150 protein-coding genes, 1 tRNA gene, 3 rRNA genes and 3 pseudogenes (1 of these 157 only partly in view) are annotated in these 186,570 nt (G+C 68.7%); 116 read left to right on the top strand and 41 right to left on the bottom strand.

Annotated elements, in window-relative coordinates; all coding sequences use genetic code 11:
• Window positions 1-89: 89 nt before the first annotated feature.
• The 20 genes from G5T42_RS17420 to der all read left to right on the top strand — a co-directional run bounded on the left by G5T42_RS17420 (window position 90) and on the right by der (window position 24,518).
• Window positions 90-2,207 (top strand): DEAD/DEAH box helicase, encoded by a 2,118-nt coding sequence (locus tag G5T42_RS17420; protein WP_165129992.1) that lies wholly within the window; start codon window positions 90-92, stop codon window positions 2,205-2,207.
• 486 nt (window positions 2,208-2,693) lie between these two features.
• Window positions 2,694-4,213 (top strand): 16S ribosomal RNA (locus tag G5T42_RS17415).
• A gap of 416 nt (window positions 4,214-4,629) precedes the next feature.
• Window positions 4,630-7,735 (top strand): 23S ribosomal RNA (locus G5T42_RS17410).
• 102 nt (window positions 7,736-7,837) lie between these two features.
• Window positions 7,838-7,954, top strand: a 5S ribosomal RNA gene (gene rrf, locus G5T42_RS17405).
• The 16S, 23S and 5S rRNA genes sit together here, the layout of an rRNA operon.
• A gap of 91 nt (window positions 7,955-8,045) precedes the next feature.
• Window positions 8,046-9,662 (top strand): primosomal protein, encoded by a 1,617-nt coding sequence (locus G5T42_RS17865; protein ID WP_241245888.1) that lies wholly within the window; start codon window positions 8,046-8,048, stop codon window positions 9,660-9,662.
• Window positions 9,662-10,699 (top strand): HAD-IIA family hydrolase, encoded by a 1,038-nt coding sequence (locus tag G5T42_RS17395; protein ID WP_165129991.1) that lies wholly within the window; start codon window positions 9,662-9,664, stop codon window positions 10,697-10,699. Before G5T42_RS17865 ends, G5T42_RS17395 begins: the two co-directional genes overlap by 1 nt.
• Window positions 10,700-10,744: 45 nt before the next feature.
• Complete coding sequence (locus G5T42_RS17390) at window positions 10,745-10,906, top strand: hypothetical protein (RefSeq protein WP_165129990.1); 162 nt, start codon at window positions 10,745-10,747, stop codon at window positions 10,904-10,906.
• Complete coding sequence (locus tag G5T42_RS17385) at window positions 10,903-11,703, top strand: TlyA family RNA methyltransferase (RefSeq protein ID WP_165129989.1); 801 nt, start codon at window positions 10,903-10,905, stop codon at window positions 11,701-11,703. Before G5T42_RS17390 ends, G5T42_RS17385 begins: the two co-directional genes overlap by 4 nt.
• A complete protein-coding gene (locus tag G5T42_RS17380) occupies window positions 11,700-12,650 on the top strand; it encodes an NAD kinase (protein ID WP_165129988.1) in 951 nt (316 codons plus the stop codon). Before G5T42_RS17385 ends, G5T42_RS17380 begins: the two co-directional genes overlap by 4 nt.
• Before the next feature lie 25 nt (window positions 12,651-12,675).
• Window positions 12,676-14,373 carry a DNA repair protein RecN gene (gene recN, locus G5T42_RS17375; RefSeq protein ID WP_165129987.1) on the top strand — a complete coding sequence of 566 codons (1,698 nt, stop codon included), beginning with the start codon at window positions 12,676-12,678 and terminating at the stop codon, window positions 14,371-14,373.
• Window positions 14,374-14,390: 17 nt separating this feature from the next.
• Window positions 14,391-16,133 (top strand): CTP synthase, encoded by a 1,743-nt coding sequence (locus G5T42_RS17370; protein WP_165130315.1) that lies wholly within the window; start codon window positions 14,391-14,393, stop codon window positions 16,131-16,133.
• On the top strand, window positions 16,130-16,714 hold the full coding sequence (locus tag G5T42_RS17365) for an NUDIX hydrolase (protein ID WP_241245887.1): 585 nt from the start codon (window positions 16,130-16,132) through the stop codon (window positions 16,712-16,714). Before G5T42_RS17370 ends, G5T42_RS17365 begins: the two co-directional genes overlap by 4 nt.
• A 17-nt stretch (window positions 16,715-16,731) precedes the next feature.
• Window positions 16,732-17,655 (top strand): site-specific tyrosine recombinase XerD, encoded by a 924-nt coding sequence (gene xerD, locus G5T42_RS17360; protein WP_165129986.1) that lies wholly within the window; start codon window positions 16,732-16,734, stop codon window positions 17,653-17,655.
• 57 nt (window positions 17,656-17,712) lie between these two features.
• The gene (locus tag G5T42_RS17355; protein WP_165129985.1) at window positions 17,713-18,597 is read left to right on the top strand and encodes a ParA family protein; all 885 of its coding nucleotides are present in this window, start codon (window positions 17,713-17,715) and stop codon (window positions 18,595-18,597) included.
• Complete coding sequence (locus G5T42_RS17350; RefSeq protein WP_165129984.1) at window positions 18,581-19,528, top strand: ScpA family protein; 948 nt, start codon at window positions 18,581-18,583, stop codon at window positions 19,526-19,528. The genes G5T42_RS17355 and G5T42_RS17350 overlap by 17 nt, the downstream gene beginning before the upstream one ends.
• Window positions 19,518-20,168: an SMC-Scp complex subunit ScpB gene (scpB, locus tag G5T42_RS17345; protein WP_165129983.1), complete on the top strand. Its 651-nt coding sequence runs from the start codon at window positions 19,518-19,520 to the stop codon at window positions 20,166-20,168. Before G5T42_RS17350 ends, scpB begins: the two co-directional genes overlap by 11 nt.
• Window positions 20,169-20,331: 163 nt before the next feature.
• Window positions 20,332-21,156 carry a pseudouridine synthase gene (locus G5T42_RS17340; protein WP_165129982.1) on the top strand — a complete coding sequence of 275 codons (825 nt, stop codon included), beginning with the start codon at window positions 20,332-20,334 and terminating at the stop codon, window positions 21,154-21,156.
• Window positions 21,153-22,262: a prephenate dehydrogenase gene (locus G5T42_RS17335; RefSeq protein ID WP_165129981.1), complete on the top strand. Its 1,110-nt coding sequence runs from the start codon at window positions 21,153-21,155 to the stop codon at window positions 22,260-22,262. The genes G5T42_RS17340 and G5T42_RS17335 overlap by 4 nt, the downstream gene beginning before the upstream one ends.
• Window positions 22,255-22,992 carry a (d)CMP kinase gene (gene cmk, locus G5T42_RS17330; protein WP_206535674.1) on the top strand — a complete coding sequence of 246 codons (738 nt, stop codon included), beginning with the start codon at window positions 22,255-22,257 and terminating at the stop codon, window positions 22,990-22,992. The genes G5T42_RS17335 and cmk overlap by 8 nt, the downstream gene beginning before the upstream one ends.
• Window positions 22,992-24,518 (top strand): ribosome biogenesis GTPase Der, encoded by a 1,527-nt coding sequence (gene der, locus G5T42_RS17325; RefSeq protein WP_165129980.1) that lies wholly within the window; start codon window positions 22,992-22,994, stop codon window positions 24,516-24,518. The genes cmk and der overlap by 1 nt, the downstream gene beginning before the upstream one ends.
• A gap of 43 nt (window positions 24,519-24,561) precedes the next feature.
• Here the strand turns inward: der and G5T42_RS17320 are convergent, their stop codons facing one another.
• Entirely contained in the window at window positions 24,562-24,942 is a 381-nt protein-coding gene (locus G5T42_RS17320; protein ID WP_241245886.1) for a hypothetical protein, read from the bottom strand.
• A 135-nt stretch (window positions 24,943-25,077) separates the two neighbouring features.
• Between G5T42_RS17320 and G5T42_RS17315 the strand changes: the two genes are divergently transcribed.
• Window positions 25,078-26,013: an NUDIX domain-containing protein gene (locus tag G5T42_RS17315; protein WP_165129979.1), complete on the top strand. Its 936-nt coding sequence runs from the start codon at window positions 25,078-25,080 to the stop codon at window positions 26,011-26,013.
• A gap of 56 nt (window positions 26,014-26,069) precedes the next feature.
• Here the strand turns inward: G5T42_RS17315 and G5T42_RS17310 are convergent, their stop codons facing one another.
• Genes G5T42_RS17310 through G5T42_RS17300 form a run of 3 tightly spaced genes read right to left on the bottom strand, consistent with a single transcriptional unit; the run spans window position 26,070 to window position 27,744 of the window.
• Complete coding sequence (locus tag G5T42_RS17310; protein ID WP_165129978.1) at window positions 26,070-26,441, bottom strand: RNA-binding S4 domain-containing protein; 372 nt, start codon at window positions 26,439-26,441, stop codon at window positions 26,070-26,072.
• On the bottom strand, window positions 26,438-27,136 hold the full coding sequence (locus tag G5T42_RS17305; protein WP_165129977.1) for a lysoplasmalogenase: 699 nt from the start codon (window positions 27,134-27,136) through the stop codon (window positions 26,438-26,440). The genes G5T42_RS17310 and G5T42_RS17305 overlap by 4 nt, the downstream gene beginning before the upstream one ends.
• Window positions 27,137-27,162: 26 nt before the next feature.
• Complete coding sequence (locus G5T42_RS17300; protein ID WP_165129976.1) at window positions 27,163-27,744, bottom strand: GNAT family N-acetyltransferase; 582 nt, start codon at window positions 27,742-27,744, stop codon at window positions 27,163-27,165.
• A gap of 109 nt (window positions 27,745-27,853) precedes the next feature.
• Between G5T42_RS17300 and G5T42_RS17295 the strand changes: the two genes are divergently transcribed.
• Window positions 27,854-27,927, top strand: a tRNA-Pro gene (locus tag G5T42_RS17295).
• A gap of 113 nt (window positions 27,928-28,040) precedes the next feature.
• Here the strand turns inward: G5T42_RS17295 and G5T42_RS17290 are convergent.
• Complete coding sequence (locus G5T42_RS17290) at window positions 28,041-28,685, bottom strand: TetR/AcrR family transcriptional regulator (RefSeq protein WP_241246092.1); 645 nt, start codon at window positions 28,683-28,685, stop codon at window positions 28,041-28,043.
• A gap of 162 nt (window positions 28,686-28,847) precedes the next feature.
• Between G5T42_RS17290 and G5T42_RS17285 the strand changes: the two genes are divergently transcribed.
• From G5T42_RS17285 to G5T42_RS17250, 8 genes are all read left to right on the top strand, one after another.
• A complete protein-coding gene (locus G5T42_RS17285) occupies window positions 28,848-30,143 on the top strand; it encodes an MFS transporter (RefSeq protein WP_241245885.1) in 1,296 nt (431 codons plus the stop codon).
• A gap of 113 nt (window positions 30,144-30,256) precedes the next feature.
• On the top strand, window positions 30,257-32,827 hold the full coding sequence (locus G5T42_RS17280; protein WP_241245884.1) for a family 78 glycoside hydrolase catalytic domain: 2,571 nt from the start codon (window positions 30,257-30,259) through the stop codon (window positions 32,825-32,827).
• A 37-nt stretch (window positions 32,828-32,864) separates the two neighbouring features.
• Window positions 32,865-34,094: a family 1 glycosylhydrolase gene (locus G5T42_RS17275; RefSeq protein ID WP_165129975.1), complete on the top strand. Its 1,230-nt coding sequence runs from the start codon at window positions 32,865-32,867 to the stop codon at window positions 34,092-34,094.
• Between the two features lie 3 nt (window positions 34,095-34,097).
• Window positions 34,098-34,895, top strand: coding sequence for an SDR family NAD(P)-dependent oxidoreductase (locus G5T42_RS17270; RefSeq protein ID WP_165129974.1), 798 nt, complete (start codon window positions 34,098-34,100; stop codon window positions 34,893-34,895).
• Window positions 34,896-34,985: 90 nt separating this feature from the next.
• A complete protein-coding gene (locus tag G5T42_RS17265; protein WP_165129973.1) occupies window positions 34,986-35,819 on the top strand; it encodes an SDR family oxidoreductase in 834 nt (277 codons plus the stop codon).
• A gap of 115 nt (window positions 35,820-35,934) precedes the next feature.
• On the top strand, window positions 35,935-37,677 hold the full coding sequence (locus tag G5T42_RS17260; RefSeq protein ID WP_165129972.1) for a family 43 glycosylhydrolase: 1,743 nt from the start codon (window positions 35,935-35,937) through the stop codon (window positions 37,675-37,677).
• 32 nt (window positions 37,678-37,709) lie between these two features.
• The gene (locus G5T42_RS17255; protein WP_165129971.1) at window positions 37,710-38,690 is read left to right on the top strand and encodes a Gfo/Idh/MocA family oxidoreductase; all 981 of its coding nucleotides are present in this window, start codon (window positions 37,710-37,712) and stop codon (window positions 38,688-38,690) included.
• A 196-nt stretch (window positions 38,691-38,886) separates the two neighbouring features.
• The gene (locus tag G5T42_RS17250) at window positions 38,887-40,341 is read left to right on the top strand and encodes an MFS transporter (RefSeq protein WP_206535673.1); all 1,455 of its coding nucleotides are present in this window, start codon (window positions 38,887-38,889) and stop codon (window positions 40,339-40,341) included.
• Window positions 40,342-40,397: 56 nt separating this feature from the next.
• Here G5T42_RS17250 and G5T42_RS17245 read toward each other — a convergent pair whose 3' ends face one another.
• Window positions 40,398-41,702 (bottom strand): AraC family transcriptional regulator, encoded by a 1,305-nt coding sequence (locus tag G5T42_RS17245; protein ID WP_165129969.1) that lies wholly within the window; start codon window positions 41,700-41,702, stop codon window positions 40,398-40,400.
• Between the two features lie 53 nt (window positions 41,703-41,755).
• On the opposite strand from G5T42_RS17245, the gene G5T42_RS17240 reads away from it, so the two are divergent.
• From G5T42_RS17240 to G5T42_RS17220, 5 genes are read left to right on the top strand one after another with little or no spacing between them, the layout of a single operon-like run.
• Complete coding sequence (locus tag G5T42_RS17240; protein ID WP_165129968.1) at window positions 41,756-43,999, top strand: glycoside hydrolase family 2 TIM barrel-domain containing protein; 2,244 nt, start codon at window positions 41,756-41,758, stop codon at window positions 43,997-43,999.
• Window positions 43,996-45,393, top strand: a complete 1,398-nt coding sequence (uxaC, locus tag G5T42_RS17235) for a glucuronate isomerase (RefSeq protein ID WP_165129967.1) — start codon at window positions 43,996-43,998, stop codon at window positions 45,391-45,393. Before G5T42_RS17240 ends, uxaC begins: the two co-directional genes overlap by 4 nt.
• Window positions 45,390-46,787: a mannitol dehydrogenase family protein gene (locus G5T42_RS17230; RefSeq protein ID WP_165129966.1), complete on the top strand. Its 1,398-nt coding sequence runs from the start codon at window positions 45,390-45,392 to the stop codon at window positions 46,785-46,787. Before uxaC ends, G5T42_RS17230 begins: the two co-directional genes overlap by 4 nt.
• Before the next feature lie 44 nt (window positions 46,788-46,831).
• Window positions 46,832-48,070, top strand: a complete 1,239-nt coding sequence (gene manD / locus G5T42_RS17225; RefSeq protein WP_165129965.1) for a D-mannonate dehydratase ManD — start codon at window positions 46,832-46,834, stop codon at window positions 48,068-48,070.
• Window positions 48,067-48,600 carry a gluconokinase, GntK/IdnK-type gene (locus tag G5T42_RS17220; protein ID WP_241245883.1) on the top strand — a complete coding sequence of 178 codons (534 nt, stop codon included), beginning with the start codon at window positions 48,067-48,069 and terminating at the stop codon, window positions 48,598-48,600. Before manD ends, G5T42_RS17220 begins: the two co-directional genes overlap by 4 nt.
• A 456-nt stretch (window positions 48,601-49,056) precedes the next feature.
• Here the strand turns inward: G5T42_RS17220 and G5T42_RS17215 are convergent, their stop codons facing one another.
• A complete protein-coding gene (locus tag G5T42_RS17215) occupies window positions 49,057-53,472 on the bottom strand; it encodes a hypothetical protein (protein ID WP_165129964.1) in 4,416 nt (1,471 codons plus the stop codon).
• A 3-nt stretch (window positions 53,473-53,475) separates the two neighbouring features.
• Window positions 53,476-57,390 (bottom strand): hypothetical protein, encoded by a 3,915-nt coding sequence (locus tag G5T42_RS17210; RefSeq protein WP_165129963.1) that lies wholly within the window; start codon window positions 57,388-57,390, stop codon window positions 53,476-53,478.
• Window positions 57,391-57,705: 315 nt separating this feature from the next.
• On the opposite strand from G5T42_RS17210, the gene G5T42_RS17205 reads away from it, so the two are divergent.
• Both G5T42_RS17205 and G5T42_RS17200 read left to right on the top strand, forming a co-directional pair.
• The gene (locus G5T42_RS17205) at window positions 57,706-58,284 is read left to right on the top strand and encodes a dihydrofolate reductase family protein (protein WP_165129962.1); all 579 of its coding nucleotides are present in this window, start codon (window positions 57,706-57,708) and stop codon (window positions 58,282-58,284) included.
• A 225-nt stretch (window positions 58,285-58,509) separates the two neighbouring features.
• Window positions 58,510-59,181, top strand: a complete 672-nt coding sequence (locus G5T42_RS17200; protein WP_165129961.1) for an HAD family hydrolase — start codon at window positions 58,510-58,512, stop codon at window positions 59,179-59,181.
• Window positions 59,182-59,345: 164 nt separating this feature from the next.
• On the opposite strand, the gene G5T42_RS17195 is transcribed toward G5T42_RS17200, so the two are convergent.
• Window positions 59,346-61,082 carry a DUF11 domain-containing protein gene (locus tag G5T42_RS17195; protein ID WP_165129960.1) on the bottom strand — a complete coding sequence of 579 codons (1,737 nt, stop codon included), beginning with the start codon at window positions 61,080-61,082 and terminating at the stop codon, window positions 59,346-59,348.
• A gap of 369 nt (window positions 61,083-61,451) precedes the next feature.
• Between G5T42_RS17195 and G5T42_RS17190 the strand changes: the two genes are divergently transcribed.
• Entirely contained in the window at window positions 61,452-69,356 is a 7,905-nt protein-coding gene (locus G5T42_RS17190) for an SdrD B-like domain-containing protein (RefSeq protein ID WP_165129959.1), read from the top strand.
• 302 nt (window positions 69,357-69,658) lie between these two features.
• The gene (locus tag G5T42_RS17185; protein ID WP_165129958.1) at window positions 69,659-70,900 is read left to right on the top strand and encodes an MFS transporter; all 1,242 of its coding nucleotides are present in this window, start codon (window positions 69,659-69,661) and stop codon (window positions 70,898-70,900) included.
• Between the two features lie 213 nt (window positions 70,901-71,113).
• On the opposite strand, the gene G5T42_RS17180 is transcribed toward G5T42_RS17185, so the two are convergent.
• The gene (locus G5T42_RS17180) at window positions 71,114-71,572 is read right to left on the bottom strand and encodes a helix-turn-helix transcriptional regulator (protein ID WP_206535672.1); all 459 of its coding nucleotides are present in this window, start codon (window positions 71,570-71,572) and stop codon (window positions 71,114-71,116) included.
• 281 nt (window positions 71,573-71,853) lie between these two features.
• Here G5T42_RS17180 and G5T42_RS17175 point away from each other — a divergent pair, with 281 nt between their 5' ends.
• Both G5T42_RS17175 and G5T42_RS17170 read left to right on the top strand, forming a co-directional pair.
• Window positions 71,854-72,510, top strand: coding sequence for a hypothetical protein (locus G5T42_RS17175; RefSeq protein WP_165129956.1), 657 nt, complete (start codon window positions 71,854-71,856; stop codon window positions 72,508-72,510).
• A gap of 399 nt (window positions 72,511-72,909) precedes the next feature.
• Complete coding sequence (locus G5T42_RS17170; protein WP_165129955.1) at window positions 72,910-73,434, top strand: hypothetical protein; 525 nt, start codon at window positions 72,910-72,912, stop codon at window positions 73,432-73,434.
• An 81-nt stretch (window positions 73,435-73,515) separates the two neighbouring features.
• Here the strand turns inward: G5T42_RS17170 and G5T42_RS17165 are convergent, their stop codons facing one another.
• Window positions 73,516-73,692: a hypothetical protein gene (locus G5T42_RS17165; protein ID WP_165129954.1), complete on the bottom strand. Its 177-nt coding sequence runs from the start codon at window positions 73,690-73,692 to the stop codon at window positions 73,516-73,518.
• A gap of 119 nt (window positions 73,693-73,811) precedes the next feature.
• Here G5T42_RS17165 and G5T42_RS17160 point away from each other — a divergent pair, with 119 nt between their 5' ends.
• Window positions 73,812-74,192, top strand: a complete 381-nt coding sequence (locus tag G5T42_RS17160; RefSeq protein WP_165129953.1) for a hypothetical protein — start codon at window positions 73,812-73,814, stop codon at window positions 74,190-74,192.
• A gap of 69 nt (window positions 74,193-74,261) precedes the next feature.
• On the opposite strand, the gene G5T42_RS17155 is transcribed toward G5T42_RS17160, so the two are convergent.
• Both G5T42_RS17155 and G5T42_RS17150 read right to left on the bottom strand, forming a co-directional pair.
• Window positions 74,262-74,720: a hypothetical protein gene (locus tag G5T42_RS17155; RefSeq protein WP_165129952.1), complete on the bottom strand. Its 459-nt coding sequence runs from the start codon at window positions 74,718-74,720 to the stop codon at window positions 74,262-74,264.
• A gap of 296 nt (window positions 74,721-75,016) precedes the next feature.
• Window positions 75,017-75,193, bottom strand: coding sequence for a hypothetical protein (locus G5T42_RS17150; protein WP_165129951.1), 177 nt, complete (start codon window positions 75,191-75,193; stop codon window positions 75,017-75,019).
• A gap of 269 nt (window positions 75,194-75,462) precedes the next feature.
• On the opposite strand from G5T42_RS17150, the gene G5T42_RS17145 reads away from it, so the two are divergent.
• The 4 genes from G5T42_RS17145 to G5T42_RS17130 all read left to right on the top strand — a co-directional run bounded on the left by G5T42_RS17145 (window position 75,463) and on the right by G5T42_RS17130 (window position 78,373).
• A complete protein-coding gene (locus G5T42_RS17145) occupies window positions 75,463-76,092 on the top strand; it encodes an SRPBCC family protein (protein ID WP_165129950.1) in 630 nt (209 codons plus the stop codon).
• Window positions 76,089-76,757, top strand: coding sequence for a DUF4166 domain-containing protein (locus tag G5T42_RS17140; RefSeq protein WP_165129949.1), 669 nt, complete (start codon window positions 76,089-76,091; stop codon window positions 76,755-76,757). Before G5T42_RS17145 ends, G5T42_RS17140 begins: the two co-directional genes overlap by 4 nt.
• A gap of 198 nt (window positions 76,758-76,955) precedes the next feature.
• Window positions 76,956-77,477 (top strand): hypothetical protein, encoded by a 522-nt coding sequence (locus tag G5T42_RS17135; protein ID WP_165129948.1) that lies wholly within the window; start codon window positions 76,956-76,958, stop codon window positions 77,475-77,477.
• A 518-nt stretch (window positions 77,478-77,995) separates the two neighbouring features.
• The gene (locus G5T42_RS17130) at window positions 77,996-78,373 is read left to right on the top strand and encodes a PH domain-containing protein (RefSeq protein WP_165129947.1); all 378 of its coding nucleotides are present in this window, start codon (window positions 77,996-77,998) and stop codon (window positions 78,371-78,373) included.
• A 395-nt stretch (window positions 78,374-78,768) separates the two neighbouring features.
• Here G5T42_RS17130 and G5T42_RS17125 read toward each other — a convergent pair whose 3' ends face one another.
• The 5 genes from G5T42_RS17125 to G5T42_RS17105 form a co-directional block, all read right to left on the bottom strand.
• Entirely contained in the window at window positions 78,769-79,371 is a 603-nt protein-coding gene (locus G5T42_RS17125) for a class I SAM-dependent methyltransferase (protein ID WP_241245882.1), read from the bottom strand.
• 88 nt (window positions 79,372-79,459) lie between these two features.
• A complete protein-coding gene (locus G5T42_RS17120; RefSeq protein ID WP_165129946.1) occupies window positions 79,460-80,071 on the bottom strand; it encodes a class I SAM-dependent methyltransferase in 612 nt (203 codons plus the stop codon).
• 245 nt (window positions 80,072-80,316) lie between these two features.
• On the bottom strand, window positions 80,317-80,853 hold the full coding sequence (locus G5T42_RS17115) for an ATP-binding protein (protein WP_165129945.1): 537 nt from the start codon (window positions 80,851-80,853) through the stop codon (window positions 80,317-80,319).
• Between the two features lie 12 nt (window positions 80,854-80,865).
• Window positions 80,866-81,246, bottom strand: coding sequence for a RidA family protein (locus G5T42_RS17110; RefSeq protein ID WP_165129944.1), 381 nt, complete (start codon window positions 81,244-81,246; stop codon window positions 80,866-80,868).
• A gap of 98 nt (window positions 81,247-81,344) precedes the next feature.
• Window positions 81,345-82,322, bottom strand: a complete 978-nt coding sequence (locus G5T42_RS17105; RefSeq protein ID WP_165129943.1) for a hypothetical protein — start codon at window positions 82,320-82,322, stop codon at window positions 81,345-81,347.
• A 187-nt stretch (window positions 82,323-82,509) separates the two neighbouring features.
• Between G5T42_RS17105 and G5T42_RS17100 the strand changes: the two genes are divergently transcribed.
• Window positions 82,510-82,839 (top strand): hypothetical protein, encoded by a 330-nt coding sequence (locus G5T42_RS17100; protein WP_165129942.1) that lies wholly within the window; start codon window positions 82,510-82,512, stop codon window positions 82,837-82,839.
• Between the two features lie 53 nt (window positions 82,840-82,892).
• Window positions 82,893-83,534, top strand: a complete 642-nt coding sequence (locus tag G5T42_RS17095) for an LON peptidase substrate-binding domain-containing protein (protein WP_165129941.1) — start codon at window positions 82,893-82,895, stop codon at window positions 83,532-83,534.
• 36 nt (window positions 83,535-83,570) lie between these two features.
• Here G5T42_RS17095 and G5T42_RS17090 read toward each other — a convergent pair whose 3' ends face one another.
• Together G5T42_RS17090 and G5T42_RS17085 are read right to left on the bottom strand one after the other, a co-directional pair.
• Entirely contained in the window at window positions 83,571-84,557 is a 987-nt protein-coding gene (locus G5T42_RS17090; protein WP_165129940.1) for an LLM class F420-dependent oxidoreductase, read from the bottom strand.
• A gap of 59 nt (window positions 84,558-84,616) precedes the next feature.
• Window positions 84,617-85,789 (bottom strand): hypothetical protein, encoded by a 1,173-nt coding sequence (locus G5T42_RS17085; RefSeq protein WP_165129939.1) that lies wholly within the window; start codon window positions 85,787-85,789, stop codon window positions 84,617-84,619.
• Here G5T42_RS17085 and G5T42_RS17080 point away from each other — a divergent pair.
• Window positions 85,784-86,101: a hypothetical protein gene (locus tag G5T42_RS17080; RefSeq protein WP_165129938.1), complete on the top strand. Its 318-nt coding sequence runs from the start codon at window positions 85,784-85,786 to the stop codon at window positions 86,099-86,101. The two genes, G5T42_RS17085 and G5T42_RS17080, sit on opposite strands and share 6 nt — an antisense overlap.
• A gap of 95 nt (window positions 86,102-86,196) precedes the next feature.
• Window positions 86,197-86,475, top strand: a complete 279-nt coding sequence (locus G5T42_RS17075) for a hypothetical protein (RefSeq protein WP_165129937.1) — start codon at window positions 86,197-86,199, stop codon at window positions 86,473-86,475.
• Window positions 86,476-86,632: 157 nt separating this feature from the next.
• Here the strand turns inward: G5T42_RS17075 and G5T42_RS17070 are convergent, their stop codons facing one another.
• Window positions 86,633-87,172, bottom strand: coding sequence for a nucleoside deaminase (locus G5T42_RS17070; protein WP_165129936.1), 540 nt, complete (start codon window positions 87,170-87,172; stop codon window positions 86,633-86,635).
• 229 nt (window positions 87,173-87,401) lie between these two features.
• Here G5T42_RS17070 and G5T42_RS17065 point away from each other — a divergent pair, with 229 nt between their 5' ends.
• Window positions 87,402-87,791, top strand: a complete 390-nt coding sequence (locus tag G5T42_RS17065; RefSeq protein WP_165129935.1) for an SHOCT domain-containing protein — start codon at window positions 87,402-87,404, stop codon at window positions 87,789-87,791.
• Between the two features lie 93 nt (window positions 87,792-87,884).
• Here G5T42_RS17065 and G5T42_RS17060 read toward each other — a convergent pair whose 3' ends face one another.
• Complete coding sequence (locus tag G5T42_RS17060) at window positions 87,885-90,326, bottom strand: family 10 glycosylhydrolase (protein ID WP_165129934.1); 2,442 nt, start codon at window positions 90,324-90,326, stop codon at window positions 87,885-87,887.
• A 275-nt stretch (window positions 90,327-90,601) separates the two neighbouring features.
• Here G5T42_RS17060 and G5T42_RS17055 point away from each other — a divergent pair, with 275 nt between their 5' ends.
• The 13 genes from G5T42_RS17055 (at window position 90,602) to G5T42_RS16995 (ending at window position 105,478) form a co-directional block, all read left to right on the top strand.
• Complete coding sequence (locus G5T42_RS17055) at window positions 90,602-91,933, top strand: sugar ABC transporter substrate-binding protein (RefSeq protein ID WP_165129933.1); 1,332 nt, start codon at window positions 90,602-90,604, stop codon at window positions 91,931-91,933.
• Window positions 91,934-91,941: 8 nt separating this feature from the next.
• Window positions 91,942-92,820 carry a sugar ABC transporter permease gene (locus tag G5T42_RS17050; protein ID WP_165129932.1) on the top strand — a complete coding sequence of 293 codons (879 nt, stop codon included), beginning with the start codon at window positions 91,942-91,944 and terminating at the stop codon, window positions 92,818-92,820.
• Window positions 92,821-92,822: 2 nt separating this feature from the next.
• Window positions 92,823-93,740: a carbohydrate ABC transporter permease gene (locus tag G5T42_RS17045; RefSeq protein WP_206535671.1), complete on the top strand. Its 918-nt coding sequence runs from the start codon at window positions 92,823-92,825 to the stop codon at window positions 93,738-93,740.
• Entirely contained in the window at window positions 93,737-94,540 is an 804-nt protein-coding gene (locus tag G5T42_RS17040; RefSeq protein ID WP_165129930.1) for a GntR family transcriptional regulator, read from the top strand. The genes G5T42_RS17045 and G5T42_RS17040 overlap by 4 nt, the downstream gene beginning before the upstream one ends.
• Window positions 94,537-96,024, top strand: coding sequence for a DUF4127 family protein (locus G5T42_RS17035; RefSeq protein WP_165129929.1), 1,488 nt, complete (start codon window positions 94,537-94,539; stop codon window positions 96,022-96,024). Before G5T42_RS17040 ends, G5T42_RS17035 begins: the two co-directional genes overlap by 4 nt.
• Complete coding sequence (locus G5T42_RS17030) at window positions 96,021-97,634, top strand: FAD-dependent oxidoreductase (protein ID WP_165129928.1); 1,614 nt, start codon at window positions 96,021-96,023, stop codon at window positions 97,632-97,634. Before G5T42_RS17035 ends, G5T42_RS17030 begins: the two co-directional genes overlap by 4 nt.
• Window positions 97,600-97,803, top strand: a complete 204-nt coding sequence (locus tag G5T42_RS17025; RefSeq protein WP_165129927.1) for a hypothetical protein — start codon at window positions 97,600-97,602, stop codon at window positions 97,801-97,803. Before G5T42_RS17030 ends, G5T42_RS17025 begins: the two co-directional genes overlap by 35 nt.
• 64 nt (window positions 97,804-97,867) lie before the next feature.
• Window positions 97,868-98,596: an N-acetylmannosamine-6-phosphate 2-epimerase gene (locus tag G5T42_RS17020; protein WP_241245881.1), complete on the top strand. Its 729-nt coding sequence runs from the start codon at window positions 97,868-97,870 to the stop codon at window positions 98,594-98,596.
• A complete protein-coding gene (locus G5T42_RS17015; protein ID WP_165129926.1) occupies window positions 98,589-101,240 on the top strand; it encodes a hypothetical protein in 2,652 nt (883 codons plus the stop codon). The genes G5T42_RS17020 and G5T42_RS17015 overlap by 8 nt, the downstream gene beginning before the upstream one ends.
• Window positions 101,237-102,166: a BadF/BadG/BcrA/BcrD ATPase family protein gene (locus G5T42_RS17010; RefSeq protein ID WP_206535670.1), complete on the top strand. Its 930-nt coding sequence runs from the start codon at window positions 101,237-101,239 to the stop codon at window positions 102,164-102,166. The genes G5T42_RS17015 and G5T42_RS17010 overlap by 4 nt, the downstream gene beginning before the upstream one ends.
• A gap of 58 nt (window positions 102,167-102,224) precedes the next feature.
• On the top strand, window positions 102,225-103,202 hold the full coding sequence (locus tag G5T42_RS17005) for an acetylxylan esterase (protein WP_165129925.1): 978 nt from the start codon (window positions 102,225-102,227) through the stop codon (window positions 103,200-103,202).
• Between the two features lie 77 nt (window positions 103,203-103,279).
• Window positions 103,280-103,822: a putative immunity protein gene (locus G5T42_RS17000; RefSeq protein WP_165129924.1), complete on the top strand. Its 543-nt coding sequence runs from the start codon at window positions 103,280-103,282 to the stop codon at window positions 103,820-103,822.
• A gap of 72 nt (window positions 103,823-103,894) precedes the next feature.
• Window positions 103,895-105,478 carry a molybdopterin-dependent oxidoreductase gene (locus G5T42_RS16995; RefSeq protein WP_165129923.1) on the top strand — a complete coding sequence of 528 codons (1,584 nt, stop codon included), beginning with the start codon at window positions 103,895-103,897 and terminating at the stop codon, window positions 105,476-105,478.
• A gap of 35 nt (window positions 105,479-105,513) precedes the next feature.
• Here G5T42_RS16995 and G5T42_RS16990 read toward each other — a convergent pair whose 3' ends face one another.
• Window positions 105,514-106,164, bottom strand: coding sequence for a histidine phosphatase family protein (locus G5T42_RS16990; RefSeq protein ID WP_165129922.1), 651 nt, complete (start codon window positions 106,162-106,164; stop codon window positions 105,514-105,516).
• Window positions 106,165-106,375: 211 nt separating this feature from the next.
• On the opposite strand from G5T42_RS16990, the gene G5T42_RS16985 reads away from it, so the two are divergent.
• Window positions 106,376-109,723 carry a LamG-like jellyroll fold domain-containing protein gene (locus G5T42_RS16985; RefSeq protein WP_165129921.1) on the top strand — a complete coding sequence of 1,116 codons (3,348 nt, stop codon included), beginning with the start codon at window positions 106,376-106,378 and terminating at the stop codon, window positions 109,721-109,723.
• Here the strand turns inward: G5T42_RS16985 and G5T42_RS16980 are convergent.
• Entirely contained in the window at window positions 109,713-111,017 is a 1,305-nt protein-coding gene (locus G5T42_RS16980; protein ID WP_241245880.1) for an ROK family protein, read from the bottom strand. The genes G5T42_RS16985 and G5T42_RS16980 overlap by 11 nt on opposite strands.
• Window positions 111,018-111,135: 118 nt before the next feature.
• Between G5T42_RS16980 and G5T42_RS16975 the strand changes: the two are divergent.
• From G5T42_RS16975 to G5T42_RS16960, 4 genes and pseudogenes are all read left to right on the top strand, one after another.
• Window positions 111,136-112,397, top strand: a pseudogene (locus tag G5T42_RS16975) (extracellular solute-binding protein).
• 23 nt (window positions 112,398-112,420) lie between these two features.
• A complete protein-coding gene (locus G5T42_RS16970; RefSeq protein WP_165129920.1) occupies window positions 112,421-113,350 on the top strand; it encodes a sugar ABC transporter permease in 930 nt (309 codons plus the stop codon).
• Window positions 113,347-114,273, top strand: a complete 927-nt coding sequence (locus G5T42_RS16965) for a carbohydrate ABC transporter permease (protein ID WP_241246091.1) — start codon at window positions 113,347-113,349, stop codon at window positions 114,271-114,273. Before G5T42_RS16970 ends, G5T42_RS16965 begins: the two co-directional genes overlap by 4 nt.
• Before the next feature lie 58 nt (window positions 114,274-114,331).
• Window positions 114,332-116,026, top strand: coding sequence for a glycoside hydrolase family 13 protein (locus G5T42_RS16960; protein ID WP_165129918.1), 1,695 nt, complete (start codon window positions 114,332-114,334; stop codon window positions 116,024-116,026).
• A 7-nt stretch (window positions 116,027-116,033) separates the two neighbouring features.
• Here G5T42_RS16960 and G5T42_RS16955 read toward each other — a convergent pair whose 3' ends face one another.
• Window positions 116,034-116,927: an Lrp/AsnC family transcriptional regulator gene (locus tag G5T42_RS16955; RefSeq protein ID WP_165129917.1), complete on the bottom strand. Its 894-nt coding sequence runs from the start codon at window positions 116,925-116,927 to the stop codon at window positions 116,034-116,036.
• A gap of 215 nt (window positions 116,928-117,142) precedes the next feature.
• On the opposite strand from G5T42_RS16955, the gene G5T42_RS16950 reads away from it, so the two are divergent.
• The 5 genes and pseudogenes from G5T42_RS16950 (at window position 117,143) to G5T42_RS16930 (ending at window position 123,147) form a co-directional block, all read left to right on the top strand.
• Complete coding sequence (locus G5T42_RS16950) at window positions 117,143-118,471, top strand: MFS transporter (RefSeq protein ID WP_165129916.1); 1,329 nt, start codon at window positions 117,143-117,145, stop codon at window positions 118,469-118,471.
• Window positions 118,468-120,139, top strand: a pseudogene (locus tag G5T42_RS16945) (amidohydrolase). Before G5T42_RS16950 ends, G5T42_RS16945 begins: the two are co-directional and overlap by 4 nt.
• 9 nt (window positions 120,140-120,148) lie before the next feature.
• Window positions 120,149-121,780 (top strand): thiamine pyrophosphate-dependent enzyme, encoded by a 1,632-nt coding sequence (locus G5T42_RS16940; protein WP_165129915.1) that lies wholly within the window; start codon window positions 120,149-120,151, stop codon window positions 121,778-121,780.
• On the top strand, window positions 121,777-122,736 hold the full coding sequence (gene speB, locus G5T42_RS16935; RefSeq protein WP_165129914.1) for an agmatinase: 960 nt from the start codon (window positions 121,777-121,779) through the stop codon (window positions 122,734-122,736). Before G5T42_RS16940 ends, speB begins: the two co-directional genes overlap by 4 nt.
• A gap of 42 nt (window positions 122,737-122,778) precedes the next feature.
• Window positions 122,779-123,147 carry a DUF2200 domain-containing protein gene (locus G5T42_RS16930; RefSeq protein ID WP_165129913.1) on the top strand — a complete coding sequence of 123 codons (369 nt, stop codon included), beginning with the start codon at window positions 122,779-122,781 and terminating at the stop codon, window positions 123,145-123,147.
• Between the two features lie 51 nt (window positions 123,148-123,198).
• Here the strand turns inward: G5T42_RS16930 and G5T42_RS16925 are convergent, their stop codons facing one another.
• Both G5T42_RS16925 and G5T42_RS16920 read right to left on the bottom strand, forming a co-directional pair.
• Window positions 123,199-125,826, bottom strand: a complete 2,628-nt coding sequence (locus tag G5T42_RS16925) for a PEP/pyruvate-binding domain-containing protein (protein ID WP_165129912.1) — start codon at window positions 125,824-125,826, stop codon at window positions 123,199-123,201.
• 111 nt (window positions 125,827-125,937) lie between these two features.
• Window positions 125,938-126,183: a DUF4287 domain-containing protein gene (locus G5T42_RS16920; RefSeq protein ID WP_165129911.1), complete on the bottom strand. Its 246-nt coding sequence runs from the start codon at window positions 126,181-126,183 to the stop codon at window positions 125,938-125,940.
• A gap of 77 nt (window positions 126,184-126,260) precedes the next feature.
• On the opposite strand from G5T42_RS16920, the gene G5T42_RS16915 reads away from it, so the two are divergent.
• The 3 genes from G5T42_RS16915 (at window position 126,261) to G5T42_RS16905 (ending at window position 128,849) form a co-directional block, all read left to right on the top strand.
• Window positions 126,261-127,169, top strand: a complete 909-nt coding sequence (locus tag G5T42_RS16915) for a L,D-transpeptidase (RefSeq protein WP_165129910.1) — start codon at window positions 126,261-126,263, stop codon at window positions 127,167-127,169.
• Between the two features lie 35 nt (window positions 127,170-127,204).
• Window positions 127,205-127,771 carry a mismatch-specific DNA-glycosylase gene (locus tag G5T42_RS16910; RefSeq protein WP_165129909.1) on the top strand — a complete coding sequence of 189 codons (567 nt, stop codon included), beginning with the start codon at window positions 127,205-127,207 and terminating at the stop codon, window positions 127,769-127,771.
• A 76-nt stretch (window positions 127,772-127,847) separates the two neighbouring features.
• The gene (locus tag G5T42_RS16905) at window positions 127,848-128,849 is read left to right on the top strand and encodes an aldo/keto reductase (RefSeq protein WP_165129908.1); all 1,002 of its coding nucleotides are present in this window, start codon (window positions 127,848-127,850) and stop codon (window positions 128,847-128,849) included.
• 76 nt (window positions 128,850-128,925) lie between these two features.
• On the opposite strand, the gene G5T42_RS16900 is transcribed toward G5T42_RS16905, so the two are convergent.
• Both G5T42_RS16900 and G5T42_RS16895 read right to left on the bottom strand, forming a co-directional pair.
• Window positions 128,926-130,611, bottom strand: a complete 1,686-nt coding sequence (locus G5T42_RS16900; RefSeq protein ID WP_241245879.1) for a glycoside hydrolase family 55 protein — start codon at window positions 130,609-130,611, stop codon at window positions 128,926-128,928.
• Window positions 130,612-130,973: 362 nt separating this feature from the next.
• Entirely contained in the window at window positions 130,974-131,381 is a 408-nt protein-coding gene (locus G5T42_RS16895; RefSeq protein WP_165129907.1) for a hypothetical protein, read from the bottom strand.
• A gap of 281 nt (window positions 131,382-131,662) precedes the next feature.
• Between G5T42_RS16895 and G5T42_RS16890 the strand changes: the two genes are divergently transcribed.
• From G5T42_RS16890 to G5T42_RS16825, 14 genes are all read left to right on the top strand, one after another.
• A complete protein-coding gene (locus G5T42_RS16890) occupies window positions 131,663-132,988 on the top strand; it encodes an MFS transporter (RefSeq protein ID WP_165129906.1) in 1,326 nt (441 codons plus the stop codon).
• 239 nt (window positions 132,989-133,227) lie between these two features.
• Window positions 133,228-134,046, top strand: a complete 819-nt coding sequence (locus tag G5T42_RS16885) for a glycosyltransferase family 2 protein (protein ID WP_241245878.1) — start codon at window positions 133,228-133,230, stop codon at window positions 134,044-134,046.
• Between the two features lie 574 nt (window positions 134,047-134,620).
• Entirely contained in the window at window positions 134,621-134,917 is a 297-nt protein-coding gene (locus G5T42_RS16880) for a DUF1905 domain-containing protein (protein ID WP_165129904.1), read from the top strand.
• Between the two features lie 294 nt (window positions 134,918-135,211).
• Complete coding sequence (locus tag G5T42_RS16875) at window positions 135,212-135,598, top strand: type II secretion system protein (RefSeq protein WP_206535669.1); 387 nt, start codon at window positions 135,212-135,214, stop codon at window positions 135,596-135,598.
• A 62-nt stretch (window positions 135,599-135,660) separates the two neighbouring features.
• Window positions 135,661-136,050 carry a type II secretion system protein gene (locus tag G5T42_RS16870; RefSeq protein WP_165129903.1) on the top strand — a complete coding sequence of 130 codons (390 nt, stop codon included), beginning with the start codon at window positions 135,661-135,663 and terminating at the stop codon, window positions 136,048-136,050.
• Window positions 136,047-136,574: a prepilin-type N-terminal cleavage/methylation domain-containing protein gene (locus tag G5T42_RS16865; protein ID WP_165129902.1), complete on the top strand. Its 528-nt coding sequence runs from the start codon at window positions 136,047-136,049 to the stop codon at window positions 136,572-136,574. Before G5T42_RS16870 ends, G5T42_RS16865 begins: the two co-directional genes overlap by 4 nt.
• Window positions 136,571-138,184, top strand: coding sequence for a DUF342 domain-containing protein (locus G5T42_RS16860; RefSeq protein ID WP_165129901.1), 1,614 nt, complete (start codon window positions 136,571-136,573; stop codon window positions 138,182-138,184). The genes G5T42_RS16865 and G5T42_RS16860 overlap by 4 nt, the downstream gene beginning before the upstream one ends.
• Window position 138,185: 1 nt before the next feature.
• The gene (locus tag G5T42_RS16855; protein WP_165129900.1) at window positions 138,186-139,001 is read left to right on the top strand and encodes an A24 family peptidase; all 816 of its coding nucleotides are present in this window, start codon (window positions 138,186-138,188) and stop codon (window positions 138,999-139,001) included.
• Window positions 139,002-139,022: 21 nt separating this feature from the next.
• Complete coding sequence (gene pilM / locus G5T42_RS16850; protein WP_165129899.1) at window positions 139,023-140,063, top strand: pilus assembly protein PilM; 1,041 nt, start codon at window positions 139,023-139,025, stop codon at window positions 140,061-140,063.
• Window positions 140,063-140,716, top strand: a complete 654-nt coding sequence (locus tag G5T42_RS16845) for a hypothetical protein (RefSeq protein WP_165129898.1) — start codon at window positions 140,063-140,065, stop codon at window positions 140,714-140,716. The genes pilM and G5T42_RS16845 overlap by 1 nt, the downstream gene beginning before the upstream one ends.
• Window positions 140,716-141,426, top strand: coding sequence for a hypothetical protein (locus G5T42_RS16840; RefSeq protein WP_165129897.1), 711 nt, complete (start codon window positions 140,716-140,718; stop codon window positions 141,424-141,426). The genes G5T42_RS16845 and G5T42_RS16840 overlap by 1 nt, the downstream gene beginning before the upstream one ends.
• A gap of 2 nt (window positions 141,427-141,428) precedes the next feature.
• A complete protein-coding gene (locus G5T42_RS16835; RefSeq protein ID WP_165129896.1) occupies window positions 141,429-142,562 on the top strand; it encodes a type IV pilus twitching motility protein PilT in 1,134 nt (377 codons plus the stop codon).
• Between the two features lie 2 nt (window positions 142,563-142,564).
• Window positions 142,565-143,803 (top strand): type II secretion system F family protein, encoded by a 1,239-nt coding sequence (locus G5T42_RS16830; RefSeq protein ID WP_165129895.1) that lies wholly within the window; start codon window positions 142,565-142,567, stop codon window positions 143,801-143,803.
• 195 nt (window positions 143,804-143,998) lie between these two features.
• The gene (locus tag G5T42_RS16825; protein ID WP_241245877.1) at window positions 143,999-145,219 is read left to right on the top strand and encodes an HNH endonuclease signature motif containing protein; all 1,221 of its coding nucleotides are present in this window, start codon (window positions 143,999-144,001) and stop codon (window positions 145,217-145,219) included.
• 96 nt (window positions 145,220-145,315) lie between these two features.
• Here the strand turns inward: G5T42_RS16825 and G5T42_RS16820 are convergent, their stop codons facing one another.
• Window positions 145,316-146,983 (bottom strand): ATPase, T2SS/T4P/T4SS family, encoded by a 1,668-nt coding sequence (locus tag G5T42_RS16820; RefSeq protein ID WP_165129893.1) that lies wholly within the window; start codon window positions 146,981-146,983, stop codon window positions 145,316-145,318.
• Between the two features lie 137 nt (window positions 146,984-147,120).
• On the opposite strand from G5T42_RS16820, the gene G5T42_RS16815 reads away from it, so the two are divergent.
• Entirely contained in the window at window positions 147,121-148,152 is a 1,032-nt protein-coding gene (locus tag G5T42_RS16815; protein WP_165129892.1) for a YihY/virulence factor BrkB family protein, read from the top strand.
• Window positions 148,145-148,885, top strand: a complete 741-nt coding sequence (locus G5T42_RS16810) for an NAD(P)H-hydrate epimerase (protein ID WP_165129891.1) — start codon at window positions 148,145-148,147, stop codon at window positions 148,883-148,885. The genes G5T42_RS16815 and G5T42_RS16810 overlap by 8 nt, the downstream gene beginning before the upstream one ends.
• An 11-nt stretch (window positions 148,886-148,896) precedes the next feature.
• Here G5T42_RS16810 and G5T42_RS16805 read toward each other — a convergent pair whose 3' ends face one another.
• Window positions 148,897-149,628, bottom strand: coding sequence for a glutamine amidotransferase (locus G5T42_RS16805; protein WP_165129890.1), 732 nt, complete (start codon window positions 149,626-149,628; stop codon window positions 148,897-148,899).
• A gap of 192 nt (window positions 149,629-149,820) precedes the next feature.
• On the opposite strand from G5T42_RS16805, the gene G5T42_RS16800 reads away from it, so the two are divergent.
• A complete protein-coding gene (locus G5T42_RS16800) occupies window positions 149,821-152,262 on the top strand; it encodes a glycogen/starch/alpha-glucan phosphorylase (RefSeq protein ID WP_165130305.1) in 2,442 nt (813 codons plus the stop codon).
• 33 nt (window positions 152,263-152,295) lie between these two features.
• On the opposite strand, the gene G5T42_RS16795 is transcribed toward G5T42_RS16800, so the two are convergent.
• The gene (locus G5T42_RS16795; protein WP_347104032.1) at window positions 152,296-153,186 is read right to left on the bottom strand and encodes a LysR family transcriptional regulator; all 891 of its coding nucleotides are present in this window, start codon (window positions 153,184-153,186) and stop codon (window positions 152,296-152,298) included.
• Window positions 153,187-153,314: 128 nt separating this feature from the next.
• On the opposite strand from G5T42_RS16795, the gene G5T42_RS16790 reads away from it, so the two are divergent.
• Genes G5T42_RS16790 through G5T42_RS16775 form a run of 4 tightly spaced genes read left to right on the top strand, consistent with a single transcriptional unit; the run spans window position 153,315 to window position 156,751 of the window.
• On the top strand, window positions 153,315-154,253 hold the full coding sequence (locus tag G5T42_RS16790; RefSeq protein WP_165129889.1) for an NAD(P)-binding domain-containing protein: 939 nt from the start codon (window positions 153,315-153,317) through the stop codon (window positions 154,251-154,253).
• 28 nt (window positions 154,254-154,281) lie between these two features.
• Window positions 154,282-155,820, top strand: coding sequence for a CoA-acylating methylmalonate-semialdehyde dehydrogenase (locus tag G5T42_RS16785; RefSeq protein ID WP_165129888.1), 1,539 nt, complete (start codon window positions 154,282-154,284; stop codon window positions 155,818-155,820).
• A gap of 46 nt (window positions 155,821-155,866) precedes the next feature.
• Window positions 155,867-156,085, top strand: coding sequence for a response regulator (locus G5T42_RS16780; protein WP_165129887.1), 219 nt, complete (start codon window positions 155,867-155,869; stop codon window positions 156,083-156,085).
• Between the two features lie 3 nt (window positions 156,086-156,088).
• Window positions 156,089-156,751, top strand: a complete 663-nt coding sequence (locus G5T42_RS16775) for a CYTH domain-containing protein (protein ID WP_165129886.1) — start codon at window positions 156,089-156,091, stop codon at window positions 156,749-156,751.
• Between the two features lie 227 nt (window positions 156,752-156,978).
• On the opposite strand, the gene lpdA is transcribed toward G5T42_RS16775, so the two are convergent.
• Both lpdA and G5T42_RS16765 read right to left on the bottom strand, forming a co-directional pair.
• Window positions 156,979-158,379 (bottom strand): dihydrolipoyl dehydrogenase, encoded by a 1,401-nt coding sequence (gene lpdA / locus G5T42_RS16770; protein ID WP_165129885.1) that lies wholly within the window; start codon window positions 158,377-158,379, stop codon window positions 156,979-156,981.
• A 9-nt stretch (window positions 158,380-158,388) separates the two neighbouring features.
• Window positions 158,389-159,105 (bottom strand): copper resistance CopC family protein, encoded by a 717-nt coding sequence (locus G5T42_RS16765; protein WP_241245876.1) that lies wholly within the window; start codon window positions 159,103-159,105, stop codon window positions 158,389-158,391.
• A gap of 105 nt (window positions 159,106-159,210) precedes the next feature.
• Between G5T42_RS16765 and G5T42_RS16760 the strand changes: the two genes are divergently transcribed.
• The gene (locus G5T42_RS16760; protein ID WP_165129883.1) at window positions 159,211-159,612 is read left to right on the top strand and encodes a hypothetical protein; all 402 of its coding nucleotides are present in this window, start codon (window positions 159,211-159,213) and stop codon (window positions 159,610-159,612) included.
• Window positions 159,613-159,634: 22 nt separating this feature from the next.
• Here the strand turns inward: G5T42_RS16760 and G5T42_RS16755 are convergent, their stop codons facing one another.
• Complete coding sequence (locus G5T42_RS16755; protein ID WP_206535668.1) at window positions 159,635-159,988, bottom strand: hypothetical protein; 354 nt, start codon at window positions 159,986-159,988, stop codon at window positions 159,635-159,637.
• Between the two features lie 184 nt (window positions 159,989-160,172).
• Between G5T42_RS16755 and G5T42_RS16750 the strand changes: the two genes are divergently transcribed.
• From G5T42_RS16750 to G5T42_RS16740, 3 genes are all read left to right on the top strand, one after another.
• Entirely contained in the window at window positions 160,173-160,673 is a 501-nt protein-coding gene (locus G5T42_RS16750; RefSeq protein WP_165129882.1) for an FHA domain-containing protein, read from the top strand.
• On the top strand, window positions 160,673-161,365 hold the full coding sequence (locus G5T42_RS16745) for a MerR family transcriptional regulator (protein WP_165129881.1): 693 nt from the start codon (window positions 160,673-160,675) through the stop codon (window positions 161,363-161,365). Before G5T42_RS16750 ends, G5T42_RS16745 begins: the two co-directional genes overlap by 1 nt.
• A 121-nt stretch (window positions 161,366-161,486) precedes the next feature.
• Complete coding sequence (locus G5T42_RS16740; protein ID WP_165129880.1) at window positions 161,487-162,032, top strand: MerR family transcriptional regulator; 546 nt, start codon at window positions 161,487-161,489, stop codon at window positions 162,030-162,032.
• A gap of 33 nt (window positions 162,033-162,065) precedes the next feature.
• Here the strand turns inward: G5T42_RS16740 and G5T42_RS16735 are convergent, their stop codons facing one another.
• Entirely contained in the window at window positions 162,066-163,289 is a 1,224-nt protein-coding gene (locus G5T42_RS16735) for an aminotransferase class I/II-fold pyridoxal phosphate-dependent enzyme (protein ID WP_165129879.1), read from the bottom strand.
• Window positions 163,290-163,431: 142 nt separating this feature from the next.
• On the bottom strand, window positions 163,432-164,241 hold the full coding sequence (locus tag G5T42_RS16730; protein ID WP_165129878.1) for a ParA family protein: 810 nt from the start codon (window positions 164,239-164,241) through the stop codon (window positions 163,432-163,434).
• Between the two features lie 74 nt (window positions 164,242-164,315).
• On the opposite strand from G5T42_RS16730, the gene G5T42_RS16725 reads away from it, so the two are divergent.
• Genes G5T42_RS16725 through def form a run of 3 tightly spaced genes read left to right on the top strand, consistent with a single transcriptional unit; the run spans window position 164,316 to window position 170,282 of the window.
• Window positions 164,316-167,723, top strand: coding sequence for a pyruvate carboxylase (locus tag G5T42_RS16725; RefSeq protein WP_165129877.1), 3,408 nt, complete (start codon window positions 164,316-164,318; stop codon window positions 167,721-167,723).
• A 47-nt stretch (window positions 167,724-167,770) separates the two neighbouring features.
• Entirely contained in the window at window positions 167,771-169,789 is a 2,019-nt protein-coding gene (locus tag G5T42_RS18030; protein ID WP_347104026.1) for a MinD/ParA family protein, read from the top strand.
• 1 nt (window position 169,790) lies between these two features.
• Window positions 169,791-170,282: a peptide deformylase gene (gene def / locus G5T42_RS16715; protein WP_165129876.1), complete on the top strand. Its 492-nt coding sequence runs from the start codon at window positions 169,791-169,793 to the stop codon at window positions 170,280-170,282.
• A 51-nt stretch (window positions 170,283-170,333) separates the two neighbouring features.
• On the opposite strand, the pseudogene G5T42_RS16710 reads toward def, so the two are convergent.
• Window positions 170,334-172,162, bottom strand: a pseudogene (locus G5T42_RS16710) (AMP-dependent synthetase/ligase).
• Window positions 172,163-172,371: 209 nt separating this feature from the next.
• On the opposite strand from G5T42_RS16710, the gene G5T42_RS16705 reads away from it, so the two are divergent.
• The 3 genes from G5T42_RS16705 to G5T42_RS16695 all read left to right on the top strand — a co-directional run bounded on the left by G5T42_RS16705 (window position 172,372) and on the right by G5T42_RS16695 (window position 175,492).
• A complete protein-coding gene (locus G5T42_RS16705; protein WP_165129875.1) occupies window positions 172,372-173,304 on the top strand; it encodes an ROK family glucokinase in 933 nt (310 codons plus the stop codon).
• A gap of 25 nt (window positions 173,305-173,329) precedes the next feature.
• Window positions 173,330-174,076, top strand: a complete 747-nt coding sequence (locus G5T42_RS16700; RefSeq protein WP_165129874.1) for a lysophospholipid acyltransferase family protein — start codon at window positions 173,330-173,332, stop codon at window positions 174,074-174,076.
• Window positions 174,077-174,154: 78 nt separating this feature from the next.
• Window positions 174,155-175,492, top strand: a complete 1,338-nt coding sequence (locus tag G5T42_RS16695; RefSeq protein ID WP_165129873.1) for a 3-deoxy-7-phosphoheptulonate synthase class II — start codon at window positions 174,155-174,157, stop codon at window positions 175,490-175,492.
• A gap of 43 nt (window positions 175,493-175,535) precedes the next feature.
• Here the strand turns inward: G5T42_RS16695 and pknB are convergent, their stop codons facing one another.
• Window positions 175,536-177,473 (bottom strand): Stk1 family PASTA domain-containing Ser/Thr kinase, encoded by a 1,938-nt coding sequence (pknB, locus tag G5T42_RS16690; protein ID WP_165129872.1) that lies wholly within the window; start codon window positions 177,471-177,473, stop codon window positions 175,536-175,538.
• 72 nt (window positions 177,474-177,545) lie between these two features.
• Entirely contained in the window at window positions 177,546-178,772 is a 1,227-nt protein-coding gene (locus G5T42_RS16685; protein ID WP_241245875.1) for a LysM peptidoglycan-binding domain-containing protein, read from the bottom strand.
• 231 nt (window positions 178,773-179,003) lie between these two features.
• Between G5T42_RS16685 and G5T42_RS16680 the strand changes: the two genes are divergently transcribed.
• The gene (locus G5T42_RS16680; protein WP_206535667.1) at window positions 179,004-179,354 is read left to right on the top strand and encodes an Rv2175c family DNA-binding protein; all 351 of its coding nucleotides are present in this window, start codon (window positions 179,004-179,006) and stop codon (window positions 179,352-179,354) included.
• 8 nt (window positions 179,355-179,362) lie between these two features.
• Here the strand turns inward: G5T42_RS16680 and G5T42_RS16675 are convergent, their stop codons facing one another.
• Window positions 179,363-180,457: a polyprenyl synthetase family protein gene (locus tag G5T42_RS16675; protein WP_165129871.1), complete on the bottom strand. Its 1,095-nt coding sequence runs from the start codon at window positions 180,455-180,457 to the stop codon at window positions 179,363-179,365.
• Window positions 180,458-180,522: 65 nt separating this feature from the next.
• On the opposite strand from G5T42_RS16675, the gene G5T42_RS16670 reads away from it, so the two are divergent.
• The 7 genes from G5T42_RS16670 to mraY all read left to right on the top strand — a co-directional run.
• Entirely contained in the window at window positions 180,523-180,891 is a 369-nt protein-coding gene (locus tag G5T42_RS16670) for a DUF3040 domain-containing protein (RefSeq protein ID WP_165129870.1), read from the top strand.
• Window positions 180,892-181,121: 230 nt separating this feature from the next.
• Window positions 181,122-181,553 (top strand): division/cell wall cluster transcriptional repressor MraZ, encoded by a 432-nt coding sequence (gene mraZ / locus G5T42_RS16665; RefSeq protein WP_165130299.1) that lies wholly within the window; start codon window positions 181,122-181,124, stop codon window positions 181,551-181,553.
• Between the two features lie 110 nt (window positions 181,554-181,663).
• On the top strand, window positions 181,664-182,629 hold the full coding sequence (rsmH, locus tag G5T42_RS16660) for a 16S rRNA (cytosine(1402)-N(4))-methyltransferase RsmH (protein WP_165129869.1): 966 nt from the start codon (window positions 181,664-181,666) through the stop codon (window positions 182,627-182,629).
• Window positions 182,626-183,240, top strand: coding sequence for a hypothetical protein (locus tag G5T42_RS16655; RefSeq protein ID WP_165129868.1), 615 nt, complete (start codon window positions 182,626-182,628; stop codon window positions 183,238-183,240). The genes rsmH and G5T42_RS16655 overlap by 4 nt, the downstream gene beginning before the upstream one ends.
• A 4-nt stretch (window positions 183,241-183,244) precedes the next feature.
• Entirely contained in the window at window positions 183,245-185,029 is a 1,785-nt protein-coding gene (locus G5T42_RS16650) for a penicillin-binding protein 2 (RefSeq protein ID WP_165129867.1), read from the top strand.
• A gap of 25 nt (window positions 185,030-185,054) precedes the next feature.
• Window positions 185,055-186,482, top strand: coding sequence for a UDP-N-acetylmuramoyl-tripeptide--D-alanyl-D-alanine ligase (gene murF / locus G5T42_RS16645; RefSeq protein WP_165129866.1), 1,428 nt, complete (start codon window positions 185,055-185,057; stop codon window positions 186,480-186,482).
• Window positions 186,479-186,570: the 5' end (the start) of a phospho-N-acetylmuramoyl-pentapeptide-transferase gene (gene mraY / locus G5T42_RS16640; protein ID WP_165129865.1), read on the top strand. The gene runs 1,018 nt beyond the window's last position; only the first 92 of its 1,110 coding nucleotides appear in the window; it begins with the start codon at window positions 186,479-186,481; its stop codon lies beyond the right edge, outside the window. The genes murF and mraY overlap by 4 nt, the downstream gene beginning before the upstream one ends.

Here is a 186,570-nt window from a genome sequence, read left to right as displayed (position 1 = left end):
GCCGCACTCCGTCCGCGACTGAACGGGCGGTGCTGCGTGGCCCCTTCACCGATTACCGCGTGTCGGCGGTATGGGGGAGGGTGGGGCGTATGACTTCCACGCCGGCCCTGCGCGACGAGGCACTCGACGTCCTGCGGGTTCTCGTCGGCAGGACCGATGCCGACTTCCACGCCGGCCAGTTCGAGGCGATCGAAGCGCTCGTCGGTGGGCGCCGCCGTGCGCTCGTGGTGCAGCGCACCGGCTGGGGCAAGTCGGCGGTGTACTTCGTGGCGACGCTTCTGCTGCGTCGGCAGGGGGCCGGACCCACGATCCTGGTGTCCCCGCTGCTCGCGCTGATGCGCGACCAGATCGCCGCCGCTCAGCGTGCCAGCGTTCGGGCGGTCGCCATCAATTCGACGAATGCGCACGAGTGGGACGACGTTCTGGCGCAGCTCGAGCGGGACGAGGTGGACGTGCTGCTGGTCTCTCCCGAGCGGCTCAACAACCCGTCGTTTCGTGACGAGCAGCTGCCGCAGCTCTTGCCGCGCATCGGCCTCCTCGTCGTGGACGAGGCGCATTGCATCAGCGACTGGGGTCACGACTTCCGACCGGACTATCGGCGGCTCCGAGATCTCATCACGCGCATCCCCGGCGGGGTGCCGGTGCTCGCCACCACGGCCACGGCGAATGCGCGAGTGGTCGCCGACGTGGCGGAGCAGCTCGGCGGCCTCGAGGCCGCCGACGCCGCATCGGAGGTCCTCATCAGTCGCGGACCTCTTGCTCGCACATCGCTCCGGTTGGGGGTGCTGCGCCTGCGCGATGCGCCGAGCCGGCTCGCCTGGCTCATCAGCCACCTCGGCGACCTGCCCGGCTCGGGCATCATCTACACCCTCACGGTCTCCGCGGCGAACGACACCGCGCGCCTCCTACGCGACCACGGGTACGAGGTGCGCGCCTACACCGGTCAGACGGACGCGGACGAGCGCGAGGACTCCGAGGCGCGTCTGAAGGACAATCGGGTCAAGGCGCTCGTGGCCACCAGCGCTCTCGGGATGGGTTTCGACAAGCCCGACCTCGGCTTCGTCGTGCATCTCGGCGCTCCCTCCTCGCCCGTCTCGTACTACCAGCAGGTCGGTCGGGCGGGGCGCGCCACGGCGTCCGCCGACGTGCTCCTGCTCCCCGGTGCCGAAGATCGCGACATCTGGCACTACTTCGCCACGGCGTCGATGCCCGAGAGAGATCGCGCCGAGCGGGTCCTCTCGGCGCTCTCCGCCTCCGAGCGCCCGATGTCCACGCCGTCGCTCGAGGCGATGGTCGACATCCGTAGGACTCCGCTGGAACTGCTCCTCAAGGTGCTCGACGTCGATGGTGCCGTGGTCCGGGTCCAAGGGGGATGGATGGCGACGGGCCGACCGTGGATCTACGACGAGGAGCGCTACAGCCGCATCGCGGCGGAACGCATCGCCGAGCAGCAGCGCATGCTCGAGTACGAGGACACGCACGACTGCCGGATGGAATTCCTCCAGCGCGCCCTCGACGATGACTCCGCGACGCGCTGCGGTCGCTGCGACAACTGCGCGGGCGCATGGTTCCCCTCCGAGATCGGGAGAGAGGCGACGGATGCCGCCTCCGCTGCGCTGGATCGCCCGGGTGTTCCGATCGAACCGCGGCGACAATGGCCGTCCGGAGCCGACCGGCTCGGCGTTCCGGCTCGCGGCCGGATCCCCGCCGAGGAGCAGGCGGATGAGGGCCGAGCGCTCGCGCGCCTCACGGACCTCGGATGGGGAAACACGCTCCGCGAGATGTTCGGAGCCGGAGCGGTGGACATGCCCGTCACGCCGCAGCTCCTCACCGCGTGTGTGCGGGTGCTGGGGGAGTGGGGTTGGACAGACCGCCCGGTCGCCGTTGTCGCGATGCCGTCGCGGTCGAGGCCGCAGCTCGTCGATACCCTGGCGCGCGGGATCGCCGATATGGGCCGCCTGCCCATGCTCGGGGCGCTCGAATTGCGGGACGACAGTCCGATCGGCCGGCCGGGTGGCAACAGCGTCTTCCGGCTCGCGAGAGTGTGGGACCGATTCGACGCTGCCCGTCTGGACGTGCCGACTGGGCCGCTTCTGCTCGTCGACGACCTCGTGGACAGCAGATGGACCGTCACGGTGGCGGCTCGTGAGCTCCGCCGCAGAGGTGCGAGCCGAGTGCTCCCTTTCGCCCTTGCGCTGCGGGGCTGACCCCTCCCGCGCGGGGGCTCCCTCGCCGATCTGCGAGGGGCTCCGCGCGACACGCCCGGGATGCGGGCCGTGTTTGACCTCGCCGTGAGCCGGGCATACGATAGACAAGTTGCCCAGCAAGCCGGCGGAAAGCCGAAACGCAGGGCGAGCAACTCGCTTGATGAACCCGTCAGCGGCTGCTGCTCTCGACCTTCGAGTCAGAAAGCGCCGATTTGACAGCCGGAACAGAGAGCGTAAGATAGAGAAGTTGCCCTGCGGGCGAGGCTGAGAGGCTGAGTAGCAGGAGCATCCGATCCTTGAGAACTCAACAGCGTGCACTTGTCAAATGCCAAATAACCTCGTTCCAGCTTCGGCTGGGTGAGATTCCTTTGGATCAAATCGTCGGTCTTCGGGCCGGCGTACATGGATATGTCAGTAATGACATCCTATTTGGTCAGTTCAAACTCGCTGCTTCGACCTTATTCCGGTCGTTGTCGGCAACATTTCTTTATGGAGAGTTTGATCCTGGCTCAGGATGAACGCTGGCGGCGTGCTTAACACATGCAAGTCGAACGGTGAAAGGAAGCTTGCTTCCTGGATCAGTGGCGAACGGGTGAGTAACACGTGAGCAATCTGCCCCAGACTCTGGGATAACAGCTGGAAACAGCTGCTAATACCGGATACGAGACGTGAAGGCATCTTCAACGTCTGGAAAGAATTTCGGTCTGGGATGAGCTCGCGGCCTATCAGCTAGTTGGTGAGGTAACGGCTCACCAAGGCGTCGACGGGTAGCCGGCCTGAGAGGGTGACCGGCCACACTGGGACTGAGACACGGCCCAGACTCCTACGGGAGGCAGCAGTGGGGAATATTGCACAATGGGCGAAAGCCTGATGCAGCAACGCCGCGTGAGGGACGACGGCCTTCGGGTTGTAAACCTCTTTTAGCAGGGAAGAAGCGAAAGTGACGGTACCTGCAGAAAAAGCACCGGCTAACTACGTGCCAGCAGCCGCGGTAATACGTAGGGTGCAAGCGTTATCCGGAATTATTGGGCGTAAAGAGCTCGTAGGCGGTTTGTCGCGTCTGCTGTGAAAACCCGAGGCTCAACCTCGGGCCTGCAGTGGGTACGGGCAGACTAGAGTGCGGTAGGGGAGATTGGAATTCCTGGTGTAGCGGTGGAATGCGCAGATATCAGGAGGAACACCGATGGCGAAGGCAGATCTCTGGGCCGTAACTGACGCTGAGGAGCGAAAGGGTGGGGAGCAAACAGGCTTAGATACCCTGGTAGTCCACCCCGTAAACGTTGGGAACTAGTTGTGGGGTCCATTCCACGGATTCCGTGACGCAGCTAACGCATTAAGTTCCCCGCCTGGGGAGTACGGCCGCAAGGCTAAAACTCAAAGGAATTGACGGGGACCCGCACAAGCGGCGGAGCATGCGGATTAATTCGATGCAACGCGAAGAACCTTACCAAGGCTTGACATATAGAGGAAACGGCTGGAAACAGTCGCCCCGCAAGGTCTCTATACAGGTGGTGCATGGTTGTCGTCAGCTCGTGTCGTGAGATGTTGGGTTAAGTCCCGCAACGAGCGCAACCCTCGTTCTATGTTGCCAGCACGTAATGGTGGGAACTCATGGGATACTGCCGGGGTCAACTCGGAGGAAGGTGGGGATGACGTCAAATCATCATGCCCCTTATGTCTTGGGCTTCACGCATGCTACAATGGCCGGTACAAAGGGCTGCAATACCGTAAGGTGGAGCGAATCCCAAAAAGCCGGTCCCAGTTCGGATTGAGGTCTGCAACTCGACCTCATGAAGTCGGAGTCGCTAGTAATCGCAGATCAGCAACGCTGCGGTGAATACGTTCCCGGGTCTTGTACACACCGCCCGTCAAGTCATGAAAGTCGGTAACACCTGAAGCCGGTGGCCCAACCCTTGTGGAGGGAGCCGTCGAAGGTGGGATCGGTAATTAGGACTAAGTCGTAACAAGGTAGCCGTACCGGAAGGTGCGGCTGGATCACCTCCTTTCTAAGGAGCATTTGGAGCTCTTCGGGGCTTCCAGAGCCAGACTCGAGACGAATGTTCTCGACTGGTCAGCTCATGGGTGGAACATTTGACTTGGTGCCGAACGGGGGATCCCGGACTCAGTACGCTGCTTGCAGCTGGAAAGGTTCTGGTGACTCTGCCGGCACATGCACGCTGTTGGGTCCTGAGGGACCGGATGTGCTCGATCTGCGATCGGGCCGACCGAACCTCAGGACCTTTTCTGGCGCCGGCGATGCTGGCGCGCGGGAAGGGTACCGCCCGTACTTTGAGAACTACACAGTGGACGCGAGCATCTTCGAACCGGCTTCGGTCGGTTCGTTATAGATGATCTTAAAGATCATTAGTCAATTTCGAGTTGGACTTCGGTCCGATTCCGATTCTTGATGAAACTCATGTGATTTCAAGTCTTTAAGAGCAAACGGTGGATGCCTTGGCATCTGGAGCCGAAGAAGGACGTAGCAATCTGCGATAAGCCTCGGGGAGTGGATAAGCACACTTTGATCCGAGGATCTCCGAATGGGGAAACCCCGCTGGGCGGCGTGCCGACCCAGTGACTCCCGCCTGAATATATAGGGCGGGTAGAGGGAACGTGGGGAAGTGAAACATCTCAGTACCCACAGGAAGAGAAAGCAACCGCGATTCCGTTAGTAGTGGCGAGCGAAACCGGAACAGGCTAAACCGAGTACGTGTGATATCCGGCAGGAGTTGCGTATTCGGGGTTGTGGGACTTTTCGGGCTGTTCTGCCGAGCAGCCGGCGTTACAAGAAGGTATAGACGAACGGCATTGAAAGGCCGGTCAAAGAGGGTGCCAACCCCGTAGTCGAAATGCCTCCCTTGACGTGAAGAGTATCCCAAGTAGCACGGGGCCCGAGAAATCCCGTGTGAATCTGTCAGGACCACCTGATAAGCCTAAATACTCCCAGATGACCGATAGCGGACAAGTACCGTGAGGGAAAGGTGAAAAGTACCCCGGGAGGGGAGTGAAATAGTACCTGAAACCGTTTGCTTACAAACCGTTGGAGCAGCCCTAGCAGCTGTGACAGCGTGCCTTTTGAAGAATGAGCCTGCGAGTTAGCGATACGTGGCGAGGTTAACCCGAGTGGGGTAGCCGTAGCGAAAGCGAGTCTGAATAGGGCGATTCAGTCGCGTGTCCTAGACCCGAAGCGAAGTGATCTATCCATGGCCAGGCTGAAGCGACGGTAAGACGTCGTGGAGGGCCGAACCCACTTAGGTTGAAAACTGAGGGGATGAGCTGTGGATAGGGGTGAAAGGCCAATCAAACTTCGTGATAGCTGGTTCTCTCCGAAATGCATTTAGGTGCAGCGTTGCGTGTTTCTTGCCGGAGGTAGAGCTACTGGATGGCCGATGGGCCCTACAAGGTTACTGACGTCAGCCAAACTCCGAATGCCGGTAAGTGAGAGCGCAGCAGTGAGACTGTGGGGGATAAGCTTCATAGTCGAGAGGGAAACAACCCAGACCACCAACTAAGGTCCCTAAGCGCGTGCTAAGTGGGAAAGGATGTGGAGTTGCTCAGACAACCAGGAGGTTGGCTTAGAAGCAGCCACCCTTGAAAGAGTGCGTAATAGCTCACTGGTCAAGTGATTCCGCGCCGACAATGTAACGGGGCTCAAGCACGCCACCGAAGTTGTGGCATTGACATTATTGGTAGGCCTTCGTGGTCCAGCCGTGTTGATGGGTAGGAGAGCGTCGTGTGGCCAGCGAAGCGGCGGTGTGAACCAGCCGTGGAGGCTACACGAGTGAGAATGCAGGCATGAGTAGCGAAAGACGTGTGAGAAACACGTCCTCCGAAAGACCAAGGGTTCCAGGGTCAAGCTAATCTTCCCTGGGTAAGTCGGGACCTAAGGCGAGGCCGACAGGCGTAGTCGATGGACAACGGGTTGATATTCCCGTACCGGCGAAGAACCGCCCCAATCAATCCAGTGGTGCTAAGTGCCCGAATTCCTCTGTATCAATCCCTTCGGGGTGCGAACGTTGGAGCTAGCGCACGACCCCATGCTGGTGCGGTTAGCGTATTAACAGGTGTGACGCAGGAAGGTAGCCCAAGCCAGGCGATGGTTGTCCTGGTGCAAGTGCGTAGGCCGAGTGATAGGCAAATCCGTCACTCATACAGGCTGAGACACGATGCGGATGAAAAGTGGGTGATCCTATGCTGCCAAGAAAAGCATCGACGCGAGGTTCTAGCCGCCCGTACCCCAAACCGACTCAGGTGGTCAGGTAGAGAATACCAAGGAGATCGAGAGAATCGTGGTTAAGGAACTCGGCAAAATGCCCCCGTAACTTCGGGAGAAGGGGGGCCTTCGACGTATTAGGACTTGCTCCGAAAGCGTTTGGAGGCCGCAGAGACTAGTGGGTAGCGACTGTTTACTAAAAACACAGGTCCGTGCCAAGTCGCAAGACGATGTATACGGACTGACGCCTGCCCGGTGCTGGAAGGTTAAGAGGACGGGTTAGCCGCAAGGCGAAGCTCAGAATTTAAGCCCCAGTAAACGGCGGTGGTAACTATAACCATCCTAAGGTAGCGAAATTCCTTGTCGGGTAAGTTCCGACCTGCACGAATGGCGTAACGACTTCCCAACTGTCTCAACCGCGAACTCGGCGAAATTGCATTACGAGTAAAGATGCTCGTTACGCGCAGCAGGACGGAAAGACCCCGTGACCTTTACTACAGCTTGGTATTGGTGTTCGGTGTGGCTTGTGTAGGATAGGTGGGAGACTTTGAAGCGGTGACGCCAGTTACCGTGGAGTCGTTGTTGAAATACCACTCTGGTCACTCTGGATGTCTAACTTAGAACCGTAATCCGGTTCAGGGACAGTGCCTGGTGGGTAGTTTAACTGGGGCGGTTGCCTCCCAAAAAGTAACGGAGGCGCCCAAAGGTTCCCTCAACCTGGTTGGCAATCAGGTGGCGAGTGTAAGTGCACAAGGGAGCTTGACTGTGAGACTGACAGGTCGAGCAGGGACGAAAGTCGGGACTAGTGATCCGGCAGTGGCTTGTGGAAGCGCTGTCGCTCAACGGATAAAAGGTACCTCGGGGATAACAGGCTGATCTTGCCCAAGAGTCCATATCGACGGCATGGTTTGGCACCTCGATGTCGGCTCGTCGCATCCTGGGGCTGGAGTAGGTCCCAAGGGTTGGGCTGTTCGCCCATTAAAGCGGTACGCGAGCTGGGTTTAGAACGTCGTGAGACAGTTCGGTCCCTATCCGCTGCGCGCGTAGGAAGTTTGAGAGGATCTGACCCTAGTACGAGAGGACCGGGTTGGACGAACCTCTGGTGTGTCAGTTGTTCTGCCAAGAGCACCGCTGATTAGCTACGTTCGGGATGGATAACCGCTGAAAGCATCTAAGCGGGAAGCCGGCCTCAAGATGAGACTTCCATGCCTTCGGGCGAGAGGCTCCCAGCCAGACTACTGGGTTGATAGGCCGGATGTGGAAGCGTGGTAACACGTGAAGCTGACCGGTACTAATAAGCCGATGACTTGATAACACACCGTTTCTGGTGCTTGCGTCCACTGAGTGGTTCTCGATGTACGGTCGAGAACCGCACACCAAGAACTTTTTGTTGTGCAGACTGAAACATCAATAGTGTTTCGGCGGCCATAGCGAGAGGGAAACGCCCGGTCCCATTCCGAACCCGGAAGCTAAGCCTCTCAGCGCCGATGGTACTGCAGGGGCGACCCTGTGGGAGAGTAGGACACCGCCGGACTTCTTTCATGAAAGGGCCACCCAACGCTGGGTGGCCCTTTCACGTTAAGGGGTCGATTGCCTGAGAGGCGCGCACCCGGGAGGATCGAGTAATGGCAGATCGAGAGCCACGCGACGACGATCGCGAGCAGCGCCCGCGGAGCGGCGACCGTCCTCGGGGAGCCGATTCACGATCCGACGCCGGCAAGCGCGCACCCCGTGCGGGTGCGCCGCGCGACCACCAGCGACCGCGCCGCACAGACGACCCGAAGAAGCGGTACTCGAACGCCGACGGGAAGAAGCCCTTCCGTAAGAGCGACGGCGCCGCCCCCCGGCGTGACGGCGACAAGCCCTATGTGCGTCGGGATGACTCGAAGCCGTATGCGCGTCGCGAGGGTGACAAGCCGTACGCGCGTCGGGATGACTCGAAGCCGTATGCGCGTCGCGAGGGTGACAAGCCGTATCCACGCCGTCAGGGTGACAAGCCGTATCCGCGTCGGGACGATTCCAAGCCGTATGCCCGGCGCGAGGGCGACAAGCCCTATGCGCGTCGGGATGACTCGAAGCCGTATGCCCCGCGCGAGGGGGACAAGCCGTACGCTCGCCGGGGTGACTCGAAGCCGTACGTTCGCCGGGACGGCGATAAGCCGTACGCGCGGCGGGACGGCGACAAGCCGCACGGGCGTCCTGGTCAGGATCGACCGACTCGCGGCGGGGCGGGTCGGCCCGACCGCGCTACGCGGCCGGAAGAGATCCGATCGGTCCGCCCCCGGCACGACGATCCCTTCATTCCCGAAGAGATCACCGCGCGCGATCTGAATGCTGCGGCCCGCAACGAGCTGAAGACGCTGAGCAAGGAGAACGCCGACTGGGTGGCGCGTCACCTCGCGATGGCGGCCGAGCTCATCGACGATGAGCCCGAACTGGCGCACCAGCACGCGCTCTCTGCCTCGCGTCGCGCCGGCCGCATCGCGGTCGTACGCGAGACGCTCGCGATCACGGCGTACGCGATCGGCGACTACGCCCTCGCTCTCCGCGAACTGCGGACCTATCGCCGCATCTCGGGGCGAGACGACCAGATCGCCCTGATGGTCGACAGCGAACGAGGCATCGGCCGACCGGATCGCGCGCTCGAAGTCGGACGTGCGGTGGACCGCGGCATCCTTCCCGTTCCGGTCCGCGTGGAACTCGCGATCGCGATGTCCGGCGCCCGTCTGGATCTGGGGGAACCCGAGCGCGCACTGAGCGAGCTCGAGATCCCCGAGTTCGACGCCGACCGCGCCTACGAATGGAGTCCCGCGCTCTTCGCCGCTCGCGCCGCGGTGCTCGAGGAGCTGGGACGCGACGAGGAGGCCCGTGAGTGGCAGCAGCGCGCCATCATCGCCGCCGACGCTCTGGACGAGGCATCCGGTGCCGGCGACCGTGAAGTCATCGAGATCGAAGAGGTGATCGAGATCTCCGCCGTCGACGAGGAGGACGGCGTCGCCGATCGCGACGGCGACAGCTCTGCCCAAGACGGGGAAGAGGCCGTGGGCACCGATGACGACGGCAGGCTCGGAGATGAACCACCGGCTGACGACGATGCAACGGTCCACGACGATGCACAGGCTGACGATGAGGTGTCGGTCGACGACGAGGTGCGCGAGATCCTCGCGGACGCCGGGATCGACGACGAAGCCGCCGCGGACGCCGACGAGACCGGAGGAGCCGACGAGGGAGAGCGCCACTGATGGCGCTGTTCTCGCGTCGTGCCGATGAGCGGGCGCCGCTCGATGGTGTCGACGTCGTCCTCGCGGACCTCGATGGTGTCGTGTATGCGGGGGCGGGGGCGCTGCCCCACGCGGTCGAGAGCCTGAACCGCGCCCGCGACGGTCGGCGCCTCGGCTACATCACCAACAACGCTTCGCGGACGGATGCCTCGGTGGCGGCGCATCTGAGCGAGCTGGGCCTGCCGACGGCGGCCGGCGAGATCGTCACCAGCCCTCAGGCTGCCATGCGCCTTCTGACGACGATGGTGCCGGCGGGCTCGACGATCCTCGTGGTGGGCGGCGACGGACTGGTCGACGAGACGGAGAAGGCCGGCTTCGTCGTGACCCGGAGCGCCGACGACAACCCCGCAGCGGTAGTGCAGGGCTTCGCGCCCGAGGTGGGATGGCTTCACCTCGCCGAAGCGGCCTATGCACTCAAGGTCCCCGAGGACGAGGGCGGCATCCCCTGGGTCGCGACGAACACGGACTGGACGATTCCCCAGGCCCGCGGCGTGGCGCCGGGCAACGGCACGCTCGTCTCGGCCGTCCACACCGCTGTCGGGCGGCTCGCGACCGTCGCGGGAAAGCCCGAGACCCCGATCTTCGAGGAGGCGATCGCGCGCTTCGATGCCGACAGCCCGCTCTTCCTCGGAGATCGTCTCGACACGGACATCATCGGATCGAACCGTGCCGGGATCCCCTCTGCGCTGGTGCTCACGGGGATCGACCGGCCCAAGCACGTGCTCGCGGCGGCCAAGGACTCGCAGCCGACCTATCTGCTGAGCGACCTCCGAGAGCTGCACGAGCCGTACCCCGAGGCCCGCGTACGGGATGGTGTCGTGACCGTGCGGGGTGCCAGCGTCAGGATCGACGGAGCGGACGTGCGGATCGTGTCGGAGGGGGACAGGCCGATCGACCTCCTGCGAGCGGGCGCGAAGGCGATCTGGGATACAGGCCGGGCGATCTACGGCTTCCGCGTTCCCGAGCGACTGTACGCCGACCCGTTCCACCGTCCCTGAGCCCGATTCCCGGGCTGCGGGGGAGGATCCACGTATCCTGAACGCATGGATCATCCGGAGCCGCACACCGACGCTCGAGCGGATCTCGTCTCCCGGCTCGAGGTGATCGAAGCGCAGCCGCTGCCCACTCGCGCGGCGGCGTACGAATCGCTCGCCGAGTCCCTCTCGCGGCAGCTGGACTCCGGACCCACCGCTTCGCGTCCATGAGTCGCCGGCTCGACGCCGCCCTCGCCGAGCGGGGCCTGGCGCGCTCGCGGACCCACGCCGCGACCCTTGTCGCGGAAGGGGTCGTCTCCGTCGACGGCCGTGTGGTCGTCAAGCCCTCGACCTCCGTCGGGGATGACGCGGTGCTGGTCGTCGCCGGCACCGACCAGTACGTCAGCCGCGCAGCGCACAAGCTCATCGCCGGTCTGGATGCCTTCGGCGTCGACCCTCGCGGCCGGGTGGCTCTCGACATGGGGGCGTCGACGGGCGGCTTCACGCAGGTGCTCCGCGAGCGCGGCGCCGAGCGCGTCATCGCGGTGGATGTCGGGCACGGGCAGCTCGCCCCGACGATCGCGGCGGATCCGGGCGTCGTGTCGGTCGAGGGGTTCAATGTCCGGTTCATGACGCCGGAATCGCTGGCCGAGGCATCCGGTGTCCCTGACGCGCCGTCACTCGTGACCGGCGACCTCTCGTTCATCTCGCTGACGCTCGTGCTGCCGGCCGCAGCCGCGGTCTGCGCCCCCGGGGGCGATCTCGTCCTCCTGATCAAGCCGCAGTTCGAGGTCGGCCGCACCGCGGTCAAGGGCGGGCTCGTCACGAGTCCGGGCCTGCGGATCGATGCGGTCGAGCGGGTGCTCTGGGCGGCGTGGGACGCGGGTCTCGGGACGCTCGGCGTCGTCTCCTCCCCAATCGCCGGGACCCACGGCAACCAGGAGTACGTCGCGCATCTCGCGCCGGGTCGGGGGACCAATCCGACAGAATGGTTGAGCACTGTGAACCGACTGGCGGGAGCCCGATGACCGACGCAGAGCGCAGCATCCTCGTGGTCGCGCACGCTCATCGCGATGAGACCGTCGAGGCCGCGCAGCGGGTCCTCACCGCTCTTCGCGACGCAGGAGCGCGGCCCGTCCTCGCCGAAGACGACCGAGCAGGGCTCGAGGCGTCGATCGACCTCAGCGGGGCCGCGACTCTGGGCGTCGATGTCGCGGTGCACGATGTCGAGCTGGCCATCGTGCTGGGCGGCGACGGCACGATCCTGCGGGCGGCGGAGCTCGTCCGCGAGGGCACAGCGCCCGTGCTGGGCATCAACATGGGGCACGTCGGATTCCTCGCCGAGATCGAACGCGACGATATGGATGCCGCCGTCGGACGCGTCATCGATCGCGACTACGACGTCGAAGAGCGCATGGCGCTGCACGTCCGCGTGAAGGACGAGAGCGACCGGGTCGTGTACGAGACCTGGGCCCTCAATGAGGCGACGGTCGAGAAGGCCAGTCGCGAGCGGCTGCTCGAGGTCGTCATCGAGGTCGATGGCCGGCCGCTCTCGTCGTTCGGCTGCGACGGTGTCGTCGTCTCGACGCCGACCGGCTCGACGGCCTACAACTTCTCGGCGGGCGGTCCGGTCATCTGGCCCACGGTCGAGGCGATCGCCGTCGTGCCGCTTTCCGCACACGCGCTCTTCGCGAAGCCGCTCGTCGTCGGACCCGAGCACGCTGTCGCTATCGAGCTGCTGCAGCGCAACATGGGCTCGGGTGTCCTGTGGTGCGACGGGCGACGATCGCACGATCTGCCGCGGGGGGCGCGCGTGGTTGTGCGCCGATCCGATCGGCCGGTCCGGCTCGCACGGCTGCACCCGGCGGCGTTCACGGATCGCCTCGTGCGCAAGTTCCGCCTTCCGGTCGAGGGATGGCGCGGCCCGTCGCCGCTCACCGCGCCGATCGGATTCGGCTCGGCGGGGGCGGAATGACAGCGGTAACGACCGGGCGGCGCACGTGATCGAGGAGATGCGCCTGCGCGACCTCGGTGTGATCGCCGAGGCGAATCTGCCCATCGGTCGAGGCTTCACCGCCATCACGGGCGAGACGGGCGCCGGCAAGACGATGGTGGTGACGGGGCTGGGACTCCTGCTCGGCCAGCGGGCCGACTCGGGCGCCGTGCGCTCGGGGGCGGCTCAGGCATCCGTCGACGGAGTCTGGATCGTGCCGGCCGAAGGTGCCGTCGCTGAGCGCGTGCGCGAAGCGGGCGGAGACCTGGAGCCCATCGGTCAGGACCGCGCCGAGCTGTTCGTCGGGCGGACGATCTCGAGCGAGGGTCGCAGCCGCGCGACGGTGGGCGGCCGATCGGCGCCCGCCGGAGTGCTGGCCGATCTGGCCGACGATCTCGTCGTGGTGCACGGCCAGTCCGATCAGCTCCGTCTGCGATCGGCCGCTGCGCAGCGGGACGCCCTCGATCGCTTCGGCGGGGCGCCCCTCGCGAAGGCGTTGGCTTCGTACCGCACCGCCTACGAGCGCTGGCGTGCCGTCGACCGGGAGCTGGACGCGCTGACGACCGATCGGGATGCCCGGGCCCGCGAGGCCGCCGAACTGCGGGTCGCGATCGCGGAGATCGAGCAGGCGGCGCCCGTCGCCGGCGAGGACGCCGAGCTCGCTGCCCGCGCGGAGCGTCTCGCCAACGCGGAGGAGCTGCGCGTCGCGGCTGCTACCGCGCACGACATGCTGTCCGGCGACGGTGACGCGCCGGATGTCGGGATCCTCCTCGCGGAGGCTCGCCGGGCACTCGACCGCGGCGCATCCCGCGACCCCGGGCTGGAAGAGCTCGCGGCACAGGCGGCCGACCTCGGCTATCGCGCCGCCGACCTCGCCGCCGGGCTGGCTGCCTATCTCGCCGATCTCGACGAGACCGGTCCGCACGAACTCGCCGCCGTAGAGGAGCGCCGGGCCGTGCTCGGGGGACTCGTCCGCGCCCACGGTTCGCTGGAGGCCGCGATCGATCTGCTCGAGACGGGCTCCGCGCGACTCGCCGAGCTCGACGACGACGGCGATCGCATCGAGCGGCTGACGGCCGAGCGGGATGCCGCGGCATCCGTCCTCGAAGAGGCATCGGCAACGCTCACCACCGCGCGAACGAAGGCGGCCGAGCGGCTCGGCGCAGCCGTCACGAAGGAGATGCGGGCGCTCGCGATGCCCGACGCCCGCGTCGTCGTCGCCGTCACACCCGGCGCGGAGTCGAGCCACGGGCGCGACGATGTCGCGATCCTCCTCGCGCCGCATCCCGGCTCCGAGCCGCGGCCCGTCGCGCGGAGCGCGTCGGGCGGCGAGCTCAGCCGCGTCATGCTCGCCATCGAGGTCGTCATCGCGGGGGTCGACCCGGTGCCGACGTTCGTGTTCGACGAGGTGGACGCCGGCATCGGCGGAGCCGCGGCGATCGAGGTCGGGCGCCGGCTCGCGCGGCTGGCCGAGGCATCCCAGGTCATCGCGGTGACGCACCTCGCGCAGGTCGCCGCGTTCGCGAGCAACCATCTCACCGTCGTCAAGGCGAGCGACGGTTCGGTCACGGCATCCGACGTCCGCCGGCTCGAGGGAGCCGATCGGGAGGCCGAGATGGCGCGACTGCTGTCGGGCATGCCCGATTCCGATGCGGCGCTGACACACGCCCGCGAGTTGCTCAGTCTTCGCACAGAAGCCGGCTGATAGGATAAAAGCCCGTGATGCAGACTTCTGACGCAGCCGGATCCAGTACTTCGAACGACACCACCAAGCACATCTTCGTGACGGGCGGTGTCGTTTCGTCATTGGGCAAGGGTCTGACCGCGGCGAGCCTCGGCAACCTGCTGACTGCCCGCGGTCTCCGCGTCGTCATGCAGAAGCTCGACCCGTACCTCAACGTCGACCCGGGGACCATGAATCCCTTCCAGCACGGCGAAGTCTTCGTAACGGACGACGGCGCTGAGACCGATCTGGACATCGGGCATTACGAGCGCTTCCTCGACATCGAGCTGAGCCAGGCGGCCAACGTCACGACGGGGCAGATTTACTCCCAGGTCATCGCCCGCGAGCGCCGCGGCGAGTATCTCGGCGACACCGTGCAGGTCATCCCGCACATCACCGATGAGATCAAGCGCCGCATGCGCCTGCAGGCCGACGAGTCGCCGAAGCCCGACGTCATCATCACCGAGATCGGCGGCACGGTCGGCGACATCGAGTCGCAGCCCTTCATCGAGTCGGCGCGGCAGATCCGCCACGAGCTCGGCCGGCAGAACGTCTTCTTCGTGCACGTGTCGCTCGTGCCGTTCATGGGCGCCTCCGGCGAGCAGAAGACCAAGCCGACGCAGCACTCGGTCGCGGCCCTCCGCAGCATCGGCATCCAGCCCGACGCCCTCGTGCTGCGCAGCGACCGCCCCGTCACCGAGGCGAACAAGCGCAAGATCGCCCTCATGTGCGACGTCGACGAGGGCGCCGTCGTCAACGCCGTCGACGTTCCGTCGATCTACGACATCCCCTCGATGCTCAACGAGCAGGGCCTCGACGAGTACATCGTGCGTGCGCTCGGCCTCGGCAAGGCGAACGACGTCGACTGGACGCGCTGGCAGCGCGTGCTCAACGCCGTGCACAACCCGAAGCACGAGGTCACCATCGGCCTCGTCGGCAAGTACATCGACCTGCCCGACGCCTACCTCAGCGTCACGGAGGCCCTCAAGGCCGGCGGATTCGCGCAGGAGACCCACGTCAACATCCGGTGGATCCCGTCGGACGAGTGCGAGACCCCGGAAGGCGCCGAGCGCGCGCTCGCACCGCTCGACGGCATCGTGATCCCGGGCGGGTTCGGCATCCGCGGCATCGAGGGCAAGATCGGCGCGCTCAAGTTCGCGCGCGAGCAGGGCATCCCGACGCTCGGCATCTGCCTCGGCCTTCAGTGCATCGTCATCGAGTACGCGCGCCACGTCGCGGGCATCGAGGGAGCATCCTCGAGCGAGTTCGATCCCGACACGACGCACCCTGTCATCGCGACGATGGAGGAGCAGATCGACATCCTCGAGGCGGGCGACATGGGCGGCACGATGCGCCTGGGCCTCTACCCGGCCGAGCTCGCCGAAGGCTCGATCGCGGCGGAGGTCTACGGCGGCACGACGGCGTCCGAGCGTCACCGCCACCGGTACGAGGTCAACAATCGCTACCGCGACCAGATCGCCGAGGCGGGCCTCGTGTTCTCGGGGATCAACCCCGACCTGAACCTCGTCGAATACGTCGAGCTTCCCCGCGACGTGCACCCGTACTACATCGCGACGCAGGCGCACCCGGAGCTGCGCTCGCGGCCGACGAACGCGAACCCGCTGTTCCGCGGGCTCGTCGGTGCGGCCGTCGAGCGGCACCGCGCGAGCGAGCTGTTCGACGTCGACGAGGACGAGGCGCCCGAGCCCACGCTGGCCGCGGCTTCGGGATCCGTCGCGTGACGGCGGGCGAATCCGCCGCGGCGCTCCGCGACGAGCCCGTCGATCCCGACGTCGTCTCGAGCGACGTCGTCTACGACGGCATGGTCTGGGACGTCCGGCGCGACACCTTCCGCTACAACGGCACGGAGCTGACCCGCGAGTACATCGACCACACGGGTGCCGCGGCGATCGTCGCGATGGACGACGACGGTCAGGTGCTGCTCATCCAGCAGTACCGGCATCCGATCCGCCACCGGGACTGGGAGATCCCCGCCGGGCTCCTCGACATGGACGGCGAGACGCCGCTCGAGACCGCCCAGCGCGAGCTGCAGGAGGAGGCCGATCTCGTCGCCTCCGACTGGGAGCCCCTCGTCAGCATCTTCACGACACCGGGCGGTAACGACGAGGTCGTGCACCTCTTCTTCGCGCGGGGACTCTCGCCGGCCGGCGAGGCGCATGCGCGGGAGGCCGAGGAGGCCGACATCCGCATCGAATGGATCCCCCTGCAGGATGCCGTCACCGGCGTGCTCGAGGGGCGCCTGCGCAACGGCATCCTGACCGCCGGCGTGCTCGCGGCGGCCGAGAAGCTCCGCCGGGGCTGAGCGCAGGTCGTCCAGCCATGCGTCTCGAGCGAGCCGTCGACGCGTACCTGCGTCACGTCTCGATCGAGCGCGGCCTGTCGGACAACACCGTGTCGGCGTACCGACGCGACCTCGCGGGGTACGTCGAATGGCTGGAGGAGCGGGGGATCGTCGATTCGGATGGCGTGACCCCCGCCCTGGTCGCCGAGTTCGCCGCCGAGCGGGCCTCCGCGGTGCCGCCTCCCGCGGCATCCAGCCTCGCCCGTCTGCAGTCGTCGGTGCGGGGACTCCACAGGTTCCTCGCGCGCGAGGGCATCGAGACCGACGACCCCTCGGCCCGGTTGAAGCCGCCCAAACTGCCCAAGCGCCTGCCGAAGGCGCTCACGATCGATCAGGTCGAGAAGCTGCTGGACGCCTCGGGCCCCGCGCCCGGGGCGGCGGCCGAGACCGACGTCGTGGCTCTGCGCGACCGCGCCCTGCTCGAACTGCTGTACGCGACGGGTGCGCGGGTGTCGGAGGCTGTGCAGCTCGACGTGGACGACCTCTCGCACGGCGATGTGCTCCGCGTCCGCGGCAAGGGGTCGAAGGAGCGCATCGTGCCGGTCGGATCGTATGCGCGCGCCGCTCTGGAGGCGTACCTCACGAGGTCCCGGCCCGAGCTCTCGCGCCGCGGCACGGCATCCCCTCGGCTCTTCCTCGGAGCCAGAGGCGCGCCGCTGTCACGGCAGAGCGCGTGGCTCGTCATCCAACACGCCGCCGATCGGGCGCAGCTGAGCGCCCACGTGTCGCCGCACACCCTGCGCCACTCGTTCGCGACGCACCTCCTGCAGGGCGGGGCCGACGTGCGCGTCGTGCAGGAGCTGCTGGGGCACGCGTCGGTCGCGACGACGCAGATCTACACCCACGTTTCGGTCGACGCGCTGCGGGATGTGTACGCGACCTCGCACCCGCGGGCGCGCTGAAACGGGCGAGGGCGCGCCCGGTCGCTAGAATCGACCAAGCAAGAGTCAGGAGTGTCGGTGACGGGCAGCAAGAGGGGCGCATTGAAGGCCCGGACGGATGATGCACCCATCGGACCCACCGGTCGCCCCTATCAGGGCTTCCCGACGCCTCCGAAGCTCGACTCGCACGGTCCCGCGCGAATCATCGCGCTGTGCAACCAGAAGGGCGGCGTCGGCAAGACGACGACGACCATCAACCTCGCCGCGTCGCTCGCGCAGTACGGGCGCAAGGTGCTCGCGGTGGACTTCGACCCGCAGGGCGCGCTGTCGGCCGGCCTCGGCATCCAGACGCATGACGTGCCGACCGTCTACGACCTGCTGATCGACAGCAAGCGCGACCCCCGCGACACGATCATCGAGACAGCCGTCGAGAACCTCGACGTCATCCCTGCGAACATCGATCTTTCTGCCGCCGAGGTGCAGCTGGTCAACGAGGTCGCCCGCGAGACGATCCTGTCGCGCGTCCTCCGCAAGGTGGCCGGCGACTACGACGTCATCCTCATCGACTGCCAGCCGTCGCTCGGCATCCTCACCGTCAACGCGCTCACGGCCAGCCACGGCGTCATCATCCCGCTCGAGTGCGAATTCTTCGCGCTCCGCGGCGTCGCGCTCCTGATCGAGACGATCGACAAGGTGCGCGACCGCCTCAACCCCAGCATCGCCCTCGACGGCCTCCTCGCGACGATGTACGACCCCCGCACGCTGCACTCCCGCGAGGTGCTCGAGCGCGTGGTCGAGGCCTTCGGCGACGATGTGCTCGAGACCGTGATCGGACGCACGGTGAAGTTCCCGGATGCCTCGGTGTCGGGGATGCCGATCACCGAGTTCGCGCCGGAGCACGCGGCCGCCCAGGCCTACTTGCGACTGGCTCGGGAGCTTGTCGCGCGTGGCGCCGTCGCCTGAGGACGAAGCACGGGAGCCCTCGGTCCCTGAGCGGCCCCCGGTCCCCGAGGAGTCTCCGGTTGGTGAGCGGCCCTCGGTCCCTGAGCGGCCCCCGGTCCCCGAGCTCGTCGAAGGGTCGAACCCCGAGCCCGCCGCCCCGGAGAATGACGACCGGTCGTTCCGCGTCTCGCTCGGCGTCTTCGACGGCCCTTTCGATCTTCTGCTGACCCTCATCTCGAAGCACGAGCTCGACATCACCGAGGTCGCGCTGTCGAAGGTCACCGACGAGTTCATCTCGTATCTGCGCGACCTCGGCCCCGAGGAGGAGCTCGAGCAGGCGTCCGAGTTCCTCGTCGTTGCGGCGACCCTCCTCGACATGAAGGTCGCCGGTCTGCTGCCGCAGGGCGAGCTCGTCGACGCGGAGTCGGTCGCCCTCCTGGAGGCGCGAGACCTCCTGTTCGCGAGGCTGCTGCAGTACCGCGCATTCAAAGAGGTGTCGGCCTGGTTCGAGCGCTGCATCCGCCGGGAGGACCGCCGCCACACGAGGTCCGTTCGCCTCGACGAGAAATACCGCCGCGCCGTGCCCGAGCTCGTCTGGACGCTCACCGCCGACGACTTCGCGGCGCTCGCAGTGCTCGCCTTCACCCCGAAGGAGATCCCGCACGTCGGGCTCGACCATCTGCACGCTCCGCTGGTCAGCATCCGCGAGCAGGCCGCGGTCGTCGTGACGCTGCTGCGCGCCGCCGGGACGCTGAGCTTCCGCGAGCTCATCGCGGGCGTCTCGCAGCCGGGCGTCGTGGTGGCCCGTTTCCTCTCCGTTCTCGAGCTGTACCGCCACGCGGCGCTGTCGTTCGAGCAGCTCGAGCCGCTCGGAGAGCTCAACCTCCGCTGGACCGCCGATCGGTGGTCCGACGAGAATCTCGCGACCCTGGGGGCCGACTATGACCGATGACGTTTCCGCCACGAGCGCCGAGGAGGGGACGGATGCCGCGGCGGCCGAGAACGCGGCGGACACCGCGCCGACGGGGGCGCGGGACGAGGCATCCGTCGCCCGCCGGCTGGAGGCGATCCTGCTGATCGTGGAGGAGCCGCAGAGCCTCGTCGCACTCGCGACGGCCGTCGGCGCACCCGTACCCGCCGTCCGCCAGGCGATCGAGGGCCTTGTCGAGGACTACGACGGCCTCACCGGCGGACCGCGCCGCGGCTTCGAGCTGCGCGAGGTCGGGGGAGGGTGGCGCCTTTACGTCCGCGAGGAGCACGACGACCTCGTGTCGGAGTTCGTCAACGCGCAGGCGCCGTCGCGCCTCTCGCAGGCAGCGCTCGAGACGCTCGCGGTCATCGCCTACAAGCAGCCGGTCACCCGAGGTCAGGTGGCGTCGATCCGCGCCGTCAACGTCGATTCGGTCGTGCGGACGCTCCTCGCGCGGGGACTCATCACCGAGGCGTTCACCGACCCCGATACCGGCGCGATCCACTACGCGACGACCGACGCGCTGCTCGTGAACCTCGGCATCAACTCGCTCGACGAGCTGCCGCATATCTCGCCGCTCCTCGACGACGGGTCCGACGGCTTCGACGAGGTCGTCCGATGATGCCAAGGTCTTCCGTGTCCCGAAATTCGCCGCTCTGCCGGGCTGTAACCGACCAACTTCGGGACATGCAGGGGGGAGCCGGGCAGACAGCGGCTCTGCAGACGAGGGACATGCAGGGGGGAGCCGGGCAGACAGCGGCTCTGCAGACCAAGGAGGTCGTCCGATGAGCGATGGCTTCGAGAACACTGAGGGCGTCCGGCTGCAGAAGGTCCTCGCGAACGCGGGCGTCGCATCCCGGCGCGTGGCGGAGCAGCTGATCGTCGAGGGGCGCGTCCGGGTGAACGGCGTGGTCGTGACCGAGCTCGGCTCGCGCATCGACCCCGACAACGACCTCGTCGACGTCGACGGCACGGCTGTGCAGCTCGACCAGTCGAAGCGCTACGTCATGCTCAACAAGCCGCGCGGGATCGTCAGCTCGATGAAGGACGACCGCGGGCGCCCCGATCTGCGCCGCTACACCAAGGAGTGGACCGAGCGGCTCTACAACGTCGGCCGCCTCGACGCCGACACGAGCGGCCTCCTCGTCCTCACGAACGACGGTGAGCTCGCCCATGTGCTGGCGCATCCGTCGTTCGGCGTCACCAAGGTCTACATCGCGAAGGTCGAAGGGCGTGTCACGCCTCAGACGATCCAGCGCCTCACGAAGGGCGTCGATCTGGAAGACGGCCCCATCGCCGCCGACAAGGCGCGGCTGCTCTCGACCTCCGACGCCGAGGGCGGCTCGCTCGTCGAGCTGACGCTCCACTCGGGCCGCAATCGCATCGTTCGGCGCATGATGGCCGAGGTGGGGCATCCGGTCGTCGAACTCGTCCGCCGCCAGTTCGGGCCGCTGCACCTGGGAACCCTCCCAGTGGGCCGGGCACGCGAGTTGACTAAGGTGGAACGCGGCGCGCTCCTCACTCTTGCGCGCCGTGACAGCGGCGCGACCGACACACCCTCGCGCCAGGCGACGGACGAGACGTCGCCGGGGGACCAGGAGACACGGTGAGCGAGACGACGGGCGCGCTCTCGGCCCGCGTGCAGGGACCCGTGCGCATCGTCGGTGCCGGGCTTCTCGGGTCGAGCATCGGCCACGCGCTGACGGCCCACGGCGTCGACGTCGCACTCGACGACACCTCGCCCGCGCAGCTGCGCCTCGCCGTCGACTACGGCGCCGGGCGAGCCGCGCGCGACGACGACGACCCCGTCCTCGTGGTCGTCGCCGTGCCGCCGGACGTGACGGCGGACGTCATCGAGAGGGAGCTCTCCCGCTATCCGCGAGCGGTCGTGACGGATGTCGCGAGCGTCAAGCTCGAGCCGTTGACCACGCTGCGGGAACGCGGCGTCGATCTGCACCGCTACATCGGCTCGCACCCGCTCGCGGGGCGCGAGCGGGGCGGGGCCATCGCGGCCCGGGCCGACATCTTCATCGGTCGCCCGTGGGTCGTCTGCCGCGACGGCGAGACCTCGGCATCCGATCTCGCCCTCGTCGAGGGCCTTGCGCTGGATCTCGGCGCCACGCCGATCGAGATGAGTCCGGAGGAGCACGACCGCGCCGTCGCACTCGTGTCGCATGTGCCGCAGCTCGTCGCAAGCCTCCTCGCGGGTCGGTTCATCGACGCCCCCGACGGCTCGCTTCGCCTGGCGGGCCAGGGCGTCCGCGACACGACGCGGATCGCGGCATCCGCCCCCGAACTCTGGGTGCAGATCCTCGGCGCGAACTCGGCGCCGGTCATCGAGGTGCTCGACGCGCTCGCCGCCGACCTCTCGGCCGTGGCCGATGCCCTGCGGGAACCTGATGCCCCCGGCTCCCGGCGAGCCGTCGCGGACACGATCCGGCGCGGCAACGACGGCGTCGAGCGGCTGCCCGGCAAGCACGGGCAGAACCGTCGCTTCGAGAGCCTCGTCGTCATGGTCGACGACACGCCAGGACAGCTCGGCCGTCTCTTCGGCGAGCTCGGCGAACTCGGCGTCAACGTGGAAGACCTGCGCCTCGAGCATTCGCCGGGCGCGCAATTCGGCCTCGCCGAGATCTCGGTCGTGCCGAGCGCCGTTCGCGGCGCCATCGAGGGGCTCGAGGCCCGAGGCTGGAGGATTGCGAGTGTCAATGACTGAGATGTTCCGCCCGACGGTCGAAGCGGCCGTGAGCGAGCCCATCGTGGTGGCGATGGACGGTCCGGCCGGGAGCGGCAAGTCCAGCGTGGCCAAGCGCGCGGCGCGGGCCCTCGGCTACGGTTACCTCGACACGGGGGCCGCCTACCGGGCGCTCGCCTGGCACGCGCTCGCGCACGGCGCCGACACCTCCGACTCTTCCGCGGTGCTCGATGTCGCCGGCGACTTCGAGTACGCGATCTCGCTCGATCCGGACGACTACTGGGTGCGGGTCGGATCGACGGACGTGACCGCGGCGATCCGCGAGCCGAGGGTGACGGATGCCGTGAGCGGCGTCGCCCGGGTTCCGGCGGTGCGCCAGACGGTCAACGCGCTGTTCCGCGCCCTGATCGCGAAGTCCGGCCGCCCCGGAGTCGTCGTGGAGGGCCGGGACATCACCACGGTCGTCGCACCTGACGCTCCCGTGCGGATCCTCCTCACCGCAGACCCCGATGTCCGCGCGGCGCGCCGCGTCGCCGAGCTCGTCTCGCATGACGCCGACGCGGTGACCCAGGCGCTGCATCGGCGGGATGCCTCGGACGCCAAGGTCGTCGACTTCCTCACGGCCGCGCCCGGCGTCACCGTGGTGGACTCGACCGATCTCGATTTCGATCAGACCGTCGAGGCCGTGCTCGACGTCGTGCGCAGCACGCTCAGCGGGGCCGCCGCGCCTCGGAAAGGAGACGGTGCCTGATGGGTGCTGAAGACGACGAGTACGAAGGCGGGCCGGACCAGCTGGCGGAGCGCCTCGCCGACATCGACGAGGACCTCGCCGAGCAGCGGGCCGAAACCCTGCGCGCGTCGCTCTCGGACTACGAACTCGACGACGAGGATGCCGAGCTTCTCGCCGGCGTCACGCTGGGCGAGGACGGCATCGAGTACCTGCCGGCCCTTCCCGTGGTCGCGATCGTCGGCCGCCCGAACGTGGGCAAGTCTGCCCTCGTGAACCGCATCCTCGGCCGACGCGAGGCCGTCGTGGAGGACACGCCGGGCGTCACGCGCGACCGCGTGACGTACAAGGCGGAATGGCTCGGCCGCCGCTTCACGATCGTCGACACCGGCGGATGGGAGCCCGACGCCCGCGGCATCGACCGCTCCGTCGCGGCGCAGGCCGAGGTCGCGATCGACCTGTCGGACGTCGTGCTCTTCGTCGTCGACGCGATGGTCGGCGCCACCTCGACCGACGAGCACGTTGTGCGACTGCTCCGCAAGAGCGGCAAGCCCGTCTTCCTCGTCGCCAACAAGATCGACGACGCCCGCCAGGAGCCAGAGGCAGCCGCCCTGTGGAACCTCGGCCTCGATCAGCCGTGGCCCGTCTCGGCGATCCACGGGCGCGGTGTCGCCGACCTTCTCGACGAGATCATGAAGGTGCTCCCCGAGACGTCGGCCGTCGCGAAGCAGGAGATCGGCGGCCCCCGCCGGGTCGCCATCCTCGGTCGACCCAACGTCGGCAAGTCCTCGCTCCTCAACAAGGCGGCGGGGGAGGAGCGCGTCGTCGTCAACGAGCTCGCCGGCACGACGCGCGACCCGGTCGACGAGATCGTCGAGCTCGGCGGCAAGCTGTGGCGCTTCGTCGACACCGCCGGCATCCGTCGTCGCGTGCATCTCTCGCAAGGCGCCGACTTCTACGCGTCCCTCCGCACCTCCGCGGCGCTCGAGAAGGCCGAAGTGGCCGTCGTCGTCCTCGACGTCAGCGAGACGCTCAGTGAGCAGGACATCCGCATCATCGACCTGGTGCTCGAGTCGGGCCGCGCTCTGGTGCTCGCGTTCAACAAGTGGGACCGCCTGAACGACGACGACATGGAGAACATCGATCGCCGTCGCTACCTCGAGCGCGAGATCGAGCAGGACCTCGCACACGTCTCGTGGGCTCCGCGCGTCAACATCTCGGCTCGGACCGGCCGACATCTCGACAAGCTCGTACCGGCGCTCGAGACCGCCCTCACCTCATGGGATCAGCGCATCCCGACGGGCAAGTTCAACGCGTTCCTGGCGGAGCTCGTCGCGGAGCACCCGCACCCCGTCCGCGGGGGCAAGCAGCCGCGCATCCTGTTCGGCACGCAGGCCGCAACCCGTCCGCCCACCTTCGTCCTGTTCACGACGGGCTTCCTCGATCAGGGCTACCGCCGGTTCATCCAGCGCCGCCTCCGCGAGATCTTCGGCTTCGAGGGCTCGCCGATCGTGATCAACATGCGGGTGCGCGAGCGCAGGCAGCGCTGACGCTCAGCGCATCCGGGATGCCGCGGGTCGCACCATCGCCGTCTCATCGGGAGCCGCGAAGCCGAACCGCTCGTAGAGGCTGTGCGCGTCGCGGGTGAAGAGCACCCAGCGGAAGTCCGCGCCCGGACCCTCGTCGATCATGAGCGAGAGCATGCGCTGCGCGAGCCCCCCGTCCTGAGTGCTCGCCGACGACGTAGACGTCGGCGAGGTAGGCGAAGCCGACTCCGTCGGAGACCGCGCGCGCGAAGCCGACCTGCTCGCCGGTGTCGCGCCGGTAGACGCCCACGACGCGCCACGCCGAGTCCAGCTGAGCCTCGAGGTCGTCGCGGGTGCGCCAGCCACCCCAGTACGCCTCGGTCGAGAGCCATCGCCACACGGCATCCCGCTGGACGCGGGCCCGATCGTCGTCGAAGTCGATGTCCATCGCGCCATTCTGTTCGGAGCAGGCGACATCGCGCAGGCGATCGAGCGGTCCGCCGCACCGTGGCTGGACCGCTCGGGCCGTCACGGCGGGACATGCGGCCGAGCCGCACGCTGAGCAGTGTGACAGGCTGGACGGGTGACCATCGAGCCGCCCGCACCCGGTGAGCCGCGCCGCCCTACGGGTCCGCGCGACCCGGGCGACGCGTGGGTCGTGGCTCCGGATGGAACGCGCTACTGGGGCCGCTTCGGCGCCGCCGGGCTTCTCGCCGTGGACGCCGACCGCGGCGTGCTGCTGCAGCACCGTGTCACCTGGAGCCATTTCGGCGACACGTGGGCGCTGCCCGGCGGCGCCCGGCACGAGAACGAGTCGGCGTGCGACGGCGCGCTCCGCGAGGCCGCCGAAGAGGCGGGTGTCCCGGATGCCTCGATCCGACCGCGTCTGCTGAGCGTGCTGGATCTCGGCTACTGGAGCTACACGACCCTCGTGGGCGACGTCGTGACGCCGTTCGAGCCACTGATCTCCGACCCCGAGAGCCACGAGCTCGCGTGGGTCCCCGAGGGACAGGTCGCCGAGCGTCCCCTCCATCCGGGCTTCGCCGATTCGTGGGCCCGGCTCGAACCGCTCCTCGAGGTGCGTCCGGCCGTCGTGGTCGACGCAGCGAACGTGTTCGGCTCCGTCCCGGACGGCTGGTGGCGCGACCGGGCCGGGGCCGCCGAGCGACTGCTGTCCCGGATCGTCGGGCTCACCGTGTCGGGGATCGCCGCTGAGGCGATCGACCTTCCCGAGCACACCTGGTTCCCCGAGTGGTCGGTGATCGTGGAAGGACATGCGCGCGATGTCGTATCCACGTCGGCCGATCCCGCGGGTGCCGTCTCGGTCGTCCGTGCCGAAGCATCCGGAGACGATGCGATCGTCGCCGAGACCCGTCGCCTCGTCGACGGGGGAAGGCGTGTGACCGTCGTCACAAGCGATCGCGAGCTGGCGGAACGGGTGACGAATGCCGGGGCATCCGTCCGCGGCACGCGCTGGCTGCTCGATCTGCTCGACCTTCACGAGCAGTCGAACGCCTGACCCTGGTGCGTGGGACGCGCCGGCATTGACTGTGCTCTCGGTGTGGAACCGCGGTCTCACTCCCGTCCGCGAAGTCGATCGATGTCGCGCCGTTCCCGCTTGGTCGGCCGGCCCGCACCGCGGTCCCGCATCGGGACGAATGCCGTCAGCTCTCGTGGTGGCGGCGGGGGCGTCTTGTCCTCCACCGCCTCGGCTGCGACGGCGGCGCCCACCCGCTTCGTGATCGGCTGCTTCACGACGAGGATCCGGTCGAAGCCCGAGATGCGGACGCGCAGTTCGTCCCCCGGCCGGACAGGCTGAGCGGCTTTCGCCCGGTCGCCGTTGACGCGCACGTGGCCCGCACGGCAGGCCGTCGTCGCGGCGGACCGCGTCTTATAGACCCGTACCGCCCAGAGCCACGCGTCCACGCGCGCCGATGCCCCGCTCATACCGACTCCGCATTCGTGCGCTGCGGCCTCGCGGTGCCGAGTCGGTCGGCCACGACGACACCGATCGCGATGAGCCCCTGCCCGAGGCAGTAGGTGAGCATCACGAGAGGGCTCGTCCAGCCGGGCATCGCGTCAGGAGTGAAGAGACGGAAGGCGAGGATCGTGTCCGAGGCGAGAAAGAACGCGCCACCCCATGCGATCAGCGGATGGCAACGGGATGCCGCGGCCGCCGTTCCACCGAGCACGAGGCCGTAGAGCGCGACCGGGATCAGAAGCGCGCCGAGCTGCGGCCAGAGGACGAAGAGGAGAAGGATCCACCAGAGCCCGTACACCGCCGACCACGCGGGGAGCGGCCGCACAGCGAGGACCCGCCAGAAGAGCCAGATGTAGCAGAGGTGGGTGAGCCCGAAGCACGCGAGCATCGTCGGTAGTTCCGGCGCGGCCGGGAAGAACGTCGCCGCGCCGTCGCCGAGCCAGGAGAAGGCCAGTGCGAGGAAGAGCAGCGTGTAGGGCGTGCCCCAGTGCGACCCCCGCCCAGCCCAGAGCACGCCGATCGCGAGAAGGGGCATCAGGCAGAGCTTGGTGACCCCGGCGACGCCATCGGCACCGACCGCGAGCGCCCCGATGTGAAGGACGGCGATGACGGCGTACGGGGTGAAGCCCCACCACCATCCCGCGCGAGGCAGGGAAGACACGGGTCCATCGTAGGTCGGCAGCGCCGTCAGGCCAGGTCGAGCGTGACGATCGGGCGGTCGGGCTTGTGCCTCGCCACCTCGCGGAAGCCCGCGTTCTCGAATGTGCTGAGCAGGCCGTGATAGAGGTCGTTGACCCGGTGCGTGCCGGCGCTGCCGTCGACGGGGTAGGCCTCGATGATGCGCGCGCCGCTCTTGCGGGCGTGGTCGACGGCGGCGTCGAGCAGTCTGGCGTTGAGTCCTTGATTGCGGTGCTCCTTGCGCACGACGAAGCAGCTCACCGTCCACACCGATTCGTCGTCGAAGGGCTCCGCCGTCGCGGCGGCGATCGATCTGGTCCGGGCGATGCGCCGGTGCACGGTGCGGGGGCCGACGCGAACCCATCCCGCTGCCTCGCCGTCGACGTACGCGACGAAGCCGGGTGGAGGCCCGGCGACCATCTCCTGCTCGAAGAGGTCGCGCCGCTCCGCCTGGTTCGTGCGGTTCCACTCCGCATTCGTCAGCGTGAACCACTGGCACTGGCAGCTGCGCCCGTCACCGCCGCCTTCGAAGGCGTGCTCCACGTCTTCGAAGCGATCGGATGTCGCGGGCTCGATCGTGATCGTCGGCATGCCGGCGAAGCTACCCGCCCCTTCCGACAGCGGGCAAGGGCGCACGCGGCTCGGTTCGCGACGGGCCGTTGGAGCGGGTAGGATGGGGGAGTTGTCCGCTCGCGGGCATCGGGATGTGGCGCAGCTTGGTAGCGCACTTGACTGGGGGTCAAGGGGTCGCAGGTTCAAATCCTGTCATCCCGACGGTTCAGAAAAATCCCCGGTGAGATTGCAAAGTCTCACCGGGGATTCGTCGTTTCAGGCGATGGCTGCGACTTGCGGTGCCTCTGGCTCAAGGCAACCGAGGCATTAGGGGATCACGCAGGTGGCTCCTGATCAACGTTCGGTGTTGCGATCAATCGCATGAAGACCTCGAGCAGCGGCAGCACGTCGTGATCGGGATCCATCAGGGCCTGGATGCGGAGGCCGTCGATCATCGCCGCCAGCATCGTGACCTTGTCGTCGGCGCTGAGTTCCTCGCCGTCCTCGTCCGTCCCGAAGCGTCGGCTCGACAGGTGTGATCGCATCCGCTCGCGCCGCGCCACGAAGAATTCGTGGGCGGGATGCTCGGGGTTGGTTGCTGCGACGGTGATCGCCAGCCAGTTGCGCCCCTGCTCGGGGTGGGAGAACTCGTTCCTGAGCACGGCGGACAGCACCTGCTCGGCGGGGACGCGCGATTCCATGATGTGTCGCGCGAACTCTTCGTCGTCGGCGTCGCGCTGGGCGAGTGCCGCGACCAGGAGTTCGCCCTTGTCGGTGAAGTGACGCAGCAGTGCGGCATGCGTGACGTCGGCGCGCGCGGCGATGTCGCGGAGCGAGGCCCGCTCGTAGCCGTGCTCGGCGATGCTCGCGAGGGCCGCGCGCACGATCTGCGCTCGCCGCGCCGGTGTCGTCGCGTACGGGCCTCGCCTGCGAGGACGTGCGCTCGAGGGCGCCGTCGCCGAGGCATCCATGCCGTCCATCTCCACCCTCCCGAGTCTTCCATCCCATCGGTCGGCTTGCTAATCGTAACCAGGGTGGTTACTCTTCCGGAAAGATAACCATGTCGGTTACATTTGGCGAGCCCCGGCTTGCTCGCGATCACGCACGGCAGCGGGATCGGATCACACGATGAAGGAGTCACGGTGACCAACAACCTCACGGAGCGGGACGAGGCGACTGCTCGCAGCGGACCAGGGTCCGAGCCCCAGCAGCCGATGAGCCGGAGCTACATCCTCTGGCTGATGCTCGCCAGCTTCGGCGCGTCCATGGCGATGATGGTCCCGCTGTCGTACGGCATCGCGGTGCGAATCACCGAGCTCGCCCCGGGCCACGAAGAGGTGCTGGGCTACATCACGGGCTCGGCGCAGCTCGTCTACCTCGTCATCAGCCCGCTCATCGGCATCTGGAGCGATCGCACCCGTTCGCGGTTCGGGCGGCGCACCCCGTTCCTCTACCTCGGCACGGCGATCGGCCTTGCCGGCCTCGTGGTGATCGGCCTCGCGCCGAGCCTCCTGATCGTCGGCGCCGGCTGGGTCCTGGGGATGACCGGCTGGTCGATCGCGGGCGCCGCGCTCCAGACGCTGCAGGCGGACAAGCTTCCCGAGGCCCAGCGAGGAAAGGTCTCCGCGCTCACCGGGCTGATGACCCAGATAGCTCCCGTGCTCGGCATCGGTGTCGCCTACGCAGTGTCTTCCAGCACGCTGCTGATCTTCGTCGTCCCCGGTGTCATCGGCGCGCTGCTGCTCGCCCTGTTCCCTCTCATCAAGCCCGAAGGCAGCTCGAAGGGCCTTCCTGACGCGGACCATGTCACCGTGAAGTCCGTCGTGACCAGCTACGGCTTCAACGTGCGCAAGTACCCCGATTTCGCCTGGAACTGGCTCGGCCGCTTCGTGTTCTTCGTCGGCCTGTACTTCAACACGACGTTCGGCACCTTCTTCTACGCGCAGCGCCTCGACCTGCCCGTGCGCGAGGTTGCGGGAATCGTCGCCACCGTCGGCATGATCGGCGTGCTCGCCGCTGCCACGGGCGCCCTCGTCGGCGGCTTCCTCTCCGACAAGCTTCAGCGCCGTCGCCTGTTCGTCATAATCGCCGCGCTGCTGTTCGTGGCCGGTGCCGTCGCCGAGGCGACCGCGTGGTCGCTGCCGCAGATCATCATCGGTGCCGTCCTGATGCAGTTGGCCATCGCGGTGTTCGCGACCGTCGACCAGGCGATCGTCTACGCGATCATCCCCGAGCGCGATCAGGCGGGCCGCTACATGGCGGTCATCCAGTTCGCGCAGAAGATCCCCAGCGCCGTCGCCCCGCTCATCGCGGGCGTCGTGATCACGATCGGCGCCGTCGGCGATGTGAAGAACTACACACTGCTCTACCTGACCGGCGCCGTCTTCGCCCTGATCGGTGGACTCATCATCTTGCTCAAGGTCAAGTCCGTCCGCTGATCCACCCCGTCCGGAGAAAGCACCCTCATGTCGCGCAGCGCCCCTCTGCCCTGTCGGTCGACAGTGGCGGCGATGAGTTCGTCGTTACCGGCGATCGCCCCCGCCTTTCGTTCGTGAGCGCCGGCTCCGACAGCCACGTCATCGAGGCAACTATCGACGGTGGCGCCCCGATCACCGCCGAGATCACCGGTCACCGTTTCGTGGCGTGGCCGTTCGAGCCGCTGCGCAGCGGCGCCCGCGTGACGTGGCGAGTGAGGCGAGCTGTCGCGGAGGGTGCATGGTCGAAGCCTGCCGTGTTCGAGGCGGGTCTTCTCGACGCCGATTGGACGGCCGAGTGGATCTCGCCGGTCGAAGCGGCTGATCCCGGATACGGCGAGCGTCCGGCGCATGTGCTCGCGGGGACGTTCGCCCTCCCTGCGACGATCGTGTCGGCGCGTCTGTACGCGACAGCGCTCGGCGTCTACACGGCGACGGTGAACGGATCGCGCGTGGGCGGCGATGAGCTCGCGCCCGGGTCGACGTCCTACGACCGGACGCTGTACGCCCAAGCGCACGACGTCACCGCACTCCTCCAAGCCGGAGGGAATCGACTCGAGTTCGAACTGTCGGACGGCTGGTACCGCGGCCAGGTCGGCGCCTTCCGGCTGCCCGCGGGCTGGGGAACCACGCTCGGGGTGCGGGCGGAGCTGCATGTGCGGCTTGCCGACGGCGCGACGCAGGTGATCGTCACCGACGGCAGCTGGACGAGCGCGCCGTCGAGGACGACCCGTGCCGACCTCATGGCAGGTCAGACTGTCGACTTCACCGCGGCGCCCGGCGCTCCGACCGCGGCGCGCGTCGGTGCCGTGGTCGATGCGCCGGCGATAGCCTGGTCGCCGGCTCCGCCCGTGCGCGTGCTCGAATCGCGCGCGCCCGTCGCTGTCGCCCAGGTCGCCGACGGCGTCACCGTGGTGGACTTCGGCCAGAACGCCTCCGGCTGGGTGCGGCTCACCGATCTCGGTGCTCCGGGGACCCGCACGGTGCTCGAGTACGGCGAGTACGTGGATGCCTCGGGCGACCTGTCGACGGCCCACCTCGACTCCGAGCGACCAGAGGGCCGCAAGGCCTTCGTTCAGCGCGACGAGGTCGTGGCGGGCGCTCCAGCTGAGGTGTTCGAGCCGCGCCACACGGTGCACGGCTTCCAGTACGCCCGCATCACCCGCACGGGCGCACCGCTGGACGCGGCATCCGTGACCATGCAGATCGTGCACAGCGACCTGAAGCGAACGGGGTCCTTCGAGAGCAGCGACGAGGACCTCAACCGCCTGCACGAGATCGCCGAGTGGAGCTTCCGCGGTAACGCAGTCGACGTGCCGACCGACTGCCCGACGCGCGAGCGTCTCGCGTGGACCGGCGACTACCAGGTGTTCGCGCCGACGGCGACGCGCCTGTACGACGTGCTCGGATTCACCCGCAAGTGGCTGCAGTCGGTGCGCGACGACCAGCTCGATGACGGACGCATCGCGAACTTCTCGCCCGACGGGCGCCGGATCAAGCACCGCCTCGACGACCAGTTCGCCATGATGACGGGGTCTTCGGGCTGGGGTGATGCGATCGTCGCGGTGCCGTGGGAGATGTATCTCGCGTACGGCGACCGCGCGGTGCTCGAGGAGAACTACGACGCCATGGTGCGCTGGGTGGAGTGGGCGCTCGAGAAAGCGCGCACGACGCGACACCACTCCCGCGTGCAGGCCTCTCCCGACCCCGAGCCGTTCGAGCAGTATCTGTGGGACGGCACTTTCCACTGGGGCGAATGGACAGAGCCCCGGGAGCGGGATGCCGAGGGCAACCGCATCGACCCCATCAAGCACAACCCGATGGCCTGGTTCATGGCGGACAAGGGCGAGGTCGGCACGGCCTACCTGCACCGCTCGACCGCGATGCTCGCCCGGATCGCCGAGATCATCGGGCTGGAGCCGGATGCGACGCGCTACGCCGAGACCGCCGAACGGGTCGCCGACGCCTGGCGCCACGCGTACCTCAAAAGCGACGGGACCACGGTGACTGACACTCAGGCCGCATACGTGCGTGCGCTCGCGTTCGGGCTCGTGCCCGCCGAGCTTCGCGCCGCCGCGCTCGACCGGCTCGTCGAGCTGATCGAGGCGAGCGACACGCACCTGTCCACCGGCTTCCTCGCGACGGCCGACCTGCTCCCTGTGCTCGCAGACGGCGGCCGCGCCGACGTCGCATACGAACTGCTCGCCCAGCGCACTGCGCCTTCATGGATGTACATGGTCGACCGCGGTGCGACAACGATCTGGGAGGACTGGGAGGGGATCGACGAGAACGGCGATGCCCACGAGTCGCTCAACCACTACAGCAAGGGCGCGGTGATCCGGTTCCTTCACACCCACACGCTCGGGCTCCGACAGGATGCCGACTCGATCGCGTGGGAGAAAGTCACGATCGCTCCGCTGCCTGCGCCCGGCATGACCTGGGCGCGGGGAGCGCATGACGGTCCGCAGGGCGAGATCGCCGTCGAGTGGCGCATCGAGGGCGACAGCGTCCGCATCGCCGCTGACATCCCCGCCGGCACCACCGCGCGCATCGTCTTCCCCGACGGCACCGTCCACGCCGCGGGTCCGGGCCGTTTCGACCAGATCAGCGCACTCCCGGCATCCACCCCCGCCGTCGCCACCCGGTGACGCGCATCCCACGCATCGACGCGAAAGTGAGAACGACATGACCAGCTTCCCCGACGGCTTCCTCTGGGGCGCGGCCACCGCCGGCCACCAGATCGAGGGCAACAACGTCAACAGCGACTGGTGGGCGCGCGAGCAGATGATGCCGGGCATGGAGCTGTCGGGCGACGCCGTCGACAGCTACCACCGCTACCGCGAGGACATCCAGCTGCTCGCCGATGCCGGTCTCACCTCGTACCGGTTCAGCCTGGAGTGGTCGCGCATCGAGCCGGTGCGCGGGCACTTCTCGAAGGCCGAGCTCGCTCACTACCGCCGGATGATCGACTTCTGCCTCGAGCGGGGTGTGACCCCGGTCGTCACGCTGCAGCACTTCACCACCCCGCAGTGGTTCGCCGCCCTCGGTGGGTGGGACGGCCCCGAGTCGCAGGAGCTTTTCTGCGCGTTCGTCGAGCAGGCCTGCACCATCCTCGACGGGGTCGAATGGGTTGTCACGATGAACGAGCCCAACATGCAGGCCGCGATCATGACCGCGATGCGACACCTCGCGGCCTCGGGCGGCGAGTGGACGAGCCCGACCGTCGAGGCCGAGGGCGACCAGGAGAAGAAGCAGACTCACAGCGAGTTCCTCACCTACGCCGACCCCGAGATCGGCCGTCTGTTCACGCGCATCCACCACGCCGCCCGTGAGATCGTCCGCGACCGCACCGGTGCGAAGGTCGGCTGGACCATCGCCGCCGGCGCCCTCACGGCAGCCCCGGGCGGGGAGGAGAAGCTTCTCCAGATCCGCTACGGCAAGGAGGACGTGTACTGGGAGGGCAGCCGCGGGGACGACTTCGTCGGCGTGCAGGCCTACAGCTCGCAGCAGGTCGACGCCAACGGGCTGGTCCCTCACCCGCCGCACCCCGACAACACCCTCGTCGGCACCGCCTTCCGTCCCGACTCGCTTGCGTTGGCCGTGCGCCACGCCTGGGAGGTCAGCGAGCACACGCCGATTCTCATCACCGAGAACGGCATTGCCACCGCTGACGACACCCAGCGCATCCGCTACACCGACGAGGCGCTCCGGGGCCTGCTGGGAACCATCGCCGACGGCATCGATGTGCGCGGGTATCTGCACTGGTCGCTGCTCGACAACTTCGAGTGGGGCCACTGGGAGCCGACCTTCGGACTCATCGCCGTCGACCGTGACACGTTCGTGCGCACCCCGAAGCCCAGTCTCGGCTGGCTCGGCGAGGTGGCGCAGCGCAACGCGCTGTCGAGCGAGGGCTGACCGATGAAGATCTCGGGCAAGACGTTCGTCGTCACCGGCGCCGGTAACGGCATCGGCCGCGAGATGACGCTTCAGCTCCTCGCCGCCGGGGCTTCGGTGGCCGGCGTCGACCTCAATGAAGCCGGACTTCAGAAGACCGCAGAGCTCGCCGATGCCGGCTCCCGCTTCACGGCGCATGTCGTGAACATCACCGATCGGAACGCCGTGGAGGCACTGCCGGCGCAGGTCGAGGCGTCTCAAGGCCCCGCCGACGCCGTGATCAATGTCGCCGGGGTGATCCAGAAGTTCGTGAAGGTCGCCGATCTGCCCTACGCGGAGATCGAGAAGGTCATGAACGTGAACTTCTGGGGCACCATGAACATGGTCAAGGCGTTCCTGCCGGTGCTGACCTCGCGTCCTGAAGCCGCTCTCGTGAATGTCGCCAGCATGGGCGCCTACGCACCGGTGCCCGGCCAGGCCGTCTACGGCGCATCCAAGGCTGCCGTGAAGGTGCTCACCGAGGCGCTGTACGCCGAGCTTCTCGACACGTCCGTCGCGGTGACGGTGATCTTCCCGGGCGCGATCGGCACAGATATCGCGGCGAACTCGGGCGTTGCGCTGTCGGACGGGTCGCAGGACGCGCCCGCGTACAAGACGACCCCGCCTTCCGCTGCGGCGGCAGTCATCGTCGACGCCGTGATCAAGGGCAGGTACCGCGCGACCATCGGGGGCGACGCGGCGGCGATGGACAAGCTCTCGCGCCTCAGCCCCAAGCGGGCCACCACGCTCATCGCCAAGCAGATGGGCGCTCTGCTCAACTGACGACATCGGGCGCCCGACGAAGGGCTCGCCGGGCGCCCGACCTCGAGCCCTCAGACCGAACCGCTGACCACAGCACGCAAAGGAGCACACATGTCTTTCCCGTTCGCCGACGTCTCGGACCGTCCGCTTTCCGATCTTCTCTCGCTGGGCGGGCGCCGCGCCGTCGTGACCGGTGCTGCCCAGGGCCTGGGCAAGGCCATCGCCTCGCGCCTGGCTGAGGCCGGCGCTGACCTTCTGCTGATCGACCTCAATGCCGATGCCGCCGATACCGCGGCCGCGGAACTGTCGGAACGCTACGGGGTTCGCGTGGTGAGCACGCGCGCCGACGTCGCCGATGCCGCGTCCGTCGCCACCGCGGCCGACCTCGCCGTCGCCGAACTCGGCGGCATCGACGTCTGGGTCAACAACGCGGGAATCTTCCCCAACGCGCCCGTGACGATGATGCCCGACGAGATGTGGGACTCCACCTTCGCCGTCAACGCCCGCGGTGTCTTCCTCGGAGCACGTGAGGCCGCACGCCGGATGTCGGCGGACGGTTCGGGCGGGGTCATCGTGAACATCATCTCCACGGCGGGCGTGCAGGTGGCGTTCCCGGGCATGGCCGCCTACGTCGGCTCGAAGCACGCGGCGCTCGGCATGACCAAGTCGCTCGCGGTCGACCTCGCCCCCCTCGGCATCCGCGTGCTCGGCGTGGCGCCGAGCTTCGTCCCGACCGAGGGCAACCTCGCCGCCGCGAAAGCCGGCGCCGAGGCGGCTGCCGCGGCGGGCGTCGAGATGCCCCCGCTGGAGGTCATGAACAAGAGCATGATCGGCCGAATGGGCACCCCCGACGACATCGCCCGCGTCGTGCTCTTCGCCGCCAGCGACCTCTCGATGATCATGACGGGCAGCACCCTCATGGCTGACGCCGGCGAGACGCTCTGACGATGACCCCATCCGGCCCGCGACCGCTGTGCGCGACCCAGCAGATCCAGATCGGCCGGGTCCCTTCCAACGAAAGCCAGGCGCGCGACACCTCGTGCGCCGCGAAGGATCGCTCATGACCGGCCGCATCGTCTGCAACCCGCTCGACCTCGACTACCGCTATCAGGATGTGCGTGGGTTGTTCGGCGGCCGCTCCGTGCACCGCGAAGCGGCCGACCCGACAGTTGTCGTCTACCGCGGGCGCTATTACATGTTCGCGTCGATGACCCGTGGCTTCTGGCACTCCGAGGACCTCGTCACCTGGACGCATCAGCCGTCCGAGCGAATCCCGGCCGTCGATTACGCGCCGGACGTGCGCGAGGTCGATGGTGCGCTTCTGTTCACGGCATCCCGCCGTTCGAGGGGCCGCTTCTTCCGCAGTGTCGACCCGCTCGGAGACGACTTCGAAGAGGTCGCCCCCAGCGACATCGCATTCTGGGATCCCGACACCTTCCAGGACGACGACGGCAGGCTCTACCTCTACTGGGGATGCTCCCACAACCAGCCGATCCAGGGGGTGGAGCTGGATCGTGAGACCCTGCAGAGCATCGGCGAGCCGATCGCATTGATCTCGGCCGACACAGCCACCCGCGGGTGGGAGCGGACAGGCGACGACTACGTGCCCGTCGCACGCACAGGATTGATGGGCAAGGCGATGGATGCCTACCTCGGTGACGCGCCCTTCATCGAAGGCGCCTACGTCAACCGTGTCGGCGACCGGTACTACCTGCAATACGCGGGCCCAGGCACGCAGTTCAACACGTACGCGGACGGATGCTACGTCGGCACCGGTCCACTCGGTCCGTTCGAGTACGACCAGAACAGCCCGTTCTCCTCGAAGCCGGGCGGCTTCATCACCGGTGCCGGGCACGGCAGCACGTTCCAGGACCGGCACGGCAACTGGTGGCACGTGGCGACGATGCGCATCTCGGTGAACGCGGACTTCGAGCGTCGGATCGGGCTGTTCCCCGCCGGCTTCGACGAGGACGGAGTGCTGTTCTGCAACCAGAATTTCGCCGACTACCCGATGCAGGTGCACGACCGCGCGTTCGACCCGTGGACCGAGGCATCCCCTGGGTGGATGCTGCTGTCGTACCGGGCCACGGCGGCCGCCTCATCGGCGCTGCCGGGCCACGAGCCGGCGCTCGCGACGGATGAGTCCGTGCGCACATGGTGGGTCGCCGGGTCGGATCAGCCGGGGGAGTGGCTGTCGGTCGATCTCGGAGCGGAGGCCACCGTGCACGCGCTGCAGGTCAACCTCGCCGATCACCACCTCGCCCCGCGAGCACCCCGGCGCCGCGACCTCCACCGGGCGACCATCGGAAAGCGGGCCGTATACCCGGACTCGCAGCCCACCGAGGTGCGCGTCGAAGTGTCGACGGATGCTTCCGAGTGGGTGACCGTGCACGACACGATCGGCACCCGCGCCGACGCGCCGCACGCGTTCATCGAACTCGAGCAGTCGCAACGCGCGCGCTACGTGCGGGTCACGTCCGGAGCCATGCCCTTCGGCGGCCGCTTCGCGATCAGCGGCCTTCGTGTGTTCGGCCTCGCCGACGGAGTCGCACCACGGGCGGTCACCCCTACCGGTGAGCGCGCCGATGAGCTCACCGTGGCGCTCGCCTGGGAGCCGGTGCCGGGCGCCGTGGGCTACAACGTGCGCTACGGCACGTCGCCCGAGAAGCTGTACCACAGCTGGCTCGTCTATGACCGGTCGGCGCTTGTCGTCGGGTCGCTCAACGCGGGCGTACCGTACTGGTTCGCGGTCGACAGCTTCAATGGGGCCGGTGTGACACCGGGCACGGCGACCCGGATCTAGCGGCGCGCAAGGCGCCGACGAAAGGGGCAACGATGCTCGCATGGGGGATCATCGGCACAGGCGACATCTCGGAGCGGCTGGTGGCCGACCTCATCGCGCTGCCGGGCGCAACCGTCACCGCGGTGTGGGGGAGGCCGGCCGAACGCGCCGACGACTTCGCACGGGCTCACGGCATCGCGTTCGCGACGGTGTCGCGCGACGAGCTCTTCTCACGCGCGGACGTCGACGTGGTCTACATCGCCACGCCGGCGCACACGCACGCCGACATCGCGGTCGAGGCGCTCCGGGCCGGCAAGCACGTACTCATCGAGAAGCCGATCGCTGCGAGCACCGACGACGCCGAGCGCGTGTACGCCGCAGCGGCGACCGCGGGGCGCTTCGCGATGGAGGCGATGTGGATGCGGTTCAATCCGCTCCACGTCGAGGTGATCGACCGCGTCCGCGACGGACTGCTCGGTGCTGCGGGCAGCGTCCGGGCGAGCTTCGGCACCCCGTTCCAGGCGCGGGGGCGCGTCCTCACCCCGGGACAGGGCGGGAGCATCCTGCGAGACAGAGGCATCTACCCTGTCACCCTCGCGCACTGGTTCCTCGGCGAGCCGACCTCGCTTGCGGCTTCCGGTGTCTTCGAGGACGGCACCGACATCGAGGGCCACGCCACGCTCGAATACCGCCAGGCCTTCGCGCAGCTCGCGTGGTCGGGCATCCGGTTCCTCGACCTCACCGCGACGGTCAGCGGAGAGCAGGGGTGGATCACCATCGATCCGATGTTCTGGGCCGGGTCGCGCGCCCGTGTGCACGCGGGATCGGCGGAGCGGATCTTCGGTGCTCCCGAGGTGGTCGAGCATCCGCGGCAGGGGAACGGCTACGGACCGATGCTCGCCGCGGTCACCGACGCCATCGGCCGCGGGAGCCTCGAGCATCCGTGGCACTCGCACGCGGACTCGCTCGCAATCACTCGCACGCTCGATGCGGTGCTGGCGGGAATTTCCGCTGCACCCGGAAACGCGACGTAGCCGAACACACGCGCCGCATTTCTGCTGTTGGTGACGATTCGGTTCTATTCCGCGCTCGATGAGCCGACCTAGCATTGCGGTCGTCTCAGACGCGCGACGTGGATCGACTCCCGTCTTCGGCCGTGAGATTATCCCCAAAGGAGTGTGAAACGCGATGGCGCGTAACCCGAAACCGACAGCCAGTGAAGCCGACGGCGTGACGTATCGTCGCGCCCGCACGTGGGAGATCGCCTTCTCCCAGTTGAACAACGGCTCGGCCATGATCTTCTACGTGCTCGTCGGGCTCATGAGCTACCTGCAGAACGCCGGCTACGGCATCGCGGTCGCGGTCGCGGGAATCATCCTCACGGTCACGCGCGTCTTCGACGGGTTGATCGACCCGCTGATCGCCTTCGTCATCGAGAGGGTCACCTTCCCGTTCGGCAAGCTGCGGTTCTTCATGCTTGCCGGCTGGGCGATCCGTTCGGTGGCGATCCTTCTGCTCTTCGTCTGGGGATCCGACACCGGACTCGGTGCGGTCTTCTTCATCGCGATCTACCTGGTGTACATCGTCGGCTCGTCGATGAACGACATCGCCGGCCAGATGTCGGGACCCGTGCTGACGAACGACCCTCGTCAGCGCCCGACCGTGCAGGTGTGGGCCACCATCTACGCCTACCTCATCCCCGCAGCGTTTACGATCATCTCGACGGTGATCTTCCTGCCCCGGCACGGCAACGAGTTCACTGTCGCGATGCTCAGTGAGACGGCCATCACCTACGTCGTCTGCTCGTTCTTCTTCCAGGTGCTCGCGTGCGTCGGCGTCGCCCGCGTCGACCGGCCCGAGAGCTTCGAGCATCTTTCCGTGATCAAAGCGGACGCGAAGGTGTCCATCCGCGACATGTGGAACGTGCTCGCCCACAACGGCCCGTTCATGCGGTATCTCATCAGCGGCGCCTCGGAGAAGCTCGCCCAGGTGGTCAAGTCGCAGGCGGTGATCGGCACCCTGATGTGGGGCATCCTGCTCGGCAACATGCAGCTGGGCACGATTCTCAGCCTGGTCGCGATCCTCCCGGGCATCATCTTCGCGATCTTCGGCGCTCGTTACAACGGTAAGCACGGCTCGAAGGCGGCAACGGTCACCTGGACCTGGATCAGCCTGATTCTGACAGTGGTTCTCGCCGCGTTCTGCCTGGTCATCGACCCCCGGTCGATCCTCGGCAGCCTGCCCCTTTCGATCGTGTTCTTCCTGGTCTACCTGCTCCTCAACGGCGCTTCGATGGTCGTCACGGTGGCTCAGGGCGCGATGCGCGCGGATGTCATCGACTACGAGTTGGAGCGCTCCGGGAAGTATCTGCCGGCGACGGTGACGGCGGTGTACAACATCTTCGACCAGATCATCTCGTCGCTCGGCTCCACCCTCGCCCTCGGGGCGGTCGCACTGATCGGCTTCACGACGGTCATGCCCCAGCCCACCGACAGTCCGAACCAGGCGATCCTGCTGATGACGATGGCGCTCTTCTTCGGCCTCCCGCTCCTGGGCTGGATCTGCACCCTTATCGCAATGCGGGGCTACAAGCTCGACCGGGTCGAGATGATCCAGGTCCAGAAGCGGATCGCCGCCCGCAAGGCTGCTCTGACTGAGGAGGAGCCAGCCGAGTCTCTCGCCTGAGACGCCGCGCCCCGTGATCGCGCTCCTTCACCTGGGTTGCCGGTCGCGGGGCTCGCTCATCGTGAGTGGAGCTCGCGGTAGGCCGTCGGCGTCATGCCGTACTCGGCGCGGAACACCTTGACGAAGTAGTTGGCGTCGTCGTACCCGACGAACATCGCGATGTCGCGCACGCCCTGCGTGGTCGTGGCGAGCAGCCGCGCGGCGCGCTCGGCTCGCCGTTGAGCGACGTAGCCTGCAACAGTCGTTCCCGTGGCTTCTTTGAACCGCCGCGCCAGCGTCGAGGCCGACACCCCCAGGTGTTCAGCGAGTTCGGTGGTCGAAACATGCTGGCTGAGATGCAGTTCGATCTCGTCGGTCACGCGCCGGACAAGAGCGGGGTAGCCGCGCAGTCGATGGCGTCTCACTGCTTCGCAGAAATCGGAGACCATCTGCGAGGTGAAGCCCAGCGCACGTCGTGTGTCGGCGCTGTGGCCGACCCGATGCAGCCGCTGGGCGTACTCCTGGGAGATCGCGTCGATCGTCACCGGTGGCAGGCCGCCGCGCTGGGCGGCGACCCGGGCCATGATGCGGAGGATCGTCGCCCCGAGGAACGGGGTGTTCAGGTAGCCGCTGATGCGCGGCATTCCCGATAGGCCCTGAAGTGCGGCGAGCGCCCGATCGGTTGCGCCGTCGGCGACGGCATCCATGAAGTCCTGCTCGTGGCGATAGCGCTCCTCAATCACGGCGAACGACGCGGACTGTGGGGCGTCGCCGAGGCCCGGCGAGATCGATCCGCCCTCAGCCTTCACATGCTGGAGGGTGCCCACGGCGTCCTCGCCACCGCCTTCACGCAGGATCGCGGAGGCGCTGCGATGCACATACTCGGCGTCCACGATCGCATAGCGGGTGCGGTAGAGCTTGTACAGGGACAGGTGGGCGGTCGGGATGCCGAGCCGACTCATCACCTCTTCGGCGGTGCCGGGATACATCGGCGCGTGCGTGTAGGGGCCGATGAGGAGGAGCCGATCGTCCCAGCGCGCGAGGGTCACCGCCATCCCGAGCGGCTCCTCGACCTCGTGGATGACCTGCGCGGGCATTGCGCGGACGAATTCGCGGAGTGCGGCGGCGGCGAACGCCGGCTGGATCTGCGGGTCGAGGCAGTGCGCGGCCTCGAAAGCCGTCAGCGCGTCGGCGATGTCGGAGGTGACGGTCACCGGGCAGCTCAGCACGTCCGCGAGGACGCCGGTGATCGTGCCGAGGCTGTCGGGCGGCCCCATGGTCCTCGCCGTCGTCATGATGATCCTCGGTCTGAGTACCCACTCGTGCTCAACGAGTGCTGTTTCTGCGTTTCCAGTTCTATTCTGGACCCTCGGTGGGGTCATAACGTAAACGAGCCCGGCACATGCCGGTGCGCTGTGCGCCGAAGGAGACCACAATGACGCAGCCTCCCACCCCTTCCCTCCGCCGGGTCACGTCCCTTGTCGAGGACTGGGCTTACGCCCCTGTGGCGCTCCCGGACGCGAGCTGGGACGAGGTCGCCGCGGCCGGGTCGTCGGTCAGGATTCCGCACACGTGGAACGCTGAGGACGGGTACGCGGGCGGCGGTTACCGACGCGGCCGCTCGACGTATGCGCGGCGGTTGACCGCTGACGGCGGCGCCATCGAGACATGGGTCGAGTTCGCCGGAGTGAACTCGACAGCGGAGGTGCACGTCGACGGCCAGCTCCTGGCGCGCCACCACGGCGGGTACTCCACCTTCCGCGTGAACATCACGGATCATCTCGTTGACGGCGCCGCGACCATCGTGGTCGTCGTCGATAACTCGGCGAACGAGACGGTCTACCCGCAGCAGGCCGACTTCACCTTCTACGGCGGCATCTACCGTGAGGTGCGGCAGATCAGCGTCGGCGCCGCGCACTTCACCCTTGATGGACACGGCGGACCCGGACTGACAGTCACGCCGCGTCTCGCCGACGGGGGCGCCATCGTCTCGGTGAACGCCGGGGTGTCCGGGGCCGCTGCCGCCGAGGCATCCGTTCGCTTCGTCATCGACGGCGAGGCTGCCGTCACGGTGCCCGTCATCGGTGGTGAGGCCCAGGCTGATCTGACGATCGAGCAGGTTCGCCGATGGCACGGTCTGCGCGACCCGCACCTCTACACGGCCCGCGCCGAGCTCCTCGACGGAGATGTCCTCGCGGACGTGGTCGAACTGCGATTCGGATGCCGGGAGTTCGAGGTCGACCCGCAGCGCGGGTTCCTGCTCAACGGGGAGGAGTACGCGCTGCGCGGTGTCTCGCGGCACCAGGACTTCGATGGCGCCGGAAGCGCAATCACCGAAGAGATGAAGCAGACCGACCTCGCCCTGATCCGCGAGATCGGCGCGACCACCGTGCGGCTCGCGCACTACCAGCACGACCAGCGCTTCTACGACCTGTGCGACGAGGCAGGGCTCGTAGTATGGGCTGAGATCCCGCAGATCACCGTGTTCCTGCCAGGTGCCGTCGACAACGCCCGCGACCAGCTCACGGAGCTGATCGTGCAGAACCGCCACCACGCGAGCATCGTCTGCTGGGGGCTGTCGAACGAGATCACCCTCGCCGGAGCCGGCGACGATGTGGTGGCCGCGCACCGCGATCTGAACGATCTCGCGCATCGCCTCGACCCCACGCGCCTGACGGTGATGGCGAACCTGTTCCTGCTCGAGACCGACCACCCGCTCGTCACCCTGCCCGACGTCATGTCGTACAACCTCTACTTCGGCTGGTATGTGGGAGAGTCCGCCGACAACGACACCTGGCTCGACGACTTCCACACCGCGTACCCCGGGGCCGCGATCGGTCTCTCGGAGTACGGAGCCGACGCCAATCCGCAGTACCAGTCGGCTCACCCCGCGAAGGGTGACTACAGCGAGAGCTACCAGGCGCTGTACCACGAGCACATGGTCACCATGATCGAAGATCGGCCGTGGCTCTGGGCCACGCACGTGTGGAACCTCGCCGACTTCGGCTCGGCCGGCCGCGACGAGGGTGGCGTCGCCGGGCGCAACCAGAAGGGCCTCGTCTCGTTCGACCGCGCGCTGAAGAAGGACGCGTTCTACGTCTACAAGGCGGCGTGGGCGACCGAGCCGTTCGTCCACGTGGCCGGTCGCCGCCGAGCGGACCGGGCCGAAGACGTGACCGAGGTGGTCGTGTACTCCAACCAGCCCGAGGTCACCCTGCTCGTCGACGGTGAAGAGGTGGACACGGTCTCGGGTTCTCGGGCATTCCGGTTCGAGGTGCCGCTCACCGGCGAGCACGAGGTCACCGCCCGCGCCGGCGACGCAACCGACACGATCAGCCTGCGCAAGGTCGACGAAGTGCCAGAGGCATCCATCATGCCCACCACCGCCATAGCCAACTGGTTCGACGCCGCGCCGCTGCCGGCTCCCGAAGGCTTCTTCTCGATCCAGGACTCGCTCGGCGACATCAAGCAGTCCGACGAGGGGTCGCGTGTCATCGCGTCGGTGCTCGCGGCGGTCTCGACCAGCCGCGGCGAAGTCGGCCGCGGGGTCGAGATCCCGCCCGCGATGCAGGCGATCGTCGATCGCATGAGCGTCGGGAAGCTCATCAGCCAGGCCGGGGGAGTGCCGATCGAACAGGTCGCCGCGCTCAACGCCCAGCTCAACCTGATTTCGAAATGACCACCACGTCAACGGACTTCCGGCTCTTCCCTTCGGACGAGCGCGTGCGCGAACTCGCCGCCGAACTGCACGCCGAGGTCGCGGATGCCCCCATCATCTCGCCGCACGGACATGTCGACCCGCGGCTGCTCGCCGAGGATGTGCCGTTCAGCGACCCCGCCGAGCTGTTCCTCACGCGCGATCACTACGTGACACGCCTTCTCCACGCGAGCGGGGTGTCGCTCGGCGACCTCGGTCTCGACCGCGATCGCGCCGTCGGTCCGCGCGAGGCCTGGCGCATCCTCGCGGCCCATTGGCACCGCTTCGCCGGGACAGCTAGCGGGTACTGGCTGACCGACGAGCTCACGACGCTCTTCGGCGTCGACGAGGAGCTCTCCGCGGACAGTTCCGATCGCATCTACGACCGCGTGACCGCAGCGTTGGCCGAGCCCGGTTTCCGCCCCCGTGCCCTGTTCGACAGGTTCCGCATCGATGTGCTCGCCACGACGGACGACCCCCTGGACGATCTGGCACCGCACGCACGGCTCGCCGCGGATCCGGGGTTCCGCGGCCGAGTGCTCCCGACCTTCCGTCCCGACGCGTACCTGGATCCTGAGGCGCCCGGTTTCACCGATCGAGTCGGACGGCTGCTCGCGGCGACCGGACAGCCGGCGACATTCGCGGGGTATCTCGAGGCGCTGCAGGCGCGTCGGGACTACTTCATCGACCACGGGGCGGTCTCTGCGGATCACGGCGTTGTCGAGCCGTTCACGACGGATCTGGATGCGGGCACGGCCGAGGAGCTGTTCCGTGCGGCAGTGGCCGGGACGGCGGATTCTGCGGCCGCTCGGGTGTTCCGTGGCCACATGCTGTTCCAGATGGCCCGCATGAGCGTCTCGGACGGGCTCGTCATGACGGTGCACCCCGGAGTGCACCGCAACCACCACCGGCCGACGTTCGAACGATTCGGACCGGACATGGGGCACGACATCCCGGTGCGCACCGAGTACACCGGGAACCTTCGCCCGATGCTGAACGCCTTCGGCACGGCACCGGGGTTCCACCTCGTCCTGTTCGCCGTGGACGAGACCGTGTACTCGCGGGAGGTGGCACCGCTCGCCGGCTTCTACCCGAGCGTGTTCATCGGTGCACCATGGTGGTTCCTCGATGCGCCGGACGCGATCCAGCGATGGCGGTCCGCGATTACCGAGACTGCCGGCTTCTACCGATCGAGCGGCTTCATCGACGACACGCGCGCGTTCCTTTCCATCCCCGCACGACACGACACGGCACGCCGATCGGATGCCGCGTTCCTTGCCCGACTCGTCGTCGAGGGGCGCGTCAGCCTTCCGACCGCGCGCCGGATCGCCCGGGACCTCGTCGACGCGATCCCGCGAGAGGTCTTCAAGCTGTGATCCCCGCACCTCTCACCCGCGACGAGCTCGCCCGACGCATCGGCGACGCAGCCGCCACCCCGCCTCCGGTGCGGATCGTCCATCTGGGTCTCGGGCACTTCTTCCGCGCGCACCAGGCCTGGTACACCGCCCACGCTGCCGATGCAGCGCAATGGGGGATCGCAGCATTCACCGGGCGCAGCGTCGCGCGCGCCGAGGCCCTCAACCGGCAGGGCGGACTCTTCACGCTGCTCGAGCGTGGCCCCGACACCGATCGGCTCGAGGTGATCGGAAGCGTCGTGGAGGCCGTCGCCGGACAGAACGTCCCGCGCCTCGAGGCTCTTGCCCGTGACCCGCAGGTTGCCGTCATCACCCTCACCGTGACCGAGAGCGGCTACCGGCTGACAACAGCCGGGCTGCCCGATCTGGACGACGCGGACGTGCGCGCAGACCTCGAAGCGCTGCGCGCCGGCGCGTCGGCCGCGTCGACTGTGCTCGGCCGATTGACGACCGCCTTCCGTGCACGACGCGAAGCGGACGCCGGGCCGATCGCGGTCGTTCCCTGCGACAACATCCCCGGCAACGGCGAGTTCGTCGCCCGCGGCGTCAACGCCTTCGCTGAGCGGGTCGACCCGCTCCTCGCCGCATGGATCACGGCGAACGTGTCGTTCGTGAGCACATCGGTCGACCGCATCACTCCCCACACCGACGAGGTCCCCGCCGTCGTGTCGAGTGCGGGCTGGCTCGACGACCTGACGGTGATCACCGAGCCGTTCTCGGACTGGGTGCTCGCGGGCGACTTCCCCGCGGGAAGGCCCGACTGGGAGAGCGCCGGCGCCCGGTTCGTCGATGACATCGAACCGTGGGAGAACCGCAAGCTGTGGCTGCTCAACGGCGCTCACAGTCTCCTCACGTTCGCGGGGACGCCGCGGGGGCTCCACACAGTCGCCGAAGCGATCGCCGACCCCGAGTGCCGTGCCCTCGTCGAGTCCTTCTGGGAAGAAGCCGTCGCCTGTCTTCCTGGCGGCACCGAGCACGTGCGGTACCGGAGCCAGCTCATCGAGCGCTTCGCGAATCGTCGAATCGTCCACCGCCTCGCGCAGATCGCCGCCGAGGCGACGACGAAGGTGGAGTTTCGATTCGCGGCCGTCGCCGAGCGCTCGATCGCCGCAGGTCGGGATGCCTCGGCAAGCGCGCGCGCTCTCGCGACATGGATCGCCTGGCTGCGAACGGACCCCGGCGCCGTCGACGTGCGAGCCGACGCGGTCGCTGCTGCCGAGGCATCCGACGACCCCGTCTCGTCGCTCGTCGGACTTGTCTCACGGAGACTCGCAGCCGTTCCCGGCTTCGTCGATGACGTTCGGCGATTCGTCCGGGACGTGTCCACAGATCAGACTCCCGCTCTCGGTCGATGACCGAACAGGGCATGCGCTCATTCCACTGTTCCAAAGGAGAACCCATGATCCTCGAAAAGGCTGAGGTCATCGTGACCAGCCCTGATCGCAACTTCGTCACGTTGAAGCTGACGACCGACGAAGGGCACACGGGTCTCGGCGACGCAACCCTCAACGGGCGTGAACTCGCGGTCGTCGCGTATCTCACCGAGCACGTGGTGCCGCTTCTCATCGGGTCGGATGCCTCGAAGATCGAGGACACGTGGCAGTTCCTGTACCGGTCGGCGTACTGGCGACGTGGCCCGGTGACGATGGCGGCCAGCGCAGCGGTCGACATGGCGCTGTGGGACATCAAGGGCAAGGCGGCCGGGATGCCGGTTTACCAGCTGCTCGGCGGGGCGTCGCGCAACGGGCTCATGGCTTACGGTCACGCGTCGGGCAAGGAGCTGCCCGAGCTGTTCGACTCGATCCGCGCGCACCAGGAGCAGGGCTACAAGGCCATCCGCGTGCAGACCGGCGTGCCGACGCTGAAGGCGATCTACGGCATCGCCGCGCAGGGTGCCGATGTCGGCGACGCCACCGTGCGCTACGACCACGAGCCGGCACGCCGAGGCGCGAAGCCGGTGGAGGAGGACTGGGACACGCGCGCCTACCTCAACCACCTGCCGGGCGTATTCGAGGCGGTGCGTAACGAGTTCGGCCCCGACCTTCCGCTGCTGCACGACGGGCATCACCGCATGACGCCGATTCAGGCGGCACGCCTGGGCAAGGATCTCGAGCCCTACGACCTGTTCTGGCTCGAGGACTGCACGCCGGCGGAGAACCAGGAGGCGCTGCGGCTGGTGCGCCACCACACCACGACGCCGCTGGCGATCGGCGAGATCTTCAACACCGTTTGGGACTTCAAGGACATCATCCGGGATCAGCTCATCGACTACGTGCGCGGCGCAGTCACCCACATGGGCGGGATCAGTCCCCTCAAGAAGACACTCGACTACGCGGCGATGTACCAGATCAAGTCGGGCATGCACGGGCCCACTGACATCTCGCCGGTCGGCATGGCCGCTGCGATGCACCTGGGGCTCAGCATCCACAACTTCGGCATCCAGGAGTACATGAAGCACGGCGCGAGGACCGACCAGGTGTTCGAGCAGTCCTTCACCTGGACCGACGGGTACCTCCACCCCGGCGACAAGCCCGGCCTCGGCGTCGAGCTCAACGTCGATGAGGCAGGCAAGTATCCGTACGAGCAGGCGTACCTGCCGTACAACCGCCTGCTCGACGGCACCGTCCACGACTGGTGACCCAGACGGATGCCGCGGCCGGCGCGCCGGAATCGCCGGTTGCGGTCGTCGTGATGGGGGTGGCGGGCGCCGGAAAGTCGACGCTCGCTGTCGCCCTCGCGGAACGACTCGACGCGGCCTTCATCGAAGCCGACGATCTTCATTCCGCGGAGGCGAAGACCCAGATGGCGGCGGGGGTGCCGCTGACCGATGAGGACCGGTGGCCCTGGCTGACCAGGGTCGCGATACGAGTCCGCGATGAAGGCCAAGCGGGGCCCGTCGTCGTCGCATGCTCGGCGTTGCGGCGGGTGTACCGCGACATGCTCGTTCGGGACAGCGGCCTGGAGCTCGTGTTTGTACACGTGCACGGCAGCGACGAAGAACTCGCCGAGCGTATCGGCCAGCGAACGGTGCATTTCATGCCCACTTCGATGCTCGCCTCGCAGCTGGCGACGTTGGAGCGCCTCGACGTTGACGAGCACGGCATCGTGATCCCGCTCGTGATGCCGATTGAGAAGGCCGCGGACGCAGCGATGGAGTTTCTGGGATGAGAGACGTGGGCCATCACTTTCCCACCTCAATCACCCAGGGACGACCCGAGGCAACCGGATACAATCGGAGAACTCGAACCGTCCGGTTCCCTGTCAACACAAGGGAACACGAGGGTTCCCATGACATCCGGTGAGACTCGGAGAACCGCCGATTCCTCCAAGGGGTCGCAGGTTCAAACCCTGTCATCCCGACCACAAGGTCCCGGAAACTCAAGGGTTTCCGGGACCTTCTTGGTTGTGGGATGCGATCACGTCATCGATGACGCATCGCAATGACTCTTTCGCGCCGCTTGCCGAAGAAGCGCGATCGGTGTGCGGCGGGCGTCACCGCGTACGAATCGGGTCGGTGGTCGACACGCCCCTGCAGCTTCGCGTCTGCCGGCGGATTCAAGAAGAACCACCGGGGACGCGGGCCGGGTCGCAACCGCGAGCAGTCCCCCGAACCGATTCCGCGAGTCAGGGCTGCGGCAGGTCGACGGTATCCGCATACACGAGCCGGCGGTCCCGCCGCGGGAACGGATAGATGATCGGGCCGAGGGCATCACCGCGGTGCAGTTCGTACTCGGTGATCCGGAGCCGCAGTTCGTCCCCCGCGGCGCTCTCGGGGAAGCCGATCGCGCCGGCCCATTCGACATCAGCGTGACTCTCGCTTCTGAGCTGGCCGAGTGTCAGGCGCACGTCGAGTCGGAGCCGCTCACCGTCGGCGACCCAGTCGAGGTCGCTCGTCGATCCGGCGGGGAGGCGCTCGACCCAGACCTCCACGTAACGGGACGCCATGACGCGGCTCGCGAGGTCGGGCAACGACTGTGCGTGTGCAGGGATGCCGACCGCCCCCGCGAGGGTGACCATGATCGCACGACGTTGCGGGTCGACGATGAAGGTCGCCTCGCGTCGCGGCAGCACCTGAACGAAGTCGGCCTTGACGACCTTCGAGATCTCCTGACCGTCGAGGGAGTGCGGCTGATAACGTGCCAGCGCCAGCTGAACGAATGGCGTATAGGCGGCTCCTGCCTCGACCTGCAGGTCGCAGAACCACAGCCGGCGCTCGGTGTCGAACTGAGGATCGTGTCCGACGACCGTGACGAAGTCGTCGAGCTCGGACAGACGGACTCGATTTCCGATGGCCGTTCGCAGCGGGAACTGGTGGATGAAGGGGCCCGAGACAGTCGGCTCGCCCTCGAACACCGGGTCTGCGCCCCACCTCGTCGCGAAGCGGGAGCCCTCAGGGCCGGTCTGCGAGAACCACGGCAGGAAATTCGTGAGCAGCGCCTCCGACACCCGCGTCTCGACGCGCGCCGCCGCGTCGGCGCTGCGGGCCGCGGTGATGGCGGTGTCGGCGCTGCGGAGGAATCGGTCGTCGGCTGTACGCGCGCGCGGAGCCGGGCGTGCGTCTCCGACGGCGTCTCGCGCCGGGATGGACCGCGCACCCACGAGCCGGTCCACCGACCCGGCGCCGAGTCCTGAGAGCTGAGCGGAAGCGCCGGCATCAGTCGGGTTGACCTCCGCGCTGTCGAGCACGCGCCGGGCCCACACGTCGGCCTCGGCGCGCGCCTCCAGAGTGCCGAGCACTCCCCGGTCGACGTCCCGCGGCCAGGTGATCCAGGGCTGTGTGCGCAGCACCACGCCCAGCAACTCGTGGGGACCGCTCGAGTACCAGGGTCTGCCGAGGTAGACGCGCAGGCCGCCGCCGGATCGTACGCGCCGCACGGCGAGGGGCGCTCGGATGTCGAGAGGTTCCGTCGTCCACTCCCAAGTCGGCAGGATGTAGCGGACGTCCGGCGGGTCCGGGCGCGCGCTGGACTTGACGCTGACAGCCAGCGTCGGTCCGGTCGACGTGACCAGCTCGGCCCGGTCGGTGATCTCGGGCGGGAAGTACTCGCGGAAGCGCGTGGTGGCGGTCGCGGTGTACTCGACGTGGCGATGCTTCGTATCGCCGAACTCATGCCGCACCTGGTGGCGCGGGCCGTACGGACCGCCCGGGGGGCCGCCGGTGCGCATGATCAGGGCGTCCGTCTCGCTCGCCTCGAGCTGGAAGTCGGCGACGTGCGCGCTCTTGACGACCTCGCCGGGCGCGTCGGCAAGCACATCGTCGACCGGATCCGTCCAGGTCGCATCGATGTCGATCCGGCCTGTGCTGGCGGCATGGTTGCGCACCGTGCCGTGCAGGAACGAGAAGGTCTCGCCGGGGTAGCGCTGCTCCTGTGGCCCGAGCACGATCTCCGGAGGCTCCAGGGGCTTCTCGACCGCGTGCACCACGGTCAGCTCCGTGTACGGCGTGATCATCCAGTGCCTGCCCTCTTGAACGGCCTGGAGCTGGGAGGTGGACGCCGGGGACTGAGACTGGTCGATGAGATTCCACACCCGCATGAGCGGCAGATCCCCGGCGTCGAGGAAGGAGCTCACGCGCACCGTCGTCAGCGTCGCCTTCGGCAGCGACACGACAAGCGTCCGGGTGCCCGCGTCGAAGACGGGGACCGCGCCGCCTTCGACGACGCGCAGCAGCACCGGCTGGCGGTCGTGCCAGACGGTCGCATCGCCCGGCCAGCGCAGCAGCCGGGTCGAGCGCTCGCCTGAGGCGCCCCTGTCCCCGGGAAGAGTGGTGAACGAGATGCCGCGGGAAAGCGGGTCCGGCAGGTACGGCAGTGTCAGCGAGCGCGTGTCGTGAACGATGTACTCGCCCTGGGCGAGGGCCTGGCCCTTCGACCCGTCGAGCACCGTCGCCGTCGCCGGGTCGGCATGATTGACGACCCGGGCTCCGGCGAGAGTCTGGAAGCTGCCGGCTTCCTTTGCGGCGACCGCGAACTGGGCGGCGACGGCTGCGGGATCACCCGATAGTGCAGCATCGAACATCCCGTGCGTCTCGGCGAGCTGCACGCCGGCGATGGGGGCTGCGAGATTCCGTTCGTTCGCCGATCGGTACACGATGCCGACGTCGCCGGACGGCTCGTGGCCCGCAAGGGCACCGACCCGCGCCAGCGCGACATAGTCGTCCACGCTCACGCCGAGTGTCGATCGGATCACCATGCGGTTCAGCGACTCGCCCTCGGTGTATTCGGTGAGCGGAACGATCGCCGGTGACGGTACCGGCTCCCAGCGCTGATAGGTCGATTCCACGTCGCGCTCGTGCGCTTCGTCGAGCTGATCCCCCGGGATGGATCGTCCGGAGAGATCGACCGCACGGACCCGCACTCGGTAGCTTCGTCCGAAGCGCAGGCGGGGGAGCGACCCCTTGGTGACGCGGAAGCGGGCGGCGAGCGGGAAGCCGGTGCGAGCGACTTCCGCCGGCTCATCGGCGGGGACCGAGGCGGTCTCCGTCTGCAGGCGTCCGGGCCGCTTCACGGCGAGCGACCAGCCGTCCCACCCGGCTACGGATTCGTGCAGGTACTGGTCGTCGTTCGGCGCCGCGCCGGTGCTCGACGTGCTCGCCGCCTTGAGATAGGCCTCGTCGGGGGCGGGCTGAACGGGGAGCGGCAGCGCCGGCCCGTCAGGGTCGATCAGCTCGTAGACACCGGTGCGGGCGTGCAGCGAGCGCCATTCACGGTCCCCGGATGCCTCGTCGCTGATGTCTACTCGCCAGCCGCGAGTCACGTCGACGGCATCGAGCAGCGCGGGCGCGGATGCGGTGCGGTCTTGCTCGTGCTGTGCCGCGCGATCGAACTGGCGGACGAGACCTTCCGCGCGTCCTCGTCGAGCGATCAGCACACCGGCCGATTTCAGTGCCGGAAGCGACGAGGCATCCGCTGTCATCGACGGTGCATTGTTGTTGGCTCTTGCGCTCGCTTCGAGATCGTCCGTCGTGCGACGCAGCTGTGCGATCAGGCTCGCCACCTTGAGCGCCGCCCCGTCGGGGTCGATCTGCTCGATGCTGAACCGGCTGCGGTCCTCCAGCACGAGGCTGCCGTCCCGGATATCCGGTTCGTCGTGGCCGGCGGGGGCCCAGAACCGGTCGGTTCTGTGAAGCAGCGTGAGTGGTCGAGACTCCTCGGGCCGCAGCAACCGCTCGAGCGGGTCGACATTCGCGCCGTCGAGCACACGGATGGTCGTGATCTCGGGGATGGCGCCGTCGTCGGGGATCGACAGATCGACCGCCAGTCCGAGGTGGCGCAGCAGCTCCGGGTAGTCCGCGCATCGTGCGACGAAGCTGTGGAATTCCGGTGGTACGGGGTCGGGCGGCGGTGCGGTCGCGGTCGACTCCGCGAGCGGATCGTCGTCGCGGGCGTAGAAGGACTCGGCCGCCGCGAGCGCGATCGCACCGGGGTCGACGGTCTGACCGAGTGCGGCGAAGTGCGCCACAGCCTGATCGAGGTCGAAGAATCGCCCCTGGGGATCCGACCTCCGCCGCAGCTCCTGGAAGGTCCGCTTGAGCGCGCGGCGGTGCCCGATCTCGACCTCGTCCCCGGATGACGTCGGCGAGGCGAGCGTTTCCTGCGCCCAGCGCAGCGGGCCCCGAGTGACAGCCGGGAAGTCGGTCGGGCTTGCTACCGCTATGAGCTGATACAGGGCAGTGACCGCTTTCGCCGCTTCGGCGACGGGGTAGGAGTGCACGGTGGCCTGCTCGAAGTGCTGGAAGCCGGCATCGCCCACCGACGTGTCGCCGAACAGCGCCGTCCACACGCGCGGGTCGGGCACGATCGGCTCTTCGAGTGCGATGCCCTCGACCTGCCCGAATCCCGCGACATCGAAGACGAATCGGCTGTCGCGCAGGGTCTCGGGCCAGTTCGTGAACGCCTCGTACGCGGCGAGCTCGACGAGGTCTCCGGGCGGGGCGAGCCCGGTCACATCGAGCTTCGGGGTGACGAAGACGGTCACCTTGAGCCTGCCGTCGTCCAGCCGACCGGCGGGAATCGCGGTGAAGATCGCGCTCTCGGTCATGGGCTACACCGCCTCCACCGCGAAGGCGTCGCAGTATTCGGCCCATGGGTGGTGGCGCGCTTGATCGGCATCCGTGTAGTCAGCCATCATGTCGATGAACGTGGGGTCTCCGGACGATCCCGCGAACTGCTTCTCGCAGGACACCGATACCGAGAAGGAAAGGAAGCAGACCGACACCTCGATGCTGATCGACGCCTTGCCGACTGCCTTCGACGATCCGCCGATCGAACGGTAGCTGAGCTCGAGGTACAGCTCGATGCAGGCGGAGATGAGCCCGAGCACGTCGACCTCTCCGCGCGCCCGGAAATACCCGGTGAGCTCGACGCTCGACGTCGCGGCTGTCACCTCCAGCCGGAAGTAGATCCCGGCCATCACTGACAGGCTGCCCGATGCCACGACGAAACTCATCTGGACGGCCGCGCCGAATTCGAAGGCCGCTTCGACGACCTTCAGGCCTTTCGGGCTGATCGTGATGGCGAAGAAGCCGCCGCCCGCGAAGAACGCCACCTGTAGCCGGAACGGGTTCTCCCGGGTGGCGAAGAAGAAGCGGAACTCGAGCGATTCGCCGATGAACGGCACAACGAGCTCGGCGCCGAGGTGGATGTTGGTGAGTGCGAACACTCCCACGGCGAAGTCGGGGATCGCCAGGTCGAAGCCCGTCTTCAGTCCGCTCGTCGAGATGTCGAGGTAGGGCGGATCGCTGAACCCGTCGAAGGGGATGAGGTCCTTCAGCGTCTCGACGAAGGCCAGGGGTCCGGCGAATCGGATGCCGTCGTCGCCGTCGAGCTCGACGTTGACGTCGGGCTTGCGTCCCGGCTGAACCGAGAACTCCATCACCGTGACGCTGATGATGATGAACTCCACGTCGCCCATCAAGACGAGGTCGAACGGGGGCAGGGCGCACGAGACGAGTGCCGTGGGCGTCGACCCGCGCAGCGGCGCCTGCACTTCGGAGCTGAGCCGCAGCATCCGGTCGCCTTTCGGCGCGAAGATCGGCGAAGCGGGGCTCGGCCACGGCTCGAGCGCTGTCTCCCACTCCAGGCGTGCGCTGATCGACTCCGGCAGTTGCGCGCCGCGGTAGAACTGCAGGATCAGGCCGGCCAGTTCGTCGGCGGTGCCGGTCGCGTCGGCGAGGCGGGTCAGCAAGGCCCGGATGCGCTCCAGCGTCGGCCGAGGAAAGGGGAGGCCCGGCTTCTCGAGCTCGCTCTGCAGAGTCACGATGGCCGTGTGCAGCTCGTCGAGGATCGCCTCGAGCCCCGGGTCGGCGTGCGGAGGCTGGGACAGCAGCACAATCGCATCGGCGAACGCGCTCGCCCGCGACGCGATATCGTTCGCGGCGTTCTGCGCGGCAGCGCCCATCGCCGTCAGGGCGGCGGTCTCCCGCGTCACGAACGCACGTGCCTCGCCCACGGCCTGCTGCAGGCCGACCGCGGCGGTCACCGACTTGGTCACGAAGGTGGGAAGCGGTGAGTTCTGTGACGGCAGGAGCTCGGCGAGCGGGAGGATGCCGAAAAGCTTCGCCGCGTCGAGGCCGAACATCCCGCCGACGTCGAAGGTCGTCCTGTTCGTGGCGAGCTTCGCGAGGTCGCCGCCGACCGGGCCGACTCGGCGCGCCAAGGCTTTGACGTCGACGCTGGGGCTCACGAAACCGCCCGAGCGATCCGCCTGCGACGCGAACCCCATCGTCGACGGCGTCGCTGAGGGAGTGCCGTCCGGCTTCGCGAGTTCAAGGAAGAGCTCGCCCTCGTTCTTGCCCGCACCGCCGAAAGCGTGGGTGCGGTAGGCGTCGGCGTAGCGCAGAGCCTGCGGGGCCGACTGACCGGTGAACGCGCTCATCGCGGGGACGGGAGCAGTTGCCACCCGCATGACGGGCAGAACGAAGTTGCGCGAGCGATCCGGAGTGACGGTGTCGAACAGCGCATCGAAGGCGATCGATGCCGTCGCGAGCGTGGTGTCGTCCGGGTCGCCTGGGGGTGCGAACGCGATGCGCTGCCCCGACATGTCATACGGAGGCAGCGCAGCATTCGCCGCCAACCGCGCGAGCTGCCGCGTCGAGCGAGCCGTCTCGAACGCGCTCTTCTCGACGAACACGAGGGGGCCTTCGAACTCGACCAGATGGTTGTCGACGTCGTTGGCGAGCATCCGGAACCGGAACGGAACCTGGCCGGCCGGCGGCGGACCACCGGGGTCGACGTTCTCGCTGGTCGCGATCTCGGGCACGAAGATCTGCCCTTCGGCGAGTGGTTCGAGCTTCTTGGGCAGGGCGAGCGGGGGAGTGGATGCCGTCGTGATGCGCACCCAGCGAAAGGGCATCGCGTTGTCGAACGTCGCGCTGCCGCTCGAGAGGTAGCGGCGCTCGGGCTGGCGCACCACGACGAACAGACGCTGGTAGAGCGTCGCGAAGCCGTCCCCCTTCACCCGTCGCTCGGTGACCTTGACCAGGGACGCGCGATGCCCGAAGGGCAGCAGCACGCCTTGATACACAACCTCGACGAACTGGTCGCGGCCCATCGTCGTGTGGTGCCGCCACTGCTCGATGGTCAGCATCGGCGGGATGGGATCCGGGAAGTGGACCTCGCCCGACAGCCACCCGCCGAGCCCAGTGAGCATAAGGTGCTCGACAGGAACGGGGGCAGGACTCCAGCTGCGCGACCTGCCGGGCCAATGATGGTTGGAGGTGAGGTGCACGAGCTGCATCCGATCGCGCACCGACAGCGATGCGCGGAAGGGAGGCAGTGTCGTCAGGTCTCCGAAGTCCTCATTCGGGAATGAGCCGGCATTGCCCTCGACTTCTTGCCCTGGCGCCTCGAAGTCGCGCGTCCACACCGCCCGCACCGTGCGGGTTCCGGCATCTGTCTCTATCACCCAGGGCGCATCGGCGGGAGCATCGGCGGCCGGCTCCGTCCGGGTGCCGAGCCTGCTATGCCAGACCTCGACGCGGCCGTCATGCTCGACCGGGTCCAGGCTGTGCGCGAACGCCCCCTCCGAGTGCGGGCTGAGCTGGAGGCGCCACGGCAGTTCGATAGCCGTCTCGGTGGGCAGGGGCGCGCGCGGCGGCGGGGGCCTCAGTGCGGGCGTGTAGATCGGACCGATGTGGATGCCGGCGCCGACGTCGACGGCGACGGCTGCGGCGGCGCTGGAGGCACCGAAGCGAGCTTCGATCTCCGATGCGGTGCGCACGGTCCGAGCATGCGAGGCCAGGTCCGCGAGCGCGGACTCCGACGCGTCGACCGCGCGCAAACCACGGGCGACGCTCGTCGGGGGCTGCCACTGCACACGCCTGCGAGCCTGCGCGCTGCGGCGGAGCGCCTGGAGTCGGTCCGGCGCGAGCTTCGGGTGCCCGCCCACGCGTTCGGCCAACAGCTGCCAGTTCATGATCCAGGCGGCCGACTCGGCATGCGGCACCACGTTGAGGGGCAGCATCCGCATCGCCGCGAGCAGGCCCGCCTCGGTGTAGGGGATGCGCTCGGTCGTGACCCGGAACGCGAGGCGACTCTCGCGACCGAGGATCGCCTGGACGGGAGGATGCGGGATCTCGCTGCCGCCAGCGGGATCCGGCGGCGCGCCCTTCTCGATGAAGGCGTTCGGGTCGCCGCTCGCGTCGAAGAACGCCTCCTCGAGCAGGTGCTGGGGGCCGAAGACCGCGACGAGGATCGCGGGCGTCCGCGGCCGGTCTCGCACAAGTTCGCGCGTGCCGTCGTCCGTCTCGGTCAGGGTCAGATTGACGAAGCGGAACCCCACGTGAGCGAGGTCCTGCGCGCGGAACACCGTCACGCGTGGAAGCGACTCCGCCGGCACGTCGTCGTGCGGGAGCAGTCCCAGGTCGATCCGACCTTCGTCTATCGGAACGGTGATGGATTCGGCGCGCGCGAAGACTCTGCTGAAGGCCTTCGCGAACCGGCTGTCCAGTGTCGACATCGGGACTCCGCAATTCGCGCACCCGGACCGGGCAGTCGCGATCGATCTCGGTGATATCGGGGGCTGTGTACAGAGCGAGGGCCGGTATGAGTCCGCCGGCGCGGACAGCGTCAACCTACGACCAGTGTGCGGCGGGGTCAAGACCGACGGACTCCAACCAGCGGGCGAGGTCTCGACCGACCGGCAGCCGACGTGCTGTCGGCGATGGCGCATATTTGAGATCGCGCTTGCTGCGCAGTCGCCTGGGGTGGAGGATGCTGGTCTGCGAATCTCACCTCATCTGGGAGTCGCCGGTCCCTTACGAGTGGGGTTGAAATGACGGCTGAGTACACCTGGGACGTCTTCTCAACCGTCGATGGATACGGTTCCTACACAGAGCAGGGCGACTGGGGTGGGTACTGGAGCAAGCAGGGCCCGGAGCTCCTCGAGCACCGCGCCGCGCTGTTTTCGACCAGGCAGCGCATGGTCTACGGAGCCACCACGTTCCGCGAAGTCGCCCAGATCATGTTGTCGGGAACCGACCCGAACTCCCTCGACGAATGGAACGTCCGGTTGACGGGGATGCCGGCCACGGTTGTGTCATCGACCCTGCAGGATGACCTCGGCTGGCCGGATGCCACATTCGCCCGTGGTGACGCTGTGGACATCGTTCGCCGGCTCAAAGACGAATCAGACATACCGTTGCGATCCCAAGCCAGCCTGTCGCTGAACCGGGCTCTCATGTCTGCCGGTCTGGTCGACCGGCTGCAGATCACCGTGTTCCCGGTCATCTCTGGACGAACCGGGACAAGCCGAGTCCTGGAGGGTGCAGCTGACTTCGACCTGGAACTGCTCGAGAGCCGAACGCTCGACGGACACACGCAAGAGCTCGTCTACCGGCCAACGCTCCACTGACAACCCAGATATCGCGTTCCAACCGTCGCTCGGGGTCCGCTCAGCGTGCGACTGAATGGAAATGGATGTCGTGATTCCACCGCCGGGCCCCATCCTCCGCCACCCCTTCAACCTGGCTGACCGAAGTCGTCCTCGGCGTACCGGGGGAGCCCCGAGCTGCTGGCAGAGATCAAGCGTCGTCGCAAGCCGATAGCAGGATGGTGCACTGCGGAGCCACAGTGGGGCATGGCAGACACAGCGATCTTCGACGTCGACGGCACTCTGGTCGACACCAACTATCAGCACGCGCTCGCCTGGTATCGGGCATTCAGGCGCTTTGAGATCACTCCGCCCATCTGGCGCATCCATCGGGCCATCGGAATGGGGGGCGACCAACTCGTACCGGAGATTGCGGGAGATGCCGTGGAGGATGCGCACGGGGACGAGTTGCGGGATGCCTGGACAGAAGAGTTCGACCTGATGATCGACGAAGTCCAGCCGCTCGAGGGCGCAAAGGATCTTCTGGTCGAGGTCAAGCGGCGCGGGTTCCGCCTCGTGCTGGCCAGCTCGGGCAAGAAGGAGCACGTGGAACGGTTTCTCGATCTGATTGACGGCCGGGGCCTCGCGGATGCCTGGACCACCTCCGACGATGTGGAGGCAAGCAAACCCCAACCCGATCTGGTGGAGACGGCGTTGGCCCGCGTGTCGGGTGCGTCCGCGGTGATGATCGGCGATTCCGTGTGGGACGTCATCGCTGCGGAGAAGGTGGACGTTCCCACCGTCGGAATCCGTACCGGCGGGTTCTCCGACGCCGAGTTGAAGGATGCCGGCGCGGTCGCAGTGTTCGAATCCCTCCCGGAACTCCGGGCGCATCTCGACGAGACCCCACTCGGACGCCCAACCCCGCCGAAAGCGTGAAGGATCTCGGCGTCAGCAGGTTGAGTACGGCAACCCGGAAGCCGGCGTCGGGGTGCGTGCCGTGTCAAGGCGTCCGTAGTCGCAGCATCAGCGTTGGACCCAGAAGGACGCAGCGACACTGTGGGGGGTGCCAGCCGTAGCCGGCACCCCCTACGTTGACAGCGTCAGCAGCTGCTGCTGGTGTCTCCGGCGTCGATGGCGCACGTGTCTGAGCCGAGGCCGCCGTTGGCGGTGTCCCCGCCAGCGCCGTCTTGCACGTTGACGGAGTCGTTCCCGGCTCCGCCGGTCATGACGTCGGTGCCTTCGGTGTCGACCAGGATGTCGTTGCCCTTCTGCCCGTCCAGATCATCATTGCCCGAACCGCCATAGATGGTGTCGTCGCCGTTGTCGAACAGGTACAGCAGCGAGCCGAGGAAGGTCTCTCCGTAGTTGGTGTCGTTACCGGCCTCGCCATAGAGAACGTCGGATCCATTGCCGCCGCCGAGGATGTCGTCGCCGTCGCCGCCGTGCAGCACGTCGTCGCTATTGCCGCCGTCGATGGTGTCGTTGCCAGTCCCGCCGTACAGGGTGTCGTTGCCGTTGCCGCCGTTGATCGTGTCGCTGCCGCCGAGACCGCAGATCACGTCCGCGCCGTTGGTGCCGTTCAGGGTGTCGTTCCCAGGTGTGCCGATGATCGTGCAGCCGAGGCTGTTGTTCACGGTGGTCGACTCGGTGTCGGCGTTGTTGCCCGGGTTGGGGTCGGGGGTGGTGGCCGACACGGTGGAGGCCGCGGTCACCGTCCCGACTCCGGACGGGGTCACCCCGATCGTCACCGTCGCACTCCCCGAGGCCGCTACCGTCCCCAGCGCACACGTGACCGTTCCCGCGCTCACGGCGCAGGAACCCTGTGACGACGACGCACTGTCCACCGTTCCCGGGCCGGTGACAACGGTCTGCACCGACGCTCCGTTCGACGTTGTCGCCGTCGCGTTGGTCACCGTCGCCGTGTACGTGAACGAAGACCCCAATGCCACAGGGTCGACCGACTCCGCGACGGACACTCCGAGATCAGCACCCGGAGGGGCGTTGACTGTGGTGGATTCGGTGTCGCTGTTGTTCGCCTGGTTGGGGTCGGCGGTGGTCGCCGATACCTTGGATGACGCGGTCACCGTCCCGGGGGCCGTCGGGGTCACGCCGATCGTCACCGTCGCGGCGCCTGAGCCAGGCACCGTTCCCAATGCGCACGTGACCGTGCCCGCGCTGACCGTGCACGACCCCTGGGATGACGACGCCGTATTCACCGTCACAGGGCCGGAGAAGAAGGTCGTCGACGACACACCCGATGCCGCCTCACCGCTGGCGTTGGCGACGGTCGCGGTGTAGGTGTACGGCGATCCCACCGTCGCGGGATCGGTGGAGTCCGTGACCGACAGCCCCAGATCAGCACCCGTAGGCCCGTCACCGGACCCGGTCAGCACGTAACTGCCGGCGTCGGGGGTGGACGTCACTGCCGATCCGCCGACCGCGATGTAGTACGTGGTTCCGGCAGTTGCTGCGAAGGAGACGGATGACCAGGTCTGCCCGTCGGGCTGATCGTTGTCACACGCGACCTGCGGTGATTGAGTGCCGGTGTAGGAGGTGTACACCCCGAGCACCGTGTCGAAGTCCGAACCCTCGGTTGACAACTCGACGTTCTGCGACGTGCCGACCGTGAGCTTGTACCACACGTCAGTGAGGGTCGAGTAGACCTCGCCGTTGCACACGTAAGCGACGAATCCGTCAGGGTTCTCGGTGGTCGCGTCGACATTGGACCCCGTCACGGAGAACGGCAGGGACACCGAGACGGCGTTCGCGATGTTGTCGTTGGACGGTGGTGCCGCGTGAGCGGCCGGCGCGCCGGCCAGCATCAGAGCCGTGGTCACTCCCGCGGTGCCGGCGATCGTTGCCCAGGACCGGACGCCGCGCGTTCGCGCTCGCTCCCCGGACGGTGGTTCACTGCCCCCACTCACGCTGGTGAGTCGGCGAGGTTGGGTAAAGCGAAACATGCCCTGGACCTTTCAATCGGACTTACTGAGGCGCGGCTGTCCAACCGTCGGGATCCGCCGATTCTTTGCATCGGAACGCGGTCAAAGTACACCTGGCTCAATTGCCTGGGTATCCGCCGTTTGGGGGACAAACCGCACCGATTGTTTATCGTCACCCGGAAAGGGTGACGAGACGCCGGTGAGCCTAGGTAACACTTGCCGGGCGCGGGAGAACCTGCTCGACTCCCGGGGGAAGCGGGGTTTTACATGGGTGCGAAAAAGAGAACGTCGACGAATTCGCGATCGCGCCTCTTTGGCGGAATTGCAACAATTGTCAGTCTTCTGGCGGCGCTTGCGGTGGCTCCTCAAGCTGCATTCGCCGGCCCGGGAAGCCTCGTCAACGGCATCGTGTGGGCGGACGTCAATCGCGATGGCACGCGCACGCCCGACGAGGCCCTCAAGTCCGGGGTGACGATGCAGCTGGTGTCGTCGACGACGGGGACCGTGGTGGCTACGACGACGTCCGCGGCGAACGGCAGCTACAGCTTCGCCAGCGCGGCGGACGGGAACTATTTCGTTCGAGCGGTCGCACCCGGTGCCTTCCGCTTCCCCGATGTCGCCGTCGGCCAGAACGACTTCCGGCGCTCCGAGGTTCCGACGGTCGGTAACCCCGAGCGCGGCGTCACCGCCCCGTTCGTCATCGCCGGCGCGACGCAGGTGACGGCGCTGGATGCCGGCCTACAGCCGCTCTCAACACTGCAGGTAGAGCGGCTGCTGATCGCGAACTCGTGCCAGGGATACGCGACCACCGGCACGCCGCCGTGGGATGCGACGCCCGGACCGGGTCGCGATACCGGCCCCGACAATTGCATCGTGCGCGTCAGCGACACGGTGCTGCAGAACTACTCGGTCTCGCTGACGGGCCTGCCCACCGGGGTGAGCGTGCCCAACGTGGTTATCGAGATGACTATCAACCCGGTACCGAACCCGAACGATCCGAGCGACGTCGCCGACTCGAAGATCCAGCTCGCAGGACCCGGCGCCAACGGACTGCCGGCGGGATGCCTCGCCGCCGCGAACGGTGCCAATCCGCCGTCATCGGCGACGACGAACGCGAACGGGTCGATCACAGTGATCTGCAACCTCGGCCCGATGTCGTCCAACGTTGGCACCGTGCAGCTGGCCTACCGCTTCGCCGACAACACCCCCATACCCGGCTTCGCAGCCGTCACGGCGAGCGCCTACGCCGGTCAGGACGACGCGTCGCCGTCGAGCACCGTTTCGGGTCCCACTATCGAGGTGACCGGCACCGCCGAGTGGGACGCGAGGAAATTCCTGCAGTCAGGTGCGACCCGGTCCTCACGCACCATCAACGGAGTGGTCACCCCGGGGTTCAACGTCCAGTACTGGGTCGATCTCAACAACCTTCGCGGAGCCGGTGGTTCGGATTTGGAGTGGCCGGTCGCGTTCGTGGACCGGCTGACCAAGTTCCCCAACGCCATCATCCACACCTGTGTTGCTCGCCGCCAGGACAACAACACCCTTGCGAGCGACTGGACCGTCAACTGTCCGATCAACCAGCCCGCCGGTGCAGACGGCTGGGACATCACTGCCTCCAAACCCCAGAACTCGCCGTACGACAGCGTTCGCATTCTGGTGGCCATCTTCGTACCCACGACGGACGCGTACCTTTCGGTGAACCCGAACTGGCAACCGGGGATGGCACCGCCTGCGGGCATCGTGTCGTGGCAGAACAACATCGAGGACACCGACGGCTGGCACATGGTCGGCGGTCAGCTGAACAATCCTCCCGGAGGTGTCGCACCAGGGTACGAGCCGGGCTGGGACGGCGCGACCGCCACCGGGGACAACATCGTGGTGAGCCAGTTCAACCTCACCGAGCCGCGCTGGGATCTGGCCAAGACCACGCCTCTTCCGCCGACATTCGTGGATGGCTCGCTGGACAACAACCCTGCGACGCCGGCCGTCCCCGGGTTCACCATCCAATACAACTTCGCCGTCAACGAGTCCAACGGCAACCTCCTCAGCAGCAACGTCGACAACATCGCGTTCAAGGACGTTCTGGTTCAGTATCCGAACGCGGTTCTCCTCAACTGCGTTGGCGCCGGCGGCAACTTCAACACCGGCACGCCGACGTGTGAGACCGGGGTGCAGCCTACCGACGGCTGGGATATGAGCTTCACGCCGAATGCGAACGGCAACAACACCAAGACCAACACGTGGGCGGCGACGTTCTTCATCCCAACCCCGACCGTGCCCGACCCCTGCCGCGCCAACGTCAACGACACGCTGACCTTCCGCAATGAAGCACGCGACACCAACGGGTGGACTGCGGGCGGCTGGCTCATCAACAACACCGGTTTCGAGCCCGGCTGGAACGGCACCGTCGCTTCGGGTGACAACGTCGCTTCGCGCACGTTCAACGTCCGTAGCACGGTCAGCGATTGCGGCACCCTGCGGGGCAACAAGCAGTACGAGGGTATCGCCGGCGGAATCACCGACTGGAACCAGTTCTCGCTGGGCGACGTGGTGAACTCCCACGTGTGGACCTCGGCCAGCACCAGCCGCATCGCCATCACCGACCCGGTGGTCTGCGACGTCTTCGACGTGTCGGTGTGGCGCGTCTCCGGCAACCCCCTGGCGCCAATCACGGGCGCCGACCCCAACCCCCACCTCCAGGCGCGGACTGCGACCATGAATCCCGCGTTCGACCTGAACAACTACGTCATCGAGTACGCGGTCGGATCGAACACCGTCGACACCCAGACCGGTGTCGGAAACGGACTCGACAACTCCGCCAACGTGGCCGACGTGCGGCAGTGCCGCAACGATGCGGGTCCGTGGACCACGAACCCCGAGGCGACCTTCGGCGCCGACTGGCGGGACGAGGTCAACATGGTGCGGGTACGCCCGGTGAACGCCGGACACGTCGAAGTGGGACCGTTCACCCTCGGGCTCTACCTTCCCCTGCAGTCCCGCTGGCAGTACAACGGCGGCCCGAACGCCGGTGAAGACATCCCGCAGGGCGTTCTGCTGAACAACTCCGGCAGCTGGCCCGAGACGACAGCCGACGGCCGCATCGTCTACCTCGACGTCTCGCGGCAGCTCGCCGCGAACCTGCCGATCACGGGCTATAAGTACTTCACCAACGCCGCCGGGAACGCCTGGGCCGACAACACGACGGTCTCTTCAGGGCAACGGGTGCAGTCATGGGCGGGGCTGGAAGTGGACACGAACGGCATCCGCAACACCGGTACGGCCCGCGGCGTCCAAGCACCAGGAGCGCCGGATGCCATCGGCTTCCCCGTGGACAATCCGATGGTCTGCGACACGTTCGACGTCTCTGTGTTTCAGCTAGACGGCCCGGCATGGTTCACGACGCAGGGACGCGCCACTCCATCCGAGTACGTCATCGAGTATGGCGTCGGGACGAACGCCGTCGACACCCAAGCCGGAGCACCCGTCGGCGGACTGTACCCCGTGAATCGAACGTCGCTTGTGGCTGACAACACGGGATGCCGCGAGGATGCCGGCCCGTGGCACACCGACCCCGCGCAGTTCGGCCCGGAGTGGCGCGACGAGGTCAACATGGTCCGGATCCGCGCAGTCGAACCCGATCACGTCGAGCACGCCTCCTTCCGGCTCGACCTGAAGATGTTCCTGAAGGCCCGCGGCTCGTACAACGGCGGCCCGAACGACGGGGAGCCGCTGATGACGGGCGTCCGCCTCTCGAACATCGGTGGCTGGTCGACGGGCCCCCGGGGTGACAACTGGGCGACGATGCAGCAGGAGCTGCGGTACCAGGGTCTCCTCCTCGTCGTGGCGAAGTCTGTCGGACAGTCGACCTACCTTCCCGGCCAGGATGCCATCTGGAACCTCAGCGTCGGCGTCAACGCCGCACCGATCGGCGCCGTGGTGGAGAACCTCCAGCTCGTCGACACCGTCCCGCCGGGACTGATCTACAACGAGGCGTGCACCAAGAGCCGGCTTCCCGCCGGTGTGACGGTCACCTACAACGCCGCGACCCGCAAGGTGACGTTCCTGCTCGGAGACATCACGACCACGGCGGCCAACTACTGGATCCGAACGGGCGCGACGGCGCTGCAGCTGTGCGCGACGCTCGAGACGGTGGCGCAGCCGGGCGACACCTACGTGAACCAGGTGCAGGCGACTTCGACGAGCGCTGAGAACTCCCCGTCCGCGAACGCGACGACGACCGCCACCGGGTCCGGCCAGCTCGGCCTGGTCAAGAGCGTCGACAAGCCGTTCGTGGCCAGCGGGGAGCCCTATACCTGGTCGCTGGACTGGGCGAACACCTCGACCGTGATCCCCTTCCAGCCCACCGACCTGATCGACGTGCTGCCGTGGAACGGCGATGGCAATCCCGCCGCCGGGTCGGCACGCGGGCAGTATGCGTCGGACTACGAGGGCCTCTCGCAACTCACCGGACAGCTGGCAGCCCCGACGTACGTCCGCGGTGCCACGGGCGCCGTCCCAGGCACCTGGTACTACTCGACGGCGGACCCGTCGACGATCAACCATGACCCGCGGGACGCCGCGAATGCCAATCCTGCGACGCCGGGCGGCCTATGGCTGACAGCCGCAGAGATCGCCGACTTCGGCGACGTGACCGCCGTGCGATTCGTGTCGAGCGAGTGGCTCGGCACGGCGACCCGCGTGCGTGCGAACATCCCGATGGTCTCGACCAGTGACGAGCTCGACAACGTATACGCCAACCGCGCGATGATCTACTCGGCCACGTTCCCGAACCAGCCGCTGCTCTCGAACGAGCCGTATGTCCTGATGCCCGGGTTCACACTCGGCGACCTCGTCTGGATCGACAGCAACGGCAACGGCCGCTTCGACGGGACCGAGCAGGGCGTCCCCGGCGTGACCGTGCAGGTGCGCAACGGCGACGGGGACGTCATCGCCACCCGGGTCACCGACGCCGCCGGCCGCTGGTCGGCAGCCGCCATCCCCGCGGGTACCTACACCGCGCACATCCCGGCGTCGATGTTCGCGACGGGTGCTCCGCTCGCGGGCACGGTGGTGCGCACGGCGGGGTCAAGCGCCGTCAACGGCGTGAACGAGCGCGGTGACAACAACAACACCGCCACCGACGACCCGACGACCTCGGGCTTGACCAGCTCGCCGCTCACCCTCTCCTACGAGCGGGACGAGCGCGGCTTCTTGTCGGGTGCGAACGGCCCGGTGGGCGACGACGTCGCGCGGCTGGGAGACGACCTCATCCCGGACGCGTTCAGCAACTTCACCCTCGACCTGGCACTCCTGCCCGAGCCCGCCGTCGACATCGAGAAGTCGACGAACGGGCAGGATGCCGACACGTCCACCGGTCCGCTGGTGGCCGCCGGCGGCTCCGTCCGTTGGGCGTACGTCGTGACGAACACCGGTGGCGTGCCCCTGACCAATGTGACGGTCACCGACGACCAGGTCGCTGCGGATGCCATCGACTGCGCGGGAACCGACAGCAACGTGGTCCCGGGACCGCTGGCGCCGGAGGCATCCTTCACCTGCGTCGCCACCGGCGCCGCGACCGTCGGGCAGTACGCGAACATGGGCACCGTGACGGGCATGGACCCGGCGATGGTGCAGGTCGACGACGAGGATCCGTCGCACTATCTCGGCGTGGCTCCGGCGGTCGATATCGAGAAGTCGACGAATGGGCAGGACGCTGATGACCCGACCGGACCATTGGTGACGGTCGGGAGTGCGGTGGAGTGGACATATGTCGTCACGAACACCGGGAATGCGCCGCTCACGAACGTGACGGTGACGGACGACCTGGTCGGTGCGGCGGATATCGACTGCGCCGACACGGGTTCGAACGTGGTGCCTGGTCCGCTCGCCGTCGGTGCATCGTTCACGTGTGTCGCGACCGGCACGGCTGTGGCCGGTCAGTACGCGAACCTCGGCACGGTGACCGGCACAGGCCCGCAGACGACGGATGTGGACGGCAACGCGGTGCCGGGGGTGCAGGTGACCGACGGGGATCCGTCGCACTACGTCGGGGTCGCGCCGACGGTGGACATCGAGAAGTCCACGAACGGGCAGGACGCCGACACGCCGACCGGACCCCTGGTCGCCGTCGGCGACGACGTGCGGTGGACGTACGTCGTGACGAACACCGGCAATGTCCCGCTCACGGACGTCACCGTGACCGACGACCAGGTGGCCGCCGCAGAGATCGACTGTGACGACACCGGCGGAAACCTGGTCGCGGGTCCGCTCGCACCAGGCGCCACGTTCACCTGCGTCGCGACCGGCGAGGCGGTGGTGGGGCAGTACGCCAACCTCGGGACCGTGGCGGCCACCGGCCCTGCGACGACCGACGTCGATGGCGAATCGGTGCCGGGACAGACGGTCACCGACGACGACCCGTCGCACTACCTGGGAGTCGCGCCCGCGGTCGACATCGAGAAGCTGACGAACGGAGCGGATGCCGACACGCCAACCGGCCCGCTCGTGATGGGGGGCGGTGCTGTCCGGTGGACGTACATCGTCACCAACACCGGAAATGTTCCGCTTTCTGACATCGCTGTGACCGATGACCAGGTGGCCGCGGCGGACATCGACTGCGATGGCACCGGCGGGAACGTCTTCCCAGGACCGCTCGCGCCGGGCGACACGTTCACCTGCGTCGCGACCGGCGAGGCGGCGGTCGGCCAGTATGCCAACGTCGGCTCCGTCGCGGGCACGGGGCCCGCGACCACGGACGTCGATGGCGGATCCGTGCCCGGTGTCGAGGTGACCGACGATGACCCCTCGCACTACTTCGGTGCCACCCCAGCGGTCGACATCGAGAAGGCGACGAACGGTCAGGATGCCGACGAGCCGACCGGCCCCAACGTGACCGTCGGCGGCGACGTCCGTTGGACCTATGTCGTCACGAACACCGGCAACGTGCCGCTCACAGACGTCACAGTGACCGACGATCAGCTGGACGCCGCCGACATCGACTGCGACGGAACGGGCAGCAACCTGATCGCAGGCCCGGTCGCTCCCGGCGAAGGCTTCACCTGCTCCGCGACCGGCGTGGCGATTGTCGGCCCGTACGCGAACCTCGGTTCCGTGACCGGCGTCGCGCCGGACACGGTCGACGTCGACGGAGATACCGTCGAGGGAGAAGTGGTGTCGGACGCCGATCCTTCGCATTATCTCGGTGTGGCTGCGGCCGTGGACATCGAGAAGGCCACCAACGGTCAGGATGCCGACGACTCTCCCGGCCCGCTCGTTGCCGCCGGCGGCGGGGTGCGCTGGACCTACGTCGTCACGAACACGGGGACCACTGACCTGACTGAGGTGACGGTGACCGACGATATCGTGGATGCCGCCGACATCGACTGCGACGGAACGGGCGGCAACGTCGTCGGAGGTCCGGTGGCCCCGGGTGAGTCCTTTATCTGCGTCGCCGACGGAACGGCCACGCCCGGTCCCTACGCCAACACGGGGACCGTGACCGGAACCGGTCCCGAGACCACCGATGCCGACGGAGACGTCACTGCGCTCAAGGTCGCCGATCAGGACTTGTCTCACTACTTCGGAGCGGCGCCTAGCGTGGATATCGAGAAGGCGACCAACGGTGAGGACGCCGACAGCTCGCCGGGCCCGCTCGTAACGGTCGGCGGTGTGGTCGAGTGGACGTACGTCGTCACCAACACCGGCAACGTCCCGCTCACCGACCTGACCGTGACGGATGACATGGTGGACTCCGGCGACATCGACTGCGACGGCGGTGGCTCGAACGTCATCGGCGGGCCGCTCGCGCCCGGGGCCGCAGTCGTCTGCGTGGCCGCGGGCACGGCGGGCGCCGAGCAGTACGCGAATCTCGGGACGGTCGTCGGGACAGGCCCCGCGACCACCGGGGTCGACGGCGAGCCTGTCGACGGCGTCGTCGTGACGGACGACGACTGGTCGCACTACGTAGCCACGTCCGCGCGCCCCGCCGATCCGCCGACAGAGGAGCGTCCGCCGGCCGCTGCCGCGACGGACGGGAGCATAGCAGTGACGGGTGGAACTCTTTCGATCTTCCCGATCCTTGCGGGGCTGTTCCTTCTCGGCGGCGGCGGCATTCTCGTCATCTTCGTAGCCCGGCGTCGCGCTGACAGGTCCGGCGGATCGGCGTCACGATGACCGCCTAGCGGCCCGCAACGGGCATTGCCGGGACGCGGACCCTGGCGGGCGGATCAGGTTACCGTACAGTTCAGCATCAGCTCCGGGAGGGCGAGGTCATGTTCGGATGAGGCTCGCCCCCGACATGGGCGCTCGGACATCAGCTCATTCGTCGATTTGACGTGGAGCCGCGTTGCTTCGCTAGCGTGGGGATGCGTTCTGGGTCCCGGGGACTCGATCGGCGGGGGCTCGACGCGGCGGTGGGGGAGAATATGGTTCCAGGTGTTCCGCTGACGGTCAAAACCGGGCCGCGCGGTGCCGTCGTGGCTGGGTCGATCGGCAATTTCGTCGAGTGGTTCGACTTCGGGATCTACGGATTCCTAGCCCCCGTTCTCGCGACACAGTTCTTTGCGGTCGATGACGGCGCCGTCGCGCTGATGGCCACGTTCGCGGTCTTCGGGGTCGCGTTCCTCTGCCGCCCGCTGGGCAGCCTGGTGTTCGGCCGCCTCGGGGATCGAATCGGGCGACGCCCGACGCTTTCCATAGCGGTCGTCACGATGGCGATTGGGACGTCCGCGATCGGGCTTCTGCCGCGGTATGACGTGGTGGGGGTACTCGCCCCGCTGCTCCTGGTGCTCGCCCGCGCGGTCCAGGGCTTCAGCGCCGGTGGGGAGACTGGCGGCGCCATCACCTACATCACTGAGCATGCTCCCGCCGCCCGTCGGGGAATGTTCGGAAGCTGGGTGTTCTTCACGCAGGCGCTGGGAGGGCTCGCCGCCGCGCTCCTGGTGGTGGCGTTCGCCGCCCTCTGGGGTCCGGAATGGGTGGCTGACTGGGGGTGGCGCGTCATCTTCCTGCTGGCCCTTCCACTCGGACTTGCCGGTCTTTACCTTCGACTCGCCGTGCCCGAGACACCGCGGTTCACGCAACTGATCCAAGCTGGACGGATTGCGTCGCACCCTATTCGCTCCGCGATACGCGAGCACCGGTCACGCGTCCTGCAGGGCATCGGGCTTCTCATCGTCGCGAGTTCGCTCACGCAGGTCGTGACGGCGTTCCTGCCGGCCTACCTTCAGAGTGTGGTTGGTTTCAGCGCAGCCGAGGCCCTCCGCGTTGCCATCGCCGGCCTTGTCGTGTTCCTTGTGCTCTGCCCGCTGTTCGGGCTGCTCTCGGACCGGATCGGACGCAAGCGGGTTCTTCTGCTTACGCCTCTCGCCGCGTGCCTGCTGAGCCTGCCCGCCTTCGTGCTGGTCTCCTCCGGCGTCCTCCCACAGGCGGTTCTCGGGGGCATGCTGCTCGGTGCCAGCGTGGCACCGTTCGGCGGGGCCGGGGCCGCTGTGCTCAGCGAGCTCTTCCCCACTCGACTGCGGTACAGCGCGATCTCACTCGCCGGGGCGGTCGCGACGTCGCTCGTCGGCGGGTTCACCCCGTTCGCCCTGACCTGGATCGTCACGGCCACGGGGGCGGCCCTGGCGCCCGCGTTCGTCGTTATCGGCCTCGGCGTCGTCTCGCTGTGGGCAACGCTCCTGCTTCCGGAGACTCGCGGCATCGACCTCGACAGCTGACGCGGAATGCGTGTCATCGCGCCGTCGGCAATAGGAGTCGCTGTACCACGAAGCTTGTCTTTGATCGCCGCTTCGAGATCGCGGAGGGTTTCATCTCAATCGGGCTCATTCATTAAGGATCCCTTCTGACACACTCCCCGACCATTACGAGCGAAGCGTTTGATTGATGAGCTGGACGGGATTTGGGCACATCTGGCCTCGTTGAGCCGTTGATTATGCGCTGCTCGGTTGCGCCAGGAGTGCGGGGGGGATATAGAGCCCGCGCCGTTGAGCGCGGACGGCGGCAAGTGCTCGGGAGCCGGCGTCCAGCTTGATGAGGATGTGTTCGATGTGGGTGGCGATGGTGCGTGGTGTGACGGTGAGGCGTTGGGCGGCTTCGGTGTTGTGGTAGCCGGCGATGAGCAGGCCGAGGACTTCGAGCTCGCGGCGGGTCAGGTCGTCGAGATCGCGGCACGGCGACAGCACGATAATCGCAGTCACATGGTGCGGGGCGTCGTCGGGTGCGTCCAGACAGGTCACGCGCAGGTAGCCGCCAGGCTCTGCCGGCGCCGGAATCAGAAAAGAGGCCCGCGGACTGTCGAGCGTCCCAACAGCAGCGGCCAGTACCGGCGAGCCGGGGAGCAGCGCGGCGTGGGTGGGAAGTCGTCGGGATCGCTGTAGGTTCTGCGGCACCAGCAGAGGGCTCGGATGCCGAGTCGGCCGTGGACGCAGTGCATCCGCCGAGCGAGAGCGAAATGACGATACAGGAGATCCCGAGAAGGATCCTGGAGCGAGGCACAGCCGCAATCGTTGCACAGCTCATGCCGAGTGCCCTGCAGCCTCTGGAGCCATCTGGCCCTCTGCCCCGCGCGACGAAGCGGCTATGGCCGTTTCATTCGGGCTGCCGCTGCCGTGGCTCTTGGCCAGTAGGCGCCCGATCCGCGGTCCTCCATCGGGCGCCATCCGGGTCGTGGATGGCCGGTTCCTATCCAGTCGATAACGATGTGGCGGTTCCGTCCGGCGGGTGGTGGCGCGCCATCGAAGATCGGAGCGTGCGTACTGGAGCTCGCTGGCGACTCGCCGCCGCTGCTGTGATAGTCGCGGGTGCGGCGGTGCTCTCGGGGTGCGACAGTTGGGCAGCTGATCCTGTCTCTTACAGCCGCGTCGACGATATCCCAATCGCGCGCATCTGCCTTCCCGTGACGATCACCTCGATCGAACTCCGAACGCTCGACACGAAGGACGACTATGAAGGCTCCGTCGTGTGGTCCGCGTCGGGCTCGGCTGACGTGCCGGAAGGTTTTGAGTTCGCGGTTGGTGCTGCCCCGCCCGGGCTGCAAGTGACGCGAGGGCCGACCGACCGCGCCGCCGCGGTCGAAGCGATTGGTGATCGGTTTTCTATCGGCATCAACGCCACGGACTCCTATGGCGATCATGAGTTCTCTACGCTCATCGATCTCAACGATTTTGAGGACAGCGACTGGCTGAATGCCTGGGGTGCGACGGATGCGCCGTGTGTGCGGGATGTGTGCCCGCCGGGATACACCTGCCTGAACCAGTGGCCCCAGCCGACTGGACCGGCTCTGATTCCAGAACCGACCTGGACATCGTCACCGCCCCCCGCGGGGTAAGGCCCGCGCCGGCCCAACCCAGATCCTCCCTGGATGAGGGGCGGCCCCAGTGCGTGGTTCGGACGGCACATCCCCTTACGCGCCGAGACGGGAATCAGTTCTCGCCACGACGCTCAACCACACGCCCGAAGGCGCACTGTTCACATCGAGCATGGGCCCGCACCGCTCCGAATACGGGTGCCTTTTCGCGCGCATTTTCGCCTCGAATGCGGTCGATACGGTGCGACTGTGCCGACGCTAGGGTGGCGGCATGCAGAGTCGCAGGAAGACGTGGGTGTCCGGTGGTGTTGGGCTGATCATCTGCGGTGTTCTGAGTATCCTGAAGCACTCGCTTCTCGGCTCGCCTCCCGCCGGCATCGCCTTGGGCGTGAGTGCGGACATCGCGTGGGCTGCGGCGTTGTGATCTTCGCGATCGGTTTCAGCCGAGACGGAAGCGTCGTCGCCCGGAAGCCGCTGGGTGTCGCGGCGATGGGTGTGGTTGCGCTCTGGCCGCTGGTGACAACAACCGTGCCGGCGATGCTCGCGACGGTGATTCCGGGGTCGGACGATCGATTGCTGATGTGGGGATACGCGTCGATCCTGATTACGTTCGCCGCCGGTCTGACCGCGGCAGTCGAGATCGTTCGGTCGGGGGTCGTTCCGGGACCGGGGAAGTGGGCGCCCCTGGTCGCGCTCGGCGTTCAGGTGCTGGCGTGGCTGCTGCCGCAGCTCCTGGCCGTCGGTGGGGGTTTGGCGGATCCTGCGACGTTCGTGGGGTTGTCCAACGGGCTGGGGACATTGAGCATCCTGGCGAGGACATTCTGTCTCGGAATTGTTGGGTTCGCGGTGACGGAGGCGCGAACGAGACAAGATCCGGGCGTGCGCTTGCAGGGGATCATCAGTGCTCGTCGTGTTGGCGGTACCGAGGAGCGCATCGGCGCGTGAGCCGGTCGCTCGGCGGGCGTTGTTACGTACGATCCGAGGCCGGTTGACGGGGCGCGCGGGCCGGGCGTCGGAATCCGGGTGTCAGTGTCCGCCGATCGCGCCGGTGCCGCCGTGCCGGCGGGAGTCGGTCGCCTCGTACTTCTGCGTTTCGAGCCCGGGTGCGGGTTCACCGGCACGCGGGCGACGCGTGTCGTAGGTCTCCGGCTCGGGGCGAAAGAACCTCTTCACACGAGTCCACGTTGATGACTTCTCGGTCACGATCGCTCCTTTAGTCGTCCCACCACAGTAGGCGAGCTCGCTCACGAGGGGTCGTTTGCTGGACGCCTCAAGACGCGCGTCTTGATGACAACAGTCGGCTGTGGCGCTTCGCTTGTGTCATGCGCTTCCGCAAGAACTCTGAGGCCGACGGGCCGAAGCAGTACGCAGTTGACCCCATGGTGCCCCCGGTGGCGGCTTGGCCGTTGGAGGGCATTGTTGGCCGCATCGGTCGCGGTGCCGAACGGGGAGAGTGGGTGCTGGCTGAACCCTATTGGGACGCGGTCGTCGGCAACGGGCCAGCTGCCGGCTACTCCCTTGAGTTGCCCCGCCGGCAGCTGTTCGACCTCGACGGGAACCATCTCCTCGACGATGGCTGCTACGACGACTTTCGCGCTTCGGGCGAAGGGGGGGTTCATCGATCTGCTGACCACGGCTTTGGGTGTCGAGTGGTCGACGGACGAAGCGGTCGTCGCGAGCGTACGAGCCGGACGGCGCTCTAAGCAATAGTCAGGCGACACCGCCGCCGCCCGCGGGCGGGTCCCTCAACGCGCGACGCAGACAACCTGTTGCTAGTTGAGAGTCCAGGAAACATCCGCGACGAGGTTCCCAAAGGTGAGGGGTCCCCATCCGTCGCTACAGGTGAGATGCAGGTGATTGGGATCCATTGCGACTAGCATCCCGACGTTCCCGATTCCGGAGTGCATCACATCTCGATCGCCACGCCACGCGTTCCAGAACCGGATCGTCATCTCACCTGATCGCCCGGGGATGGCAGCGAGCTTGATCACGGGCGGCGCGACATCGGTCCAAAGTGCCATGGCCTTCGAGCGCTGTTCGGCGACCTCCAACAGTCCCCCGCGGGCTTCGATGCAAAGAGCTTGCGGGCGAGGGGCGTCGGCGGCGATCGAGATTGCGAAAGAGGCGGCGGGGAGGGGCGGCAGTTCGAACCACAAATGAACGCGTTGCCCGTCGTGATCGATGGGTTCTCCTCGCGACGCGATGAAGCGGTCCGCGAGCGTTTCAGTCACGCTCACTTTGTATCAGCCCCGACCTGCGTGAAATGAACGATGTGCGAACGCGGCCAGCCACGGCGCGAAAGCCGCCCCTCCGGCGTGCGCGAAACTCACTGGCCGACGCAGATGTCCTTCGCCCCACTGGGTTCTTGACGGACACACGCGTCCCAGATCGGAGCGATCAGCGGCGTCCGCATGCCGGTCCACCTGCGTGCGCACGGAAGCCTGTCGGCTGAGCCCGCAGCCAAATTCCTGCTCGGTTTTGGAGCCGGGTAATCGCCGAGGCCAGTTCGCACCTCAAGCCGGCATCGCTAGCTGCTCTTATCCCACCAAGCTCGCGGGGCAGGCTGAGAGGTCTGCGGGTTGGTGGAGCTCGTGCGCGGCTTCTGAGCTTCACGCAGCGCAGCCAGAACCGAGCTGTAGATCACCAGCCAGAGAAGGCCAAGACCGATGAGCGCGCCGATGAGATACACCACGAGGTAGTCCATGCGGGCATTATGTCGAATGTCAGGCCGATGCCATGCCTCGCAGGGACGGAGGCGTACTCAGCAGATCGTCAGCACACTCCGTAGGTGAGGCAGCGTGAGAACCGGGTCGCCCTGCGTGCGCATGACGGTCGATCTGCGGGCTTTGCGCGTGGAGGGGCCGTCCGGTACATGGGTTGCGGCACTCGATTGAGAAGCCGGTTGCGGGCGGGGAGCGGGTCGAGCCGGGTCGATGACGCGGTCCGACCAGTGGGGTGCCGTAGGTTCGTTCTGTGCGAAGTCGGGCTATCTATGTCGAGACTTCGATCCGTGCCGACGTGGATGCGGTGTGGGATGCCACCCAGCACCCCGCCCAGCACGTGCGCTGGGATGTGCGGTTCTCGAGAATCTCGCCCGTCGGGGTGACCGTGGCCGGCGCCTCGACATTCACCTATGAACGGCGTGTCCCGTTCCACACCGTGCGGGGAAGCGGGGTCAGCCTGGGCGAGAAGACTGGTCCCGACGGGGCACGGACGTCGGCGTTGCGGTTCCAGACGGAGGATCGCTTGTCTCCGATCGCCGCGGGTCGGGGCTACTGGAGGTACGTCGCCGATGGGCGGGAGGTCACGCTCTTCGTCACGGGCTACGACTACAACCCGGGGTGGGGTGTGCTGGACGTGGTCGTGCGCCCGCTTCTCGGGTGGGCGACGGCATGGAGCTTCGACCGGCTGCGGATCTGGTTGGAGACCGGTGTCCCGCCCGAACGATGGCCGCTATGGAGCGTGTTCTGGTGGTGGCGGTCGGACCGCCCACGTGCCTCCCGTTGTCTGCGAGCACCACGGGGCAGATCGCGGCGCGACGACCATCTCGCCGACGCGCCACCGTCCCTGGCGGCCCTGCCAGACCCGGAGGTGATCCGGTGACATCGATCTTCGAGGTGGCGCTCGGGGCTGAATTCGATCGGCTGCACCCCATGATGCGACGACGGTTCAGTGTGGGGCTGGACTCCGGTGAAGCATGCGTCGGGCGCGGAGTGATGACGAGCATCCGGCGCGGGCCGTGGTGGACCATCCCGTTCCTCCAGATCGGCCGCTTGCGCAACATCCTTGTTCCCGACACCGGCACCGACGTGCCGTTCGTCATCGAGAACTTCCCCTACCGCGATCCGCTCGGTCGAGAGACAGTCACGTTCGTGCGCGAGTACACCATCGGAGCGAAGCACCGCCGGTTTGACGCGACCATGATCCTCGACGACGGCCGGATCGTCGACTACCTCGGCACGCACCAGCACCTCGCCGTCGACCTCGACCTTCGCGTCGACGACCGTGGAGGGCTCCTTCTCACCTCGGACGCGCAACGCTTCTACGAAGGACCCATCGGCTTCCGCTTCCCCATGCTGTTCAGCGGTCGCGCCCGCCTCCACGAGTACTTCGACGACAGCGACCAGTCCTTCCACATCGACCTTGAGGTCCGCAACCGCCGCTTCGGGTTCCTCTTCGGATACCGCGGCGCGTTCCAGGCCGAATGGATAGTCGCGACCGACGCACCAGCCCGACTAAAGCCTCACCGCCACGAAGCCAGAACATGACGTCAGGCGCTCGCTACCCGGTCCTCGACCGCGCGGATACGCACGGCGCCATGCCGCACCCAAGTCCGAGTCAATACCGACTTCGCGTATCGTCGATCCGTGGGTCGGGTCGGCGGCCGGTGGTTCGACGTTTTCCGACCGGGCTGGCGTTGGCGGGCTCTGATGGCGCTGCTAGGCCTAACGCTCACGGGATCAGCCTTGGTGTTCGCATTCCTCGCTGCCGACGAGCCCTGGCTTTGGGCGCTCGCTGTCCTGACCGCGAGCCTCGGCATCATCATGCTGCTCCGCGTGCCGCTGGTGCGTGTTGCATACGACGAGCACACGTTCGTGGCCACCGGGGTCCTGTGGTCGCGACGCATCGAACTGGACCAGATCGACGAAGTCGACGTGGCGCCGGAGGCTGCCGTCGTCCGTTGGACGAGCAATAGCGGTCGAGCGAGAACGACACCGCTGACCGCAGTCAATGCCGGCCGCCTGTCCTGGCTGCCCAACACGGCCCGCCGCCGCCGAGTCGAGTTCCTGAGGAGCTTCGAGTCATTCCTGCGCACTCGGGTGATCCTCCTGCTATGTCTGCCGCGCGGTCCCTTGCCAATACTCGGAGGGAGTCGGCTGGGTGAGCACGCTCAGCCAATCGGCCACCGCCCCGGTGTGGGAATCCGCGTTCACTGTGGCGCTTCCGTGCGAAGGTGTACCCGTGCCATTCGATGTGACGCGCGTTGATCCCTTCGACATCACGCGTGCTGATCAGTTCCAAGGGGACGCGCAGCGAACGAGGGTTCTCGTCGTTGCGAGACGGGGCCTTGTTGTGGGGTTGGTGTCGTCGGTCGGTACCGTTGCCGCCGTGCTGACCGGGGCGCCGTGGTGGGGAACACTCATGGTCGGAGTCTTCGCGGCATTCAGCCTCGCTGGCGCTGCGTGGGAGTATCGCAACTACAGACGCAGCGCGCCTCGCAAGCACTGAGAATCCTCAAAGGGTCCGCCTGCAGCGTATGGCGGTCGTTGATCGAGCGTTAGTTTCGATACCGACGCTTACTCACGAGCGGGTCCGCAAAGCGTGCGGTCTCCAGCGAAAAGTCGACTGGGACAATCGCCTCGACTGCTGGTTCCGTGAGCCGAGCCCCTATGTCGAGCCGAGGATTCGCGGGGGCCCGTCGCTCCAAGGTGACGGCTTCATCTCGGTAGCCTGAGCAGGAGTCGCGGGCGATGGGCCCGCGCCCGAGCACGTTGGAGCGACACCGATGCCTGAAACCGCGGCAATTCTCGCCTGGACTCTGCAGCAGGAAATACCGACTCCCGACGACGTGCAACAGCTGCTCGTCGAAGGAGAGCAGCCGGTGGCCTCGTTCAAGACCTTTCGCGACTCGGCAACATTCACAACCAAGCGGCTGATCGTGCGCGACGCACAGGGAATCACGGGCAAGAAGGTTGAGATCCACTCCCTGCCCTACAGCTCGATCTACATGTGGTCGAGTGAGAACGCTGGCGGCATGCTCGATCGTGATGCCGAGGTGGAACTGTGGACAAAGGCCGGCCACGTCAAAGTTAAGCTCACCAAGGGTGCTGACGTCCGGCGGATCGACAGCCTTCTCGCATGGGCGGTCCTCAGCAACCACTAATCCGAACCGAAGCGCTCTCCAAGTGGAGGCGCCAACCCACGGTCGGTCGTCGTGCGGGAGCCGGTCGTGCTGCGCGCGGGAGCCAGTGGCGCGCATCAGTCGAGCAGTCAGTTATGCCGGCGTCGGCTAGCGCGGCTGCGTAAGCGCCACGACGCCGAGGATGATGAAGGCAGACAACGGGACTGCGGCCGCCGTCAGCTTTACCCACCTCCGGACCTCGCCGGGGAGGAGCAGGTCAAGGACAACTTGGTCGAGGCTCCAGCGACGCTTGCGATGCGGCACATCTCGGCGAAGACTCGCGCGACAAGTATCACCCCGGAGGGACTGGGCGACGCGAACACGGCCAGACGGTCGGTCGGCCTTTGAATGGTGATCCGCGCGCGGAAGCGGGTCCTTCACCGAGCGGGCTTCCGCCATGTCAGCACGTATCGCCACAACGGGTACTGCCGCCACTGTGCGCCGGGGAGCACCCCGGCTGCGGCCGCTCGAGCCTCGTTATATGTGTGCGGTGGCGGCCAGACGGTCGGCGCCGAGTGCTCCCACATTGTCCGCCTATGTGAGTACCACCGATGCTGCACGACACCTGCCACCCCGTAAAGGTGGTCGCGGACCGACGCGGCCCGTGCGAGGCCGACCACGACGAGCGAGCCGCCCGGCGAGGTGACCGCTGCCAGCCGGCGAAGTCCGCGGCGCAGATCCGGGAAGTGGTGGACCACTGCGACCGCCGCGACCACGTCGAAGGTACGACCGAAGTCGTGCGTCATGACGTCGCCCAGCACCCACTCGATGCCCCCATGCTGCTTCGCCGCAGCATTGAGCACGGCCTCAGAGCTGTCGATCGCCACGACGTCGGTCAACGTCCGGCGCAACTCAACTGCAAGCATCCCGTCGCCGGTTCCGACGTCGAGTGCAGACGACGCGTGGGCCGGGACCGCACCCAGCACGACCGAGTGGAAGTGGATGTTGTGATTCCACCGTCGTCCCTCACGCTCCGCCACTGTTCCATCTTGCCGAAGCGAGGTCGCCCTTTCGACGGTCCCGGTGCGGGCCAGCCGCGCTCGCACCATGAGCGGTCGAGCTCGCACCTCACCCTGCGGGCGGGCGTCTGGCGAGGATCGCTCCATGAGGTCGGGGCTTGGGCTCGCGTGCCGTTCTGGTGTGGGTCTCGACGACGTCAAACCCCGCGACCTCTAACTCGTTCGCCAACGCTTCCGGCGCCCAGCGGTAGGCGGTGACAACCGTGTGATCGAACGGCTCGACCAACGGTCCGATGAAGAATCCCACCAACAGCGCGCCACCCGGCTGAACGACCCGAGCGAACTCCTCCAGCGTTGCGCCGACGGTGCTCGGCTCGTGATGGATGAGTGAGTACCAAGCGAGGATTCCGCCTACGCTGCCGCTTTCAAACGGCAGTCGGTTAATGTTGCCGAGTTCGAAAGGCACTCCCGGGTAGGCGTCGCGTGCGTGCTCGATGAACTCCGGTACCTGGTCGATGCCGCTGACGACGTGGCCCTCTTCGGTGAGATAGGCGGACCAGTGCCCCGGGCCGCACCCGGCGTCCAGGATGGGGCCGTTGACGTGAGCCGCCCACGACGTGATCAACTCCACGTCGGACGGGTGGGCAGCCGCCGTCGAGCCCAGCGCTCGCACATACTCAGCCGCCCGATTCGAGTACGCAGCCTGGACGTCCAAAGACACGATCGAAAGCCTAGAAGAGTATCCGGACCGGCTTCCACGCGCGCGCCCGCCGGTCCGCGTGCGTGAACCACGCCGAGTCGAGCGCCGCAGCTCCCCGCCGGGGATCGAGTGCTCGTTTACCCCGCCCTTGCAATGCCCGTGGGCGGTGCGCCTTGCGAAGCGTTCTCCGGCAGGCCTGATTCCCCAACCAGGCCCTCTTCTCTGCGGGGTGTAGACGTCGGACGGTTCACGTCCCCACCCGAAACTCAGGAGATCGACGGGGGCCAACGATGCCGCCGCCACTCGTCCCACGTTGCGAAGCCCGGGGGAACCGGGTCGAGCGGCTCATCGCCGGCGAGTTCACCGGGCGTCGGGACGCTGATGATCGCGGCCCACTCGGCCAGTTCCGCATCCGACATCTCCCACGTCGTGTGCGGCTCCTCCGCCTGGCGCCGTTGGAGTCGATGCCGCTGCTCCGAAGGCGACAACTCGAAATAGCGCATCTCCACTGACGCGCCGATGTCGGCTGCGGCGGCTCGCAGGGCGCTGCGCTCGTCTCGCCCCCAGAGTCCGAAGTCGATGACGACATCCACGCCCAACTCCAGCACACGCAGACCGATCTCGATGAGCCGCCCCTCGATCACATCCGAAGCGGCCGGGGGGTTGGCGAGGCCGTACAGCGCCTTCATCCACTCGTCCTTCGTGAGCCGGAGTGCCCTGTTCTCGATCTCGATGCGCCGTGCTTCCGTGGTCTTCCCGGTCCCCGGCAGTCCCACGGTGAGGAACAGCGTCGGTCGACCCATCAGCGTTCGGGGCTATGCCGTCACGGCGGTTGCGCGGATGGACACGAGGATGCCCGGGAGCTCGACACCCAGCTTCGCGACATACCGCGCGGGTGAGTCCGAGGGGAACCAGCGCGCATACTCCTCGTTGAGCCCCGCGAAGTCATCCGGTCTTGCGAGAAGGATGCCGATCTCGACGACGTCCTCGAGACCTGCCCCGGCTCGCTTCAGGATCGTCTCGCAGTTGGCCAGAGCCTGCCGTGTCTGCTCTTGGATGGTGTCGCCGGCGAGCGTACCCGTCACCATGTCTATGCCCACGGTGCCGGAGACGTAGACATGACCGCCCGCTCGTACTGCCTGACTGTAGAGCGGCGAGCCGGGGGCATCCGGCGTGGTGATGATCTCCCTGGGCATCGGAGCCTCCTCGAGCGTGGCATCCCTGATGCCGTGCATGCTCGCAGATGATCGTGAGCAGTGCCAGAGGTCGCGTGCGCTTCGCAGCGCGGGTTCGGTCAGAGGTGGGACTTGATGAACTCGAGGATCGCCTCGACCTCGCGTTCGACCCCGCCTTCGATCGGTTCGTACGGCGTTCCGTCGAAGTATCGGGCGGTGGTGCCGGGCCCATCCGGACTGCCGTGGTCGGCGTCGATCGACTTGCGCCAGACCTCGGCGTGGGTGGCCCACTCGTGCCGGTTCACGAGTGCGGGCTCCGTGAACCAGACGTTCCAGCTCAGGGTGTTGCCCGGGGTGAGCAGATTGCCGGAGTAGAGATTGAAGAGGTCCATGACGAGCTGGTTGAAGTCGTCGGCGTCCGGATCGCCGGTCGAGGCGATCGGTCCGATCTCGACACCCAAGTTGGCGACGTTCCAGGCGACGTCGGGATGCCGAGCGAACTCGGGGATGCGGAAGTCGGTGCTCTCGCCCTCGCGAAGGGGGAAGATCGGCTGCTCAGGATGGCCGGGATCGAAGGTGCTGACCTGGATGGCGTGGGCCTTGTCGTGCGGGAACGGGTGGTCTGCCGCGACGAACTCGTTCCACAGCCACTTGACGAGGCTGTTCTCCTTGGCGCTCGGACTGAACCAGATCTGCCCCGTCACCGTCATGTCGGCGGCGAGCGATCTGGCCGGCTCGTCCACCCAGCCGCGCTGCCCGGTCACCGAGACCTCGACGTTCAGGGTGCCGAGCGAGGCTGTCGAGACGCCCTGCTGCGGGCAGATGATCGACCACACACGCCCCTCATCGTCGTAGCCGATCCTCGAGATGTCGGGCGCGAACATCTGGTAGCACCTCGATTCCGGATGCCCCGGATCGGACTCCCACGAGAATTCCGGCCACAGCACCGCTTGCTGCCGGTCGAGCTTTGCGATGTTCGCCATGTTGGCCAGCATCGGCAGCGACGATAGATCCGGTTCCGGATATGCGAACGCCGGGTTCGATTCGGCGAAGCCTCCCACCCAACCGGGCGGGATCAGATCCTGCAGTCCACTCATCCTGGACCTCCTCGACAGTCCCATCCGGGGGTACTCGGATGCTATCGGCGCCCGCCGCCCCCATCTGTAGGTCGTTCGGTGGACAGCGACACACCCGCCGGGTTGAGAGGATGCCCGCGCTCCGGGTGCTCGTCCATCCGCTGCATCGGCAAAGACTGGGGGATCGGGCCGGTGCGATGATGATCGGGTGCAGTCCGGACGCGACACGCCCAGCGGTCCCTTCGTTGTGACACTCGTCGTCGATCTTCCGATCGCTAAGCCCGATGCACTGGAGGTCATCGCCTTCGTCGCCGACAGCGAAGTCGAGAATGCGCGCACCGCGTTCCCGCGCGTGGGCCTCGAACGCGATGTCTGGGCCGAGGTCCAGATCCCGCGGTTCGCCGACCCGCCGCCGCTCGCGATCGATGTGTGCACCGATGTGTCGGTGGCGACGGCGGAGCGCGCCGCCGCTCGGCTCGCGGAGGCGCTCGAGAGGGTTGGCTGGACCGTGCGGGCGCCCCGCGACGACGAGATCTAGCGGAATCCTTCCGACCGGGCCCACCACCGCCTCCGGCTGATTGACTGGTCGCTATGGACGTCGCGGCGATGTTCCCGCTGGGAAGCGTGCTGTTCCCGTACACACCGCTGGTGCTGCGGGTGTTCGAGCCGCGCTATCTCACGATGATGGGGCGACTGCTCGACCAGGAGGATCCGGAATTCGGGGTCGTTCTCATCGAGCGAGGGCTCGAAGCCGGCGGTGGCGACGAGCGCGCCTCGATCGGCACGATGGCGCGGATCATCCAGATGGAGGCGGGGTCCGCGGATTTGTACGTGGTCGCGGTGGGCGGGGAACGGATCAGCGTCGAGAAGTGGCGCGAGGACGATCCTTACCCGGTGGCGGAGGTGTCGGCGATCGCCCCGCTCGTCTGGGACGACGCCCTCACCCCGCTCCACCGCGAAGCGGAGCGGGTCGTGCGTCGCCTTGCCGGGCTCGCTTTCGCGCTCGACGAGGCTCGGTGGGACCCCGGGACGGCCCTTTCCGAGGACCCGGTCGAGTCGACCTGGCAGCTCGCCGCGATCGCTCCGCTCGGCGAATACGACCGATTCCGGCTGCTGAAGGCGACGAGCCTCGGCGGCCTGCTCCGGAGCATCATCGACCTGTGCCTCGACGAGGAGCCCGTGCTCATCGCCCGCGCCGCCGATGCCCGCGACGCGGACGATGGCAGCCTGTGACCTCGCGCGCCGGGTACTCCGGTCAGCAGTGGATGCCTAGGACAGCGCTCCGATGACCTCGCGCTCGAACAGCTCGATGCCGGATCGGTCGTACGCCGCTTCGGGGAAGTAGTGGATGGCGTAGGTGATGCCGTGGCGCTCCTGCTCGGCGAGCCGCTCTGCGACCTGCTCGGTCGAGCCGAAGCCGGGGGAGTCGAGATAGTCGCGCTCGATCCGGTCGACGCGCTCCTGCCCCAGATGCGGGAGCAGCCGAGCGGTGACCTCGGCAAGGCGGTCGCGTGCCTCGGCCTCGGTGGTGCCGACGATGGTGTTGAAGTTCGACGACCGCGTGATCTCTGAGAAGTCGCGGCCGATCGCCTCGCAGTGCTCCCGCAGCACGGCGCTCTTGTGGTCGACGACTTCGAGCGAGCCCGCGAAGTTCGTGTAGGACGCGTACTTCGCCGCGATCTTGAGCGTCACCTTCTCGCCCGCGCCTGCGATCCAGAGCGGGATGCCCCCCTCCTGCACCGGCAGGGGGCGGACGATCGCACCATCCACCTGATAGTGCTTGCCGTCAAGGGTGGCGCTTCCGGTCATCCAGGCTTGGTGCATGATGTCCACGCCCTCGCGGAGCATCGCGAGGCGCTGCGGGATCTCGGGGAAGCCGTAACCATAGGCCCTCCACTCGTGCTCGTACCACCCGCCGCCGATCCCCATCTCGGCGCGGCCGCCCGAGACGATGTCGACGGTTGCGGCGACCTTCGCCAGATACGCGGGGTTGCGATAGCCCATGCACGTGCACATCTGACCCAGCCGGATGCGGCTCGTCGATGCCGCGAAGGCCGCCATGAGGGTCCACGCCTCGTGTGTCGCCTCGTCGCTGTGCACGGGTGTGGTGTGGAAGTGGTCGTAGACCCACAGCGACTCCCACGGTCCGGCATCCGCCTGCTGTGCGAGTCCGTTCATCACCGCCCAATGCTCAGCGGGGTCGATGCCCACGAGATCGAATCGCCAGCCCTGGGGAATGAAGGTTCCGAATCGCACGAGTTCAGGCTATGGCCGCGGCGGGTGGTAGCGGCGGATCAGCGATCCCGAATCCGTCTCTACGTGCGGCGACTGCTGCGGGCGGCCCGAGCACGAGCGCGCACATTCGCCACCACCGACCGAAGCACGACCGACGGTGCCGCCAGAGTGCTGGGGTGCGCGTTCATGAACGCCACCTCGTTGAAAGCCGTCGCTACCGGGATGTCGACCACGGCGGCTGCGAGCACCTGATCGACCAGCGCGCGCTGCACCCGGACCGGCAGTGGGGGCCGGCCCGTCTCGAGCCGTTGGGCGTCGCTCTGAGTGGACAGGTCCCACGCGGCATCCACGACCACCTTCTGAAGCTCGAAGAACCGCGTCGCCACGCCCGTCGCGTCGGAGGTGGCACACAGATATTCCGAGAGGCACGACGCGTGGAGAGCGGCAGAGGACATGCCCTGGCCGTAGATGGGATTGAAGGATGCCACGGCATCGCCGACGCTGACCAGACCGCCCGGGATGCGATCCAGCGTGTCGTAGCGGCGCCGTCGCGCTTCGGCGAGCCGGAATGTGTGCACCTCTCCGATCGGCTCGCTGCGCGCGACCTCCGCGAAGACCGGGGGAAGATCGGCGCAGCGCGCACGGAAGCCGTCCTGGTCCTGCGGGGGCCGGTCCTCCCCGTACGTCATCTGGAGAAGCATCCATCTGCCGTTCTCGACGGCGGTGAGCGCTGCGTGGGTCTTCTTCGGGTAATCGGGTGAGACGCGGGAGGTCGCCACAGCCACCCGCGGCGCATCCTCGGAACGCGCGAAGTAGGCGGTCGCATAGTTCACGTCGATCTGCATGCGCTCCAACGGCGGTGCCTGCCAGCCGTCGCGCTCCAGCCACGCCGCCATCCGACTGGACCGGCCCATCGCGTCCACGACGAAGTCGGCCGGCACGACGCCGTCGTCGGCGGTCGACAGCCGGACGCCGCTGACGCGCCCATCGCGATAGGTGAGCCCGGTCGCCGCGTCCGGCACGAGCCGGACATTCGGGAGGGCAAGGGTCCGACGGCGCAGGAGGCCTTCCATGAAGGTCCGGCTGCCGTTGAGCAGTACGACGTTCGGGGCGGACACCGCCCGCTCATCGTCGATCCATTGCTCGCTCTGGTGCGCCTCCGAAGCGAGCGCGCCCTGCTCGACCGCCTCCCGCCCGAATCCCGGAAACCACCGTTCGATCTGCGATCGTCCCCCGGGGAGCAGCGCGTGCACCTGAAGACGCTGCGGAACGCCCCGCCGTTCGCCGTCCGTCGCGTCCGCATCCCCGTCTCGCTCGAGGATGACGACCTCATCCGCGTGGTCGGCGAGTACCCGCGCCGCCAGGAGTCCCGCGACGCTGCCCCCGAGCACCACCGCCCGCCGCAATCGGGCCCCGGCGACCCTGGGTCGCTCCCGGGTGCTGAGGCGGGCGAAGACTTCGGCCGGGGATTCTCGCAGTGGTCGCTCCTCTCCGAATCGGTGGAACGAGCGTGCCAGGTCGCGCCGTGGATGGTCAACGGCCTTCCTGGGGGGGCGGCGTCGTAGACTTCAGCAACGCTCCGTGGAGCACGGGCGAACTGCAAGTCGCGCACCCCTTCGTCGCCTCGGCGATGATCGGTTGGCGCTGTCGAGTAGCGGGAGTGAAGATGAGCAGCGAGCGGCATCGCGAGCACCTCGGGGACGACATGCCGGAGCAGGCGCCGGGCGAAGAGACGCTGTTGGGCGCCGCAGGCGATGAGGTGCCGCCCGGGGGAGTCGTCGCGGGCTCCTTCAGCGAGGAGTTCCCGGGCGCGGACCCGTACGCGGGCATTCCGGCCGACGAGGTCGGTCTCCCTCCGCTGAGCGAGGCCGAGCAGGAGGCCGTGGCACGCGAGGCAGATCGGCTCGCGGACGACCCGGACGCACGCCGCAACCTCTGATCCCGTCCCGGGCGTCCATCGTCAGCCGGCCGTCTGAGACTTCGGCTGCGCGTTCGATCGGCGTGAGGTTGCCGCAGCGCGCTGCTCGACGACGCCCGGCTGCACGAGCTCGGGTGGGGATAGCCCGTCCTCCGGTAGGCGAGGGTGTCCGAGGCCCTCAGGCCGAGGCATCCGATCGGATCGTCGCTTTTCGACGAGCTGCCTGCAGGTGCAGCTCGCGCACCTGCTCATCGAAGGGTGCGACCGACACGACGGACGGTGTTCCCGGGGCGATGACTGCGAAAGGGATCGGCGCGACCGGACCGGCGGGGAGACCCCAAGAGGAGCGCCACTCCGCCAGCTGTGCGGAGGATGCCGCGGCGACGACCCTTCCGAGACGCGCCCACGCATGGGCGGCCGCGCACATGGGGCAGTGCTCGCCCGACGTGTAGACGGTCGCGCGCCGGCGCGCCTCTCCGTCGAGGTGTGCGATCGCCCAGCGCACGAGCTCGAGCTCCGGGTGCGCCGTAGGGTCATCGTCGGTCACCTCGCGGTTCAGCGCCTCCGCCAGCACGGAGCCTCGACCATCGACGAGCACCGATCCGAACGGGTCGTCCCCGCGTCGCAGGGCCTCTTCTGCGAGCTCGATGCATCGCCGGAGGTGAACCTCGTCGTCGGCTTGGAGGCCGGCATCCGTCCGCTGCTCTTCCTCTGGCACCCGGCAACCATATCTACCGGGCCGTCGCCTCGGCCATGTCTCACGGGGGCTCCCGTGGGCCGCGGCGTAACGGGTCCGCGATTTCCCGGCGCGCCGCCATGCGCCTACTCACCAGACCTCGTCCCCGCGCGGTAGCCTCCGAGCATCACCATCGGTTGTGATGACTGCTGGAACCAGGCTTCGGCCCGTCCAGATCCTCGCGACGCCTGGCCTTCTGAAGGGAACCAAGATGTTCAATGACAATGGGTCGTTTCTCCTCGCCCTCTTCGAGTTCTTCCTGTTCTTCGCCTGGTTCATGTGCCTGTTCTGGGTCTTCGGCGACATCTTCCGGAGCCACGATCTCGGGGGCGGCGCGAAGACCGTATGGGTGATCTTCGTCATCCTCGTTCCGTGGCTCGGAATCCTCGTCTACCTGATCGCACGCGGCGGCGGGATGGCGCAGCGGCAGCTGGAACAGGCCAAGGCCATGCAGGCGGCTCAGGCCGAGTACATCCAGTCGGTGGCGAAAACCGCCCCGACGTCGGCGACCGACCAAATCGCATCGGCGAAGGCGCTGCTGGACTCGGGTGCCATCACGCAGGCGGAGTTCGATGCTCTGAAGTCGAAGGCACTCGCGTAACGCCGGCCCTCCGGCGCGCGAAAACCCCCTGAGCGGGACCGAGCAGGTCTCGGCTCAGGGGGTTTCGCTATGGCGTCAGGCAGTCTGCCCGACTCAGCGCTTGAGCGCGGTGTCGAGCCAGCGGCCGAACATGTCGAGATCGCGGAGTGCTCGCGAGGCGAACTGCTCGGCTCCTCCCTCCGAAGGCGTTCCGATCGCGGAGGCGGCCTGCTGGATCTCACGGATCGCCTTGTCGATCTGACCTCGATCGATCGCGGTCAGCGCCTTGTCGAGACGATGCTCGACCTGCGCGGCGGAGTCATCGGCGATACAGCGGGGCGCGGCATCCGTCACCTGCTCGCGGAGGTCGCGCAGCCCCACGGCCGCCGCGGCGACCGGATCAGCGTGAGGCGCCACCGCGGGAACGCGGTGAGGTCCCTCGGCGAGCGCCTCGGCCTGACCGGCCGAGAGCTGGTTCCACGCGAAGAGACCGACGCCATCGGAACCCGCGTCGGACACCGCCCGGATCTGCTCGAGGACCGTCGCGGGCGTCGAGCCGCGGAACGGCCCGTACGTCGCTGTGTACAGGTACTGGTTCTCGCCCACCCGGTCGCGCATGACCTGGGTGTCGTGAGCGACGGACGTCCCCGAGGTGCCGAACGACATTCCCGTGAGCAGATCGACGTACCCGCGGTCGACCCAGTCGGCCCAGTTCTGGAACTTCTTGCCGATGCCGTCGACCGGATCGGCGAACACTGCCGCCGACAGCGCCACCTCCGGTGCCTCCGCCTGCTGGAGCGCGCGGATCTCACCCACGAACGACGTGACGTTCTCGACGCGCCAGTCGGTCCACGTCTTCCACGCGGCATCGGCCGGTGTCAGCGTGTAGGGGTCGACGCCGTAGTGCGCGGCGAAGGTCTGGCGGCTGTAGTCGCTGTAGGAGTATCCGGCCGTCTCCCACGGCTGCGACACGGGGTAGCGGATGTAGTCGAGGTGCACGCCGTCGATGTCGTAGTCGGTCATGAGCTCATCGAGCAGCGATTTCACGTAACCGCGCGCACCCGGGTTGGCGGCATCGAGGAAGTAGTACCCCGGCTCGGCGGCCGACGGTCCCAGGCCCTTTCCTACGTCCTTGCGCTGAAGGGCGGCCCAGTCCGGGTGCGCGCTGAGAACCGGCCCGATGCCCCCCGTCTGATCGGACCCGACGAAGAACGTGTGGATCCACGAGTGAAGCTCGATGCCGCGCGCGTGCGCGCCGTCGATCCAGACCTGCAGCGGGTCGAAGCCGACCATGCTGGGACGCTGTGAGGCGACGCCGGCAGCCGCCGCCGCCTCGGACGGATAGATCGTGTAGCCCTGATAGATCGACTCGAGGAAGACCATGTTGAATCCGGCCGCGTCGATGCGGTCGAGCGTCGCCTCGATGGCCGCGCGCGTGGTCTCTTCCGGACGCACCCAGGTCGCCCGACCCTCGGCGGGCCGCGACTCTGCGGTGCGCTGCGCGGCGAGCTCGGCCGAGGCCTTGGCGGCGTTGGCCAGATCGACGGCGTGGGCCCGGTCGCCCGTCTCGGCGGCGGTGCGCGCCTCGGCGAGGATCGAGGCGGCCGCGGCCGACGCATCCTTCGCGGAATCAGCCGGGAAGGCGAGGCACGAGTCGATGCCGTCGGCGATGCGCGCATCCGCGTCAGCGAGGGCACGCTCCGCGCCGAAGATCGCGGTGCGCTCGTCGATGGTGGCGGTCAACGTCGAGCCCTCGATCGTGATCGTGGCGCCCACGACCGCGTTCGCCTGGAGCCAGGTGCCGCGTGCACCGTGCCCCGAGAGCACGAAGCCGTCGGCCGGGATCTCGCGGTTGTTGCCGCCTGCCGCTGTGACGACTCCGTTGACCACCGTGACCTCGAAGCCGTAGTCGTTCGTGCCGGTCGTGGACCGGGAGGACGCCGGCGTGTACTGGACGAGCTGTTCGGCGCCGCGGCATCCGGGGAAGCAGCGGCCGTTCCCGTCGACGCCTGCCGGGTTGCTCGACGCCGTGGGATCCACGGCGTCGATCGTCGTCGAGGCCGACCGCGCGACGACGGGTGCGATGTGCACGGTGTCGCCCGGCTTGATGTGATCGCGCATCCACACGCGGACGTCGGGCGAGCCGCCCGGGGAGACCGAGAGCACGACGCCGTCGGCGGGGATGGTGCTGTCGCCGGGCTTCCACGTGGGATCGGCACAGGGGGAGATCACCGTGCAGACGCGCTGAACGGTGTACCCGCCGCTCGAACCGTCGGAGACCAGCACGGCCTCGCCGCCGAAGGCGTTCGTCTTGGTGGTGGGCCCGAACGCCGGTGTGTAGACCGCCACCATGCCTGCGAGGCGGCTGGGCGGGTTGATCGCGGCGATGGGCAGGGTGGCCCCGTCGGCCGCGGTGACCTCGTCGCCGGCGGCGGGCGGCGCGGGCGCGGCGATGGCGGGGGCCGCAGCAGGCGCCAGTGTGCCGAGTGTCACTGCGAGCGCAGCGAGTGCGGACCACAGCGCCCGCCGTCGGACGGGATGTCTCACGTCATTCACCTTCGAATCCTTCGTGTTCACGTGCGTCGACGCTCGATCATCGGCATCGACGATCGGTTCGATTGGTTCGAACCAATGTGCGCCACGCTAGACCGGGCGCCGGATACCCCGCAAGCCTGGAGCGCTCAACTGCCAGATGAGGGTTATCTCATCAAGGCAGGGACGCGGGTACGGGCCCCCGGCCCGCTGGTTCACGGAATTTGCAATGGTTCGAACCACTTGCTACGGTCGCCTGCGGACGCACCGTCCAGCATGTCCTGCGAAAGGTCCACACAATGACGTTGAAACCACGGAAGCACGGATCTCTGGGCGCCGTCGCCCTGCTCTCCGGCATCGCGCTCGCGCTCTCCGGCTGCAGCCTGGAAGGGGTCGACTCCGGCTCGGCCGCCTCTCAGGAGGAGCTGTCGAAGGTCGATGGCAAGATCAGCTTCGCCACGCTCGAGCTCAGCTCGAACCCCGCTCTCGCCGCCTACATCGAAGACACGATCGCCGCCTTCGAGAAGGAGAACCCGGGCACTGAGGTCGAGTGGATCGACGTGCCGTTCGCGGGCGCGCAGGAGAAGTTCGCCGCCGACGCGGCGGCGGGGAACCTGCCCGACGTCATCAACATGAACCCGAACTTCGCGCAGCCGCTCGAACGCGAGGGCGTCTTCCTCGATCTCGATCAGGCCGCTCCCGACCTGGCCGAGAAGTACGTCGCGGGCGCTTGGGACGGCTTCAAGGTCCCGGGGGAGGACGGCTCGTTCGGCGTGCCGTGGTACCTCACGAGCGAGGTCACGATGTACAACGGCGCACTCTGGGAGAAGGCCGGCCTCGACCCCGAGAAGGCCCCGGAGACGTTCGACGAGCTCTACGAGGACGCCGCCACGGTGAGCGCCGCGGGCGCCGGTGCCTTCTACGGCATCCACCCGGCTCTCGAGAACCGCTTCCTCACCGACCTCGCGAAGATCGGCGTGCCCCTCATCGACGAGGACCTCACGTGGACGTTCAACACGCCGGAGGCCGTCGAGCACCTCGAGCAGCTCGCCGAGATGTATCAGTCGGGCGTCTTCCCGGCGGACTCGGTCACGCAGACCCTCAACGACGCCAAGGAGGGCTACATGGCGGGGAGCGTAGCCGTGTTCCCCTCGGGTCCGAACTTCCTGAGCGGCATCGAGCAGAACGCCCCGGACGTGTTCGCGAACACCAAGGTCGCACCGCAGATCGTCGCGGACGGCGGCAAGTACAACATGTCGGTGATGGGCCTGCTCATCCCGAAGACGAGTGAGAACCAGGGCACCGCGCTGGCCTTCACGGAGTTCATCACCAACGCGGAGAACCAGCTCGCCTTCTCCAAGATCGCACCGGTGCTCCCTTCGGTGACCGAGGCGATCGACGACGAGTTCTTCCAAGACGACTCCGACGGCACCGAGCTCTCGAAGGCTCGCAAGATCTCGGCGAACCAGCTCGAGAACGCCGCCAACCTCACCCCGGTGCAGTACGACGACCAGGTGAAGAACGCGGTCCTGGCCAAGATCCAGCTCGCCCTCACCGGCGAACTCTCGGCGGCGGACGCGCTCGACCAGGCGGTCGAGGCCGCCAACGAGATCACCGGCGCAACCAAGTAGGAATCGCGATGAGGCCCCGAAGATTCTTCACCCCGTGGGTGTTCCTCGCGCCGGCGCTCGCCGTCGCGCTGATCTTCCACATCTTCCCGTTCTTCCGCACGATCCAGCTGTCGTTCACCGACTTCCGGCTGGCCTCGGGTGGCCGGTACGTGGGGCTGGAGAACTTCGGGGCCCTCGCGTCCTCCGAGGTGTTCTGGCTCTCGGCCGGCAACACCCTCCTCTATGTCCTGGTCGTCGTGCCGCTCCTCGTCGTGCTGCCGCTCCTGCTCGCGCTCCTCGTGCAGCCCAAGATGCCCGGCATGTCGTTCTTCCGCGCGTCGTTCTACACGCCTGTGATCGCCTCGATGGTCGTGGTCGGTCTCATCTGGGTCTTCCTGTTGAAGGACCAGGGTCCGGTCAACTGGCTGCTGCAGACGCTTCAGGTCGTACAGAAGCCGCTGCCGTTCCTCACCGATGGCACGCTCCTGCTCCTGAGCTGCATGCTCGTGACGGTGTGGAAGGGACTCGGGTTCTACATGGTGATCTATCTCACCGCCCTCGCCAATGTTCCCGGTGAGCTGCACGAAGCCGCGCAGGTCGACGGCGCCGGATCCATCCGCCGCTTCTGGTCCGTCACCGTGCCGTCGGTGCGTCCCACGATGCTGCTGGTGGCCGTGCTGTCGGCGATCGCCGCGATGAAGGTGTACGCCGAGATCTTCGTGATCGCGGGGCCGACGGCGGGGCCGGGCGGCACCGTGCGCTCCATCGTCTTCACGATCCGCGAGGTCGGATCGGGCTTCGACGGGCAGGTCGGGTACGCCGCCGCCATGAGCCTCGTGCTGTTCGTGTTCGCCATCGGGCTCACGGTCGCCCTTCAGAAACTCAGCAGGGAGCGTCAGGAGGCATGAGCGTGCTCGAATCCACGGAAGCCCGTCGCGCTGAGGCGTCCGTCGCCCCCTCGGCGCCGCGACCGCCTCGGGAAGCGCGCCGCCGCAGGCTCTCACCCGGCGCCGTCGCGCGGCGAGTGCTGCACTACGCCGTGCTGCTGGCCGTGCTCGCGCTTCTCGTCGGCCCGTTCGTCTACACACTGGGAACGGCGCTCAAGGGGCAGGCCGACAGCGTCTTCTCGTACCCGCCGTACTTCATCCCGCGGGATCCGACGCTCGACAACTTCGCCAAGGTCGCCGAGGTGATCCCGGTCTGGACGTTCATCGGCAACTCGCTCATCGTCGCGATCGCCTCGACCGTCACCAACATCCTGTTCGGCTCGATGGCGGGGTGGGCGCTGGCCCGACTGACCTTCCGCGGGAACACCGTCGCCTACCTCGTCTTCCTCGCGACCCTCGTCATCCCGTTCGAGGTCATCTTCATCTCGGTCTTCCTCACGATGAAGCAGTTCGATCTCGTCGACACGCTCCTCGCGGTCATCCTGCCGACGGCCGTCACGGGGTTCTCGATCCTGCTGTTCCGCTCGGCGTTCCTCTCCCTCCCGCGGGCGATCGACGAGGCTGCCGTCCTGGATGGCGCAACGGAGTTCCAGCGGTACTGGCGGGTGTCGATGCCGTCGGTGACGGGCACCATGGCCGTCGTCGGTATCTTCAGTTTCATGTTCGCGTGGGACGACTTCCTCTGGCCGCAGATCGTCCTGACGAGCCAGGAGAACTACACGCTCACCGTCGGTCTCCAGTTCCTCGCGGGGGCTTTCGCCGACGACCAGAAGGTCGTGGCCGCGGGAACGATGATCGCCGTCATCCCGCTCATCATCGCGTTCTTCCTCGCGCAGAAATGGTTCTTCCGAGGAGCAGGAGAAGGGGCTGTGAAGGGATGAATCCGGATCACGGAACGGATGCCGCGGCCGCGGTCGCTGCGGTCGACGCCGGAGAACCGCCCGTCGGGCCCACCTCGCGGTCGGCCACCGAGACCGCCGCCTCGAAGGTCGACGCCACACGCGCCCGGCTGCGCGACGAGGTCATCGCGCGCCTCTCGCCGCACGACCCGCTGCCGCCGGAGCGAGAGCTCGTGCACCGGTTCGGCGTGAGCCGCGCCACGATCCGCCAGGCGCTCGCGCGGCTCGCCGACCACGGCTGGGTGTACCGCGTGCAGGGGTCGGGGACTTTCGTCGCCGACAAGGACCTCGTGACGAAGTCGCCCTATCTGACGTCGTTCTCGGAGGACATCTCGGAGCGGGGGATGGTGCCCGGTTCGCGCGTGCTCCGGCTCGAGCACGGCCGCGCCGACGAGCGGATCGCCCGCGAGCTGCTCATCTCGGTAGGCGCCCGCGCCGTGCACATCGAACGACTGCGCACCGCCGACGGCGGGCCGCTCTGCATCGAGAGCCTCTGGCTTCCGGAATGGCTCACGGGCGAGGACCTCGGGCCCGAGCTGCTCGGATCGCTCTACTCCTACTTCGAGCACGCGGGCGCTTCGCCGGCACGCGCTCACCAGACGATCCGGGCCGTCACGCTCGATGCCGCACAGGCGGAGCTCTTGGAGACCGAGGTGGGAGCCGCCGCGCTCATGGTGACGCGGATCGTTTTCGATGCACATGGGCGGCGGATCGAGGCATCCACCGGTGTCTATCGCGGCGACCGGTACGACTTCCAGATCAACGTGAAGCGTCGCGCATGAGCCCGCGCGACGATGAGACCTCTCATGCCATGAAGATCCTCCTCGTGCCGCTCGACGAGCGTCCGGTCTCGCTCGAGCTGCCGGGTCTCGTCGCATCGATCGCGGGTGCGCGCGTCGTGACGCCGCCTCGCGCGAGCCTGCCCGCGGTCCGCGCAGCCGGCGACGTCGACGCCCTCGCCGCATGGCTGGAGCGCGAAGCCCATGACGCGGACGGACTGGTCGTCTCGCTCGAGGGCCTCGGCTTCGGGGGGCTCATCCCCTCTCGGATCGGAGTCGAGCCGATCGAGGTCGTGCTCGACCGATGGGCCGTCCTTCGGCGCCTGGACCTGCCGATCCATGCCTCCGTCGTCGTGCCGCGGTCGCCGGACTCCGATGACGCCTTCGAAGAGCCCGAGTACTGGTCTGAGTGGGGTCATGATCTGCATGATCTGTCGACGGCCATGGTCTCGGGAGCAGAGGCGCCCGCAACCGCCGTGCCCGAGTCGGTCCGGACCGACTGGCTGGGTCGTCGCCTCCGCCAGCACGCGATCGGACTCGCCGCGCTCGGGCTGGTCGCCGACGGAACGATCGCACGTCTCGTGATCGGAGTCGACGACGCGGCACCCGGGTCGCTCTCGTCGGAGGCGCAGGCCGATCTGGCACGGTGGGCGTCGCGGCTCGGGCTTCAAGACCGCGTCGTGGTGGGTCCGGGAGCCGACGAGACGGCGGCGGTCCTCACCGCGCGCCTGCTCGCCGAGCGGACGGGGATCGCGCCGCGGGTCTCCCTGATGTGCGCGTCGCCAGACGGGCTCGCTCGCGTGGCCCCGTACGAAACGGGACCGGTGGAAGCGACGGCGCACGGCCAGCTCCGCGCCGCCGGTGCCTCGGTGGACGGCGGCGAGCCGGACGGCGTGCTGATCGTCCATGCGCCGCAGGGTGCCGACGATTGGGCGGTCGCCCCGCCGGCGACGACCGATGCCGGCGCAGCCCTGCGCACCGTCGAGCTCGCGCGCGAGCAGGTCGCCTCCGGCCGCGCCGTCGCAGTGGCCGACGTCGCCCAGCCCAACGGGGCGGATCCGGCCCTCGTCCAGGCGCTCCTCGCTGCAGGCCTGTTCGACCGCCTCGAGGGGTTCGCGGCGTGGAACACGGCGGGGAACACCATCGGCACGGCGGCCGCGAGTCTCATCGCTGGGCTCGTCGGTCGCTCCTCGGGCACCTACGACCCCCGTGCCGCCGACCGCCACCGCCGTCTCCGCCTCATCGAAGACGCCGCCTACATGAGCGTCGCGCGCGCGGAGCTTCGAGCGGAGCGTGGCACCCGACCCGATCGTCACGACCGGATCGACGACACGGAACGCGCAGCCGAGCGAGTGTCCGCCCTCCTCAACGACGCGCTCGTGCGGCTCGGCGCCGCCGACGTAGCGACGGTCGCCGCGGATCAGGTGAGCTTCCCCTGGGCGCGCTCGTTCGAGATCGCCCTCGACCCAGAGGCGGGACGACCATGACCGAGCGGATGCTCCACGCCGATGTCGTCGTCGCGGGCCTCGGCCTCGGCGCGATCGCTGCGGCGCTCGCCGTGGCGGAACGCGGTCTGCGCGTCGTGATGGCCGGCCCCGAATCGCGCATCGGCGGGCAGGTCACGACTCAGCTCACGAGCCCTCTCGACGAGCACCCGCTGATCGAGACCACGGGGTGCACGGCGAGCTACCGCACCTTCCGTGACATGGTGCGCTGGGAGTACGGGGGCGTGGCCAACCCCGGCGGCGGCTGGGTGAGCCGGCTGTGCTTCCCGCCGGCGGTCGGAGAGCGCGTTCTGCGCGCGATGCTCGCGCCGCACATCACCGCGGGGAACGTCGAGGTGGTCACCCGTGCGACCCCCGTCGATGTCGAACTCGACGACGATCGCGTGACGGCGGTGCGGTTCCGCACGGCCGACGGGGGTCTCGTCGCCGCGGGGGACGTGACGATCGACGCCACGGAGACCGGCGATCTTCTCCCGCTCGCCGGAGCGGACTGGGTCGTGGGCTCCGAAGGCGGGGACGCCTTCGGTGAGCCTCATGCCCTTCCCGGCGGTCCCGACGCCGCAGCCGAGCAGTCGTGCACGATCGTCGCCGCACTCATCCGCGACGACCGTCCCGGGGACGTGGGCGCGGCGCCGGCCGGCTTCGCCGAGCTGCGTGACGCCCAGCCCTTCAGCCTGACCCTGTCGAACGACGCCGGCTCGTCGCACTCCTACGCGATGTTCGATGACTCCGTCGCGCCCGGATCGTTCTGGTCGTATCGGCGCGTGCACGACGCGCGCCAGCTCGGCGGAGCGGACGCCGCCGTCATCAACTGGCACGGCAACGACTACTACGGCTCCGGTCTCGTGGCGGATCGGGAGGCGACGGATGCCGCGGCCCGCCGGCTCGCGGAGGCCTTCGTGCACTGGCTCCGCACCGAAGCGCCTCACGACGACGGGGTCGGCCGGGGCTACCCAGAGCTCAGACTCGCACCGGAGGTGGCGGGCACCGCCGACGGCTTCGCCGAGACGCCGTACGTGAGGGAGTCACGCCGCCTCGCCTCGGCGGAACCGGTCACCGAGCACGATCTCGGCCCACGTGACGGACAGGTCCGAGCCCGTGCGTTCTCCGACAGCATCGGAATCGCGTGGTACCACGCCGACCTCCATCCGAGGGTCGGGGGTCATCCCAGCGTGTACGCGCCGACCGCGCCGTTCCAGGTCCCGTTGCGGGCCCTCGTCTCCCGCCAGGGCAGCGGTCCCTCGAATCTGCTGGCCGGTGCCAAGAATCTCGCGGCCACGCAGATCGCCGCCGCCGCGTACCGGGTCCATCCGGGGGAGTGGGCGATCGGCGAGGCGGCCGGCATCGTCGCGGCCTACTCCGTGCAGCATGAGACCACGCCTCGGCGCGCGATCGGCGATCCGTGCAGCCGGGTCCAGATCCAGCTCGACGCTCTCCGCCACGGCACACCGATCGTGTGGGCGACCGACCTGCCCGCCGAGCATCCGGCGTTCGTGGCGGGCTCGCTGCTCGCGGCCCACGGGGGGGCTCGAGGCCTCCCGCCGCGAGAGGCTCGAGATGTCGCCCTCAGCCGAGCTCGACGCCGAGGCTGACCAGGCGCTCCGGTCGGCGGCGGCGGCCGTGGCGGAGGCCATCGGCATCACGGTCGAACCCGGCCCGCCGGAGCCTGGGACGACGTGGGGCGACCGCGCTGCGGCGCTCGTCGCGCCGCTGCTCCGAGAGCTCGATCCTCGCCCCCTCGCGGCGGCACGTCACCTCTGACCGACACCGGCTCGACCGTTCCCTCGCGTCGGGCACGGTTCCCATCCCCAACCGAATGAAAGCCATGTCTCACATATCCACCCTCCTCGAGAGCCTGCGCGGACGACTCGTCGTCTCCTGCCAGGCTCAGCCGGGGGAGCCCCTGCACGGTCCCGACCACATGACGGCGATGGCCCTCTCCGCCGTAGCCGGCGGAGCCGCCGGCATCCGCTGCGAGTCGCCGACCGACATCCGCGCGATCCGCGCTGCGACGCGCCTGCCGCTCATCGGGCTGTGGAAGCAGGGCCGGGAAGGCGTTTACATCACGCCGACTCTCGAGGCTGCGCTCGCAGTCGCCGACGCGGGTGCCGACATCGTGGCGCTCGACGCGACCGGCCGGGCTCGACCCGACGGTCGCACCATCCGTGACACCATCGCAGAGCTTGCGGCACGAGGCATCCCGGTGATGGCGGATGTCGCGACTCTCGGGGAGGGAGTGCTCGCGGCAGCGGCCGGGGCATCCGTCGTGAGCACGACCCTCGCCGGATACACGCCCGAGACGCGTCACGCCGCGTCTCCTGATCTGGAGCTTGTCGCCGCGCTGTCGCGCGAGCTGCCGATCCCGGTGTTCGCGGAGGGGCGCATCTCGACGCCGGCTCAGCTCTCCGGGGCCTTCGCGGCCGGAGCGTGGAGCGTCGTCGTGGGCGGGGCGATCACCCGCCCCGCCGTCATCACAGCGTCCTTCGTCGCCGCGCTGCCGCCCACCGCGGTTGCGGGCTTCGGCGATCAGCTTGAGGCCGTGGCGCATGGCTGAGCCGCACCACTGCCACGTCGTCACGCACGTCCACTGGGATCGTGAGTGGTACCGCCCCTTCGAGGCCTACCGCACCCGTCTCGTCGAACTCGTGGATCAGGTCTGCCGGCAGCTCGACGCCGAAACGATCGCGACGTTCCATCTCGACGGGCAGACGATCACCCTCCGCGACGTCGCCGACCTGCGCCCCGACCTCATCGACCGGATCCGCCGGCATGTGCGGGCGGGGCGCCTCACGATCGGTCCGTGGCACGTTCTCGCCGACAATCAACTGGTGTCGGGTGAGAGCCTGGTGCGCAACCTCCTCGCCGCACGCCGCCATGGAGCGGCGGTCGGCGAGCTGACCGGGATCGGGTACTCGCCCGACGCGTTCGGGCATCCCGCCGACCTTCCCCGCGTCCTCGCCGGCTTCGGCATCGGCACCGCCCTGGTGTGGAGGGGCGCGCCGCCCGAGCTCGCCGAGTTCCGCTGGCGATCACCGGACGGCAGCGAGGTCTACGCCGTCAACCAGTGCTACTACGAGGTCGACGTCCTGTGGGACGAGGAAGGCCGCGCCGGGAGGCTCGAGGCTTTCCTCGACCGCGAGCGCGCCCGACGCGATGAAGGGCCGTGGCTCCTCATGAACGGAGCCGACCATGTCGCACCCCGCGACACCACGCCCGCGCTCGACAACCTGTCGCCGAAGGACGCCCTACTCACGGAGTCGTCGCTCGACGCATTCTTCCGCGATCTTCGCGGAGCACGGCCGTCTCCCGCCGTCGTCGACGGCGAGCTGCGGCACGCTGGAGGCCCCGGCAGCTTCCTCCTGCCGGGCACCCTCTCGTCGCGCATCTACCTCAAGCAGCAGAACGCCGCCGCCGAGGCGTTGCTCGAGCGACTGGTCGAGCCGCTGCTGGCGGCCGAGGCTCTGGCGACGGATGCCTCGTCCCCGGTCGCCGCAGTCGCTTCGCCGGTGGTCGACGGCACGACGACGGGGCACCTGCAGCACGCGTGGGAGCTCGTGCTCGAGAACGCGCCGCACGACTCCATCTGCGGATGCAGCGTCGACGAGGTCCATCGCGAGAACGAGGTCCGTTCGGAGCGGGTCATGCAGCTGGGCCATCAGCTCGCCCGGCGTGCTCTGCTGCGGGCGGGGTTCGACACGCGTGTGCACGGGGCCCCCGCGACGGATCGCACGCGGATCGCCGTCCACCTTCCTCTGGCCGGCAGCCGTGAGGCGCTTCCGGCCGTGGTCGACATCGTCATCGCGCCGGATCGGACGGTCGCCGGCCTTGAGGCTCCTGACGGCACCGAGGTGCCGGTCGAGGTCGAAGATCTCGGCACGTCGATGTCGTTCGAGGCCGACCTCGATCTGCTGCCCGATTCGGTGCTCGCCCGGCGCCAGCGGCTGCGCTTTCTCGCAGACGCCGTGGCGGCGGGGGAGACCGGCGTCTACACCGTGCGTCTGGGTGCCCGCGACCCGGAGCCGGTGCCGACCGACACCGTGCCCCTCGGCAGCGCGATCGCGCTGCCGGGCGGCCTCACCGTCTCGATCGCCGATGACGCCAGCTTCACGGTCGCCGACGCCGGCTCGGGCATCCGCTACGAGCGTCTCGGCCGGCTGGCGGACGGCGGTGACCGCGGCGACACCTACAACTACGACCCGCCGGCCGACGATGCCATGATCGCGCCCGTTGCTCGACCCCGGGTAGAGGTGCGGCACTCACCGGTGCGCACGGTCGTGCGGTGGCGCGCGACGCTCGATCTTCCCGTCTCCCTCGACGCGACCCGCGATGCGCGTTCGGCCGAAACGGTCGCGACCGTGCTCGATTTCGAGCTCGCGCGGTGGAACGGCCGCGACGAGGTCGACTGGTCGGTGGCATTCGTCAACGGGGCGCGGGATCACCGGCTCCGCGCGCACTTCCCGATCGCAGACGAAGCGCGCTCCTGGCGGAGCGGCCAGCACTTCTCGTTCCTCGATCGGCCGTTCGGCCCCATTGCGGGGGAGTTCCCTACCGATCGGAACCGCGAAGCCGAGATCGGCACCCACCCCGCACACGGGTACGCGAGCGCCGGCAGTCTGGGACTTCTCTTCGATCACGTGTCGGAGGTGCAGGGCGTCGGACCGCGCGAAGAGCCGGCGGAGCTCGCCGTGACGATCCTGCGCAGCACGGGGTGGCTCTCGCGGTTCGACCTGCGCAGCCGGACGACGGGCGCGGGCCCGATGCTGGCGACGCCTGAGGCCCAGGTGCTCCGCCCCATGAGTGCCCGCATCGGCCTCCGCTTCGGCGCAGCAGCCTCCGACGCCTTCGCGCTCGCCGGGGCGGCCGACTCCCGTCGTGCCGCGCCGCTCGCGGCGCAGCTGCGTGAGGGCACTCTCGTGCCCGCCCCGAAGACGGCGCCGGTCACCGTCGAGGGCGCGATCGTGACGGCATTCAAGCCCGCGGACGACGGGGAGGGCGCGGTGCTCCGCCTGGCGAATCCGTCACCTCATGCGCGCACGGCCCGCTTGCGACTCGGACCCGGTCTGGGCGCCACCGCCGTCCGCTTCGACGAGACAGCGCTCGACGGCACCCTCGGGGCATACGCGGAAGGCATGTTCTCGACGATCGACATCGCTCTGCCAGCTCAGGCAACGGCGAGCGTGCGGGTGACGGCCCGGTGAGTACCGACCAGGGCGGTCGCGGCATCCGTGTCTCCATCGATGCCGGACAGAGCTCGATCCGCGTGCGTGTCGATGGCGTGGACCGGTTCGAGCTGTCCTTTCCGGGCATCAGGACCGACAGCTCGCCGATCGCGCAGCTGGCGCGGCTCCTCGCCGCGCACGACGGATGGGGAGCGACTGCTCTCGCCGTGGGGCTGACCGGCTACGACGGCTCGGCGGATGCGGCGAGTGCTCTGCGCGCGGCTGTGCCGACCGCTTGCGTCGCACTTGTCGCCCACGACTCCGTCAGCGGATACCTCGGGGCCAACGGTCGGGCCGAAGGAGTCGTCGCAGCTGTCGGAACGGGTGTCGTCGTGCTCGGTGCGGGACCGCGGGGCATCGCGCGCGTCGACGGGTGGGGGTCGCTCCTCGGCGACGCGGGAAGCGCCTATTGGATCGGCCGAGCCGGCCTGGAGGCTGTCATGCGGGCGTTCGACGGGCGGGGAAGCGCCACTTCCCTCACCACCGCCGTCCGGGCGACGTTCGGCGTGCCGCTCGACCGGCTCTACCTCGAGATCCAGGCCGATCCCGACCGCGTGGCACGAATCGCCTCGTTCGCGCCGGCGGTGACGGCCCGGGCCGACGACGACCCCGTGAGCTCCGCCATCGTCGATCGCGCGGCCGGAGAGCTGGTGGAGTCGATCGCTGCAGCGGCGCGAAACGCCGGCATCGATCCCGCCCGCAGTCGCATCAGCGGAACCGGCCAGGTGCTCGCCGCACCGGCTGTCGCTCGTAGACTCGCCGATGCACTCGCCGGCGGACTGCCGGGAGCGACTCTTGCGGATCCGCTCGGGCGGCCCATCGACGGGGTCGAGCTGCTCCATGATCTCGACGCCGGTCATCCGCTCGCCGGTTCGGTGACTTCCTCGGCAGGTCAGGCAGACTGAAGAGTCCGTGCGGGCCCGGCCGCCACGAGTTCTTCCGACCGATCGCCTAGGAGGCGCCATGCCCCGCTTCGACCTGCCACTCGATGAATTGCGCCGCTACCGGCCCGAGGTCTCCGAGCCGGCCGACTTCGACGACTTCTGGGAGCGGACGCTCGGCGAGGCGAGGGCCGAGCAGCGCGCGACGACCGTCGCTCCCGCCGAGCCGCTGCTCACGACGGTCGAGGTGCGGGATGTGCGATTCCCGGGATACGCGGGCGAGCCGATCGCGGCCTGGCTCGTGCTGCCGCGGGAGAGCAGCTCTCCGCGGGGAGCGGTCGTGCAGTATGTCGGCTACGGAGGCGGGCGCGGACACGCGCATGAGCACCTCGCGTGGGCGTCCGCCGGGTACGCGCACCTGGTCATGGATACGCGCGGGCAGGGGAGCGGATGGAGCATCGGCCAGACCGCGGATCCGGCCGGCTCGGGTCCTGCCGCCCCCGGCATGATGACCCGAGGGATCGAGTCGCCGGAGACCTACTACTACCGTCGGCTGATCACCGATGCCGTGCGCGCGGTCGACGCCCTGCGCGGGCTCGACCTCGTCGACCCGGATCGCGTCGCGGTCACGGGTGGCAGCCAGGGCGGCGGACTCGCCCTCGCCGTTGCGGGGATCCTCCCCGACGTCTGGGCGCTCGCGGCCGACGTGCCGTTCCTCTGTCACTTCGAGCGCGCGGTCGGCATGACCGACGCATACCCCTACCGCGAGATCGGGGATTATCTCCGCGTCCACCGCGGCGACGTCGACCGCGCATTCTCGACGCTCGCGTACTTCGACGGCGTCAACTTCGCCCGCCGCGCCGTCGCGCCGGCGCTGTTCTCCGCGGCTCTCGAAGACACCATATGTCCGCCCTCGACCGTGTTCGCGGCAGCCAACCACTACTCGGGACCCTCGGAAGTGGACGTCTACCCCTTCAACGCCCACGAGGGCGGAGGGCCGGAGCGCTGGAGACGGCAGGCGGAATGGCTTTCGTCCATCTCGCCGCGCGTCGAGGACTGACCTGCCCAGCTCCTCCCGCCTTGCGGCCTCCCGTCGTCGGGGAGCGGGGGCATGGCTGAGCGTGACAGAGTTCTGGCATGCCGTCGCCGCAGACCCTGAGCGAATCGGACCGACGACTGGTCGCCGAATGGGCGGCGGACTGCGCCGAGAGGGTCCTTCCGCTGTTCGAGGCGGAAGCGCCACAGGATGACCGGGCGCGCGACGCCATCGAGCGGGCAAAGGCGTTCGCGCGCGGCGAGCTGACCGCCGCGGGCGAGATACGCAGGCGCTTCGTCGCGGGGCGTGCCGCGCACGCGGTCACCTCGGCGGCGGCGGTGGCGGCCGCCCGGGCGGCGGCTCAGGCCGCCGGCGTCGCCCATATGGGCGCGCATGCGCTGGGCGCGGCCGCTTACGCCGCGAAAGCTGCCGCGGCGGCGGCGGCGACGGATGCCTCGTCCGCCGCCGCAGACGAGCTCGCCTGGCAGATGCAGCACATGACCGACGACGTGGCCGAGGCGCTCCGGCGGCTGCCGCTCCTCGGTGAAGACTCCGCAGGCCCGCTCGGCAGCGGCCTCTTAGCCTCGGGCGAGCTCGGAGCGCACATCCGGGCGATCCAGGCGCAGCTTCGAGAGGCGGTGTAGCTGCCAGGGCCGAACCGGAACCCATCCGATCGCGATCCCGCTGCGAACAACCAAACAGTGCTGGCTCGACGGATGGGAAGCCAAGTGACGAAGTTCCGGGGTCGGTGGAAATTCCTCGCGTGGTCGGCGATCGCGGGCGTGATCAGCGGTGCCGCGTTCCTCGCGGCGGCCGAGCTGACCGCGCTCATCGCTGCGCGCGAAGCGAGTCCGGTGCTGGCCGTCGGGTCGTTCATCATCGACATCGTGCCGCAGCCGCTCAAAGAGCTGGCGATCTCGACCTTCGGCGAGTACGACAAGCTGGCACTGCTCGCGGGACTCGCGCTCGCGGTCGTGATGGCGTCGGCGATCGCGGGCGCCCTGCAGTTCCTGCGCCCGCCGCTCGGAGTGGTCGCGCTCGCGCTGGCCGGCGCGCTGTCGATCGCCGCGACGGTCACGCGTGCAGGCGCCACCCCGCTCGCCTTCCTGCCGCCCGTCGTCGGCGCGACAGTGGGATCGATCCTCCTCGTCGTGCTGTGTCGCCGCCTCCGCGCGTGGGAACGCTCGACCGGGGTGCGCGCACACAGCGACGATGCCGAGGCATCCCACGGGGTGGACCGCCGGCGGTTCCTCCTGCTTGCGGGACTCACGGCTGCGTCGGCGGTCGTCGTCGGCGTGACCGCACGGGCCGTCAGCATGGCGACCTCGTCCGTCGAGAAGATCCGCGACGCGCTTCGCCTGCCGGCGCCGCGGTCGACGGTCACGGTGCCGGAGGGCGCCGAGCTCGACATCCCGGGCATCACACCGCTTTTCACACCGAACAAGGACTTCTATCGCGTCGACACCGCGCTGACAGTCCCGACCATCGATCCCGGAACGTGGCGACTCGTCGTGGACGGCATGGTCGACCAGCGCATCGAACTCGGCTTCGACGAGCTCGTCGCGATGGGACTGGACGAGTACGCGATCACGCTCACGTGCGTGTCGAACGTGGTGGGCGGCGAGCTCGTCGGGAACGCGAAGTGGCTCGGAGTGCCCGTCCGCGACATCCTCCGGATGGCCGGCCCCCGCTCCGGCGCCGATATGGTCCTCTCCCGGAGCGTCGACGGATTCACCGCGAGCACCCCGCTCTCCGCGCTCACCGACGACGGGCTGGACGCGATACTCGCGGTCGCGATGAACGGTGAGCCGCTTCCCCTCGAGCACGGCTTCCCGGTGCGGATGGTGGTGCCGGGGCTGTACGGCTATGTGTCGGCCACCAAATGGCTCACCGAGCTGAAGGTGACGACGTTCGCACAGGACGAGGCCTACTGGACGCCGCGAGGCTACAGCGCCCAAGCGCCCATCAAGTTCTCCTCGCGCATCGATACCCCGAAGATCGACAAGCCCGTCGCCGCCGGCCGGATCCCGATCGCCGGGGTCGCGTGGGCTCAGTCCGTGGGAATCGAGCGGGTCGAAGTCAGCATCGATGACGGCGAATGGCAGACCGCGACCCTCTCCAACCCCGTCAACGCCGACACGTGGGTGCAGTGGCATCTCGAATGGGACGCCGCACCGGGCACGCACTACGTCACCGTGCGGGCGGTGAACAAGAAGGGCGAACTGCAGATCCAGGAGGCGGCGCCCATCGCCCCGAACGGTTCCACCGGATGGGAGCGCTCGCTCGTCTCCGTGACGTGATCGACGCCGGCGGCCGGCATTCGCGTGGCGCGCGGTCAGGACTCCGAGGGCACCAGCGGCAGCGCGAGTCCGTAGTTCCACGAGAGGATGGCCGGCTGTTCCCGGTAGAAGCTCAGCACCGATACGGAACCGGCATCCAGCGTGATCTGGGCACCGAATCGAGGGGCCAATCGCAGGTAGACGGCCGTGAGGATGCGCAGGAAGTGGCCGTGCGCGACGAGTGCGACGTCCCCCTCTGCCATAGCCGGAAGCACCCGGGTCAGCACCCGCGAGGCGCGGGCGGCGACTTCTTCCACCGTCTCACCCGGCGTCTCTCCACGGACCACGCCGTGGGTGAAAGCGCTCCAGTTGTACCCGAGCTCGCTCCGGATGTCGCGGGTCGTGCGGCCCTCGTACCCGCCGTAGTCCCACTCCACCAGGAGCGGATCCACGTCGGCGTGCAAGCCCGCCAGTTCGGCGGTGCGCCGCGCGCGCAGCAGCGGCGAAGTGAGCACGAGCGAGAAGTCGTAGCCCGCCACCAATTGGCCGGCACCGCGGGCGAGATCCTCGCCGTGCGCGGTGAGCGGGATGTCGGTGAGCCCGGTGTGCCGACCCTGCCGCGACCACTCCGTCTCGCCGTGCCTCAGGAGGACCAGCTTCCCCGACGGGGCGTCGGGGGCAGGGCGGTCCGGCAGCGGGTCATTCATGAGCACATCGCAACCGTAGTATCACGCCGCTTCCACTAGTGCGCCGGGGGCTCCTGCGCTAACGTTTTGCGCGTGTACAGGCCAGGTTCGGCCCGTACTCTGGGGGACCAGCTGAACCCGATCAGCGCGACGGTCACTCGAGATGCCGACGAGGCGCCGCTCATCGACCCCGGGTAGATCACCGCCCGTTCGGGGGAACGGGCGGTGGGAGATGTCCAGAACCGGAAAACTCCGTGCAGTCGTCGCCGTATGGGTGGCGGCGCTGGCGTTGAGCCTCATCGGCCCCGGGTGGGCCGCGCAGGCCGCCCCGACGCCGATCCAGCCCCGGCCCCCCTCGGCGGTGACCGCCGACAGACTGCCGACGGTTCAGATCAACGGCGTCGTGTGGTCGCAGGTCGTCGTCGGCAACACCGTCTATGCCGGCGGGTCCTTCACCCAGGCGCGGCCCGCAGGCGCCGCGCCCGGCACCAATCAGACCCCGCGCAGCAACCTCCTCTCGTACGACATCACGACGGGCAACCTCAACACGTCGTTCGCCCCGAGCCTCAACGGACAGGTGCGCTCCGTGACGGCATCCCCGGACGGATCTCGCATCTACGTGGTGGGTGACTTCACGACCGCGAACGGGCAGTCCCGTCAGCGCATCGCTGCCTACAGCACGGACACCGGGGCGCTCATCACCACCTTCAACCCGGTCGGCGTGACCGCGACAGCGCGGGCGGTCGTCGCCACCGACACGGCCGTGTACGTGGGCGGCGGCTTCGCGGGTGCGGGCGGAACGCTGCGGAACAATCTCGCCGCCTTCTCGGCGAGCACCGGGGCGCTGCTTCCGTGGAACCCCAACGCGGACTACAGCGTGTGGGCTCTCGCGCTCAGTTCCGACCGGACCGCCGTCTTCGCGGGCGGCTCGTTCCAGAACGTGGGCGGGCAGCCCGCCTACGGCCTGGCCAAGATCAGTGCCGCGACGGGGGCCCTCGACACGGGGTGGCAGCTGGCCCGTGTGACGTCGCCGCCGTCTCCGCGCAACGCCGGACAGGATGCCGGGTGGACGAGCCTCCGGGTCGTCGGGGACTACCTCTACGGGACGGGATGGGTCTTCGGAAACGGCGGCAACCTGGAGGGCATCTTCAAGGCCTCCGTGGCGAACCCGGGCACGCTCCAATGGGTCGTCGACTGCCACGGCGACTCCTACTCGACCTTCGTCAGCGACGGCATCGTGTACGGCTCGAGCCACTCGCACTACTGCGGAAACATGGGCGACGGCGCCCCCCAGTTCGAGCAGTGGCGATACCAGTACGCGCTCGCATGGAACGACACCCAGACGGGCGACATCCTCAACGACCCGCTGAACTACACCAACTGGCACGGGCGGCAGGGCCCCGCACTGGTCGATTGGAATCCCGACTTCGCTCTCGGCACGTACACCGGGCAATACCAGGCGGCATGGAACATCGCCGGGAACGCCGACTACGTCGTCTATGGCGGAGAGTTCCCCTCGGTCAACGGCGCCGGGCAGCAGGGGCTCGTGCGATTCGCGAAGAAGCCGATCGCGCCGGGCCGCGAGGGCCCGCGGTTCGTCAACGGCACCCTCATCCCGACGCTCGTGCCAGTCTCCGCGACGGCCCTCAGGGTGAGCTGGCCGGCCGGCTTCGACCGCGACGACTACACGCTCACCTATCGCATCACGCGGAACGGCACGACCGTCAAGACCACCACCGCGAACTCGAACTGGTGGACGCTTCCGGCCCAGGGATTCATCGACACGGGGGTTTCGCCCGGCCAGTCGTACACGTATCAGGTCATCGTGAACGATCCCGACGGGAACACCGTGTGGGGCGCCCCGACATCGGTCACGATGCCCGGCTCGTTCCCGACCGCAACGTCGTATGCAGCGCTCGTGCGCAGTCTCGGGGCGCGGATCTACTGGCCGCTCAACGAGAAGTCCGGCACCGTCGCGATCGACCGCGCCGCGGGCCCGACGTCGCCCGACAACACCGGGGTCACCGACGGCCGAGCCGATACGGGCGTCACCTGGAACCAGCCCGGTGCGATCGTCGGCGACAGCGCGGCATCCCTCGGCGACAACGACTTCAGCCGCATCTACACGGGGAACTGTCCGTCGACGGCCTCGTGCAGCCTCAGCACGACCAGCGCTCCGGACACCTTCACGGCGCAGGTCTGGGTCAAGACGACGACGACGCGCGGCGGCCGGATCCTCGGGTTCGGAGACCTTCAGAACGGCACCTCGGATCATCGCGACCGGCAGATCTACATGGACAACCAGGGGCATCTGATCTTCGGCGTGCGGGACGAGAGCGGGGTCGCGCGCACCGTCGCGTCGGCGGCCACATACCGCGACAACGTGTGGCATCTCGTCACCGCGACGATGAGCCCGCAGGGCATGGTGCTCTACGTCGACGGGGCATCCGTCGCGCAGCGCGCGACGACGACGCGCGGCGAGCGATACCTCGGTTACTGGCGGCTGGGCGGCGACGCGCTCGGGGGCTGGCCGAGCGCACCGTCGACGCCGAACTTCATCGGCAGCGTCGATGAGGTCGCGGTCTATCCGACGGCCCTCACGCTGAGCAACGTCCAGGCTCTCTACGCGGCGCGGAACGGCGGCGGCGGAGGCCAGAACCAGCCCCCCGCAGGCGGCGTTCACTTCGAGCACGACCGGTCTCACGGCAGCGTTCAACGCGGCATCCTCCACCGACCCGGACGGTTCCATCGCCTCCTATGCGTGGGCCTTCGGCGACGGCGGCACGGGCTCGGGGTCGACCACGACGCACGCCTACGCGAACCCCGGAACGTACTCGGTGACGCTGACGGTCACCGACAACGCGGGAGCCACCGACACCGAGACCCAGCCGGTCACAGTGGCCGCGGCATCCGTCATCGCCGCCGATGCGTTCAACCGCACGGTGAGCAACGGGTGGGGAACAGCCGACACCGGCGGTGCGTGGGCGCTGAACGGCTCGCCGGCGGACTTCGCCGTCGCGGGAGGGGCGGGAACGCTTCGGATGGCAGCCGGATCCGGACCGTCGGCGTGGCTCGGTTCGGTGAGCGCGACCGACTCCGAGACGCTCGCGAGCTTCGGCTACGACAAGCCGGGCAGCGGCGGCGGCATCTACACCTCCTTCGTCGCCCGCCGCGTCGGGACGTCCGACTACCGGGTCAAGCTGCAGGTCACCGCGACGGGAACGTCGCTCACGCTCGCCCGGACCGTGAACGGCGCCGAGACCACTCTCGCGACACAGTCGATCCCCGGGCTCGTGTACGCGCCCGGGGCTGTCTGGAACGTCCGATTCCGCGTGGTGGGAACGGGGACCACGACCCTGCAGGCCCGCGTCTGGGCCGACGGCACGACCGAGCCTACGACGTGGACGACGGCGACGGATTCCACGGCGGCGCTGCAATCGGCCGGTGCCGTCGGGATCTACAGCTACCTGTCCGGGTCGGCGAACAATGCGCCCATCACGCTCAGTGTGCAAGACCTGCGGGTGAACGCGCCCTGACTCGTTCGGGTGCTCGTCGGCGGAGCGGCGGGCTCAGGAGTTGACGGCCTCGGGGCGCTCGGAAGCGATCGCCGCGGGCAGGCGGGGAAGCGCGAGGACGCCCGCGCGCACCGCTTCGACCGCCGCCATCGTGGCACCGATCGCGACGACATCCGCCCCGAGCGACGATGCCAGGATCTCGGGGGCGGGCAGGTCGAGCTCCTCGGCGACGCGGCGCCGCGCGGCGGCGACGACCGGCTCCAGCGATCCTGAGACGGCGCCCGAGATCACGACGAGCGAGGGGTCGTAGAAGGTGCCGTAGAAGCCGACCAGGCGGGCCAGGAGGGCGCCCGCGCGATCCGTGAGGGTCTGAGCCCAAGCGTCTCCGGACTGGGCGAGGCGCAGGACGGTCTTCGCGTCGACGGCGTCGACGCCGTCGACCGCGTCGCTCCCGTCGCCCTGGCCCGCGAGCGGGTGGCCCGCAGGCAGATCCCCGGCCTCGATCGAAGCCCGCGCCCATTCCGCGATGCGGTAGCCGATGCCGTATGCGCCTTCGATGCCCTCGACGTGATCGAAGGCGACGGACTCGCCCACCCCGCCGTGGGCGCCGCGCAGGAGGCGGCCGTCGATCACGACCCCGGCTCCGATCCGCTCGCCGGCGAGCACCGCGACGTAGTCGAGGTGGTCGCGGGCCGCGCCGGTCGCACCCTCCGCGACCGCCGCGAGCGACGCGTCGTTCTCGACACGCACGATCGGCGCCCACTCGGCGAGGAGTTCGCGCAGGTCGGGGTTCATGCGCGTCCAGAAGCCCGTGCGGTGCCCGGGGGAGCGACCCATCCCGTCGACCGGTGCCGGAACACCTACGCACACCGCGAGAACCTCGGCGCGCTCCCGGCCGGCCGCGCGCAGCGCCCGGTCGATCGTGGTCTGGATCAGCCTCCGACGTCGGCGTGCGGCATCCGGATAGTCGTCGTGTTCGGAGACGGATGCCTCGTCGCTCTCCTTCTTCGTCACGCCGAGGACCGTTCCGCGCAGGTCGGCGACGATCGCCGTGAGATGCAGCCGCCCCGCGTCGAGCCCGACGACGACACCGGCGTCGGCACGCAGCTCGAACCGCCGTGCCGGACGCCCCTTGCGGTAGGCGCCCGCCTCCCGGGCGTTCGGGAGCTCGCGCAGCAGTCCCAGGTCGATGAGCTCGTCGACGGCCTCGATCGTGGTCGACCGGGTCAGCCCGGTCGCCGGCATCGCGTCGTTGCTCGTGAAGTCGCCGGCATCCCATGCCCACTGCAGAACCGCGTCGACGCTCGCGCGGCGAGCAGCGGGGACGGCCTGCCCCTCGTCGCCGTCGAGATCATCCACGGGTCTTGACCTCCTCCTGCACCTACTGCATTATGGACGCATCCAATTGATTCGAGAAGCAAATCTAATCATCGAATCAAGGCGGAGAAACCCCACATCTGGATGGAAGGACGACGACGTGCCTGATTTCCGACGGCGGATCGCGCGGGCGGCGGCCGGTGCTATCGGCCTCGCCCTCGCGGCGGCGGCGCTGGCCGGGTGCACCGGCGACCAGGCCGAGACGGTGCGCTTCTACCTGAGCAAGCCCGAGGCGATCCCGTACTTCCGCGACCTGGTGAAGGAGTACAACGCTTCGCAGAACGACGTGCGGGTCGTGCTCGACACATCGTCGAACCTCCAGGCGGGATTCCTGCGGGGGAACCCCCGGACCTCGGGCTGCTGAACTACAACATGGAGATGGCGCGCTTCATGGAGCGCGGGGCGCTCAGCGATCTCTCCGACATGCCCGAGGCATCCCGGATCCTCCCCGAGGTGCAGGAGCTCGTCGATCAGTACGCGACCTACCCCGGCCGGACGAGCGTGCTGCCGTATTCGGTGATGGCGGCATCCGTTATCTACAACAAGCAGATCTTCGACGAGCAGGGCCTCGAGGTGCCGACCACCTGGGACGAGCTGATCGAGGTGTGCGACACGCTGAAGGCCGCGGGCATCACGCCCTTCTATGCGACCTTCAAAGACCCGTGGACGATCTCGCAGGGATGGTTCGACTACACCGTCGGCGGTGACGTCGACGTCGCCGACTTCTTCGACGCACTCGCCGAGGAGGGCACGAGCGTCGGCAAGGACTCGAAGGTCTCGTTCGAGAAGACCCTCGCCGAGCCGGTGGATCAGATGCAGCAGCTCGTCGACGAGTACACGAACCCGGATGCCGCGAGCAAAGGCTACGGCGACGGAAACCTCGCGTTCGCCGAGGGCAAGGCGGCGATGTACCTGCAGGGCCCGTGGGCATTCGGCGAGATCGCGAAGTCGAACCCCGACCTGGACCTGGGCACCTTCCCGCTGCCCGTCACCGACGATCCCGACGACCTGAAGGTGCGGGTGAACCTCGACCTCGCCGCATGGATCCCCGAGGCATCCAAGCACAAAGAGGCGGCCCGGACGTTCCTGTCCTACCTCTTCCGCAAGGAAGTCATGGACCAGTACAACGCCGCGCAGCTCGGCTACGGCACGACGACCGACGCGGCCCCGGTCAGCGACCCTCGCATCGTCGGTATGAAGGAGTACTTCGATGAGGCGAAGTTCTACCAGGGCGCGTCCGTCGCCATCCCGCTCACGATCCCCACGCAGAACTACCTGCAGGCGATCGTCCTCGGATCGGATGCCGAGAGCATCCTCCGCACGATCGACGCCGACTGGGCTCGGCTCGCGATGAGGCAGTGACAGAGAGTCGAAGGAGACTTCACATGGCAACCACCACGGCGACCCTCGTCGCCCCCAAGCGCCGGACGGGCAGAGCCGCCGCCGTCGCCGGCACGCGCCGGCCGGTCGAGGGGATCTATTACCTGCTCCTCGTGCCGACGCTCGTCATCTTCAGCCTGGCGATCACGCTGCCCGCCATCATGGGCATCTTCTTCAGCTTCACGAACTCGATCGGCTTCGGGGACTGGGACTTCGTCGGATTCATCAACTACATCGCGCTGTTCAGCGATCCCGCGATCCTCCAGAGCTACCTCTTCACGCTGGGCTTCGCGCTCGTCACGGTCGTGCTCGTCAACGTCGTCGCCTTCCTCCTCGCGGTGGGCCTGACAGCCCGCATCCGCTTGCGGACCGGTCTGCGGACGATCTTCGTGATCCCGATGGTGATCTCGGGCATCATCATCGCCTACGTCTTCAACTTCCTGTTCAGCAACTCCCTCCCCGCGCTCGGACAGGCGACCGGGATCGGGTGGCTGAGCGAGAGCATCCTCGCCAACCCCGACCTCGCGTGGGTGGCCATCGTGCTCGTGACGGGGTGGCAGTCGATCCCGGGCAGCCTCCTCATCTACATCGCCGGACTGCTGGCGATTCCCGGCGAGGTCTACGAGGCGGCCTCCATCGACGGCGCGACGAAGCTGCAGCAGCTGCTCCGGATCACCCTGCCGCTCGTGGCGGGATACGTCGTCATCAACGTCCTCCTGGGCTTCAAGAACTACCTCAACGCCTACGACATCATCGTCGGCCTCACCAACGGCGGTCCGGGCACCGCCACCCGCTCGATCGCGATGACCATCGTGACGGGCTTCTCGGGCGGCGACTACGCCTATCAGATGGCCAACGCGACGGTCTTCTTCGTGTTCGTCATCCTGATCTCGGTCGTCCAGCTCCGGCTCACGCGCGGAAGGAACGCACTCTGATGGCCACCGTCCAGCCCGCTCTCGCCCTCGAAGAGGTCGACGGCGTACGCACCCTCGAGGGGGGAGCGCCGCTCCGCCGAGGCCGCAAGCAGGGACCCGCCGTCGAGCGGCCCGACTGGCCGCTCACGATCGTCCTCATCATCGCCGCGGTCACCGTGCTCGTGCCGCTGTACGTCACGATCTCGATGGCGTTCAAGACGCAGGCGCAGGCGGTCGACGGCAACGCGTTCTCGCTGCCGGCACCCTTCAGCCTCGAGGGATTCGTCACGGCGTGGCAGCTGACGAACTTCCCGGCCGCCTTCGTCATCTCGGTGCTGGTGACGGCTGGAACGGTGGCGGGCACGATCGTCCTCGGCGCGTTCGCCTCGTTCGCGATCCACCGCAACTGGGATCGGCGCTTCTTCCGGTGGTCGTTCTTCTACCTGCTCGCGGCGATGTTCATCCCGTTCCCCGTGCTCGCCCTGCCGCAGATCCAGCTGACGGGACTGACGGGCCTGGACAATCCGGTGGGGGTGACGCTGCTGCACATCATGTTCCAGTTGAGCTTCAGCATCCTGCTCTTCACGGCGTTCCTGCGCTCGATCCCGCACGAGCTCGAGGAGAGCGCCCGCATCGACGGCGCCTCGACGTGGCAGGTCTTCTGGAAGCTCATCTTCCCGCTGCTGGCCCCCATGAGCGCGACGGTCGGCATCTTCGCCTTCCTCGCGTCGTGGAACGACTTCATGATGCCGTCGCTCATCACGTCGGACCCGCAGCTGCAGACCCTGCCCGTCGTGCAGAGCATCTTCCAGACGCAGTTCAGCAACAACTACAACGTGTCCTTCGCCTCGTACCTCATGGCCATGGCGCCCGCGATCATCGTGTACCTGTTCGCGCAGCGCTGGGTCATGGAGGGCGTGACGCAGGGCGCTGTCAAGGGCTGATCCGGCCCGCTCTCCATCCGCAAGCATCGACTACCCGCACCCCTGAGAAAGGACCCACGTGAGCTTGACCGCTGAGACCCGAACGGATGCCGCCACCGGCGCTGCCGAATCGCCCTGGTGGCGTCAGGCCGCCGTCTACCAGATTTACCCGCGCAGCTTCGCCGACAGCGACGGCGACGGGATCGGCGACATCCGCGGCGTGACGTCACGCGCGGACTACCTCGCCGAGCTGGGCGTAGACGCGGTGTGGCTCAGTCCCTTCTATCCCTCCGAGCTCGCCGACGGCGGCTACGACGTCGCCGACTACCGGGACGTCGACCCCCGGCTCGGCACGCTGGACGACTTCGACGAGATGCTCGCGGCGCTCCACGCACGCGGCATCCGCGTCGTCGTCGATATCGTGCCGAACCACACGTCCGACCAGCACGCCTGGTTCCAGGAGGCGCTCGCCGCGGGACGCGGCTCTGCGGCCCGCGAGCGGTACATCTTCCGGGAGGGCCGGGGCGAGGACGGCGCAGAGCCGCCGGCCGACTGGGAGTCGGTGTTCGGGGGACCCGCCTGGGAGCGGGTGGCGGACGGCCAGTGGTACTTCCACAACTTCGCCAAGGAGCAGCCCGACCTCAACTGGGACAACCCCGAGGTTCGCGCCGACTTCGTGAAGACCCTGCGGTTCTGGGCGGATCGCGGAGTCGACGGCTTCCGGATCGACGTCGCGCACATGCTCACGAAGGACCTCACCGAGCCGCTGCCCTCGCGGGCGGAGCTCGACGCCCTCCCGTTCGACGGCAACCACCCGCTCATCGACCGCGACGACGTGCACGACATCTACGCCGAGTGGCGGCGGGTGTTCGACGAGTACGACCCGCCGCGCAGCGCCGTCGCCGAGGCCTGGGTCGACTCGTCCCGGGTTCCGCTGTACGCGCGCCCGGAGAGCCTGGGCCAGGCGTTCAACTTCGACCTGCTGCAGGCCGATTTCGACGCCGCCGAGTTCCGCCGCATCGTGACCGACAACCTGACGCTGGCCGCGGCATCCCGATCCTCCAGCACCTGGGTGCTGTCGAACCACGACGTCGTGCGTCACGCGACGCGGTACGGGCTGCCTCCGCTCGGACGCGAGCACCGCGGACGCGGAGCCGAGAAGCAGGGCGCGGCGTGGCTGCGCGCGGGCGGCCCGGAGTCGGCGCTCGACCGCGAGGGAGGGGTGCGCCGGGCGGTCGCCGCCTCGATGTTCCTGCTCGCTCTTCCGGGCTCCGCCTACATCTACCAGGGCGAGGAGCTCGGCCTGCACGAGGTCGCCGACATCGGCGCAGGTGAGCGGCAGGACCCGACGTTCTTCCGGACGGAGGGCGAAGAGGTCGGGCGCGATGGATGCCGCGTGCCGCTGCCGTGGCAGAGCGAAGGCTCGTCGTTCGGCTTCGGCGCCGACGGCGCGCACCTGCCCCAGCCCGAGTGGTTCGGATCCTTCGCCGTCGACGCGCAGGCGGGCCGCTCCGGATCGGTCCTGGAGCTGTACCGCCGCGCTCTGCGCCTGCGGCACGAGCTGCAGACCGACGAACAGCTCGAGTGGATCGAGACGGGCCGCGACGACGTGCTGCACTTCCGCCGGCCGAACGGGTGGGAGGTCGTGACGAACTTCGGCACCGAGCCGTATCCGCTAGACAGGTCGATCGTCGTGCTGTCGAGCGCGGGGGATGCCGCCGGCACCGTGCCGGGGGAGTCCACCGTGTGGCTGCACACTTCGGCGCAGGGCTAGCGGGGCGCTACGCGCGCACGGGTCTGAGCGTGCGCGCGTAGTCCTCCTTCAGCACGGCGAGGTGGAACCACGCCTCGACGTGCGCGACGCCGGCGAGGGAGCGGATCCGTTCGAGGCTCGCGTACAGCGCTCCGGCGGACGGTTCGACGAGCGTCATGACGGCGTCGAACCGTCCCAGGGTGCGCGCCGCGAAGTCCACGCCGCGCCAGCTCCGCAACACCTCCATGACGCTGTCGTCGTCCGCCGTCAGGTTCAGCCCGACGCCCATGGACAGCTGCCGATGTGCCAGCCCGCGCGCCTCGACCGCGCTGATCTTGATGACTCCGGCTTCGATGAGACGCTCCACGCGCGTCGTGACGGCGGAAGGCGAGAGGCGAACCGAGTCGCCCAGGGCGCGGAAGCTCATCCGGCCGTCGCGCTGGAGAAGTTCGATGAGAGCCGTGTCCGTCGAGTCGATCGTGACGTCTCCGCGGTATTCGGAGACGAAGAACCCCTTCACGACGCTCGAGTAGATGAGGGTGTTGATGTCGACGACCCTCGGCATCGTCCGGATCAGAGCCAAGAGGTCGTGCAGGGCGTCCATCGAGCCGACCCGCACTTCGGTGACGAGGTCGTGCGCGCCGCCGACCGCGGAGACGAGCACCGTCTCACTCAATCCGCGGAGCGCCTGCGCGAGAGGCTCCACCGTGCCGTCCGTGCGCACCGAGACGTGAGCGAGCACGTGCTGCCCGAGGAAACCGGGATCGACGGCCGCGACCACTCGCACGGTGCCGTCGGCGAGCATCACCCGCAGGCGCTCAGACACCGCCGACCGCGGCCGCGCGAGCTGCTGGGAGAGGGAGTGGATGCTGGCCCGGCCGTTCTCCTGCAGCGCCCGGATCAGTTCGGCGTCGAAGTCCATGTCGTGCTCGATTCGTCGATTTTCCCGGGATCGCCTCGAATCCCTGACAAAAGTGAACCACAGAGGCGGCTTGCCGTGACATATCCCGGTGAGATGCGCAGGTTTGGAATCGAAAGTCCAGTTCTCCGCTCGTTCGGCTGGACTTTCGCGCTTGCCGCGGGCCGTCGAGGCTCGTAGCATCCATCGCGTCCCCGAACACCCGCAAAGGAGCGGTCATGACCTCCACCACGACGACGAGTCGAGCGCGACGAGCAGGCCTCGCGGCCTTCGCCGGCACCACGATCGAGTGGTACGACTTCTACATCTACGCGACGGCGGCGGCCCTCGTGTTCGGTCCGCTCTTCTTCCCGAGCGACGATCCCCTCGCCGAGACCGCGGCGGCCTTCGCCACCTTCGCCGTCGCCTTCCTGGTTCGTCCCCTCGGCGGCATCCTCTTCGGCCACATCGGCGACAAGCTCGGCCGGCGGGTCTCGCTCGTCATCACCCTGCTGCTGATGGGCGTCTCGACCGTCCTCGTCGGCTGCCTTCCGACCTATGCCGACATCGGCGTCTGGGCGCCGATCCTCCTGATCCTCCTGCGCGCACTGCAGGGACTGGCGGTGGGCGGCGAGTGGGGCGGTGCCGTCCTGATGAGCGTCGAGCACGCACCCGTCGGCAAGAAGACCTTCTACGGAGGCTTCACGCAGCTGGGCAACCCGGCCGGGGCCCTCCTCGCCTCGGGGATCTTCGCCATCATGGCGCGCGCCGGCGACGACTTCATCATGAACGGCGGGTGGCGCATCCCGTTCCTGCTCTCCATCGTCCTGGTCGGCGTCGGCTTCTGGGTCCGCTACCGGGTCGAGGAGTCGCCCGTGTTCGAGTCCAAGGTCGAGGGCCGCAAACAGTCCATGCCGCTCGCTTTCGCGCTGCGCGTCAACTGGTGGCCGATCCTGCTCGGCATCGGCCTCCTGCCGATCTCGACGGGCGGCTACTACCTCGCCACGACCTTCGCGACCGCCTACGCGACGGGCGACCCGATCAATGTGAGCGAGTCGGTCATCCTGGACGCGATGACGATCGCGTCGCTCATCGAGTTCCTGGTCACCCTTCCGGTCGCGTGGCTCGGCGACAAGTGGGGGCGCAAGAACATCATGTACATCGGTCTGGCCACGTCGGTGCTGACCTTCGTGCCGTTCATGCTCATCCTTCCCGGCCGCGTTGAGCCCCTCATCTTCCTGTTCGCCGCACTGGTGCGGATCGCGATGAGTGCCACCTATGCGCCGATCGCCGCGATCCTTGCCCAGATGTTCCGTCCCCAGGCGCGCTACACATCGATCGCTCTGTCGTACGGCGTGGGCGCCGCCATCTGGGCCGGCTTCTCCCCGTGGTTCGCGACGCAGCTGATCGCGTGGACGGGCAGCATCTGGTCGGTCATCGCGATGTTCACCGGCATGGCGATCCTCGCTGCGGTCTGCACCAGGCTCGCGCCGCAGCACTCCGATGAAGCGCCCGTGACCGACTCCTTCACGCCCCGCACCGACACGACGACGAACCGGATCTCATGAGGAAGCTCACCGCCTTCGACCGTTCCGCCCAGACCACGCCCCGTCTCGTCGCGGCGCGGATGATCCGCACCGTCGACGCAGCCGGAAGCACGGCCACCGCCATGCTCACCCATGCCGGTCGCATCCTGGAGATCGGTTCCCTCGCCGACTGCGAGGCGGCTGCCGAGCGTTCGGGGCTGGAGCCCGAGCGCGTGGACCTCGGCGATGCGGTCGTCGTTCCCGGCTTCGTCGACGCCCATGCGCATCCGCTCATGTTCGGTCAGCTCATGACGTGGGTCGACTGCGGGCCCGAGAAGGCGGGGAGCATTCCCGAGATCATCCGACTGCTGAAGGATGCCGCCAAAGACCTCCCGGAGGGCCGGCCCGTGCGGGGCTACGGCTACGAGCATCGGAATCTCGCCGAGCAGCGGCATCCCACCCGCTTCGAATTGGACGAAGTGGCGACGGATCGCGAGGTCTACCTCATGAACGCGTCGGGCCACGGCGGGGTCGTGAACTCGCACACGTTCGCGTTGCACGGCGTCGACCGCGACACCCCCGACCCGGACGGCGGCGAGTTCTTCCGCGACGCTGAGGGCGAGCTGACCGGGGAGATCTCGGATGCCGCATGCAACATCCTGACGGGGGTGCACGGCGTCAAGATCGGCCATCACGGTCCGAACTTCCACCTCGCGGACGAGCCGGAGGAGCACCTGCGGCAGCTGGATGCCGCGACCCAGCGCTTCCTCGCCGGCGGCGTGACGACGATCGGCGATGCGCAGGTGTCGCGGCGCGAGTTCGACATGTATCTCCGGCTCGCCGAGGCCGGGCGGCTGGAACTGCGCGTCTCGATGTACCTGCTGTCGCATCTTCTCGACGAGGCGCTCGAAATGGGACTCGTCGGTCAGTTCGGCAATGCACACCTGAGCTTCGCCGGCATCAAGCTGTACGCCGACGGCACGCTCGGCGGCTGGACGGCCTACTTCCCCGACGGCTACGTCGGCGATCCGTGCCGAACGGGGCAGCTCTACCATGAGCCCGCTGAATACACCGAGCTCATCCGACGCGCGCACGGAGCGGGGCTGCAGACGGCGACGCACGCGCAGTCGCCGACCGCGATCGAGATGGTGGTGTCGGCGATCGAGACGGCGCTCGCCGAGCGCCCCGATGCCGATGCGCGGCACCGGATCGAGCACTGCGGGCTGCCGACGCCCGAGCAGATCCGGCGCATGGCGGCCGCCGGCATCCGTCCCGTCAACCAGACGCAGCACTACTTCAGCTGGGGCGAAGGGGTCGAGCAGGCGATCGGCACGCCGGGGGGAGCGGTTCAATCCGCTCGGCGAGTTCGAGGCCGCGGGCGTGCCGTTCACGATCTCATCCGACGCTCCGGTGGCTGAGCCCATCCCGCTCGAGGCGATCCAGACCGCAGTGACACGAGTGACGCGGAGGGGGCACCGGCTGGGACCCGACGGACTGCGGGTGTCCGCCGAATCGGCGCTCCGCGCTCACACCTACGAAGGCGCCGTCTCGCTCGGACGCGAGGACGACCTCGGCTCGCTCGAGCCCGGCAAGTACGCCGACTTCGTGGTGCTCAGCGACGATCCGCTCGCGGTGGCCGCCGAGGAGATCTCGCGCATCCAGGTGCTCGAGACGTGGGTCGACGGCGAGCGCCGCCACCGGATCGGCTGAGGAGGACGCGTGAGCACCGAGCACTACGCCGACACGGCCGGACGTGCCGTCATGGAGACGATTCGCGCCTACGGGGTGACGACGATCTTCGGGATCCCCGGTACGCACAACCTCGAGCTGTACCGTCCGCTGGCCGAGCTCGGCATCCGTGCCGTCACGAACCGCCACGAGCAGGGCTCGGGCTACGGAGCCGACGGCTGGGCGCAGCAGACGGGTCTGCCGGGCGTCGTCATCACGACCTCCGGACCGGGTCTGCAGAACGCCATGAGCGCCATCGGCACGGCTTTCTGCGAATCCCGTCCGCTGCTGGTCATCTCGCCGGGAGTGCCCCGGGGCGAGGAGTTCCGCGATGTCGGCACGCTGCATGAGACGAAGGATGCCTCGGCGATGGTCGCCGCGATCGCCGAGTGGTCGCGACGCGTGTCGAGTGCCGCCGAAGCCGTCGATGCCGTGCACGACGCCTTCGCGCTCTTCCGCAGCGGCCGGCCGCGCCCCGTCCACATCGAGATCCCGCTCGACGTCCTCGAGGCGCCGGCCGCCATCAACGGCGGAGCGCGGGCGGCGCGCCCGGCACCCCGGGCCGACAAGCTCGACCGCGACGCCGTGGCACGGGCCGTCGATCTGCTCGCCGGGGCCCGGAATCCCGTCATCGTCACAGGCGGTGGGGCGGCGCACGCCGTGCGCGAGGTGACGGCGCTCGCGGAACGTCTCTCGGCGCCGGTGCTGACGACTTTGAACGGCAAGGCCACGCTGGATGAGAGGCATCCCCTCTCGCTCGGGTCGAACCTGCGGCTGGCGGCCGCCCGCGAGGTGGCCGAGAGCGCCGACGTGCTCATCGTGCTGGGGTCGAAGCTCGGCTCGGCGGAGCTGTGGGCGCCGTCGCTGGAAGCGGGGGGCGCCGTCGTGCGCGTCGACATCTCGGCCGCTCAATTGCATAAGAATCTCGAGGCGACGGTCGGCATCGTGGGCCCGTGCGCCGCCGTCGTGGATGCGCTGCTCGACGCACTGCCCATCGAAGAGCGCCCGGCCCCGGATCTGGAGCCGCATCGCGCGGCCATCGCGGCGGAAGCCCGAGCTGCGCTTCCCGGCACCGTCGAGCTCGCCGAGCACATCGCAGCCGGGCTGCCCGCCGACGCGATCGTCGCCGGCGACTCGTCACAGATCGTCTATCTGGGCCTCGCCAACGTCATGCGGCAGGCGCGACCCCACTCCTTGCTGTACACCCCGACGTACGCGACGCTCGGCTACGGGCTGCCTGCGGCCATCGGCGCGCGCATCGCCGCGCCCGAGCGGCCGGTCGTCGCGGTGCTGGGCGACGGCGCCCTGATGTTCTCGGTCAATGAGCTCGCGACCGCCGTGGAGCAGCGACTCGGCCTCGTCGTCGTCTGCGTCGACAACGGCGGCTACGCGGAGATCCGCCAGAACGAGGTGGACCGCGGCATCGACCCCATCGGCGTCGACCTCGTGCAGCCCGACTGGGTCGCGCTCGCCACCGCCTTCGGCGGAGCGGGCTGCCGCGTCGAGAGCCTGGCCGAGGTGGCGCCGACCATCCGAGCCGCCATCGCCGCGGGCGGCGTGCAGCTCGTCCACATCCCTCAGGCGGCGCTGGACCGCCCTGGCACGTCGAGAGGCGACTCATGACCGACAACATCGGACCGGTCGACGCATCGGTCAACCCCCGCTATGCCGGCATCGCGACCTTCGCGCGGCTGCCCCGCATCGAGGACGTCTCGCGCGCCGACATCGCTGTGGTCGGCATCCCCTTCGACTCGGGGGTGAGCTATCGTCCGGGCGCGCGCTTCGGCCCGTCGCACGTGCGCGAGTCGTCGCGGCTGCTCCGCCCGTACAACCCGGCGCAGGACGTGTCGCCTTTCGCCGAGGCGCAGGTCGTCGACGCCGGCGACATCCCGGTGAATCCGTTCGACATCGCCGAGGCCGTCGGTGAGATCGAGCGCGCGTCGACCGACCTCGGCGAGCGCGTCGACCGGATCGTCACGATCGGCGGCGACCACACGATCGCCCTCCCACTGCTGCGCTCCGCCGCGAAGAAGCACGGCCCGGTCGCCGTGCTGCACTTCGATGCGCACCTCGACACGTGGGACACCTATTTCGGGGCGCCCGTCACGCACGGGACGCCCTTCCGTCGTGCGAGCGAGGAGGGACTGATCGACCTCACCGCGAGCTGCCACGTCGGCACGCGCGGGCCGCTCTACTCCAAGCAGGATCTCGATGACGACGAGCGGCTGGGCTTCTCGATCGTGTCGAGCGTCGACGTCGAGGAGCAGGGTGTGGCGACCGCCATCGAGCGGATGCTGCGCCGGCTCGGGGACCGCCCCGTCTACGTCTCGATCGACATCGACGTGCTCGACCCGGCGCACGCACCCGGGACCGGAACGCCCGAGGCGGGCGGCTTGACGAGCCGGGAGGTGCTCCGGATGCTGCGGGCTCTGCGAGGCAGCAGGATCGTCGGCGCCGACGTGGTCGAGGTCTCGCCCGCCTACGACCACGCTCAGGTGACCGGCATCGCCGCGAGCCATGTGCTCTACGAGCTGGTCACGCTCATGGCCGCGCAGATCGCCGCCGACCGGTCCGCGTAACGCCCACGCGCGGCGGAGGGCCTGCAGCGGGACAATAGGGTCATGGCGAACGACCGCATCTTACGCATGAGCTTCGCGAGCATCTATCCGCTCTATCTTCAGAAAGTGGAGCGCAAGGGGCACACGAAGGCGGAGCTGGACGAGGTGCTCACCTGGCTCACGGGCTACGACGAGCCGGGTCTCGAGAAGGCGATCGCGGACGGCGTCGACCTCGCCGGCTTCTTCGCCGGGGCCCCCGCCATGAGCCCGCATGCCGGCCTCATCACCGGGGTCATCTGCGGTATGCGGGTCGAAGACATCGAGGACCCGCTGATGCAGCAGATCCGCTGGATGGACAAGCTCGTGGACGAGGTCGCGCGCGGGAAGAAGATGTCGTCCATCCTGCGCGCGCCGGCACCGGCCACGGCCTGAGGTCACCCGGGTCGCTCGCTGTGCCCGCGGAGACCGCGCGCGTCTCGGCCGTTAGCCGGCCGGCGCCTCTACGCGCGATGGGACCGTCACGAGCCCGCTTGCGCCGTCGACCGTCACCTCCATACCGGTCGAGATGGTCTGCGTCGCGCCGGGGACGCCGACGACGGCGGGGATGCCGTACTCCCGCGCCACGACCGCGCCGTGGCTGTTCGCGCCGCCCATCTCCATGACGAGCCCGCCGGCCGTGAGGAAGAGCGGCGTCCACCCGGGGTCGGTGGACGGCGCGACGAGGATCTCCCCGGGCTGGAGTTCCGCCCCGGCGGGATCCAGGATGACGCGGGCCGAGGCCGTCACCGTACCGGCGGACGCGGGGGTGCCGCGGAGAGCTCCGGCCTCGCCTGGCGGCGCGGCGGATGCCAGGGCCTCGAGCTCCGTGCCGTCCGACAGCAGCACACGCGGCACATGGCGTCGCCGCAGCTCGGTGTCGTACCGCTCCCTCCGCTCGCGCACGACGCCGCGCAGATCCTCGCCCGCCGCTGCGCGCTTGACCTCGTCGAAGTCGAGGAAGAAGACGTCCTCCGCGTGCGAGATGCGATTGGACCCGGCCAGCTCGGCGCCGATGCGCGCCATCTCGGCGCGAGCCTTCGCCATGGCGGTGATCATGAGGAATTTCGGCATCTCACGGATGCCGATGAGCGCTCGCGCGCGGCGGAGACAGGCCGCTACGAGGGCGGCACGCAGACGCCCTCGGCGTCGGGCGCGCCGGACGAGCGTCCGCACCATGTCTTCGGCCTCCCGTTCACCGTCGGCGAAGCGGCGCGCAGGCGTGACGGCATCCGCACCGAGGCGGAGGTATCCCGAGAGGACGCCGAACAGGTGGGAGGGATCGTCCGACCACCGCGGCATGCCGAGGTCGATCTCCGCCACGGCCCGGTGGCCGTACCGGCTCAGGAAGTCCCTCATGGCGGCCTGCAACACGGCGGGGAGCCTTCCGCCGCGGTACTCCGCCGCGAGGTCGGCCGCCGTCCGTGTCTCGAGGGCCGCCGCCGATTCCGCATCGTTCCGGGCGCGCACCGCGACGCGCCACAGCTCGAGATCCATCTCGGTCGTGACGTTGTCGGGCACGCTCCGCAGCACCGTCTGCAGGTCGCCGGGCTTTGTCGAGCCGCGGAGGAGGCGCCCGGCAAGACTCAGGGCTGCGAAGCCGACGAGGGCCGCGGGGAGGCTCCGCGGTGCGAGGGGCATCGCGCCGGCGAGCAGGGCGACGACGGCGTCGACGCGGGAGGTGATGTCGCCGGCGGCGGGCAGGTCGCGCGCGGCGACCTCCGCGGCGAGGCGCCGGACGCGATGCCGGGCGGCGGCAGGGCTGATGATCGCCTGGGCCGCGATGAGCGGCAGCCGGATCCGCACCGCCAGGCGGAGGAAGCCCCGGGCGAATCCGCGACGGGTTCCCGGCAGCACCGAGAACCGAGGATCCGGGAGCAGCCCTCGAAGCACGACGGACGACCGGGCCTCCATGACGTCGAGCAGCCGGGGGAAGATCGCACGGCCCGCCGCGGACCGCACCACCGGTGTCGCATCGACGAAGATCCGGTCGCCGGCGACCGCGAAGCCCGCGGGACCGTCGACGATCCGCGCAGGCGGACGGCCGATGAGGTCGAGGAAGCCCGACCCGATGATGCGGAACGTCGCGATCCCCATCGGCGTGATGGGACGGTGGAGCCCTTGCGCCAGGCTGACGCAGAAATAGACGCGAGTCTCGCCCGGCAGAGGTCTGCCGCGGTGGGGGATGGGATACAGCGTCGTGATGGGGCGGGACTGCGTCACCCAGGCGTGGGCCTCGGCATCCAGTGCCCACTCGATGTCCTGCGGGCTGCCGAAGGCCTCCTCGACACGACCACCCAGCGCGGCGAGCATCAGCACCTGGTCGTCGGTCAGGCTGACCGGGCGATCATCGCTCGAGCCGCCGGGTCTCCGGTCGAGGATCCGGCCGCTGGCGGTGTCCACAACGAAGTGGTCAGGGTCGACGGAGCCCGAGACGACGGACTCGCCGAGACCCGGGGCGGCGTCGAGCACCGCCTGCCGCCGCCGGCCCGTCACGGGGTCGGCGGTGAACAGCACGCCCGCGGCGGCGGCGTCCACCATGCGCTGGACGACGACCGCGAGGGCGACTCCCGAGCCGTCGATGCCCTGAGCGGAGCGGTAGGCCACCGCCCGGTCCGTCCACAGCGAGGCCCAGCAGCGGTGGACGGCGTCGAGCACGTTATCGATGCCCGCAACGTCGAGGTAGGTGTCCTGCTGCCCGGCGAAGCTCGCGCCGGGCAGATCCTCCGCGGTGGCCGAGGACCGTACCGCGACCGGTCCGCCGTCCGGCTCCAGGTCGGCATAGGCGGCTCGCACAGCATCCGAGACAGCCTCGGGAATGGGTGCGGCGAGCACAGCTGCCCGAGCGGCCGCAGCATCCTGAGCCGATCCGTCCTCGACGGCGGTCCCCGCGACCGCACGCCGATACGCCTGGGTCGTGATGCAGAAGCCGGGCGGCACGTCGAAGCCGGCGCGGATCAGTTCGCCGAGGTTCGCCGCCTTGCCGCCGACGCGCGGAAGGTCGTCGGCGGAGAGCTCCGCGAGATCGACGACGAGGGAGCCGTCATCGGCATCGGGTCTGCGGGCTGCGACCATGGCGGGTCCTTCCGGTCGGCGAGATCCACAGCGGTGGGGTCGAGTGCAGGATCACACTCCGCCGACCCGGCCGCAAGGCCTCGGGCCGACCGCCACGAGACCGCCCCGCGATCAGCCTCCGAGCTGTGCCTTCGTATAGCCGACGAGCGCCTGCGCGTGGCCGTGGCCCATGCCGTACTCCGACTTGAGGTACTCGACGACCTCCATGTGCTTCTTCGTGTCGAGCTGATCGGCGACGAGATCGAGCCAGTCCTGAATCGGCCGGCCGTAGTTCTTCTCGATGCTCGGGAAGTACGACGCCGGTCCCTTCAGCTTCTCGTCCGAGGGCGGCGGGGGAGTCACGCGATGTTCTGGCATGCCGCGATGCTAGCGAGGCTCGCCGACAGCCGCGACCGCAGGTTGCGGCACCTGGACCGCCCGCCGACGATGGAGTCATGGGGCGATCGGGCGGAAGGATGCTGTGGGTCGCCGTGACGCTCGCGGCTACGTTGCTGCTCGGCCTCGGCGTCGCCTGGGTCGCGCAGCGGCCGGAGGCTGAGGCATCCATCCCCTCCCGCTCGCCGACCCCCGCGATCACGGCACCCGAGACCCCGACGCCCACTCCGACCCCGGCCCCGACGCCGACGGGATTTCCGGCGAACACAGCGGCGTACGACCTCGATGCGCTGCCCTCGTCGGACGTCTTCGCGGTCATCCCCTCGGTGCCCGTGGACGATGCACCGTACGCGCCCTTCGTGGGAGAGACGGCGACACCCCGCGACTGGGCGGCTCCCGTGTTCGCCGATCCGCTCGGCCAGCCGGTCGCGCGGCTGCTGCGCGATTTCGTCTACGGCGGCGCGACGGTTCCGGTCGTCGAACGGCAGGCGAACTGGGTCAAGGTGCTCCTCACGGGGCGCCAGGCGGTGCCGTCCGAGGGCGACCCGGGCCAGGTCACCGGATGGCTGCGAGCGCAGGATGTCACTCTCGCGCCGATCGACACGATGGTCGAGGTGAGCATCTCGGCGCGGACGGTCGACGTCTGGCGCGGCGGCGTCCCCGAGCGGATCTCGAACGACTTCGCCTGGGGCACGGAGGCGACACCGACGCCGCTGGGCCGCTCGTTCGTCATGCTCGTCCGCGCGGACCCGAACCTCTGGTACACCCGCGGTCACCCGATCGTGTACCTCTCGGTGCAGTCGCCGACGCTCGACGGCTTCGGCGGGTCGAGCGTCGCTGTGACGGCCTTCCACTATCACGACGACCACTCCGGGCAGATCTCGAACGGATGCCTCCGCATGGACCCCGACGCGATCGAGAAGCTCGCCCAGCTGCCGCCCGGAACACCGGTCTTCATCCGGGCGTGAGCCCCGGCCGCCCGCCGAGGCGCGAGGATGGCGTGATGGGCTTCACACGCGCAGAGCTCGAGTCGTATCGCGATGCCGTCATCGACGACCTCATGCCGGCGCATCCGCGGCTCGTCTTCGTCGGGATCAACCCGGGCCTGTGGACGGCCGCGACCAACACCCCGTTCGCGCGTCCCGGCAACCGGTTCTATCCGGCGCTCGCCGCGGCCGGGATCATCCCGCGCGTGCCGGCGTACTCCGCGGGCTTCTCCGACGAAGACCGCCGCCTCCTGCTCGATCGGGGGATAGGCATCTCGAGCATCGTGCGCCGGGCGACCGCGCGGGCCGACGAGCTCACGCGCGAAGAGCTGCGGGAAGGCGCCGAACGGGTGGCCGCGGATGCCGCGCGGTGGGGTGCACCCGTGATCGCGATCCTGGGGCTCACGGCCTACCGCCAGGGCTTCGCACGACCGCGTGCCGTGCAGGGGCGGCAGGAGGAGCGGCTCGGCGACTCCGAGCTCTGGGTCGTCCCGAACCCCAGCGGGCTCAACGCGCACGACACCATCCAGTCGCTCGCCGAAGCCTACGCGGGTCCTGCGCGCGCCGCCGGCATCGTCCCCTGAGCCGGGCCCCGCGGCACCCGAGCGCCCGGGAGGGGCCAGGATAGAGAAACCCCTCCCTGTTCGAAGGAGTTCCGTCATGCAGCAGCGCCCCCTCGGCCGCACCGGTCGTCACGTCTCGGCGATCGGCCTCGGCACCTGGCAGCTCGGCGCCGATTGGGGCGATGTCAGCGAGAGCGACGCGCGGGCGGTGCTCGAGGCATCCGTCGCCCACGGCGTGACGCTCTTCGACACCGCCGACGTCTACGGCGACGGGCGCAGCGAGTCGATCATCGGCGGATTCCTCGCCGAGCACCCCGAGCACGACATCGTCGTGGCGACGAAGATGGGCCGGCGCGCCGCTCAGGAGCCCGAGAACTACACGCCCGAGAACTTCCGCGCGTGGACCGAGCGCTCCCGCCTCAACCTCGGCGTCGACACCCTCGACCTCGTGCAGCTGCACTGCCCGCCGACCGCGGTCATCGAGGACGATGCGACGTACGACGCGCTCGACGAGCTCGTCGCCGACGGGGCGATCGCCGCCTACGGCGTCTCGGTCGAGACGTCGGCCCAGGCGCTCGCCGCGATCTCGCACCCGAACGTGACGAACGTGCAGATCATCCTGAACCCGTTCCGCCTGAAGCCGCTCGACGAGGTGCTGCCCGCCGCGCAGGCGGCCGATGTCGCGATCTTCGCCCGCGTGCCGCTCGCCTCGGGCCTGCTGTCTGGCAAGTACACGTCGTCGACCACCTTCGCGTCGAACGACCACCGCAACTACAACCGCCACGGCGAGGCGTTCGACCGCGGCGAGACGTTCTCGGGCGTCGACTACGAGGTGGGACTGGATGCCGCCGCCGAGCTCGCCGCCGCGCTCCCGTCCGACGTACCGCTGCCGGCGGCGACCCTGGCCTGGATCGCGTCTCTTCCGGGTGTCACGTCGGTCATCCCGGGCGCACGCAACGTCGCGCAGGCGCAGTCGAACGCGGATGCCGCCGCCCTCCTCGACGGCGCGCACTCCGGGTTCGACCTGGCGGCCTTCGACGCCGTCGTGCGGGACGTCTACGACCGCCGTCTGCGCGAGGCCATCCACCCCCAGTGGTGACGGGCGAGCCTGAAGACGCGGATGCCCCGGCCCGGCGAAGCCGCCGAGCCGAGGCATCCGTCGTCTTATCGGTTGATCAGCCGGGGTAGTCCACGATGTACTGCGGCACGCCGACCTTGGTCGTGTCGGCAGTGCCGCCCACGCCGTTGACGACGTGCAGGATCGTGCCCGCACTGAGGTTGACCGTCATGATGTGGTGCAGCTTCACGCCGGGCGTCTCCGGAACCTCGAACCCGTTCGCCGTGACGATCGACGGGTTGTTCTGGTTGAAGACGTAGACGCCTCCGCCGTCGAGCTCGTGCGTCTTCACGCCGTCAGCCACCTTGTAGCCGGGGTAGCCGAGCGTGCCGTCGGGCTGCGTCCAGTCCGCCTGCGTCGGCGGGTCGTAAGGCAGCTCGTTCTGGTACAGGATGACGCGGCCGTTCTCGCCGTTCCAGAGGGTGTTATACGTCTGGAAGTGCTCGACGAACAGGCCCGTCGCGGTGACGTTGTCGCCGTTCACGATGACGCCCGTCGTGCCGGTGTTGGTGTTCCACCGCTCGGTATCGCCTCCGGTGAACCCTTCGATGCCGTGGTCGGCGCGCCACACCCAGATGTGGTCGATGAGCACGTTGTCGGCGTTCACCTCGAGCGCCGTCGTGACCTTGCCGACGTGCGGTCCGCCCACGCGGAAGTACACGTCGTTGAGGGTGATCGGGTTCGCAGGGTCGACCTTGTTGCCGTGGCCGTCGCCGTTCGCCTTCCCGATCCGCATGAGCGCTGGGGAGAGGGTCGTGCCGGCGTCGATCGTGACGCCCGCCACGACGGCGCCCGCGACATCCTTCACCTCGATCGGCACGGCACCGCCTACGGCCGTGAGCGTCGCGTGCCCCATTCCGAGCACGACGGTGTCCGGCCGCTTGATCTCGATCGACTTGTCGATGTCGTACACGCCGGGGGTCAGCAGCAGGTTCTTGCCGCGTGCGAGGTTGTTGTTGATGACCTGCACCGAGTCGCCCGGCTTCGCGATGTAGAAGTCGGTGATCGGGATGCTGCGCCCCGACGTGGCGTCGTCGGCCCACGACGTGCCGCTCGTCTCGGTGCGCGCGGCCGGCACGCGCACGGCGTACTTGCCGTCAGCACCGACGTAGAGGAACGGCTTCTCGCGCGAGATCGGCGTCTTGTCGATCGTCGTGTACGGCGGGTTCGGGAAGGCGGAGTCGTCCGGTGCGCCGACGACGCCCGAAAAGACCTGGTTCCACACGCCGTTGCTCCAGCCGGCGACCTCGCTGTTGCGCGTGAGCCATTGCTGCTGCGAGCCGTTGATCGTGAAGGGCAGCTTCGAGTCGGCGATGAAGCCACCGCTCGCGTACTGCGGACCGGCGGTGCAGTAGTCCATCAGCGACAGGTTGGTCCCGCCGGTGAAGGCGACGCGCCGCAGCGAGACTGCCTGTGACACGGCCCAGAAGTTGGCGCTCTGCCGGCATCCGTCCTGCCCGGACTTGTCCACCTGCACCGTGAGGTTCGCGAGGGTCCGCCAGAAGTTCACGAGCGCGAGGCAGTTCGAGGTGCCGTTGTTCTCGAGGCAGCGGTTGTAGACCTCGGCGGCGCCGCGGATGACGACGTCGGACGGGGATGCGCCGAGGCCCGCGACCTCGGTGTAGTACCCGACCTGGAACTGGAGCGGGTCGGCCGCCGTTCCGTACGTGCCGGGGAGGAAGTAGACGGCGTGACGCGCCGTCGACATCTCGGCGTTCACCTGCTGCGCGGCGAGGTCGTCCATGGTCTGCTGGATCTCAGCGAGGGGAGTCGCGGGGCTGAAGACGGTGACGTTCGGCCCGAAGTCGGGGTGGGTGGGATCGATCGGCTGCGGGGGGCGCGGCGTAGGCCGGGGCGGCCACGAGCGCTCCTGCGATGAGGGCCGCGCCCGCGGTCACCGACGCGAGAAGACGCGTGCGATGCCGGGACCGGCTTCGGGTTTCGGTCGGGGGGTTCATGCGACTTTCCTCTCCATCGAGGGTGACCGGCGGTTCGCCGCGTTTACTTACTGAACTGTAACCAAATCGTAGGAGCGCGCTCAAGAGCGAAACTACAAGGCGCCGCACCTCTTGCGAAGAGGTGCGGCGCCTGGCGTTCGCTTATCGGCTAGTCGCGTGTCCGCAGCTCACGGCCGTGGACGACGACCGCGTAGATCACGAGCAGGTCGAGGCCGATGATGAGGAGCGCCCAGAGCGGCTGATAGGGGAGGAGCGTCAGCTGGCTGATCGCGTTGAGACCGACGACGATGACCGCGATGGTGCGCGCCCACGTCGCGCCCCGGATCAGGAACACGCCGACGAGCACGAGCACGAGACCGAAGATGAGGTGCCACCAGCCCCAGCCCGAAACGTTGAGGAGCCACAGGTCGCCCTCGCCGTTTCGGAAGTAGGCGCTGTCCGGCCCGACCACGGCGGCGAGGCCGAAGAGGAAGTCGAAGACGCCGGTGATGATCAGGACGATGCCGCCGAAGACGGCCCATCCGACCCAACCGGACTGCTGCTGCGTGTTGGACAAGGTGGAGACTCCCTTCTGAGTCGATCCGCTCTGCGGCGGACCAGCGCGGGGCACGGCGTGCATCGTGCCTTGCTCCGATGGTGGCGTCGCGCCCCGGGCGCGTCGATGAGGACGGGCCCGCGTTCACCCGCGCGGGGTGACGTTTTCCCCGTGTGACCGCGCTGCCGCGTCATGCGCCGACTCGCGGCATCCGTCGTCGTCATACGGCGAGATCCAGGCGACGGATGCCTCGGCGAGGCCCGCCTCGCCCCACTCAGCGCGAGGGATAGCCTGAACGCGACATGACGAATCGGACTGCCCGCGTGCCGCGGACGCCTGCTCTGCGACCGTGGTCGATGGTCGTCGGGCTGGGGTTCGTGAGCCTGCTGATCGACATGGTCGCGGATGGCTCGGCCGCCGTGAGCGGCGCGATGCTCGAGGAGCTCGGGGCGACGGCCCTGCTCGTCGGCCTCGTGACGGGCGGCGCCGAGGCGCTGGCGCTGCTTCTGCGGCTCGCGACGGGCCCGTGGGCCGACCGCACGGGTGCGTACTGGACGTTCACGATCCTGGGCTACGCGCTCACGGCGGTGTCGGTGCCGCTCCTCTTCTTCACGCCGATGCTCGGCGCGGCCGGCCTCGCGGTCGCGAGTGCGCTGCTGCTGATCGAGCGCACGGGCAAGGCGATCCGCGCTCCCGCGAAGACCGTGCTCCTCGCCGATGCCGCGGGTGCAGTGGGGCGGGGCAAGGGTTTCGGCGTGCACAAGACGCTCGACCAGATCGGCGCCTTCGCCGGTCCGCTCGTCGTCGCCGGCGTCGCCGCGATCGCGGGGAGTCTCTGGCCCGCGTTTCTCGTGCTGATCATCCCCGGCGCGGCCGCGATGGTGCTGCTGTTCTGGCTGCGCGCAAAGGTGCCCGATCCGAGCCTCTACCGCACCGAACGAGGGGAGGCCGAGGCATCCGTCGCCGCCGAAGCCCCCGCCGCGATGGGTCCGGAGTCGCCCGCCGCGTCGGAGTCTCCCGCTGTCTCGACGGCCGTGGACACACGGGCCGATGACGGGCCGTCGCGCGAAGCATCACGGACGTTCCTCATGTTCTCGTTCTTCGCGGGGCTCACCGAGTTCGGCCTGCTGAGCTTCGGCGTCATCTCGTTCCACCTGGCCGCCGCGGAGCTCGTGACCGTGAGCGCGGTGCCGCTCGTCTACGCCGTCGGCATGGCGGCCGCCGCCGTCGCCGCGATCCTCACGGGGTGGTTGTACGACCGGTGGGGCGCCGCGGTGCTGCTGTCGGTGCCGGTGATCACCGTGTTCGTGCCGGGGCTCGTGCTGGGGCCGACCGTCGTGATGGTTCTCGCGGGAGTTGTCCTGTGGGGCGCCGCGTCGGGAGTTCAGGACTCGACAGTGAAGGCCCTCGTCGCAGATCTCGTGCCCGGTGGCAAGCGGGGTTCGGCGTACGGCTCGTTCGCCGTGTTCCAGGGGGTCGGAGCGCTCGCCGGAGCTGTGGTGGCGGGGGCCCTGTACGACAGCATCCCCGTGCTCATCGCGATCGTCGCCGTTCTGCAGGTGGCGGCGCTGATCCTTCTCGTCGTGGTTCTGCGCCGCCGCGCCCGCCTCTCCCGCCCCGGTCCCTGAGCTCGTCGAAGGGCCGAACCCGCCGCCGCCGGTGACCGGTCCCTGAGCTTGTCGAAGGGTCGAACCCGCCGCCGCCCCCGACCCGGTCCCTGAGCTTGTCGAAGGGTCGAACCCGCCGCCGCCCCCGACCCGGTCCCTGAGCTTGTCGAAGGGTCGAACCCGCTGCCGCCGGTGACCGGTCCCTGAGCTTGTCGAAGGGTCGAACGCCTCCCCGCCCGGCGGAGAGTATGGTTCACCTCGTGTCCTTCTCGCCGCGCGTCACGGTCGTCGTTCCGTGCCGTGACGACGCCGAATTCCTCGACGCCTGTCTGACGGCGCTCGCGGCGCAGACGCATCCCGCCGACCGCGTCATCGTGGTCGACAACGCGAGCACGGATGCCTCCGCCGCCGTCGCGCGCGCGCACGGTGTCGACGTGATCGAGGAGCCGCTCGTCGGCATCTGGCCCGCGGCCGCGCGCGGCTACGACGAGGCGCGCGGGACGGCCGATATCATCGCCCGCCTCGACGCGGACTCCCGCCCCCACCCCGACTGGATCGCCCGGCTCGTGCGCGCCTTCGTCGCCGATCCCGGCCTCGGCGTGCTGACGGGGGGAGCGGAGTTCTACGGCGCAAGTCCCCTCGTCAACTACCTCGGCGAGCACTGGTACGTCGGGGGAGGGCACTACTGGATCAAGAAGTTCCTCGGCATCCCGCTCGTCTTCGGGTCGAACTTCGCCATGCGCACGTCGGTGTGGAACCGGGTGCGCGACCAGGTCGACCGCACGAACGCGGGCATCCACGACGACCTCGACCTGACGATCCGCCTGCGTCCGTCGGACGGCGTTCGATACGACCCCGAGCTGCGCATGCCCGTCTCGGCGCGCCCGCTCACGACCCAGCGCGGCCTCTGGCGGCGCGTGTGGCGGGTCGTTCCGACCTTCGCGGCGAGCTGGCCGGAGGGGGCCGCCTGGCATCGCCGAGCGGATGCCGCGTCATCCGGATCCCGCGACTTCGACGACGTCTCGGCCGACATCTGGTCGCCGGTCGATGACGACTGGACGCCCGAGTTCGGCCGCTGACGGCTGCCCCTGGAGGGCCGTCCGACCTGCTCTGTCAGTCCGCGTCAGCGCTCGCCCCGGACGGCGTCTCGCAACGGTGCGCGGTCGGTGCTCAGGGACGGCTGAGCTTGCCGAAGGGGCGCACCCAAGCCCCCGGATATGCCCCGGAGTACGACCCTTCGACAAGCAGCTCAGCCCTTCCCCGTCTACCGGACAACGACTGCGCGGCAGCGTTGTCATTCATGCGCATGGTGTTCGCGGTTGTTCGGGCGATCACTCCGCGACGAACGTCGCCGTCGCCGCATCGCACCCGCGTCAGCAGTCCTGGTCTCCTCGCTTTCTGCACATCATCGTGCGGAATCTCCCAAGTGCGAGGTGTTGCAACAGCACAGGAATACACCTGTTACCCGCCCTTTCGCAAGAGACGGGGCGACGAAGGAGCGATCCGAGTCCGGACGCGCACTCAACCGGACACCTCGCGCAGCGCCGTGCGTGCTGGTCTCCCGGATCAGGGGCAGCACGCACGGCGTCAGGCGGGCGTGGGCGATGGGGCCCGCTTCGCGGGCTGTCGTCACCGCTGGCTACGCTCGGAGGCATGATCGTGGAGTTCGAGGGCGAGATCTTCCGCTGGGACGCCCGCACCGATTCCTGGTTCTTCACGGCGCTGCCGGCTGACCTGAGCGAGCAGATCCGCGAGATCCCTCGCCCCTTCCGCGGCTTCGGCTCCGTGCGCGTGATCGCCCGCGTCGGAGCGTCCGAGTGGCGCACGTCGATCTTCCCCGACTCGTCGCACGAGGCCTACGTGCTGCCGCTCAAGAAGGCGGTTCGGGATGCCGAGCACCTCGTCGACGGCGGCTCGGTCTCGGTGCACCTCCAAGTGCTGGACGGCTGAACCCGGTATCACTCCGGCTGATACCGGGTATCACGGGCGGCGTTGCGGATTCGTGATGATCAGCACTTGACCTTTGATGAGAAACCTCTCACACTGTCATGCGGGAGGGGATCCACGCAGCGCGTGTATTCCAAAACCCAGCTCTGCGAAGACTGGGACACGTAACTGGGGATATCTGGGGGCCGGACGCTTCGGCGTGCCGGAACATCGCTACTTGGGGTTGTTCGAGGACTGGTGTGAAACCGGTCTAGTCAGAGCTGTCTATACACCTGTCCTCAAACAAGGAGAACGCACGTGCGTGCAACAATTCACAACTACCTCGAGTCCGCAAAGCAGCGTCGCGAGGAGAACGGCGAGAAGGGCTTCTCGCTGATCGAGCTCATCATCGTCGTGGTCATCCTCGGCATCCTCGTCGCGATCGCCATCCCGGTCTTCGGCAGCATCCAGGAGAACGCGCGGATCAACGCGACCAAGTCCGTTGCGGCGGCTGCGGCGACTCAGTGGTCGGCTCAGCTCGCAAACGGCGAGACCCCGACTGAATACAAGACCGGCGACACCAAGATCACCGTGGCGGGCAAGCCGGGTGCGACTGCCACCATCGACTCGGTCTGCGCCACGGCCACGAACACTGACCTGCCGGCGACGGCTCAGTCGTACAAGTCCGGACCGGGCTGCTCCTAGCACGCCGAGCTCGGAGCTGGCGTCCAGTACGCCAGCTCCGAGTCCCAACTTCGGAGCTGCAGATGTCGGGTAGAAATAGAGCCGATCAGGGCTTTGGTCTGGTCGAGGTGGTTATAGCGATCTTCCTCCTCGCGGTGGTGGCGGTCGCCATATTGCCGGGACTGTGGCAGGGGATCTCCCAGTCGGCTAGGCAATCGTCGACGGCGACCGCTACTCGATACCTCAACGCCCTCGTGGAGGAGGCGCGCGACGCGCACTCCTGCTCGGCGCTCAATTCGATCGCCACTCCGTCACCGTCCGCCACCCCGCTGAAAGATGGTCGCGGTCGGGATTTGGTCGTAGCGGGAACCGTCACAAATTGCAGTTCCGGTCGAGCCGCGCGACTCTCTCTGCAGATCACCGGCGACGGCAAAGTCCTCGCCTCCACCACAGCACTCGTCTATATCCCATGACCCATCACACGTCGAAGCGCGATGATGACTCCGGGCTGGGGCTGATTGAGCTCATAGTCGTGCTGGTCGTGACCGGGATCATCATGATTGCGATCGCTTCAATCTTCGTGAATTCCTGGAAGACGCAGGATCAAGTGACGAGCGTGACCGGCAGCACCAATCGTGGCCAAGTCGTTGGGTCGATGATCGAGCGGGCCGTACGAAACTCGCTCTATCTCAGCGTCAACGGTGCGGGAGATGAGCTCCGCGTGCGCACCTCCCTCGACGGTACAGCGCTTAAGTGTCAGGGATTCAAGGTCGCCTCCACGGGCGTGCAGGTCGCAACATCTTCCACGTCTATCGGCACTACCTGGCCGGCGTGGAAGCCCGCCATCAAGGCGGTCGGCGGAGCGCCCTACTTCACCCTCACGAACGGCGTTCTCTCTTACAGCTTCGACATCCAGACGGAATCCGCTCCGGTGCGGATTAGCGGCGACGTCGCAGTTCGATCAGATCAAGAAACAGGTAACGGCGGATGTTGGTGATTCAGCGACTGCTCGCGCGGGCGAAGTTCCGCAGCGACGAGAGCGGCGCGATCCTCGTCACGGTGGTCGTGGTGATGTTCGTCGGCTTCATCGTCGCGGCGACGATCGCGGCATCCGTCATGTTCACGATCGGCGCCAACGACACCAACAAAGACCGTACCGAGGCCTTCATCGCTGCCGAATCCGGCCGCGATGTGGGGGTTGCGGCCGTTACCGCCGGGTGCACGGCGACGACGCTCACCGGCACCAACCCGACCTACACCACCAAGATCTATTCGACGAGCGGTACCAAGCCGACCTCGGCCACGGACGCCGGCGTCACGCTGGGGTGCCCGTCGAGCACCTCGAAGTACGTCGTCTTCCGCACGACCGGCACGGGCCCCGACGGCGCGACCACCACGATCGACTCCGTTTATCCGTGGACTGTCACGTACTCGAACGTCCCGGGCGGCGTCGTCACCTACTTCTCGGGCAGCGTCTCGCAGAGCGTGTCGCACTACACAGGCGACCTCGTGCTCCGGAACGGAAACTGGGCATGCCCTAACGGCGGCACGCTCGACGGCGACCTGTATGTCCTGAACGGCACCGTGAGCCTCAGCACCGGATGCATCGTCAACGGCGACATCTACGCGAGCGGCAACGTCTCGAGCAACTCCCAGTCGTGGCACGTCAACGCCCGAGCGGGCAGCACGAGCGCTGGCAACATCACCACCAACGGCACGGTTTCCTTCGACGCCAACGGCAATCCGACTGTCGCCGGGTACATTTCGGCCAAGGGAAACATCAAACTCAACGCGACGGGCGGTGGCGCTGCGACGGTCGGCGGCACGGTGACGACGAAGGGCACGGCGGTTGTCGACTTGCCGGCCTGGACGACCGGGGCCGTGACCCAGAACTCGCCATCGGACCCCGTGTTCGACCCGACGCTCGCATGGTTACGCGCCGCGACGAAGTGGATCGACCTCGACGGCGCGTCGAGCTGGGGAACGTCCGCGCCCATCAACTGCGCGAGCGATCTGCAGAACGCGAACACCGCCACGGCCAAGGTCAAGCCACTGCTTTCTTCGGGCACGACCCCGCTCGTCCTCAACTTCAGTGGGTGCACGAAGGACGTCAAGCTGGATCTGACCGGATCCGTGCCCGTCACCCGAAACGTCGTCGTCATCTCGCCGAAGGACCAGGGACTCACGATCTCGCTGGGTGGTCTCACGGCCGCCGCCGGCAGCAACTTCCAGCTGCTGTTCGTCCATGCGGACGGCAACCGCGACGACCGCGACGCGTCGGGCGACCCGAAGCCGACGTGCGGAAGCTCGGGCACGCGCAACGCGCAGGACGGGTTCGGCACCACCGGCTCGATCGCGTCGAACATCAGCGTCATGATCTACTCGCCGTGCGGCCTCAGCGGTACGGTCACGGCGAGCTTCGCGGGTCAGCTGTACACAGACGACACCACGAACTTCCACTCGGGGTCTGCCTACACCTGCAAGCCGATGAGCTGGGGCACGGCTCTTCCCAGCCTCGGCTGCACGATCAAGGGATCCGGCGGCATCATCGACTCGAGCACGCTCGTGCAGCGTCTCGACGGCCTCGTCTACCAGTCGGAGAAGTAGCGTGGCCGTCCTCGTCCCCTTCACCGTCGTCGTCTCAGGCATTCTGGGCCTCATCATCGGCTCCTTCCTGAACGTCGTGGCCGTGCGCGTGCCCGCCGGCATGCCGCTCGCGCGCGAGAGCCGGTGCCCCCACTGCGATGCGGCCATCAAGCCGTGGCACAACGTGCCCGTCGGCGGGTGGCTCATCCTGCGCGGGCGCTGCGCGTCGTGCGGGAAGGGCATCTCGCCGCGGTATCCGATCGTCGAGGCGATCACGGGCGTCTTCTTCGCGCTCGTCGCCTGGCTCACACTCGCGACCAGCACCGCACCCCTCCCGGCGACGTATGCGGTGCTGGTCGCGTTCCTCTACTTCGCGGCGATCAGCGTCGTGCTGACGCTGATCGACCTCGACACACACCGCCTTCCGAACGCGATCGTCCTGCCGAGCTACGTCGTCGCCGGCGTTCTGCTCACGGCAGCCTGCGTGCTGGGCGCGGACTGGGGCCGGCTGCTGACGGCCGTCATCGGCATGGCGATCCTCTACGGCTTCTATTTCGTCATCCGCCTCATCCGTCCCGACGGAATGGGCGGCGGAGACGTCAAGCTGGCCGGCGTCGTCGGTCTCTATCTCGGGTGGCTGGGCTGGGGAGCCCTCGCCGTCGGGGCGTTCGCAGCCTTCGTGCTCGGCGGACTGTTCGGACTCGCACTCATCGCTGTGCGCCGCGCCGGGCGGCGCTCAGCGATTCCTTTCGGCCCGTGGATGCTCGCCGGAGCATGGGTCGGAATCTTTATGGGGCAGGCGCTCGGCGCCTGGTACGTCAGCCTGCTCGGACTCTGAGCAGGCAGGGGAGAGGGAAACATGGCATCGACAGTGGTCGGCCTGGAGATAACAGAAGAGAGTGTGCGTGCCGTAGAGATACGGCGTGGCAAGACTCCCGTCCTCGTCGCGGCGGGCGAGATCGCGCTGCCGGAGGAGGCGGCGCGGGACTCGGAGGTGATCGATCGGGATGTCGTGGCGATGGCGCTGCGGCAGTTGTGGTCGACCTTCGCGTTCAAGGGGCGTGAGGTGACGCTCGGTGTGGGAAGCCGCCGGATCCTCGTGCGCGAGTACACGACGCAGGCGATGGCGCCCGAGATGCTCCGTCAGGCGCTTCCGTACCAAGTGCAGGACCTCCTGCCCGTGCCCGCCAATCAGGCGGTGCTGGACTTCTACCCGGTGTCGCAGATCGGCGACCAGGTGTCGGGACTCCTCGTCGCGGCCGTGGCCGAGACGATCGAACAGCTCATCGCCACGACCGACCGCGCGAAGCTCAAGACCCGGGCGGTCGACCTCGTGCCGTTCGGTCTCGCGCGGGTGGCCAAGCGCATCGCCGTCGCGGGCGACACGATCGCGATGATCCACGTCGGCGACCACACATCGCACGTCGTGATCGCCACCGACGGGGTGCCGCACTTCGTGCGCATCCTTCCCGCCGACGTCGCGACGGCCGCCGTGCGGCGACGCGACGAAGCGCTCAACTCTCTCGTCGACGTGCCGGTCGAGGAGTTCGCCCTAGAGACCGTGCCCCCCATGCCGGCCAGCGTCACGCGCACGCGGGCCGCGCTGCGGACGGGCGGTGCCGGGGATCCCTCGGTCGCCGACCTCGTCAGCCGCATCCGCAGCACGGTGTCGTTCTTCACGAACCGGCCCGGCGCCCCGCGCATCTCGGCGGTGGCGGTGAGCGGCGCCGGCTTCCTCGCGCACGGGGTGTCCGAGTCGCTCACCCGCGCCTTCGACGTTCCGGTGCGAGGCATCCACGTCGCCGATGTCGTGAAGATCAGCAGCGGGCTCGCTCTCCCCGAAGAGCTTGCGTTCAACGCCGTCAGCACGCTCGGCATCCTGCTCGGGGAGGGGAACTGATGGCCCGCACAGCACCCGCGCTGGCGTTCGCCGGCGTGCCGCGCGTCAACCTCATGCCGCCGGTCGAGATCGAGCGTCGTCGCCGCGCCTCTCTCGCCCGCGGCTGGGTCTGGGGTGTGCTCGCGGCAGTCGTCGCGGCCGTCCTCATCATCATGGGCGCCTTCGCGCTCAAACTCCTCGCCGACCAGCAGCTCGCGGCGCAGCAGGCGCAGACGAACCTCCTCACCTCGGAGCTCGCGGGCCTGTCCGACGTCAGCGGCGCGCTCGCGACGGAGCAGGAGCTGCAGTCATTCCGCTCCGATGCGATGGGCGGCGACTTCGCGTGGTCCCCGATCGTGGCGTCCATCCGCAGCGCGCTGCCGCCCGACGTCACCCTGGTCGGGTTCGATGTCGTGAGCGGCGGAGTGCCGCAGACCGCCGACCCGGCGACGGAGATCGGTCTCACCGGCACGCTCACGCTCGAGAGCCCCACGCCGATCGACCTGCCGGCCACGGTGCGCGGCATCCGCGGCCTGGCAGGCGTGTCGTCGGTCGACGGCCGTTCGCTGTCGACGGGTCAGCAGACGGTCGGCTCCTACGTCTACGAACTCGACATCGCGTTCGACCAGTCCATCTACTCCGGACAGTTCGCGACGCAGGAAGGCGGCGAGTGATGCCTCGGTCGCTCATCAACCTCATCGGCGTCGTCGTCATGGTGGCGGTGCTCGCACTCGGCATCTTCCTCGTGGCAGTTCCCGTCGGCTTCCAGGCGCTGGACGTCGTCGGCCAGACCGCGACCGTCGCGAACACGAACGCTATGTATCAAGCCCAGGTCGACAGTCTCACCGAGCAGCAGAAGCAGCTCGACGACATCGAGGCCTCGGTCGCGGGGCTGCAGACGCAGATCACGCCGGCGAACGACCTCGACGACGTCTTCGAACTGGTCGCCACCGCGGCGGAACGAGCGGGTGTCTCGATCACGGGGATCACCGCCGGCGACGCCGTCGCGTTCGTCGAGCGCACCGGTGCGACGACGATCGACGAGACAGCGCAAGCCGCCGAAGCAGCGCCCGCTCCGGATGCCGCGACCGCCGATCCGGCGGCGACGCCCGCACCCACGGATGCCTCTACTCCGGCGGCTGCGGATGGCGCCCAGGGTGCTGTCGCCGCGGATGGCACCGCGGCAGCGCCCGCCGGTCGCACTCAGGTCGACTTCTCGATCAACGTGACGGCGGACTCGATCGACCAGGTCGTCGCATTCCTCGACGAGCTGCGAGGCGGACCCCGACTGCTCGGCCAGGTGAAGACGACCGTCTCTCCGACCGGCACGGGCTTCGACGTGACCGTGTCAGCGCTCACCTTCGTCATGCCGAAGGAGGGCTGATCATGAGCCCGAGTGCACTCGATGGGCTGCTGCTCGCGGCCTCCCGGTACGACGCATCCGATGTCCACCTGACGGCCGAAGCTCCGCCGCTCATGCGCGTCGACGGCGACCTTGTGCCGATCCCCGGATACACCGACCCGCTCTCCGCCCTCTGGGTGGAGTCGGCCGCGTTCGGACTCATGGCGCCTGCGCAGCGCGACGAGTTCGACGAACGCCACGAGGTGGATCTCGCGCACGCGTCCGAAGGCCTCGGGCGCTTCCGCGTCAACGTGTTCCGCCAGCTCGGATCGATTGCTGTCGCCCTCCGTTTCATCCCGCAGCGCGTTTTCACCCTCGAAGAGCTGGGGGCGCCCGCCATCGCGCGCGACCTGGCGCTCAAGCCGAGAGGCCTCGTGCTGCTCACGGGTCCGACGGGCTCGGGCAAGTCGACGACCCTGACAGCGATGGTCGACATCATCAACAACACGCTGCCGGCGCACGTGATCGCGATCGAAGATCCGATCGAATTCCATCACGAGAGCAAGAGGTCCCTGATCCACCAGCGCGAGGTGGGAGCCGACACGGGATCGTTCGCCGAGGCCCTGCGCCGCGTGCTGCGCCAGGACCCCGATGTCATCCTCATCGGCGAGCTTCGCGACCCGGAGTCGATTCAGACGGCGCTCTCCGCGGCGGAGACGGGCCACCTCGTTCTCTCAACCCTGCACACGCAGGGCGCGGCGAAGAGCGTGAACCGCATCGTCGATGTGTTCCCCGCCGATCAGCAGCAGCAGATCCGGACGCAGCTCGGCGACACCCTCCAGGGCATTATCAGCCAGACGCTCATGCCGCTCGCGCAGACGGGCGGCCGGACGATCGCGACTGAAGTGCTCATCAACACGCCGGCGGTTGCGAACCTCATCCGTGAGGGCCAGGTCGCGCAGCTCTACACGGCGATGCAGGCCGGTGCGCAGGTGGGCATGCACACATTGGATCAAGACCTCCGGCGACTCGTCGAGGAGGGCGTCATCGCGGCACACGTCGCCCGGATGTTCGCGGTCGATCCGAAGTACCTCGACGGCGTGCATGTGCGGCCGCGCGACCTCGATGCCGAGGCGTGGTCGATGCACGCCGGCGAACGTCAGTACCAGGGGATCTGATCATGGCGATCGTTCAGGAATTCACGTACCGCGCGGTCGACCCGCGCGGCGGCAGCGTCATCAAGGGCTCGATGGAGGCATCCAGCGAGTCGGCGGTGACCGGCAAGCTGCGCGCTCAGGGCCTCACGCCCCTCGAGATCTCGCCGCTCTCCAAGACCGGTCTCAACCGCGAGATCAAGATCCCGGGCCTCGGCGGGACGGTCAAGGCCAAGTCGCTCGCCATTTTCACGCGGCAGATGGCGGGTCTGCTGAACGCGGGCCTTCCGCTCATGCGGACCCTCTCGATCCTCATCGAGCAGACGGAGGACAAGCGGCTGCAGCCCGCCCTCGTGAAGGTGCAGGCGGATGTCGAGAGCGGCTCGTCGTTCTCGCAGGCACTGTCGCGGCATCCCGAGATCTTCCCGCCTCTCATGATCAGCATCGTGCGGGTGGGCGAGACGGGTGGATTCCTCTCGCGGGCGATGATGTCGCTCGCCGAGAACTATCAGAAGGAGTCCGAGCTCCAGAACAAGATCCGCGCTGCCGTCACCTACCCGACGATCGTCCTCATCATCGCCATCATCGGCGTGCTGGCGATGGTGACCTTCGTCGTACCGGTGTTCGAGAACATGTTCGCGGGGCTCGGCACTTCGCTTCCGCTGCCGACGCAGATCCTCGTGACGATCTCGCGCAACATGTGGTGGATTCTGCCGCTCCTCATCGTCGTGGTCGGCGTCGCCTGGGTGTGGTGGCTCCGCAACCGGAATAAGGAGAGCGTGAGGAGGGTCATCGACCCCTTCAAGCTCAAGATGCCCATCTTCGGCAAGGTCTTCACGAAGATGGCTGTGGCGCGGTTCAGCCGCAACCTCTCGATGATGCTCGACGCCGGTGTGCCGATCATCCAGGCGCTCGCGATCGTGGGCCAGGCCTCGAACAACTGGGCGGTCGAGCGGGCCGTGCACGACATCCAGGACTCCGTGCGACAGGGGCGCTCGTTCTCCGGGCCGCTGGCCAAGGCGGGCGTGTTCCCGACGATGGTCCCGCAGATGGTCGCGGTGGGCGAGGAGTCGGGAACGCTGTCGGAGATGCTCGCGAGCATCGCGGACTTCTACGAGGACGAGGTCGAGACGGCGACCTCGCAGCTCTCGGCGACGATCGAGCCCGTCCTCATCGTGGGCCTCGGCATCATCATCGGTGCCATGGTCATCTCGCTCTACCTGCCCATCTTCACGCTCTACGGGGATCTCGCGAAGCAGGCGTAGGGCGCAGTTCTCTGGGGGGAGAAAGACGGGGTGGCGACGCGGGGGATGTCGCCACCCCGTCGCTCGCTTGTTGTTGCGGGTGTCGAACATATGTACTAAGCTCGTGCTATGCCACCGGAGAGCCGTTTGGGAGAGGCGCAAGCCCCCGACTGGCTGGATGAGCGGTTCATTCCCGATGTTCCGGACTCTCTTGCATTGGTCGTCGAAGTGGCCGACGTGATGTCCGTCCTCGCCGCACAGCGGCTCGCGCGGATCGATGCGATGCGACGCGAGGCGCTCGCCGAGGCGGAGCGATTCGGGCGGCAGCTGAACGAGGTGGCACACCGCTCGGTGCGGCTCGAGCTCGCCGCCGGGCTGCGGATCACCGAGCACGCAGCCGAGGAGCTGCTGCGACTTGCTGAGGCAGTGGTGCACCGGTATCCGGCCGTACTCGACTCTCTGTCTCATGCGCGCATGACGGAGCGGCACGCGAGCATCCTGGTGGACCTCGTCGACGAGGCGGAGGCCGAGCTGCGCGATGATCTCGTCGCTCGGGCTGTCGCGCTCGCCGAAGTCGAGCCGATCGGCACCTTCCGTCGGCGCCTCCGCAGCCTCGTGGAGTCTGCGCGATTCGTCACCCTCGCTGAGCGCCACGAAGCTGCTGCGTCGCAGCGCCGTACGGCCGTCATGCCTGCGGACGACGGCATGGCGTGGCTCATGCTCTTCGGCCCCGCGGTCGAGATCCAGGCGATCCACGGTCGGATTACGAGGATGGCCAAGGTCATCAAAGCGACGCCTGACGAGACGCGGACGCTCGACCAGACTCGCGCCGATGTGATGAGCGACCTCCTCATCGACGGACGTTCCAACCTGCATCCCGAGCAGGCGCGGGGGATCAGGCCGACGGTCGTCGTGACGGTGCCGGCGCTCGCGCTCCTGAAGGACGGCGCGGCGGCTGCGGCAGCGGCGACGGGGCAGCCGCCGACCGTCGAGGGAGTCGGTCCGATTCCCCTCGAGCGGGCTCGCGAGCTGGCCGGGGAAGACCGGTCGATGATGCGCATCCTCACCCATCCGGAGACTGGAATGGTGCTCTCGGTCTCGCGCGATCGATACGAGCCGCCTCCGTGGCTGGCGAAGCTCGTCAAGTGGCGGGCCGAGCGATGCATGGCTCCGGGATGCAGCGTCCCGGCCTCGAGATGCGAGGTCGACCACTCGATCGCGTGGCAGCACGGCGGTCACACCTCGCTCGGAAACCTTTGCCCGCTCTGCACGGGTCACCACACGATCAAGCACCACGGTGGCTGGACCGTGCGCCAGATCGAGGGGAGCGGTGGTGCTCTCGAGTGGATCTCTCCGACGGGGCGTCGCTATGTCGTGGAGCCGGAGCGCAGGGTTCCCGTCTTCCGGCCGGCGGAATCCGCGGACGCGCCGTTCTGACGGACGGGCCACCTGGCGGACGCGCCATCTGACGTAACTGCCCTTCGGAGGCAGTGCCCTTTAGAGGCAGCGCCCTCCCCAGGACCGCGCCGTCCTCTACACCGAGACCCGCAGCACCTCTTCGATGGTCGTGAGACCCTGCGCGACCTTGCTGAAGCCGTCCTCACGGAGCGACACCATGCCCTGCCGCAGCGCGACCTGACGCATCTCGCTGCCCGTCGCGCGCGTCACGACGAGCTGCTCGAGCTCCTCGGTGAGCGTCATGACCTCGTGCAGGGCGACACGACCGCGGTAGCCCGTCCCCGAGCAGGCGGGGCAGCCGGCCGCGCGGAAGATCTGGGGCGGGTCCGACGGGTCGTGCGGAAAACCGAGCGACGTCAGCACGTCGGTCGGCTCGGTGAAGGGCTCGCGGCACCGCGTGCAGAGCCGCCGGGCGAGACGCTGGGCGACGATGGCCTCGAGCGCCGTCGCCACGAGGAACGGCTCGCAGCCGATCTCGGTCAGGCGAGTGAGAGCCGACGGAGCGTCGTTCGTGTGCAGCGTCGACAGCACGAGGTGACCGGTGAGCGCCGCCTCGATGGAGATGACGGCCGTCTCGTGGTCGCGGATCTCGCCGACGAGAACGACATCGGGGTCGGAGCGCAGGATCGACCGCAGGGCATTGCTGAACGTCAGCCCGGCCTTGTTGTTCACCTGCACCTGGTTGATGCCGCCGATGCGGTACTCCACCGGGTCTTCGACCGTGATGACGTTGATCTTCGGGTTAGCCACGGCCCGGAGCGCGGTGTACAGCGTCGTCGACTTGCCCGACCCGGTCGGACCCGTCGCCAGCACCATGCCGTGCGGCCGCGAGATCGAGGCCTCAAACCGGTCGAGGTTGCGCGGCGACATCAGGAGGTCCGACATCGCCATCCGCTGACCGGTGTTGTCGAGGATGCGCATGACGATCTTCTCGCCCCACACGGTCGGTAGCGTCGCGACGCGGAGGTCGACCTGCCGGCCCTCGTGCGCCACCGAGAGGCGCCCATCCTGGGGCCGGCGCTTCTCCGCGATGTCGATCGACGACATGATCTTGAGGCGCGAGATGATGCCGTCCTGGATCGACCGGTCGGCCTTCTGCATCTCGTGCAGCACGCCGTCGATGCGGTACCGGACGGTCAGCTGGCTCTCGCCCGGCTCGACGTGGATGTCGCTCGCGCGGTCGTTGATGGCCTGAGAGATCAGGAGGTTGACGAACCGCACGACGGGGGCGTCGGCGTCCTGATCCTCGATCGTCTCGGTGAACGACTCGGACGTCGACTCGACGTTCTCCTCGATCGCGATGGACAGCTCGCTGAGCTCCTCGTCCGACCGCAGGAAGCGCTCGAACATCTGCTCCAGCGCGTCGCGCGCGACGACGACCGGCTCGACGAAGAGGTCGGTGACACTGGCGACGTCGTCGAGCGCGACGATGTCGTTGGGATCCAGGATGCCCACCACGAGCCGGTCGCCCCGGCGGTCGAGCGGGATCAGCTGGTACTTGCGGCAGATGTTGCCGGGCACGAGCGCCACGACGTTCGGGTCGAGCGGGATGTTCGCGAGCTCGACATAGCGATGGCCTGTGTGCAGCGCGACGGCCTCAGCGACCTGCGCCTCGGTCGCGATGTGCGCGTTGACGAGGTGCTCTCTGAGCTCCGGGCCGTCACCCACCTCGGCGAGCGCAGCCGACATCTCGGCCGCACGCACGGCCCCGGTCAGCACAAGCGTCTGTGCGAGTCCCCTCATTGGATCTCCCCAAGTCCATGGGAGTCCCCAAACCCCCACCTGAATCATAAGCGAGGAGGCCGGTTTCGCGGCTGTGAGAACGGGAAGCGACTGTCAAGCCCGCGAGGGCAGGGGGGCCTCGCCGTTAGCCTGACGACATGGCCGAGACCGCGGCATCCGTTCCGAAAGACCGCAACCTCATTCAGCGGGTCACCGCGTGGGCGCTGAGCACCAAACCCGTCCGGGCGCTGCTCCTCTACAGCGAGCACCGCGGCCCCATGCTCGCCGACAGCGTCACGTACCGCACGCTGTTCAGCGTCTTCGCGGGCGTGCTCCTGGGCTTCTCGCTCGCAGCGCTCTGGCTCGCGGGCAACCCGACGGCGTGGCAGGCGCTCATCGACGCTGTCAACGCCGCGATCCCGGGTCTCCTCGGTGAGGACGGCCTCATCGACCCCGCGGACATCCAGGCGCCCGCGGGCCTGACGTTCGTCGGCGTCATCGCCTTCATCGGACTCATCGGCGCGGCGATCGGCGCGATCGGATCGCTCCGCACGGCCCTCCACATCCTCGCCGACAAGGTGCATGACGACGTCTTCTGGGTCTGGGTGATCCTGCGCAACCTCGCGCTCGCCATCGGCATCGGCGCGGGCCTCGCGGCCGCCGGTGCGATCACCTTCCTCGGCACCGCGGGCGTCAACGTCATCCTCGGATGGTTCGGCGTCGGTGCGAATGAGCCCGTGGGGCTCTTCGCGGCGCGAGCGGTGACGGTCGTGGTGGTGTTCGCACTGGATGCCGCGGCCATCGCGGTGCTCTTCGTCGCTCTCTCGGGGGTCAAGCCCTCCGCCCGGTCGCTCTGGAGTGGATCGCTCTTCGGCGCCCTCGGGCTCATCGTGCTGCAGCAGCTGTCCGGACTGTTCCTGGGCGGAGCGTCGTCGAATCCGCTGCTCGCGTCGTTCGCGTCGCTCATCGCGCTGCTCCTGTGGTTCAACCTCTCGGCACAGGTCATCCTCATCGCGAGCGCGTACATCATCACGGGCGTCGAAGAGGAGGCCGACCGGGTCAAGGCGCGCCACGGCGCATCGACGTTCGCGCAGCGGCGAGTGCGGCGCGCCGAGGCATCCGTCCGCGTGGCGACCGAAGAGCTTCAGCACGCCCGGGCCGACGAAGAGAAGGAGCGCGCGAATGCCTGAGACCGGCGACGACACCGTCACGGGTCGCATCACCGTCCCGGCGTACACCGCCGACCAGGTCCGCGCCGCCGAGCAGCCACTGCTCGAGGCCGGCGAGCCGCTCATGCGCCGCGCGGCCGCGGCGCTCGCGCACGTCGTGCAGGGACTCGTCGACGAAGAGCTCGACGAGCACCCGGAAGAGGACGTGCGCGTCCTCGTGCTCGCGGGCAGCGGCGACAACGGCGGCGACGCCCTGTTCGCCGCGGCCGCTCTCCAGCGCGCGGAGGTCCACGTCCTGTCCACCGGCAAGCGCGTCCACGAGAAGGCGCTCGCCACCGCGCTCGCCGAGGGTGCCGAGCTCGTGCAGCTCACCGACGTGCGCGACGCCGAGCCTGTCTACGACCTCGTGCTCGACGGAATCCTGGGCATCGGCGCGGCGAGCGATCCGGCGCTCCGCGGCCTCGCGCGCGAGGTCGTCGAGACGCTCCTCCCGGCCGTGCGGGCCGCCGATTCGCGAGTCGTCGCGGTCGACCTTCCGAGCGGCCTTCAGCCCGACGACGGCACGACGGCCGACGACGCGGTGCTCCCAGCATCCGTCACCGTCACGTTCGGGGCCGCGAAGGCCGGCCTGGCCCTCGGCCGCGGCCCGGAGTTCGTGGGCGAGATCGTCCTCGTCGACCTCGGGCTGGGCGACGGACTGGCGGACGACCCGGCGGTGGCCGAGGCATCCGTCGCCCGCGTCATCGAGGGCTGAGAACCCCGGACCTACCGGGCGTAGCGCTCCACGAAAGTGCCGAGCATCCGGCTCGGGTGCGACACCGGAGCGCGCCGCACCGCATCGAGCGTCAGCTGCAGCTCGTCGGCGGCGAAGTAGCCGTGGGACGCGTACGCGTGGATGCGCGTCGTGATGCCCTCGACGTCGAGCTCCGGGTGGAACTGCGTCGCATAGACGTTCCGGCCGACGCGGAACATCTGGACGGGGCAGGTGGGGGAGGACGCGAGCAGCACGGCCCGCTCAGGCAGCCACGAGATCGCCTCCTTGTGGCCGACGAACGCCTCGAAGGTCCGCGGCATCCCTGCTAGGAGCGGATCGGATGCGCCACCCTCGGTGAGCGTCACGGGCACGACACTGATCGGCTCGGTGTAGGTCCGGTCGATCGTCGCGCCCAGGTAGGCGCCGACCGTTCCCACGCCGTAGCACGCGCCGAGGAACGGGAAGTCACGGGCGACGACTCGGTCGAGGAGCGCCGCGAACTCGGCCTCCACGCGATGCTGAACAGCCGACTTCTTCTCGGGCGGGTCCGAAGCGTTGAAAGGCCCGCCGCCCACGAAGATGCCGGAGAGCTCGTCGAGGTCGAAGTCGGGCATGGCCTCGGACTCGAGGCGCACGCGACGCAGCGAGCCCTCGTCGAGCCCCGTGTAGCGCAGGAAGAGCGCGTACTCCTCGTCGGCCGGGAGGTCTTCGGCCCGGGTGGCGAGAAGGACGAACGGTTTCACCATTCGACCCTAAAGGGCCGCCGGGCGACCGGCCGCCGCATGTTTCCATCGTGCAAACTCTCCTCACGAGCGCCATCCCGATTCCGCGCTCTCGGGATCAGTGGGTAGCGTTTCACCGTGCACGAAGACAACTCCGAGCCCCGCGTCACTCCGCACCCGCTGGGAGCGACGCATCCCCTCGCCCTCGCGCCGGTGACTTCGCCCCCCGTGACGGTCGACGGCTTCGTCCGCCAGTTCCTCGTGAACCTCAACTTCGACATCGGCGTGCCGCTGTCGAAGTCGAGCACGAACGACCAGTACCTCGCGCTCGCCGTGACGGTGCGCGACTACCTCATGGCGCGCTGGCTCGACGATCAGCAGCGCCAGCGCGAGGTGCAGGCGAAGGGCGTGTGCTACCTGTCCGCCGAGTACCTGCTCGGCCGTCAGCTCGACAACAACCTCCTCGCCTCGCGCCTGACCGACATCGCGAAGGACGCGCTGCAGCAGTGCGGCATCAGCCTCGACGCCCTGCGCGAGCTCGAGGTCGAGCCGGGTCTCGGCAACGGCGGCCTGGGCCGCCTCGCCGCGTGCTTCATCGACTCGCTGGCGACGCTCGGGGTGCCGAGCATCGGCTACGGCATCCGCTACGAGTACGGAATCTTCCGGCAGACCTTCGTGGACGGTCAGCAGGTCGAGCAGCCCGACGCGTGGCTCACGCTCGGCTCGCCGTGGGAGTTCCCGCACCCCGAGGCCGCGCAGCTGATCGCGTTCGGCGGTCACACCGAGACCTACGACGACGACGGCGTCGAGCGCAGCCGCTGGATCCCGGGCTGGAACGTGCAGGCCGTGCCCTACAACTACATGGTCCCCGGCTACCACAACGGGCGGGTCAACACCCTGCGCCTGTGGAGCGCTGTCGCGACGGATGCCTTCGACCTGCGCATCTTCAACTCCGGCGACTACGAAGAGGCCGTCCGCGCCCAGACCTTCGCCGAGAACATCTCGAAGGTGCTCTACCCCGAGGACTCCACCCCTCAGGGCAAGGAGCTGCGCCTGCAGCAGCAGTACTTCTTCGTCGCGGCGTCGATCGGCGACTTCCTCGACAACGTTCTGCCGGCCGACTACGACGTGACGAAGCTCTCCGACCGCGTGATCTTCCAGCTGAACGACACGCACCCGGTCATCGCGGTGCCCGAACTCATGCGCGTCCTCGTCGACGAGCGCAAGCTGGAATGGGATGCCGCGTGGGAGATCACGCAGCAGTGCTTCGCGTACACGTGCCACACCCTGCTTCCCGAGGCCCTCGAGGTGTGGTCCGTCGACCTGCTCGGCCGGCTGCTCCCGCGGCACCTCGAGATCATCTACCGCATCAACGACGAGTTCCTCGAGGCGGTGCGCGAGCGGTTCGGCGACGACGAGCTGCGCATCCGCGCGATGTCGATCATCGGCGAGCACCCGTTCCGCTCCGTGCGGATGGCCTACCTCGCGACGGTCGCGGGCGCGAAGGTGAACGGCGTCGCGGAGCTGCACTCCCAGCTGCTGCGCGACAAGGTCCTGCCCGACTTCGACGAGTTCTTCCCGGGCAAGTTCACCAACGTCACGAACGGCGTGACGCCGCGCCGCTTCATCCGGCTCGCCAACCCGAGCCTCGCCGACCTCATCACCGAGGCCCTCGGCGCCGGCTGGACCGTCGATCTCGAGCGCCTCCGCGGCCTCGAGGCCTTCGCCGCCGACCCCGAGTTCCGCGAGCGGTTCGCCGCGGTGAAGTACGCCAACAAGCAGCGGCTCGCCGAGGTGCTCCACGAGCGTGACGGGCTCGCCCTCGGCGACGGCCACATGATCGACGTGATGGTCAAGCGGCTGCACGAGTACAAGCGCCAGATGCTGAAGGTGCTGCACATCGTGACGGAGTACGAGAAGGTCGTCTCGGGCAAGGTCGCGGCATCCGACATCACTCCCCGCACGTTCATCTTCGGCGCCAAGGCCGCCCCCGGCTACGTCATGGCCAAGCGGATCATCCACCTCATCAACGCGGTCGGCGAGGTCGTGAACGCCGACCCGCGCGTCGAGGGGCGCCTCAAGGTGCTGTTCCCGCCCAACTACAACGTCACCCTCGCGGAGCGCGTCATCCCGGCCGCCGACCTGTCCGAGCAGATCTCGCTCGCCGGCAAGGAGGCCTCGGGCACGGGCAACATGAAGTTCGCCCTCAACGGTGCGCTGACCATCGGCACCGACGACGGCGCGAACGTCGAGATCCGCGAGCTCGTGGGCGACGACAACTTCTTCCTCTTCGGCATGTCAGAGCCCGAGGTCGAGGCGCTGTGGGCCAAGGGGTACCACCCGACGGAGTTCTACCAGGGTGACGACAACCTCCGCGGCGCGATGGACCTCATCGCGTCCGGAGCGTTCTCGGGCGGCGACCGGTCGGTGTTCGAGCCGATCGTCTCGAACCTCCTGTACGACGACCGCTTCATGGTGCTCGCCGACTACTCCTCCTATATCGAGGCGCAGGCGAAGGTCGATGCCGCGTACGCGGATCAGGATGCCTGGACCCGGTCGGCGATCCTCAACGTGGCGCGCACGGGCTTCTTCTCGTCGGACCGCTCGATCCGCGACTACATCGACCGCATCTGGCACACGCCGCCGGTGCTCTGACCCGTCAGGGTCGCAGGCGCACGCCCTGACTCGTCAGGGCCGGACCGGCACGGCCGCGATGTGCGCGCGGATGGCTTCGAGCGCCTCGGCCACCACGGGGTTGCGGGGGCCTTCGTCGCGCGTCACGGCCCAGTAGCGCAGCGGATGCGCGAACGCTCCGTCGAGCACGCGCACGAGGCGCGGGTCTGCGTCGGCGAGGAAGTCGGGGAGGAGTCCGACGCCCGCGCCGGCCGCCGTCGCCTCGACGTGCGCGAAGACGCTCGTCGACCGGATGGACGCGGGCGAGGCGGGCAGCGACTGCACGGCGTGGTCGAGGTCGTCGACCTGGAGCGACGACTCGATGTAGTAGACGAGCGGGTGGCGTGCGAGGTCGGCGACGGATGCCGGGGTCCCGGCTCGCTCCAGATACGCCGGCGTCGCATAGAGCCGGAGCGAGTAGGCGCACACGGGGGTCGCGAAGGCGCGGTGGACCTGCGGGCGACCGACGACGATCTCGAGGTCGACGCCGGATCGGTTCTGGCGGACGCGCTGTGTCGCGGCGATGAGCTCGACGGCGAGGGCGGGGTGCTGCGCCTGCAGCCGTGCCATCGCCGGTACGAGGAACACCGACGTGAAGGCATCCGGAGCCGCGATGCGCACCATCCCTTGTACAGCGGCGGCGTCCCCGGAGAGTTCGCGGACGGATGCCTCGATCCGCTCCGCGACGGCGAGTGCGCGCCGTCCGAGCTCGGTCACCTCCCATCCCGACGCCGTGCGCACGAGCACGCGGCCGCCCATCGCGTCCTCGAGCGAGGCGATCCTCCGCGAGACGGTCGAGTGGTTGACGCCGAGCACCTCGGCGGCAGCCGTATAGCGGCCGAGCCGGGCCGCGGCGAGGAAGGTCATGAGGGCGTCGAGTTGAGGCTCGCGGGTCGCGGCGGTCACAAGAGAAGTGTGCGCAGATGCACAGTTGGAGTGCAAGATTCGTGCGCGGTCGTGCATTGAGCGCAAGTGCTCGGGATGCCTATGCTGGCGTCGCATCCTTCCAACGACGCAGGATCTCAGGAGACCTCATGTCCACGATCGCCTGGATCGGACTCGGCCACATGGGCGCGCCCATGACGGGGCACCTCGTCGCCGCTGGCCACACTGTCCGCGGGTTCGACATCAACCCGGCCGCCGCAGCCGCCGCCGAAGCCCGCGGCGTGACGCTCGCCGGCTCCATCGCCGAAGCGCTCGAGGGCGCGGACGCGTGCTTCACATCGCTCCCGATGCCGCAGCATGTGCGCGGCGTCTACGAGGGACCGGACGGCATCTGGGCGAACGCCGCCACAGGAACGATCCTCCTCGACACGTCGACGGTCGACATCGAGACATCGCGCTGGTGCCACGCCGAGTCGGAGGCGCGGGGCTTCGTGTTCGTCGACTCGCCGATCTCGGGCGGCACGGCCGGTGCCGAGGCGCACTCGCTCACCTTCATGCTCGGCGGACGCCCCGAAGACGTCGAGCGGGCGAAGGAGTTCATCGGGCCGATGGCGGGGTCGATCGTCGCGTGCGGCGGCCCGACGAGCGGCATCGCGGCGAAGCTCGTCAACAACATGATGCTGTTCATCGGCGTCATGGCCGTCGCCGAGGGATCGCAGCTCGCCGAGCAGCTCGGCCTCGACCAGCAGACGTTCTGGCAGGTCGCGAACGCGTCCTCGGGCGGCTCCTGGCCGCAGCGCGTCTGGTATCCCGTTCCCGGCGTCGTCGAGACGTCAGCCGCGAACCGGAACTTCGACGCGACGTTCTCGGTCGACCTCGCGCGCAAGGACTGCGCCCTCGCGGTGCAGGCCGGCGAGACGACCGGCGTGCACCTCCCCGCAGCGCAGCTCGCGCTCTCTCAGCTCGTGCAGCTCGCCGAGGAGGGCCTCGGCGGGAAGGACTGCACCCTCGTGACCCGGCTCGCTACGCCCGACGGCACGCTCCGCGGCTACGACCCCTCGCTCGACCGCGTCGCGGCGAGCGCCTGACCTCACTCCCGGCAAGAAGGACGAGAACATGAGCACCTCCACGATCGAGAAGTCGCCGGCCGAGGCATCCGGCACCCTCCCGACGATCCCGCACTACGTCGCCGGCGAGCGCGTCTCGCCCACGGGCGACGACGTCCGCTTCGGCCGCGTCTTCAACCCGGCGACCGGCGCGCAGACGGCCGAGGTGGCGTTCGCGAGTGCCGACTTCCTGCACGAGGTCGCCGCGAAGGCGAAGGCTGCGCAGCCGGGGTGGCGCGAGACGGGCCTCGCCAAGCGCAGCGCGGTCATGTTCCGGCTGCGCGAGATCATCAGCTCCCGCGCCGAGGAGCTCGCCCGCGTCATCACCGCCGAGCACGGCAAGACCGTCGCTGATGCGCTGGGCGAGGTCGCGCGCGGCCTCGAGAACGTCGAGTTCTGCACCGGCCTGATGCACCACCTCAAGGGTGAGTACTCCGAGCAGGTCGCGGGCGGTGTGGACGTGCACCAGGTGCGTCAGCCGCTCGGCGTCGTCGCGTGCATCACCCCGTTCAACTTCCCCGCGATGGTGCCTCTCTGGATGGTCACGACGGCGATCGCCGCGGGCAACGCGGTGATCCTCAAGCCGTCCGAGCGCGACCCCTCCGCCGCCGTATGGCTCGCCGAGGCGTTCCGTGAGGCGGGGCTCCCCGACGGGATCTTCAACGTCGTGCACGGCGACAAGGAGACGGTGGATGCGATCCTCGACGACCCGATCATCCGCGCCGTGTCGTTCGTCGGCTCGACGCCGATCGCGAAGTACATCTACACGCGTGCGGCGGCCAACGGCAAGCGCGTCCAGGCGCTGGGCGGCGCGAAGAACCACATGATCGTCATGCCGGATGCCGACCTGGATGCCGCAGCGGACGCCGCCGTCTCGGCCGCCTACGGCTCGGCGGGGGAGCGCTGCATGGCCGTCTCGGTCGTCGTCGCCGTCGGCGACGTCGCGGACGGGCTGATCTCCAAGGTGAGCGACCGCATCGGCGGCCTCGTCATCGGCGACGGCACCGACCCGAAGTCCGAGATGGGCCCGCTCATCACGCGCGAGGCGCGGGAGCGCGTCGCCGGCTTCGTCGAGGGCGCCTCCGGCGAGGGCGCGAAGGTCGTCGTCGACGGGCGCGACCACAAGTTCGAGGGCGAAGGGTTCTTCATCGGCGCCTCGCTGGTCGACGACGTCAAGCCCGGCATGCGCGTGTACGACGAGGAGATCTTCGGCCCGGTGCTGTCGGTCGTCCGCGTCGCGAACTACGACGAGGCCGTCGAGCTCATCAACTCCAACCGCTACGCGAACGGCACCGCCGTCTTCACCCGCGACGGCAAGACCGCTCGCCAGTTCGAGTTCGACATCGAGGTGGGCATGGTGGGCATCAACGTGCCGATCCCCGTGCCGGTCGGGTCGTTCTCGTTCGGCGGCTGGAAGGACTCGCTCTTCGGCGACACGCACATGTACGGCCCGGAGGCCTTCAACTTCTACACGCGCCGTAAGGTCGTCACGACGCGCTGGCCCGAGCCGAGCGAGAGCCAGATCAGCCTCGGCTTCCCGACGCACTGACCGCCGCCTCCCGGCTCCCGCGCGGGGCCGGGAGTAGGCTCGACGCATGGCCATCGCACGACTTCACGGGGGCCCGCTCGACGGGCAGATCCTTCCTCTCGAGCAGCCCGAACTCGACTCGCTCATCGTCCCCTACGGCGAGGGCCAGATCGTCTACCGCCGCGACGGCGAGGTCGAGCACACCGGCACCGACGACGGCCCGACCGAGGCCGCGTTCTGGTTCGTCGAGGCGACCGACGACATCGGCAACTCCGCCGACGACTGAGCCGTGGCCGGTTCGAGCGAGACCCCGAAAGACGGTCCGTCGAGCTCGCTCGAGGTCGAGCTGAAGTTCGACGTCGACGACGCGACGCCCCTGCCTGACTGGACGGGGCTTCCCGGAATCACGTCGGTCTCCGACCCCGAGCCGCGCGACCTCGACGCCCGGTACTTCGACACCGACGACCTCGCCCTTGCGCACGCCGGCTACGCGCTGCGCCGACGCTCCGGCGGTCCCGACGCGGGGTGGCACATCAAGGGCCCGCGTGAGGAGGGCGGTGGCCGCACCGAGCAGCACTGGCCGCTCACCGGCGACGAAACGCTGCCCGCGGCGGTGCACGAGGCCGTCCGCTCCGCCGTGCCTCAGGCGACGGATGCCTCGCTCTCCCCGCTCGCCCGCATCCGCAACGCCCGCACGGCGTACCACCTGCGCGATGCCGAGGGCGGCGTCGTCGCGGAGTTCGTCGACGATCATGTCGTCGCGACCGACGAGCGCCGCGGCGGGGGAGCGGAGCAGGCATGGCGTGAGTGGGAGCTGGAGCTCGGCCCCGCAGCGCCCACCGATCCCGACGAGATCGCCGCGTTCTTCGCGGCTGCCGAGCGCGTTATGACGGCCGCGGGCGCGCGGCCCGCGGCATCCGATTCCAAACTCGCCCGCACCCTCGGGCACTGACTCGGCGGCCCGCTCGGCCACTGACCCGGCCGCCCGCTCGCCCACCGACCCGGCTGCCCGTCGAGCCCACACATCGGCGCGCGAACCCACGCGTTGAGGTCGCACGGACGTGGGGGGTCGAGCGCGAATATGTGGGTTGAGGCCCGGGGTGAGCGCAAAGAACCGAGGCTGGCGCAAGAAGAAGCCCCCGCTGCCGTCGGCGCGGGGGCTTCTTCAGTGAGCTGGGGTCAGAGGTTGATCATGTGACCCGCGAGGCCGTGGAAGGCCTCCTGCAGCGCCTCGGAGAGCGTCGGGTGCGTGTGCACGTTGCGGGCGGCCTCGAGGGCCGTGAGGTCCCACTTCTGCGCGAGCGTCAGCTCGGGGAGGAGCTCCGACACGTCGGGGCCGATGAGGTGGCCGCCGAGGAGCTCGAGGTGCTCGCCGTCGGCGATGAGCTTGACGAAGCCCACGGGCTCGCCGAGGCCGTTGGCCTTGCCGTTCGCCGAGAACGGGAACTTCGCGACCTTGACGTCGTAGCCGGCGTCGCGCGCCTGCTGCTCGGTGAGGCCGAACGAGGCGACCTGCGGCGAGCAGAACGTCGCGCGGGGCATGTTGCGGTAGTCGCCGAGGGTCATCGTCTCGGCCTTGCCGATCGTCTCGGCGGCGACGACGCCCTGAGCCTCGGCGACGTGCGCGAGCTGGAGCTTCGCCGTGACGTCACCGATCGCGTAGATGTGCGGCACGTTGGTGCGCATGTGGTCGTCGATCTCGATCGCTCCGCGATCGCTGAGCTTGACGCCCGTCGCCTCGAGGCCGAAGCCCTCGACGTTGGGCGCGAAGCCGATCGACATCATGACCTTGTCGGCGTCGATGGACTGGGTCTCGCCGCCCGCCGCGGGGGTGTAGGTGACGGTGACGTGGTCGCCGTGATCGGTGACGGTCTCGACCTTGGTGGAGGTGAGGATGTCGACGCCGTAGCCCTTGTACTGCTTGGCGATCTCCTTCGACACGTCGGCGTCCTCGTTGGGGAGCGCGCGGTCGAGGAACTCGATGATCGTGACCTTGACGCCGTAGTTCGTCATGACGAACGCGAACTCCATGCCGATCGCGCCGGCGCCGACGATGACGATCGACTTGGGCAGCTCGCGCGTGAGGATCTGCTCCTCGTAGGTCACGATGTTGCCGCCGATCGACACCCCGGGGAGGAGGCGCACGCGCGAGCCGGTCGCGATGATCGCGTTGTCGAAGGTGACCTCTTCGGTAGAGCCGTCCGTCTTCTTGACGCTGATGGCGTTCGGGCCGGTGAAGGTGCCACGACCCTCGTACTCGGTCACCTTGTTCTTCTTCATGAGGAAGTGGATGCCCTTGACGTGGCCGTTGGCCACGGTGCGGCTGCGGTCCCACGCGACGCCGTAGTCGAACGACACGTCGCCCGAGATGCCGAAGAGGTCGGCCTTGTGGTGGAACTGGTGCGCGAGGTCTGCGTTCTTGAGCAGCGCCTTCGAGGGGATGCACCCGACGTTGAGGCAGACGCCGCCCCAGTACTTCTCTTCGATGATCGCGACGGAGAGGCCGAGCTGAGCGCTGCGGACGGCCGCGACATAGCCGCCGGGGCCGGCACCGAGGATGACGACGTCGTAGTGAGGCATGCCTTAACCCTATCGGTCGAGCGGAGGCTCCGATCCGCCGCCGGAGGCCGCGGGACCCGCGGGATCACGGCCTTCGGCGAGGGCCCGCTCACGTCGTGAGCGGGAGGTGAGGAGGTAGATCAGGGCGGCGGCGACGGCCAGGACGACGAGGCCCCCGACGACCCACGGCCAGACAGCCCCAGACGATGAGGCCTCCGTCGGCGCAGTGGTCGGGGTGGCGGTCGCGCTGGGCGTCTCCACGGGCTCTGCGGGCGACGCGCTCTCGGTGGGAGAGCTCGAGGCTGTGGGCGTCGGAGTGGGGGCTCCGGTGACGGTGAACGAGTACTCGCCCGAAATCGGATGCCCGTCGCTCGAGACGACCTTCCACAGCACCGTGACGGCACCCGACGCGCTCGCGGCGCCGGTCGTGAGCCGCTGCGTCACCACGGTGTCGCTCACGGACGGCTCGCCCTCGACGAGCGAGGCGCCCGAGGCATCCGTCACCGCGATCTCGTTCGCACCCTCCTCAGTGGAGATGAGGCCGCTGAAGGTCAGCGTGATCTCCGCCGGGAGCGACTCGACGGTCGCGTCGGCGGCCGGATCGGCCGAGAGGAACTCGTCGTGCGCGCTCGCGGGTGCGGCCCCGAGGAGGGTTGCGCCGATGGTCGCCGCAAGGCTCAGGGCGACGGCGACGAGGGCCGCGGAGACCCGGCGGACGGGGCGTTTGTGAATTCCTTGTGACGACACCCGCCAGAGCCTATCGGGGTCTTCTATGACGGCGACCCCCGGCATACCATGGCCGCAGGCGGGTCCGAACGCCCGTCGATTCGATGCAACGGACGGAGGTGCGGGATGGACTCGATGATGATGGACATGATGTCGAAGGACATGAAGTCGATGCCCGGCATGGACATGATGGACATGTCGGTCATGCAGGCGTGTATGGATGCCTGCTCGGCTTGCGAGCAGGCCTGCACGGTGTGCTCGACGCAGATGATGTCGTGCGCGATCACGTGCATGAACTGCGCGGACATGTGCAACACGATGATGCGCGCGATGCTGCGCATGCAGGGCATGAACCAGGCCAGCATGATGGCGATGCTCGACGCGTGCATCGCGATGTGCCAGCAGTGCATGGACGAGTGCATGGAGCACGCCGATCACAGCGAGATCTGCAAGATGTGCGCTCAGTCCTGCAAGGCGTGCATGGACGCATGCATGGCCATGAAGGACAGCATGATGGCGATGGGCTGAGCCCGTCGCCTTTCCCTTGGCGTCAGTCGGTGAGCGGCGCGACGTTGAAGCGCCGCTGGCCGACCGCGAGGACGTCGTAGCGCTCGTGCAGCGCGACCGGCGTGCCGGCGGAGATCTCCTGCGCGGCGCCTGATCCGTTCCACACGGAGAGGGGCGTCGCGCCGGCGATCGGCCGCAGCACGAGCGTGCCATCGGCGTGGACCGCCTCGACGATCGCGTCCACCCAGTCCGAGGGTGTGGCCGAAGCCAGGCGCGCCTGGATCAGATGCAGCGCGTGACCCGGCGCGAACGTCGAGCAGGCCCGCCCGTGGACGCACATGCACGCCGCACGCTCACGCACCTCGAGGGGCGGAATGTGGGAGTGCGGGGTCGACACGGGTTGCTCCGATCAGTAGGTTCGATTACCCCGCCAAGGCTAGGCAAGGGCGCCTGCCGAGGCATCCGAAGCGACACACGCCGAAACAATGCGGAACCCCCCCGGTCCGCGGCGCGAGCGGGTGGCGACGGCTCTTCACGGGGCGAGCCGATCGGATAGGCTTTTTGCGACGAGGAGGAGCAGCGTGGACGACAATCGCCGACCGGATGAGATCCGCCGCGCTGCGGACTCGGAGGCTGCACACCCGGCCGACCGGGCCGCAGACACGACCCAGACGTTCGGACACGATTCCGATCTGTCCTTCATCCCGTTCGGGGCCGACCTGTCGACCGCCGAGCTCGACGCGATCGAGGCCCTGCCGTCGCGCGTAGCGATCCTCATCGTGCGCTCCGGTCCCACGGCCGGCGCCCGCTACCTCCTCGACACCGACGTGACGACGGTGGGCCGCCACCCCGAGGCCGACATCTTCTTCGACGACGTCACCGTGTCGCGCCGCCATGCCGAGATCACGCGGGATGACGCGGGCTTCGAGATCGTCGATCAGCGATCGCTCAACGGCACCTACGTCAACGGCGAGCGGGTCGACCGTGCCCGCCTCGACAACGGCTCCGAGGTGCGCATCGGCAAGTTCCGCCTCAACTTCTTCGTCTCGCCCGCAGACCTCGCGCAGGCCGCGGACGGTTGATGTCGACGGCTGCCGCCCGCGAACGCTCATCGTCCGCGGGTCTTCTGAGCATCGGACAGGTCCTCGCCCGGCTTGCCCCGGAGTTCCCGACGCTCACCTCGAGCAAGCTGCGCTTCCTCGAAGTGCAGGGCATCGTGACGCCCGTGCGCACCGAGTCGGGCTATCGCAAGTTCTCGCAGACCGACCTCGAGCGGCTGCGTCTCGCCCTGACGCTCCAGCGCGACCACTACCTGCCGCTCGTCGTCATCCGCGAGTACCTCGAAGACATCGACGCCGGCCGTGACCCCGCGACCCCGGTCGCCGCTCCGCCGCCCTCGATCGTTCCCGCGCCGCGGCGCTACCGTCGCGAGGAGCTCCTCTCGGCCACGGGCGCGGCGCCCCAGCTGCTCAACGACGCGATCAGCACGGGCGTGCTCGCCGGCTCCGACGCGTACACCGAGCAGCAGGTCGCGATCCTCCGCGCCCTCGTCGCCCTCGACCGCCACGGCATCGAGCCGCGCCACGTCCGCACGCTGCGACAGAGCGCCGAGCGCGACGTCGCACTGGTCGAGTCGGCTCTCGCGGCGCTCCTGCGCCGGACGGATGCCTCGAGCCGCGCCCGCGCCAGCGAGCTCGCACCGGAGCTCGCCAAGCGCCTGGAGGAGCTCCGGGCGATCTTCGTCCGCAGCGCGCTGGACCGCCTTCTGTCCTGACCCGATCCGGCCCGCGCCGGCCTCGAACGCGCGACACGCCGAGCGCCGGGGAGCGGATGTCGTTGCCCGGGGCCCACCCCTCATCTAGCGTTGGATAACACGGTCCGGGAGGAGGCACCGAATGACAACTGACGAGACTCCCGAGGAGCCCCAGTTCGTCGCAGACCTCCTCTTCACCGACGGTCTTCCCGCCATGGACGACGAGGTCGGGTACCGCGGAGCGGTCGCCGCCCGCGCCGCCGGCATCACGTATCGCCAGCTCGACTACTGGGCGCGCACCGAGCTCGTCGAGCCCACCGTCCGGGGCGCGAGCGGGTCGGGCTCGCAGCGCCTGTACGGCTTCCGCGACATCCTCGTTCTCAAGCTCGTGAAGCGCCTGCTCGACACCGGCATCTCTTTGCAGCAGATCCGCACCGCCGTCGACCAGCTGCGCGCGGCCGGCATTCGCGACCTCACCGGCACGACCCTCATGAGCGACGGCGCCTCGGTCTACCTCTGCACGTCGAACGACGAGGTCATCGACCTCATCAGCCGCGGCCAGGGCGTCTTCGGCATCGCCGTCGGCAATGTGCTGCGCGAGGTCGAGTCGACCCTCGTCGAGTTCGAGCCGCAGGCTCCCGACGCGCTGGACGAGCTCGCCGCTCGCCGCGCGGCGCGCACCGCCTGACGCCCTCTCGCGGAGGACGCCAGGCGCGACGCCTCAGCCTGCATACGCGAGGTCGTGGGCGACGGATGCCGCGGCATCCGTCCCCGACTCGAAGGCCTGCGCGAGATCGGCGATGAGATCCGTCGGGTCCTCGAGGCCGATGCTGAGCCGGACGAGCGCGTCGGACGGCTTCGCCTCGGACTGGACCGGACGGTGGGTCAGTGCGGCGGGATGCTGGATGAGCGAGTCGACGCTTCCGAGCGAGACGGCGTGGGTGAAGAGCCGCACGCCCGACGTCAGCGCCACCGCCGCGCCGTAGCCGTCGGCGAGCTCGATGGCGATCATGGCGCCCGGGCCCGACTGCTGCGTGCCGATGAGGCCGTGGGGATCGCACTCGGGGAATCCCGGGAAGTGGACGGCGGCGACCTCCGGCCGCGACCGGAGCCACTCCGCCACGGTCCTGGCGCCGTCCTGCTGCGCGCGCATGCGGACCGGCAGCGTCCCGAGCCCGCGGTGCAGCAGGTAGGCCGCGAGCGGGTGCAGGATCGAGCCGGTGATGGCGCGCGTTCGCCGCAGAGCCGACGCGAGCCGCGCGTCGCATGCGACGACGCCGCCCACGACGTCGCCGTGTCCGCCCAGGTACTTCGTCGCGCTGTGGAGTGAGAGGGCGGCGCCCAGGTCGAGCGGATGCTGCAGCACCGGCGTCGCGAACGTGTTGTCGACGAGCACCGGCACATCGCCCGCGGCCGCCGCGACCGCGCGGATGTCGACGAGCTCCAGCGTCGGGTTGGCGGGGGACTCGACGATGACGAGAGCTGTGTCGGCGCGGACGGATGCCGCGACATCCTCGGGTCGGCAGAACGTGGTGTCGACTCCGAGCAGACCGGATGCCAGGAGGTGATCGGATCCGCCGTACAGCGGCCGGACGGCGACCACATGGCGCTTGCCGCTCTCGTGGGTCACCGCGAGGAGCGTCGCGGTGAGCGCCGCCATGCCGGACGAGAACGCGACGGCCTCCTCGGCGTGCTCGAGCCGCGCGAGCGCCTGCTCGAACCGGGCGACGGTCGGGTTCCACAGCCTCGCGTACACGTTCGAGCCGCCGTCGAGCGGCAGGCCGCCGGTCGCGAGGACCTCATACGAGAGTCCGCCCAGCTCGACGTCCGGAAGCGGGCTCGTCGACGAGAGGTCGAGGGGGAGCGCGTGCACGCCGAGGCTCGCGAGATCTTCGCGGCCGGCGTGCACAGCGATGCTGTCGGGTTGCAACGTCTTCGGTGCCATGAACAGCATGCTCTGTCATCGCGCGCCGTCCGGCAACTGATGCTCAGGAGCTGTCGCATTAATGGAGCAGAACGCTCACGCTCGCGACAAAGTGACCATCACGGCGAGCCGAGGAAGTGTGCTATGGGCCGGGCCGGGTGGGTCAGGCGCGCGCTTCGCCCGGCACGGGGATGCGCCCCGTGCGCATGACGCGGTCGAGCAGCGCGTCGAAGTCGGCGGCGAGCTCCTGGGCGGAGTCGCCCGGCCAGATGTGCAGCGGCTTGGCGGCGCCCTGCGCCTGCTGGAGCGACGTGCGCTCAGGCAGCTGCGGCGAGAGGACCAGCGGCCCGAACATGTCGCGCAGCTCCTTGATGCGGAACTGGTGCTCGATCGACTGCGGTCGCACGCGGTTCACGACGATGCCGAGAGGCTGGAGGCGGGGGGAGAGGCCGCGGCGGATCTCTTCGATCGCGCGGAGAGCCCGGTCGGCGGCGGCGACCGAGAACAGGCCCGGCTCGGTCACGACGATGACCCGGTCGGACGCCGCCCAAGCGGTGCGCGTGAGGGCGTTCAGCGAGGGGGCGCAGTCGATCAGCACGAGATCGTAGTCGGACTCGATCGTCGCGAGCGCCTCTTCGAGCTTCCACACGTCGCGGACGCTCGGGTGCGGGCCGTCGAAGTTGATCGCTGACGGGCTGCCGATCATCACGTCGATCGTGCCCGGGTGCACCTTCGCCCAGCCGCTCGAGGTGATCGCCTGACGGACGACCTTCTCCTTGGGATTGGCGAGCACGTCGGCGACATTCAGCCGGCCGGCGACCTGGATGTCCATGCCGGTAGATACGTCGGACTGCGGGTCGAGGTCGACGACGAGGGTGCGGACTCCACGTGCGAAGGCGGCCGAAGCGAGGCCGAGAGTCACGGTCGTCTTGCCGACTCCGCCCTTGAGCGAGCTCACCGAGAGTACGTGCACAAGGGTCTACGTTACCGTCCCCTAGGCTGAGAGCACACTCAGCCCCCACATGACGACGTCCGAACGAGGTGCGCATGTTCCGGAAGATCCTGGTCGCAAACCGTGGCGAGATCGCGATTCGAGCGTTCCGCGCGGCCTTCGAATTGGGGGCGCGGACCGTCGCGGTCTTCCCCTATGAGGACAGAGGATCGCTGCACCGACAGAAGGCCGACGAGTCCTACGTCATCGGCGAGCAGGGGCATCCTGTCCGCGCGTATCTCGACGTCGACGAGATCATCCGGGTCGCCCTCGCGTCGGGTGCCGACGCCATCTATCCCGGCTACGGCTTCCTGTCCGAGAACCCCGAGCTCGCCGCCCGCGCGGCCGAGCACGGCATCACCTTCATCGGCCCGCCGTCGACGGCTCTCGAGATGGCGGGCAACAAGGTCACGGCGAAGCAGCACGCGATCGCCGCGGGCGTCCCCGTCCTGAAGTCGACGGAGGCGTCCGAGGACGTCGACGAGCTCGTCGCCCAGGCGGCCGGCATCGGGTTCCCGATCTTCGTCAAGGCGGTCGCCGGAGGTGGCGGACGCGGCATGCGTCGCGTCGAGACGCCCGGCGAGCTGCCTCCCGCAATCGCCGAGGCGATGCGCGAGGCGGGAGCGGCTTTCGGTGACGCGCGCGTGTTCCTCGAGCAGGCCGTCGTGCGTCCCCGCCACATCGAGGTGCAGATCCTCGCGGACGCCACGGGCCACACCGTCCACCTCTTCGAGCGCGACTGCTCGGTGCAGCGGCGCCACCAGAAGGTGATCGAGATCGCGCCGGCTCCGAATCTCGACGACGAGCTGCGGCAGCGCATCCATCGTGATGCGGTCGCCTTCGCGAAGTCCATCGGCTACGTCAACGCGGGGACCGTCGAGTTCCTCGTCGACACGGCGGGGGAGCGGGCCGGCCAGCACGTGTTCATCGAGATGAACCCGCGCATCCAGGTCGAGCACACCGTCACGGAAGAGGTCACCGACGTCGACCTCGTCCAGTCGCAGATGCTGATCGCCGCCGGCGCGACGCTCGACGAACTGGGCCTCGCCCAGGAGAAGATCGTCCTCCGCGGCGCAGCGCTGCAGTGCCGCATCACGACCGAGGACCCGTCGCAGGGCTTCCGCCCCGACACCGGACGCATCACGACGTACCGGTCGCCGGGCGGCGCCGGGATCCGCCTCGACGGCGGCACGACGGCCGCGGGTTCCCAGATCAGCCCGCACTTCGACTCGATGCTGGCCAAGCTCACGTGCCGCGGGCGGGACTTCCCCGCCGCCGTCGCGCGGGCCAAGCGCGCACTCGCCGAGTTCCGCATCCGCGGGGTGGCGACCAACATCCCGTTCCTCCGCGCCGTGCTCGACGACCCCTCGTTCGTGGTCGGCGACCTCAGCACGGCGTTCATCGAGGAGCGCCCGAGTCTGCTGACGAGCCACCCCTCGCGCGACCGCGCGACGAAGCTCATCAACTGGCTGGCCGACGTGACGGTCAACCGACCCTACGGCGAGAAGCCGGTGTCGGTGTCGCCGGGCAGCAAGCTCCCGGCCATCGACCTGTCCACTCCGCCTCCCGCGGGCACGCTCGACCGGCTGCGCGAGCTCGGGCCCGCCGGTTTCGCCCGCGCACTCCGCGAGCAGGTGCCCCTCGCCGTCACCGAGACGACGTACCGGGACGCCCACCAGTCCCTTCTCGCGACGCGCGTGCGCACACGCGACCTCGTCCGCGTCGGGCCGCACGTCGCCCGCATGACGCCGGGCCTCCTCTCGGTCGAGGCGTGGGGTGGTGCGACGTACGACGTGGCCCTCCGGTTCCTCGCCGAAGACCCGTGGGAGCGCCTTGCCGCCGTTCGCGAGGCGATCCCCAACATCCCGATCCAGATGCTGCTCCGCGGCCGCAACACGGTCGGCTACACGCCGCGGCCAGTCGAGGTGACCGACGCCTTCGTGCGCGAGGCGGCCTCGACGGGCGTGGACATCTTCCGCATCTTCGACGCACTCAACGACGTCGATCAGATGCGCCCGGCCATCTCCGCCGTCCTCGAGACGGGCACCGCCCTCGCCGAGGTCGCCGTCTGCTACACGGCCGACCTCCTCGACCCCGCAGAGAAGCTCTACACGCTCGACTACTACCTCCGCCTCGCGGATCAGATCGTCGAGTCCGGCGCGCACATCCTCGCCATCAAGGACATGGCGGGCCTCCTGCGTCCCGCCGCCGCGGCGAAGCTCGTGACGGCGCTGCGCGAGCGGTTCGACCTTCCCGTGCACCTGCACACCCACGACACGGCGGGCGGCCAGCTCGCGACGCTGCTCGCGGCGAGCGCGGCGGGAGTGGATGCGGTGGATGCCGCGGCCGCCCCGCTGTCGGGCACGACGAGTCAGCCGTCCCTGTCGGCGCTCGTCGCCGCTCTCGCGCACACCGAGCGCGACACCGGCATCGACCTCGCCGCCGTCAGCGATCTCGAGCCCTACTGGGAGGGCGTGCGCCACCTGTATGCGCCGTTCGAGTCCGGCCTGCCCGGCCCCACAGGCCGCGTGTACCACCACGAGATCCCCGGCGGCCAGCTGTCGAACCTCCGCCAGCAGGCGATCGCACTGGGCATGGCCGACGACTTCGAGCTCATCGAGGACATGTACGCCGCGGCCGACCGCATCCTCGGCCGCATCCCGAAGGTGACTCCGTCGTCCAAGGTCGTGGGCGACCTGGCGCTGGCGCTCGTGGCAGCGAAGGCCGACCCGGCCGACTTCGCCGAGAACCCGCAGAACTACGACATCCCGGACTCGGTGGTGGGTTTCATGGCGGGCGAGCTCGGCGACCTGCCGGGAGGCTGGCCCGAGCCGTTCCGCACGAAGGTGCTCGCGGGCAGGCAGATCTCGATCGACATCCCGCCGCTCACCGACGCCGAGCGCGCGGGACTTGAGGGGGATGCCGCGACCCGCCGCCGCACCCTCAACCGCCTGCTCTTCCCCGGACCCGCGAAGGAGTTCGAGAAGGCGCGGGAGACCTACGGCGACCTCTCGACGCTCGGCACGCCCGACTACCTCTACGGGCTGAAGCCCGGTGAGGAGCATGTCGCCGAGATCGATCCCGGCGTGCAGCTCTACGTGGGCCTCGAGGCGATCGGCGAGGCCGACGCCAAGGGCGTCCGCACCGTCATGACGACGCTCAACGGACAGCTGCGCCCCGTGTACGTCCGCGACCGCAGCATCAAGGTCGAGACGCGCCAGGCCGAGAGGGCCGACACGTCGCGGCCCGGGCAGGTCGCGGCGCCGTTCTCGGGGGTCGTGACGATCAAGACCGAGGCCGGCGACACCGTGACCGCGGGGCAGCCGATCGCGTCGATCGAGGCGATGAAGATGGAGGCGGCCATCACGGCTCCGGTCGACGGAGTGATCGAGAGGATCGCGATCGCCGCCACGCAGCAGGTGGAGGCCGGCGACCTTTTGGTCGTCATCCGCCCCGCCCAGTAGCCTGGAGGATGGGCACCCGACGCCCGACATCCTCTGGAGATCATGCAGTGACGCCCGAGCGCAACGACCAGCACCCCGACGAAGAGACCGAGAACGGCGTGCTCGCCGAGACCGGCGGGATCGACACGACCGCCATCGGAATCCTCGGCGGCGGCACCGAACAGGTGAGCGTCGTCCTTCCCTCCGCCTCCGACGACGAAGAGCTCGGCGACGACGACGTCGTCGGCGACGAGGTCGAGGTCGAGAGCATCGACGTGGACTTCCCGCCGCGCCTCGAGCGCCCGGCCTATGAGGCCGAGTGGCTCGGCGAGGCGGCGAATGAGCCCGTGCACGTCGAGATCGAGGATGCCGCGTCCGAGGCCTCCGCCGCCGAATCCGACTTCCCCGCATCCGAAGAGCAGTCCGCCGATCACCCTGCACTCGAGGGCGAGCTCGAGGACGCGGACGATCCCGAGGTCGTCGAGTTCGTCGATGTCGTCGACGGGACCGACGCCGATGGCGAGAATGTAGGCACGTACGAGACGTACGTCGCCGGAGACGGCGAGACGCACGAGACCGCTCACGCCGATGACGAGATCCACACCGCTGATGCAGAGGTCGTCGCCGAGATCGTCGACGACCTCGAAGGACCCGTGCTCGTCGAGGGCTTCGACGATGACGACATCGACGGCACCGCCGCCGGCGCCGACGTCGAACACGACGCCGACGCCGCCGGTGTCGCAGGCCCCGGCATCCAGGATTCCGATGATGAAGACGACGGCGCCGACGCGCTTCCGGTGATGGGGTTCACCGATGACGCGCACGACGCAGACACCGCCGAGCCCGGGGGTGCCACCGAATCGACCGTGGAGGCCGAGATCGTGACTGAACAGGACCACCCGGGCGACGCCGGCCAGGCCGACGCCCCGGCGCCTCTCACCGGCGGCACCGCGCGGGGCGCGGCATCCGTCACCCCTACCGGTTCGGTGCCGACCACCACCGGCTCCAATCCCGCGACCCGCCGGGAGGCGCACGCCGAGTCGGCCGACAAGCAGGAGCGCGCACACGCCGTGGAGCGCGTGCAGCCGCGGTCCGATGTGGCCCTCACGTCCAAGCGCCTCGGCGAGTTCGAGCCGGGCCGCGAGTCGGCCGACCTTCTGACGGCCGACCGCCTGCTCGACCCGCACCAGGTCATCAAGCCCGAGCCCGAGGGCGCATGGCAGCACTTCGTCTACTCGATCACCGGCCGGCGCGTGAACCTCGGCGACGGCAAGCGCGCGCGGGCCCGCAAGGAGCTCGACCGCCGCATCTCGGCCGCCCTCGGCCAGGGCGCGCGGTTCGTGCCGGTGCTCTCGCGCAAGGGCGGCGTGGGCAAGACGACGATCACGACGCTCCTCGGCATGGCACTGGCGGATGCGCGCGACGACCGGATCATCGCGATCGACGCCAATCCCGACCGCGGCACGCTCGCGGAGCGCATCGCGCGCCAGAACGGCAAGACGGTGCGGGACCTCGCCCGCGCTCGCGGCGAGATCTCGGGCTACGCGGGCATCTCGTCGATCGTCGCGCGCGACGACACGCGCCTCGACGTCCTCGCCTCCGATGCCGACCCTCGCATCGCCGAGGCCTTCAACGACCGGGATTACCACGACGTCGCCTCGATCGCCGCGCACTACTACTCGATCGTCCTCACCGACACGGGCACGGGCATCGTGCACTCGGTCATGCAGGCGACGCTCGATCTCGCCGATCAGCTCGTCATCGTCTCGGGACTGAGTGTCGACGAGGCCCGCCTCGCGTCCGAGACCCTGACGTGGCTGGAGACGAACGGCTACGCCGAGCAGGTGCGCGGCGCCGTCGTGGTGCTGAACAACGCTCGGCCGGGGACGCCCCTCGTGCGCCCCGAGGAGCTCGAGACGCACTTCAAGAGCCGCGTGCGCGCCGTCGTGCGCGTGCCGTACGACCCGCACATCGCCGCAGGCAGCGCGATCACCTTCCGCGACCTGCGCCCCGAGACCCGACTCGCCGCACGGGAGCTCGCGGCGAGCGTCGTCGAGGGGCTGCGCTCGCTCGCGTCGGCCGCCTGACGTGGCGGTCCGGCCCATCCGCCTCTTCGGCGACCCCGTCCTCCGCGCGCCCAGCGCGCCGATCGGCGAGATCGACGACGGCGTGCGCGCACTCGTGCAGGATCTCGTCGACACCGTCGAGCTCCCCGGCCGCGCCGGCGTCGCCGCACCGCAGATCGGCGTCGGCCTCCGGGCCTTCAGCTACAACATCGACGGCGACATCGGCTACGTCATCAACCCCGAGATCGTCGAGGTCTCGGGTGACCCCGTGCCGACCGGCGAGGGATGCCTCTCCGTCCCGGGGCTCTGGCACGACGCGCTGCGGCATCCGTATGCGAAGGTGCGGGGGATCGACCTCGACGGCAACGAGATCGTGGTCGAGGGCGAGGGTCTGCTCGCTCAGGCGCTGCAGCACGAGACCGACCACCTCGACGGGATGCTGTACATCCAGCGCCTCACGCCCGAGGAGCGCAAGGTCGCGATGCGGGAGATCCGCGAGAGCGACTGGTTCTGACGCGAAGAGGGCCCGGACGATCGTCCGGGCCCTCTTGCGTGGCTTGGCCGCTCAGCCTCCGAGCGACACGTTGGTCGTCGCGACCGGCACGTTGTAGAGCTCGTCGACCTCGGACGCGAAGTCCTGCAGGATGACGTTGCGCTTGATGCTCATCTTCGGTGTGAGGTGCCCGCTCGCCTCGGTCCACTCGGTCGAGAGGATCGCGAACTTGCGGATCGACTCGGCGCGCGAGACGGACTTGTTGGCGGTGTCGATCGCCCGCTGCACTTCGGCACGGACGGCGCTGTTCTTCGCGGCATCGGCGAGCGACATGTCGGCCGGCAGGTCGTTGTTGGCGAGCCAGGTCGGCAGCATCTCGGGGTCGAGGGTGACGAGGCAGGAGATGAACGGCTTCTGGTCGCCCACGACGACGACCTGGCCGACGATCGGGTTCGAGCGGATGGGGTCTTCGAGGGCGGCCGGCGCGACGTTCTTGCCGCCGGCCGTGACGATGATCTCCTTCTTGCGACCCGTGATCCTGAGGAAGCCCTCATCGTCGAACGAGCCCAGGTCGCCGGTGAGGAACCAGTCGCCGTCGAACGCGGCGGCCGTCGCCTCGGGGTTGCGCCAGTACTCCTTGAAGACGTTGATGCCGCGGACCTGGATCTCGCCGTCGTCGGCGAGACGGACGCCGACGCCGGGGAGCGCGGGTCCGACGGTCCCGATCTTCGACTTCGTCGCGAGGTTGACCGTTGCGGGGGCCGTGGTCTCGGTGAGTCCGTATCCCTCGAGGATCACGACGCCGAGGCTGTGGAAGAAGTGGCCGAGGCGAGAGCCCAGGGGAGCGGAGCCCGACACGGCGTAGACGACCTTGCCGCCCATCGCCTCGCGGAGCTTGCTGTAGACGAGCCGGTCGAAGAGCGCGAACCTGATCTTGAGCCCGAGGGGGATCTTCTTGCCCTCTTCGCGGAGCTTCGAGTGCTCGATCGCGGCGCTCGCGGCGGCGCGGAAGATCTTGCCCTTGCCGCCCGCCTCGGCCTTCTGCTCGGCCGAGTTGTAGACCTTCTCGAACACACGCGGGACGGCGAGGAGGAACGTCGGCTTGAACGAGCCGAGAGCGGGGAGGAGGTGCTTCGTGTCGGGCTGGTGACCCGTCTTGACGCCGGCATGGATGTCGAGGATCGAGATGAAGCGGGCGAAGACGTGCGCCGTCGTGATGAACAGGAGCGTCGAAGCGCCCGGAGTCTCGACGACCTCGTGCAGCGACTTGGCGGCGTTGCGGCTCAGCTCGACGAAGTTGCTGTGCGTGAGCACGCAGCCCTTCGGCCGGCCCGTCGAGCCCGACGTGTAGATGAGGGTCGCGATGTCGGCGCCGTTGGCGAGGTTCCGCCGGCGCTCGATCTCCTCATCGGAGACGCCCTCGCCTCCGGCGACGAGCTTGTCGAGGTCGCCGTCGTGCATCGACCACGTCGAGCGGATCAGGGGAGTTCGGCGCGGACCTCTTCGATGCGCGCCGCGTGGTCGGCCGACTCGGTGATGACCGCGATCGCGCCGGAGTCCGAGAGGTTCCACTGGATCTGGGCGGCGGAGCTCGTCTCGTAGATCGGCACCATCACCGCGCCGGCATAGAACAGCGCGAAGTCGACGAGCGTCCACTCGTACGTCGTGCGCGCGACGAAGCCGACCTTGTCGCCCGGCTCGATGCCGGCGGCAGCGAAGCCCTTCGCGAGGGCGATGACCTGGCGCTGGAATTCCGCCGCGGTGATGTCGCGCCATCCGTCCCCGTCGGGAACCGCGAACAGGGCGAGCTGCGGCGTCGCCTTGACCCGCTCGACGAGCAGGTCGGTGACGTTTGCGGAGGGATCCGCGGGGACTATCGCGGGGACTTCGAACTGGACCACGGCAACTCCTTCGGTACCGGCATTCATCGGGTGCGCCTGCCTCCGAGTGTATCCGGACCCCGTGGACCCGCCCGGATCGCTGGGGACGGATGCCGCGGCCCGGCCCACGAGGACCCCCTGTCACACACGCCTCGGCGCGCGACACCGCCCGGATAGACTTCAAGGCGCCGTCGCGTCGCGATGCGCGCGAGGATGACGGAGGGAGCGCGGTGCTCAAGGTCGGGATCGACATCGGCGGAACGAAGATCGCGGGAGGGGTGGTCGACGACGAGGGCACCATCGTCGAGCAGCTTCGCGTCGAGACTCCCGTCGACACCGCAGCGCTCGAGGATGCCGTGGTCGACATGGTCCGCCACCTCCACGATTCGTACGACGTCACGGCCGTCGGCGTCGCCGCCGCGGGGTTCGTCGATCGAGACGGCGCCGTGATCATCCACGCCCCGAACATCGCGTGGCGGAACGAGCCGCTCAAGGCCAAGCTCGAGGGCCGCCTCGACATGCCCGTCACGATCGAGAACGACGCCAACGCGGCGGGTTGGGCCGAGTATCGCTTCGGCGGCGGCGCCCACGTCGACGACATGGTGATGCTGACGCTCGGCACGGGCGTCGGGGGAGCGGTCATCCTGGGCGGCAGTCTGTACCGCGGCGGTCACGGCATCGGCGCCGAGCTCGGCCACATGCGCTTCACGCGGGACGGCCGCCCGTGCGGCTGCGGACAGAACGGATGCCTCGAGCAGTACGCATCCGGTCGTGCCCTGCAGCGCGAGGCCGATGAGATCGCCGATGCCGGCGGGATCGGTGAGGCTCTCGCGGCGGTCCGAACCGAGAAGGGCTCGATCAGCGGTCCGGCGATCTCGCGGCTCGTCCTCGCGGGCGACCCGGGCGCGCTCGAGGCGCTGCGACGCGTCGCGACGGCGCTCGGCGAGGCGTGCGGCGGCTTCCAGGCCGTCCTCGACCCATCGCTCTTCGTCATCGGGGGCGGTGTGGCCGAGCTCGGCGACGTGCTGCTCGAGCCGGTGCGCATCGCCTACGAGACGTCGCTGCCGGGCTACGGCGACCGCCCGGTCGCGGACTTCGCGATCGCCCGGCTCGGGAACGCGGCCGGGATCATCGGCGCCGCCGACCTCGCAGGCAGCAAGTAGCGGACGGCTCGAGGAGGCACGCGGCTTGTTCTACTGGCTCATGAAGTACATCGTGATCGGTCCGATCACGAAGGCCATCTGGCGTCCGTGGATCGTGGGTCGGCGCAACATCCCCGCCGAGGGAGCCGCGATCCTCGCGAGCAACCACCTGTCGTTCGTCGACTCGGTCTTCCTCCCGCTCATGATCGACCGGCCCGTGTCCTTCCTCGCGAAGAGCGATTACTTCACCGGTCGCGGGCTCAAGGGCTGGGCGACCCGCATGTTCTTCAAGATGACGGGCCAGATCCCGATCGACCGATCCGGCGGCAAGGCGTCCGAGGCATCCCTCAACACGGGCCTTCAGGTGCTGGGCCGCGGCGATCTGCTCGGCATCTACCCCGAGGGCACGCGCAGCCCCGACGGAAAGCTGTACCGGGGTCGTACGGGGCTCGCACGTATGGCGCTCGAGGCGCACGTGCCGGTCGTGCCGGTTGTCATGGTCGACACGGACTCGATGATGCCGATCGGCACGCACATCCCGCGCATCGTCCGGGTCGGCGTCGTGATCGGCGAGCCCCTCGACTTCTCGCGCTTCGAGGGCATGGAGGGGGACCGGTACATCCTGCGGTCCGTGACCGACGAGATCATGGTCGCCCTGCAGCGTCTGGGGGAGCAGGAGTACGAGGACGTCTACGCCTCTACGGTCAAGGACCGACTCAAGAAGCCCGCAAAGGCCCAGCTGCCCGCCGCGACGCCGGCGCACGCGCCCTCCCAGACTGCGCCCCGGGCCTGACGCGAGCCCGACGGGGAGCGCCGCACCGCGGACGTAAGACGGCGGCTGGCGTTCGCATGCCGCCGATAGACTTGGCGGATGCTTCAGCAGCTCGACGCCCTCGACCACTGGCGGACTCTGCCGATCAAGCAGCAGCCCGCATGGCGCGACCGCGACGCCGTCGATGCTGTGTCGGCCGAGATCTCGACGCTCCCGCCCCTCGTCTTCGCGGGCGAGGTCGACATCCTCCGCGAGCGCCTCGGGCGCGCGGCTGCGGGTCAGGCCTTCCTGCTGCAGGGAGGCGACTGCGCCGAGACCTTCGCCGGAGCGACGGCCGAGCAGATCCGCAACCGGATCAAGACCGTTCTGCAGATGGCGGTCGTCCTGACCTACGGCGCTTCGATGCCCATCGTCAAGATGGGCCGGATGGCGGGCCAGTTCGCCAAGCCCCGCTCGAGCGACACCGAGACGCGGGGCGACGTCACGCTCCCCGCGTACCGCGGCGACATCGTCAACGGCTACGACTTCACCGAGGGCTCGCGCCAGGCCGACCCGGCGCGGCTGCTGAAGGGGTACCACACCGCCGCGTCGACGATCAATCTCATCCGCGCGTTCACCCAGGGTGGGTTCGCCGACCTGCGGGAGGTGCACAGCTGGAACAAGGGCTTCGCGCAGAACCCGGCCAACCAGCAGTACGAGCGCCTCGCGACCGAGATCGACCGCGCGATCAAGTTCATGGAGGCCGCCGGCGCCGACTTCGACGAGCTCCGCCGCGTCGAGTTCTACACGGGGCACGAAGGTCTCCTCATGGACTACGAGCGCCCGATGACCCGCATCGATTCGCGCACGGGGACGCCGTACAACACGTCGGCGCACTTCCTGTGGATCGGCGAGCGCACGCGCGACCTCGACGGCGCGCACGTCGACTACTTCTCGCGCATCCGCAACCCCATCGGCGTCAAGCTCGGGCCCTCGACGACACCCGAGACGGCTCTCGAGCTGATCGACAAGCTCGATCCCGAGCGCGAGCCGGGCCGCCTGACCTTCATCACCCGCATGGGCGCCGGCAAGATCCGCGACGCGCTTCCGCCGCTGCTCCAGGCCGTGAAGGACTCGGGGGCCACGCCCCTGTGGGTCACCGATCCCATGCACGGCAACGGCATCACGACGCCCACGGGCTACAAGACGCGTCGGTTCGACGACGTCGTCGACGAGGTGCGCGGGTTCTTCGACGCGCATCGCGAGGTCGGCACGTTCCCCGGCGGCATCCACGTCGAGCTCACGGGTGACGACGTCACGGAGTGCCTGGGCGGTTCGGAGGAGATCGACGAGGCCGCGCTCGCGACCCGCTACGAGTCGCTGTGCGATCCGCGCCTCAACCACATGCAGAGCCTGGAACTCGCCTTCCTCGTGGCCGAGGAGCTCGAGAAGCTCTGAGCGGGCCCGGCTCGGCTCCGGGCTCATCGCGCCCGGGTCCGGGCTAGTCGGTCGCGCTGAGGTCGAGCGAGACCTTCGACCCCTTGACGCGCTGCGCCTCGGCTTCGGGGTCCTGTGCGACGACCGTCGCGATCAGCGCGAACGGCTCCCAGAGCGGGTTGTACTGCGGAGTGAACCCGGCCGCCGTGAGCTTGTCCTTCGCCTCGGCGAGCGTCAGGCCCACGACGCTGGGCACGGGGAACAGGGGAGGCCCCGACGAGACGACGAGGGTCACGGCCTCGCCCGGACGCCACGGCGTTCCGTCCTCCTTGTCGGCGATGCGGATGACGAGCCCGTCCTTGACGCTGTCGCTCGTCTCCTCGGTCGTCCCGGCGATCTGCAGGTTCTTCGCGTTCAGCGCGGCCGTGGCATCACCGACGCTCTTGCCCGCGACATCCGGGACCGCTCCGACCGACACGGCGAGCACGGCCGAATCGCCCTCGTGGATGGTGCAGCCGGGAGTGCAGTCGAACGCGTCGCCTCCCGCGCGCGGAGTGACGGATGCCGAGATCACGGCGTTCTCGGCGACATCGCCGTTGAAGTACTGCGCGTCGTCTCCGACCGTCACGCGGACGCTTTCGAGCGCGGTGCGCGCCTGGTCGGCGGGCAGCCCGCCGAGCGCCGACACGGGATGGTCCTGGGGGCCCTTGGACACGAGGACCGTCACTGTCGTGTCCTTGTCGACGCGCGCGCCGGCGCCGGGCTCAGAGCCGACGGTGGTTCCGGCGGGGACGTCGAAGTCGAACACGTCCTCCTGCGCCGCGAGGAGTCCCTCTTCGGCCAGAGCGCCCTGTGCCTGCTCGAACGTCATGTTCGCGACATCCGGCACGGCGACCTGCGAACCGGGTCCCGAGCCGAACCACCACCCGACGCCCGCGGCGAGGACGGCCAGCACGACGACGAGCGCGAAGAGCCACCCGCCCCTCCGGGCGCGCTTTCGCATCTCGGTGCGCAGCCGCGCGGCGTTGTCGACGTCGTCGATGGCCGCCATCGGGCCGGTGATGGCCGCGGGCAGCACTTTCGTGAGCTCGGTCTGTGCTCCGCCCTCGTCGCGGATCACGGTCGTCGGCGCGGTGCGGGCGACCTGCGGATGGACGCCGAGCTCCCGTTCGATATCGCGGAAGCGGTCCAGCATCTCGCGCGCGTCAGTCGGCCGGTCGTCCGGCGACTTCTCGGTCGCCCACAGCACGAGCTCGTCGAGCTGCTCGGGGACGCCCGGGTTCTTGACGCTCGGGCGGGGGACGGAATCGGTCGCGTGCTGGAAGGCGATCTGCATCGGCTGCTCGCCCTGGTACGGCTGCTCGCCCGCGAGCATCTCGTAGAGCATGATGCCGAGCGAGTAGATGTCGCTGCGCGCATCCGCCGTGCCCCGCGTCACGAGCTCCGGCGCGAGGTACGCGATCGTGCCGAGGAGCTGCGATCCGGTCGCGGTGTTCGCGGTCGTCGCGCGGGCGAGGCCGAAGTCGCCGATCTTGATGCGCCCGTCCTCGGCGAGGAGCACGTTCTCGGGCTTGACGTCGCGGTGGACGATGCCGGCGCGGTGGGCCGCCGCGAGGCCGGAGAGCACGGCATCCATGATCGTGATGGTCTGCGGAATGGTCAGGCGCCGCTGCTCGCGCAGGAGCTCGCGCAGCGTGATGCCGGGCAGATACTCCATGACGAGGTACGCCATGTCGCCGTCCTGGCCCTGATCGAAGACGTTGACGACGTGCGGGTCGGCGAGCCGGGCCGCCGCCCGAGCCTCCTGGATGAAGCGGCTCTGGAACACGGTGTCGTCGCTCAGATGCCCGTGCATCACCTTCAGGGCGATGCGCCGCTCGAGCCGCAGGTCGGTGGCGACGTACACGGTCGCCATGCCACCGCGCGCGATGCGCGCGCGGACCCGGTACCGGCCGTCGACGAGACGGCCGATCAGCGGGTCGGCCTGCTGACTCGTGCTCACGCTGAAAGTCTACGGACGGCCGCCTGTGAGCCCGGGGAGCGGCTCACCCGGCCGAGACCGCTTCGTGACCCGTCATCCGTAGGTCGCCAGCCACGTCGTGGCGGCCAGCTCCCACCGGGCGTAGCGGTCCGGGTACGCGGAGATCTGCACCGCCTGGGCGGCCTGCGTGAAGGTCATGCCCTGCCAGCCGGGGATGTCGAGCAGCCCGCGGGTCGCGGGGCCGTTGGGATCGCTCGGGCCGCCGAAGAACGCCCGAGTCGACCGCGCCGGGTCGCTCACCTGCTCGACGGTGCCCCATCCCGTGCTCGGACGCTGCTGGAAGAGACCGACCGAATCGCGGTCTCCCCACGTGAGGTTGCGCAGCCATGACTCCTGCATCGCCGCGCCGAGCGCGATCGCGATGCCCCGGTCCGGCACCCCGAGCTCGCGTCCGATGCCGATGATGAGCCGCACGTTCGACTGCTGCTCGGCGTCGAGCGAGGGCACCGGCGCCTGGATCGGCGGAGCGGGCGCGGCCGGCGCGGATGCCGCCGGGGGAGCCGCCGGGGTTACGGCGGCCGCGGGCGCCATGCCTCCGGGGATGGCGACCTTCTGTCCGGGATAGATGATCGAGTTCCAGCCGAGGCCGTTCGCGGCGAAGAGGGCCTGCACCGTGATGCCGTGCCGACCGGCGATCCCGCTGAGGGTGTCGCCCTTCTGGATCGTGTACGTACCCGAAGGCGCAGGCGGCGCGATCGGCGCGGGCGCCGCGGGGGCAGCCGGCGCCGCCGGCGCTGAAGCGCCGGGGATGGTGAGCTTGTGGCCGGGGTAGATCACCGACGCCCAGCCGAGGCCGTTGGCCGCGAAGAGAGCCTGCACGCTGACCCCGTGCCTGGCCGCGATGGAGCTGAGGGTGTCGCCCTTCTGGACCGTGTACGTTCCCGCCGGCGCGGCGGGAGCCGCCGGTGCCGTCGGCGCAGGTGCTGCCGGCACGGTGCCCGTGAGCCGGAGCACCTGGCCGGGCCGGATGATCGACGCGCCGGTCAGGCCGTTGAGGGCCAGCACGTCGGCGGTGCGGAGTCCGTATCGGAGCGCGATGCCGAAGACGGTGTCGCCCTTCTGCACCGTATAGGTGTCGGGCACTGCCACGGCGGCGGGGGCCGTGCGGCCGACGACGACCCGCGATATCGGAGCCGCGGAGAGGGCGTGCGGCCGGAAGACCGTGCGCGTCTCGTGCTCCTGCTCGGTGGCAGCGGCGGGGCCGGCTGCCGTCGTCGCGCTGAGGACGAGGGCGATCGATCCGACGATGGACCCTGCCACCGTCCCGTGGGCCGAGGCGCCCCTCGACGTGGGCGGGGCAGTCGGCGTTCCGCGCCTCCGGTCGGTCGTATGGCGAGTACTGGGCTGTCGCACGAGTTTCCCCCCTCTGTGACCCACACAAGGTGTCACGGAAGTAAAGGACTGTCAACCAGTGGTGCGCGAGTGCCTACTGTTACCGGTGTGACAAAAGTGGCGGATACGGCCGGCCCGCGAGGATGAGATAGTGGGGTCGTGACCGCAGATCTGGCGCCTCGCATCGAAACCGATTGGCTTACCCTCCCCGAACTGGTCGACCTTCTGGGCGAACCGCTCGGACGCGTCCGTCGCCTGCTGGATGAGAATCACCTCATCGGCTCGCGCCGCGCCGGTGCTTTCAAGGTGCCGAGCGTGTTCATCGTCGACGGGCACCCGCTCGTCTCACTGCGTGGCACCGTCTTCGTCCTCCACGACGCCGGCTTCACCGACGATGAGGCGATCGACTGGCTCCTCAGCCCCGAGGAGTCGATCGGCGTCGCGCCGATCGAAGCCCTCCGCGCCGGTCGCAAGAGCGAGGTGCGGCGGGTCGCCCAGGCCCTCGCCTGACCGCGAGGTCAGGTGGTGCGGACCGTCGCCGCCCGCGAGAGGTCACGCAGCTCGCCGACCGCGGCGTTTCCGAGCCGCGCTCCTGACAGTGCCCGCTCCGCCGCCCGGGCGTAGTCCGCGATCAGCCCCTCGACCCGGTCCAGCGCGCCGGTGTCGACGATCGTGCGCTGGAGCGACGCGATCTGGCCCTCATCGAGGAGCGGGTCGCCGACGAGCTCGTCGACGATGCGTCGCGCGGAGCCGTCCAGCCGCTCGCGCGTGAACGCGATGAGCACGGTGCGCTTGCCCTCACGCAGATCGTCCCCAGAGGGCTTTCCGGTCTCGGCCTCGTCGCCGAACACGCCGAGCACGTCGTCGCGCAGCTGGAACGCCATGCCGAGCGGATGGCCGAAGGCCGCCAGGGCGGCCCGCTGCGCGGCATCCGCTCCCGCAAGGGCCGCTCCGATGGCGAGCGGCTGCTGCACGCTGTAGCGCGCGGACTTGTACGAGGCGACGCGCAGCGCGCGCTCGGCGTGCCGGTCATCGGCTTCGCTGCGGAAGGCCGACTCCTCGGCGATGTCGAGGAACTGGCCGATCGTGACGTCGCGTCGCATGGTGGCGTACTCCGCGCGAGCGGCGGCCGCGCGCGAGAAGGATGCCGCGGCCAAGCCCTCTTCGAGAAGGTCGTCGCTCCACGCCACGAGCAGATCGCCCAGCAGGATGGCGCCCGACCGGCCGAAGGCCGACGCGTCGCCGACCCAGCCGGATCGGCGGTGCGAGCCCTCGAGGGCTCGGTGCGCCGAGGGCCGCCCTCTGCGGGTGTCCGAGTTGTCGATGACGTCGTCGTGCACGAGCGCGGCCGCATGGAAGATCTCGAGCGAGGATGCCGCGGCCACGACCTCATCCGGGAGCCCGGCCGAGCCTCCGCCGGCCTCGGCGACGGCCCGGTATCCGGCGACGCAGAATCGCCCGCGAAGGCGCTTGCCGCCGGCCAGCGCGGTCGCCCCCGCATCGACGAGAAGAGCCGCTTCGGGACCCATCGCGGCGCTCGATTCGCGGACGCCTAAGACGAACGTGTCCAGTCGCTGGGAAATCGCCGCGACCGGGTCCGTGGAGGGTGACACGGGCCTAGCCTAGTGATCGAGCGCACGCGTAGAATCAACGCGTCTGAGACTTCAGAGGGGGATGCATGCCACTGTCCGAACAGGAGCAGCGTCTGCTCGATGAGATGGAACGCCATCTCATGCGCAACGACGCGGACGTCGTCAGCGCGCCCCGGGACGGCCGGAGCCTGAGCTACCGCAACATCGTCTACGGCACGATCCTCGTGCTGCTGGGCTTGGGCGGCCTCATCATCGGCGTCTCGACCGACCTGATCGTGGTCGGGGTCCTCGGCTTCGTCGTCATGCTCGGCGGCGTCGTCCTGGCCGTCACCCCGACGCGCGGGGTGGGGCGCATGCCGGCCGATCCCGACAAGCCCGCCAAGCCGGGCAAGTCGTCATCGTCGTTCATGGACCGCATGAACGACCGCTGGGACAAACGGCAGGAGGGGCACTGACCCCCTGACCGCCGATCCGGCACACCAGAGCACCGACCTTCGGGTCGGTGCTTTTTTGTTTCCCGGTCCACCCGCCGGCGATCTCGCATCCATCGCCCGCCGACGGCGGTCGCGTCGCATCGACACTCACAGCCGCTTCTCGGGGAGCGTCCGGGTGACAAAGTGGAGGACTGTGGAGTAACGTGGGGGCCACAACCCGTCGGGGGCCGGACGAAGGGGGTGAGGTGCCGATGCTTCTGGGCACGCACACTCCCAAGCTCGACGACAAGGGGCGCGTCATCCTTCCGTCGAAGTTCCGGGACGATCTCGGATCGGGCGTCGTCGTCACGCGAGGCCAGGAGCGCTGCCTCTACGTCTTCAGCACGGCGGAGTTCGAGCGGGTCTACGAGCGGATCCGTGAGGCGCCGCTCACGAACAAGCAGTCCCGCGACTTCCAGCGCATGTTCCTCTCGGGGGCGAGCGCCGAGAAGCCCGACAGCCAGAACCGCGTCACGATCCCGCCGCACCTCCGTGCGTACGCCGGACTCGAGCGCGACCTCGTGGTGACGGGGGTCGGCGCGCACGCCGAGATCTGGAACGCCGACGCGTGGAACGCGTACGCGGACAGCAACGAAGACAGCTACTCGGAGATGGAGCAGGAGGTGATCCCGGGCCTGTTCTGACCCTCGATCGTGACTCCCAGCCGCTCACGCCCTGACGCACTTCCCCGGTGTCAGGTCAGAGCGGATGGGGATCAGGATCGAGGGGCAGCGGCAGACAGGGCCCGCACGCCATGAACCTGCGCGACATCCACACTCCCGTCCTCCTCGAGCGCTGCGTCGAGCTGCTCGCTCCCGCCCTGGATCGCGAGGGCTCCGCGCCGCGGGTCCTCGTCGACGCGACGCTCGGCATGGGCGGCCACTCCGAGGCCTTCCTCGAGCGCTTCCCGGCCATCCGGCTCATCGGCCTCGACCGGGACCGGGATGCGCTGCGGATCGCGGGGGAGCGCCTGGCACCGTTCGGCGACCGAGTGTCGCTCGTCCACACCGTCTACGACGGGATCGCCGAGGCGGTCTCCTCCACCGGCCTCGACTCGGTGGATGGGATCCTCTTCGATCTCGGGGTCTCGTCGCTGCAGCTCGACGAGGCGGAGCGCGGCTTCGCGTACTCGAAGGACGCACCGCTCGACATGCGCATGGACCAGTCGGCCGGCATGACCGCCGCCGACGTGGTCGCGAACTACAGCGAGGGGCAGCTTCGTCGCATCTTCGAGCGCTACGGCGAGGAGAAGCTGTCGGGACGCTACGCCCGCGCCATCATCGACGCGCGCGGCCGGGCGCCGATCGAGCGGTCCGGCCAGCTCGTCGATGTGCTCGTCGCGGCGACCCCCTACGCGGCGCAGCGGACCGGACACCCGGCCAAGCGCGTCTTCCAGGCGCTGCGCATCGAGGTCAACAGCGAGCTCTCCGCGCTCGAAGCCGCGATCCCGGCAGCTCTCGACCTCCTGCCGGTGGGCGGCCGCATCGTCGTGATGTCGTATCAGTCGCTCGAGGACCGGCTCGTGAAGCGGGTGCTGGCGGATGCCGCGGCATCCACTGCGCCCGCGGGCCTTCCCGTCGAGCTCCCCGAACACGCCCCACGCTTCCGGCTGCTCGTCAAGGGCGCCGAACTCGCCTCGCCTGAAGAGATCGCCCGCAACCCGCGGGCAACGCCCGTGCGCCTGCGCGCGGCGGAACGGATCCGAGAGGCGGCCGCATGAGCCTGGCAGCGCAGACCAATCAGGCATCGGTCGCGCCCGCGCGCCGCGAGTCGCCCGGCCGCAGGCTGCGGGCCGTCGAGGCGCCGGCGCGCCGGCGGCGCCCTCGCGTCCTGTACGCGATCGTCGCCGTGGCGGGCGCCGTCGCCATCGGCGCGGCGCAGATGGCGCTGTCCATCCTCACGACCCAGGGGTCGTACCAGCTCGCGACCCTCACCAGCCAGCAGCGCGAGCTCAGCTGGCAGAAGCAGATGCTGTACGACGACGTCGCAGGGCTGAGCTCGCCGCAGTATCTGGCGGCCAACGCCTCCGCCCTGGGGATGGTGATCAACGAGTCTCCGAGCTATCTGCGGCTCAGCGACGGCGCGATCCTCGGTTCCAACCAGGTCGCGCTCGGCGCATCGTCCGTCGACGCGCTCAACCGGGCCGCCGTCGGCAACGCGCTCATCACCGACACCCCTCTGGTCACCGACCCCGACGCGACCATCCAGGGAGCGCCGCTCCCAGACCCCACCACCCTCGCTGACGGAATGACGGGCACCGACGGCACGACGCCGGTATCCAACACTCCGCCACCCCTGACCGACGGACTTCCCACCCCGAGCACACACTGAGACCATGACCACGAGAAGCACCCGCAGCCCGCGCCGTCGAACCGTGGTCGCCCTGGCCGTCGTCCTCGCCGTCCTCGCCGGATTCATCGTCCGCCTCGTCGACATCCAGGTGGTGAGTGCCCGGGAGCACATCGCCGACTCCAAGTCGATCGCGCTCGGCGGCTCCCGCCCGCTCTACGGCACGCGGGGCTCGATCGTCGACGAGTCGGGTCAGACGCTGGCCGGAAGCATCCTGCTCTACGACGCGCAGCTCGACCCCTCGACCGTGGGACCCGTCGAGCGCAAGGCTGTGGACGGCAAGACCGAGGAGGTGCCCTGGCCCGCGGTCGCTGCCGAGATCGGCGCCATCACGGGTCAGACGGCCGAAGAGGTGCAGAAGGTCGTCGCCGACGCGAAGGCCGCCGACCCCGACTCCCAGTACGCGCAGCTTCAGCGCGGTCTCACGACCGAGCAGTACCGATCGCTCGCGGCGCTGAAGATCCCGTACCTCTATTTCGACCAGCACCCGTCGCGCATGTACCCCGACGGCGCAGTGGCCGGGAACCTGGTGGGCTACACCGGCATCGACGGCGAGGCGCTCGGCGGTCTGGAGCAGACCGAGAACGACTGCCTCTCGGCGACCAACGGCTCGGCGACGTATGAGAAGGGCAAGGACGGCGTCATCATCCCCGGCACCGAGGTGCGGACGCCGGCCGTGGACGGCGGCACGCTGCAGCTGACGATCAACCGCGACCTGCAGTGGTACCTGCAGCAGCTGATCGCCGAGCAGGTGCAGGACATGGGGGCCCTCTCGGGCACGATCACCGTCGTCGAGGCGAAGACCGGAAAGATCCGCGGCGCCGCCGACTATCCGACGCTCGACCCGAACGACGTGGACGCGTCCGACCCGAACGACCGCGGGAGCCGGATCTTCATCAACTCGTTCGAGCCGGGCTCGACGTTCAAGCCCCTCACGGCGGCGACCCTCATCGAGGCGGGCGGACAGACGCCGGCGTCCACGGTCACGGCCGCGGGCAAGGAGACCTTCCCCAACGGCGCCCGCGTGGGCGACTCGTTCAACCACCCGCAGTACACCTACACTCTCGCGGGCGTGCTCATCGACTCTTCGAACGTCGGGATCTCGAAGTTCGCCGAGCGCGTGAGCCCGCAGATCCGCTACGACTACCTCAAGAAGTTCGGCATCGGCGAGGGGAGCGACATCCCCTTCAACGGACAGCCGACCGGCGACCTGCGCACGCCCGACAAGTGGGACAACCAGAGCTTCTACAACATCGCCTTCGGCCAGGGCGTCTCCACGACGATCCCCGAGCTCATGGGCGCTTACCAGGCGCTCGCCAACGACGGCGTCAAGATCCCGCTCTCGCTCGTCGAGTCGTGCACGAAGGCGGACGGCAGCGTCGTCAAGCCCGACACCTCCAAGACCACGCGGGTCGTGAGCGAGTCGACCGCCGTCCAGGTGCAGCAGATGATGGAGAACGTCGCGATCCAGAGCACGCTGTCGGACCAGGTCGCGATCGCCGGGTACAACGTCGCCGACAAGACGGGCACCGGCGAGAAGACCGACGGCAACGGCCACTACAAGAGCGGCGTCTACTTCACCACGATGATCGGCTTCGCACCCGCTGAGGACCCGCAGTACATCGTCGCGGTGACGCTCGACGAGCCGACTCGGATAAAGTCGTCGGGTGCCAACGCGTCCGCATGGCAGAAGGCGATGACCCAGGTGCTCAAGACGTACCGCGTCATGCCGTCCACCCAGGCGCCGACCCTGTTGCCCAAATTCGGGTGACGGCGGTCCGACCAGCACCCACACCATGATCGACCTGACTCTCACGCAGCTTTCGCACGCCGTATCCGGCGAACTCCACCTCTCCGCCGACCACACCCCCGACACGATCGTCTCCGGTGTCGTCGACACCGATTCGCGGCTCATGGAGCCCGGCGGCATCTTCGTCGCCAAGCCCGGCGAGGTGACCGACGGGCACCTCTTCGTCCCGGCCGCCGTCGACAAGGGCGCCGTCGTCGCGATCGTGGAGCGTCGGGTCGAGGCATCCGTCACCCAGATCGTCGTGCGCGATGTCGTCACGGCTCTCGCCGACCTCGCCCGCGAGGTGGTCGCGCGCGTTCGCGCGGACGGCGACCTGCGGATCGTCGGCATCACGGGGTCCAACGGCAAGACGACGACGAAGAACATGCTCGCCCGGATCCTGGAGGACGAGGGCGAGACCGTCGCACCGCGCGCCTCGTTCAACAACGAGGTCGGCGCGCCCCTCACCATGCTGCGGGTGACCCGCTCGACGCGCTTCCTCGTGAGCGAGTTCGGCGCGAGCGGACCGGGCGAGATCGCCCGCCTCGCGGGCCTCGTGAACCCCGACATCGGCGTCGTCCTCATGGTCGGGATGGCCCACGCGGGAGGCTTCGGGGGCATCGAGTCGACCCTCCACGAGAAGTCGCAGCTCATCCGCGCCGTGCGCGAGGGCGGCCTCGCCGTCCTCAACGCCGACGATGCGCGCGTCGCGACGATGGCGGCGATCGCGGGGGAGAGGGATGCCTCGGTCCGCTGGTTCGGGCGAGGCGCCGGCGTGAACGGCGCGGCCGTCGACGTGCGTGCCGACGACGTCGAAGTGACGGCATCCGGAACCCGCTCCATCGTCACAGCGGACGGAGTGAGCGCTCGCTTGCACCTCCGCGTGCTCGGCGAGCATCACGTCATGAACGCCCTCGCCGCGATCGCGGCGGCGACCGCGCTGGGCGTGACTTTCGAGGACGCCGTCGCGCGTCTCGAGACGCTCGAGCTCGCGGAGCGCTGGCGCATGCAGCCGCTCGGCTCCGAGCGCGTGCGCATCATCAACGACGCCTACAACGCGAGCCCCGACTCGATGTCGGCCGCGCTGCGCACGCTCGCGCAGATCACCGGTCCGGACGAGCGCATGGTCGCCGTCCTCGGCGCGATGAGCGAGCTGGGCGAGTACGCGGGCGAGGAGCACGACCGCGTCGGTCTGCAGGCCGTCCGCCTCGGCGTCAAGCGCATCGTCGTCGTGGGCCGCGAGGCTCGCCGCCTCTTCCTCGCCGCCGTCGGCGAAGGATCGTGGGACGACGAGGCGGTCTTCTTCGCGACGGCGGACGAGGCGTACGACTACCTGATGACCGAGCTGCGCGACGGTGACCGCGTGCTGGTGAAGTCGTCCAACTCCGCGGGCCTGAGGTTCCTCGGCGATCGTCTGGGAGAATCGTTCTCGTGAGATCCCTTCTGACCGCGACGGCGATCTCGCTGGCCTTCACTCTCTTCCTGACGCCCGTCTTCATCCGGCTCTTCCGCCGGTGGGGCTG

The sequence above is a fragment of the Microbacterium sp. 4R-513 genome, assembly GCF_011046485.1.
Lineage (GTDB): Bacteria > Actinomycetota > Actinomycetes > Actinomycetales > Microbacteriaceae > Microbacterium.
The sequence above is the reverse complement of the archived record's forward strand: the minus strand, read 5'-3'. Positions and strand labels throughout refer to the sequence as shown.

Coding starts and splice junctions, on each gene's coding strand:
- G5T42_RS17420 (WP_165129992.1), top strand. CDS start 90: ATGACTTCCACGCCGGCCCTGCGCGACGAGGCACTCGACGTCCTGCGG.
- G5T42_RS17865 (WP_241245888.1), top strand. CDS start 8,046: ATGGCAGATCGAGAGCCACGCGACGACGATCGCGAGCAGCGCCCGCGG.
- G5T42_RS17395 (WP_165129991.1), top strand. CDS start 9,662: ATGGCGCTGTTCTCGCGTCGTGCCGATGAGCGGGCGCCGCTCGATGGT.
- G5T42_RS17390 (WP_165129990.1), top strand. CDS start 10,745: ATGGATCATCCGGAGCCGCACACCGACGCTCGAGCGGATCTCGTCTCC.
- G5T42_RS17385 (WP_165129989.1), top strand. CDS start 10,903: ATGAGTCGCCGGCTCGACGCCGCCCTCGCCGAGCGGGGCCTGGCGCGC.
- G5T42_RS17380 (WP_165129988.1), top strand. CDS start 11,700: ATGACCGACGCAGAGCGCAGCATCCTCGTGGTCGCGCACGCTCATCGC.
- G5T42_RS17370 (WP_165130315.1), top strand. CDS start 14,391: ATGCAGACTTCTGACGCAGCCGGATCCAGTACTTCGAACGACACCACC.
- xerD (WP_165129986.1), top strand. CDS start 16,732: ATGCGTCTCGAGCGAGCCGTCGACGCGTACCTGCGTCACGTCTCGATC.
- scpB (WP_165129983.1), top strand. CDS start 19,518: ATGACCGATGACGTTTCCGCCACGAGCGCCGAGGAGGGGACGGATGCC.
- G5T42_RS17340 (WP_165129982.1), top strand. CDS start 20,332: ATGAGCGATGGCTTCGAGAACACTGAGGGCGTCCGGCTGCAGAAGGTC.
- cmk (WP_206535674.1), top strand. CDS start 22,255: ATGACTGAGATGTTCCGCCCGACGGTCGAAGCGGCCGTGAGCGAGCCC.
- der (WP_165129980.1), top strand. CDS start 22,992: ATGGGTGCTGAAGACGACGAGTACGAAGGCGGGCCGGACCAGCTGGCG.
- G5T42_RS17320 (WP_241245886.1), bottom strand. CDS start 24,942: ATGGACATCGACTTCGACGACGATCGGGCCCGCGTCCAGCGGGATGCC.
- G5T42_RS17310 (WP_165129978.1), bottom strand. CDS start 26,441: ATGAGCGGGGCATCGGCGCGCGTGGACGCGTGGCTCTGGGCGGTACGG.
- G5T42_RS17300 (WP_165129976.1), bottom strand. CDS start 27,744: ATGCCGACGATCACGATCGAGCCCGCGACATCCGATCGCTTCGAAGAC.
- G5T42_RS17290 (WP_241246092.1), bottom strand. CDS start 28,685: ATGGACGGCATGGATGCCTCGGCGACGGCGCCCTCGAGCGCACGTCCT.
- G5T42_RS17275 (WP_165129975.1), top strand. CDS start 32,865: ATGACCAGCTTCCCCGACGGCTTCCTCTGGGGCGCGGCCACCGCCGGC.
- G5T42_RS17270 (WP_165129974.1), top strand. CDS start 34,098: ATGAAGATCTCGGGCAAGACGTTCGTCGTCACCGGCGCCGGTAACGGC.
- G5T42_RS17265 (WP_165129973.1), top strand. CDS start 34,986: ATGTCTTTCCCGTTCGCCGACGTCTCGGACCGTCCGCTTTCCGATCTT.
- G5T42_RS17260 (WP_165129972.1), top strand. CDS start 35,935: ATGACCGGCCGCATCGTCTGCAACCCGCTCGACCTCGACTACCGCTAT.
- G5T42_RS17255 (WP_165129971.1), top strand. CDS start 37,710: ATGCTCGCATGGGGGATCATCGGCACAGGCGACATCTCGGAGCGGCTG.
- G5T42_RS17245 (WP_165129969.1), bottom strand. CDS start 41,702: ATGACCCCACCGAGGGTCCAGAATAGAACTGGAAACGCAGAAACAGCA.
- G5T42_RS17240 (WP_165129968.1), top strand. CDS start 41,756: ATGACGCAGCCTCCCACCCCTTCCCTCCGCCGGGTCACGTCCCTTGTC.
- uxaC (WP_165129967.1), top strand. CDS start 43,996: ATGACCACCACGTCAACGGACTTCCGGCTCTTCCCTTCGGACGAGCGC.
- manD (WP_165129965.1), top strand. CDS start 46,832: ATGATCCTCGAAAAGGCTGAGGTCATCGTGACCAGCCCTGATCGCAAC.
- G5T42_RS17215 (WP_165129964.1), bottom strand. CDS start 53,472: ATGACCGAGAGCGCGATCTTCACCGCGATTCCCGCCGGTCGGCTGGAC.
- G5T42_RS17210 (WP_165129963.1), bottom strand. CDS start 57,390: ATGTCGACACTGGACAGCCGGTTCGCGAAGGCCTTCAGCAGAGTCTTC.
- G5T42_RS17205 (WP_165129962.1), top strand. CDS start 57,706: ATGACGGCTGAGTACACCTGGGACGTCTTCTCAACCGTCGATGGATAC.
- G5T42_RS17200 (WP_165129961.1), top strand. CDS start 58,510: ATGGCAGACACAGCGATCTTCGACGTCGACGGCACTCTGGTCGACACC.
- G5T42_RS17190 (WP_165129959.1), top strand. CDS start 61,452: ATGGGTGCGAAAAAGAGAACGTCGACGAATTCGCGATCGCGCCTCTTT.
- G5T42_RS17175 (WP_165129956.1), top strand. CDS start 71,854: ATGGCCGGTTCCTATCCAGTCGATAACGATGTGGCGGTTCCGTCCGGC.
- G5T42_RS17160 (WP_165129953.1), top strand. CDS start 73,812: ATGCGCTTCCGCAAGAACTCTGAGGCCGACGGGCCGAAGCAGTACGCA.
- G5T42_RS17150 (WP_165129951.1), bottom strand. CDS start 75,193: ATGGACTACCTCGTGGTGTATCTCATCGGCGCGCTCATCGGTCTTGGC.
- G5T42_RS17130 (WP_165129947.1), top strand. CDS start 77,996: ATGCCTGAAACCGCGGCAATTCTCGCCTGGACTCTGCAGCAGGAAATA.
- G5T42_RS17115 (WP_165129945.1), bottom strand. CDS start 80,853: ATGGGTCGACCGACGCTGTTCCTCACCGTGGGACTGCCGGGGACCGGG.
- G5T42_RS17110 (WP_165129944.1), bottom strand. CDS start 81,246: ATGCCCAGGGAGATCATCACCACGCCGGATGCCCCCGGCTCGCCGCTC.
- G5T42_RS17105 (WP_165129943.1), bottom strand. CDS start 82,322: ATGAGTGGACTGCAGGATCTGATCCCGCCCGGTTGGGTGGGAGGCTTC.
- G5T42_RS17095 (WP_165129941.1), top strand. CDS start 82,893: ATGGACGTCGCGGCGATGTTCCCGCTGGGAAGCGTGCTGTTCCCGTAC.
- G5T42_RS17065 (WP_165129935.1), top strand. CDS start 87,402: ATGTTCAATGACAATGGGTCGTTTCTCCTCGCCCTCTTCGAGTTCTTC.
- G5T42_RS17055 (WP_165129933.1), top strand. CDS start 90,602: ATGACGTTGAAACCACGGAAGCACGGATCTCTGGGCGCCGTCGCCCTG.
- G5T42_RS17050 (WP_165129932.1), top strand. CDS start 91,942: ATGAGGCCCCGAAGATTCTTCACCCCGTGGGTGTTCCTCGCGCCGGCG.
- G5T42_RS17040 (WP_165129930.1), top strand. CDS start 93,737: ATGAATCCGGATCACGGAACGGATGCCGCGGCCGCGGTCGCTGCGGTC.
- G5T42_RS17035 (WP_165129929.1), top strand. CDS start 94,537: ATGAGCCCGCGCGACGATGAGACCTCTCATGCCATGAAGATCCTCCTC.
- G5T42_RS17030 (WP_165129928.1), top strand. CDS start 96,021: ATGACCGAGCGGATGCTCCACGCCGATGTCGTCGTCGCGGGCCTCGGC.
- G5T42_RS17025 (WP_165129927.1), top strand. CDS start 97,600: ATGTCGCCCTCAGCCGAGCTCGACGCCGAGGCTGACCAGGCGCTCCGG.
- G5T42_RS17020 (WP_241245881.1), top strand. CDS start 97,868: ATGTCTCACATATCCACCCTCCTCGAGAGCCTGCGCGGACGACTCGTC.
- G5T42_RS17015 (WP_165129926.1), top strand. CDS start 98,589: ATGGCTGAGCCGCACCACTGCCACGTCGTCACGCACGTCCACTGGGAT.
- G5T42_RS17005 (WP_165129925.1), top strand. CDS start 102,225: ATGCCCCGCTTCGACCTGCCACTCGATGAATTGCGCCGCTACCGGCCC.
- G5T42_RS17000 (WP_165129924.1), top strand. CDS start 103,280: ATGCCGTCGCCGCAGACCCTGAGCGAATCGGACCGACGACTGGTCGCC.
- G5T42_RS16995 (WP_165129923.1), top strand. CDS start 103,895: ATGGGAAGCCAAGTGACGAAGTTCCGGGGTCGGTGGAAATTCCTCGCG.
- G5T42_RS16990 (WP_165129922.1), bottom strand. CDS start 106,164: ATGAATGACCCGCTGCCGGACCGCCCTGCCCCCGACGCCCCGTCGGGG.
- G5T42_RS16985 (WP_165129921.1), top strand. CDS start 106,376: ATGTCCAGAACCGGAAAACTCCGTGCAGTCGTCGCCGTATGGGTGGCG.
- G5T42_RS16970 (WP_165129920.1), top strand. CDS start 112,421: ATGGCAACCACCACGGCGACCCTCGTCGCCCCCAAGCGCCGGACGGGC.
- G5T42_RS16955 (WP_165129917.1), bottom strand. CDS start 116,927: ATGGACTTCGACGCCGAACTGATCCGGGCGCTGCAGGAGAACGGCCGG.
- G5T42_RS16950 (WP_165129916.1), top strand. CDS start 117,143: ATGACCTCCACCACGACGACGAGTCGAGCGCGACGAGCAGGCCTCGCG.
- speB (WP_165129914.1), top strand. CDS start 121,777: ATGACCGACAACATCGGACCGGTCGACGCATCGGTCAACCCCCGCTAT.
- G5T42_RS16930 (WP_165129913.1), top strand. CDS start 122,779: ATGGCGAACGACCGCATCTTACGCATGAGCTTCGCGAGCATCTATCCG.
- G5T42_RS16925 (WP_165129912.1), bottom strand. CDS start 125,826: ATGGTCGCAGCCCGCAGACCCGATGCCGATGACGGCTCCCTCGTCGTC.
- G5T42_RS16920 (WP_165129911.1), bottom strand. CDS start 126,183: ATGCCAGAACATCGCGTGACTCCCCCGCCGCCCTCGGACGAGAAGCTG.
- G5T42_RS16915 (WP_165129910.1), top strand. CDS start 126,261: ATGGGGCGATCGGGCGGAAGGATGCTGTGGGTCGCCGTGACGCTCGCG.
- G5T42_RS16910 (WP_165129909.1), top strand. CDS start 127,205: ATGGGCTTCACACGCGCAGAGCTCGAGTCGTATCGCGATGCCGTCATC.
- G5T42_RS16905 (WP_165129908.1), top strand. CDS start 127,848: ATGCAGCAGCGCCCCCTCGGCCGCACCGGTCGTCACGTCTCGGCGATC.
- G5T42_RS16900 (WP_241245879.1), bottom strand. CDS start 130,611: ATGGACGACCTCGCCGCGCAGCAGGTGAACGCCGAGATGTCGACGGCG.
- G5T42_RS16890 (WP_165129906.1), top strand. CDS start 131,663: ATGACGAATCGGACTGCCCGCGTGCCGCGGACGCCTGCTCTGCGACCG.
- G5T42_RS16880 (WP_165129904.1), top strand. CDS start 134,621: ATGATCGTGGAGTTCGAGGGCGAGATCTTCCGCTGGGACGCCCGCACC.
- G5T42_RS16870 (WP_165129903.1), top strand. CDS start 135,661: ATGTCGGGTAGAAATAGAGCCGATCAGGGCTTTGGTCTGGTCGAGGTG.
- G5T42_RS16865 (WP_165129902.1), top strand. CDS start 136,047: ATGACCCATCACACGTCGAAGCGCGATGATGACTCCGGGCTGGGGCTG.
- pilM (WP_165129899.1), top strand. CDS start 139,023: ATGGCATCGACAGTGGTCGGCCTGGAGATAACAGAAGAGAGTGTGCGT.
- G5T42_RS16845 (WP_165129898.1), top strand. CDS start 140,063: ATGGCCCGCACAGCACCCGCGCTGGCGTTCGCCGGCGTGCCGCGCGTC.
- G5T42_RS16840 (WP_165129897.1), top strand. CDS start 140,716: ATGCCTCGGTCGCTCATCAACCTCATCGGCGTCGTCGTCATGGTGGCG.
- G5T42_RS16835 (WP_165129896.1), top strand. CDS start 141,429: ATGAGCCCGAGTGCACTCGATGGGCTGCTGCTCGCGGCCTCCCGGTAC.
- G5T42_RS16830 (WP_165129895.1), top strand. CDS start 142,565: ATGGCGATCGTTCAGGAATTCACGTACCGCGCGGTCGACCCGCGCGGC.
- G5T42_RS16820 (WP_165129893.1), bottom strand. CDS start 146,983: ATGAGGGGACTCGCACAGACGCTTGTGCTGACCGGGGCCGTGCGTGCG.
- G5T42_RS16815 (WP_165129892.1), top strand. CDS start 147,121: ATGGCCGAGACCGCGGCATCCGTTCCGAAAGACCGCAACCTCATTCAG.
- G5T42_RS16810 (WP_165129891.1), top strand. CDS start 148,145: ATGCCTGAGACCGGCGACGACACCGTCACGGGTCGCATCACCGTCCCG.
- G5T42_RS16790 (WP_165129889.1), top strand. CDS start 153,315: ATGTCCACGATCGCCTGGATCGGACTCGGCCACATGGGCGCGCCCATG.
- G5T42_RS16785 (WP_165129888.1), top strand. CDS start 154,282: ATGAGCACCTCCACGATCGAGAAGTCGCCGGCCGAGGCATCCGGCACC.
- G5T42_RS16780 (WP_165129887.1), top strand. CDS start 155,867: ATGGCCATCGCACGACTTCACGGGGGCCCGCTCGACGGGCAGATCCTT.
- lpdA (WP_165129885.1), bottom strand. CDS start 158,379: ATGCCTCACTACGACGTCGTCATCCTCGGTGCCGGCCCCGGCGGCTAT.
- G5T42_RS16760 (WP_165129883.1), top strand. CDS start 159,211: ATGGACTCGATGATGATGGACATGATGTCGAAGGACATGAAGTCGATG.
- G5T42_RS16745 (WP_165129881.1), top strand. CDS start 160,673: ATGTCGACGGCTGCCGCCCGCGAACGCTCATCGTCCGCGGGTCTTCTG.
- G5T42_RS16740 (WP_165129880.1), top strand. CDS start 161,487: ATGACAACTGACGAGACTCCCGAGGAGCCCCAGTTCGTCGCAGACCTC.
- G5T42_RS16735 (WP_165129879.1), bottom strand. CDS start 163,289: ATGGCACCGAAGACGTTGCAACCCGACAGCATCGCTGTGCACGCCGGC.
- G5T42_RS16725 (WP_165129877.1), top strand. CDS start 164,316: ATGTTCCGGAAGATCCTGGTCGCAAACCGTGGCGAGATCGCGATTCGA.
- G5T42_RS16695 (WP_165129873.1), top strand. CDS start 174,155: ATGCTTCAGCAGCTCGACGCCCTCGACCACTGGCGGACTCTGCCGATC.
- G5T42_RS16670 (WP_165129870.1), top strand. CDS start 180,523: ATGCCACTGTCCGAACAGGAGCAGCGTCTGCTCGATGAGATGGAACGC.
- mraZ (WP_165130299.1), top strand. CDS start 181,122: ATGCTTCTGGGCACGCACACTCCCAAGCTCGACGACAAGGGGCGCGTC.
- rsmH (WP_165129869.1), top strand. CDS start 181,664: ATGAACCTGCGCGACATCCACACTCCCGTCCTCCTCGAGCGCTGCGTC.
- G5T42_RS16655 (WP_165129868.1), top strand. CDS start 182,626: ATGAGCCTGGCAGCGCAGACCAATCAGGCATCGGTCGCGCCCGCGCGC.
- G5T42_RS16650 (WP_165129867.1), top strand. CDS start 183,245: ATGACCACGAGAAGCACCCGCAGCCCGCGCCGTCGAACCGTGGTCGCC.
- murF (WP_165129866.1), top strand. CDS start 185,055: ATGATCGACCTGACTCTCACGCAGCTTTCGCACGCCGTATCCGGCGAA.